Below are 175,866 nucleotides of genomic sequence, written 5' to 3'. Positions count from 1 at the left end.
TCAAGGCTTCCTAATGAAGTTGTCAAGCCGCTGCGGCAACCGGAGGTACAGCTTGGTAACACCGTCCGTCACGGATGAGTGCCCACATAACGTTGACCCGTCGGCGGGCCAGGGCAAGGACCGCCTGCTTGTGACGCTTGCCTTCAGCGCGCTTGCGGTCGTAGAAGCGCCTGGACTCTGTATGACAGCCGATGCTGATCAACGCCGAGGTGTAGAAGACCCGTTGCAGCCCGCGGTGGTACTGCTGAGGGCGGTGAAGGTTGCCACTGACGCGCCCGGAGTCCCGAGGTGCCGGGGCCAGGCCCGCGAACGACGCGAGACGGTCAGGACTCGCGAACGAAGTGATGTCGCTGCCGATCGCGGCAAGGAACTCAGCGCCGAGCACAGGCCCGATGCCAGGCATGCTGGCGATCACATCGGCGAGTTCGTGCTTGCGAAACCGGTCCTCGATGAGCTTGTCGATCTCCGCGACCTTCCCGTTGAGGACCATCACCTCCTCGGCCAGGGCCTGGACCATCTGGGCGATTGCCTTCTCCCCCGGCACAGAGGTGTGCTGACGCTCCGCGGCCTCGTGCGCGGCGGCTGCCAGCGCGGCAGCGCTTCGAACCTTGCGGTTGCCCAGCCACTTCTCCAAGCGGCTCACACCCGCTCGGCGGATGGCCGCCGGGGTCTGGTAGCCGGCCAGCAGCACCAGCGGCCCGGCGTTGGTCAGCTCCAACACGCGCTCAAGCGCCGGGAACACACTAGTCAGCGTCCCGCGCAACCGGTTGACCGCCCGGGTACGATCACAAACCAGATCGGTCCGCCTAGCCGTGAACAACTTGAGCTCGATGGTGGCCTCGTCGCTAGGGCGCATGGGCCGCAGGTCTCGGCGAACACGAGCCTGGTCCGCGATGACCAGCGCGTCCCTGGCATCGGTCTTGCCCTCGCCCCGGTATCCGTCCGTGGCCCGGTTGACTGCCCGGCCGGGGATGTAGAGCAGCGGCTGGCCGTGGTTGACCAGCAGGGTGATCAGCAACGCGGCACCGCCGTCGGCCATGTCCACCGCCCAGGTGGCCTCCTCGCCCAGGTCGAGGACGTCGTCCAGCAGTTGCAGCAGCTCCAGCTCGTCGTTGACCACGCGTCGGGACAGCAGCTTCCTGCCTTCCGCGTCGATGACGACGCAGTGGTGGTGGGCCTTGCCGCAGTCGATCCCCGCCCATATCCGGCTCATCGTTCTCCTGCCGTGCTCGTCGATGCAGTGCTTACCACGGACGACCTCGCCGGCATTGCCCTACTCAGCGATCTTGTCGCACTTCCTAATCAGCGGCCGAGTCGTCGTGGGGTGCCGGGCGGCCAAGCCATGAGAGCCACGAGCGGCAGCCGCCTGAAAGCCACACCCAGCACCCCTGGGTGATCAAGACCATACGACTGGCTTCATCGACCCATCAACAACGTAGGGCCGCCTGACCGATCGTCACAACAGCACTCGCAACAACCGCAGAAGGAGAAGCCGTGAAAGAGTTCCTGGTCGAGCTCACCACCACCGTGCCCGAGGGCACCGACCCGGCCGAGGTCGAGCGCGTGCGCGCGGCCGAGGCCGTCCGGGCCGCGGAACTGGCCCGCGCCGGCCACCTGGTCAGACTGTGGCGCCCCGTGGGCGAACTGCGCAGCATCGGCCTTTGGCGGGCCGCCGACGAGGCCGAACTGTACGAGGCGCTGCTCGGCACACTGCCCCTGTGGCCGTGGATGACCTCGACGGTCACCTCCCTCCGGCCCCACCCCAACGACCCGGCCGGCGCCGCGGCCTGATCCCCACACGGCTCCCGCTCCCTGCGGGGCCACCGCACGTCGCCGACCTCACCGGTCGGCGACGTGCCGCTGAGGAAATCCGTTGCGCTCGAACCTGCCAGCCTCGGTGTACGCCCCTGCGGCCGTGGGAGCCGGCGCCGGCGTGTCTGCCTCCCACCAGTGCCCTGAGAAGTTCGCGAAGCGGATCCCGCAGTGGATGTCGAGGTAATAGAGGTATGGACTGGCCGTCACGGCGGCGGTGGGGAGCGGCGGTTCGGCCTTGACCCCGTAGGCCTGGACTTCGGACCTGCAGCCGGCAAGGAGCAGGGCCGCTGTGACGGTTGCGACGGCGAGAGAGGGAACCGAGGCGTAACGCCTCCTGCTAGAGCGGGAGTTGCCGGTCATGTCGATGGGACGAAGGCGCAGCCCGTCACGTTCCTCGGTGTGCCGTCTCCGATACACAAGCGATACCGCGCCGTGCCCGGGAAGGCCCTGAGCGAAATCCCTTTGCGTGGCTGTGCTGCGCGGTTCGACACTGAGACCATGCTCGGATTCGTCAGGACCGACAACGAAGCCCTCGTCTCGTGCTTGGGCGACCCGCAGCGCGCCGTGGCGGCCTACCGAGAGCTGTTGCGACGCAAGGATGACGCGCTCGGCGCCATCCGCGCCGGCCTCTCCCACGAGGACGCGGCCGTCCGAGAGGGCTGCTGCCGGCTGCTGGACCACCTCGTCGACACCGAGTCCATGGGCCGACTCATCACCATGGCCGACGATCCCGACGCCCAGGTCAGGATCGCCGCGTTCCACGCCCTGGCCTGCGACCGCTGCAAGGGCGACACCTGCGCACCGGGCGCGGACCGGGTCCTCGAGCCCGCCCTGCGACACCTGGCCTCCGACCCCGACCCGGGTGTCCGGGCCAGGGCCGCCGAGCTCGTCGGCAGGTTCGCCCACAGCGACACCCAAGCCGTCGCCGCCTTGCAGGCCGCCCACGCCCACGACCCGAGCCCGGCCGTCCGGAAGAAGGCCGGCTGGTTCATCCCGGGAGGGACCATCTACAAGCGGACCGCCTCACGCCCGCCCGCGTAACGGGGTCGAGGGTGGCCTATGCCAAGTGGAACAGTGCGGTGGCTTCCTGGATCTCCACGATGGCCCTGGCGAAGCCCTCGGGGCCACCTCCCCCTCCGGAGTCGTGACCAGCAACGCTACGGAGGGTCCGCGCCCAGCTACAAGGGCAACGGGCGTCTATTCGCGTTGCCGCATAATCCCGCGCCCCGAGACTGCGATCAGGTCGTTCATGACGATCAGTGCTGGCAGCGTGCGACCATACGGGTGATCCTCAGTCATTCATCCAGTTTTCAGTGATTATGATCCACCCTCGTGACAGGAAGTCAGAACGCTCGCACAGCCCGGAACTTGGCCGATGTGGTCATCCTCGGCGCAGGGCCAGGGTCGGACACACCTGTCCCCTTCCCTGAAGCACCAGCACCGCCCGGACTGAGGATCTCTCCGCAATGACCACGACGATGACATCTGGCGACACCGCCCGCCTGCGCGCGACGGTCGACTTCGTCACGAGCCAGGACACCAGCACCCTGCTCCCGCTCCTGCTGCCCGGCCTCGACGGCCCGGAGTTGCGGGCGTTAACGGATCGCTGCCGCTTCGCGCACGCGGCGCTGCTTGTCTTCCCCACCGATCCGGCGATGCTGCGCGCGGAGCTGACCGCCTGCGGGCTGACGGCCGATGTGCCGGAGCACCCGAGTGTCGTGGTCCGGCAGCGGCTGGCGCTGCGGTATGAACGTGACGCTGCGGAGCTTGATGTAAGGATTCTGCGGCCCACGGTGCACGGGCTGGAGGGGGAACGCCGGGTCGTCGAGGTGTTCACGCTGACCGTTCCACCCGGCTCGGAGCTGGCCGCGATCGCCGCGCACGAACGCGGGCAGGAGAACGAGGCGCACCTGGCCTTCGAGGTCGAGCGGCCGGATCCGCTGGTGCTGCGCGGCCTGGCCTCGCTCTTCGAGCGACACGGCGCGGTCGCCGATGGTGGTGGGTACAACCCGCACGAGGACGGCACGGTGTTCTACTTCACCGTCCCCGCCGACTCGAAGGCCGGCTACCGGCGGGTGGAGCTCTACGCGAGCGGCGACCACCGGGACGTGCTCGCCTCCCACCTGGGCAACCCCGGCCGTGCCGACGAACCTGCCGAAACGCTCCTGCGCCTGATGACCGGTGCGTGGACGACCCAGGCCCTCGCGACCTGCGCGCAGTTGCGGCTGCCCGAGGCCCTGGACACCCCGACCGCCAGGGACGTCGATGCGCTGGCAGAGGCCGTCGGCGCCCATCCGGACAGCCTCGCGACGCTGCTGCGCTATCTCGCGATGCTCGGTGTGGTGTCGCAGGGCCCGGACGGGTTCCGGCTCACCGAGCTCGGGATGCTGCTGCGCGCGAACGCCGCCGGATCGCTGCGGCCGCTGGCCCTCATGTACGGCGGCCCGTTCTACCACTCCTTCGCCCTGCTCTCCCATGCCGTGCGCAACGGGCAGACCGGCTTCGAACAGCTCTTCGGCGAGAACCACTTCGACTACTTCGCCCGCCACCCCGAACTCGCCGAGCGGTTCGACCAGTCCATGGCCGCGAGCTCGCGGATGTTCGAGCCGCTGCCCGCGCATCCGGTCCTCACTGCGGCGGGCCGGGCGGCCGAGCCCAGGACGGTCGTCGATATCGCGGGCGGCAACGGGGAGTTGCTCGGCCGCGTGCTGGCCGCGCACCCGGGCCTGCGCGGCGTCCTGCTCGAACGTCCGCACGTCATCGAAGCCGCACGGCGATCGCTCGCGCCCACCGTCGGCGACCGTTGCACCTACCAGGTGGGCGACTTCGCCGACGTGCCGCCGGGTGCGGACGTCTACCTCCTCTCCCGTGTGCTGCACGACTGGGACGACGAGCGCTGCCGGGAGATCCTGCGCCACTGCGCCCGCGCGATGCCCGCCGACGCCGACCTGCTCATCGTCGAGCGGCTGCTGCCGGCCGACGGCTCGGCCTCGCTCGCGACCGCGTGGGACCTTCACATGATGTGCAACGTCGGCGGCCGCGAACGGCGCGCCGACCACTACGCCCGGCTGCTGGAGAGCGCGGGGCTGCGCCTCGTGGGCCGCTCGCCACTGCCGTTGGACGCCCACGTGCTGCACGCCCGCATGGTCGACGCTCCCGCGTACGTGCCGGCGAGCCGCCTCGAGTGACGTGAAGCGGCGTCGGTGCGTGTGCGGATCGCGCAAGCGTCAGGCCGCCGGCTCCTGGTCGGGACGGTCGGCGGCCGGTGCGAGGCCGTTGGTGGTCAGCAGTTGCCTGAGCTTGGCCGCCTCCGGCAGGCCGAGCGACTCGTAGATCCCGATCGCGCGGCGCAGGTGCTCAGCGGCCGCCAACCGGTTGCCCAGGGCGAGTTGGGCCCGGCCGATGGCCTCCTGGGCGCGGCAGCGGCGCAGCGTTCGCTCGCCCGGCGGCCCGGCCAACCGGTCGGCCTGCCGGGCCAGCTCAAGCGCGCCGACCACGTGCTCGTGGTCGACCAGGGCACCATCGTGGAGGCCGGCGCCCCCGCCGAACTCGCCGCCCGCGAGGGCAGCTACGCCCGCTTGCTGGCCGCGTCGCCCGTACGCTGATCGCTCGGAACCGTCCGATCCGAACCGTCTGAAGGGAAATCCGCGGCATCATGCGCATCGACCGGCTCGACCACCTCGTCCTCACGGTGCAGGACCTCGACGTCACCGTCGCCTTCTACACGAAGGTCCTCGGCATGCAGGAGGTGACCTTCCGCGGCGGCCGCCGCGCGCTGACCTTCGGTCACAGCAAGATCAATCTGCACCAGGCGGGGCGGGAGTTCGAGCCCAAGGCCGCGCTGGCCACCCCGGGCAGCGCCGACCTGTGCTTCATCGTCGCGCAGCCGCTCGACGAGGTGGTCGCCGAACTCGCCACCTGCGGTGTGCTGGTCGAGGAAGGGCCGGTGGAACGCACCGGCGCCACCGGCCCGATCACGAGTGTCTATGTGCGCGACCCCGACGGCAACCTCGTCGAGCTCGCCAACTACCTCGGCTGATCGTCACATCCTCCGGGGGCTCTGCCGTGAGGACGTCGGGTCGAGCTACGAGCCGTTGGCCAGCAGATCGCCGACGGCTGCGATGCCCTCCGTGATGGCCCGTGTCCCGACGTTGCCGAAGCCGAGGACGAGTTGCGCCGGCGTGGCGGCGCGCGAGGCGCGGCAGGTGCTCATGCCGTAGAGGCCGACGGACCGGTCCCGGGCGGCGGTGACGACGTGGTGTTCGTCGGCGCCGGTGGGCAGCCGGGCGACGGCGTGGAAACCGGCGGCGAGACCGGTGACCGACAGCTCGGGAGCGTGTTCGGTGAGCGCGGCGAGCAGCGCGGTGCGGCGGGTCGCGTAGGTGGTGCGCATGCGGCGCAGGTGGCGGTCGAAGCGTCCGGACTCGATCAGTCCGGCCAGGGCGAGCTGGTCGAGCGTCGGGGTTCCGCGGTCGCTCCGGTGCTTCTGGTCGGTGAGCGGCCCGGCGAGCGCGGGTGGGCAGAGCATCCAGCCGATCCGCAGGGCGGGGGCGAGGGACTTGCTGACGGTGCCGAGGGAGACGACCCGGTCGGGTGCCAGGCCGTGGAGCGCGCCGACGGGTTCGCGGTCGTAGCGGAACTCCGCGTCGTAGTCGTCCTCGATGATGATCGCGTCGCGCTCCGCGGCCCACTCGATCAGCGCCAGCCGGCGCTCCGGCGCGAGGGCGACGCCGGTCGGCCACTGGTGGGCGGGGGTGACCACGACGGCGCGGGCGTCGGTCGCGGCCAGCGCGCGTACGTCGATGCCGTGCTCGTCGACGGGTACCGGAACCGCCCGCAGGCCCGCCGCGGCGGCGGCCGCACGGACGGTGGCGGGTGAGCCGGGGTCCTCGAAGGCCACGGTCCGCACGCCGCCGTCCGCGAGGACGCGGAAGGCAAGGCCGAGGCCCTGGGCGTAGCCGTTGCAGACGACGATGTGCTCGGGGTCGGCCGCAGCGGCGCGGACCCGGCGCAGGTAGCCGGCCAGGACCTCGCGCAGGTGCGCGGCGCCGCGCGGGTCACCGTAGTCGAACGCCGCCGTCGGCATGGCACGGGCTGCCTCGCGGGTGGCCCAGAGCCAGTCCTGAACGGGGAAGGAGCCGAGGTCCGGTACGCCCCACCGGAAGTCGGCGACCAGGTGTGGGGCCTCGGTGCGCGGTAGCGCGGCACCTGGCGGTGGCACGGCGCCGGCCGCCACCCGGGTGGCGGAGCCGGGGCGGGTCACCAGGTAGCCCTCGGCCTGGAGTTGGGCGTAGCACTCCTGCACGAGGCCGCGCGAGAGACCGAGCGTGCGGGCCAACTCCCGGGAGGACGGCAGCCGTTCGCCGACCCGCAGGCGGCCGGTGCGGATCGCGTCCCGCACCCCGTGCTCCAGCTGCGCGCGCAGGGGTCGGCTGCTGGTGCGGTCGACGGCCAGCAGCAACTCGGGCGGGCAACTGGACCACTCCACGGGCATGAAAGTGGATCTTACCGGCGATCCGGTCGGGCCCTTAGCGTCCTGCTGTGACCGAAACCCTCGACTCGACCTTCCCGGTGCCCGCGCCGCGTTCGCCGCTGTTGACCCGCCCGTTACTGCTGCGCTTCGTGTCCATCCTGGGCAGCTCGACCAGCTTCTACCTGCTGCTGTCGGTCGTCCCCGGCTATGCCACGGCCGGGGCCGGGGGCGGCGCGGGCGGCGGGAGAGCCGGGCTGGCCACCGGTGCGCTGATGCTGGCGACCGTGGCGGGCGAGCTCGCGACCCCCGCGCTGGTCAACCGCTACGGCTACCGCGCCGTGCTGGCCGTCGGCCTGATCCTGCTGGGCGCGCCGGCGCTGGCGCTGACGTGCTCCCGGCAGCTGTGGTTGATCGTCGCCCTCTGCCTGCTGCGCGGACTGGGCTTCGCGTTCAACGTGGTCGCGGGCGGCGCGCTGACGGTGTCGCTCATACCGGCCGAGCGGCGCGGCGAAGGGCTGGCGCTGGTCGGCATCGTCAGCGGGGTGCCCTCGCTGGTGGCGCTGCCGCTGGGCGTGTGGCTGGCCGCGCACGCGGGCTACCCGGTGGTCTTCACCGCCGGGGCCGTGGCCGCGCTCGCCGCGGTCGTCGCGGTGCCCGGTCTGCCCGACAGGATCCGTGAGTCGGGACGGGCGGTCGGTGTCGGCGAAGGGCTGCGCTCGGCCGAACTGCGGCGCCCGGCCGTGGTCTTCGCGGTCACCGCGGTCGCCGCCGGGATCGTCGTCACCTTCCTGCCGCTCGCCGTCCGCGCCTCGGCCACCGGGCTGGTCTCGGTGGCGCTGTTCGTCCAGCCCGCGGCGGCCACGGTGGCCCGCTGGCTGGCCGGGCGGCACGGAGACCGGCACGGCCCCGGCACCCTGGTGCTGCCGGGCCTGCTGCTGTCGGCCGCCGGCACCCTGTTGATGGCGCTGACCGCCGACCCGGTCGTGGTCGTCTTCGCGGTCGGCGTCTTCGGGATCGGCTTCGGCATCGCGCAGAACGCCACCCTGACGCTGATGTACTCACGCGTCCCCACTGCCGGCTACGGCACGGTCAGCGCGCTCTGGAACTTCGCCTACGACGCCGGCATGGGCGTCGGCGCCGTCGGCTTCGGCTGGCTCGCAGCGGGGACCGGATACCCCTGGGCGTTCGCCCTGACCGGCGCGGCGATGCTGACCGCCCTCACCCCGGCCCGGCGCGAGGGGCGCGCCCGGGGCACCATGACGAAGCACTGACGAACCACTGAATGACGAACCATTGAACTGAGGAGAGCACATGCAGCACTTCGTCCGTCCCCAGGGCAGCCCGCCCGTCAACGGGTACAGCCACGCGGTGACGTTCAGCGGACCGATGGTCGCGGTCTCCGGCCAGGTCCCGCTGGACGCCGAGGGCCGAGTCGTCGGCGCATCGGATCCCGCCGCCCAGATCCGACAGGTCTTCACCAACCTGGCCACAGCGCTTCAGGCGACCGGCGCCCGGCTGCAGGACGTGGTCAAGCTGACCGTCTATCTGACCGATCTGGCCGACCTGGACGACTTCCGCCGGATCCGGGACGAGCACCTGGACCCCGCCCGCCCACCGGCGTGCTCCCTGGTGCAGGTCGCCGGGCTCGTCCACCCGTCCTTCCGCATCGAGATCGACGCCCTCGCGACGATCGACCCGGCCTCGGCCTGAGTGGGTGACCAGGCCTGGCTTGCTCAGGCGGCGGTGACGAGTTGCGGTGGCCGGACGGCCTCGGCGGGCAGGCGGCGCTCCAGCCGGAGCAGCATGGCCGCGCCGAGCAGGACGCCCACGGCCAGCAGCAGCCACGGCAGCCGGGCGTTGACGGCGAGCAGGCCGGTGAAGAGTGACGGCGCGATCGCCTTGGAGAGTGACCAGGAGAGCTGATAGGTCGCCAGGTACCGGCCGCGCAGGGCGGCGGGAGCGGTGGTGGTGGCCAGTGCCGAGGCCGCCGGGTTGTGGATGACCTCGCCGAGCGTGGAGACGACCACGGCTCCCAGCAGGCCCACCGCGACCCACCGGCCGGCGGCCGGCACCAGCAGGGCCTGGGCCAGGAAGCCGACGGCGAAGAGCGCCGCTCCGGCCGCGGCGGCCCGGTTGCGGGTCGCGAAACGGCGGACCAGACGGCCGGCCGGGATGCCGAAGGCCGCGCAGATCACCGTGTTGACCGCGAAGGCCAGGCCGGTGATCGAGCCGGAGGCGTGCAGGGCACCGGTCGCGTACACCGGGAGCAGCACGGCGAGCGCCGCGTAGCCCAGGGCGATCAGCAGGTTGGCCGTGGTCAGGCCGAGGAACGGGCGGTCGTGGAGCACCTGCCGGTAGCCGGCGTGTCCGGCCGGACGGCGGCCGGCAGCCGGTGCCGGTGCCGCAGCGCCGGCACCGGGACCGGCGGGCACCCGGCGGGCGAGCAGGGCGGCGATCAGGAAGCTGGCGCCGTTGAGCCAGGCCGCGATGGTGTAGCCGCCGTCGCCCGCGTGGCTGACCAGCAGGGAGGCGAGCAGGCTGCCCGCGCCGAGCCCGGCGTTGGCGAGGCTGCGCGCGACGGCGTTGATCCGCTCCAGGTCGGTGCCGAAGACCAGTTCGCCGATCCGGGCCTGCTGGACGGCCGGGAAGCCCTGGGTGGCGACCGAGGTGACCAGGGCCACGGCGCAGAACGCCGGCAGCGAGTGGGCGAAGGGGTAGGCGGCGAAGCCGACCGCCCGGACCAGGTAGAGCGCGAGCTGCATCCGCCGCGCGCCGAGCCGGTCGGTGATCGCCCCGATCCATGGGAGCAGCGCCATCGAGGCCAGGCCGGTGCCGGTGAGGACGAGGCCGATCATCGCGAGCGGAAGGCCGGTGACGTGACGGAAGAAGATCAGGCTGAACGGGATGTACATCCCGTTGCCGAGGGCATCGATGGCCATCCCGGCCAGCAGGCTGCGCTCACCCTCGAAGCGGCGCGGTGACGATGTCGATTGCATGTAAGTAACTTAGCAGTCATCTACTTTTTGGCAAGATAGTTTCCAGCAAGCGAATCTGTGCGAGACTGCTGCCATGCAGAACGAGACGGAGACGGAGCCGGAGTCGCGGCCCGAGGGTGTGGGCGACGGCGCGAGTGTGGTGGCGCCCGACGCCGTGGACACGATCATCGAGCAGTGGGCCCAGGTCCGGCCCGACCTGCAGACCGATGCGATGGCAGCCTTCGGGCGGATCTACCGGCTGGCCCGGGTGATGGGCGACCGGATGGAGAAGTGCTACGGCGACTACGGGATCGGGCGCGGCGAGTTCGACGTCCTGGCGACCCTGCGGCGCGCCGACGAGCCGCACACCCTGTCACCGCGCGAGCTCACCAGCACGCTGATGCTCACCACGGGCGGCATGACGGGGCGGCTGGACAAGCTGGAGCGGGCCGGCCTGGTCACCCGCTCCCCCGACCCGAACGACCGGCGGGGCCTGCGCATCACGCTGACCCCGGCCGGTCTGGACGTCGTCGACCGCGCGACCGGCGCCGGGCTCGCCCTCCAGCAGGAGACGCTGGCCGGCTTCGCCCCCGAGGAGGTCGCCGTCCTCAACTCCCTGCTGCGCCGCCTGCTGGGCGCCGCCACCGACTGACCCCGGCCACGACCTGCGCCCCACTGCCGTCGGCTCAGGCATCGACGGCAGCGGGGCGCAGAGGGTGGTGGGCGTACCGGGTGATGGCGCGATCAGGCGGTCGCGGCGCGCACGGCTTCGCCGATCAGCTCGGCGACCCTCTTCGGGTGGGCCAGCATCACCAGGTGCGAGGATTCGACCTCGACCGTGGTCGCGCCGGCTCGCTGGTAGCCGTAGCGCTGCACGTCGGGGTTGAGGGTGTGGTCGGCCGTCGCCACCAGGCCCCAGGCGGGCTTGGTCTTCCAGGCTGCCGCCGGCGCGGCCTCCGCGAAGGCTTGTCCGGACAACGGGCGCTGGGACACGGCCAGGACGCGCGTCAGGTCAGGGTCGACGTCGGCCGCGAAGAGGGCGGGGAACCTGGCGGGGTCCACCGACAGGTCGGTGCCGGTCTCGGTCGAGCCCTCGATCGGGAAGGACGTGAAGACGAGCGCGGCGCCGAGGTCGGAATCGGGGAACCGGCCCTGCAGTTCGCCGAGGCTCTCGCCCTGCTCCGGTGCGTAACCGGCCAGGTAGACCAGGGCCTTGACGTTCTCCTCGACGCCCGCGACGGTGATGACCGCCCCGCCGTAGGAGTGGCCGACCAGGACGACAGGGCCGGGGATCTGCCGGACGACGGAGGCGATGTAGGCGCTGTCGCCGATCAGGCTCCGGTTGGGCACGGCCGGGGCCACCACGTTCAGGCCCGCTGCGAGCAGTTCGGGTATGACGTGCGCGTAGCTGGAGGCGTCGGCGAACGCGCCGTGCACCAGCACGACAGTGGGCGCGGTGGGCTGGGTCATGCGATGTCTCCTGGGGGTGTGATGGGAGAGCGCGAGGCGGACCCCGCCGACGCTTCGTGCACTGATGGGAGAGTCTAGATCAGTTCCGGCAAAGCCAGTTGACGTATCGTCAGTTACTTACTGGTATGGACCACTTGAATCACCGGCTTGACCGAGTGACGGTTGTGGGCGCTGTCCTGGCAGGCGGCTCGGCCGTCCGGCGCCGGCCGAGCGCTGCCGCTGCCGCTGCCGCGGAAGCCGGATACGCTGAGCGAGGGGCTTCGGGGCGGCCGCGGGCGGGCGCAGGGGTCGGCCGGGCCGTTGCGGAGGTGCGCATGCCTGGACAGACGGAGACGGGACCGCAGTCACAGTCGCAGTCACAGTGGCAGCGCCGCGCCCGTTCCGCAGCCGGTGTGGCGGTCACGGCGGTCCGGCGCCTTCCCTTCACGAGCGCCACCTGTGCGGTGATCCTGCTGGTGGGGCTGGCGGTCGGCGGGCTGTGGAGCGCGGTCTCCGACCGGTCCTGGTACCCGAACGTCGCGTACGGCCTGCCCTCGTTCGAGGCGGGGCGCTGGTGGACGCCGGTCACCGGCGCGGTGCTCTGCGCGACACCGGTCGACTACCTGCTGGTGCTGCTGGGCGTCGCCCTGCTGGTCGGGCTGGCGGAGGCGCGCCTCGGCAGCCGCTGGGCCGCGGCGGTGACCGTGCTGGGCCAGCTCGGTGCCATCCTGCTGGCCGCCCTGCTGCTGTACGCGCTGCGCCATACCGGCTGGTCCTGGGCCCAGGAGCAGGCCCGGTCGATCGACGTCGGCCTCTCGGCGGGTGCGCTCTGCGCCGGGGCGGTGGTTTCCGCGGCCCTGGCCTCGCCCTGGCGGCAGCGACTGCGGCTGGGCCTGATCGCGTACGTCAGCGTGTGGCTGCTCTACGTCGGCGGCCTCGTCGAGCTGGAGCACGCGCTCGCGGTCACCGGCGGCCTGCTGGCCACGCACTGGCTGCGCGTGCCCGGTGCTCACCCGACCTCCGGCCAGCTCAGCCGCCGGGAGTGGCGGCTGCTGGCGGTGGCCGGGCTGGTCCTGATCGCGGCGATCCTGCTGGTGGTCTGGCTGGCGCCGAGCCGCGGCCCGCTGGGGAACACCGCAGGGCAGGGCGGCTCGGGCTGGCAGCTGCTGATCTCCGTGGTGCTGATCGCGCTGCTGGTCAACGGGCTGCGCCGGGGACGCCGCGGCTCCTGGCGCTGGACCCTGCTGCTCTGCCTGGTCAACGCGTTGCTGGGCCTGGTCGTCGCGGTGGTCTACGTGATCGGCAAGGTGCTGGGTGAGCAGGTGACGGTCACGGGCGCGGCGGTCTTCGTTCCCACGGCGGTGCTGTGGACCGTCGAACTCCTCGTCCTGCTCACCGGCCGGGAGGCGTTCCAGGCCCGCCGGCCGCGTCGCGCGGTGCGCCGAGCACCGGGGCAGCTCTCGGGGCCGGGGCAGGTGACCGGCCCGGCGCAGTCGGCAGGCACGGCGCAGCCGGCCCGCACGGCAGCGGACCCGCAGGAGCGCGCGACCGAGGTGCTGGTCCACCAAGGCGGCGCCAACCTGTCCTGGATGACCACCTGGGCGGACAACTCGTACTTCTTCCCCGAGGACGGCGACGAGAGCTACCTCGCCTACCGGGTGCACGCCGGCGTGGCGGTCGCACTCGGCGATCCGGTGGGCGCCGTGGACACCCGGGCCCGGACGATCACCCGCTTCGCCGAGATGTGCGACCGCTCCGGGCTGGTCCCGTGCCTGTTCTCGGCCACGGCGGACGCCGCGGAGACCATCGGCCGGCTGGGCTGGCGCTCGGCCCAGGTGGCCGAGGACACCGTGATCGACCTGCCGGACCTGGAGTTCCGCGGCAAGGCCTGGCAGGACGTGCGCACCGCGCTCAACCGGGCCAGGAAGGACGGCGTCGAGTACCGCCTGGTCGCGCTCGCCGAGCAGCCCCGCCCGATCGTCTCGCAGGTCCGGGCGATCTCCGAGGAGTGGGTGGGCGACAAGGGGCTGCCGGAGATGGGCTTCACGCTCGGCGGGGTGGAGGAGGCGCTGGACCCCCGGATGCGGGTCGGCCTCGCGATGGACGGCGACCACCACCTCTACGGCGTCACGTCCTGGATGCCGGTCTACGGGGAGGGCCAGGCACCGGACGGCTGGACGCTGGACATGATGCGCCGCCGCGACGGCTTCCGGCCCGTGGTCGAGTTCATGATCGCCTCCAGCTGCCTCGCGCTGCGCGAGGACGGAGCCCGCTTCGTCTCGCTCTCCGGAGCACCCCTGGCCCGCACCGGCACCGCGGACTCCCCCACCGTGCTGGACCGGATCCTCGACCAGCTGGGCGGCACCATGGAGCCGTACTACGGATTCCGCTCGCTGCACGCCTTCAAGGCGAAGTTCCAGCCGCGCTACGAACCGATGTACCTGCTCTACCGCGACGAGGCCGACCTGCCCAGGATCGGCCTGTCCCTGCTGCGCTGTTACATGCCCTCCGCCACCGTGCGCGACCTGCTCACCGCGCCGCTGCAGCGGGCCTGACGGGGCGAGCGAGGCGGGGCGACCGTGCGCACCGAGGCCGTCGACGTCAAGGTGGTCATCACCGCGCCGGACCACGGCGTCGGGCTGTGGATGCTCGGCGCGTTCGTGGTCACCTTCGTGGCCACCCGGCTCGTCACCCGGCTGATCCGGGCCGGCCGCGGGCCCTTCCGCAACGTGGACGTCGGCGGTACGCATGTTCACCACCAGGTGTACGGCATCCTGGCGATGACGGTGACCGGCGCGATCGAGTTCGCCTACCGCCCCGGCAGCCCCGGGGTGCAGATCCTGGCCGTGCTGTTCGGCGCGGGTGCCGCCCTCACGCTGGACGAGTTCGCCCTGTGGCTGCACCTGAAGGACGTCTACTGGGCGGAGGAGGGCCGCAAGTCGGTCGACGCGGCCTTCCTGGCGGCCGGGGTCGGCCTGCTGCTGGTGGCCGGCTTCAACCCGTTCGCCGACACCGGCGCGGGCACCGCCGGCCACCTCGGCTTCGCCATCGGGATGCTGCTCAATCTGGCGCTGTGCGTCGGGGCGATCCTCAAGGGCAAGACCGCCCTCGGCGTGATCGGGCTGCTGGTCCCCTTCGTGGCCCTGGTCGCCTTCCTGCGGCTGGCCAAACCGGCATCCCCCTGGGCCCGTTGGCGCTACCAACCCGGCTCGCGCAAGGCCGAACGCGCCCAGCGCCGCTACCCGCCCGACCGCCGGACCCGACTCGACGCCCTCAAGGAGCTGATCGGCGGGACGCCGCACGCCTGACGCGCGGGTACCGCCGTGCGCGTCAGGCGCGTCAGGCGCGTCAGCACGTCAGGCGCGTCATCCGCGTTTGAAGAACTCCACCTCGGCCAAGGCGATGTCACGTCCGGGACCGGTGCCGGTCGCGGCGCGCACGACGAGGGTCACCTGCGCCACGTCGCTGAGTCCGGTCACCACCGTCTGCGGGCCCGCCTGGTCGTTCAGGGCCACCGCCTGCTTGTGCACCTTGCCCTTGGAGGTCGTGGTCAGCAGGTCCAGGCTCGTGGGCCTGGCCTCTTGCAGGAACTGCTGCGGATCGGCGGAGCAGCCGGTGTGGATGATCAGATCCACCAGGCGGATCGGGGGGTGGAAGGTGTAGGTGATCGAGTCCCCGAGCGCCGGCACCCCCCAGTAGGTGTTCGTGAGGCCGTCGACCGAGGCGGCGGCGGGATGGCCGGCCTCCGCGGCGCTTGCCGAGACCGTGGCCGGGGTGATCGCGGCGGCGGTGCCGAGCTTGTCCAGCACGTCCTCGTAGGCCTGACGGCCGGCCGGGTAGAACACGATTCCCGCGACCACCAATGCCGCGATCACCAGCAGCGTGATGATCCGGCGCAGCGCGTTGCCGGAGCCGCCGACGCGCACGCGGCGCCGGAACGGCCAGCGCGTGCGCCACCACGGCAGGCGCGGTGCCGGCTCGGCGATGGTCAGCGGCGCTGCGCAGCGGCGGCAGAAGCGGCGGTCGGGCCGGTTGGGTGTGCCGCACCGGGGGCACGGCGGGCCGTCCTGGGCGTCGTCGACCACGGACGGGCGGACGACCGGGCGGGGTGGGACGGGCTTGGCGGGCTGCACCGCGATCGGGTCGGGGTCGGGGGCCTGGTTGGTGGGGGCGGGAGTGGGAGTAGGTGTGGTGGGGGTGGGTGCGGTGGCGGGTGACGGCTGGGGCTCGGGGGGCGTGGGGGTTGGCGTGGGGGTGGGGGGCGCCTGCCAGCCGAGGTAGGCGCCACAGTTGCCGCAGAAGTCGTCCCCGTCGCCGTTGGCGACTCCGCACTCGGGGCACGTACGCATCCGTCAGCTCTCCGCTCTCGCGGGTGGACCGGGTGGACCGGGCAGGATCTGTACCCGGTAGGTGAGGTGGACCGGGCAGGACGTCCTGACGACGGCCAGCACCTGTGCCTCGTCCACCTCCGCGGTGCGCTCGGGCCAGACGCGGACCAGCAGGTCCGCCGGCGGCGCGGCCGCCGGCGCGGGGCCCGGCGTCGTGGACCAGACCGCGCCGCCGCCGTCCACGATCTGCGCGCCGACGCCGAGGATCAGCCGCAGCCGCTCCTGAAGGCCGCGCCGGGTGCCGCGCCAGCGGTGCAGCTCCACCGCGCGCCCGACCACCGTGCGGCGGACCTCCGGCGGCCAGGCCGGGTCGAGTTCCACGGCGACCCAGGACGCCAGCCAGTCGAGGAAGTCGCTTGGGGCCAGGCGTGGTTCGAAGTAGGCGGTCAGGTTGTCCAGGGTGGCGAACACCGGCGCGAGGACGGTGTCCAGGCCGGCGGTGAACCGCTGGGCGAAGTCGTCGTCGGCGTAGATCCCCGGCAGCAGCGCGCCGATCGGGTGCGGGCTGGGCAGCTCCGGGACGGCCGACCGGCTCATGACGCGCCGCCCGAGCCGCCCGCGCCGCCCGAGCCGGCCGGACCGGTCGGCGCGTCCAGGGCCACCGAGGTGACCACGACCTGGTGCTGGTGGGAGAAGACCAGGGCGTCCGGTGCGACGTCGACCCGCTCGGCCGGCGCGCCGCGGCGCCCGGTGATCGGGTCCGCCGGGAACAGCCGCAGCTCCTCGACCGCCGCGCCGCCGGCCACCTGCTGGAGCACGGCGAACACCTCCCCGTACTGCACCGCCCGGCCGAACGGCCAGCCCGTTCCGTCGGCCCCGCCACGCAGCGGGTTGAGGTACCTGAACAGCGCCGCGAGCGCCGCCTCCCGCACCCGGTCGGCGTCCGGGGACTTGGTCGCGAGCCGGGCGACCACCGTCACGCCCTGGTAGTCGGGGGGTTGCACGAGCAGCCGGGTGCCGATCAGCCGCCGCTCGTCGAGCGCCGCCGCGATGGCGGAGAGCATCTGCTCACCGGGGATCAGCTGCTCAAGCCGCAGCCGGTCGCCCTCGTCCGCCACCGCGTCGGGGACCACGAGCACGCGCACCGCGCCCGAGCCCGTGCCGGTGCCCGCCTCCCCGGCGAGGGCCGGCACGACCGGCACGACCGGCACTGCCGGCACGCACCTGACCCGGGCGGCGGAGGGCGCGGCCTGCCGGGCGATCAGCTCGAAGTCCCCTGCGGTGACGGCGCGTTCCTGCAGTCGCAGCAGGTGCGGCGCGCGCAGTTTGGCGTTCTCCACCGTCTCGCCCTCCACCCCGCCCCTGGCCGCCTCGCGGTTGTCGACCCTGGCCACGTACGGGACCGAACTGCGCAGCACCGAGATCGTCCCCCGGGCGACGTTCCCCGCGCTCCCACCGCCCGTGCGGTAGTGCGGCACCCGCAGCCGCGCCCCCTTGGGCGGCACCGCGCCGAAGGCGCGCAGGCTGCCGTCGGGCTCCCGGACGGCGGGCGGGAACATGAACTCGCCCGTGGTCGCGTCGATCACCACGTGCCGGTCGGTCGGTGACGAGTCGCCGAAGTGCTCGACGGCCGTCCACATCTCCCAGCCCTCGCCGGCCGAGACCTCGACCACCGGGGGCTCGCCGTCGAGCAGCACGGGCGGCCGCGCGAGGCGGAACCGCTGGCCCGCGACCCCCTCCGAGGTGCCGAGCGGTGCGTCGGTCACGGTCTGCGCGTGGCCGACGGTCGCGGTGCCGCCGACCGTGAACACCTCCGCCCGGCGGATCGTGGGGGACTCGGAGTAGAACGGCTGGCCCGGCACCGGCTCGGTCACCCGGCAGCGCAGCCAGCCCGCCCGCCGGCCGGCGACCACCGAGGCGACCTGCCCGGCAGGCACGAACACCACCACTTCGCCGGGCCGGTTGAGGCCGCCGGTGCTGTCGGAGCCGGTCTCGCAGGCGATCCACCGCGCGCCGTCCCACACCTCCCAGGCCAGCGGCGGCTGCCGCGGGTCGACGCCGACACCCTCCACCCGGCTGTCCAGCCTGACGACCAGGATGCAGCGCGGCACGACGGCCGGCAGCGCGAAGAGCACGGCGTCCCCCGCCACCGGGCGCAGCTGGAAGCACGGCACGTCCACGCCGTCGGCCAGCGGCGCCGTGCGGTCGCGCTGCTCGCCCGCGGCGGAGACCGTGACCAGCCGGTCGAGCGAGCTCGGGACGACGGGGAGGTCCTCGACCGTGGAGAAGACCACCGCCTCCTCGGTCTCGGTCCGCAGCGTGGAGACCTCGGTGCCCGCCCTCAGCAGGACGGTCTCGGGCTGCGGCGCCGACAGCCAGAAGTCGACCTCCGCGCTCGCCGCGGCCGGCGGGAAGAGCCGGATGCCGAGCAGGTCGAGGAAGGCGGAGTAGTTCTTCTCCGGCACCCGGTTCAGCCGGTAGAGCAGCTGGTCCACCAGGTACGCGAAGGTCTCGATGAGGGTGACGCCCGGATCGGAGACGTTGTGGTCGGTCCACTCCGGCGCGCGCTGCTGGACGTATCGCTTCGCCTCGTCCACGAGTTGTTGGAACCGGCGGTCGTCCAGGTTCGGGGAGGGCAGCGCCATCAGCTCGCTCCCCCGTCCGAGGCCGCCTGAGACTCCGGGGAGACCGGGATCGTGTAGAAGGGGAAGACGAGGTTGCGGCGGTCGTTGGTGGACCGCACGGTGTAGTGGACGTCGATGTAGAGCGTGCCCTCCTCGATGGTGTCGAAGGCGATCACGACATCGTCTACTTCGATGCGGGGCTCCCAGCGCTCCAGCGCGGTGCGCACCTCGCGCGCGATCCGGCCCGCGGTGCTGCCGTCGCCCGGCGCGAAGACGTACTCGTGGATGCCGCAGCCGAACTCCGGGCGCATCGGCCGCTCGCCGGGCGCGGTGGCGAGGACGAGGCGGATCGCCTCCGCGATCTCCCGGTCCCGCTCGACCATGCCGATGCCGCCGGTGGCGTTCACCCGGAGCGGGAACGCCCAGCCACGGCCGATGAAACCGCCGCTCATGCAGCGCCCCCGATCAGCACGTTGAACGCGCCGCTCACGATGGTCGCTCCACAGACCGTCTCGTCCCCCATCCGGGCCGCGGGCAGCCCGCCGATCAGGACCACGCCCTGGGTCACTCCCGCCAGGCTCGGCTGGACGAGGTTGGCCGGCCCGAGCTCCACGTGCGGGACGCATGCGTGCACGCTGCCGACGACGGCGGCCGGCCGGCCGCCGATCAGCACGGTCTCCACCGCGACGGCGCCTGGTGGCGCGATGGTGATGACACCGCCGTGGTCGGTGGTGTCGCCCGTCCGGGCTGCGGGGGGCATCTGCGGTCTCCGATCCGGTGGCCTGAGAGGACTGTTGAACGTTGGCTGTGGGGTGGTCAGTTGATGCGAATGAGGTCGGCCTTGAGCACCGCCAGCGCACCGCCGTTCACGGTGACCGCCGTCTCGCCGTCGACGGTCACCGATCCGCCGCGCAGCTTCACCTCACCCTGCCCGGCGTCGATGGTGATGCCGGAGGAGGTCAGCCGCACCGAACTCGCCGCTGCCGCACCGGCCGCGCCGAAGACGGTCAGCACGATCTCGCCGCGCTGCTCGTCCAGCCTGACCTCCAACTTCTTGTCACCGCTGGCCAGTCGAACGCCGGACGGGCCGCCCGGCACGTCCAGCAGCTCCAGGCGGTTGCCCGAACGGGACACCAGCGAGCGGCGGTTGATCCGGCCGGCGGCCGGATCGACCAGCGGCACGTCGTGCGGCGAGGGCTTGTCGACGCCGTTGTAGAGGCCGCCCAGCACGTACGGGCAGTCGAGGCTGCCGTGCTCGAAGCCGACCAGCACCTCGTCGTTGACCTCGGGCGCGAGCACACCGCCGCCGCCCTGGCCGCCCCACTGGACCGTGCGCACCCAGTCGGAGACGTACTCCTCGTCCAGCCAGGGGAACTTCAGCCGCACCCAGCCGCGTTGCGCGTCCCCCGGCTCCCGGACGTCGGTGACCACGGCGATGGCCAGGCCCTGGATCCGAGGCCCGCGCGGCGGCGCGCTGCCCCCCATGACGAGCCCGGCGAGCGAGCGGTCGGGCGCCGCGCTGACCACCACGGTGGTCCGGTAGCCGCGGTGCGGCTCGATGAGATGGCGAACGGCGGTGGCGGTGTAGCGGCCGGAGAAGGCGGCGCCGACGTTGCCCAGGGCGACGGGTGTGCCCGCCCGCAGCCTCGGGTCGCCCACGACGACCGCCTCCAGCTCGCCGAATCCGGCGGCGACCGAGGCGGCGACCGACTGGGCCGCCGCCGTCGTCTCCGCCTGCGTGCGGTACGGCGTGTCGGCGACGGTCAGCCGGGCCGGGCCGGTGAAGGCGGCGGTCACCACCGACGGCTGCATCCCCGGTTGCACCGTCGGGTCGGTCACCGACGGTTCCGTGGCGACCAGCGCCTTCTTGGTGGTGACGTTCCAGCCGCGCACCTCGACCGTGTCGGCGCCGCCGGAGCCGGTCAGCACGCTGCGCAGCTCCAGCAGGTTGCTGCCGTACTCCAGGACCATCGGGCTCTGCGGAGCCGGGGTGGCGGGCGGCGGGGCCGAGGAGGCGGACTCGGGTGTGACGAACTCCAGCAGCCCGTCGTCATCGACGCGCACCTGCGCGCCGCTCTCCAGCGCGAGGTAGCGGAGGAACTCCCAGTCCGAGACGTTGGCCTGGGAGAGCTGCTGGTGCACGACGGAGAACGCGTCGATCCGGCCGCAGCCCAGCCCCGCGCCGGTGGCGACCTCGCGGACGATGTCCGAGGTCGTCATGTTGCGGAACGCCTTCACCCGGCGGCCGCGCATCAGGCGGTGGCTGACGGCGGACGCCCGGACGACCGTGTACGTACCCGTCGTGTCCACCTCCAGCTCCAGCGCGGTCACCTCGCCGGTGAACAGCAGCACTTGCGCGTGGCCCTGGAGGGTGACCACCGAGACCCGCAGCCGGGTGCCGATGGTGATGCCCGTCGCGGCGAGGAACTTGTGGTCCGCGTCGCGGAACGCCAGGGCGGCGGTGTCGGGCAGGCCGACGCTCTGGTCGATGTCGCAGGAGACCAGCTGCGCCGCCCAGATCGGCGGCAGCTCGCCCGGCGCCTCGACCACGGGCTCGGCGGCGAAGGACCGGCCGCCGCGTGCCTCGGGGGTGGTCATGGGCGGCCGCCTTGGCTGCCGGCTCGACGGCTGCCTTGTGCGAGGTCGTCGAGCCCCGGCACGATCAGTTCCGTGCCGGGGACGAGCACCATCGGGTCGTCGATGTCGTTGGCCTCGGCGATGGTGCGCCAGGCCGTCGCGTCGCCGTACTCGCGCCAGGCGAGCAGCGGCAGGCTGTCTCCCGCGATCACCCGGTGCGTGCTGCGCGCCTCCAGCGAGCCGGAGCTGGGGTTCTGGCCCGGCGGATCGACGCTGGCCTCCTTGATGGTGAGCGAGCAGACGGCCCGCAGCGGCTTGCCGTCCACGTCGAAGAGCGTGTAGCTGACCGACAGCGCGGTCAGCACCCCGTTGAACGAGGTCGTCTTCGAGGCACCCCAGTCCAGCCGGATCCACGGGCTCGCCGGGGTCTTGTGCGCCAGGCTGCTCGGGGTGGGGACGCAGGCCGTCATCAGCTCCTGCACGGCCTTCTCCACCGAGTCGTCGTGGGTGGCCGTCGCGTCGAGGAACACGTCGAGCGAGAGCGAGCGCGGCCCGGCACCGACGAACTCGGGCAGCGCGGACTGGCCCGCCATCCGGGACGGCGTCCGCCGCCACTCCGTGGACTTGCTCAGCACGAGGGTCGACGGGTTGAACTGGAGGGGGAGCGTCGCGATCGTCCCACCGGGCTGGGCGCCGACTGCCGACGGGGGCTCCATGATGGTCAGTTGGGCCCGGGTGACACTCGCGGGGACCGCTGACGACATGCCGTACCTCCTTCCGTGGGGTGCAACTGACTGTGTGTCATGACGGGCGCAGACCTGCGTGGGCGATTTCCAGCGTCTCCACGGCGGCTTCGGAGCTCGCCGGGTCGAACGACGGCCCCTGCCACCGCACCGGGACGATGCCGAGCACCTGCCAGCTGACGATGAGGCTCAAGTCGGGCCGCAACGCGACGATTTCGCCGTCCTTGGGCTCCACCCGCCGGACGATCTCGTCCAGCCAGCGGGCGATCTTGGTGGTGTCGGCGGTGACGGCGCGGGTCAGCGTGATGTTCGACCAGGTGATGCGGCCCGGCAGTTGCCAGGAGAACCCGTTGTTGCCGCCCTCCGCGTACTGCTCGATCTCGACCTGGGCACCGAGGCCCGAACAGGTCGCGAAGTCGCCGAGGTCGTTGCCGCCGATCGTGAGCCTGAAGAACACGCTCGTCGCGAAGATGTTGTCGGTCATCCCTGCCTCCCTCGTCCGTCGCCCGCCGATGCTTTACGCGCTCAGCGCTGACCGTCGTACGGCCGCCCGGCACGTTCCCTCCCCCTGCGCAGTTCGGCGCGCAGCAGCCGTCCGACGGGTTCGATCAGGCGCCGGGCGAGCTCGTCGATGTCGGCGGCCGCGATGGTGTCGGTCGGCGATCCGGTAGTCGCCTCCGTGTGCGGGGAGGTGGTCAGACCGGTCGCGGGCGAGTCGGTGGCCGGCGTGCGGCGCTGTACGGCGGTCAACGGCACTCCGGACAGCCCCGCTTGCTCGGCCACCCGTTGCAGCACTTGTGCCGTGCTGGAGTGCGGGGACTGTACTGACAGTACGGACTGCGTGGGAGAGGTGGCCGCTTCGCTCTGGGCGTGCGGCGTCCACGATGCGGAGGAGGCCGTGCGCACCGGTGTGGCGGGCAGCCGCAGCAACGGTGGTTGTGGCCGTGGCCGGTCCGTGGCCGGTGGAGATGGCGAGGCTGTGCCGTCCTCCGCAGGGCGCAGTGGTCGGCTGCTGCCGCTTGGCGGCAGAGCCGGGGACGCCTGCCCGGGCCGGGGGCCGAGTGGCAGCCGCTGGACGGCCACCGGGGCCGCCGGGATCGCCGACTGGGCTGCCGTTCCGCTCGGCGGCGCGAGACGTACCACGGGCACGCTGGTGCCGGGCCCGCTGCGTGAGACGGCGGCTGTGGACGCCGTGGGCCGGCGGCGCACGGCGGCCGGGGTGCGGACGGCTGGGGTGGGGACGGCTCGGGTGGGGACGGCTGGGGTGGGGACGGCCGCTGGTGATGTGCGCTCCCTGCGCCGCTCGTGCTGTTCGGGGGGCGCGGGAGTCACAGGGGTCGCGCGAGTCACGGGGATCGCAGGAGTCGCGGGGGACGCAGGGGACATGGGGGGTGCAGGGGACGCGGGAGTCACAGGGATCGCAGGAGTCGTGGAGGACGCGAGAGTCGTGGGGAATGCGGGAGTCGCGGAAGTTCCATGGGTCGCAGGAGTCACGAAAGTCGTTGAGGACGCGGGAGTCACGGAGGTCCCATGGGCCGCAGGTGTCACGGGGGATGCAGCACCCCCTGAAGCGCCTGCGGGCCGCGCCGATCGCGCGTCGAGCACCGTCGCGCCGGAGCTGCCGGGCACGGCACGCTGCACGCTCGGGTGCCCCACTCGACCAGCACCGCGCTTCGGTCGCCGCAGGCGCTGAGCCGCCAAGCCGCGCCGGCCGACGTCCGTCGGCGGAGGCGAGCCGGGAGCCGTGGGCTGGGCGATACCGGGCCTCGACGACTGCGCATCCGGACCGCCCTCCCCCGGGCCCACCGGGCGGGCCGCATCGCGTTGCGGAAGCCGTAGGACGGCGGCGGCGCGACGGCCCCAGCTCGCGGCGGCGGCCTCCGGCGCTGCCGCCGGTTCCGCAGCCGGGCGGGCATCGGTGCGGGCGGGAGGGGCCTGCCGCCACTCGGGCCTGACGACCGGTGTGGCGGGCGTCGCCGCACGGCCGGTGGCCGCTGCGGGCGCCAACCCGGGTGCGGCGAGGGCGAACGCCGGACTGCGCCCGCCGAGCAGTCCTCGTACGCGCTGGACGGGCGCGGTCGCCCGGATCACGCTGTCGCTGCTCGGTTCCGACGAGCGCACCGGGACCGTCGGCTCGCGGTCGCCCTGCGCATGTCGGCCGCCTTCGGCTGCCTGGGGGCGGCGGACCGGGACCGGGAACTGCGGTGCGGTGGCGGGCCGGTGTGGCGCGAGGCCGGTCCGGGGCGAACGGGAGTCGCCCGAGCTGCTCGGCGCGACGTCGGTCTGCTGCGGTTCGGCGCCGGCCGGGCGCCCGGCACCGACCGCACGCTGCACGGCCGTTGCGTCCGGCGCGGCGTCGAGCAGGCGTGGTTCGGCTCCAGGTTCACGCGGAGCGCCTTCGCTGCGCAGCACCATCCCGGGCCGCGCGGGAGCTTGCGGTGGCGCGGGGCTGGTGAACACGCGGTGCTCGCGCGCGGAGCCGCTGACGCCACCGCCACCGCCACCGCCACCGCCACCGCTGCCGCTCTGCGTACCACCGCTCGCCAACGGGTCCGTGGCCCGCTGGACCGGGTTGCGCCTGCCGAGCAACGCGGCGGTGCTGCCGCCCGGCACGCCTGCGGTCGGCGGCAGCGCGTTGAGCGGTGCGCCCAGTCCTCCACGTGTGCGCGCAGGGGCGGGGTCGGCGCGCGGAGGTGTGCTGGGCTGCACACCGGGCGCTGTGACGGGCGTTCCGGCGGCGGAGCCGCCGTCCTCGTGGAGCGCCCGTTGCACACGGGCGGCATCGACGCGTCCGGATGCGGGCGAGGAGTACGCGGGCCCGCCCACCGGCGAGGCCGCGGCCGGAGCTCCCGGGCCGACCGGTCGGGCAGACGAGGGGCGTGACTCAGCTTCGAGGCGTTGCGGGACAGCTGCCGGGACTACCGGTCGGGCAGACGAGGGGCGTGACTCGGCTTCAAGGCGTTGCGGGACAGCTGCCGGGACTACCAATTGGGCGGGCGAGGCGACGATCGGCAGCGGCGCGAGCGCGGGGCCTGACGGGGCATCGGCTCGGCCGAGGCCGTCCGCCACGGGCAGTGGCGAGGAGGCGCTGGCGGGCAGTGCGGCCAGCGGCGCGCCGAGTACCGGTCGTCCCGATGCGGCACCTCCGCCAGCAGCGCGCTGCACCACACCACCATCGGCGGGCCGGGCCACAGCAGGGTCCGAGCTCGGGTCAACAGCCGTTTGCGGCCCGGCGGTCTCGGGTGAACGAGCGACGGCGACGGCGACGGTCCGCTCTGCCACCACGGGCTGTGCCGCGTCAGCGGGGCGTTCCGCACTTCGGGGCGCGGGCGGGATGACGCCGACCGTGCGCGTGGGCGGCGACCAGGGACGCGGTGCCACGATCAGCGACTCGCCGACAGGGCGCGGTAGGACCGGCCGGGTCTGCCGCGCTCGGGGCTGCTGCCCCGCAGACGGCTTGGCGCCCGCAGAGGTGGCGGCCCCGGGAGCCACTGAGGCCGTCGGGGTGGCCGCTCTGACGGGGAGCCGTCGGCGCACGGCCGCGGACCTCTGCACCTGCCTCACCGAGTCGTCCGGCGCATCCTCAGGCTCGTCCGACCCCGATGCCGGTAGCGGCACGGCGTACAGCAGCGCGGGGTCGTCACCATCAACGGCGGTCGCCGGACCGAGCGGCCGTGCCATCGCCCGCAGGATCCCCGCCGGGGCCGACGGGAGTACCGCATGGCCGAGTTCGCCGCACAGGGAGGGGTTCTGCCAGGAGGCGAGCCGGGAGCGGAACCGCAGGCCGTCGCTGACCCCGGTCGCCGACCTCGCGATGATCGGAGCCGGCGGCGCGACCGCGCGCCAGCCCCCACCACCGCCCCCACCCCCACGCTGGGCAGCGTCGGGGCGGTGCACGGCATGCACCTCGGAGCCACCGCCCCCGGGGCCCCGGACACCGCTCGCCGCGCCGCCGGTCGCCCGGCCGGCGAACCTGTCCCAGAACCCCATGCCGCTCACCTGCCTTCGTTGACCCGGGTGTTGATCCGCGCGATCTCCCGCACCCACTGCCGCCGCTCACCGTGCGGCAGGTCGAGGATGTCCTCCCGCTGCCAGTGGAAGTGGTAGGCGACGTACGCGATCTCCTCGTACAGCCGAGCAGGCGCGTACGTCACGATTCCCCCAGGCGCCCACCGGCGAGGTCCACTTCGAAGACCCCTTCGCAGTGCGGGCAGGTCACCGCCGCGCGCGTGTGGCCTTCGCTGTTGATCCACTGGTAGAAGTCCTGGAGGAACGCGACGTCGGTGGCGTACATCCGCTCGACGACACCGGCGTGCACGTCGGTGACCGTGCCGAGCCTGGTGATCACGTGGCTCAGCAGCACCACGCTCAGATACGCCGGGTTCTCCTTGACCCGCTGGTCGATCTGGGGCATCAGCTCGTCCCGCGCGGTCGCCAGCCGCATGGCGCCGTGCCGGTGCACCGTGCCCTCGTCGTCCACGTACCCGCGCGGCAGCTCGAACTCGAACTCCGTGCGCAGCTCGTGCTCCCGGAGTCCCCGGGGCTCGTGCCCGCGCTGCGGCCCGCCACTCTGCTGCGCCGCCACCGTCGTTGTCTGGGCCGTCGTCTGGGCCGGCGCCTGCTCCAGGAGTTCCCCAAGCCCGATCCGTCGCCTCACTCGACCGTGATCTCCTCGAACACGATGGTCACCGTCTCGGTCGCGGCCTGCGACTCGCCCGCGGTGAGCGTGGGGCCCTCCCACCTGCTTGCCCAGGCGTTCATCAGCTGGATGCGCCGGAGGGTGGCGCCGGTGGTGTCCTTGACCTCGATGGTGAGGTTCTGCCGCGCGGTGTTGATCGCGCCGTTGTTGAGGGTCTCCTTGATCCAGTTCGTGAACGCCCCGCTCTTGTCCAGACCACGGGTGATCGTCACCTCGCCCGGCAGCCGGGCGCCGGGCTGCTTGCGGACGATCAGCTTGCCCTGCTGGGTCACCTGCTTGTACTCGACGACGTCCTGGTCGACCGTGAGATTGCTGATCTCCTTGACGGATTCGACGTTGTAGCCGCCGAGTTGGAGGCCGAATATGTGTGTGGAGAGCGGATCGCCTTCAGCCATGACTACTTGTCACCTTCCGGTACGTCGCGGACCCTGCTGGTCACTCGTTGACGAGGCTCGTGCTGTCGGAGAACTGGGAGAGCCGGAACACCACGAACTCGGCGGGCTTCACCGGGCAGACCCCGATCTCGCACACCACCTGCCCGAGGTCGATGGACTCCGGGGGGTTGTTGTCACGGTCGCACTTGACGTAGAAGGCCTCCGCCGCGGTCTGGCCGAACAGCGCTCCGCGCCGCCACTCCTCGGTCAGGAACGCGGTGATGTTGCGGCGGATGCTGGACCACAGCCGGTCGTCATTGGGCTCGAACACCACCCACTGGGTCCCCAGCAGGATCGACTCCTCCAGGTAGTTGAAGAGCCGCCGCACGTTGAGGTAGCGCCAGGCCGGGTCCGAGGCGAGGGTGCGCGCACCCCAGATCCGGATGCCGCGCCCGGGGAACGCACGCACGCAGTTGACGCCGATCGGGTTCAGCAGGTCCTGCTCGCCCTTGCTGAGGCGGATCTCCAGGTCCACCGCGCCGCGGATGATCTCGTTGGCCGGCGCCTTGTGCACACCGCGTTCGGCGTCGCTGCGGGCCCACACCCCGGCGACGTGGCCGCTCGGGGGGACCAGCACGTTGCGGCCGCTCGCCGGGTCGAAGACCTTGATCCACGGGTAGTACAGGGCGGCGTAGCGGGAGTCGAAGCCGGCCTCGTCCTTGCGCCAGGTGCGCACCTGCTGCGCGTTCTGGTTCGGCGGGGTGTCCAGGACGGCGATCCGGTCGCCCATCTGCTCGCAGTGCGACATCACCGCCAGCTGGACGGTCCTGACCCCCTCCGCGTCGATGGCGCCGCGCTGGAAGGCGCTCATCAGGTCCGGCACGGCGACCATGGTGATCTCGTCGATCGCTTCCAGACCCGCGAACCCGGTACGGGCCGAGGCGTCACCCACGTACTCGGCGGGGTCGATCCGACCCGCGGAGGCCGCGGGGGCCGCGGGGGCCGTCGGCGCGGCCGGCGTAACCGGGGCAGCGGCCAGCGCGAGGCTCTGCTGCGCCGGGCGGCTCGGCGCGGTGCCGGGCTGCTCGGTGACCGCGATCAGCTTCGACTCCCGCAGCTGGGTGACGACGTATCCCTTGCCGCCCTTGCGGGTCGAGACCTCGTACGTTTCGGCCACCTCGCCGCCCTTGCGGACGAGGAGCTTGAACCGGTCGTCCGGGACGTTCTCCCCGTCGGCGTCGGCGATCTCGACGGACACGTCGCCGCCCGCGCCGGGCAGGGCCGAGAACAGGAAGCCCCCGAGCGCGACGGGCGCCGGCGCGACGGGCGCGGGCGCGGACGCAGCAGCGGGCGCGGGCACCGACGCGGGCGCGGGCGCGGACGAGCCGGGCCCGCCGATCCGTACCACGTAGGCGGAGCCGCCGCCGTTGGCGAAGAAGCCGTACACGGCGTGCGGCAGGTACGTGCCTTCGGTGAAGCCGCCGAAGCGCTGCACGTACTGGTCCCAGTTCGTCACCAGCGTGGGCTCGTGGAAGGGACCGGTCTCGGCGAAGCCGACCAGTGCGGCGACGGCCGTGCCGACTCCCTCGATCGGCCGCGCACCGGACTGGACCTCCTCCACGTAGACGCCCGGGGTGAGGTACGACGGCATGCTCGCTCCTTCGGGTGGGCGATCAGTCGCCCCCGAGTCTGCCGCCGGGGCCGCCTCCGCCGACATGTCCCGGAGTCCCGGACCAGGGGCAGGAACGCTGCCCTCGGGGGCACCTGGCAGGTACCCGACGGACACCGGTTCACTGGGGCGACGCACGGGATCAGGCGCCGCGCGGCTCGTCCCCGTCCCCGTCGGCGCCCAGCCACGGCCCGAACTCGCTCTCCAGCACCAGGCGGCCGAGTTTGCGGTACTCCAGCAGCACGGCGGACACCAGCTGTGCCATGCTCAGCGGCCCGCCCGTCTCGGCGGCCAGGTAGGCCGCGGTCACCACGCAGGCCCGGATGGAGCCGCCGGCCAGCTCGAAGCGCCGCGCGCAGAATCCCAGGTCGAGGTCGTCGCCGCGGGGGATCCGGGTGCCCAGGCAGCGGTCCCAGAGCGCAAGCCGCTGCTGCTCGTCCGGCACCGGGAACTCCGCGATGACGTCGAGCCGCCGGGTGAACGCCTCGTCGAGGTTGGAGCGCAGATTCGTCGTCAGCACCGCGATCCCGTCGAAGGACTCCATGCGCTGCAGCAGGTAGGCCGACTCCACGTTCGCATGGCGGTCGTGGGCGTCCTTGACCTGCGAGCGCTTCCCGAAGATCGCGTCGGCCTCGTCGAAGAGCAGCACGCCGTTCACCTGCGAGGCCTCGGTGAAGATGCGCTCGAGGTTCTTCTCCGTCTCACCGATGTACTTGTCCACGACGGTGGAGAGGTCCACCACGTACAGCTCCATGCCGAGTTCCGCGGCGACCACTTCGGCCGACATCGTCTTGCCGGTGCCCGACTCCCCCGCGAACAGCGCGATCACGCCGCGCCCCCGCCCGCCGCCCGGCCGCATCCGCCACCGGCCGAGCACCTGGTCGCGGTGTTTCGCCCGCAGGGCCAGCTCACGCAGGCTGCGCGAGGTGGGGGCGGGCAGCACCAGATCGTCCCAGCCGACCGCGGGTTCGATCCGGCGGGCGAGGCGGGCGAGTCCCACTCCGTTCTGCGCGCGTACCGCGGCGCGCAGGTCGTCGGCGCTCAGCGGGCGGCGTTCGGCCGCCGCCGTCCGGGCCGCCACACCGGCGGCCCTGGTCACCTGGTCCTCGTCCAGCCGGTACGGGGCGAGCGCCTCGGCCAACTCGCCGCTCAGCTCGCCGCCCCCGCCCCCGCCCCCGCCCGCGCCCGCGCCCTCGCTCAGCGCCCGCGCCCACTGCTCGGCGCGCTGCCCAGGGTCCAGCGGCGGGACCACGATCACGACCGGGCTCTCGCGCGCCCAGGCCGGATCCCAGCCACGGGTGCCGTGCGCGATCAGCGGCAGGCCTGCCAGCTCCGCACACAGCTCGCGCAACAGCCGCGCGTGCTCCGGACGTTCGGGCTCGACCGCGTCCAGCGGGCCGAGCACCACACCGGCGCCGCTCAGCCGCGCCTCCCGAGCCAGCGCGCGCACGGCGGCGCCCGGGGGGCGGGCCGCGAGCGCGGCGAGATCGACGACCAGGGGGCGCCGGGCCAGACCCTCCAGCGCGTCGACGGCCAGTCGGCCGGCGTTACCGCCCTGGTCCAGCAGGTACAGCAGGGTGCTGCCGCTCGTCGCGGCGGCGCGGATGCGGCGCTCCGGCTCCGCCAGGCGACGGGCACCGGCACCGGCACCGGCACCGGGCCGGCCGAGCCGGACCAGCCCGTGCAGCGCGCTGTCGGGTTCGTCGTCGCCGAGCAGATGGGCCGTCACCCGGTCGGGTACCCGCAGGCTCCGGGAGAGCAGCGGTCGCTCCGGCTCGGTGATCTCCAGGAGTCCACCGGCGATCAGCGGGGCCTGCGCGGAGAAGCGGAAACGGCCGGCTCCCGCCCCCGGCAGGCCGCACAGTTCGAGCGCGAGTCCGATGGTCGGCCGGCGCAGGGTCAGGTCGTCGTTGAGGTAGCCGTAGAGCCGCTCGAAGCGGGTGTCGAGGTCGGGGGCGAGCGCCACGAGCAGGAGGTCGAGGTCCACCGGGAGCAGGCCGAAGGCGCCGGTGAGCCGGTCGAGCCTCGACGCGGACCCGGACTCAGCCCTGCCGCCGGGGGCCGATGCCGACGCCGCCAGGATCCGCTCCACCGCCTCCGGGGTGAGGTACTGGCCGCGGTACGGGTCGTCCGGGTCCGGGTCGTCGGCCCGGCGCTCGCGGACCACGGTCCTGACCCGCTGCTCGACGCCACGCAGCCGGTCCCACAGGTGCTCCGGGCCGACCGGCGACTCGCTGCCGGCCGGCCCGAGGTCGAGGGAGGTCATCGCGCCGGACCGCCGCGCCGTCGGCGGCCGGGCGGCAGCGGACGCTCCCGGGGCACGGCGAAGCCGTCGTCCGGGGCGGGATCCGCAGCGTCCCGGTAGCGCAGCCTGCGGCCGGGGCCGGCGCCGCCCTCGTGCCCGTCGCCCAGACCGTCGCCCGCCGTCGTGTCGGTGGCGCGCACCACCAGCCCCTCGGTCACCGGAGGCCCCGCGGGGCTGCGCTCGCCGGACAGCGGGGCGAGCACCCGGAGGTCGATCGAGGGCTTCAACTCGCCGCCGAGCGCCGACCACACGTCCGACACCGACGGCACGCCCTCGCTCCGCCCGCCGAGGTCGAGCCCGACCGTGAGCCCGAGCCGGGCGAGGCTGCCGGTGAGCAGGCGCGCGGGCAGCACAGCCGACGCCGTCAGGCACTCCAGCGCCTGCGCGAGCAACCGGTGCTCGTCCTGCGGCCGGTTGGTCCACGCGGTCACCAGGTAGGCGAGCTCGAACCAGCGGGGCGCGCCGCGCCAGGCCACGACCAGGCCGTCCTCGTCGTGCTCCTCGGCGGCGCCGCTGCGCCGGCGGCCCGCGTCCTCGCGGATCGCGTAGAGGAAGACGCTGACCGTCGGAGCGTTGCGCCGGGCGGCCCAGTCCCGGGTGGGCGAGTCGAAGACCAGCTCGACCCCGCGCTCCTGCAGGCCGCTCTCCAGGAGCAGCAGCCGCAGCGCCTCGTCGACCTCGTGGATCACCGCCGTTCCACCTCCTGCGGCGGGCCGATGGAGCCGGCCACCACCAGGAACGGGCAGGTCACCGGCGAGAAGCCGGGACCGGCGGCGGTGATGGTCCGCGGACCCGTCTGGTCCTTGGCGAGGATGAGCAGCTGGCCCGCGAAGGTCCCATCGGCGGCCGGGTAGGTGGGCGCCGCGGCGGCGGTGATGCCGGGCTGCCAGGTGAACGCCACGGGCACGCCCGGTGGGAAGTCCTGGCCGCGCACGGAGGTCACGAAACCGGGCTTGCCGATCGGCGGCACCGCGACGATGCGGGGCTGGAGGATGCTCAGCGGGGTCCTCGCCACGTGGGCGCCCGGGTCGGCGTCCGTGCCGGTGGTGGTCAGCACGGTGGTGAGGGTGGTCTGCAGCGCGGCGGTCGGCGACAGCACCACCTGCACGGACTCGGCGCCGCCCGGCGGCAGGTCGACCAGCTCACAGGCGCCGCCCGAACAGCCGGGCGGCAGCGGCTCGGTGGGGACGCCGGCGGGCAGCCCGAGCGCCAGGTGCAGCCCGGTCGCGAGGGCCTGTCCGGCGTTGCGCACGGTGTAGGTCACGGTCACGTGGCCGCCCACGTAGCCGGGATCCGGCTGGGCGCTGATGGACACCCCGGGGCCGGCCTTCGGCGCCGGCAGCGTCAGGTTCGGCACGACCGTCCCGGCCGGCGGCGAGGCCGATGGTGGCGAGGCGGACGGCGGCGTCACGGCCAGCGGCGAGAGCGGCGGTGGTGGCGGCGGCAGGGTCCGCTGCGGCGAGGACGGCGACGGTGAGGAGGGCGGTGCGGAAGTCGGCGACGCCGACGGTGAGGAAGGCGGTGATGTCGGGGGCGGTGACGTCGGCGGCGGCGAGGTCGGCGGCGGCGCGGCCACGACGGGTACGACCGTCTGCGCCGTGTTGTCACCGGGGTTCGCGTCCAGCACCGCCCCGGCGACGGACCAGCCGAACTGCTGCTCGCCCACCTGGGTGCCGATGACGGTGGCGGTCACCCGGACGACCGCGCCCGGTGCCAGCGTGCCGAGCTCGCACCGCAGCGCCCCGGCGTCGCACTGGCCGACCGGGGCGGTCAGCCCGCCGAGCCGCGCGCCCGTCGGCACCGAGGCCGTGAGCACGGTGTCCGGCGAGGGCGCCGGCCCGTGGTTGGTCACGGTGACGGCCACCGTAGTGCCGGCGCCGGGCACGATCGGGGGCGTGGCGGCCGGCGCGCCCAGCGACAGGTCCACCGACTGCTGGACGCTCGGCTCCTTCTGCCGCCCCGGCAGCCCGCTGTCGATGGGGGTGAGCGTGCCGCTCGCGAAGTCGTAGACCGACAGTCCCTCCGGCGAGTTCGGGGGCAGGGCCCGGCGGGAGGTGAGCACCAGTTGCGAGCCGTCCGCCGTCCAGGCGACGTCGCGCGGCTGGAACGGGCCGGTGGCGGAGGGAGCCGGCAGCGGGCGGTCGCAGGCGCCGTGGTCCTGGCTGAGCCCCGTGGGCAGGATCACCGTGCAGCCGCCGCCGGTCGTCGAGGTGACGAGGACGCCGTCCTGCTGGTTCTCCCCGCCGTCGCCGCCCTTGCGGTTGAACGCGACGCTGCGGCCGTCCGGCGAGAACGCGGGGCTGTCGTCGATGACGTCGCAGGCGCCCGGGCACGCCTTCGCGCTCAGGTCGGTCTGCTGGTCGAGCGCGTCCAGCGGCGCCGTCAGCACGTGCTTGTTGCCGCCGCTGCCGTTGATGACCTCAGTCCTGGTGAAGACGATCAGCTTGCCGTCCGGGGACCAGGAGGGCTGCGCCTCGTACGCCGTCGGCTGGTCGGCCGGCGGCTCGATGGTGGCGACGATCGCGCCCGTCGCCACCTGCGCGATCACCACCCGCCCCGGCCCCGACGCCGCTCCGACGCCGCCCGGAGAGGTCCTGGTGAAGGCGATCAGCGTGCCGTCCGGCGAGATCTCCGGGTCGGTGTCCCAGTCGTTCGGCCCGCGCCCGGCGAGGTTCATCGGCTGTGGGTTCGAACCGTCGGCGCCGGTCAGCCAGATCCGTTCGATGCGGCCGGCGGGCGAGTCCTCGAAGCGGGTCACCACGATCTGCCGGCCGTCCGGGGTGTAGTCCTGCCGCTCGAACCACGGGTCGTAGCCGGGAGCGGGGTTGAACAGCGGGTCGTCCGCGGGGTTGGTGTCGGTGCTGGCGGCCGGGTCCTCCCGGAGCACGCTGACGCCCAGGTCGCGCGGGTCCGTGCCGTCGGGGAGGACGTCCTCCAGGTCGGCCACGTTCGAGGCCGAGGCGCTCGTCTCCCCCACCACCGGCCCGCCCTCGTTCAGCGTGCCCAGCCAGGTCGGCGTCTGGATCAGCCGGTTGTCGCCGTAGACCAGTTGGGGTGGGGTGCAGGAGCAGGTCGGGGCGCGGTAGACGTTCTGGTCCGGCGTCAGGGTGCCGTCGGCGGCGTTCGGGCTCAGGAAGAGCACCCCGCTGCCGTCCGGCAGCCAGGCGGGCGACCCGGTCTGCCAGGTGGCGCCGGTGCCGGGGAAGAACGCCCGGTCGCCGGTGCCGTCGGGCGTGGTGAGCCGCAGCTGCGGGCCGGTCTGGCCGCCCTGGTCCCAGGTGTAGACGATCTGGTCGCGGTGCGCGGGGTCGTCCACCGGGTTCCACGCCGGGTCGATGGCGCTGCCGGTGGTCACGTCGGTGATCCGGGTCGATCCGCCGCCGGCCAGGGGCTGGATGTAGATCTGGGTGTGCGCCGGGTCGGCGTCGCAGGCGTACACGATCCACTTGCCGTCCGGCGAGACCGTGGGTGACGTCTCGTCGGAGCTGGTGTCGGTGAGCCTGCGCAGCCCGGTGCCGTCGGCGTTGACCAGCCACAGGTCCCGCTGCGGCTGCCCGTTGCGGCCACCGGGCTCGGCCGCGTCGAACACGACGGCCTGGCCGTCCGGGGTCAGCGACGGGTCGGCGGTGTCCATGCCGGTGGTGAGCTTGTGCACCGCACCGGCGGCGTCGCGCAGGTACACCTGGGGCAGCGGGCCGTCCCGCAGGCTGGTGAAGACCAGCAGGCCGCCGCGGGCCGAGGGGTCCGTGTCGAAGTGGGCGGGGCCGGGCCCGAACAGCGGTGTGCTGGACGCCGTGCCGGTCACGCTCGCCAGGCTGCGGTGGTCCGTGCCGGCGAAGACGATCCGCCCGGCGTCCGGCGCGGCCGCGGCGGGCGGGCCGGCACTACCCGCCGGGCCGGCTCCCTGCCCGGCCGAGCTCGCGGTGCCCGGCGCCACCACGGCCGCCGCCAGCGACAGCAGGATGGCGGCGCCGGCTCGTGCCGACCGCCGGACGGGGCGGGGAGTACGGCGGGGGGTACCCGGGGCGCCGATCACGCTCAACCTCACAGACCGAACAGACCCAACAGACCGAGAAGGACGGTGCTCCCGGCAGTCTCCCCGGCCCGGGTCCGCGGGGACAGGCCCCCGATACCCGAGCCGGGGGAAGCGGCGGGTGTCCCCCAGGGCAAATAGGCACAGCGCAAGTCGGCGTGGGTCTCAGATGAGCCCCTGCCGCATCGCGTACCCCACCGCATGGGCGCGGTTGCGCAGGCCGAGCCGCGTCGTGACCTCGTGCAGCACGTTCTTGACCGTGCGTTCGGAGTACGAGGTCTGCGCCGCGATCTCACCCGTGTCCAGGCCGTCGGCAACCAGCCGCAGCATCTCCGCCTCCCTTGCCGACAGGGTGGACAGGGTCAGGCCGCGTGGGTCGAGCATCGTGCGCTGGAGGTTCCCGACCCGGTCGAGCAGCCGGGCGAGCAGGTCCCCGGGCATCACGCCCTCGTCGTTCGCGAGGGCGGTGACGAGGTGCACGAGCCGGTCCTGGTCGGCATCCGAGCGGCGCAGCACGGCGGTGACACCGCACTCGATCACGGTCTGCAGGCCGCCGACCTCGAAGTGGCCCACCACCAGCCCGGTCCGGCTCGACGTGCTGAGGCGCAGCCGGCGCAGCCGTTCGGCCACGGCTTCGTCCAGCCGGTCGACCACCATCAGGGAGACCCGCGCCCGCGCGGCCTCGGCGTCCGCGAGCAGCTCCACCTCCGGCCGCTGCCTCAACTGCTGGACGACGCCGGTGTACAGGACGATGTCCTCCGCGTACACGGCCACCGGCACGGGCGCAGGCACCGGGCTCGGCTTGACGCGCACCTCTGCTGGCCCGGCCGGCGCCGGCCGTCGGGTCTCGGTGAACTGCGGTGCCACGAAGGCCTCATGCGCTGTCTCGATCGACGTCATCATCCGCTCCTTCTCCTTCTGCGGCGTCCATGGACGTGCGTGGTGATGATGGACGTATGTGGTCGCCATGAACTGTGTGGTGGTGGCACCGGGCAGCGGCGGGCTGCTCTCGCGGGCAAGGCGTGTGCCCGCGGCTTGCCCGCACGGCTCTCTCCCCGGGCTGCCCGGCGGTCCTACCGTCGCGGTATGACCACATCCGCCGAACTCGGCCTGCCCGCCTTGACGGTGTCTCCCGGAGAGGTGGCGACGACGACCCTGACGGTGCGCAACGACACCGACATCGTCGAGGCGTACTCGCTGGAGGTGGTCGGCGACTGCGCCCCGTGGACGACGGTCGAGCCGGCCCGCGTCTCGCTCTACCCGGGGACGTCCGAGACGGTCACGGTCCGGCTCGCGCCGGCCCGCTCGCCCGAGGTCAGGGCGGGTGAATACCCGCTCGGCATCAGGGTGCTGCCGACCGAGCGGCCCGCTCTGGTGACGGTCCCGGAGACCACGGTCACCGTCACGGCGTTCCACGAGCTGCGCGCCGAACTCGCGCCGCGCCGCCGGCGCGGCTGGCTCCGCGGGCGCTACCGGCTGGCGGCGCAGAACCTGGGCAACGCCGTCACCACGGTGACGTTCGCCCCCGCCCAGGCCGGCGAGGAGCTGCGCTTCGGGTTCGCCCCGGACCGGCTGCGGCTGCAGCCCGGCGAGTCCGCCGAGGCCCGACTGCGGGTCCGCACCCGCAAGTTGATCTGGTTCGGCAAGCCGGTGAGCTGGCCGTTCGAGGTGGCGGTCAACCATGACGGCGGCGCCGACGGCGGTACGGCCGGCAGCGCTGCCGGTAGCGCCGCCGCACCGGTCGGCGCCACGTCGGCCGAGCGCCGGCCGGTGCCGAAGGGCGAGTTCGTCCAGCTCCCGATCTTTCCGAAGTGGCTGCTCGCACTGCTCGCGGCGCTGCTCGCGTTGCTGCTGGCCTGGTTCGCCCTGGTGCGGCCCGCGGTGCAGAGCTCCGCGCGGCAGGCCGCGAACCAGGCCGTCGACCAGAAGGCCGCCGCACTCAATCCGACGCCCACCGGCACGACTGCGGCGGGCTCGTCGGGCTCGGCCGGCTCGGCCGGCGGGCAGACGCCCGGCCCCGGCCGGACCGGGACCGGCACCGGGCAGCAGGGCGGCGGTACCGCCAGCGCCGGCAGCGGCTCTGGCACCGCCGGCGGTCTGGGCGTACCGGGCACCAGTGCGCAGAGCTCCGCGACGATCGACGTGCAGACCGCCGGCGGCGCCGCCGCGGTCGGCAGCTACCAGGTGCCGCAGCGCAAGGTCTTCGGCATCACCGACATCGTCGTCGCCAACTTCCAGGGCGACCAAGGGCTGGTGACCATCAAGTTCGGCGATCAGACGATCACCACCATCGCCTTGGAGACCTTCCGCAACCAGGACTACCACTGGGTGACTCCCATCGAGGTCTCCGAGAACCAGACGGTGACGGCGAGCGTGACCTGCCAGCAGCCGGGCACGCCGGCCTCCGGGAAGCAGGCGTCCGAGTGCCATGAACTGCTGAACGTCAGCGGAGAAATGAGCGATCTCAAGCAGTGAAACGGCGCGCGGCCCCCGCGGCGGCCGGCCCGCTTCGTAGCGAAGCCGACCGGTTCGTCCCTGCAAGCACCAATCCCCGTCAGCCGCCTCCCTTACACCAGGGCCCCGCCCACTCCATCGTGCTCACGATGACCGGTTCGAGAACTCGTGTGCACCCAGCGTAGGCCTGCGGCGCGCAGGCACCAGACCGCAGGCCGTCAAACTGTCAAACCGTCAACGGACTATCCGCGCGGGGCAGCCGGCCGGCCCTCCGGGACCAGTGAAGTGTGCCCTCGCGTCCGGCTGACGCATCGCCACTTCCGCAGTAGCGTTCATATGTTGAGCAGCCGGAGCCGGAGCTGACACGGACAGCCGGACAGCCGGACGGAAGGGACGAACCGCCGTGCACGCTCACGAACCAGCCCGCCGGGCCGACCGGACGGTGGCGCCCAGAGCCGCCCAGGCCACCCGGGCGCCGGCTCCGCCCGCACGCGCCATGGGCCGCGTGGGGGCACTCGCCCTGCAACGGACCGTGGGGAACGCCGCGGTGGCGCGCATGATCGAGGAGGAACGCCGCGGTCTCCGCGGCGACACCGACCCCGGCCACGACTGGGTGCAGCCGGACCCGCAGCCCGTCCAGCGCTCCTCGGTGCACCAGGTGCTGCGCACCGCCGGGCGGCCGTTGGACGGCACCACCCGCCGCGAGATGGAGTCCCGCCTCGGCGCCGACTTCTCCGACGTGCGCCTGCACACCGGCAGCGCGGCCGGCGCCTCCGCGGTCGAGGTCGGTGCCCGCGCCTACACCTCCGGCAACCACATCGTGATCGGGCCCGGCGGCGGCGACCGGCGCACCCTGGCGCACGAGCTCACCCATGTCGTCCAGCAGCGCCAGGGGCCGGTCGCCGGCACCGACAACGGCGACGGCGACGGCCTGAAGGTCTCCGACCCGTCCGACCGCCACGAACGCGAGGCGGAGGCGAACGCCGCCCGCGCGCTGTCCACCCCGCTGGCCACCCCGCTCACCCCCGACCTCGCGCGAACCCCGGGCGAGGGCGCACCGCCGGCGGGCGGAACCGCACTGCAACGGGCACCCAAGCGCAACAAGGACGAGGCAGGGATCAAGGGGAACAGCCCGCCGCCGCACCGCCGCACCCGCTCCAAGGTGCTGGCCGAGAACCTCGATCTCAACAAGCCCACCCTGGAGTTCGAGTCCGGCTACGACGGCCCGCGGACCCAGAAGCTGCACGGCGACCAGAGCATCGGGTTCCAGCAGGTGGCCACCTTGAAGAACCCCGCGGGCGCGCCGCTGAGCACCGCCACCAACTACCACTTCTGGCAGGAGGTCACCGACTCCAACGTGCAGCTCGTCGAGGCGGACGGCATGGACAACGACCAGGCCTCCTCGCGCGAGTGGGTGCAGGACGGCCCCTACCGGCCGCTCTACAACGACCCGGTGATCACCAGCGGTCCGAGCAGCATCGCCTTCCCGGACAACCCCGGTTTCTCGACGTCGGCCAGGATGACGTCCGGGTACTGGCTGAAGTCCTACACCGTCTCGTTCCGCTGGAAGGTCGCCAGGAACACCGGCGCCTGGAACAGGAACCTGCCGTGCTGGACCAGTCCCGTCGTCACCCACACCCTGAACTCGGCCTTCGACGCCGAGAACCCGGAGTCGCCCGCACCGATCACCGCACACGCGGCCGGAAACCACACCTGGGCCATCGACCTCTCCACGGTGGGCGAGGCCTGAGGCCAGTGATCCACTTCACCTCTCCCGCTCCCCGCCGCAGCGACTAACCTGCTGAGCGGACCCGGCCGGAAACCGAACCGGCGGGCCGAACCGGGAGAGGCAGAAGCCCATGCCAGAGCCACTCATCCTCGCCGTCGCAGGCCGCACACCCGAGATCGACCCCACCGCCTTCGTGGCCCGCACCGCCGTGGTCGCCGGGTCGGTGACCGTCGCCGCCGGAGCGAGCATCTGGTACGGCGCGGTCCTGCGCGGCGACGCCGAGTCCATCACGGTGGGCCCGGACACCAACATCCAGGACAACTGCACCGTCCACGCCGACCCGGGCTTTCCCGCCCTTCTCGGCGCGCGGATCTCGGTGGGCCACAACGCCGTCCTGCACGGCTGCACCGTCGAGGACGACGTCCTGATCGGCATGAGCGCCACCGTCCTCAACGGCGCCCGGATCGGCACCGGTTCACTGGTCGCAGCCGGCGCCGTGGTCCCCCAGGGCATGCAGGTGCCGCCGGGCTCCCTGGTAGCCGGCGTGCCCGCCAAGGTGAAGCGCGAACTCACCGAGGACGAGCGCTCCGGCATCAAGACCAACGCCGAGGGCTACCTCCTCCTCGCCCAGGCCCACGGCGACATCACCCCGAAGCCGCCCACCGAAACCCCCGCCTGACGGGAGCCGGGCCTTACCGGACGGCAGGCCTGGACGGGTCGGATCCGTCAGACGAAGGAGAAGCGCGCGGCGGCTTCGGCGGGCGTGCTTCCTTCGCGACGTCCGGGGACGTCGTGGACGGCGGTCGCGCCCTCAGCGCGCAGTTGGTCTGCGGTGGCGTGTCGGGCCATGATCTCGGCGTAGGCGCGGACACCACTGGCGGTGACGTCAGTACGGCCTCGCCTCGCGTGCTGCTGGAGAAGATCGGTGAGGTCCGGGTCGAATCGCAACATGGTCACCGGAGCATCGAAGCGCCTGGCGATGGCGATGAGTCGTGCGCGCGCCTGGGGGGTGACGTTCGTGGACTCGGCGACCGCGCTGCGCCCGGCAGCGAGCCTGGCGACGATCCTGCGGTCACGCTCCTCGAAGATCCGGGCGTCCGCCGCTTCGGAGTCCGCTTCTGCGGGTGCGGTGCCGAAGAGTTCCGCGCGGATCGAGTCGCTGGACACCACGGCTTCCTCCTCGATCTGCCGACGCGCGATCAGTGCCCGAACGAAGCTGGTCTTGCCCGAGGCCGGCGGTCCGACGAGGACGACCAGACCAGCCGGCACTCGGATCGGCCCGGCAGTGCCGGGTGCGGGCGTGGCCGCGTCGATGAGACCACCCTCCTCTCGAAGGCTGCGAAGAGCACCACGCCATCGGCAGGTGCCATGTCCTGACCCGAGCCGCGACCGGGCGCGTCTACGTCTCCGGCCGGATGACGCCGCCGAGTTCGGCCCGGCGAAGTCTGCGGGCCGACTCGGGGGTCGCCCAGCCCCGCAGGGTGGCGTTGATCGTCGCGCGGAACGCGGCCTGGGCCGTGGGGGCGTCGAGAGCCCCGGCCAGTTCCAGGGTCACGAGCCCGTGCAGGGCCACCCAGAGGGAGAGGGCGATGGCCGTCGCCCCGCCGTCGAGGACGGACTCGACGACGCCCCGGTCGATCGCCTCGACGAGCGGCCGGATGGGGTCGCCCGTACCGACCGTTCCTGACGGCTCGAAGGACTGCACCCCGCCGAACAACACCGTGTACAGCTGCGGGTGTCCGCACCCCCAGGTCCGGTAGGCGCCGGCCAGCGCGTAGATGTCGGCGAGGACGTCCTTGGTGGCCGACACCGCCGTCACGGCCGCGAACAGGCCGGCGACGGCTTCGTCGCGTACGGCCGCGATCAGCCCGTCCTTGTTACCGAACAGGGAGTACACCGCCGCCGTGGACGTTCCGGCGGCCGTGGCCACGGCCCGGATGGTCAGCGTCTCGCGCGGGCGGGTGGCGAGCCACTCGGTCGCGCACTCCACGAGCCGCTCTTTGACGGTCTCGTCGTTCGTTCTCGGCCTACCCATGACGAGGAGCCTACCGGTTCTGATAACGTCGTTTTGAAACAACGTTTGGAAACCCTGGAGGTCCCCTTTGTCCGCCATGTCAGCATTCGCCATCCGCCTTGCCCGCCTTGGGGGTTGGTTACTTCTCGCGCTGGCAGCCGTCGTGGCGTCGGCCGTGCTCTTCCTCGGCCTGATCACCCTCACGGACGGGGCAGGCTCGGGGCTCGCGGCCATCGCGGCGACCCTCGCGGTCGGGGTCGCCGTCGCCCTGTGGCGTAGCCGGCGCCGCACCCGGGCGGCGAGGCTCCTGCCGTTCCTGCCGGTGCTCGCCGCAGCAGCCCTGACCGCGTCCGTCTGCGTCCCGGCCTCGCCCACAGCACGGCAGTACCCGCCGGACCTTCCGTTCGTCACCACCGAGCACTGGAACCTGGCCACGGGCAGCCGCGTCGCCGTCTATCACTACCCGCCCGCCACGGCGGCCGGCGCCGCGCACCCCGTACCGCTCGTCTACATCGACGGCGGCCCGGTGCGCGGCATTTCACTGCTCGACCACGGGTTCCTGCAACGGCTGGCGCGGCAGGGCTACGACGTCTACACCTACGAGCAGGCCGGCGGCGGCCGCAGCGACCTGCTGCCCATGGACCAGTACTCGGTCACCAGGTCCGCCCGCGACCTCGGCGCCTTCCTCGACCGCCTGGGCCGGGGCAAGGCCGACGTCCTCGGCTTCTCGTCCGGCGGGGTCACGCTCACCCGGGCCCTCGCCGACCCCGAGGTCTCCGCGCGCGTGCACCGCGCGATCATCGCCGAACCCGGCCCGATGGACGGCCCGACCGCACGGATCGCCGGGCAGAAGGGACGGCCGTCCGCGCGCGACCTCGCACCGGCGATGAGTGGGCCGCGATCGACCAGCACCCCGCGCTACGCGGTGGCGTTCGGCCTGATGCGGCTCGGGCTCCTCAGCCCCGAAACCGGGCTGGTCGGACAGGGCGAGGGCGAGAACGCCTTCACCGCAGCCGACTTGGGCACCGACACCGCCTCCGCCTATTGCGCGAGCGACGCGCACCGCATTCCCGTCGAGAACAGTGCCGAGAACTTCGCCTTCAACCCGGCCGCCAGCCTGCGCGTCGAGCAGACCGTGAAGGACTCGCCCTCGCTCGTGCCGCAGCTGAAGCTCTCCCAGGTCCCTGCGATGCTGATGATCGCCGAGTGCTCCTCGCAGGTCCGCCAGTGGGAGACCGCCGTGCTCGACGCCGACCCGGCGATCCAGCGCGTCCAGTACCTGCCGGGGGTCGGGCACCACCTGTGGAACGGGCTCGACGGCAACGACGAGCGGGCGGCGGCCGTCATCACCGCGTTCCTCCAGGACGCGCCGGCGCCACTGCCGAACTACCCGACGCGGGAGGAGATCCCTGCGTTCCTGCGCGACCACGAGTGAGGTCCTACGCGCCGTGCGGTGTCTTCTCCCAGGTGAACGGTGCGCGGACCAGCTGGACCAGCGCGCGGCAGGCGGCCACGGAGAGCAGGAGCGAATAGGCCGGGGCCAGCAGCGCCTTCCACGCCGAGGGGACGCCCTGGCGGGCGGCTGCGGCGCCGGTCAGCGCGGCGTTCGCCACGATTGACGCGGCGGCGCAGGCGACGGCCGGTGCCACCAGGCCGGCTCCGAGCGGTGACCAGAGCAGCCGGGCGGCGTCCAGGCCGGCCAGCAGCGCGACGCCGAGTTGAGCGAGGGCGGCCGGTGGGGTCGCGGCCACCAGGCCGAGCAGGGTCAGCATGCCCGCCAGGCCGAAGCGGTGGACGGCCGCCAGCGGCCTGCGGGTGTGGACCAGACCGGTCATCAGGAACCCCTTGTACCAGCGGGTGCGCTGCCGCACGAACGGCCCGAGGCCGGTGACGGCCTCGCCCCAGGTCACCGAGGCGATCATCTCGGTGCGGTGGCCGAGCGCGGCCAGCCGCATCCCCAGGTCCGCGTCCTCGGTGACGTTCCAGGCGTCCCAGCCGCCGACCTCCCGCAGGACCCGGGTGCGCAGGTGGTTGCTCGTCCCACCCAGCGGAACCGGCATCCCCAGCCGCTCCAGGCCGGCCAGGGACATGCCGTACCGCAGCGCGTACTCCATCGCGAACTGCCCGGTGAGGAAGTTCCAGTCGGCATTGTGCGGCCGCAACTGTGCCTGCACGCAGGCCAGTCTCTCGTCGGCCTCGGCGAACCTGGCTGCGGCGAGGCGCAGTTGGTCCCGTTCTGGGCGGTCCTCCGCGTCGAAGACCACCAGCAGCTCCCCAGTGGCCTGCATGAGCCCGAAGTTGCAGGAACGCGGCTTGGTCTGCGGCGGCCCGGCCGGCAGCTCGACGACCCGCACGAAGGCCGGCGGATCCGCCGCCAGCACGGCTCGCCTGGTCCCGGGGTCGTGCCGCTCCACCAGGACGAGCACCTCCAGCCGGTCCGCCGGATAGTCCAGCGTGGCCAAGTGGCGCACCAGATCCCCGATCACCGCCTCCTCCCGGTAGGCGGGCACCAGAACCGTGTAGCCGGGCAGCGCCGCGTCGGCAACGACCGGACTCCGGTCCGGCCGGCGCCCCGGCAGCAGGGAAGCGAGCGACACGGCGACAATCACCAGGCCGTTCAAGCACACCAGCGCCGAGAGTCCCACCAGCAACAGCGCCGGCACCGCCACCGCGGCGGCCGTCACCCCCGCCAGGGCCAGGCAGGCAGCGATCCGCTGCCACCGGGCCCAGCCCGTCCTCGCCGCGAAATCAGGGAAGTCGAGCGAGAACTGATTGGCGATCAGGTCTGCCAGGCGGCTCTCGCTGTCGTGCTGCTCGGATGGGGGCACGTCGATAGGCACGCCTATAGGCACGTCGGTAGACACAAGATCAGATAGTAGTGGACATGCCCATTCTCACCGTGCGTCTCAGTGCCCTGCACAGGTGTCCTGGTAGGGCTGGCTCAGCTTGTAGGTGACCTGCCAGTCTTCGGCCGAGAGGCCGCCCCCGGCGAGCCGGCAGGCCAGCCCCACCGGGTCGGCGGCGATCGAGGGCAACGCACCGAGGTCCCACAGCTGGGCGGACCCGTCCACACGGACGACGACGACGGTCTTGCGGTCGGGGCTGAACTGCACGTCCGCCACATCGCTCGCAGAGTCGGGCAGGACGGTGGCCAGACCCGGCGTGGTCGGATCTCCGACCTCGTAGAGGGCCACGGCACCGTTCCGCCTGCCGATGGCCATGAGCTTGCCGTCGGGGTGGAAGCTGATCTGGACCGCGTCCGGCAGATTCAGGATGCTGCTCAGCGGCCTCGGCCCGATGGCCACCCCCAGCGGCCACAGGTCGACACTGTCGGGCCCCGCGGCGGCAAGGACCTTTCCGCCCAGCCCGAACGCGGCGACCGACGCGCCACTCCAAGGGTTCGCCACCACGGCGTCCGGGTCCCTGGGCTTGAGGATCGGCGCCGGCACCGGGGCCGACGGTTTCGTGACGTCCCAGAGCGAGCCCGGCAGCGCGAGCCACCGCCCGTCCGGGCTGAACGCGGTGGGTGTGTGAAGGACGGTCGCCATTCCGAGCTTGTCCAGCGTGGCCAGTCGGACCGGGGCGGCGGGATTCGCGACGTCCCACAGGCCGGCCCAGGAATCCTTGTAGAACGCGCCGCCCGCGACCGCGAGCACACCGGACTTCGGGCTGAACGCCACCGAGCCCACCCCCGCCGGCACGGTCAGGGTGGCCAGTGTCCGGGGCCGCTGCGGGTCGGAGACGTCCCACAGCGTGAGCCGGCCCTGATCCTGCATCAGGCCGTCCCCGGTGCCGACGGCCACGACGGTGCCGCCCCGGTCGAAGGCCACCGCCCCGACCGGCCAGCCGCTCTGGCCGGCGAGCGGCGCCAGCTCACGGGGGTGGGACGGGTCCGTGGTGTCCCAGAGGTGCGCGTCGCCCGAGGATCCGCCGGTCACCAGCAGGCGCCCGTCGGGGCTGAAGGCGGCGTTTCTCACATCGTTGCCCGCGAGTGAGGAGAGTTCCGTCGCCGCCGCGGAGCGGCCGTTGGCGAGCCACTCGGAGAGCGCTCCGTCCGTATCGGCAAGGAGAACCCGCTGGCCGTCCGGGCTGAATGCCGCGGCGCCGATGCCCGTGAAGTCCCCTGGCGTGGTCTGCTGGGAATCGCTCCCCTGGGAGGCCGGGGTGGCACCGTGCGAACCGGTCAGGACGGTCCGGGCCTGGGGGTGGGCCGGGTCGGAGATGTCCCAGAGGCGGGAACTCCCGTCCATGGCCGAGACGACGAGCTGCCCATGGGGGCCGAACGCCATGGCCCCGACCCAGTCGGAGTTGTTGAGGACCGTCAGCTTCCGCGGAGCACCGGGGTTGCTGAGGTCCCAGAGCATGGCCGACCGCTCGTAGGAGGTGGCCAGGATCGGGTCCGTGGTGCTGTAGACGGCCGGCCCGTTGCTCAGCGCCTGTTCGGCCACCGCGTGCGGGTTGGTCGGATCCGAGACGTCCCAGACCTGCCAACCGGTGCGATGGGTGATGGAGCCCGGCGTGAGCGATTCGTCCTTGCCTTCGATCTCGTCGGAACTGGTGACCAGTGTCCGGCCGTCGGGGCTGAAGGTCGCGGCCCCGGCCTGGGTGGCGGCGACCGGTGCGCTGAGCCGCCGCGGCGCCGCGGCATCGCTGCCGTCGCTGATGTCCCAGAGCGTCAGCGTGCCGGTTGCGCCGTCACCGGCGAGGACGGCCAGGCGACGGCCGTCCGGGCTGACGGCCGCGCCCTGCGCAGGGGCACTGACATCCGCCTGGAACGGCAGCTTTCGCGGCTGCTGCCGATCCGAGAGGTCCCACAGGATCACGTCGTTGGCGGCGGGTGCTGCACCGGACGCGCCCGGGCTTGGGCTCGCAACGGTGACCAGCATCCGCTGGTCAGGGCTGAACAGGAGTTCCCGGACAGGGTGGACGTGGTCCCGCAGGGTAGCGAGCAGACGCGGATGCCGGACGTCGGTCGTGTCCCAGAGCCGCACCGTCGAGGGCTCGCCGGTCTCGATCTCCGCCAGCATGCTGCCGTCACCGCTGAAGACGGCCATGTCCGGCTTGGCCCCCACGGCCCCCTGCGGTGAACTGCCGTCGAGGGGTGTCTGCTGGAGGGTGGTGAGCAGTCCGGCTCGCCCGTCCTGGGTGGGATCGAGACGTAGCGCGGTCAGGCTCAGCCTGAGGGACTGCTGCGGGTCGCTCGCCCGCAACAGTTCGGCCTGGGCCCGTACCAGCGCCTCCGAAGCGATGTTGGCGTTCGTGGTCGCCTCCTGGCGGCGCTGTTCCGCCAGCCTCTGCTGGGTGAGCGCGGCTTGCTGGGACACCACGGCGATCACCGAGAGCACGAGCAACAGCACGATCGCGGTGCGCCGGACGATCCGGCTGCGCCGGCTGCGGCGGAGCGACGCGTCCAGAAAGGTGGTGGCAGTCGGCCCGAGCCCCTGCCGCCCGGTGCGCGCGGCCCAGCTGCGAGCCGCGTCCAACTGGCCGCCGCGGTACAGCAGCTCGGGGTCGCGGCGGGGCGAGCGTGCCCAGTCGGCGGCCGCCTCTTCGAGCTTCTGGCGCACCAGATTGTCGGCGCGGTCCGCGTCGATCCACCGCCGCAGCCGGGGCCACGCGTCCAGCAGAGCCTCGTGGGTGATCTGGACGGTGTCGCTGAGCCTGGTCAGCAGTCGTCCGCGGGTGAAGCCGGCGAGCACGGCATCGGCGGCCGCGGGATCCAGGCCTTCGGTCAGCGCGCGCTCGGTCCGTGCGCGGCGGGTGTCATCCGATCCTTCGCCGATTCTGACCAGCCGTCGGAAGATCACCGTGGCGGCCTGCTGCCCGTCCGCCGGCAACCGGCGGTAGACGTCCTCCGCAGTCGCGGCGACGGCACCCTGGATCCGGCCGGAGGCCCGGTAGCCGTCGACGGTCAGGATCGAACCGTGCCGCTGCTGCCAGGTGACCCGGAGCGCGTGGGCGAGCAGCGGCAGGCGCCCGGCCTCGTAGCCGCGCTCGGGCGCCGAGCCGTCGCCGCCGCCGTTCTCGTCACCGCCGTCGCCGTGCTGCCCGTCGGAGCCTGGCGACGAGTGCGCGGCAACGCCCAAGTCGCTCAGCAGCAGCTCGACCAGGCCCTCCTCGAACTCCAGACGCTCCCGCTGCGCGGGGATCAGGATCGCCTCGCGCAGCTCGTCCCGGCCCATCGGCCCGAGGAAGACCTGCCGGTGCTCCAGCGCCGCACGCAGCGAGTCGTACTGCGCGAAGCGGGCGTAGAAGTCCGCGCGAACGCCGTAGACGACCAGCGCGACCGGCCCGTCGGACCCGTTCGCCGGCTGCTCCGCCAGGCGTTCCAGCGCGGTGACGAAGCGGTTGCGCTGCTCCTCGCCGGCCACCTGGGTGAAGAGCTCCTCGGCCTGGTCGACGATCACGAGCAGCCGGCCGGCCCGCTGCCGCTCCAGCGCGGTCCGGAGCCGGTCGCCGAGGGCCCGCGGGTCGTCGGCCAGCTCGCGTTCGACGTCGGCCGGGTCACCGTCGGTCAGCGCGGCCAGGTGCCTGGCGAGCGCGACCACCGGGTGGGCGCCCGGGGTGAACACCAGGCAGGGCCAGCGACGTGACCCCGGCAGCACCCCGCGGGCGAGTGCGGGCACCAGGCCCGCCTGCAGCAGCGAGGACTTGCCCGCGCCGGAGGCGGCCACCACCGCGACCGCACCGCCGTCCCGGAGGCACTCGTCGAGCCGGCCGGTCAGCCTGGCGAGGGTCCGGTCACGGCCGAAGAACCACTGGGCCTGCTCGGCGCCGAACGCGGTCATCCCGGGGTACGGGCACTCGTCACTGCTGTTGCTGCCGTCGCTGCTTCCGCTTCCGGACTCGACCCGGCGGACGCGGTGAATGCCGTCCCCGTAGTGCACATGCAGATCGCGGGCGGCGATGTGCTGGTCACCGGCGGCCATGTAGATGGTGCCGGAGCCGGATGCATAGGCCTCCAGCCGGATCGGAGGTTCGCTCACTGCCCGGTGATGTGCATGTCGCGGCCGGACATGAAGACCTTCGCGTGGTCCGAGGCGGTGGCCCGCATGGTCACCCGGCTCCCGCCCGTGCCGGACTCGTCCTCGGACTCGGCTTCGTCCCGGTTCAGTTCGGCCACCAGCTCACGCAGCTCCGCGGCGAGCGAGGGGTCGGCCCGCAGCGCGTCACGCAGCCGGGCCCGCCACTCAACGGCCAGCTCCTGCGCCACCTGCTCGTCCCCGGCCTCACGGGCCGCCAGCAGCTCCTCGCGGGTCTCGCTCAGCTGGGCCTCGACGGCCTCCGCCGCCTCGGGCTGCTGCCCGTGCCGGCGGCGCCACAGCGCCGTCACCGCGTTCTTGGCGTTCTCCCAGCCGTCGGTTGCCAGCCGACCCACCAGCGCGGTCGCCGCCGCCGATGCCAGTGCCACCAGTTCGGGATCCATCCCCGGTCCCCCGCCTTTGCAGACATGTCCGTTCGTCAACCCGGTGCCGCCATTCTGCTGGCCGACCCGATGCCCGAACAACTCCCCTGGTCATGACGGCAACCGGACAAGCCACGGGCCTGGCGGGCGCCGCCGGCGCTACGTGGGGCGGGCCCGGGTCCGGGCGGGTGAGGCGAGGACGCAGTCCCCGCACAGGCCGCCCGCGTGGTCCGGGGCGGCTCGGTAGATCAGGCAGCAGCTTCGGCGGCGGAAGGCGGTACCGTCGGCCGCCGTGCTGCCGGCGCCGCGCAGTGGCGGCTGCTCCAGCAGCAGGCCCGCGAACTCGCGTGCCCGTGGGCCAAGTTCGGGGGCCGTGCGGGCGATGGCGGCGGCCGCTCCGTTGACGGCCGAGGCGACGTTGCCCCAGAGGATGTGCGGCGAGACCGCGTAGGCGCCGGTGGCCTCCACCAGGTCGCGGATCGGCCCCTCCAGCAGTTCCGTGCCCAGCCGCGCGGCACGTTCGGCCGGGTCGGCCACCGGCGCAGCCGTCCGGTCGGGCAGGGACAGCGGGAACATCGAGCCGAGCGTCGGCTGCCATCTCGCCTCCCGCAGGCCGTACGGGAGCACGGCGCCCGTGAGCACGGCGACCGCGAAGGGCGGGGAGAGCAGCCGGGAGGCGAGGCCCAGTTGGGTCACCGAGGCGGCCACCCGCAGCTCGACGGCCTCGCCGGGCTGCCCACTGCCCGCGGCCAGGTAGCCGCGCACGGCGGTCACCCGGTCGCGCAACACCGAGGGGTCGTCGAGCAGTTCGCCCATGCTCCGCCAGGGCTCCTCGGCCGGGGTCGGGCCGTGCACCTCGAAGGCGAAGAAAGGCCCGAGGGCCGCGATCCTCTCCGGGATCGCGGCCCTGGGCTCCGGGTGCGTCGTGGCGGACGCCGTGGTGGACGCCGTGGTGGACGCCGTGGCAGGCCGACGCTCCGGCTCGGTCATGCCGCCGCGACCGGCTTCGGCTGGACCGGGGCGGGCGCCGGCGCGGGCGCCACAGCGGTCTCGGTGCGCGGGTTGAGCAGACGCTCCGCCATCGGCCCGAAGACGAGGCCGAGGCAGGCCCAGAGCAGCAACTGCGCGGCCACCGAGTAGAAGCGGAAGCTGAACAGCGTGTCGGCGGGGAACCCGGGATAGACGATGGTGCCCCTGGCGTCGGCCAGCGGCAGCGGCGTCTCCGTCGCGTGGTGCCCGAACTCGCTCACGTTGTCCGAGAGTTCACCGAGCGAGGGAAGCAGCGCCATGATCGTGCCGAGCACCAGCACGTAGCCGGCCCCGGCCAGCAGGGCGGCGTTCCAGTTGCCGAAGCGGGCCTGCAGGCGCTTGCCCAGCCAGACGGCGGCGACCAGGAAGACCACCGAGCAGAGCACCATGCCCAGGTACAGATTGCCCCGGTCGCGGATCGTGTCGGGGTGGCCGATCGACGGCGGGTTCGCCGGGTACTTGATGAACGGCACGAAGTACAGGCCGAGGAAGCCGCCGAGCGCCACCAGCATCGCCAGGGTGCGCGGCCGCAGCTTGCCGACCCGGCCCAGGCAGACGGTGTACGCGACCGCGAACAGCGCGCCCATCGCCATGCCGAAGAACACCATGCCGACGCCGATGCCGATGTTGGCCTGGACGGTGCGGCTGAAGATGTCGGGGCCGGCGTCGGCGACCGGCGCCCCGGCGGCCTTGTCCAGCGCCTCCTGCGCGGCGTCGCGGCCGCTCTCGTAGGCGATGGCCGCGTTGATCTGCGGTTCGGCGAAGATTCGTGCGAAAACGAACGCGAGCAGGCCGGCCACTGCGCCGGCGATCACGCCGCGCAGGATGAGTCTCTTTTCCATGTTCTTGGTTCTGTCCGTACTCCGGTTCGTCAGTGGCAGGGGAAGCCGAGGAAGTGCCGGGAGTCGTGCACGAACTCGTGGATGTGCATGTCCTTGCCGAAGACGGAGTAGGCGCCCTGGTCAACGCCGATGAAGTAGTACACCGCGAGGGCGATCAGCGCGGTGCCGACCAGCCAGAGAACCGCCCGCGACACCGGCATGACGACCGGGGTGGGAATGGCGGCAGGATTGGACAGACTGCTCACAGTTGGAGCCTCCTTCAGGGGATCGTGCGTCCCACAGGTGATTTGGAGCGCGGTGATGGCGTCGTATCTGACTGACGAACCGCCCGGGGGCCGTTCGCTCACAGTGGCGCGACCGTGCTGGAGTCTCACCAGCTTCCCTACGCCATCACTACCTGGGGAAGGTTAGGGCCCTGCCGATGAGCCGTCAATCGCCTCCGTTCGCAACCTTGGTCCGGGCAGGCACCGCCGTGGCGCGGGGCTCAATGTCGGTGGGCGCATTTAGGCTCGGTTTTGGCCATGGAGTCCGACGTGAGGGACGTGAGTGTCATGTCGCGTGTTCGAGTGCACAATTTCAGCGTGTCGCTGGACGGCTTCGCCGCCGGGGCGGGACAGGGGCTGGAGACCCCGTTCGGGCATGCCGGGACTCGGCTGGTCGAGTGGTTCTTCGAGACCCGCGCCTTCAACGAGATGAACGGCAAGGCCGGCGGCCGCAGCGGTGTCGACAGCGCCCTCGCCTCGACCTGGGGGCCCGGGATCGGGGCGGAGATCATGGGCCGCAACAAGTTCGGTCCGCAGCGCGGCCCGTGGACCGACGAGGAGTGGAAGGGCTGGTGGGGAGCGAACCCGCCGTTCCACACCCCGGTGTTCGTGCTGACGCACCACCCGCGCCCGCCCGTGGAGATGGAGGGCGGCACGGTCTTCCACTTCATCGACGCCACGCCGCAGGAGGCGCTGCGGCAGGCCCGCGAGGCCGCGGGCGGCCTCGATGTGCGGATCGGCGGGGGCGCGGCCACGGTCAGGCAGTTCCTCGCGGAGGACCTGGTCGACCACCTCCACGTCTCCCTGGTCCCGATCGTCCTCGGCCGCGGTGAGCGGCTGTGGGACGGACTGGAAGGGCTGGAGCAGCGGTTCCAGGTCGAGTCGGTGACGACACCCAGCGGCATCACCCATCTGACCTTCACCCGCCCGTAGCTCCGCCTCGGCGACGGATCGCGGTCACCCACACTGCCCTGCACTGCCCTTGTATGCAAATTTATTTGCATCTACTCTGGGCGGCGCAGGAGCTGTTGCATGGCTCCGGCTGATCTCTGTGGGGAGTGTGGGCTACGTGACGATGCATTCGGCGACCTTGGCCATCAACGAGACGCTCCAGGCCCGCCGGGCCGCGGGGCAGAAGGTGCTGCACCTGGGGTTCGGCGAGGCAGGCCTGCCGGTGCCGGATTCGGTTGCCGAGGTGCTCGCCGGTGCGGCCGGACGCAACGGCTACGGGCCGGTGGTCGGATCCTTGGCTGCTCGGGAGGCCGCGGCCGGCTGGTTCTCCCGGCGAGGCCTGCCGACCCGTCCCGACCAGGTGATCTTCGCGCCGGGCAGCAAGCCGTTGCTGTTCGCTCTGCTCCTGGCGCTGCCCGGGGACGTCGTGCTGCCGTGCCCGTCATGGGTGAGCTACGCGGCCCAGGCGTCGCTGGCGGCGAAGCGGACCATCGGGGTTCCGATCCCGGCCGAGGCCGGCGGCGTGCCGGATCCGCAGCTGCTGGAACAGGCTCTGGAGGAGGCGCGGGCGACCGGTGCCCGGCCGGGAATTCTCGTGCTGACCGTGCCCGACAACCCGACCGGCACGGTGGCGCGCGTGGAGCACGTGCGCGAGGTGTGCGCGATCGCCGAGAGGTGGGGGCTGGCGGTGATCGCGGACGAGATCTACGCCGACCTCGTCCATGACGGCCGGATGCCGCACGCCACGGATTTCCTGCCGCAGCGCACGGTGGTGACCACCGGGCTGAGCAAGTCGATGGCCCTGGGCGGCTGGCGGATCGGCATGGCCCGAGTGCCTCAGGGTGCCTGGGGGCAGAGCCTGATGGGCGACCTGGTCGGGGTGGCCAGTGAGATCTGGTCGAGCCTGGCCGCGCCCATGCAGGCGGTGGCCGCTCATGTGCTGCAGGACCCGGCGGAGCTGGTGACCCACGTCGCGCGGTCACGGGTGGCGACCAGCCTGCTGTACGGGGAGTCGGTCGCCGAGCGCCGGCAGGCGCTGGACAGCGACGACCCGGCGTCCCTGCCGTGGATAGCGTCCTCGCTGGAGCACCTGCGCGGCGCGCTGAGCAGCCTGCCCCAGCCCGCCTTTCACTCCTCCCGGGCTTCGTAGACGGAGAACGTTTCGAGCAACTCCTCTTCCCGAAGCAGGGTGGAGCGGGCCTCGTGCCCGCGGGCTTGGGCCACTCCGGTGGCCAGCGCCTGGACGAGGGAGGTGAAGGCGGTCAGCGACCTCAGCACGAACGGCCCGGCGGCGTCGATGTAGAACGCCTGATCGGCCGTGGTGGCCAGGGGCGAGGACGGGTTGTCGGTCAGCGCCAGGCACCAGGCGCCGCGGGAGCGCGCCCATGCTGCGGCCTTGACCGTCTCGGCGCTGTAGCGGTGGATGGAGATCGCCACGAAGCAGTCGCCCTCCTGAACGCGGCGGAGCTCGTCGGTCAGGCTGCCGGCGGCGCCCGTGACGGTGTGCACGTCCTCACGGAGCATGCGCAGGAGGTAGCCCAGCAGGTAGCCGGGCGCATGGCACTTGCGCAGTCCCATCACGTGGACCCGCGGGCTGTCGGCGAGGGCCTTGACGGCAGCCTGCCATGCCTCGGGGTCCAGCCGCGCGAAAGTACGGGCGATGTTGGCCTGGTCGAGGGCGACGGCCTGCTCCAGCAGGTCGCCGCCCTCGGCGGTGAGCTGCTGGAGCTGGTTGTAACGGCGCAGCAGCTGGGCCTGCTCCCGCAGCCGTTCGCGGCACAGCCGGGTCAGACCGGGGTAGCCGTCCAGGCCCAGGCTCGTGGCGAACCGGACGACGGTGGCCTCGTTCACCCCGACCGCGGACGCCAGATCCGAGACCGTCATGAAGGCCACGCCCTCGGGGTCGGCCATCACCCGGTCGGCCAGCAGGCGCTGGGAACGGGTCAGCGTGGTGGCGCGCTGGTGCAGGACGGCCACGAGTTCGTCGTAGGTCTGCGGCGGGGACTGCGGTTGAGAGGCCATGTCAGTGATTCTCTCGCGAGCTGCCCGGTGCGCCCCGGAGCCCTGTTCAGCTGCGCAGACTCCACTGCTGGTTGCCCGCGCCCGAGCAGGCCCAGAGCTGGATCTTCGTCGCGTTCGCCGTGCCCGTGCCGGTGGCGTCCAGGCACAGGCCCGACTGCACTCCGGTGATCGTGCCGTTGGCGTTGACGTTCCACTGCTGGTTGGCCTGCCCGTTGCAGTCCCAGATCACCACCGCCGTGCCGTTGCCGGTGCCCTGGCCCGAGGCGTCCAGGCACTTGTTGCCGTAGACCATGAGCTGCTTGCTCGCCGTGGCGGTCCACCGCTGGTTGGCCCCGCCGTTGCAGTCCCACAGCTGGGCCTGCGTGCCGTCGGCCGTGGCGGAGTCGTTGATGTCCACGCAGCGGCCCGACGCCTGGCCCACGATCTCCTGGCCGCCGGCGGGCGGGGGATTCGGGGAGCCGAACTGGCTGAAGAACTTCCACACCTCGCCGGACGTCCAGGTGTGCCAGCCGTCGCAGGTGCACCCGTCGATCGGGCCGGGGTCGTGACCCGCTCCGTCGAAGGCGGCCCATTCGACCGGATACCCGGGCTTGCACCCGGAGTAGCTGGTGACGATGTGGGTCAGGCTGCCGTAGGCCGGCTCGGGCGGGTTCTGCGGGGTGCAGCCGTTGTTCCTGACGAACTGATCACGCAGCGCCCGTCCCCCGGCGATCGGCAGGACGTTGTCCCGCAGGCCGTGGAGCCCCATGTAGGCGATCGGTTGGGTACCGCCGTCGCATCCGCTGAGGTCCGCTCCCGAGTAGACCGCGACCGCGCGGAAGACCGTCGGCCGGGCGCAGGCGAGCGCGTAGGTCATCGAGCCGCCGTAGCTGAAACCGGCGGAGAAGAGCTGGGTCGGGTCGACGCACAGACCGGCTTCGAGCTGCCCGACCATGTCGTCGACGAAGGTGACGTCCTGGCCGTTGGAGTTGGCCCAGCCGTTGTTGAGCCCCTGGGGTGCGACGAAGATGGTGCCGTTGCTGTCGTTGTCCGCCAGTCGCCGCAGGCCGTAGTAGGACCAGTTGTACCCGTCGGTGCCGCCGGAGTCGACGTCGTCGGCGGTGCCGCCCACCCAGTGGAATCCGAAGACCAACCGGTAGGGGTGGTTCTGGTCGTAGCCGGCGGGGACCCTCAGGATGTAGCTGCGGTTCTGGCCGCTGCTGGTGATCGTGTGGGTGCCGCTCGCCAGCGCCGGTGCGCTGCCGCAGCCGGCGGTGCCCGCGGCGGCCCTGGCCGGGGCGGCGGTCGCGCTGAAGCCTGTGCCCGGCGCCACGCTGATCACCGCCAGGATGAGGACCATCGAGGTCAGCAGGGATGCGAACAAGCCGCTGCGCTTGGTCATGCCGGCGTCCATTCGTAGGTGGCGATGCCGTGGCCGGGCAGCGAGTCGCTGAAGTGCTGTCCGCCCCAGCTGGTGCTGAACGGCTGGGTCGAGCCGGAGGTGTTGTCGACGATCAGCACGAGGGAGCCGTTGGGGTTCTGGAACGCGACGTCGTCGAGGTTCGCGCTGGTGCTCGACGCGATGCGCTTGGCACCGGGCAGCACGAACTTGCTGAAGTGGCCGACGGAGTAGTACCCGGCGTCGTACGTCACGTTCCCGGTGCCCTGGTCGATGGTGACGAGCGGGGTGCAGGCGTTGCAGCCGCCGGGGATCACCGGGCCGTTGTTCTGGTCCTCGGCGATGTTCCACATCGTCGCGGTCCGCGCCCAGTTGCGGGTGCTCTGGATGAAGGTCTCGATCGCGTTCTGCGGGTCGATGCCGTCCGAGCACTCGGTCTCGTAGTTGTCCTTGGTCGGGAAGGCCGCCTGCATCGTCCCGATCGCGTCCAGGCCGCCCGCGTAGCAGTGCCAGGCCGTGCCGGCGAGGTACTTGGCGGCGCCGGCGTCCTGCATCAGCGGCTCGGCGTAGCTGCCGAGCACGTTGGAGTTGAAGTCGGTGCCGAGCACGGCGGGGTTGAGATTCGCCTGGGCCAGCGCGGGACCGAGGTCGTTCGCGACGAAGGCGGCTTCGGCCTGCTCGCTGAACTCCATGCCCGGGTAGGCGGAGCCGTAGCCCGGTTCGTTCTGCGGGGTGATCGCGTAGATCGGGACGCCCTGCGCCGCGTAGCCCTGCAGGAACTTCACGAAGTACTGCGCCAGCGGTCCGTAGCTGGAGGCGAGCAGTGTGCCGGCGTTGCCGGTGTTGTTCATCTGGCCGTTCGCCTTCATCCAGCCCGGCGGGCTCCACGGGTTCGCCAGGAGCTTCAGGCCCGGGTTGAGCGCCATCGCCTCCTTCAGATCCGGAACGATGTAGCCGAGGTCGTGGCCGATCGAGAAGTTCGCGAGCGCCGGGTCGGGGCGGGTCCACTTCTGGTTGGTCTGGCCGCTGCAGCCCCACAGTTGGGCCGGCGAGCCGTTGCCCGTGGCCGCGCCGGTGACATCGAGGCACAGGCCGGACTGCACGCCGGTGATCGTGCCGTCGATGTTGAGCTTCCACTGCTGGTTCGGCTGGCCGTTGCACGTCCAGAGGATCACCTTGGTGCCGTTGGCCGTGCCCTGGCCGCTGGCGTCCAGGCACTTGCCGGCGATCTGCAGTTGTGCGGCGCCGGTGTAGCCGAACTGCTGGTTCGCGTTGCCGCTCGTGCAGTCCCAGATGTAGACCTGGGTGCCGTTCGCCGGGTTGCCGGTGTCGTCCAGGCAGCGTCCGGACCCCACGCCGACGGTCGTGCCGGTGGAGACCGAGAGGCCGTCGTCGTACGAGTACGGCTGCGCCGTGGCGGAGAAGTCGGACGAGCCCATCGGCACCCGGACCCAGCTCATGCCGATGCCCTGACTCGGGCTGAACAACGCGTTCATCAGGTTCGTGTGCGCGGCGCCGCTCAACTTGTCGGACAACAGCCAGGCCGACGTGTCCGTCATCGCGGCACCGAAGCCGACGATGCTCTGGAAGGTCTGCGTGTTGTCGACGCTGATGGTCGCCGAACCGGACGTGGCGGAGAAGCCGAGGTCGGCCTGCTGCGTCAGGTGCTGGCTCAGATCCGAGGTGGTCAGCCACTTCTGGACCACCTCACCGGCGGCCGAGGCGGGCGGCGCCGGCATCACCGCCAGCGTGAGTCCGAACGTACCGGCCAGCGCGCCGGCCAGGCTGACGCGGCGTATTCCTCTCAACATCGTTGTCAAGCCTCTCGGTTGGCGAGAAGGGGGGAGGCACAGCGGGGAAGCACAGCGGGGAAGGCACAGCGGGACGGCACAGTGGGACCGCACAGTTCGGTCCGCCGCCGTAGCCGCCGCAGACCGGGATGGCCGGGCACTGCTGCTTGCCGCCGCCGTTGCACGACCTGACGGGAGATGTGAGCGCTCACATCTGCGACTGCAGTTCAGGGGCGCTTCAGAATGTTGACAGTGCATCACTGTCTGTGGGCTGTCAAGGAGTCGTGCACTCTTTCGTCACTCCTGGCACTGCGGCCCGATCGGCCCGATCGCACCCACGAGGGTGCCACGGAGAGGGCCGTGCGAGGTGGCCGATCGACAGCGCGCACTCACCTGGGAGTCCATGGGAGCGCGCCCACTTCGAACAACCAGCTCTGTCATGACCCTTGACGGACCATCATCACCCTGGCTTTATGTGTTTGGGCATTGGCGAGAGCGCCAGCCAACTGATGGAAGCGCTCCCACGCTTCCCAGGACTCCACCAGGAATCCGATCAGGACTCCGCCGAGCAAGGCGCCACCCGGGCCCACCCACCCCCACCCGAAGGGACCCGATCGTGCCCCACCTCACGTTCCGCAGACTCCGAACGGCCGCCGCCGCGGCCGCACTCGGCGCCGCGGCCCTCGTCCCCATGGTCGGTGCGCAGACGGCACACGCCGCCGCCACCCACCTGGTCAACCCGTTCGTCGGCGCGACCGGCTACATCAACCCCGACTACACCTCCGAGGTCAGCGCCCAGGCCACCGCCGACGGCGGCACGCTGGGCGCCACGGAGGCCCAGGTCGCGAGCAACTCCACCGCCGTCTGGATGGACCACATCGGCGCCATCGCGGGCGACGGCGGCCGCCTGGGCCTGCGCGCCCACCTCGACCGGGCGCTGGCCCAGTCGGCGAGCAGCAACACCCCGGTGGTCTTCCAGGTGGTCGTCTACGACCTGCCCGGGCGCGACTGCGCCGCGATCGCCTCGAACGGCGAGCTGCCGGCCACCGCGGCCGGGCTGGCGACGTACGAGAGCCAGTACATCGACCCGATCTCGGCGATCCTGGCCGACCCCAAATACGCCTCGCTGCGGATCGCCGCGATCATCGAGCCGGACTCGCTGCCGAACGCGGTGACCAACCAGAACAAGCCGGCCTGCGCCACCGCGACGCCGTTCTACGAGACCGGCGTCGAGTACGCGCTGAACAAGCTGCACCCGATCGGCAACGTCTACGACTACCTGGACATCGGCCACTCCGGCTGGCTCGGCTGGTCGAGCAACATGGTCCCGGCCGGCCAGGAGTACGCCAAGATCGCCAAGGCCACCACGGCCGGCTTCGCCAGCGTGGACGGCTTCATCAGCGACACCGCGAACACCACCCCGCTGAACGAGCCGTTCCTCACCGACCCCGACCTGCAGGTCGGCGGCAAGCCGCTGAAGTCCGCCAACTTCTACCAGTGGAACCCGGACTTCGACGAGTACACCTACGACACCCAGATGTACTCCACCATGGTGTCGAACGGTTTCCCGAGCACCATCGGCTTCCTGGTGGACACCTCGCGCAACGGCTGGGGCGGCAGCGCCCGGCCCACCGGGCTGAACACCAGCCCGACCACCCCCGACGCCTACGTGGCGGCCAACAGGGTGGACCAGCGCCCGTTCCGCGGTGACTGGTGCAACATCAACGGCGCGGGCATCGGCGCCCGGCCGCAGGCCCAGCCGTACGGTGCCGCCAACCCGATCATCGCCTTCCTCTGGGTGAAGCCCCCGGGCGAGTCGGACGGCGACTACCCGAGCGCGACCCACCCGCACGGCGACCCGCACTGCGACCCGAACGGCACCCAGACGGACGGCAACGGCGGCACCTACCCGACCGACTCCCTCGGCACCGCCAACGTCCCGGCCGGCCAGTGGTACGGCGCCGAGTTCCAGCAGCTGGTCCAGAACGCCTACCCGTCCTTCGGCTCCACCGGCGGCGGTGACACCACCCCGCCGAGCACCCCCGCCGGGCTGACCGTCACCGGCACCACCACGAGCAGCGCCTCGCTCTCCTGGACCGCCTCGACCGACAACGTCGGCGTCACCGGCTACAACGTGTACCGCAACGGCACCAAGGTCGCGACCACCAGCACGACCGGCTACACCGACACCGGCCTCGCGCCCGCCACCGCCTACCAGTACACCGTCGCCGCCTACGACGCCGCCGGGAACCTCTCTCCCGCCTCCGCCGCGGTCACCGCGACCACGGCCGGCAGCGGGGGCGGAACCGGAAGTGGCGGCTGCACCGCGACGTACTCTGTGTCCAACGACTGGGGCAGCGGCTTCAACGCCAACGTCACCGTGGCCAACACCGGCAGTGCGGCCACCAAGTCCTGGAAGGTGACCTGGACCTGGGCCGGCAACCAGCAGGTGACCAACGCCTGGAACGCCACCGCCACGCAGACCGGCAGCGCGGTCAGTGCCGCCAACGCGGGCTACAACGGCGCGGTGGCCGTCGGCGGCAGCACCAGCTTCGGCTTCTCGGGCAGCTACTCGGGCAGCAACACCGCCCCGACCCTGACCTGCGCCGCAGGCTGATCCTGCGCCATTCCCCCCACGGGGCCGGCCGGTCCACCCACCGGCCGGCCCCACTCCTCTGTTCACAGGAGCGCTCCCATGAGTCCCCGCACCGTGCTCGTCACGGCCGCGGCGGCCGCCGGCACACTGGCCGCGGCACTGCTGCTGCCCGCCGGCGTGCTACCCGCCGCCGCTGCCAACGGCACTTCCTGCTCAGTCGGTTACAGCACCAACGACTGGGGCAGCGGGTTCACCGCGAACCTCACCATCACCGACACCGGCAGCACCCCCATCAACGGCTGGACCCTCGGCTACACCTACACCGGCAACCAGACCCTCACCAACGGCTGGAACGGCACCTGGACCCAGACCGGCAGCACCATCGCCGTCACCAACCCCGGCTACGCCAGCACCATCAACCCCGGCACCAGCTACACCACCAGCGCCAACTTCAACTACAGCGGCAGCAACACCGCCCCCACCGCCTTCACCGTCAACGGCACCGTCTGCGGCCCCACGTCCACGCCGACTCCCACGCCCACTCCCACGCCCACCCCGTCTGCGTCCGGCACCCCAGCGCCCGGGGGTGCCGCGTCGGCACTGCACGTGGTGGGCAACCACCTCCAGGACGCCACCGGACGGACCGTCACCCTGCACGGCGCCGACCGCTCCGGCGCCGAGTTCGCCTGCGTGCAGGGCAACGGCATCTTCGACGGCCCGGTGGACCAGGCCTCCATCGACGCGATGAAGAGCTGGCACCTCACGGCTGTCCGGATCCCGCTCAACGAGGACTGCTGGCTCGGCCTGCCGAACGTCCAGGCGGCCTACGCCGGCTCCACCTACATCAACGCGATCAAGTCCTACGTGCAGCTCCTGCACCAGAACGGCCTGAACACCATCCTGGACCTGCACTGGACGGACGGCGCCTACACCGGCAACGCCTCGGCCTGCACCTCCGCCACCGCGACCTGCCAGAAGCCGATGCCCGATGCCGCCAACGCGATCCCGTTCTGGCGCTCGGTGGCCGCCACCTTCAAGGGCGACGACGCGACCGTCTTCGACCTGTTCAACGAGCCCTACACCTCCCGCGCGACCGGCAGCGAGGCCAGCGGCTGGGCCTGCTGGCGCGACGGCGGCAGCTGCCCGGGCATCGGCTACCAGGTGGCCGGCATGCAGTCGATGGTGGACGCGGTGCGGGGCACCGGCGCGGACAACGTGCTGATGCTCGGCGGGATCGAGTGGGCCAACGACCTCACCCAGTGGCTGGCCTACGAACCGACCGACCCGCTGCACCAGTTGGCCGCCTCCTGGCACTCCTACAACTTCAACGCCTGCTCCTCGTCCAGCTGCTGGGACAGCCAGATCGGGCCCGTCGCGGCAGCCGTGCCGGTGATCACCGGCGAGCTCGGCGAGAACGACTGCGGGCAGGGCTACCTGGACTCACTGCTGCCCTGGCTGGACCAGCACGGGGTCTCCTACCTCGCGTGGGCCTGGAACACCTGGGACTGCTCCAGCGGCCCCGCGCTGATCTCGGCCTACGACGGCACGCCGACCGCCTTCGGGGCGGGCTACCGGGCCCACCTCGCCGCGCTCGGCTGACCCCGCCGCTGACCCCGCCGCCGGCCGCACTGCCGGGCGGGCTGCCGGGCGCCTCTCAGGGCGCCCGGCACTTCGCCATGCCCGGGACTCCGCCGCATCCGGCCGGCTCCGGCCCCCGACCGTCACGACGAGTCCCTCACCACCAGCTCCGTCGCCAGCACCAACTGCCGCCTGGCCCGGGTCGGTTGGGCAATCTCCTCGAGCAGCAGCCGAGCCATCGAGCGGCCCATCTCCTGGGTCGGCTGGCGCACGCTGGTCAGCGGCGGGTCGGTGTGCCGGGCCACGATCGAGTCGTCGAATCCCACCAGCGCGACATCGTCCGGCACCCGCCGCCCGGCCGCCCGGAGCACCTGGAGCGCACCTGCCGCCATCACGTCCGAGGCGCAGAAGAGCCCGTCCAACTCGGGTGCGCGCGAGAGCAGGTCGGTCATCGCGGCCCGGCCGCCGTGCTCGGTGAAGTCCGCCACGGCGACCAGTTCCGACGGCATCCGCTCGGCCGCCGAGTCCGTCCGGGCCTCCTCCGCGAGAGCGGCGCGATAGCCCGCCAGTCGCGCCTCCGCGCCCTCCAGGTCGAGCGGCCCGGTGATCGTGGCGATCCGCCGGCAGCCGCGCCGCAACAGGTGCCGCACGGCCATCCGGGCCCCGCCCGCGTTGTCCGCCGCCACGTAGCTCAGCGGCTCGTGCTCACCGCGCCGCCCCGCCAGCACCGCCGGGATGCCCAGCTGCTCCAGCACCCCCGGCAGCGGATCGTCGCGGTGCACCGCCACCAGCAGCACCCCGTCCACCCGGTGCGCCCGCAGATAGGCGGAGAGGCGGTCCCGCTCCCGCTGGTTGCGCACCAGCATCAGCAGCAACTGCATGTCGGTGTCGGCGAGTTCGGCCGACACCCCGCTGATGATGTCCGCGAAGTACGGCTCCGAGAAGAGCCGCGTCTCCGCCTCGGGCACCACCAGCGCGATCGCGTCCGTCCGCGAGGTGACCAGCGTGCGCGCCGCCAGGTTGGGGACGTAGCCCAGCTCGGCCACCGCCCGCTCCACCGCCGCCCGCGCCCGGTCACTCACCCGCGGCGACCCGTTGATCACCCGGGACACCGTGCCCCGGCCGACACCGGCGAGCGCGGCCACCTCCTCAAGGGTCGGCCGGGGGCGGGGATCCCCCCGATCCGCCTTGGCGGGGCGCGGTGGGGTGGCGGTCATCGGCGGCCTCGTCGGCTGCGGGCCGTCCGTCGGCCTTGTCTGCTGCGGATCATCTGCCGGCCTCTCCGGTGCTGCTCATCGGTGTCCTGACTCGCGAGAGTACCGCCGGTCGGGGCGAGGGTACCGCCGGTCGGGGCCAACTCCACCAGGACACGCATCGGTTACATCCAAGCCTCCCCCTTGACACAGATCGCCGCCAGGCCGCACCCTTCCGGCAGGCACTGGGAGCGCTCCCACAGACCGACAGTACTGCACCGAAGAGCCCACCGAACGGCCGCACCGAGTACAACTCCGGTACGGCGGCCCCGAAGGAGCCCCTGTGCACCAGACTCGAACCACCCGCCCCCGCAGATCCGCCCTCCTCGGGCCGGCTGCGCTGGCCGCCGCCGCGCTACTGCTGGCCGGCTGTTCCTCCAGCGGTGGCGGCTCCCCCGCCGCTGCCGACTCCAGCCAGAAGATCACCCTGACCGTGGGCGACTTCGGCACCTTCGGCTACAAGGAGGCCGGCCTCTTCGACGCCTACATGGCGGCCCACCCGAACATCACCATCAAGGAGGACACCACCACCGCCGAGGCCGACTACTGGACCGCGCTCCAGACCCACCTGGCGGCGGGCAGCGGCATGGACGACGTGCAGGCCCTGGAGGTCGGCCGGATCGCCCTGGCCACCTCGGACGCGCTGAGCAGCGCCTTCGTCGACCTCTCCAAGGCGCCCGGTGTCAGCAAGGGCGACTACCTCCCCTGGAAGTGGCAGCAGGCGACCACCGCCGACAACCGCACCATCGGGCTCGGCACCGACGTCGGCCCGATGGCCATCTGCTACCGGCAGGACCTCTTCCAGGCCGCCGGCCTGCCCAGCGACCCGGCCGCCGTCAGCGCGCTCTGGGCCGGCGACTGGTCCAAGTACGTCGAGCAGGGCAAGGCGTTCCAGGCCAAGGCGCCCAAGGGAACCTACTTCATGGACACCGCCACCGGCCTGTTCAACGGCGTGGTCTCCTCCTCCGCCCAGCAGTACTACAAGGGCGGCAAGCTCGACTACAAGGACTCACCGAGCGTCAAGTCCGCCTGGAGTCTGGCGATGCAGGCCGACTCGGCCGGACTATCCGAGGGCCTCAAGGAGTTCGACCCGCCGTGGCAGACCGCCTTCGCGCAGTCCACCTTCGCCACCACGATCTGCCCGTCCTGGCAGCAGGCCAACATCCAGAAGTTCTCGGGCACGGCCAACGCCGGCAAGTGGAACATCGCCCAGGCTCCCGCGGCCGGCGACTGGGGCGGGTCGTTCCTGAGCGTGCCGAGCTCCGGCAAACACCAGGCGGCGGCGGAAGCGCTGGTGGCCTGGCTGACCGCCCCCGAGCAGCAGGCGAAGGTCTTCCAGGCAGTCGGCAACATCCCGTCCAACCAGGGCGCGTACTCGCTGAGCCAGCTGACCGACTACAAGAGCACGTACATCGGCCCGAACGCCCCCACCGGCCAGATCTTCTCTGCCGCGGCCAAGGCGATCCAGCCGGCCGAGACCGGGCCGCACGCCGGTGACCTGCAGAACGACTTCAGCAACGGGATCCTGCTGGTCGAGCAGAACCACAAGAGCGCGACCGACGCTTGGAACACCACGGTCCAGCAGATCGACAGCAGCATCCAGTGATCCGACCTCCCGGGGCCGGACTGCCGCCCGCCCGGCCCCGGGACCGACTCCACGGAAGGAAGACACCCGTGGTCACCCCGACCGAGGACCGGCGCCGCCAGGCGTGGCGCAGCCGGCTCTATCGCTGGGACAGCAAGGGCTCGCCCTACGCGTTCGTCGCACCGTTCTTCGTCGTCTTCGCCGCCTTCGGGCTCTTCCCGCTGCTGTACACCGGCTGGCTCTCGCTGCACCAGGTGAGCCTCTACAACGTCAACCAGGCGCGCTGGGTGGGCCTGCAGAACTACACCGACCTGTTCACCGGCGCGCCCAGCCGGTTCTTCTGGAACGCGCTGCGCAACACCGTCACGCTCGGCGCGCTCTCCACCGTTCCGCAGCTGGCGATGGCCATCGGGCTGGCCCATCTGCTCAACTACCGCTTGCGCGGCCGCGGTTTCCTGCGCACGGCGCTGCTCGCGCCGTACGCGACCTCGGTGGCCGCCGCCACGCTGGTGTTCGCGCTGATCTTCAGTCCCGAGGGCGGGATGGCCAACTGGTTCATCCACCTGCTCGGCTTCGCCCCCGTCAACTGGGAGGCCGGCAAGTGGACTTCACAGTTCGCCATCGCCACCATCGTGACCTGGCGGTGGACCGGCTACAACGCGCTGATCTACCTGACCGCGATGCAGGCGGTGCCGGGCGAGCTGTACGAGGCGGCTGCCATCGACGGCGCGAGCCGGCTGCGCCAGTTCTGGCACGTGACGGTGCCGGCGCTCCGGCCGACGATCCTGTTCACCGTGGTGATCTCCACCATCGGTGCCACCCAACTCTTCGGTGAGCCCTTCCTGTTCGGCGGCCAGAGCGGCCACCAGGGCGGTGCCGACAACCAGTACGAGACCCTCGGTGTGCTGATGTACGACCAGGGATTCCACAACAGCATGCTGGGCCGGGCCTCGGCGGTGGCCTGGACGATGTTCGCGCTGCTCCTGCTGCTCGGCCTGGTCAACGCCCTGATCGCCCGTCGGCTGCGGCGGTCGCAGTGACACATCCCCCACAAGGAGTGTCCCCACGAGGAAAGGTGTGGCGAACCATGGCCCGAGCCGGGCGCACCCACCACGCCGGCCCGGTCACCTACGCGGTGCTGGCGCTGGCCGCGCTGGCATCGCTCTTCCCGCTCTACTGGACGCTGGTGGCCGCCTCCACCGACGCCCACCGGGTGGTCTCCAGCCCGCCGCCGCTGGTCCCCGGCGCGAACCTGTTCCGGAACCTCTCCTACGTCTGGCACCACGCGGGCGGCCGGGGCATGGGCCCGGCGCTGCTCAACTCCACGCTGGTCGCGAGCTCGGTGACCCTCGGCACCGTGCTCTTCTCGGTGCTGGCGGGATTCGCCTTCGCCAAACTGCGGTTCGCCGGGCGGGGTGTCCTGATGGGCCTGCTGGTGGCCACCCTGGCGGTCCCCGCGCAACTGAGCGTGGTGCCGCTGTTCATCCTGATGCGGCAACTGGGCTGGGGCAACCACCTGCAGGCGCTGATCATGCCCACGCTGGTCACCGCGTTCGGCGTCTTCTTCATGCGTCAGTACCTGGTCCAGGCGTTGCCGACCGAGCTGCTGGAGGCGGCCCGCACCGATGGCGCCAACTCGCTGCGGGTGGTCTGGCACGTGGTGCTCCCGATCGCCCGTCCGGCGATGGCGGTCCTGGGCATGCTGACCTTCGTCCAGTCCTGGAACGACTTCCTGTGGCCGATCATCGCGATGAACGGCGCGACCAACCCGACCGTGCAGGTGGCACTGGCCGGCCTCGGCACCGGCTGGTCCACCGACTGGTCGGTCATCATGGCCGGAGCACTGATCGGCACCCTGCCGCTGTTGCTGGTGTTCGTCCTGTTCGGCCGTCAGATCGTGGGCGGCATCACCCAGGGCGCCGTGAAGGGCTGACCCGCCGTTGCTCCCCCCTCCTTCTGTTGCGCCCTACCTCTACTGCCCCCTACTTCGTTGGGAGCTCTCCACATGACCTTGGCATCCCGCAGCACCGATCGTGCCGACTCCCCGCGGCGGCAGCCGCCACCGCAGGTCTTCCCGCCCGGCTTCCGCTGGGGTGCCGCCACCGCGGCCTACCAGGTGGAAGGCGCCGTCCGGGAGGACGGACGGACGCCGTCGATCTGGGACACCTTCAGCCACACCCCCGGCCGGGTGGCCGACGGCCACACCGGCGACCTGGCCACCGACCACTACCACCGGTTCCGCGAGGACGTCGCCCTGATGGCCGAACTCGGCCTCAAGGCCTACCGGTTCTCGATCTCCTGGCCGCGGGTCCAGCCGACCGGCCGCGGTCCGGCACTGGAAGCCGGCCTGGACTTCTACCGGCGGCTGACCGACGAGCTGCTCGCACACGGGATCCAGCCGGTGGCCACGCTCTACCACTGGGACCTGCCACAGGAGTTGGAGGACGCGGGCGGCTGGCCGGTGCGGGCCACCGCCGAGCGGTTCGGTGACTACGCCCGACTCGCGGCCGAGGCCCTGGGCGACCGGGTGCCGGTGTGGACCACGCTCAACGAGCCGTGGTGCTCGGCCTTCCTCGGCTACGGCTCCGGCGTGCACGCGCCGGGCCGCACCAGTGCGGCCGACGCGCTGCGTGCCGCGCACCACCTCAACCTGGGCCACGGCCGGGCGGTGGCCGCGCTGCGCGCCGCGCTGCCGAGCTCCGCCGAGCTCTCCATCAGCCTGAACCTGCACCAGGTGCGGGCCCTGACGGACGCTCCCGACGACCTCGACGCGGCCCGGCGGATCGACGCCGTGGGCAACCGGATCTTCACCGGCCCGCTGCTGCACGGGGGCTACCCCGCGGACCTCAAGGCCGACACCGCGCACCTGGTGGACTGGGAGCAGCTGGTGCAGCCGGCCGACGAGGAGGCGATCGGCGCGCCGATCGACCTGCTGGGACTGAACTACTACACCCCGACCCTGGTCTCGGCGGCACGGGAGGGAGCCGGCAGCAGCGCCCACGACGCGCACGGCAACAGCGAGCACTCGCCCTGGCCGGGCGCGGAGCAGGTGCTGTTCCACCTGCCGCCGGGCGAGACCACCGCGATGGGCTGGTCGATCGACCCGACCGGCCTGTACGACCTGATCACCGCCACCGCCCGCGCCAAACCGGGCCTGCCGCTGCTGGTCACCGAGAACGGCGCCGCCTTCGAGGACACCGTCGCCGCCGACGGCACGGTGCACGACCCGCAGCGGATCGCCTACCTGCACGCCCACCTGGCCGCCGTGCACCGGGCGATCGCGGACGGCGCGGACGTGCGCGGCTACTTCCTCTGGTCGCTGCTCGACAACTTCGAGTGGTCCTACGGCTACCACAAGCGGTTCGGCGCGGTCTATGTGGACTACCCGACCCAGCGCCGGATCCCCAAGTCCAGTGCCGCCTGGTACGCCCGCACCCTGCGGGCCAACGCGCTGGAGGCACTGACGGAGTAGGGCCATGGCAGCGCAGGACAGGACAGGACAGCGCAGGGCAGGGCAGCGCAGGGCATCGCAGGCCTAGCGGCCGGGGTCGGTGGCCGTCGCGGTGGCGTGGTGGGCACAGGAAAGCGCGACGGTGAGGGGCCAGAGGGACTGGGTGGCGGTGACCAGGCGTTCGGCGATGCCGGCCGGGCCGTGGGCGCGCAGGGCGAGGAGGAACCAGGCGGCGCCGGCCAGCATGGCGACCGTCACCAGGAGTGAGGGGGTCAGACGCAGTGCCCAGGGGGCGGCGCGGGTGGTGGCGGCGGCCAGGCAGGGCCAGACGCAGAGGAGGGCGAAGCCGGCGCCGGTGACCACGCCGTGGCGCAGCGAGCCGCCGTGGGCCGGGGTCGGGGAGAGGGCGACCAGGATCGACGCCACGCCGCCGCCGGCCAGGGCGACCCGGCCTGCCGTGGCGGCTGGGCGCAGGCCGAGGGCGGTGATCAGGTGGCAGGCGCCGAGGGTGGCCAGCGCGGCCACCATCAGCCACTGACCAGGGGCGCCGTCGGCCTCCAGGGAGCTGATCGTCTGGGTGGCCGGGTCGTAGCCGGGGCCCTGGACCAGGCCGGCCGCGATCCAGCCGGCGATCAGCACGGCGGGCGCGCAGGCGGCCGACAGCAGGGCCCACCACGGGACGGTGCGCATCGGACCCCCGTAGCTCTCCGCTGTTCCGCGCGGGTCGTGGCGGACCGGCGCCATTGCCGGCCCCGGCCCCGGCCCCGGGGGCTCAGGCCGCCTCGGCACTGACCCGGCCGGACTTGACCGCGTCCACCAGGGCCTGGTGGTCGCGTTCGTTCTGGTCGGCGTAGGCCTCGGCGAAGGTGACCAGTGCGCGGTCGAAGACGTCGCCGTTCCCGAGGTAGGCGGCGATCGCGATCCGGTCGCCGGACCTGGCGTGGGCGCGGGCCAGCGTGGCACCGCAGAGTTCGCCGAACAGGCCCATGCCCTGCGGGATCATCTGCGAGGGATCCACGATGCCCTTCCAGTCGCGCAGTTGGCGCACGTAGAAGTCGCGGTCGCGGCCGTCGGCCCCGATCACGTGCTCCCAGCCGAGGAAGATGTCGCTCGCGGCCTGCATCAACCGCTGCCCGGCGACCACCCGTTCGCCCTGGGTCGGGTACTCGCTGGCGCCCGCGAAGGGGGCCAGTACCGAGGTGTCGGCCTCCTTCGCCTGCAGGAAGAGCGGGTCCGTGCCGTCGCGGCCGAGCAGCAGGATGATCCAGCAGCGGGTGCCGACGCTGCCGACGCCGACCACCTTGCGGGCCATGTCGACGACGCCGAACTGCCCGAGCAGGTGCCGTCGGTCCGACTGGAGGGTGCGCCGGTAGCGTTCGATCAGCTCGTTGAGCTGCCCCGCGACCACCGCGCGCTGCGTGTCGGTGAAGAGCTCGGCGATCGGCACGACCAGCGGCGGCGTGGAGACGATCCGGCGTTCGCCGTTGACCACTTCGGTGAGCTTCTCGAAGGCCTGGAGACTGTCCCGCCCGCGCGCCTTCGTCAGCGCCTCGGAGAGCTTCTTGCGGCCGCGCTTCTGCAACTCGCCTGCCGCCACTGCCTCCAGTGTCTGAGCGTCGGCGCGGGCGTACCAGACGGCGAGGTTCGACAGCTCGGCGAAGCCGTGCATCTTCTCGCGGTACGAGCGCACGGTGGCGAGCACGATCTCGGCGCGCTCCCGGGTCGAGAAGCCGTTCTCCCGGGCGGCGATGACCATGCTGGTGGCGAGCCGCTTGACGTCCCACTCCCAGGGCCCGGGCAGCGTCTCGTCGAAGTCGTTGATGTCGAAGAGCAGGTTCCGCTCCGGCGAGGCCAGCAGACGGAAGTTCAACATGTGTGCGTCACCGCAGAGTTGGGCGTACAGGCCGGAGCTCCGGGTGCGTGCCAGGTCGCCCGCCATGATCGCGGCAGCGCCCCGGTAGAAGCGGAACGGCGACTCCGTCATCCGGCCGTAGCGGATCGGCACCAGCTCCGCCACCCGCGCGGCGGACTGCTCCTCGATGACGGAGACCGGGTCCGTCCGGTCCGGTGGCAACGGCAGCTCGGCGTGGCTGGACCTGGGGGCGTCCGCCCGGGCCGCCCGCCCGCGCGCCGCGCGCTCATCGGGGGACGGCCGCCGGACGCCGTGCGGGGAAAGATCCGCGATACGAGTCATCGGAGAACCTCCTGACCGTGGAACCGGCGCTCGTCATTCCATGCTGCGCGCCACCGGCACGATGCGCGCACCGGGGTGGTCGGTGATATCACGGTTTCTAGGGCAGTCGGCTTTTCGCACGACTTCGCACGGGGGTGCCGGAGTCTGGACTGCCGTGCCAACCGTACGGAGTGCAGAACGGAGTGCAGAAATGTACGACCTGCTGGCGAAGACGGACTATCCGCTGCTGGACATCTTCTGGACCATGCTGTGGTTCTTCCTGTGGATCATCTGGCTGATCCTGCTGTTCCGGGTCATCACCGACATCTTCCGGGACCCCGAGATGCACGGCTGGGGCAAGGCGGGCTGGCTGGCCCTGGTGATCCTGCTGCCGTATCTCGGCGTCCTGGTGTACCTGATCGCCCGCGGCCGCTCGATGGCCGAGCGCGAGGTCAAGTCGGCGCAGGAGCGCGAGTCGGAGTTCAAGGCGTACGTCCGCGATGCCGCCTCGGAAGGGGGCCAGGGCGGGGGCGGCCAGGGCAACCAGGCCGACCAGCTCGCGAAGATCGCCGAGCTGAAGGAGAAGGGCCATCTGACCGAGGAGGAGTACCAGCAGGCGAAGGCCAAGATCCTCGCCTGACGGAGAAACCCGCTGACTCCTCGGTGGGCTGCCGTCACTTGACCGGCGGGCCGGTGCGGGGCCGGGGCGCCGGGTCGAGGGAGACGACGATGTCCCCCGGCCCGGGCACCGGGCGGCCACCGCCGGTCACCGGGTCGAGCCGGCCGTCGGGGCGCACCACGAAGAGCAGGTCGTGCCCGAGCAGCTCGGGCAGCTCGCGCAGCTGCCCGGGTGGCTCGGGCGACTCGGCCGACCCCGGCCGGGGCTGCGGCGCCGAGCCGCTGCGCGACGACGCCGGCGCCGGCCTGGTAGCGGCGGGCCAGCTCCGGCCCGGTCAGCCCCGCGCCGAAGAGCACGTCGGCGCCCAGGAACGGCGCCACCACGCCGTGGCTGTCGGCCGGCGGCCCGAGCCGGTAGACCGCCGGCTCCGCGCCGGACTGGAGGAACTCCGAGGCCAGCGCGTTGAAGTCGTCCTCCGCGGTGAGCAGCAGCACGGCGGTGATGCCGGACAGTTCCGCGCCCTCGCCGGTGGCCGCCGCGAGCAGCTCGCCGGGCGCCAGCTCCAGGCCCGCCTGCTCGATCCGCTCCCGCTGCGCCTCGCGGCCCGCCCACATCAGCACGTCCAGACCGGCCGCCCGCAGCGCCCGGCCGAGGTCGACCACCCACGGCTCGCCACCGACCAGCAGCGGCCGGGACCGGGCCGGACGGACGACGCCGAGGCGGCGCGCCACCGGGCCTGCGGTCAGCCCGTACAGCGTCACCGTCGCGACGATGACCACGAACACGGCCGGCAGGATCTTCTGGGCGCCGCCGATCCCCCGCTCCACCAGCGCGGCCGAGAAGGTCGAGGCGGTCGCGGCCGCGACGATGCCGCGCGGGGCCATCCAGCCGACGAAGGCACGCTCCTGCCTCGGCAGGTCGGTGCCGAGCGCGGACAGCGCCGCCACCAGCGGCCTGGCCACGATCACCAGGACGGCCGACAGGCCGAGCGCGGGCAGCAGCAGGTGCGCCAGCGACTTCGGGGTGACGGTCGCCGAGATCGAAACGAAGAGCACCCCGAGGATCAGCGTCACCAGGGTCTCCAGGAACGGCCGGCGCACCGGCACGTCGAAGCTCGGCAGATTGGCGACGGCGAGTCCCATGATGACCGAGGAGATCAGGCCCGAATCGTCCCTGATCACGTCACAGGCCGCCGCCACCGCGACCACCACGGCGAGCTGCGCCGCCGTGCCGAGCACCTCGCCCAGGGCGAGCCGGCTCAGCAGCAGCCACAGCACCGCGCTGCCGATCGCCCCGCCGGCCAGGCCGATCCCCACGCTGCCCAGGAACTGGGTGACGCCACCGCCGAGGTGGCGCCCGTGGCTCGCGTCGATCGCGTGGAACACCAGCGCGCCCAGGATCCCGCCGACCGGATCGATCAGCGAGCCCTCCCAGATCAGGATGTGCTGCAGCCGGTCCTTCGGCCGCACGAAGCCGAGCAGCGGGCCCACCACGGTCGGCCCGGAGACCACCAGGATCACGCCGAGCATCAGCGCCGCCCGGCCGCTCAGGCCGAGCAGCGGCTTCGCGACGACGGTGGCGATCGCCCAGCTGAGCAGCACACCGATCCCGATCAGCCGGATCACCACCCGGCGGGTGTGTCCGGTCAGCTTCTCCAGGTCGAGCCCGAGCCCCGCGTCGTAGAGGATCACCGCCACGGCGAGCGAGACGAGCGGCGAGAACGCGGTGCCGAGCAGCCGCTGCGGATCGACGTCCTGGGTCAGCGCGCCGGCGGCGAAGCCGACCGGCAGCAGGATGATCAGCGCGGGGATCCGCAGCACGCTCGCCAGGATCTGCGACCCCACGGAGAGCAGCAGGATCAGGCCCACGCCGATCAGGACCTGGTTCGCCGTCATCTGGTCACCCTTGTCATCCTTGTCATCCGGTCGGCTGTGTCATCGGGTCTGCTCCCGGCGGCAGGCCGTTCTCACGCGATCAGCTCGTAGCTGCTCCGGCCGACCAGCCAGAGGCCGATCAGCAGCGACAGCGCGATGACCAGCTGGTTCTGGTGCTCGGTGAGGGCCCGGCGCAGCCTGGCGAGCCGGGTCTGGGTGGCGACCGGCGAGAGGGCCGCGGAGAGCTGCATCGCGAGCAGGCTCGCCGAGGCGAGCAGACAGAAGAGGACCAGTGCCAGCGCGGAGCCGGCGCCGGAGACCTTGGCCTCCACCACGGTCGCGGCCCCTGCGGCGACGAGTCCCCAGGGCTGGAGCAGCACCGCGAGCACGGCCGCGCTCCAGACGGAGGCCCGAGCCGGATGCCGCCTCGGCAGCCAGGCCGGGCGCCAGTGCGGGCGGGACGGCTCGCGGTTCGGCTGGGCCGGCTGGGACGGCTGGGACGGCTGGGACGGCTGACGGAGCCGGCGCCACCGGTAGCCGGCGAAGGCGACCAGCCCGACGCCGACGGCCAGCTTGACGGCCAGCGCCCCCGTGCCCGGCGCGCCGTGCGGGGCGGGCGGCTTGCCCCCGGTGAACAGCACGACAGCGGTGACCACGACGGCCAGGCAGCCGAGCCAGGCGGACACGAACACCAGGCCCTTGCGCAGGCCCCGCTCCGCCGACAGCAACAGGATGAACGCGGTGATCGGCACCGGCTCCAGGGTGATCGCCAGACCGATCAGCGCCAGGTCGAGGTTCATCGGCCCACGGCCCGGCACCGCTGCGGGCTCTGCTGCATGCACGGCCTCCTCGATCCGGCGGAGCCGGCCACCCGGGACACCGGGCAGCCTGCGGACGAACGCGGGTCGAATCAAGCGAGACACGATCAGGGCGCCGGAAGTGGGTGCCGGGTTCGCCCGTTCGGACACCGCGGGCGGCCGCCTGCTCGACATGCACCGCCCTGCGCGCGGTGATGCAATGACTTCGGGGGCGCCGGCCGCGGAAAAGCGCGCGGCCGGGAAGTGCGTGCCCGTGCCCGAGTAGTGCGTGGCCGAATCACGCGAGGAGTCGACGTGAGTGACGAGATCAGCGGCATCAGCGACGACGTTGACATGGACGACGAAGTCGACGAGATGGGCCCGATCGATTACCTGGTCGTCGAATTTCCGGGCAGCCGGATGACCGGTGAGGGGCTGCCCCTGCTCGTCGATCTGGTGGATCGGGGAATCATCCGCATTCTCGACCTGGTCTTCGTGAAGAAACTGCCGGACGGATCGGTCGTCGGCCTGGAGATCAGCGATCTCACCGGGGACGGCTCCATCGACCTGAGCATCTTCGAGGGCGCCGCCTCCGGCCTGCTCGGTGAGGACGATCTCGCCGAGACGGGCGCAGCCCTGGAGCCCGGCAGCTCGGCCGGCATCGTGGTCTACGAGAACCTCTGGGCGGCCCCGCTCGCCGCGGCCCTGCGGCGCGGCGGCGCCCAGCTGGTGGCCGGCGGGCGACTGCCGGTCGAGGAGGTGCTCGCCTCGCTGGAGGCCGCCGAGGCCGGGGCCTGACCGGGACCGGTCCGTTCCAGTACCGACGTGGAAGGTGAACGACATGCCAGGACTCCTTCGAGGTGTCGCCCGCACCGCAGTGGTCGCCGGGACGGCGACCGCGGTCTCCAACCGGGTGTCGCGCCGGCAGGCGGGGCGCTGGGCGGAGCAGGAGCAGCAGCAGGCCGCCGCGGCGCCGGTCTACGCGGCACCGGCCGCTCCGCCGCCTGCCGCGCCCGTGGCGGCGACCAGTATGGACAGCAAGATCGCGCAGTTGAAGGACCTCGGTGACCTGAAGACCCAGGGCCTCCTCAGCGAGGCGGAGTTCGAGGCGCAGAAGAAGCAGATCCTCGCCTCCTGAACAACCGGCGAGCGCGCTCCCGGGCGCGGACCTGAGCTCGGACCTGAGCGCGGGCCCGGGTCCGGGCGCGAACGCGTGCGCGGACCCCGGCGCGGAGCAGGGCGAAATGCGGAGGAAAAGGGCAGCCGACTGGCACCATCGACCGAGACCCGGGCACCCGGCCGGGGCTAGGAGGCAAGCCTGATGTCAGCGGACGAGTCGGCGCCGGACCAGTCGGCAGGCGATCCGTCCCCACCGGCCCGCGAAGCGGCGGCCTCCGGGCCCCCGGGCTCAGGACCCCAGAGCGCAGGGCCGGCGGCCGCCGATCCGTTCGCGCCGCTGCGGGCCAAGGGCTACCCGGTGCTCCTGGTGATCGCCGCCGTGCTCGGCGTCGTCCTCTCCGCCGCCGCCTACGGATTCCTCCAGCTCACGACGCACCTGCAGCGGGCGCTCTACAGCGACCTCCCCCAGGGCCTCGGCTTCCACGGCGTGCCCGCCTGGTGGCCGGTGCCACTGCTCGGGGTGGCGGGCCTGCTGGTCGCGGTGACCGTCCGCTACCTGCCCGGCAACGGCGGTCACCAGCCGGCCGAGGGCTTCAAGGCCGGGGGCGGCACCGCCCCGGCCGCCGAGCTCCCGGGCATCCTGATCGCCGCAGTCGTCTCGATCGGCTTCGGCGCGGTGATCGGGCCCGAGGCGCCGCTGATCGCGCTCGGCGGCGGCCTGGCCGTCTACGCCGTCCGGCTGATCAAACCGGACCTGGATGCGAAGACGCTGGCGGTGATCGGCGCGGCCGGGAGCTTCGCCGCGATCAGCGCACTGCTCGGATCACCGCTGATCGGCGCGTTCCTGCTGATGGAGGCGTCCGGGCTCGGCGGCGCGATGCTCGACGTCGTGCTCGTGCCCGGACTGCTGGCCGCCGGGGTCGGCTCGCTCGTCTTCACCGGGCTCGGCGACTGGGCCGGGTTCGGCGTCGGCACGCTGACGATCCCCAGCCTGCCCGCGGTGAGCCGCCCGGACCTCGGTCAGTTCGGCTGGGCGCTCGCCATCGGGGTCGCGGCGGCGTTCGCCGGCAGCGCCGTGCAGCGCCTCGCGCTCTTCCTCCAGCCGAGGGTGAACCGCCGCCGCCTGCTGCTGACGCCGCTGGCCGGCCTGGCGGTGGCGGGGCTCGCGGTCGGGTACGCCGAGGGCGTCGGGAAGCCCGCCTCCGACGTCCTCTTCTCCGGTCAGGCCGCGCTGCCGAACCTGCTGGTCCAGCACGCGAGCTACTCGGTGGGGGCGCTGGCGCTGCTGCTGGTGTGCAAGTGGCTCGGCTACGCGGCGTCGCTGGCGTCGTTCCGGGGTGGGCCGATCTTCCCCGCGCTGTTCCTGGGGGCCGCGGGCGGGATCCTCCTCTCGCACCTGCCCGGGCTGCCGTTCGTGGCCGGCGCCGCGATCGGCATGGGGGCGCTGTCGGTCGCGGTGCTCAAGCTGCCGATGACCTGTGTGCTGCTCGCCACGCTGCTGCTGGGCTCGGACGGGGTGACGGTGATGCCGCTGGTGATCGTGGCGGTCGTGGTCTGCCACGTCACCGTGTCCCGGCTCACCCCTCCCCCGGCGGCGGCGCGCCGGGCAACGGCTCCGGCTCCGGCACCGGCACCGGCCGGCTGACCCGGCGTCAGTCGGCTGCGCGGCGTCACCGACGGGCGGCGGCGGCCCGGAGCACGAAGTCGGAGACCAGCTCGGCCATCCGCTGCTGGTGGTCGACGATGAAGAAGTGCCCGCCGGAGAGCACTTCGAGCTCGAACTCGCCCTCGGTGTGCCCGCTCCACGCCTTGACCTCGTCGACGCCCGTCCACGGGTCGGCGTCGCCGGTGACGGCCAGCACGGGGCTGCTCAGCACGGGGCCGCTCAGCCCGGGGGCGGCCGGCTCGCAGCGGTAGCGCTCGACGGCGGTGTAGTCGCTGCGCACGGCGGGCAGCACCATCCGCAGGATCTCCTCGTCGGCCAGCAGACTCGCGTGCGTGGCGCTGAGTTCGCGCAGCTCGTCGATCAGGCCGGCGTCGTCGCGCAGGTGCACGGTGCCCTCGACGTGGATCGACGGCGCGCGCCGGCCGGAGACGACAACCGCCAGCGGCGGACGGCCGGCGGCCTCCAGCCGGCGGGCGACCTCGAACGCGAGGACGGCGCCCATGCTGTGGCCGTAGAGCGCGAGCGGGGCATCGCCCGGCAGGGCCTGGTGGATCCGGTCGGCGTACTCGGCCAGGTCCTCGATCCGCGGTTCGTCGCGCCGGTCCTGCCGGCCCGGGTACTGGAGCGTCAGGACGTCCAGCCGCGGGGCGAGGGCCGCCGAGAACGGGCGGAAGAAGCTCGCCGAGCCGCCGGCGTGCGGCAGCACGACCAGGCGCGGGGCGCCCGGGTCCGCCGGGTGGAAGCGACGGATCCAGCGGGGGTCGCCGAGGGCGGCCTCGGTCATCTTCTGATGTCCTTTCAGGGGTGTTTCCGGAGCGCGGCGCGCGGCCGCCACAGGGCAGCCGCGCGCCGGACAGGATCAGGGCGTGCGGAGCTGGTCAGCCGGCCGCCACGGCGGTCGACTGGAGCAGGCTGGCCAGCACCTTCGGCAGTTCGGAGGCCTGCTCGGCGGTCTGCGCCCGCCAGGCCACGTGCGCGTCGGGCCGGACCAGCACGCAGCCGTCCGCCTCGACCTCGCGCAGCCGCGCCCAGCTGCCGTACGGGTCGCGCAGGCCCTCGGCGGTGCCGATGGTGCGGACCGTCACCTCGACGCCGGTGAGCCGGGCCGCCTCGCGGGCCGCCTCGTGCCAGGCTTCGCCGCCGCGGCCGGTCAGCAGCACGAAGCGGCCGCGGCCGACGACGTCGAGCGTCGAGCAGCGGCGCAGCCCGTCCTCCAGCCAGGCGTGCGGCAGCCGCGCGCCGGGCCAGGTGGTGGCCTGGTAGTAGAGCTCCGGGTCCTTGTCCTGGGTCGGCTCGGGGGTGCCGTCGTCGAACCGGGCGCCGGCTCGGTAGCGGTAGCCGATCTCGACGCCGTGCGCGTTCACCTGGTAGTTGATCGCGTCGGTCGCCGCGGCCAGCGCCGTGCGCCGGGCCTCGGCCGCCTCGGTGTCGGCGGTGAGGCCGCGCAGCAGCTCCCACTGCTCCTCGGCGCTCTGGTCGGCGGTGAAGCCGAGCGCGCCGGGGATGCCGAGGAAGTCGAGCATGCTGCGCACCGCCCGGTCCACGATCTGCGCGCCGACCGGCACCCGCTCGCTCTGGTACGTCTCCAGCAGCGCCGGCCCGGCCGCGCCGTCCAGCACCAGCTTGAGCTTCCAGGCGAGGTTGAAGGAGTCGGCGATCGCCGAGTTGAGGCCCAGGCCGTTGGTCGGCGGCATCTGGTGCACCGCGTCGCCGACGCAGAACACCCGGCCGTCGAAGTTGCGCGGGGCGACGACCGCGTTGACCTCCCACGGCGAGACGTTCTTGATCTTGATCTCGACGGACGGGTCACCGATGCTCTCGCGGATGTGCGCGAGGATCTCCTCGTGGTCCTCCCGGTCGAACTCCGCGCCGTGGTCCAGGAACCGGAGGTAGACCCACTCGTTCCAGGGGCGGATGCTGACGAAGACCCGGCCGTCCTCCGGCGGGTTGCCGGGGACCGCGCCCATGTAGAGGATCGCCGGACGGTCCTCGCAGTAGCGCGACAGGTCGGCCTCGAACCAGACCGAGGCGACCTTGGCCAGCCCGGTCGGCCCCTCCACGGTGAGCCCGGCCTGCTCCATCACCCGGCTGCGCGCGCCGTCGGCGCCGATCAGGTAGTCGCAGCGGACCACGTACTCCTGGCCGGACTGCCGGTCGGCGACCACCGCGGTCACCCCGTGCTCGTCCTGCTCCATCCGCAGGAATTCCTGCCCGAAGCGCAGTTCGCCGATCCGGGCCTGCTCGATCTGCTCGACCAGCAGCGGCTCCAGCAGGTGCTGCGGCAGGTTGCACATGGTGGACGGGCTGGCCGCGAGGTAGTCGCCGATCCGCTCCGGGCCGTTGCCGTACGCGTCCAGCCGGCTCACCTCGGGGCCGGCGAAGGTGGACATGAAGATGTGGTTCGCGAGCAGCTTGCTGGGCGTGGCCTGCGCCAGCACCTGATCCTCGACGCCGAGATCGCGCAGGATCTCCCCGGTGCGCTGGTTGAGCAGGTGGGCCCGCGGGGTGTGCGCGGTGCCCTGGTACTTGCCGACCAGCAGGTGCCGGACGCCGTACCGGGAGAGCGCCAGCGAGGCGGCCAGGCCGGCCGGGCCCGCGCCCACGATCAGGACCGGGACGTGCACGTCAGCGGCACTGGCATTGGGGGCAGCGGCAGTTGAGGTGGAGGTCATGCTCAGTTCTCGACTTTCTGGGCGTATCCGGCGTAGATGACGGAGGTGTCCTTGTTCGGGCCGAGCTCGAAGCGCCGGCCGAGCTCGCCGTAGGTGATCTCGCCGCGGGCCCGCGCGCGCATCGCCTTCAGCAGCTCCAACTGCGGCCGGCTGGAGGCGAATCCGATCAGGTCCCGGTTGTCCAGGCCGTGCTTGCGGAAGAGCGCGTGCAGTTCGGCGGGCTTGATGAAGTGCTTCCAGTCGTGCAGGTCCTTGGGCGCGAAGCAGACCGACTTCCAGTCCTGGGCCATCTTGATCATGGCCAGCTTGGACCGGAAGGTGCGGTTGATCGTGTCGTAGAGGTAGTAGCCGCCGGGCTTCAGCACCCGCACCGCCTCGCTGACCGCCTGGTCGGTGGAGGTGACGTGCTCCAGCGTGTCGCAGCAGTACACCAGGTCGAACGTGCCGTCCGGGAACGGCAGGTGCTCGGCGACACCCTGCTGGTACTCGATCTTCAGCCCCGACTGCAGGGCGTGCGCGGCCGCGGCCTCCAGGGAGGGCCCGGACGGGTCCATCCCGGTGACCTGGCAGCCGGCCCGGCTGAACAGCTCGGCGAGCAGGCCACCGCCGCAGCCGATGTCGAGCACCCGCAGGCCGTCCAGCTCCATCCGGAGCCGGTCGGTCAGCACGCCGCGGAAGTAGCTGAACCGCGCGGGGGTGAACGCCTCCAGGGTGGCGAAGGGCTGGTCGTCCTGCCACCAGGAGTGCGTGTTGTAGACGTCGTTGTCGACGGCCATGGTCGTGGACTCCTTAGGAGAGCTTGATGGTCGGTCGGCGGAGGTCGAGCCAGACACCCAGGTCCAGCACGCGTTCGAACGCCTCGCGCTCGTCACGCTCGACCGCCTCGGGCACCGCGCGGGCGGCCTTGACGAGCGCGTCCCGGTCGAAGAAGTCGACCGCCTGGTGCCCGCCGGTCAGCAGTTCGCCGACCTGTCGCTGCAACTCCGCCACGTAGCGCAGCTCCTGGGTGTGCGGGTAGAGCGCCTTCGGCCGGTCGACGACCGAGCGCGGCAGCGTGTCCTGCACGGCGGCGCGCAGCAGGCTCTTCTCCCGGCCGTCGAAAGTCTTCATCGCCCAAGGGGTGTTGAAGACGTACTCGACCAGCCGGTGGTCACAGAACGGGACCCGGACCTCCAGGCCGACCGCCATGCTCATCCGGTCCTTGCGGTCCAGCAGCATCCCGAGCAGGCTGGTGAGGTGCACGTAGCAGAACTCGCGCATCCGGCGCTCGTGCGCGTCCTCGCCGTCCAGGACCGGCAGTTCGGCCACCGTCTCGGCGTAACGCTGGGCCCAGTAGCCGGGGATGTCCAGCGTGCCGAGCAGCAGGTCCGGGCTGATCAGCTTGGTGGGGTGGGACTTCGGGCCGAGCCCGGAGGCCGTCACCCACGGGAACATCGGCACCTGCTGGACCACCGGCAGGTGGAACCACGGGTAGCCGCCGAAGATCTCGTCGGCCGACTCGCCGGAGAGCGCGACCGTGGAGTGCTCACGGATCGCCTTGAAGAGCAGGTAGAGCGAGTTGTCCGCCTCGCCGAAGCCGAAGGGCAGGTCGCGGGCGGCGACGGTGGCGCGCCGCACCTCGGGGTTGGCCAGCTCCTGGTGGTCCAGCTTGATGTTGCGGTGCAGCGTGCCGACGTGCTCGACCACCTCGCGGGCGAACGGCGCGTCCTGCGAGCCGCGCAGCTCGTCGGGGCGGAACGCGTCCGGCTGCTCGAAGTCGACGGTGAAGGTGCGGGTCTGCTCGCCCTTGGCGGCCAGCTGCCGACCGGCCAGTGCGGTCAGCGCACTGGAGTCGAGCCCGCCGGAGAGCAGCACGCACTGCGGGACGTCGGCGACGAGCTGGCGCGCGACGCTGTCCTCCAGCAGCTCACGGATGTGCCGCACGGTGGTCTCGGTGTCGTCGCGGTGCTCGGCGACCTGCAGCGTCCAGTAGACGTGCTCGCGCAGCCCGTTGCGGTCGACGGTCACCATGGTGCCGGGCTTGACCTCGTGCATGCCGGACCAGACCGCGCGGCCGGGCGCCTTGACGAAGCCGAAGAGCTCGCGGAAGCCGTCGGTGTCGACCACCGCCTCGACCAGCGGGTGCGCCAGCAGGGCCTTGGCCTCCGAGCCGAAGAGCACGCCGTCTTCGGTCGGGTAGTAGTAGAGCGGCTTGATGCCGAGGCGGTCGCGCAGCAGGACGAGCTTCTCCACCCGGCCGTCCCAGATGCCCAGCGCGTACATGCCGTTGAGCCGGTCCGCGATCCCCTGGCCCCACTCCAGGTAGCCGCGCAGGACCACCTCGGTGTCGCTGGCGGTGCGGAACTCGTGGCCGCGGCGGCGGAGTTCGTCACGCAGCTCGGTGAAGTTGTACGCCTCACCGCTGTAGGTCATCGCGACGGTGCCGTCCGGCGTCTCGACCACCATCGGCTGCACGCCGCCGGTCAGGTCGATGATGGACAGCCGACGGTGGGCCAGCACGGCACACCGGCTCGACCAGATACCCTCGGCGTCCGGTCCGCGGCAGGCCATGGTGTCGTTCATGGCCTGTATGGCGGCCGGTTCGGTCTCCAGATCGCGCTGGAAGGATATCCATCCGGCGATTCCGCACATGCCGGTCTCCTCTCGTTCGATGGCTGAATGGCTGATGGCTTGCGGCTGACAGGTCCTGGAGCCTGGGCCTAGCGTCGGCCGGCCATGTAGCCGGGCAGACCGTCGATGTGCGAGCGCCCGACCGGGGCGAAGAAGAAGCGCTCCAGCGGCAGTTGGATGAACGACCAGGGACGGTTCAGTTCGGCCGCCCAGCGCCAGCTGAAGCGGGAGCCGGTCGCGGTGGGTTCCACCACGTAGTCCTCCACCAGCCGGCGGAAGATCGGGCGGGAGGCCTCGGTCCCGGTGAACGTCTTGCGGTGCCCCTCCTCCCAGCGGAAGAACCGCTCGCGCAGGATGAAGTCACCGCCCATCTCGATCTCCCGGGTGGTGCCGACGCCGAACGGCCGCGGCGAGGTCCAGCGGAGCTCCTTCATGCCCTTGGTCCAGCTGGAGACGCCGTCGCCGGTGAGCGCCGCCCAGGTCTCCTCGACCGAGTAGGGCACCTCGACGGAACGGGCGTTGCGCAGCGGGGCCGACTGGAGGAAGGAGTCGTCGGCCGCCTCGATCGGGTACCAGCGTCTTGCCATGGGGAGCGGTCCTTTCCGGGCGCGGGGGTGCGCTTCGGGGCTGTGTCGGGGATTCGGGGCCGTGTCGGGAGGTGTGAACGTCGGAGCTGGTCGGGTCACTTGGCCTTGCGGGCCCGGAAGAGGCCGACGCAGCCCCGGGTGACCAGGTCGAAGTCCTCGAAGGTCTTGCCGAGTTGCGCGCGCAGGTCGGCGAGGTCGTCCTCCAGGTTGTGGAAGACGCCCTTGTCGTTGAGGTTCTTCATCAGCCAGCGGCCGGCCCCAGTGACCGGGACGCCCTTGGCGAGGATCGTGCTGCCGAACACCACGCCGCCGGGGCGCACCACCTTCGCCGCGTGCTCGATCGCCACTCCCTTCTCGCGCAGGCTGCCCGGGATGCAGTGCAGCAGGAAGCTCAGCGCGGCCGAGTCGTACTCACCCTCGGGCAGCGGCAGCGGGTCCAGCGCGTTGGCCTGCACCTTGGTGGTCCTATAGTGCGCCAGCCTGCTCGCGGTGAAGTCGAGAGTGCTCGGGTTGAGGTCGACCAGGGTGATGTCCGGGGCCGAGGTCGGGAACTTGGCGTGCGCCAGCAGGTAGCCGGTGCCGACCCCGATCTCCACGTGCCTGGCACCCGCGCTGGTGTCGTACATCTGGCGGAAGTTGCTCGGCTGGCACTTCCAGAAGAGCGGTGCGCTGCCGTGGAAGACCAGCAGGTCGTAGAAGGTGAGGGCGCGCTTGTGGTACGCAGCCTGCCCGTCCAGGACCGCCTGGTCCACGGACCCGGGCACGTTGCCGTTGTCGGTGCTCATGGTCTCTACCAACCCTCGATCGGAAATATTCGTGCGGGACGTTCTCGGTGCGGGCCGCGCGGAGTTGCGCCGTGCGGCCGCGCCGGGTTTCGCTGTACGGGCTGCGCCGGGGCAGCTGCCGGGTCAGCCATGGAGCTCGGCGATCCGGTCCCGGACGGCCTGCAAGGTGCTGCGGCTCTGTTCGCCGGTCATGGTGAAGTGGTCGCCCGGCACGTCGGTCTCGACATCGGAAACCGGCCACGAGGCCCGCCAGCCCTCGACGGGGAACCCGGGCAGCGGTTCGGACGCCCGGATCTGCAGGATCGGCGCGGCGATCGGCTGCGGTTGCCAGCCGTCGAAGATCCGCGCGTAGCCGCCCATCGCGGTGAGGACGACGTCGTCGAACGCCTCCCCCGCCGACTCGGCCAAACCGCCCTGACCTGCTGTCATCTGACGACTGATCATTTGCTGGATGCGGGGAAGTATCTCACTACCGGGCCGGTAGCTGTCCAGCAGTACGAGGCAGATCGGCTGAATCCCCCGCCTCTCCAGCTCGGCCGTCACTGCGTTCGCGATCCAGCCGCCGGCCGAGTGGCCGAGGACCGCGAACGGCGTGCCTGCCGCGCACCGTTCGACGTCCTCGGCGTGCAGCCGGACCAGCGCGTCGAGATCGGCCGGCAGCGGCTCGGCGGCGGCGAATCCGGGGGCGGGCAGCGCCCAGACGTCCTGCTCGCCCAGCGCGGCCGCACCGAGCCGGGCGTACTGCTGGGCGCCCGACCGGCCGGCGAACGAGGGGAAGCAGAACAGGCTCGGCCGCTCGGGCCCGTGCGCGAGCCGGACCGGGGCCGGACGCCTGGTCAGCTCGGCCGGTGTGGCGAAGGTCTCCCGGAACCGCGCGGCGGTGCGCAGCAGTTCGGTGAACTCCTCGAACCGGTCCTCCCGGCCGGCTCGCAGCGCGAGCGCGCTGAGCAGCCCGTCCGGCGCGGGGGCGGTGGCGGGGTTGATGGCGGGGTTGGTTGTTGAGCCCGCAGGCTGCCGGTCCAGCTCGGTGCGCAGGTGGGTGGCGAGTGCTTCGAGCGTCGGGTGTTCGTAGACCGTGCCGGCGGAGAGCGTCAGCCCGGTCAGCGCCGTCAGCGCGCCGCGCAGCTCGGTGGCCGTCAGCGAGTCGATGCCGAGCTCGGGCAGGCCCAGGGCGGCCTCCACCGCCTCGGTGGAGGCGTGGCCGAGCACGGCGGCCACCTGCTCGGCCACCAGCTCGCGCAGGACGGCCTCGCGTTCGTCCTCGGGCCGGCCGGCCAGCCGCTCCCGCAGCCGGGCCGGGGCGTCCTCGGGTGCCGGTGAGGGCGACGGTGCCGGTGCCGGCCCGGCCTCGCTACCGCCCGGTACCGCCCCGAACAGCGCCGGGCCGGTCGGCCAGAAGCGCTGCCGCTGGAACGCGTAGGTGGGCAACTCGATCCGGTGGCCGTCCAGTCCGGCGAAGACGGCCGGCCACTCGACCGGGATCCCCCGGACGTGGGCCTGGGCCAGCGCGGCCAGCGCGCTCGGTGCCTCCGGCCGGTCGCGGCGCAGCAGCGGGACCGCCGCCACCTTGCCGCCCTGGTCCGCGAGCGAATCCCGGACCAGGGCCGAGAGCACACCGCCGGGGCCGAGTTCGAGGAAGGTGGTGACCCCCTCGGCCGCCAACTGCCGCGCGCCGTCGTGGAACCGCACCGGCTCGCGGACGTGGCGCACCCAGTACTGCGCCGAGCACACCTCGTCCTCGCCGGCCATCGCACCGGTCAGGTTGGAGACCAGCGCGATCCGCGGCGGCCGGTACGACAGCTCGGCGGCGACCCGGCCGAACTCCTCCAACAGGCCGTCCATCAGCGGCGAGTGGAACGCCCGGGTGACCCGCAGCAGCTTGGTCCGGTGCCCGCGCGCCGCGAACTCGGCGGCGAGCTCGGTGACCACCTCGGCCGCGCCGGAGAGCACCGTGGCGCGGGGGCCGTTCAGCGCCGCGATGGCGACCCGGTCGGCCCGGCTGGCCAGCAGCGGCAGCACCTCCTGCTCGCTCGCCTCGACGGCCGCCATGGCACCGGGCGGCGACGCCTGCATCAGCCGGCCGCGGGCCGCCACCAGCCGGGCGGCGTCGGCCGGTGACAGCACGCCGGCCGCGCAGGCCGCCGTCAGCTCGCCGATCGAGTGGCCGCCGAGGCAGTCCGGGACGATCCCCCAGGACTCCAGCAGCCGGAACGACGCCAGGCCGACGGCGAACAGGGCGGCCTGGGTGAAGACCGTCTCGTCCAGCAGCGCGGCCTCGGCGCTGCCCTCGGCCGCGAACAGCACCTCGCGCAGCCGGCGCCCACCGAGTCCATCAAGGTGCGGTTCGAGTAGCTCGCACAGCTCGTCGAGGGCCCGCGCGAAGACCGGGTACGCCTCGTACAGCCCGCGTCCCATGCCGGGGACCTGACTGCCCTGGCCGGGGAAGAGGAAGCCGACCCGGCCGCCGGCCGCCGTGCCACGCACCAGACCGGGTGCCGGTGAGCCTGCGGCCAGTGCGTCGAGACCGGCCAGCAGCTCCTCCTCGGTGCGCCCGATCAGCACCGCCCGGTGGCTGAGCGCGGCGCGGGAGAGCGCGAGCGAGTAGCCCACGTCCACCGGCCGCGCGGCCGCGCCGGTGGGGTCGGCCAGGGCAGGGGGGTCGAGCAGCGCGGTGGGCTGTGCGAGGTGCTCGCGCAGCCGGGCGGCCTGGGCGCGCAGCGCCGACTCGGTCCGCGCCGAGACGAGCCAGGGCACCAGCGGCTCGGCCTCCACCGGCGCTGCTGCGGTCTGCGGAGCCACCGGCGGTTCGGCTGCCCCGGCCTCGACCGACGGTGCGCCGGGGTCGGCGGGTGCCTGTTCCAGGATCACGTGCGCGTTGGTGCCGCTGATTCCGAACGCCGAGACGCCCGCGCGCCGCGCCCGCCCGCTCTCCGGCCAGGGCTCGGAGCGGGTGAGCAGGGAGACCCGCCCGTCCGCCCAGTCCACGTGCGGGGTCGGCTCGGTGACGTGCAGGGTCGGCGGCAGCACGCCGTGCTGCAGCGCCATCACCGTCTTGATCACCCCGGCCATCCCGGCGGCGGCCGCGGTGTGCCCGATGTTGGACTTCACCGAGCCGAGCCAGAGCGGGCGTTCGGCCGGCCGGTCCTGCCCGTAGGTGGCCAGCAGCGCGTGCGCCTCGATCGGGTCGCCGAGCGGGGTGCCCGTGCCGTGCGCCTCGACGGCGTCCACCTCGGCCGGGGTGAGCCGGGCGTTGGCCAGCGCCTGCCGGATCACCCGCTGCTGGGACGGGCCGTTCGGCGCCGACAGGCCGTTGCTCGCACCGTCCTGGTTGGTGGCGCTCCCCCGCACCACCGCGAGCACCGGGTGCCCGTTGCGCCGCGCGTCGGAGAGCCGCTCCAGCAGCACCACGCCGGTGCCCTCGCCCCAGGCCGTGCCGTCGGCCGAGGCGGAGAACGGCTTGCAGCGCCCGTCCGGCGCCAGCCCGCGCTGGCGGCTGAACCCGATGAACGCCTGCGGGGTGGCCAGCACGGTGACGCCACCGGCCAGCGCGAGCGTGCTCTCCCCCGAGCGCAGCGACTGGACGGCGAGGTGCAGCGCCACGAGCGAGGAGGAGCAGGCGGTGTCCACGGTGACCGCCGGCCCCTCCAGGCCGAAGGTGTAGGAGAGCCGGCCCGAGAGCACGCTGGCCGCGTTGCCGGTCAGCAGGTAGCCCTCGGCGCCCTCCGAGGAGCCCATCACCAGGAACGGGTAGTCCTGGCCGCTGGAGCCCGCGAAGACGCCGATCCGGCTGCCGCGCACCGAGGTCGGGTCGATCCCGGCCCGCTCGAACGCCTCCCAGGCGGTCTCCAGCAGCAGCCGCTGCTGCGGGTCCATCGCGAGCGCCTCGCGCGGCGAGATGCCGAAGAAGCCGGCGTCGAACCGGTCCGCGCCTTCGACGAAGCCGCCCTCGCGGGTGTAGGTGTGGCCCGGCCGGTCCGGATCGGGGTCGTAGATGGCATCCAGGTCCCAGCCGCGGTCGTCCGGGAACGGCGAGATCGCGTCGCCGCCCTGCGCGACCAGCCGCCAGAGCTGCTCCGGCGAGGCCACCCCGCCCGGGTAGCGGCAGGCCATCCCGACGATCGCGATCGGCTCCTGGTCGGGCGTCGCCGCCTGCGGTGACGGCGACGCCGACGACGGCGTGCGCAGCGCGACCGCGGACTGCTCCGGGCCCGGCGCGGCGGCCAGTTGCTCCAGCAGGTGCCGGCCGAGCGCGTCCGGCTGCGGGTAGTCGAAGACCACGCCGGCCGGCAGCCGCAGGCCGGTCGCGGCGATCAGCCGGTTGCGCAGCTCGACGGCGGTGAGCGAGACGAAGCCGAGGTCCTTGAACGAGCGGCCGCGCTCGATCGGGTCGGCGAGGCCGAGCACGGCGGTGGCGTGCGTCTCCACCAGGTCGAGCAGCACATGGCGGCGGGCCGCCTCGGGCAGATCGGCCAGCTGGCGGCGCAGCGCCGCCGCCGGCGAGTCCTGCGGCTCCTCGTCCGGCACGGCGGACCGCACGCTCGGGGCGCCGACCGCCTCGACGGTCTCCACCCAGTAGCGCCGGCGCTGGAACGGGTAGGTGGGCAGGTCGAGTTGCGGGTCGAGGCGGGGGTGCCCGGCAGCTGAGCCCAGGGTGCTCCAGTCCACCGTGATGCCGCGGGTGTGGACCTGCGCCGCCGAGAGCAGCAGGCGCGGCCAGCCGCCCTCGTCGCGGCGCAGCGTGCCGGTGACGACGGTGGGGGTGTCGGTCGCGTCCAGCGTCTGCTCGATGCCGAGGGTCAGCACGGGGTGCGGGCTGCACTCGATGAACGCGGTGTGGCCCTGGGCCGCCAGCTCGCGCACCGCGCTCTCCAGGCCGACCGGGCGGCGCAGGTTGGTGTACCAGTAGCCGGCGTTCAGCGCGGTGGTGTCGAGCCAGCCGCCGGTGACGGTGGAGTAGAACGGCACCGAGCCGGCCCGCGGTGCGATCGGGGCGAGCGCCTCGGCGAGTTCGGCCTCGATCGCCTCGACGTGCGGCGAGTGGGAGGCGTAGTCCACGTCGATCCGGCGGGCCCGGACCTCACTCGCGACCAGCTCCGCCACCAGCGCCTCGATCGCCTCCCGGTCACCGGCCACCACCGTGGAGCGCGGACCGTTCTGCGCGGCGACCGAGATCCGGCCGGGGCGGCCGGCCAGCAGCTCCGTCACCTCGTCCACCGGCAGCGGCAGCGAGGCCATGCCGCCCTGGCCGGCGATCCGCAGCAGCGCCCTGCTGCGCAGCGCTGCCACCCGCGCGCCGTCCTCCAGACTGAGCCCGCCCGCGACGACCGCCGCCGCGATCTCGCCCTGCGAGTGGCCGATCACGGCGGCCGGCTGCACGCCGAGCGAGCGCCACATCTCGGCGAGCGAGACCATCATCGCGAAGAGCGCGGGCTGCACCACGTCCACCCGGTCGAGCGCCTCGCCGCTGCGCAGCACCTCGGTCAGCGACCAGTCCACGAACGGCGCGAGCGCCTTCTCGCAGGCGGCGATCGACTCGGCGAAGACCGGCGAGGCGTCCAGCAGCTCCACCGCCATGCCGACCCACTGCGAACCCTGCCCCGGGAAGACGAACACCGGCCGGGCGCAGGAGCCGTGGCCGGTCACCACGTTGGCGGCCGCCTCGCCGGCGGCGAGCGCCGCCAGCCCCGCCAGGAACTCCGAGCGCTCACCGGCCACCACGGCCGCGCGGCGCTCCAGACCGGCGCGCGTGCTCGCCAGCGCGGCGGCGACGGCCCGGACGTCGGCGCCGGGGTGAGCCTGGACGAACTCCGCGAGCCGCTCGGCCTGGGCGCGCAACGCCCGATCGTCGCGCGCGGAGAGCAGCCAGGGCGGCACCGGACCGGCCTGCACCGCAGTCTCGGCAGGCTCGGTGGGCTCGGCAGCGGGCGCCTCCTCGAGAATCACGTGCGCGTTCGTGCCGCTGGCGCCGAACCCGGAGACGCCGGCCCGGCGCGTCCGCTCCCCCGGCAGCCAGTCGCGCGACTCGGTGAGCAGCGACACCGCACCGGCCGACCAGTCCACGTGCGGCGTGGGCTCGTCCACGTGCAGCGTGCGCGGCAGCACACCCTCACGCATCGCCATCACCATCTTGATCACCCCGCCGACGCCCGCCGCCGCCTGCGTGTGGCCGACGTTCGACTTCAACGAGCCTAGCCAGAGCGGCCGTTCGGCCGGCCGGTCCTGCCCGTAGGTCGCGAGCAGCGCCTGCGCCTCGATCGGGTCACCCAGCGTGGTGCCGGTGCCGTGCGCCTCGACGGCGTCGATGTCGGCGGCGGTCAGCCGGGCGTTGGTCAGGGCCTGCCAGATCACGCGTTGCTGGGACGGGCCGTTCGGCGCGGTGAGGCCGTTCGAGGCGCCGTCCTGGTTGACCGCGCTGCCGCGCACCACCGCGAGCACCCGGTGCCCGTTGCGCCGCGCGTCCGAGAGCCGCTCCAGCACCAGGACCCCGACGCCCTCGCCCCAGCCCGTGCCGTCCGCCGACGCCGCGAACGCCTTGCACCGGCCGTCCGGCGCCAGACCCCGCTGACGGCTGAACTCGACGAACATCCCGGGCACCGCCATCACCGCCGCGCCACCGGCCAGCGCCATCGAGCACTCACCCCGGCGCAGCGACTGACCCGCCAGGTGCAGCGCGACCAGCGAGGAGGAGCAGGCGGTGTCCACCGTGACGGCCGGTCCCTCCAGGCCGAACACGTAGGACAGCCGGCCCGAGATCACGCTGGCGGCGCCGCCGGAGAGCAGGTAGCCCTCGAAGTTCTCGGTGGCCCGCTGCACGAGCGCCGCGTAGTCCTGCTGTCCGGTGCCCATGAAGACGCCGGTCCGGCTGCCGCGCAGCGAGGTCGGGTCGATCCCGGCCCGCTCGAACGCCTCCCAGGTGGTCTCCAGCAGCAGTCGCTGCTGCGGGTCCATCGCGAGCGCCTCACGCGGGCCGATGCCGAAGAACGCGGCGTCGAACCGGTCCACCTCGTCGATGAAGCCGCCCTCGCGCCCGTAGGTCTTGCCGGGCTGGTCGGGGTCGGGGTCGTAGAGCGCGTCGAGGTCCCAGCCGCGGTCGGTCGGGAACGGGCCGATCGCGTCGCCGCCGTCGGCGACCAGTCGCCACAGGCCCTCCGGCGAGTCGGCGCCACCGGGGAACCGGCAGGACATCCCGACGATCGCGATCGGCTCGCCCTCGACGGACTCCAGTTCCTGGAGCCGCTTGCGGGTCTCCTGCAGATCGGCGGTCACCCGCTTGAGAAAGTAACGCAGCTTGTCCTCGGTGTCGCTCGCCACGGTGGCGCTACCCCTTCGGAGATGTCGGCGGATCGGGTCGGGAGTCGGGGTTCGGGAGTCTGGGTTCGGGAGTCTGGGGCGCAGTCCCCCCGGGGTCAGGAGATGCCGAGTTCGTTGGTGATGAAGTCGAACACCTCGTCGTCACCCGCCGAGTCGAACTCCAGCTCGCCGGAGGGGGATTCAGCGTCGTCGGCGGCGCGCTGGTCGGTCCAGCGCGCGACGACGGCACGCAGCCGGGTCGCGATCCGGGCGTGGTCGGGGTGGTCGGCGGCGATGCCGAGCAGCGCGCTCTCCAGCCGGTCGATCTCGCGCAGCACCGGCTCGGCCGTCGGGGCGCCGCCCTGCGGCAGCTCGCCGTCCAGGTAACCGGCCAGCGCCGCGGAGGTCGGATAGTCGAAGATCAGCGTGGCCGGCAGGCGCAGGCCGGTGGCGGCGGTCAGCCGGTTGCGCAGCTCGACCGCGGTGAGCGAGTCGAAGCCGAGGTCGCCGAAGGCCCGGTCCGCGGCGATCCCGGCCAGGCCGGTGTGGCCGAGCACGGTGGCGACCTGAGCGCGCACCAGGTCCAGCAGCGTCCGGTCCCGGTCCGCCGGGGACAGGCCGGCCAGCCGCTCGCGGAGCTCGACGGCGGCCCGCGGGTCGGCCTGCCCGGCGGCGCCGTCCGGCGTGCCGGCCAGGGCGCGCAGCAGCGGCGGGACGTCGCCGGGCGCGCTGCGCAGTGCGGCCAGGTTCAGCCGGATCGGCAGCAGCGTGCGGCTCGGCGGCGCGGCCGGGTCGGCCAATGCGGTCGGGTCGGCCAGTGAAGTCGGGGCCAGCGCGGTCGGGTCGGCCAGCGCGGAGCGCAGCGCGGCGTCGAAGAGTGCGAGACCGTCGGCGGCGGTCAGCGGCAGCACGCCGGAACGGCGCATCCGGCTCAGCGCGAGCTCGTCGAGACCGGCGGCCATCCCGCCGCGCTGCTCCCACAGGCCCCAGGCCAGCGAGAGGGCCGGCAGCCCCTGCGCACCGCGGTGCTCGGCCAGCGCGTCCAGGAACGCGTTCGCCGCCGTGTAGTTGCTCTGTCCGGCGCCGCCAAGGCTGGCCGTCGCGGAGGAGAAGAGCACGAAGGCGGCCGGCGCGGCCTGCCTGGTGAGCTCGTGCAGGTGCCAGGCGGCCGCCACCTTGGGGCGCAGCACCGCGTCGAACCGCTGCTCGCTGAGCGCGGTGAGCGCGCCGTCGTCCACCACGCCGGCGGCGTGCACGACGGCGGTCAGCGGGTGCTCGGCCGGGATCGCGGCCAGCAGCTGCGCCAGCGCCGTCCGGTCGGCCACGTCGCAGGCCGCCACCGTCACCTGGGCGCCCAGCGCGGTCAGTTCGGCGGCCAGCTGCTCGGCGCCGGCGGCCTGCGGACCGCGCCGGCCGACCAGCAGCAGCCGGCGCGCGCCGTGTCCGGTGACCAGGTGCCGGGCCAGCAGCGCACCGAGGGCACCGGTGCCGCCGGTGATCAGGACCGTGCCATCGGGGTTCAGGCCGGGCGCGGATGCTGCTGCGGCGGCCGGTGGGGTGAGCCGCACCCGGGCCAGACGAGGCGTCAGCAGCCCGGCGGGCCGCAGCGCGAACTGCGGCTCGGCGGCCTCGGCGGCTCGGCTCAGCGCGTCCAGTACCTGTCCGGGGGCCTGGGCACCGGCGGTGCGCGGCGCTAGGTCCAGCAGCACGAAGCGGTCCGGGTGCTCCGCCTGGGCGGCCCGGGTGAGGCCCCAGAGCGGCGCCTGGCCGAGATCGGCCACGCCCTCACCGGGGACGGCTGCGACCGCGCCGTGCGTCAGCACGACCAGCCGGGCGGCGGCGAACCGCTCGTCGGTCACCCAGGAGCGCAGCTCGGACCAGGTGCGGTGCACCGCCTCGCGCACCGCCGCCGGGACGGCCTCGCCTTCGCCGGTCGGAGAGGTGGTGGTGATCAGGAAGACCGCGTCCGGCGTCGGCAGGCCGGCGGCCAGCGCCTCGCCGAGCGCGGCGAGGTCCGGGTACCGGTCGAGCAGCACGCCCGCCCCGGCGGCGGCGTCCGCCAGCGGCACCGGCTCGCCGGCGCCGACCAGCGCCCAGCTGCGACCGGCGGTCTCGGGCGCGGGGGCGTCGGCGGGCGCACTCCACGGCGTCCACTCGACCCGGAAGAGCGTGTCGCCCTGGCCGCCGCGGGCCGCCGCGCGCAGCTGCTCGACCGAGACCGGCCGGGCCCGCAGCGAGTCCACCGAGGCGACCGGCGCGCCGGTCTCGTCGGCCACCAGCAGCGACATCGCGTCCTGGCCGGCCGGCGAGAGCTTCAGCCGCAGCACGGCAGCGCCGGCGCGGTGCAGCGAGACGCCGTTCCAGGCGAACGGCAGCAGCACCTGCTCGCCGGTGTTGCCGACCAGGCCGGCGTGGAGCGCGGCGTCGAGCAGCGCGGGGTGCACGCCGTAGCCGGCCGCCTGCGCGCGGGTCGGCTCGGGCAGCGCGACCTCGCCGAAGACGTCCTCGCCCCGGCGCCAGACGGCCCGCAGGCCCTGGAACGACGGTCCGTAGCTGAAGCCGTGGCGGGCCACGGTCGGGTAGAAGTCGTCGAGGTCCACCAGCTCGGCGCCGCTCGGCGGCCAGCTGCCGCCGAGCTCCCAGGACGGCTCGCGGGCCGTGGTCGCGAGCAGGCCGGTGGCGTGCCGGGTCCAGGGCCGGTCGGGCCCGGCGTCGTCGTCCGATCCGTCCAGGGCGTTTGCGGCGTCCGGGACGTCCGGCCGGGAGTAGACGCCGATCGGCCGCCGCCCGGTGTCGTCGGCGGCGCCCACGGTCAGCTGGAGCTGGACCGCGCCGCCTTCGGTGAGGATCAGCGGGGCCTCCTGGTCGAGTTCCTCGACCGTCGCGCAGCCGACCCGGTGCGCGGCGTGCAGCGCCAACTCCAGGTAGGCGGTCCCGGGCACCACCACGCTGTCCAGCACGACGTGGTCGGCGAGCCAGCCGGGCGAGCGGGCGGCGAGCAGACCGGTGAGGATCAGCGCGTCCCCGTCGGCCGGGCGGACGGCCGCGCCGAGCAGCGGGTGGCCGGGCTCGTCCAGACCCAGCCCACCGGCCTCGACGGCGGCCTCCGGGACCTCCAGCCAGTACCGCTCGCGCTGGAACGCGTAGGTGGGCAGCATGAGTTGAGTTGTCGACGGCTCCGCGAGCGCGGCCAGGAAGGCCCGCCAGTCCACCGGAACGCCGCGGACGTGCGCCTGCGCGACGGCCGTCAGCGCGGTCGCCGGCTCCGGCCGGCCACGGCGCAGCAGCGGCGCCGCGACGATGCTCGCCGCCCGCTCGCCCGCACCGCTGCGGACCATCGCGGACAGCACGCCGTCCGGGCCCAACTCCAGGAAGGAGCTCACCCCTTGGCCGATCAGATGGCGGACGCCGTCGTGGAACCGGACGGCCTCGCGGACGTGGCGCACCCAGTACTCGGCCGAGCGGATCTGCTCGCCGTCGACCGGCCGCCCGGTGAGGTTGGAGACGATCGGGATGCTCGGCTCGCGCAGCTCCAGCCCGGCGAGCACCTCCCGGAACGCGGCCAGCATGCCGTCCATCCGGGGCGAGTGGAACGCGTGGCTGACGGTCAGCCGCTTCGTCCGGCGGCCCCGGGCCCGCAGCTGCTCGGCGAGTGCCAGCACGGTTTCCTCGTCGCCGGAGAGCACGACCGAGTCGGGGCCGTTGACGGCGGCGATGCTCGCGAGCCGGCTGCGCCCGGCGGGCAACGCCGCGAGCAGCTCCACGACCTCGCGCTCGGTCGCCTGCACGGCCACCATCGCGCCGCCGGCGGGGAGCTCCTGCATCAGGCGGCCGCGCGCGGCGACCGCCGTGACCGCGTCCTCCAGCGTGAAGACGCCGGCCACGTGGGCCGCGGCCAGCTCGCCGATCGAGTGGCCGAGCAGGAAGTCCGGGCGCAGGCCCCAGGATTCGACCAGCCGGAAGAGCGCCACCTCCAGCGCGAAGAGCGCGGCCTGGGTGCAGGCCGTCCGGTCCAGCTCGGCGGCCTGCGGCGTGCCCTCCTCGGCCAGCAGCGCCGCGCGGACCGCGAGGCCCGTGCGCTCGGTGAGGAGCGCGCAGATCCGGTCCAGCTCCGCGGCGAACACCGGGAAGTTCCGGTGGAGTTCGCGGCCCGCTCCGGCGCGCTGCGCGCCCTGGCCGGTGAACAGCAGGGCGAGCTTGCCGGCCCGGGCGGCCGAGCCCTGCACCGCGTTCGGCGCGGTGCGGCCCTGGCGCAGCTCGTCGAGTCCGGCCAGCAGGTCGGCGCGGTCGGTGCCGAGCAGCACGGCGCGGTGGTCGAGGCCGGCGCGGGTGGTCGCGAGGGACCAGGCGAGGTCGCCGGGCGTCCAGTCGGCGTTGGCGGTGACGGCCGCGTGCAGCCGCTCGGCCTGGGCCTGCAACGCCTCGGGGCTCTGGGCCGAGAGCAGCCAGGGCAGCACAGCGGGGCTCACGGGAGGGACGGTGGCAGGGGTGACGGCGGCCTCGACCGGCTCGGCCTGCTCCAGGATCACGTGCGCGTTGGTGCCGCTGATCCCGAACGAGGAGACGGCCGCGCGCCGCAGCCGGTCGACCTGCGGCCACGGGCGCCGCTCGGTGAGCAGCGAGACGGCCCCGCGGGACCAGTCCACGTGCGGGGTCGGCTCGTCCACGTGCAGGGTGCGCGGCAGCTCACCGTGCTGCATCGCCAGCACCATCTTGATCACCCCGGCGGCGCCGGCGGCCAGCTGGGTGTGGCCGATGTTGGACTTCACCGAGCCGAGCCAGAGCGGCCGTTCGGCCGGCCGCTCCTGCCCGTAGGTCGCGAGCAGCGCCTGCGCCTCGATCGGGTCGCCGAGCCTGGTGCCGGTGCCGTGCGCCTCCACCGCGTCCACCTCGGCGGCGGTCAGCCGGGCGTCGGCCAGTGCCTCCCGGATCACCCGCTGCTGCGCGGGGCCGCTCGGCGCCGTCAGCCCGTTGGACGCGCCGTCCTGGTTGACCGCCGAGCCGCGCAGCACCGCGAGCACCGGGTGCCCGTTGCGCCTGGCGTCCGAGAGCCGCTCGACCAGCAGCACACCGACGCCCTCGCCCCAGGCGGTGCCGTCGGCCGCGCCGGCGAACGCCTTGCAGCGGCCGTCCGGCGCCAGCCCGCGCTGACGGCTGAACTCGACGAACATGTGCGGCGCCGCCATCACGGCCGCCCCGCCGGCCAGCGCCATCGTGCACTCGCCGCGACGCAGCGCCTGCGCGGCGAGGTGCAGGGCGACCAGCGAGGAGGAGCAGGCGGTGTCCACGGTCAGCGCCGGCCCCTCCAGGCCGAAGGTGTAGGCGAGCCGGCCGGAGGCGACGCTGACCGTGGTGCCGGTCAGCAGGTAGCCCTCGGCGCCCTCCGACGCGTACCGGCCGCCGGCCGCGTAGCCGAGCGGCGCGGTGCCGACGAAGACCCCGGTCCGGCTGCCGCGCACCGAGGCCGGGTCGATGCCGGCCCGCTCGAAGAGCTCCCAGGAGGTCTCCAGCAGCAGCCGCTGCTGCGGGTCCATCGCCAGCGCCTCGCGCGGGCTGATGCCGAAGAACGCGGCGTCGAACCGGTCCGCGTCGCGGACGAACGCACCGTGGCGGACGTAGCTGCGGCCCGGCCGGTCCGGGTCCGGGTCGTACAACTTCTCGACGTCCCAGCCGCGTTCGGCCGGGAACTCGGAGACCGCGTCACGGCCCTCGGTGAGCAGCCGCCAGAAGTCCTCCGGCGAGCCGACACCGCCAGGGAACCGGCAGGCCATGGCGACGATCGCGATCGGCTCGTGCCGGGCCTCGGTCAGCCGGCGGTTCTGCTGCTGCAGCCGCTTGGTCTCCTTGAGGGAGAGCCGCAGCGCCTCCAGCACCTTCTCGGGTGAAGCCGCCGGCGTACCGGACTGGGCGGCGCTGCGGGAAGCAGCCTGTGATGCAGCCATTGTCATTACTCCGCACTCCGAACGCGATCAGAAGTCTGTGCTGCCGAGCACCAGGCCGACCAGGTCGTCGGCGCCCATGCTGTCGATCGAATCCAGCTCGTCGGCCTCGTCCTGTTCGGACTGCTCGTCCTGGGATCGGCTGTCAGGGCCGGTGCCGCCGCTCGTACCGCCGCTCGTGCCGGCGAGCGTCAGCAGCGCGTCCAGCAGGCCCGCCTCGCGCAACCGGGCCGCCGAGAGACCGGCCAGCAGCCGCTGGACGTCGGCGTCCGCGACCGTGCCGCCGGTGCCGGCGCTGCCGCCCCCCGCGCTGCCACCGCTCGCGGCGCCGAGGCCGGGTGCCAACTCCGCCCGCAGGTGCTCGGCCAGCACGGCCGGCGTCGGATAGTCGAAGACGAGCGTCGCCGACAGCCGCAGCCCGGTCGCCGCGTTCAGCCGGTTGCGCAGCTCGACGGCGGTCAGCGAATCGAAGCCGAGCTGCTTGAACGCCTGTGTCTGCTGGATCGCCTCGCTGGTCGGGTGCCCCAGCACGACGGCCGCCTGATCGCGCACCAGCTCCAGCAGGACCCGGCCGCGTTCGGTCTCCGGCAGCCCGGCCAGCCGACGGGCCAGCCCCGACTCGCCGCCCTCGGCCGCGGCCGCCGCCACGGCCCGCCGGGCCGGTGCGCCGACCAGCCGGCGCAGCAGCGCGGGCGCCGGGCCGGTGCCGAGCGCGCCGCGCAGCGCCTGCACGTCCAGCCCCATCGCGACCAGCAGCGGCGGGTCGGCCGGCAGCGCGGTGCTGAACAGCGCCAGGCCCTCGGCGTCGGAGAGCGCGCTCATGCCGGAGCGGCGCAGCCGGGTCAGGTCGCCCTGGTCGAGGTGGGCGGTCATGCCGCTCGCCCGCGCCCACAGGCCCCAGGCGATCGAGAGCGCGGGCAGGCCCGCGGCCCGCCGGTGCTGCGCGAGCGCGTCCAGGAAGGCGTTCGCCGCCGCGTAGTTGGCCTGCCCCGGGCCGCCGAGGGTGGCGGCGGAGGAGGAGAACAGCACGAAGGCGCCCAGATCGAGATCCTGGGTCAGTTCGTGCAGGTGCCAGGCCGCGTCCACCTTGGGGCGCAGCACCGCGTCCAGCTGCGCGGGGGTCAGCGAGGCGATCACGGCGTCGTCCAGCACGCCGGCCGCGTGCACCACGCCGGTCAGCGGGTGCTCGGCGGGCACCGCGGCCAGCACGGCGGCGAGCGCCTCGCGGTCCGCGGTGTCGCAGGCCGTCACGGTCACCCGGGCGCCGAGCGCGGTGAGTTCGGCCGCCAGCTCGGTCGCGCCCGCGGCCGCCGGGCCGCGCCGCCCGAGCAGCAGCAGGTGCCGCACGCCGTGTTCGGTGACCAGCTGACGGGCCACCAGGGCGCCCAGCACGCCGGTGCCGCCGGTGATCAGCACCGTGCCGGCCGGGTCCAGGGCCGCCGGCATGGTCAGCACGACCTTGCCGACGTGCCTGGCCTGGCTCATGAAGCGGAACGCGTCCAGCGCCCGCCGCACGTCCCAGGTCGCCGCGGGCAGCGGCTGGAGCACGCCGCTCTCGAACAGCGGCATCAGTTCGGCCATCATCCGGCCGATCCGTTCGTGCCCCGCCTCGATCAGGTCGAACCAGAGATAGCTGGTGCCGGGGTGGTCGGCGCCCACCTCGGTGGCGTCCCGGATGTCGGTCTTGCCCATCTCGACGAACCGGCCGCCGGACGGCAGCAGCCGCAGCGAGGCATCGACGAACTCGTTCGCGAGCGAGTTCAGCACCACGTCCACGCCCCGGCCGCCGGTGGCGGCGCGGATCCGCTGCTCGAAGTCGAGCGAGCGGGAGGAGGCGATCCGGTCCTGCCCGATGCCGAGCGAGCGCAGCCTGTCCCACTTGGCCTCGCTGGCGGTGGTGTACACCTCGGCGCCCAGATGGCGGGCGAGCTGGATCGCGGCCATGCCCACGCCGCCGGTCGCCGAGTGGATCAGCACCGACTCGCCGGGGGCCAGCGCGGCCAGGTCGACCAGCCCGTAGTACGCGGTCAGGAAGGCGATCGGGACGGTCGCGCCCTGGGTGAAGGTCCAGTGCGCGGGCAGCGGGACGATCAGCCGGCGGTCCACCACCGCGACCGGGCCGAACGAGCCCGGCACCATGCCCATCACCCGGTCGCCGGGCGCCAGGCCGGTGACGTCGGGGGCGACCTCCAGCACGACGCCGGCGGCCTCGCCGCCCATCACGTCCTGGTTCACCATGCCGAGCCCGAGCAGCACGTCGCGGAAGTTCATCCCCGCCGCGCGGACCGCGAGGCGTACCTGGCCGGGTTGCAGCGGCGCCGCGGCCTCGGGGTACGGCAGCAGCGCGAGGTTCTCCAGGGTGCCCTTGCCGGTGGTGTCCAGCCGCCAGTCGGCGGCGCCGGCCGGGGGCTCCAGCAGGCGGCCGGCGGCCGAGCGGACCAGCCGGGGCACCAGCAACCCGCCTGCGCGGACGGCGATCTGCGGCTCACCGGCGGCGATGGCGGCGGTCACAGCGGTCATCGTGGCGGCCGCCGTGGTCGGGGTGCGGTCGTCCAGGTCCAGCAGGACGAAGCGGTCCGGGTGCTCGGTCTGCGCGGAGCGCAGCAGGCCCCAGAGCGGGGCGTGCACCAGGTCCCGGACGGACTCGCCACCGGTCGCGGCGACGGCGCCTCGGGTGAGCAGCACCAGGGTCGCGGCGGCGAACCGCTCGTCGGCCAGCCAGGCCTGGACGACCGCGAGGGTGCGGTGCGCGGCGGCCCGGACGGCCTCGGCCAGATCGGCCGGCTCGGCCGGGTCGGCAGTGTCGGGGGTGGCGGCGCAGCTCAGCAGGACCACGTCGGGTGCGGGTTCGCCTGCGGCGATCGCCGCGCCCAACGCAGCGAGATCGGCATGTGCGGCCAGGTCGGCGTGCGCGGCGAGATCGGCCTGCTCGCCCGGGTCGGCGGCGCCGAGCAGAGCCCAGCGGGCCGCCGGGGCGGACGGCGCGACGGCGGGCGGCGACAGCTCCGTCCACTCCACCCGGAGCAGCGGGTCGCTGCCCTCGGTCCGGGCGGCGCGCAGCTGTTCCTCCGTCACCGGACGGCTGACCAGCGAGTCGACCGAGGCCAGCGGCGCGCCGGTCTGGTCCGCGATCGCGAGCGCCAGGCCGTCCGCACCGGTCGGGGTCAGCCGCACACGCAGCGCGGTCGCTCCGGTGGCGTGCAGCGTCACGCCGCTCCAGGCGAACGGCAGCCGGACCTGGCCGCCCGGCTCGGTCGCGGCGCCGGCGTGCAGGGCCGCGTCCAGCAGGGCCGGGTGCAGGCCGAAGCGGGCGGCGGCCTCGTGCTGGTCGCGCGGCAGCCGGACCTCGGCGAAGAGCTCCTCGCCACGCCGCCAGAGCGCGTGCAGCCCCTGGAACACCGGGCCGTAGCCCAGCCCGTCCCCGGCCAGCCGGGGGTAGAGCCCCTCGATGTCCACCGGGGTGGCACCGGCCGGCGGCCACAGTGTCAGATCCGGTGCCAACTCCGGCGTCAGGTTCGGTGCCAGGTCCGGCGCGGGTCGGCCGGCCGCGCCGGGGTCCGGGGCGAGGAAGCCGGTGGCGTGGCCGGTCCACGGCCCGTCCGGGGCGGCCTGTTCGGGCCGCGAGTGGATCGTCACCGAACGCCGACCGGCGTCGTCCGGGGAGCCCACCGTGAGTTGCAGGTGAACGGCGCCCTCCGGCGGCAGGACGAGCGGCGCCTGAAGCGTCAGCTCCTCCAGCAGCGCGCAGCCGACCTGGTCGCCGGCCTGGATCGCCAGCTCCACCAGCGCGGTGCCCGGCAGCAGCACCGTGCCCCACACCGCGTGGTCCGCGAGCCAGGGCTGCGAGCGCACCGACAGGCGGCCGGTGAGCACCAGCCCGTCGCCACCGGCCAGCGGCAGCAGCGCGCCGAGCAGCGGGTGGTCGGCGGCGCAGAGCCCGGCCGAGCGCACGTCGCCGCCGCTGCCGGTCTCGTCCAGCCAGAACCGCTGACGCTGGAACGGGTAGGTGGGCAGTTCGAGTTGGCGGCTCGCGAGGTCGGCGGGCCCGGCGAACAGCTGCGCCCAGTCCACCGCGACGCCGTGCACGTGCGCTTCGGCGAGCGAGGTGAGGAGCCGGCGGTGGCCGCCGTCCTCGCGGCGCAGCGAGCCGACCACGACGGCCCGCCGGTCGGCGGCCTCGGCGCTCTCCTGGACCGCGCCGGTCAGCACCGGGTGCGGGCTGGCCTCGATGAAGGCGCCGTGTCCGGCGGCCAGCGCGGCGCGCGTCGCGTCGGTGAACCGCACGGTCCGGCGCAGGTTGCGGTACCAGTAGCCGCCATCGAGCCCGGCGGTGTCCAGCAGCTCGCCGGTGAGCGTGGAGTAGAACGGCACCTCGCTGCTGCGCGGCGCGACGGGTGCGAGCGCCTCGGCGAGTTCGGCTTCGATCGCCTCGACCTGCGGGGAGTGGGAGGCGTAGTCCACGTCGATCCGGCGGGCCCGGATCTCGCGCTGCTCACAGCTCGCGAGCAGCTCGTCCAGCGCCGCCACCTCACCGGCCACCACCGTGGCGCGCGGACCGTTGAGCGCCGCGACCGAGATCCGCCCCGGCCAGGGGGCCACCAGCTCCTCGACCTCAGCGGCGGCCAGCGGCAGCGACACCATGCCGCCCAGGCCCGCGATCCGCAGCAGCGCCCTGCTGCGCAGGGCCACCACCCGCGCGCCGTCCTCCAGACTGAGCCCGCCCGCGACGACCGCCGCCGCGATCTCGCCCTGCGAGTGGCCGATCACCGCCGCCGGCCGCACGCCGAACGAGCGCCACAGCGCCGCGAGCGAGACCATCATCGCGAAGAGCGCGGGCTGAACGACGTCCACCCGGTCGAGCGGCTCGCCACCGCGCAGCACCTCGGTCAGCGACCAGTCCACGAACGGCGCCAGCGCCTTCTCGCAGGCCGCGATCGACTCGGCGAAGACCGGCGAGCCGTCCAGCAGCTCGACCGCCATGCCGACCCACTGCGAACCCTGCCCCGGGAAGACGAAGACCGGCCGGCCGAACGTGCCGGTGCCCGTCACCAGCTGTGGCGCCGCGCTGCCGACGGCAAGGGATTCCAGCCCCGCCAGCAGCTCTTCCCGCTCCCCGCCGATCAGCACCGCACGCCGCTCGAACGTCGACCGGCCGGAGGCCAGCACCCGGCCGACCCCGCCGGCCGACCAGTCCGGGTGCGCCAGCACCGCGTCCCGCAGCCGCTCGGCCTGGGCCCGCAGCGCCTCCTCGCTCCGCGCCGACAGCACCCAGGCCGCGACCGGAGCCGGCGTGCCGACAGCCACATCGGCGGGCTCGGCAGGCTCGGCGGCAGGTGCCTCTTCGAGGATCACGTGCGCGTTGGTGCCGCTGACCCCGAAGGAGGAGACGGCGGAGCGCCGCGGCCGGCCGGTCCGCGGCCACTCCTGCTGCTCGGTGAGCAGCTCGACCGCACCGGCCGTCCAGTCCACGTGCGGGCTCGGCGCGTCCACGTGCAGGGTGCGCGGCAGCTCGCCGTGCTGCATCGCCAGCACCATCTTGATCACGCCGGCCACCCCGGCCGCCGCCTGGGTGTGGCCGATGTTGGACTTCACCGAGCCGAGCCAGAGCGGCCGTTCGGCCGGCCGGTCCTGTCCGTAGGTGGCGAGCAGCGCCTGCGCCTCGATCGGGTCGCCGAGCTTGGTGCCGGTGCCGTGCGCCTCCACCGCGTCGACCAGGTCGGGCGAGAGTCCGGAGTCGGCGAGCGCCTGGCGGATCACCCGCTGCTGCGAGGGTCCGTTGGGCGCCGAGAGGCTGCTGCTCGCGCCGTCCTGGTTGACCGAGGAGCCGCGCAGCACGGCGAGCACCGGGTGGCCCTTGCGCCGGGCGTCCGAGAGCCGCTCGACCAGCAGCATGCCCGCGCCCTCGCCCCAGGCGGTGCCGTCGGCGGCGGCGGCGAAGGACTTGCAGCGGCCGTCCCGGGCGAGCCCGCCCTGGCGGCTGAACTCGACGAAGGTGCTCGGGGTGGCCATCACCGTGACGCCACCGGCCAGCGCCATCGCGCAGTCGCCGCGCCGCACCGCCTGCGCCGCCAGGTGCAGCGCGACCAGCGAGGACGAGCAGGCTGTGTCCACCGTCACCGCCGGCCCCTCCAGGCCGAGCACGTAGGCGATCCGCCCCGACGCGACGCTGCCGGCGTTGCCGCTGCCGAGGAAGCCGGCCACCGACTCGTCCACCGAGCTCAGCCGGGCGGCGTAGTCGTGGTACATCAGACCGGCGAAGACGCCGACCCGCGAGCCGCGCAGCGTGGCCGGCGCGATCGAGGCCCGCTCGAACGCCTCCCACGCGGTCTCCAGCAGCAGCCGCTGCTGCGGGTCCATGGCCAGTGCCTCGCGCGGGCTGATGTCGAAGAAGGCCGGGTCGAACCGGTCCGCGCCGTCCAGGAAGCCGCCCTCGCGGACGTACGAGGTGCCCGGCCGCAGGCCGTCCGGGTCGTAGAACTCCTCGATCTGCCAGCCGCGTTCGGCGGGCGGCTCGCCGACCGCGTCCCGGCCGTCGGTGAGCAGCCGCCACAGCTCCTCGGGCGTGTTCACACCGCCCGGGAACCGGCAGCTCATGCCGATGATCGCGATCGGCTCGTGGTCGGCCGTCTCCAACTCGGCGACCCTGCGCCGTGCCTCGCCCAGTTCGGCGGCTGCCCAGCGCAGGTGCTCGCGAAGCTTGTCTTCTTGTGCTGCCACTTGAGCCTGCTCCTAAAGCCGGTGCGGGTGCGACGGTGCGCCGCTGTCCGCGGTGCGCAACTGGTTGAGTACGTCGAAGAGTTCGTCGTCGGTCGCCGAGCTGAGGTCGGCGCGTTCGGCGTGGTCGGTGCCGTCCGGGGCGTCACTCCAGCGCGAGAGCAGGTCCCGCAGCCGGTGCGTGATCGCGCTCCGGGCGCCGTCGTCGGCCGCGAAGTCGGCCAGGAAGGCCTCGATCCGGTCGAGTTCGGCGAGGGCCGGGCCGACCTCGGTGGTCTGCACGCCGGCGAACTCGGCGCAGAGGTGCTCGGCGAGGGCGGTGGCGGTCGGGTAGTCGAAGATCAGCGTGGTCGGCAGCTCCAGGCCGGTGGCCTCGTGCAGCCGTTCGTGGAGTTCGAGGTCGGCCAGCGAGTCGAAGCCGAGATCGACGAAGCCGCGGTCCGGCTCGATGTCCTCCGGCGTGGACTCGCCAAGCACGACGGCCGCGTGCGTGCGGACCAGGTCGAGCAGCGCCCGGCGCCGGTCGGCCTCGGGCATCGCGCGCAGTCGCCGGGTGAAGTCCGCCTTCGGGTCGGGGGCCGCTGCGGGTGGCTCGGCGGTGGTGGTGCCGGGTGCCTGGGTAGTGGCCGTGGGTGCTTCGGCGGTGGGTGACTCGGCGCCGACCAACTGCCTTAGCAGGGCGGGGATCCGGCCCTGCTCGGCGCGAGCCCGCAGCTGCCGCAGGTCCAGCTGCAGCGGGACCAGCACCGGCTCCTCGGCCAGCATCAGTGCCTGGTCGAAGAGTTCGAGCGCGTCCGGGCCGGCCAGCGCACCGATGCCGTCCCGGCCGATCCGGGCCAGGTCGGCCGCGCCGAGTCCGCCGGTCAGCGCGCTGCGCTCGGCCCACAGGCCCCAGGCCAGCGAGAGTCCGGGCAGGCCATCGGCACGGCGGCGCTCGGCCAGCGCGTCGAGGAACGCGTTCGCCGCCGCGTAGTTGCCCTGCCCCGCCGAGCCGAAGACGCCTGCGGCGGAGGAGAACAGCACGAACTCGTGGAGCTCCAGGCCCCGGGTCAGCTCGTGCAGGTGCCAGGCCGCGTCCGCCTTCGGCCGCAGCACCGCCGCCAGCCGCTCCGGCGTGAGCGACTCCAGCAGGCTGTCGTCCACCACACCGGCCGCGTGGACCACGACCGTCAGCGGGTGCTCGGCGGGCACCGACGCCAGCAGGGCGGCCAGTGCGTCGCGGTCGGCTGCGTCGCACGCGGCGACGGTGACCGTGACGGCTCCGCTCCCGGTCAGCTCGGCGACCAGTTCCGGTACCCCGGGGGCGAGTTCACCGCGCCGACTGGTCAGCAGCAGGTGCCGGGCGCCGCGCTCCACCAGATGCCGGGCGACCAGGCCGCCGAGCGTTCCGGTGCCGCCGGTGACCAGGACCGTGCCGTCGGGGTCGAGTTCGCGGCCCCCGCGGTCCGCGCGGTCCTCGCCGGTGTCCGAGGCTTGCGTCAACTGGGGGATCAGAACGGTGTTTTGACGGATCACCGGCTGGTCGGCGAGGCGCTCCAGAGCCGCCGACAGCGCCTCCTCGGCCGGTGCCGGGTGGTCCAGATCGAGCAGGCCGAACCGCTTCGGGTGCTCCGACTGCGCCGTGCGCAGCAGTCCCCGGACCGCTGCGCCGGCCAGGTCGGGTGCGGCATCCGCCGGTCCGGCGGCCACCGCACCACGGGTCACCACGACCAACCGCGCACCGGCGAACCGTGGTTCGGCGAGCCAGGAGCGCACCAGGCGCAGCGCCTCCGCCGTGGCGGCCAGGACCGCCGACGGCACGTCACCGGTCTGCGGCGACAGCAGCGGGACCAGTACGACGTCGGGCCGAGGGGCGCCGGCCGCCACGGCGGCGGCGAGCGCGTCGAGGTCGCGGTGCCGGGCGGCGCCGGGCACGCTCAGGCCGCCCTCGGCGGCCTCGGCGCCGAGCACTGCCACGGTCGGACGGTCCTGGTCCGTGCGGACGGATCCGGCGGCCGCGAGCGGCGACCAGTGGACGCGGAGCAACGGGCCGGGCTGCCCGGCTTGCCCTGCTTGAGCGGCGCCGTCGGCTCGCAGCGGGCGGGAGAGCAGACCGGCGATCGAGGCGACCGGCGCGCCGGCCGGATCGGCGAGCTCGACGGACACGGCGTGCGGCCCGGTCGGCGCGAGCCGCACCCGCAGCGCCGTCGCGCCGCTGCTGCGCACCGAGACGCCCTGCCAGGCGTACGGCACCAGGGCCGGTCCGGTCGTGCCACCGTCCGGTGCCGTCTGCGGTGCTGCGACCAGGTAGGCCTGGAGCGCCGCGTCCAGCAGCGCCGGGTGGACGCCGTACCCGCCGGCCTCGTGCTGCGCGGCGGGCGGCAGCGCGACCTCGGCGAAGACCTCGTCGCCGCGCCGCCAGACCGACCGCAGCCCCTGGAACAGCGGACCGTAGCCGATGCCGTGCGCCGCGCGGTCCTGGTAGAAGCCGTCGATCCCGACCGGCTCCGCACCCTGCGGCGGCCAGCTCAGCAGATCGTACGAGCCGGTCGGCTGCAGCGGCGCGACCGTCCCGGTGGCGTGCCGGGTCCACGGCCGGTCGCCGTCGTCCGCCGAGTGGGCGTCCTGCGGCGAGTGGGCGTCCTGCGCCGGGCGGGCGGAGAGCTCCACGCTGCGGTGGCCGGCCAGGTCCGCCGCGCCGACGACCAGGCGGATCGCCACGCCCTCACCCGCTCCGGCGGCCGGGCCGGGAATCTCCAGCGGCGTGTGCAGGGTCAGCTCGGCCAGCTGCGCGCAGCCGAGCCGGGCGCCCGCCCAGCGGGCCAGCTCGACTGCGGCGGTGCCGGGCAGCAGCACCCGGCCGCCGACCGCATGGTCGGCGAGCCACGGGTGCGAGCGCACCGACAGCAGGCCAGCGAACAGCATCCCACCGTTGTCCGGGAGTTCGACGGCGGCATGGAGCAGCGGGTGGCCGGCGGCGGAGAGGCCGGCGGCGGCCACCGGGAGTTCCTGCGGTCCGTCGTCCAGCCAGTAGCGCCGCCGCTGGAACGCGTAGGTCGGCAGCTCGGCCGGTCGCAGGCCCGCGCTCGGGAAGGCCGCGGACCAGTTCACCGGCACGCCGTGGACGTGCAGTTCGGCCAGCGCGGCGAGGAAGCCGGCCGCGCCGTGGGCGCCGCCCCGGACAGGCCCTAGCGGCGAGCCGATCGTCAGCACCTCGCGACCTGCGGCCGCGGCGATCCGGGCGAGTTCCGACCCGGTGGCGGAGGTGGCACCGACAGGCTCGGCCGGCTCGGTGGTGATCTCCAGGAAGACCGGGTGGCCGCCACGTTCGAGCTGCTCGCGCACCGGGGCTTCGAGACCGGCCGCAGTCGTGCGGTACGGCAGTTCGGCCGCGCTCAGGTCGATCGGCCCCGGCTCGGCGGCCGTCACCGCGCGGGCGCCGTCCTTGAGCGAGAGCGCGCCGACCACGCAGGCTCCGGCGAACTCGCCGACGCCGTCGCCCAGTACGGCGGCGGGCCGCACGCCGTACTCCTGCCACAGCCCAGCGAGTGAGACCAGCAGCGCCCAGCGCAGCGGGCGGGCCACCTCGGCCCGGTCCGGCGTGGGAGCACCGGGCACCCCGCGCAGCACGTCCAGCACCGACCAGTCGAGCACGGCGGCGAGCGCCTCGTCACAGTCGGCCAGCCGGCGGGCGAAGACCGGCGAGGAGTCCAGCAGCGCTGCCGCCCAGTCGAGTTGACGGCTGTGCTGGTCCGGCTGGTCCGCGAGGTCCGGGACGTCCGGGAGGACGAACACCACCCGGGCGTCGGCGCGGGCGGCGCCCTGCACCGTGCCCGGCCGGGAGCCGCCCGCCGCGACCTCGGCGAGGCCCGCGAGCAGCTCGGCGCGGTCCGCACCGAGCAGCACAGCGCGCTGCTCGAAGGTCGAGCGGGTGCGCGCCAGGGCTGCGCCGACCTCGTCCGCCGTGAGCTCCGGCTGCCTGTCGAGGTGGGCCAGCAGCCGCTCGGCCTGCTCACGCAGCGCGGCCCCGGTGCGAGCGGAGAGCACCCACGGCACCGCGGGCCAGCGGTCGGCGGCCACCTCGGCCGCCTGCTCCGGCGCCTGCTCGGGTGCCTGCTCCAGGATGAGGTGCGCGTTCGTGCCGCTGACGCCGAAGGAGGAGACCCCGGCCCGGCGCGGCTGCCCGGTCACCGGCCACGGCCGCGCCTCGGTCAGCAGCGAGACGGCGCCCGCCTCCCAGTCCACGTGCGGGTTGGGCGCGTCGATGTGCAGCGTGCGCGGCAGCTCGCCCTGCCGCATCGCCATCACCATCTTGATCACCCCGGCGACGCCCGCGGCGGCCTGCGCGTGGCCGATGTTGGACTTCACCGAGCCCAGCCAGAGCGGCCGTTCGGCCTGGTGCTGCTGCCCGTAGGTGGCGAGCAGCGCCTGCGCCTCGATCGGGTCGCCGAGCGTGGTCCCGGTGCCGTGCGCCTCGACGGCGTCCACCTCGCCACCGTTCAGTCCCGCGTTCTCCAGCGCCTGCCGGACGACCCGCTGCTGAGAGGGGCCGTTCGGCACCGTCAGCCCGCTGCTGGCACCGTCCTGGTTGACCGCGCTGCCCCGGATCACCGCGAGGATCCGCCGTCCGTTCCGCTGGGCGTCCGAGAGCCGCTCCAGCAGCAGCAGGCCGACGCCCTCGCCGAGGCCGGTGCCGGCGGCCCGGGCCGCGAACGCCCGGCAGCGTGCGTCCTGGGCCAGTCCGCGCTGGCGGCTGAACTCGATCAGGGCCATCGGGGAGGCCATCACGGTCACGCCACCGGCCAGCGCGAGCGAGCTCTCGCCCGAGCGCAGCGACTGGCAGGCCTGGTGCACGGCGACCAGCGAGGACGAGCACGCGGTGTCCAGGCTGACGGCCGGCCCCTCCAGGCCGAGTGTGTAGGCGACCCGCCCCGAAGCGACGCTGCCGGTGCTGCCGTTGCCGATGTAGCCCTCGAACTCGCCTGGCACGCGGTGCAGTCGGGAGGCGTAGTCCTGGTAGATGACGCCCGCGAAGACGCCGGTCCGGCTGCCGCGCAGGGTGGCCGGATCGATCCCGGCCCGCTCGAACGCCTCCCAGGCGGTCTCCAGCAGCAGCCGCTGCTGCGGGTCGGTGGCCAGCGCCTCCCGGGCGCTCATGCCGAAGAACGCCGGGTCGAAGTCGGCCGCGTCGTGCAGGAATCCGCCTTCGCGGACGTAGACCGAACCGGGCCGGGAGGGATCGGCGTCGTAGAGATCGGCCGGCCAGCCGCGATCGGTCGGGAACTCCGAGATGGCGTCCCGGCCGTCCGCGACCAGCTGCCAGAGATCCTCGGGCGACGTGACGCCGCCGGGGTAGCGGCAGGCCATGCCGGTGATCGCGATCGGCTCGCGGCCGCCCTCCTCGACCTCCTGCAGCCGCTGCCTGGTCCGGCGCAGATCGACGGTCAGCCGCTTGAGGGCGTCGATGACCTTCGCGTCACTCGTCATCTTGCTGTCAGCCTCTTTCCGCAACGACGTGTCCGAGTCGGTCATGTCAGGACTTCCGCAGTTCGCTGTCGACGATGTCGAGCAGCTCGTCGAGCGTCGCGTCCTCGAACTCCTCGCCCTGGTCAGGGGTTTCCGGTGTCTCCCCGGCCGCGCGGGACGACTGGGACGAGCCCGCCGGGCCGTCCAGCTCGGCGAGCAGGCCGCGCAGCCGGGCTGCCAGCTGCTCGCGCGCCGGTCCGTCGGCCGCGAGGGAGCGCACAGTCGCTTCCAGACCGGCCAGTTCAGGGAGTTGGGCCAGTTGGGCGAGTTCAGCGATTTCGGAGCGCGCCGGCGGCTCGGCGGGCCGGGCGGCCTGCTCACGCAGTCGCTCCCCCAGGTGGGCGGCGACGGCGGCCGGCGTGGGGTGGTCGAAGGCCAGCGTGGCCGGCAGGCGCAGGCCGGTGGCCGCGGTCAGCCGGTTGCGCAGCTCGACCGCCCGCAGCGAGTCGAAGCCCGATTCGAGGAAGCCGCGTCCGGTGGCGACCGCCTCCGACCCGGCGTAGCCGAGCACGGTCGCGGTCTCGGCGCGGACCAGGTCGAGCACTGCCTGGGTCCGCTCGGCCGGCGAGAGGCCGTCGAGCGACAGCGTGCGGCTGGGCTCGGCCGGGCCGCCGAGCCGGGCCGCCCGGCGCGGGGCGGCGCCAAGCAGGCTGCGCAGCAGCGGCGGCCGCTCCGCCAGGCCACCGCTGGCGCTACCGCTGCTGGTGCCACTGCTGCTGCGCAGGGCCGGGAGGTCGAGCCGGACCGGGAGCACCAGCGGCCGGTCCTGGTCGAGCGCGGCGTCGAAGAGTGCGAGGCCGTCCGCGGTGCTGAGCGGGAGCACCCCCGAACGCCGCATCCGCGAGCGGTCGGCGCCGTCCAGCCCGCCGGTCATGCCGCTGACGGCGGCCCAGAGCCCCCACGCCATGGAGACCGCGGGGAGTCCGAGCGTGCGGCGGTAGCCCGCCAGGCCGTCCAAGTAGGCGTTCGCCGCAGCGTAGTTGGTCTGGCCGGCGGCACCGAGCAGGCCGCCCGCCGCGGAGAAGAGCACGAAGAGCGCGGGATCCGCCTCCCGGGTGAGCTCGTGCAGGTTCCAGGCCGCGTCCACCTTGGGCCGCAGCACCGCACGGAGCCGCTCGGGCGTCAGCGCGCCGAGCAGGCCGTCGTCCAGCACGCCGGCCGCGTGGACGACGCCGGTCAGCGGGTGTCCGGCCGGGATGCCCGCGAGCAGCGCCGCCAGCGCCTCGCGGTCTGCGGCGTCGGCCGCCGCCACGGTGGCCGTGGCGCCCGATTCGGCGAGCTCGGCCACGAGTTCGGCGGCGCCCTCGCTCTGCGCGCCGCGCCGGCTGACCAGCAGCAGGTGCCGGACTCCGTGCGCCGCCACCAGATGCCGGGCGACCAGCGCGCCGAGCGTGCCGGTGCCGCCGGTGATCAGCACCGTGCCCTCGGGGTCCAGCCCCCGGGCAGCGGCGGCACCGAGGTCCGTCGCCTGCGGCCGCTCCAGCCGCTCCAGCCGGGGCACCAGCAACCGGCCGTCGCGCACCGCGTACTGCGGCTCGGCGCCGGCCAGCACGGTCGGCAGCGCGCGGGTCGCGTCGCCGTGGCCGTCGCCTTGGCCGTCGAGGTCGAGCAGGACGAGACGGTCCGGGTGCTCGGCCTGCGCGGAGCGCACCGCACCCCAGGCGGCGGCGCCGCCGAGGTCCGTCGTCTGCAGCCGCGCCGGCTGCGGTGCGACGGGCGCGGCGCCACGGGTCACCAGGACCAGTCGCGCGGCGGCGAACCGCTCGTCCGCCACCCACTGCTGCAGCAGCGGCAGCAGTCGCTGCACTGAATCATCTGCTGCGGCAGCCGAGTTGGCCTCGGCGGTCGGGTCCGGGAGCCAGGCCGTCAGGACGGCCGCCGGAACCGGCGTGCCGCTGTCGGCGGCCTCGGCCAGCGCGGCGAGATCCGGGTACGCGACCGCCGCGATCCCGGCCTGCTCCAGCGCCGCACCGAGCCCGAGGCCATCGGCCCCGAGCACGGCGCAGCTGGCGACCGACGCCGGGGCCGCCGGGGCGGCGGCTGAGTCGGGGGCCGGGTCGGTGGCCGGGTCGAGCCAGGACAGCTGGAAGAGCGAATCCGTCAGCCCGGCGCGGGCGGCGGCGCCGAGCTGCTCCCGGCTCACCGGCCGCACCACCAGCGAGGCGACGGTGGCGACGGGTGCGCCGGTCTGGTCGGCGACCGCCAGTTCCATCTCGTCCGGGCCGGTCGGTGCCAGGCGGACCCGCAGCGCGGTGGCGGCGGTGGCGTGCAGAGCGACGCCCGTCCAGGAGAACGGCAGCCGGACCTGCGCCGCGCCGTCGAGCAGTGTGGTGTGCAGGGCGGCGTCGAGCAGCGCGGGGTGCAGGCCGAAGCGGTCGGCGTCCGGGTACTGCTCCTGCGGCAGCCGGACCTCGGCGAAGACCTCGTCCCCACGCCGCCAGGCGGCGTGCAGTCCCTGGAACGCCGGCCCGTACACCAGGCCGTCCGCGACGAGTCGCTCGTAGAGGCCGCCGGTCTCGACCGGCACCGCACCGGCCGGGGGCCAGGTCGGCTCCGGGAGCCGGCCGGCTGGCGGCTCGGCCGCCGAGACGGTTCCGGTCGCGTGGCTGGTCCACGGCTGGCCGGTGGCCGTCGTGGTGGTGTCGGGCTGGGAGTGGACGCTGATCGCGCGCCGCCCGTTCTCGTCAGGCGCACCGACCCGGACCTGCACCCGGACCCCGCCCTGCTCGGGCAGCACCAGCGGTGCCTGGAGCGTCAACTCCTCGACCACGCTCGCACCCAGCTGACGCCCGGCGTGCAGCGCGAGCTCGACGAAACCGGTACCCGGCACCAGCACCGTGCCCCAGACAGCGTGATCCGCCAACCAGGCGTGCGTGGCCAACGACAACCGGCCGGTGAAGACCATCCCGTCACCGTCCGCCAGCATCACACCCGCACCCAGCAGCGGATGATCCGCCACCTCCAGACCCACCGACCGCACATCCGCACCCTGCACCGACGGCTCCAACCAGAACCGCTCACCCTGGAACGCATAGGTGGGCAGATCCAGGAGACCACCGGTAGAGCCGGTGAACAGCACCTGCCAGTCCACCGCGATGCCGTGGGTGTGGAGTTGAGCGGCGGAGGTCAGCAGACGGGCCCAGCCACCCTCGTCACGGCGCAGCGTGCCGGTGACGAGTGCGGGGGTGTCCGTGGTGTCGAGGGTCTCCTCGATGCCGAGAGTGAGCACGGGGTGCGGGCTGCACTCGACGAACGCGCCGTGCCCCTGGGCCGCCAGTTCGCGCACCGCGCTCTCCAGGCCCACCGGGCGGCGCAGGTTCGCGTACCAGTAACCCGCGTTCAGCTCGGCGGTATCCAACCAGCCACCCGTGACAGTGGAGTAGAACGGCACGTCGCAGCTGCGAGGCGCGACCGAGGCGAGAGCCTCGGCCAACTCCGCTTCGATCGCCTCGACATGGGCCGAGTGCGAGGCGTAGTCCACATCGATCCGGCGCGCCCGGATCTCCTGCTGCTCACAGCTCGCGAGCAACTCGTCCAGCGCCGCCGCCTCACCGGCCACCACTGTGGAACGCGGACCGTTCAACGCCGCCACCGAGATCCGACCCGACCAGGGAGCCAGCAACTCCTCGACCTCACCGGCAGCCAGCGGCAGTGACACCATGCCGCCGCCGCCCGCGATCCGCAGCAACGCCTTGCTGCGCAGCGCCACCACCCGCGCGCCGTCCTCCAAGGACAGCCCACCGGCCACCACCGCAGCCGCGATCTCCCCCTGCGAATGGCCGATCACGGCGGCCGGCTCGACGCCCAGCGAACGCCACACCTCGGCCAGCGAAACCATCACCGCGAAGAGCGCGGGCTGCACCACATCCACCCGGACCAGCGCCTCACCACTGCGCAGCACCTCGCCCAACGACCAGTCCACGAACGGCGACAGCGCCTCTTCACACCGCGCGATCGAGTCGGCGAACACCGGCGAGCCGTCCAGCAGCTCCAGCGCCATCCCGACCCACTGCGATCCCTGCCCCGGGAACACGAACACCGGCCGGCCGAACGTGTCGCCGCCGGTCACCACCTGCGAGGCCGCAACCCCATCGGCCAGCGCCGCCAGCCCCGCCAGCAGCTCCTCCCGCTCCCCGCCGACCACCACCGCACGCTGATCGAAGACCGACCGACCGGTGACCAGCACCCGGCCGATCTCGCCGGTCGCCCACTCCGGGTGCGCCAGCACCGCCTCGCGCAGCCGCCCGGCCTGCGCCCGCAGCGCCGCCTCCGTCCGCGCCGACAGCACCCACGCCGCCACAGCGCCGTCAGCTGTCACACCAGCCTCGGCAGTCTCGGCAAGCTCCGCAGCCGGCGCCTCCTCCAGGATCACGTGTGCGTTCGTTCCGCTGATCCCGAAGGCGGACACTCCCGCCCGGCGCGGCCGCTCCCGCGCCGGCCAGTCCCGGCGCTCGGTGAGCAGCTCAAGGCCGCCCGAGGACCAGTCCACATGCGTCGTCGGTTCGGTGACGTGCAGGGTGGCCGGCAGCACACCCTCGCGCATCGCCATCACCATCTTGATCACGCCCGCCACCCCGGCCGCCGCCTGGGTGTGCCCGATGTTCGACTTCAACGCGCCGAGCCAGAGCGGCCGTTCGGCCGGCCGGTCCTGCCCGTACGTCGCGAGCAGCGCCTGCGCCTCGATCGGGTCGCCGAGCCTGGTGCCCGTCCCGTGCGCCTCGACCACGTCCACATCGGCGGCCGTCAGCCGGGCGTCGGCCAGGGCCTGGCGGATCACCCGCTGCTGCGACGGGCCGTTCGGCGCGGCCAGCCCGTTGGACGCGCCGTCCTGGTTGACCGCCGAACCCCGCACCACCGCGAGCACCGGGTGCCCGTTGCGCCGCGCGTCCGAGAGCCGCTCCAGCAGCAGCACGCCGGCGCCCTCGGCGAGGCCGAAGCCGTCCGCGTCGTCGGAGAACGCCTTGCAGCGCCCGCTCTCGGAGAGCGCGCCCATCCGGCTGAAGCCGATGAACGCGTCCGGCGTCGGCATCACGACCGCTCCGCCGGCCAGCGCCATCGTGCACTCGCCGTGTCGCAGCGCCTGCCCTGCCAGGTGCAGCGCGACCAGCGAGGACGAGCAGGCGGTGTCCACCGTGATCGCCGGGCCCTCCAGCCCGAACGCGTAGGCGAGCCGCCCCGAGATGACGCTCGTGACGCTCCCGGTGATCACGTAGTCCTCGATGGCCGGCGGCGCCTCGTGCGAACGCAGGCCGTAGCCGTGCGACATCGCTCCGATGAACGCGCCGGTCCGGCTGCCGCGCAGGGTGGCCGGGTCGATGCCGGCCCGCTCGAACGCCTCCCAGGAGGTCTCCAGCAGCAGCCGCTGCTGCGGATCCATCGCCAGCGCCTCACGCGGCGAGATCCCGAAGAAACCGGCGTCGAACCGGTCCACGTCCTGGAGGAACCCGCCCTCGCGCACCGAAGTACGGCCCCGGCTCTCGGGGTCGGTGCCGAACAGCTCGTCCAGCTGCCAGCCGCGATCGGCCGGGAAGCCCCCGACCGCGTCACCGCCCGCCGCGATCAGCTGCCAGAGTTCCTCCGGGCTGGTGACGCCGCCGGGGAACCGGCAGGCCATGCCGACGATCGCGATCGCCTCGTCGTCCGCCTCCGGGCCGCCCGCCGCTGCCGGGCGGCCGGCCGCGCTGCTCCGGCCGCCGTCCACCTCGCGCTGCTCCAGCTCCAGGATCTGGCGGCGCAGTTGGGCGGCGAGCACGAGCGGCGTCGGGTAGTCGAAGACCAGCGTTGCCGACAGCCTGAGCCCGGTCGCGGCGGCCAGCCGGTTGCGCAGCTCGACCGCCGTCAGCGACTCGAACCCGAGGTCCTTGAAGGCGCGTTCGGGGCGGATCGCCTCCGGTGTGGCATGCCCCAGCACCGCGACCGCGTGTGTGGCGATCAGCTCGGTGAGCACCCGGTGCTGGTCGGCCTCGGCGAGCCCGTCCAGGCGCTGCCGCAGCTCGGACCGGGTGAGCGTGCCGGCCTCGCTGCGCCCGTCGGCGGCCTCCTGCAGGATCCGCCGGGCCTGCGGCAGTTCGGCGAGGAGCGGGCTCGGGCGCATCGAGGTGAAGAGCGGGACGAACCGCTCCCAGTCGATCTCGGCCACGGCCACGAAGGTGTCGTCCTGGTCGAGCGCCTGTTGCAGTGCCGCGATGGCGAGTTCGGGGTGCATCAGCGGCAGGCCCTGCCCCCGGACCCGGCGGCGGGTCTCGGCGACGTCCATGGTGCCCAGGTTCTGCCAGGTCTTCATGGCGTCTTCCCAGACGCCCCAGGCGACCGAGGTCATCGGCAGTCCGCGCGCCCGGCCGGACTCGGCCATCGCGTCCAGCGCGGCGTTCGCCGCCGCGTAGGCGGCGTGGTCGCCACTGCCCCAGAACCCGGCGATCGAGGAGAACAGGACGAAGGCGTCCAGCTCGTCCGCGTCGAGCAGGTCGGCCAGGTGCCCGGCGCCGTCCACCTTGGCGGCGAGCACGCTGTCGAGGCTCTCCAGCGTGGTGGCGGTCACCGAGGTCAGTTCGATGAACGCGGCGGTGTGCAGCACGGCGCGGACGGTGTCGCCGGCCTCCCGCAGCTTCGCGAGCAGCGCGGCGACGGAGTCACGGTCGGCCACGTCGCAGGCGGCGATGGTCACCCGGGCGCCCAGCGCGGTGAGTTCGGCCGTCAGTTCGTCCGCGCCCGGGGCATCCGGGCCCGATCGGCTGACCAGCACCAGGTGCTCGGCGCCGTTGCCGGCCAGCCAGCGGGCGAGCCGGGGGCCGAGGCTGCCGGTGCCGCCGGTGACCAGCACCGTGCCGCTCGGCTGCCACTTGCGGACCGGACGGCTGCCGCCGGTCCCGGCGGGCACCATCCGCCGGGCGAACAATCCGCCTGGACGGCAAGCCAGTTGATCCTCGTCACTGCCGAGGTCGCCTGCTCCCGCCAGCACCCGGACCGTCTGCGCGAGCGCACGGTCGTCGGGCTGCTCCGGCAGGTCGAGCAACCCGCCCCAGAGCTGCGGCTGTTCGAGCGCGACGACCCGGCCCAGTCCCCAGAGCTGCGCCTGCACCGGATCGGCCGGCGCGTCGGACGGGCCGGTCGAGACCGCGCCGTGCGTCGCGCACCAGAGCCGGGTCCGCAGCTCCAGCTCGCTCAGCGCCTGGACCAGGGTCAGCGTCAGGGCCAGACCGGTTGCCAGCGCCTGATGCCCCGGGAGCCGCCGGGCGTCGGCCGCCAGGAACGACAACACGCCTGCCGGTGCCACCGGTTGACCGTCTTCGGTGGCGGCCGCGAGCACCTCGCGCAGCCGGGAGGCCAGCACCTCGCGGTCCGCGTCCGCCTCGGCCAGCTCCACCAGGGTGACCTGGGCGCCGCGTTCGCCGAGCGCGCGGGCGGCCGCCGCGACCCACGGACGGTCGCCGCCGCCGGCCGGGGCCACCACGAGCCAGTGACCGGACAGCACGGCGGCAGCGGGCTCGGCCACCGGCCGCCACGCGATCCGGTAGCGCCAGCCGTCCACGGCGGACCGGTCACGGCTCTGCTTGCGCCAGGAGGAGAGCACGGGCAGCAGCGAGGCGAGCGACAGCCGCTGCGCCTCGTCCTCGACCTGCAGCGTGGCGGCCAGGGCGGCGGCGTCCTGCTCCTCGACGGCGGCCCAGAAGCCCGCGTCGGGCGCGCTCGACGGGTCGGCGTACGGCTCGGCCCCGTCGGCCGCCGCATCCTGGATCCAGAGGTGCTGGTGCTGGAAGGCGTAGGTGGGCAGGTCCAAGAGGCAACCGGTGGCCCCCGTGAACAGCACCTGCCAGTCCACCGGGACGCCGTGGGTGTGGAGTTGGGCGGCGGAGGTCAGCAGACGGGCCCAGCCGCCCTCGTCACGGCGCAAGGTGCCGGTCACCAGCACTGGTGCCTCGGCGGCCTCCAGGGTCTCTTCGATGCTCAACGTCAGCACCGGGTGCGGGCTGCACTCGACGAACGCGCCGTGCCCCTGCGCCGCCAGCTCACGGACCGCGCTCTCCAGGCCGACCGGGCGGCGCAGGTTCGCGTACCAGTAACCGGCGTCAAGCGCGGTGGTGTCGAGCCAACCGCCGGTGACGGTGGAGTAGAACGGCACCGAACCGGTGCAGGGTGTGATCGGGGCGAGCGCCTCGGCCAACTCGGCCTCGATCGCCTCGACATGGGACGAGTGCGAGGCGTAGTCCACATCGATCCGGCGGGCCCGGATCTCCCGCTGCTCACAGCTCGCGAGCAGCTCGTCCAGCGCCGCCGCCTCACCGGCCACCACCGTGGAACGCGGACCGTTCAACGCCGCCACCGAGATCCGACCCTGCCACGGGCCCAGCAACTCCTCGACCTCACCGGCAGCCAACGGCAACGACACCATGCCGCCCGCGCCCGCGATCCGCAGCAACGCCATACTGCGCAGCGCCACCACCCGCGCGCCATCCTCCAAGGACAGCCCACCGGCCACCACCGCAGCCGCGATCTCCCCCTGCGAGTGACCGACCACCGCCGCCGGCTCCACGCCCAGCGAACGCCACACCTCAGCCAGCGAAACCATCACCGCGAAAAGCGCGGGCTGTACCACGTCCACCCGGACCAGCGCCTCACCACTGCGCAGCACCTCGCCCAACGACCAGTCCACAAACGGCGCCAGCGCTACCTCGCACCGAGCGATCGACTCCGCGAACACCGGCGAGCCGTCCAGCAGCTCCACCGCCATCCCGACCCACTGCGAACCCTGCCCCGGGAACACGAACACCGGCCGACCCGCACTACCGCTGCCCGCAACCGCCTGAGGCGCCACGGTCCCACCGGCCAGCGCCGCCAGCCCCGCCAGCAGCTCCTCCCGCTCCCCGGCGACCACCACCGCGCGCTCGTCCAGCGCGGCGCGGCCCGACAGGAGCGACCGGCCGACCGACCGCATGTCCAGCTCGGAACGCGCCAGCACGTACTCCGCCAGCCGCGCAGCCTGCGCGCGCAGCGCCGGCTCCGTCCGCGCCGACAACACCCACGCCGTCGCAGCGCCGTCAGCGGTCACACCAGGCTCAGCAGCCTCGGCCGGCTCAACGGCCGGCGCCTCCTCCAGGATCACGTGCGCGTTCGTCCCGCTGATCCCGAACGAGGAGACCGCGGCCCGGCGCGGCCGCTCGCCGGCCGACCACTCGCGCCGCTCGGTCAGCAGTGACACCGTGCCGGCGGACCAGTCCACGTGCTCGGTCGGCCGGTCCACGTGCAGTGTGCGCGGCAGCACGCCCTCGCGCATCGCCATCACCATCTTGATCACGCCACCGACGCCCGCCGCCGCCTGCGAGTGGCCGATGTTCGACTTCAACGAGCCCAGCCAGAGCGGCCGTTCGGCCGAGCGCTCATGCCCGTAGGTGGCGAGCAGCGCCTGCGCCTCGATCGGGTCACCCAGTCTGGTTCCCGTCCCGTGCGCCTCCACCGCGTCGACATCGGCGCCGGTCAGCCGGGCGTTCGTCAACGCCTGCCGGATCACCCGCTGTTGGGCCGGACCGTTCGGCGCCGAGAAGCCGCTGCTGCTGCCGTCCTGGTTGATCGCGGAGCCGCGCACCACGGCGAGCACCGAGTGCCCGTTGCGCTGCGCGTCCGAGAGCCGCTCCAGCAGCAGCACGCCGACGCCCTCGGCCCAGCCCGTGCCGTCGGACGCGGCGGCGAACGGCCGGCACCGGCCGTCCGGCGACAGGGCGCGCTGGCGGCTGAACTCGACGAAGCCACCGGGCCCGGTCATCACCGTGACGCCGCCGGCCAGCGCCAGCGTGCACTCACCCTGGCGCAGCGCCTGCCCTGCCAGGTGCAGCGCGACCAGCGAGGAGGAACACGCCGTGTCCACCGTCACCGCCGGCCCCTCCAGGCCGAGCGTGTAGGCGACCCGGCCGGAGACCACGCTGCCCAGGCTGCCCGTCATCAGGTAGCCCTCCAGGTCCTCGGGCGGCCGGCGCAGCCGGGCCGCGTAGTCCTGGTGCATCACGCCCGCGAACACACCGGTCCGGCTGCCGCGCACCGAGGCCGGATCGATCCCGGCCCGCTCGAAGACCTCCCAGGAGGCCTCCAGCAGCAGCCGCTGCTGCGGGTGCATCGCCATGGCCTCGCGCGGCGAGATGCCGAAGAAGTCCGGGTCGAACAGCGCCGCCTCGTGCAGGAACCCGCCGGACCGGGTGTAGCTCTTGCCCGCCGCTTCGGGGTCCGGGTCATAGAGGTCCGGGTCCCAGCCGCGATCGGTCGGGAAGTCGGAGATCGCATCACGCTCGTCGGCCACCAACTGCCAGAGATCCTCGGGTGACTTGACGTTCCCCGGGTACCGGCAGGCCATGCCGACGATCGCGATCGGCTCGGACACCGCTGCGGTCAGCTTGCGGTTCTGCTGCCGCAGGAGCTCGGCCTCCTTGAGGGAGGCCCGCAGCGCCCTGACGACGTCTTCGCTGGATGCGGTCATCGAAAACTCCGAACCTCTGCTGAGTAGTGATCAGTTGTCGCCGAGGGCAACGCGAATCAGGCTGTCCAGATCCATCGTGTCCAGCGAGCTGCCGTGCTCGGTTTCGTCCGGAGCCGTGGAATCGCCGACGGACTCGGCGAGTTGGAGCAGCGTCCGGACCAGCCCCGCCTCCTGGAACCGGGCCAGCGGGATCGCGGCGAGCGCGCCACGGAACTCCGCCTCGTCGGTGTCGGGCTCCGGCCCCGGACCGGTGGCGGCCGTGGGGAAGGCCTCGGCCTCCAGGTGCCGGGCCACGGCGGCCGGGCTGGGATAGTCGAAGATGAGCGTCGCGGGCAGCCGCCGACCGGTCTCGGCGCCGAGCCGGTTGCGCAGTTCGAGCGCGGTGAGCGAGTCGATGCCGAGGTCGAGGAAGCCCCGGTCGGGGTCCACCCGGTCCGCCGTGGCGTAGCCGAGCACGTCGGCCACCTGGGTGCGGACCAGGTCGAGCAGCGCCCGGCTGCGCTCGGCGGGCGGCAGGTCCGCGAAGCGCTGTTCCAAGCTTCGCGGCACGGCCTCGACTGCCGCTCGGCGCGTGGTCGTTCGGATCAGCCCCCGGAGCAGCGGCGGCAACTCGGCCTGCGCCCGCAGCGCGACCGTGTCCAGCCGCGCGGGCACCAGCACGGCGCGACCGGCCGCCTGCGCGGCGTCGAACAGCGCGAGCCCCTGGTCGGTGGGCATCGGGGCGAGGCCGGTGCGGCTCAGTCGGCGCAGGTCCGCCTCGGCAAGGTGCCGGGTCATGCCGCTCGCCTGCGCCCACAGGCCCCAGGCGAGCGAGAGGCCCGCCCGGCCCTCGGCGCGGCGGCGCTGCGCCAGCGCGTCCAGGAAGGCGTTCGCCGCCGCGTAGCTCGCCTGACCGGCCTGGCCGAGCACGCCGGCGGCCGAGGAGAACAGCACGAAGGCGCGCAACTCGCTTGCCCGGGTCAGCTCGTGGAGGTTCCAGGCCGCGTCCGCCTTCGGGCGCAGCACGGTCGCCAGGCGCTCGGGGGTCAGCGCGGCGACCACGCCGTCGTCCAGCACGCCGGCCGTGTGGACGACGCCGGCCAGCGGCTGGTCGGCGGGTATCCCGGCGAGCACGCCCGCGAGCGCGTCGCGGTCGGCGGCGTCGCAGGCCGCCACGGTCACCCGCGCGCCGAGCGCGGTCAGTTCGTCGCGCAGCTCGGGCGCACCGTCGGCGGCGAGTCCGCGTCGGCTGAGCAACAGCAGGTGCCGCACACCGTGGGTGCCGACCAGGTGGCGGGCCAGCAGGCCGCCGAGCGCGCCGGTGCCGCCGGTGATCAGCACCGTCCCCTGCTCGCCGAACATCGGTGCGCCGAGCTCGGTGCCGGGCGCGCTGTCGGGTGTGGCGACGGCCGTGGCGACCGCCGTGGCGACGGCCAGCCGGGCGGCGGAGACCCGCCCGGCCCGTACGGCCAGCTGGGTCTCGGCCGGCGCTGTGACGAGCGCCTGGAGCAACGCGCGGTAGGAGGCGACCTGATCGTCGAGATCGGCGAGCACCAGCCGCCCCGGGTTCTCCGACTGGGCGGACCGGACCAGGCCCCAGAGCGGCGCGTGCACCAGGTCCGCGACGTCCTCGTCCGGATCGGCGGCCACGGCGCCACGGGTCAGCAGCACCAGCCTGGCCGAACCGAAGCGTTCATCGGCCAGCCACGACTGGACCAGGGCCAGCGCCCGCCCGGTCGCGGCGTGGACGGCCTCGGCCGGCCCGGCGGCAGACTGCGACGCGGCGTCCGGCAGACAGGGTGCCAGGACGAGCTGCGGCGCCGGAGCACCGGCGGCGACGGCGGCGGCCAGCTCCGCGAGATCCGCGAAGCCGGGCACAGCGGTCGCGTCCGGGTACGGCAGCCGCTCGGCCGGGCCGACCAGCGCGATCGAGGCCGCCGAGAGCTCCGGCCGGCCGCCGGACGTGCCCGGCAGCGGCGTCCAGTCCACCTGGTACAGCGGGGCGGGGAAGCGCCGGACCGAGGCGCTGAACTGCTCGGCCGTGACCGGACGCAGCGTCAGCGCGTCGATCGAGACGACCGGGCGGCCGGCTTCGTCGGTCGCCGTGATGGCCATGGTGTCGGGCCCGGTCGGCGCCAGGTGGACGCGCAGCGCGGTGACGGCGGCATCGGCCAGGGGGGTGGCGCGGGCAGCGCTGTGCAGTGTCACGCCGGTCCAGGAGAACGGCAGCCGGACCTGCTCCGCGCCTTCGAGCAGCGCCGCGTGCAGCGCGGCGTCCAGCAGCGCGGGGTGCAGACCGAAGCGTGCGGCGTCCGGGTACTGCTCGGGCGACAGCCGGACCTCCGCGAAGAGCTCGTCCCCGCGCCGCCAGGCGGCGTGCAGCCCCTGGAACGCCGGACCGTAGCCGAACCCGGCCTCGGCCAGGCGCTCGTAGTGAGCCTGGACCGGGACGGGCGTGGCCTCCCGGGGCTGCCACGCGGCGTCCCCCGCGCTGTGCCCGGCGGGCGCCACGTCGTCGCCGTCCGGTGTCAGGAAGCCGGTCGCGTGCCGAATCCAGCTCTGCTCGCCGGTCGTTGAGGGGTAGGCGGTCGTTGGGGTGGTGTCGGGCTGGGAGTGGATGCTGAGCGGACGCCGTCCGTCCTCGTCGGGCGCGCCGACCCGGACCTGCACCCGGACCCCACCCTGCTCGGGCAGCACCAACGGCGCCTGGAGCGTCAACTCCTCGACCACGCCCGCACCCAGCTGACGCCCGGCGTGCAAGGCGAGCTCGACGAAGCCGGTGCCCGGCACCAGCACCGTGCCCCAGACCGCGTGATCCGCCAGCCAGGCGTGCGTGGCCAACGACAACCGGCCGGTGAAGACCATCCCGTCACCGTCCGCCAGCACCACACCCGCGCCCAGCAGCGGATGATCCGCCACCTCCAGACCCACCGACCGCACATCCGCACCCTGCACCGACGGCTCCAGCCAGAACCGCTCACCCTGGAACGCATAGGTGGGCAGATCCAGGAGACCACCGGTGGCGCCGGCATCGGCGGCGAAGAGCACCCGCCAGTCCACCGGGACGCCGTGGGCGTGGAGTTGAGCAGCGGAGGTCAGCAGACGGGCCCAGCCACCCTCGTCACGGCGCAGCGTGCCGGTCACCAGCACTGGTGCCTCGGCTGCCTCCAGGGTCTCCTCGATGCTCAACGTCAGCACGGGGTGCGGGCTGCACTCGACGAACGCGCCGTATCCCTGAGCCGCCAGCTCGCGGACCGCGCTCTCCAGGCCCACCGGGCGGCGCAGGTTCGCGTACCAGTAGCCCGCGTCCAGCTCGGCAGTGTCCAACCAGCCACCCGTGACCGTGGAGTAGAACGGCACCGACTCGATCCGGGGTGCGATCGGGGCGAGAGCCTCGATCAACTCAGCCTCGATCGCCTCGACATGAGCCGAGTGCGAGGCGTAGTCCACATCGATCCGACGCGCCCGGATCTCCCGCTGCTCACAGCTCGCGAGCAGCTCGTCCAGCGCCACGGCCTCACCGGCCACCACCGTGGAACGCGGACCGTTCAACGCCGCCACCGAGATACGACCCTGCCACGGGCCCAGCAACTCCTCGACCTCACCGGCAGCCAGCGGCAACGACACCATGCCGCCGCCGCCCGCGATCCGCAGCAACGCCTTACTGCGCAGCGCCACCACCCGCGCGCCATCCTCCAAGGACAGCCCACCGGCCACCACGGCAGCCGCGATCTCCCCCTGCGAATGGCCGATCACGGCGGCCGGCTCGACGCCCAGCGAACGCCACACCTCAGCCAGCGAAACCATCATGGCGAAGAGTGCGGGCTGCACCACGTCCACCCGAATTAGCGCCTCGCCACTGCGCAGCACCTCGGTCAACGACCAGTCCACGAAAGGCGCGAGCGCCTTCTCGCAGGCGGCGATCGACTCGGCGAAGACGGGCGAGCCGTCCAGCAACTCCACTGCCATCCCGACCCACTGCGAGCCCTGCCCGGGGAAGACGAACACCGGCCGACCGAACGTGCCGCCGCCCGTCACCACCTGCGAGGCCGCAACCCCACCAGCCAGGGATTCCAGCCCGGTCAGCAGCTCCTCCCGCTCGCCGCCGACCACCACCGCACGCCGCTCCAGCACACCCCGTGCCGACGCGAGCGTCCAGCTGACCTCGCCGGTCGCCCACTCCGGGTGCGCCAGCACCGCCTCGCGCAGCCGCCCGGCCTGCGCCCGCAGCGCCGCCTCCGTCCGCGCCGACAACACCCACGCCGTCGCAGCGCCGTCAGTCGCAGACACGTCAGCGGTCTCGGCAGGCTCAGTGGGCTCGGCAGCGGGCTCAACGGCCGGCGCCTCTTCCAGGATCACGTGCGCGTTCGTGCCACTGACCCCGAACGAGGAGACGCCCGCCCGGCGCGTCCGCTCCCCCGGCAGCCACTCCCGCGACTCGGTCAGCAACTCGACCGCACCCGCCGACCAGTCCACGTGCGGCGTGGGCTCGTCCACGTGCAGCGTGCGCGGCAGCACGCCCTCGCGCATCGCCATCACCATCTTGATCACGCCGCCGACGCCCGCCGCCGCCTGCATGTGGCCGACGTTCGACTTCAACGAGCCCAGCCAGAGCGGCCGTTCGGCCGGCCGATCCTGCCCGTACGTCGCGAGCAGCGCCTGCGCCTCGATCGGGTCACCCAGCCTGGTGCCCGTCCCGTGCGCCTCCACCACGTCCACATCCGCCGTGGCGAGCCCGGCGTCGGCCAGGGCCTGCCAGATCACGCGCTCCTGCGACGGGCCGTTCGGCGCCGTGAGACCGTTGCTCGCGCCGTCCTGGTTGACCGCCGAACCCCGCACCACCGCGAGCACCCGATGCCCGTTGCGCCGCGCGTCCGAGAGCCGCTCCAGCACCAGCACGCCGACGCCCTCGCCCCAGCCCGTGCCGTCCGCCGACGCCGCGAACGCCTTGCACCGGCCGTCCGGCGCCAACCCGCGCTGACGGCTGAACTCCACGAACATCCCCGGCGCCGCCATCACCGCCGCGCCACCCACCAGCGCCATCGAGCACTCACCCCGGCGCAGCGACTGACCCGCCAGATGCAGCGCCACCAGCGACGACGAACACGCCGTGTCCACCGTCACCGCCGGCCCCTCCAGGCCGAACACGTACGACAGCCGGCCCGACATCACGCTCACCGTGCTGCCGGTCAGCACATGGCCCTCGACGTCTCCGCTCGCCTCGTGCATGCGCGGCCCGTAGTCCTGGGTCATCGCGCCGACGAAGACGCCGGTCCGGCTGCCCCGCTGCTCGGCCGGATCGATCCCGGCCCGCTCGAACGCCTCCCAGGCCGTCTCCAGCAGCAACCGCTGCTGCGGATCCATCGCCAGCGCCTCGCGCGGCGAGATCCCGAAGAAGCCGGCGTCGAACCGGTCCACGCCCTCGACGAAGCCGCCCGACCGCGTGTACGCGTGCCCGCTGCGGCCCGGGTCGGGGTCGTAGAGCCCCTCGACGTCCCAGCCACGGTCGGCCGGGAACGGCCCGATCGCGTCACGCTCGTCCGCGACCAGCCGCCACAGGCCCTCCGGCGAGTCGGCGCCACCGGGGAACCGGCAGGACATCCCGACGATCGCGATCGGCTCGTCCTCCGCCGCCCGGGCGGTCACGTCCGGCGCCGCCGATGCGAGGCCGAGCAGGGCCGCCCGCAGCCGGCCGACCAGCGCGCTGCCGGTGGGGTGGTCGAAGAGCAGCGTGACGGGCAGCCGCAGACCGGTCGCGGTGACCAGGCGGTTGCGCAGTTCCACAGCGGTCGCCGAGTCGAAGTCGAGGTCGCGGAACGGCCGGTCGGCCAGAAAGCCGGGCACGGCCTCGGACCCGCGCAGCGCGAGCACCTGCGCCTGCACCAACTCGGTGAGGAACCGGAGCTGTTCGGCCTCGTCCCAGTCGGCCAGCCGGTCTCCCAGCGGTGTCCGGACGGGTGCCGGCCGGTCGCCCGCCACCGCGTCCACGGCCGTCGCGCCCAGCTCTGCCGCGTCCAGCGCCGCAGCCGCACCCGTCGCGTCCACCGGATCGCCCGGCGCCGCGACCAGCCCCGCGGCGGCTGCCCAGTCCACCGCCACGCCGCGGACCTGCAGTTCGGCCAGCGAGGCGACGAACCGGTCCAGGCCGCCCTGGTGCCGCCGCAGCGAGCCGACCACGGCCGTCCGATCCCCCAGACCCGCGTCCTCCACGGTCTCCTGCACGCCGGCGAGCAGCACGGGGTGCGGGCTCACCTCCAGGAAGACCCGGTGCCCGTCGGCCAGCAGTGCGCGGGTGGCCTGCTCGAACCGGATCTCCTGGGTGATGTTCCGCTGCCAGTACCCGCCGTCCAGCTCGGCGGTGTCGAACTGCCCGCCGGTCAGCGAGGAGTAGAAGGGGACGCCGGACGAGGCCGGCACGATCCCGCTGAGCGCCTGCACCAGTTCGTCCCGGTCCACCGCCAGGTTCGGGGAGTGCGCGGCGGATCCGTTGCTGAGCTTGGTGGCCCGCACCCCCTCGGCGGCGAGTTCGCCGAGCAGCTCGTGCAGCGCGTGCCGGTCACCGGAGACCAGGACCGAGCGTGGCGCGTTGGCCCCGGCGATGCTCAACCGGCCGTCCCAGCGGGCCAGTCGCGGCGCCAGCTGCGCGCGGGTCAGCACGACCGAGGCGATGTCACCGGGCGCGGCCGCGCCGGCCCGGGCCTGAGCCTGGCTCCACCGCGCCACGACCTCGGCGGCGTCCGGCAGGCTGAGCGCGCCGGCCACCTGGGCCGCCGCGATCTCGCCGAGGCTCGCCCCCACCACGGCCGCGGGCTGCACTCCGCAGCTGCGCCAGAGCGCGGCGAGCGAGACCATCACCGAGAAGAGGACCGGCTGAACGACGTCGACCGCGTCCAGGGCAGGCGCCCCCGCCGCACCGCGCAGCACGGCCGGCAGCGACCACGGGACGTGCGGCCGCAGGGCTTCGGCGCATGCGTCCAGCTGCTCCCGGAACACGTCCGAGGAGTCCAGCAGGCCGAGTGCCATCCCGTGCCACTGCGATCCCTGGCCCGGGAAGACGAAGACCGCCCGGGCGCCCGGGCCCAGCTCTTGTCCGCGTTCCATCGAACCCTCCCCCGTCCAGTCAGTGCGTTCGGCTGTGCCGCCTTGCCGGGGAGCGGCGGTCCCGCCGCCATTTCTCCCGGTCACCCGGTCAACCTTCAGCACCCTGCCAGGGCGGTCTTGGCGCTCTCTTGCAGCCCTCTGCGCACTTTCTTGGCGGTGACTTAAAGACTTCTGAGCAATGCGCGGTACCCGATCCACTCTCTTGATCGGTGGCCCGACCGGCGGCGCGGCCGGGAACGCGACCGGCGGCTCGATCGGTGACACGGTTACCGGCCATTCAGTGGCTCGATCACGAACCACTGATGTCAGGCACATGACAACCATGCGCTCGTGCTGATCGTTCGAGCGCGGCGCACGACGCCGACACCGACGCCGACGCCCCGCCCGGCGCTGCACGACCGGCGGCAGCACCGGCGCGATCGCGTCGGCGGAAATCAGGAGAAGGGGGCGGGTCGTGAGCGAATGAAATGGCGCGGATGCAGGAGTGCGGATGCAGGAGTACAACCGGCCACGCCGACGCAAACAAAAGAGCACTACTGCAAACAAAAGAGCACTACAAGGAGGCGGAGGGGCAGACGGACAGCTCGGGACTCAGCACCAGCCGACGATCGGCTCCCCGCGCAGGATCGAGCCGAACAGCTGCTGCAGCTCGGGCCCGGGGTCCACGCCGTACTCCTCGGCAAGGGTCTTGCGGGTGCGGTTGTAAGCGTCGATGGCCTCGGCCCGCCGGCCCGACCGGTACAGCGCCTTCATCAGCAGCCAGCTGAACCGCTCGCGGGTCGGGAACTTCATGCTCAGGGTCGGCAGCTCCGCCGCGATCAGCGAGAAGTCGTGCTCCTGCGCCAGCTCGGCCTCCCAGAGGCTCTCCATCGCCAGCAGCCGCAACTCCTCGAACCGGCCGGCCAGCTGCGCACCGAGCACGTAGTCGCCGACCTCCGGGTGGGCCGTTCCCCGCCACAGCGCCAGCGCGCTCTCCAGCGTGCGGCTCGCCTTCTGATGCAGACCGGCCTGCAGCAGCTGCCGGCCGTCCCGTAGCAGCCGCTCGAATCGGACAGCGTCAATGTGTTCCGGCTCGACCGCAAGGAGATATCCGGCCGTTTCTCGCCGCAGGAACGTGTCCCGGGACCGCGGTGGCCGATTCGGCTCCAGTATTCGGCGAAGATTCGACACATAAACGTGCAAGTTTGCCATCGCCTCGGTCGGCGGATTCCGCGGCCAAACGGCCTCGGCGAGCTGCTCCGTCGTGACGATTTGATTGGGCGTCAGCAGCAGCGTGGACAATACCGCCCGCTGTCGCGCCGAGCCGAGGTTCACTGGTCGCCCCTGCGACCAGACCCCCAGCGGACCTAGGACGTTGAAGTGAACTGCCGTGGCGATCGTCAACGATGCCCCCCAGGCTGGAATGGATCACAGGTCGTGACACGCCTCAATGGCGTGCTCAAGGCTGAATCCCCCGTGGAGTGGACGCATGGTCACTCCCGCAGCCGGTTACAGCGTACTGGTATATGCCAGAAAACAAAGTGTCAGATTGCATAAAATCTGATGTTTAGTCAGAGCGTCTCAGGAAAATCCTTGCACTGCAGGCCCACCACGACCACCCGTTACCGCGTGCTTACCAGCGGCGTTCAAGTGCCGCCCTAGTGCCACGCGTTCTGGAAGTTCCGCCGCGCGCGGTGCAGTCGCGAACGCACCGTGCCGACCGGCAGCGAAAGGGTGGCCGCCAGCTCCCGCTCGCTCATGCCGTAGACGGCGCGCAGCGTGAGGATCTGGCGGTGCTGGTCGGGCAGTCGCTCCATCACATCCGAAATGTGCACCGCGACCAGTGGATTGGCGTCCTGCTCCAGATCCGGCAGGTCGTCGGCCCGACTCTCGATCGCCTTCGACGTGCGGATCGCCTCCCGCACGGTGACCGACCGCACCCAGCTGTAGAAGGCGCCCGGCTCGCGCAGCCCCGGGATCCCGCGGTAGATCGCCAGCATCGCCTCCTGCGCGGCGTCGGAGCTGTGCCCACGCGCGATCGGCACACAGAGCCGGGCGACGAACGGGGCGATGTGCAGCAGCAGATCGTCCATCGCCCGGCGATCTCCGGCCTGGGCGCGCGTCAGCAGCGCCGGCATCGAGAAGCTGCTCGACTCGTTCGGCGTTCGGGCGTTCGGCAGGCACAGCGTGCGTTGCATCCCACAGACCTCTCATCGTATTCACGCTCGACCGGGAGCGGCCTCCGATGAACGAACGGATGAGCTGAGCCCGGGAGTTGACGGCACAGGCGGACAGGCAAGTCACTTGTCGGGGCACGCGTGCGATCACACGTCGGATAACCCCTCAGCGGTGCGGTGCACATCGCTGCCTCAGTGAAGCCGGATCCGCGCCGCGTTTTCAAGGCCTCTCAAGCGGTCCTCGTGCGACCTCGAGGGAGCCTCGTGAACTCCTCGGTCCCACCGCAATCTTGATCCGGACACGAAGCATCCTTGCCGGCCCCCCGAAAACACCTCATCAGACGGCCCTGAGCTGGGAAGACGCACTGCCCGTGGCACATTTCGAGTACTTGATACCGGGGGTTCCCGCAGGTTAGATGAGGACACGGAGCCGCCGCGACCGGATTTATCGGCGCGGCTCCATTCCCCTGTGCTGTGCTGCCGGTCGCGGCGCCGCCGCCATCGAAGCCGCCTTCTGCCCAGACCCCACCAGCCGACGGCCCGGATCCCGGTGCCGACCGCCCCGGACCACCCAATCGTCCGGCTGCGGACGGCAGTTCACTCCTGCGTGCGTTGCCGCGCAAGTTGCCGCGCAAGTCGTCGACCCCCTTCGACCTAGGACGATGCACCGTGCTCCAAGACCGAGACGTATCCCCCGCCGCCAAGGCCGCCGAGCCCACCGAGGCGGCCGACGTCGCGCAGGCCGCCCAGCCCGCGCAGAGCGCCGAGAGCGCGGCCCACAGCACCCACCGGCACCCGCCGCTGGGGCTGACCGGAGCGCAGCGCGGGGTCTGGTACGGGCAGCAACTCGACCCGGCCAGCCCGGTCTACAACACGGCCGAATTCGTCGAGATCCAGGGGCCGGTGGACCGGGAGCGGTTCGAGCAGGCGCTGCGCCAGGCCGTCACGGAGACCGAGGCACTCCGGGCAGGCTTCACCGACGAGGACGGGCAGCCACGGCAGAGCCTCGGCGCGGCGCCGCACTGGCCGCTGCACACGCCCGACCTGTCCGGAGCGGACGACCCATGGGCGGCGGCCCAGCGCTGGATGCGCGAGGACCTGGCGCGGCCCTGCGACCTGGCCCGCCCGCCGCTGTTCGCCGAGGCGCTGATCACCCTGGCCCCCGACCGGCACCTCTGGTACCAGCGGGTGCACCACATCGCGCTGGACGGGCACTCCTTCTCCCTCCTCGCCCGCCGGGTCGCCGAGTTGTACGGCGCGCTCGTCGCGGGCGAGCGGCCCACGGCGAACCCGTTCGGCTCGCTGGCCGACGTGCTGCACGCCGAGGACGCCTACCAGGCCGGCGAGCAGCGGCTGCGCGACCAGGCCCACTGGCGCGACCGGCTCGCCGAACGCGCCGAGCCGGTCTGTCTCTCCTCGGCTCCGGCCCCGGCCACCGGCACCTTCCACCGCGAACGGGCCGTGCTGCCTGAGGACTTGGCCCAGCGGCTGGCCGAGGTCGGCAAGCGTGCGGCGGCCAGCGCCGGTGAGCTGCTGATCGCCGCCGTGGCGCTCTACACCCATCGCCGCACCGGCGCCGCCGACGTCGTGCTCGGGGTGCCGGTGAGCAACCGCGGCCCCGGCAACGCCCGGGTGCCCGCGATGCTGGTGAACATCGTCCCCCTGCCGCTGCGGCTGCACCCGGGGCTCTCGCTCACCGAGGCGGTCACCGCGGTGGTCGGCGAGCTGCGGGCCGGCAAGCCGCACCGGCGCTACCGGTACGAGGAGATCCGGCGTGACCTGGGCCTGGCGGGCGGCGCCGACCGCCTCTACGGTCCGCTGGTCAACGTCAAACCGTTCGTCGGCCGGCTGGACTTCGCCGGCGCGCCCGGCGTGATGCACCACCTCTGCGCGGGCCCGGTGGACGATCTGACGATCAATGTGGTGCTCGGTGCGACGCCGACCGAACTGGCGGTGGAGTTCGACACCAACCCCGCCGCGTACACCGCGGCCGAGACCGCGGACCACCTGGAGCGCTTCCTGCGGCTGCTGGACGCGCTGACCAGCCGGCCCGACGCGCCGATCGGCCGGGCGGGCCTGCTCGGGCCCGAGGAGCTGCGCGCGTGGGCCGCGGCGAACGAGACCGCGCACCCGCTGCCCGCCGTGACGCTGCCGGAGCTGGTCGAGGCGCAGGTCGCCCGGACTCCGCAGGCCACCGCCGTGCTCTTCGACGGCGCGCGGCTGGACTTCGAGCAGCTCAACAGCGACGCGAACCGGCTGGCCCGGCTGCTGGTGGCCCGGGGCGCCGGTCCGGGGCGGATCGTGGCGGTCGCCCTGCCGCGCTCGGTCGAGCTCGTGGTCGCGCTGCTCGCGGTGCTCAAGTCCGGCGCCGCGTATGCCCCGCTGGACCTCGACCAGCCGGCCGGACGGCTCGCGGCGATCCTCGACGACGCCGCGCCGGTGGCCCTGGTCGCCGACCACGCCGGCGCCGCCGCACTGACCGGGCCGGCAAGCCCGGCCACCGGGCCTGCCGCCGGGTCTGCCACCGGTCCTGCCACCGTGCTGCTCGACGACCCCGCCACCGCCGAGGAGTTGGCGGCGCTGCCGGCCGGCGACCTGTCGACGGCCCGGCCGACCCCGCAGGACACCGCGTACGTCATCCACACCTCGGGCTCCACCGGCCGTCCGAAGGGCGTCGCCGTCCCGCACGGCGCGATCTGCAACCGGCTGCTGTGGACCCAGGCCGAGTACCGGCTCGGCCCCGACGACCGGGTGCTGCAGAAGACCAGCTGCGGATTCGACGTCTCGGTCTGGGAGTTCTTCTGGCCGCTGATCACGGGCTGCGCCCTGGTGCTGGCCCGGCCTGGCGGGCACAAGGACCCGGCGTACCTGGCCGAGCTGATCCGCCGGGAGGCCGTCACCACGGTCCACTTCGTGCCCTCGATGCTGCGCGCCTACCTGCTGGAGCCGGCGGCCGCCGAGCCCACCGCGCTGCGCCGGATCCTGTGCAGCGGCGAGGCACTGCCCACCGAACTGGCCGACCGGGCAACCATTTTGCTGCGGACGCCGGTGCACAACCTGTACGGACCCACCGAAGCCGCGGTGGACGTCACCTCCTGGGCCCACCGGCTCTTCGAGACCTCCGAGACCTCCGAGGCCACGGCGCCGCGCGGCGCCACCGTGCCGATCGGACGGCCGGTCTGGAACACCCGCACCTACCTGCTCGACGCCGCGCTGCAGCCCGTCCCGCCCGGCGCGGCCGGTGAGTTGTACCTGGCCGGGGACCAGCTCGCCACCGGGTACCTGGGCCGATCGGCGCTGACCGCGGAGCGTTTCGTCGCCGACCCGTTCGGCCCGGCCGGCAGCCGGATGTACCGCACCGGCGACCTCGCCCGGCAACTCCCGGACGGCGCGATCGAGTTCCTCGGCCGCACCGACCACCAGGTGAAGCTGCGCGGCCTGCGGATCGAGCTCGGCGAGATCGAGGCCGTGCTCACCGCGCACGACGGCATCGCCGACGCGGTCGTGCTGGTCCGCGAGGACCGCGCCGACGACCCGCGCCTGGTCGGTTACGTGGTCCCCGCCCCCGGCCACCCGGCCGACCCGGACGGCTGGCGCGCCCACCTGGCCGTCACGCTGCCCGAGTACATGGTCCCGAGCGCCTTCTGCGTGCTGGAGCGGCTGCCGGTGACCGCCAACGGCAAGCTCGACCGCGCCGCGCTGCCCGCCCCCGAGACGCCGGCGGCCACCAACGAGCAGCCGGCGACCGAGCAGGAGCGGATCCTCTGCGAGCTCTTCGCGCAGGCGCTCGGGCTGCCCCGGGTCGGCCCCCGCGACAGCCTCTTCGCCCTCGGCGGCCACTCGCTGACCGCCGCCCGGGTGGCCGTCCAGGCCCGGTCCGCGCTCGGCGTGGAGGTCTCGATCGGCGACCTGTTCCAGCAGCCGACCCCCGCCGGGCTGGCCGACCGACTGCGCTCGGCCCGCCCCGCCCGCACGCCGGTGCGCCCGGTCGAGCGGCCCGAGCAGCTGCCGCTCTCCTACTCCCAGCGCAGCATGTGGTTCCTCAACCAGCTGGACACCACTGCGCCGACGTACAACATCCCGCTGGTGGTGCGGCTGACCCGGCAGGTCGACGAGGACGCGCTGCGGGCCGCGCTCGGCGACGTCGCCGACCGGCACGAGAGCCTGCGCACGCTGCTGCCGCAGACCGACGGAACGCCCCGCCAGCAGGTCTGCGCGCCGGGCACCGCGCACCCCGAACTGCGGATCGTGGACTGCCCGGCACAGGAGGTCGAGGCGCACGTCACGGCGGCCCGGCGGCACTCCTTCGACCTCACCCGCGACACCCCCTGGTGGGCGGGCCTGTACGGCAACCGGACCGAGGCCCGGGCCCTGGTCCTGGTGCTGCACCACGTCGCGGCCGACGGCTGGTCGCTGCGCCCGCTCGCCGACGACCTGTCCGCCGCCTACGCGGCCCGCCTCGAAGGCCGGGCGCCGCAGTGGCCGGAACTGCCGGTGCAGTACGCCGACTACGCGCTCTGGCAGCGCGACCTGCTCGCCGAGCCGCGCCCGGCCGACGGCCTGATCGATCGTCAACTCACTTTCTGGAGCTCGGCACTGAGCGGCCTGCCGGAGGATCTCGCGCTCCCGGCCGACCGGCCCCGGCCGCAGCGGCCGAGCCGGCGCGGCGCCGCACTGGCCCTCGACCTCGACGCCGACCTGCACCGCGCGCTGCTGCGCCTGGCCGAACAGCACGGCGCCAGCCTCTTCATGGTGCTGCAGAGCGCGCTCGCCGCGCTGCTCACCCGCTCCGGCGCCGGCACCGACCTGGCGATCGGCACCCCGGTGGCCGGGCGGGTGGACCCGGCGCTCGACGACCTGGTCGGCCTGGTCGCCAACACGCTGGTGCTGCGCACCGACACCTCGGGCAATCCGGAGTTCAGCGAACTTCTGGGCCGGGTCCGGGACTTCGACCTGGCCGCCTACGACCACCAGGACCTGCCGTTCGACCTGCTGGTCGAGCAGCTCAACCCGGCCCGGCACCCGGCCCGGCACCCGCTGTTCCAGGTGATGCTGGCGCTGCAGAACAACACCGAGGCGGTGCTGCAGCTCGGCGACAACCGGGCGGTGCTGAAGCCCAGCGGAACCGGGACGGCGAAGTTCGACCTCTTCCTCGACGTGCGGGAGCAGCGCGCCGCCGACGGTTCGGCGGCCGGTCTGAGCTGCCATCTCGAATACAGCGTGGACCTGTTCGAGCAGCGGACCGTGGCCGCGCTGGCCGAGGCGCTGCACGCGCTACTGACCGCGGTCGCCGCCGACCCCGCACTACGCCTCGACGCGCTGCGCCTCGACGCGCTGCCCGCCACCGTGACCGGTACCGAGGCCCCGGCCGCGCAGTCGGACGAGCTCCCCTTCGAACCGGCGCTCCTCGAAGCCGAGTTGCTCGCCCAGGGTGGCATCGGTGACGCCCTGGCGCTGCCGCCGGCCCCCGGCGGCGACGGCCGGCCGACCGTGCTCGCCGTGCCGACCCGGGCGGCCGCCGTCGAGCAGGCGGCCAAGGCACTGGGCCGGCCGGCCCGGGTGATCGCCGTCTCGGACCTGCCGCGGCACCCGGACGGCACCCTCGACACCGTCGCGCTCGGTCAACTCCCGCTGATCGACGCCGAGTCGGCCGAGCAGTGGCAGCGTGCGCTCGCCGCGCTGCCCGGCGTCCGGTCGGCGACCGCCGCGCTGGAGGAGATCCCGGAGCAGCTCGGCCGGCGCTACGTCGGCCCGGCCAGCGCCCGATCGGCCGCCGCGCCCGACGCGCCCGCCGTCGCGGCCGAGGCGACCGTCCCCGCGCTCAGCGAGGGTCCGCCGCTGCCCGAACTGCCGGTGCAGAACTGGGCCGACGCGCTGCGCCGGGCCGCGCGCGGTGGCGAGCACGCCGAGGTGGTGCACGCCCGCGCCGACGGCAGCGAGACGCGCCGCAGCTACGCCTCGCTGATCGAGGAGGCCTGCCGCACGCTCGGCGGCCTGCGCGCGCTCGGCCTGCGCGCCGGAGACCAGGTGATCCTCCAGTGCGAGGACACCGAGGACTTCCTGGCCGCGCTCTGGGGCTGCGTGCTCGGCGGCATCGTCGCGGTCCCGCTGACCGTCCCGGCCTCGTACGCGACCGACTCCGCCCCGGTGGCCAAGCTGGAGGGCGTCTGGCAGATGCTGGACCGGCCCCGGATCGTCACCTCCACCGCCACCGAGCCGGGCCTGCGCGCCCTGGCCGAGCGGCGCGGCTGGCCCGAGCTGCGGCTGAGCACGGTGGACGAGCTGCGCGAGGGCCCGGCCGACGCCGACTGGCACCCGGCACAGCCGGACGACGTGATCCTGATGCTGCTGACCTCCGGCAGCACCGGCCTGCCGAAGGCGGTCCGGCTCAGCCACCGCAACGTGCTGACCCGCGCCGCCGCCACGGCCGCGATGAACTCGCTGACCGAGCAGGACGTCTCGCTCAACTGGATCCCGCTCGACCACGTCACCGGCGTGGTGATGTTCCACCTGCGCGACGTCTTCCTCGGCTGCCGCCAGGTGCACGCGCCGACCTCCTGGATCCTGCAGGACCCGCTGCGCTGGCTGGACCTCGCGGACCGGCACCGGGTCAGCGTCACCTGGGCACCGAACTTCGCCTTCGGCCTGGTCGGCGAGCACGCCCACCGGATGACCGACCGCAGCTGGGACCTCTCCCCGATGCGCCTGGTGACGAACGCCGGTGAGGTGGTGGTGGCCCGCGCGGCCCGCCGCTTCCTGGAGGTGCTCAAGCCCTTCGGCCTGCCGCAGACCGTCATGCACCCGGGCTGGGGCATGTCGGAGACCTCCTCGGTGGTCACCGACGCCGAGCTCTCCGCCGAGCCCGCGGCCGGGGAGGACACCTTCGTCAGCTGCGGCCTGCCCTACCCCGGCTTCGCGATGCGGATCGTGGACGAGCAGGAGCGGGTGGTGGCCGAAGGTGCGGTCGGCCGGCTCCAGGTGCGCGGCACCTCGGTGACGGCGGGCTACCACGACAACCCGAAGGCGAACGCCGAGTCGTTCACCGCCGAGGGCTGGTTCGAGACCGGCGACCTGGCCTTCCTGCGGGCCGGTGAGCTGTACATCACCGGCCGCGCCAAGGACGTCATCATCGTCAACGGCGTCAACCACTACAGCCACGAGATCGAGTCCTGCGTCGAGGAACTCCCCTTCGTGGTCCGCAGTTTCACCGCCGCCTGCGCCGTGCGCAACGACCCGGCGGCGGGCACCGACGAACTCGCGCTCTTCGTCCACCTGGCGGACGGCCAGGACGTCGCCGAGGCACTGCGGGCGATCCGCGGCAAGGTCACCCGGGAGATCGGCGTGAGCCCCGCCTACCTGGTGCCGGTCGAGGCGGCGACGATCCCCAAGACCGAGATCGGCAAGATCCAGCGCACCCAGCTGCGCAAGCGCTTCGAGGCGGGCGAGTTCGACGAGGCCGTCCAGCGCGCCGAACTGCTGCTGGGCACCGCGGCCACCGTGCCGGACTGGTTCCTGCGCCCGGTCTGGCAGCGCGCCGACCGGGCCGAGCGCCCGGCCGCAGCGGGCACGCACACGCTGCTGCTGGCCGGCCGCAGCGCCGCGGCCGCCGAGCTGGCCGACACGCTCGCCGCCCGGCTGCGCGAGCGCGGCGGCCTGGCCACCGTGGTCACGGCGGGGCCCACGTTCGACCGCACCGACGCCGCCCGCTACCGGCTCCGGCCGACCGCGACGGCGGACTACGAGCAGCTGCTGGCAGGCCTCGCGGCGGACGAACGGCCGCTGGACACCGTGCTCCACCTCGGCGCGCTCGACGTACTCGGCGCGCTCGACGGCCCGTCACCCGAACCGACGAGCGTCGAAGAGCTGCTGGAGGCACAGTCCGACAGCACGGACAGCCTGCTCTGCCTCGCCCAGGCGCTCCAGACCCGGCGCCTGCCGGAGCAGCGGACGGCGCTCTACCTGGTCACCGTCGGGGAGCAGGCCGTGCTGCCCGAGGACCGGCCCGGCTACGCGCACGCCGCCGCCGGCGGCCTGCTGAAGAGCCTGCGCGAGGAACTGCCCTGGCTGCGCACCGGCCACCTGGACCTGGCCCCCGGCGACCTGCGCAGCGACATCGGCCTGCGCAGCGGCGTCGAACTCTTGCTTGCCGAGACCTCGGCCGCGCCGACCGCCGCCGAGATCGCCTACCGCGAGGGCGCGCGCTGGGTGCGCCGGCTGGCCCCGCTGCCCGACCCGCTGCCGCGCACCGCGCCCGCCGCACCGGACGGCTTCCAGCTGCTCAGCGGTGGCCTCGGCGGCGTCGCCGGGCGGCTCGCCGAGCACCTGCTCAAGACCCCCGGCACCCGGCTGCTGCTGCTCGGCCGCACCGACCTGCCCGAGGAGCACCACTGGGACGAGCTGCTCGCGGCCGGCGGCGAGCCGGCCCGCCGGATCGAGACCTACCGCCGACTGCGGGCGCTGGGCGAGGTCCGCTACGAGGCCGCCGACGTCACCGACCCGGAGCAGGTCCTGGCTGCCGTGGCGAAGGCGTCCGACGCCTGGTCCGCGCCGCTGGCCGGCGTTCTGCACCTGGCCGGCGGCTTCGACCAGCGGCCGGTGGCGGGCTACGACCTGCCGCAGTGGCGCGCCGCGCTGGCCGCCAAGATCACCGGTGGCTGGGTGCTGCACCGGCTGGCCCGGGAGCACGCGGCGGCCTCGTTCGTCTCGTTCTCCTCGGTCAACGGCTTCTTCGGCGGCTCGATGAGCGGCGCGTACGCCGCCGCGAACGCCTTCCTGGACGCCCTGGCCGTCCACCAGCGCGGCACCGGCCTGGACGCCCAGGCGCTCGCCTGGAGCATGTGGGACGAGCTCGGCATGAGCGCGGGCTACGGCCTGAAGGCGCTCACCGAGGCGCGCGGCTACCGGGTGCTGGAGCCGGCCGCGGCGCTGCGCTCGTTCGACCTGGTCCGCGGCCTGGCCGAGGCGCACGTGCTGATCGGCACCGACCGCACCGCGCCCTGGGTCCGCAGCCAGGTGCCGGCCCCGGCGCGGCCGCTGCACCGGCTCGCCGGCCGGGTGGCGCTGGAGGAGGGCACCGACCTCGGCGCGCTCTGCCGCGCGGCGGCCGACGCCGCCGGCTCGGCCGACGGCTGGGTGCTGCGCGCCGCCGGCTCCTCGGCCACGGACGAACCCGCGGCGCAGGCCGACGGCGCGGCCGAGCTGCGCCGGCTGGAGCAGGCGTTGTCCGCGATCTGGTGCCGGGTGCTGGAGCGCGACGAAGTGGGCGTCGAGGAGAACTTCTTCGACCTCGGCGGCCACTCGCTGCTGCTGGTGACCGCTCAGACCACGGTCAACCAGGAGCTGGGCTGCGAGCTGAGCGTGGTGGACCTGTTCAGCCACCCCAGCGTCCGGGCGCTGGCCCGCCACCTGGCGAGCACGGGCACCGCGACGTCCCCAACGACGTCCGCCGCGTCGCCGACACCGCAGGCCCCGGCCGAGCCCGCGCCCGTCGCACCGGCCACCACCGCGCCGGCCAACGGCCTGGACCGCGCCCGGCAGCAGGCGGAGCGCCAGCGCGCCGCCCGGGCCGCCCGCCGCCCCGCCACGAACAAGAGGACCCAGAACGATGGCTGACACCGCAGGGAACGACACCGACTACGAGGCCGAGCCGGCGATCGCCGTCATCGGCATGGCGGCCCGGTTCCCCGGCGCCGACACGCCGGAGGAGTTCTGGGCGAACCTCGCCGCCGGCCGCGAGTCGATCCGGCCGATCACCGACGAGGAGTTCCTGGCCGCCGGCGGCGACCCGGCCGGCCTGGACGACCCCGACCTGGTCCGGATGGCCTCCGTGGTCGAGGGCATCGACCGCTTCGACTCCGCGTTCTTCGGCTACAGCCCCGCCGAGGCGGAGATCGTGGATCCGCAGCAGCGCCTGCTGCTGGAGAGCGCCTACCACGCGCTGGAGGACGCCGGCTACGCCGGTGACCTCGGCGAGCAGCAGGTCGGCGTGTACGCGGGCGCCGGCGACAGCCGCTACTACCCGGCGCACGTGCACCCCCGCTTCGCCGGCCAGACCGCCTCCGTCGCACTGGTGCACGCCGCGACCGCCAACTCGCTCGGCACGCTGGCCACCCGGGTCTCCTACGAACTCGGCCTGACCGGCCCCAGCCTGTCACTCCAGACGGCCTGCTCGACCGCGCTGGTCGCGATCCACACCGCCTGCCAGGACCTGCTCGACTACAAGTGCGACCTCGCCCTGGCCGGCGCGGCCTCGCTGAACCCCTCGGCGATGCTGGGCTACCGGCACGTGCCGGACGGCCCGTTCTCCCCCGACGGCCGGTGCCGCGCGTTCGCCGCGGACGCCGCCGGGACGTCCTCGGGCGACGGCGTCGGCGTCGTGGTGCTCAAGCGGCTGGAGGACGCGCTGGCCGACGGCGACCGGATCCGGGCCGTCGTCAGGGGCTCGGCGATCAACAACGACGGCCGCCGCAAGGTCGGCTTCACCGCCCCGAGTCCCGAGGGCCAGACCGAGGTCCTGCTCGCGGCCCAGGCCGCGGCCGGTGTCGACGCCGACTCGCTCTCGTACGTGGAGGCGCACGGCACCGCCACCCGGATCGGCGACCCGATCGAGGTCGCCGCGCTGACCCGGGCGTTCCGGGAGAGCAGCGACCGGCGGCAGTACTGCGCGCTCGGCTCGGTCAAGACCAACATCGGTCACCTCGGCGCCGCCGCCGGGATGGCCGGCTTCATCAAGACCGTGCTGGCCCTGGAGCACCGCCAGATCCCGCCGACGCTGCACCACACCGCGCCGAACCCGCTGATCGACTTCGCCGCGAGCCCGTTCCGGGTGCCCACCGCGCTGGAGGAGTGGCCGAGCGGTCCGCAGCCGCGCCGCGCCGGGGTGAGCGCCTTCGGCGTCGGCGGGACCAACGCGCACGTGATCCTCGAAGAGGCCCCGGCGCCCGAGCCGCAGGCCCCCTCCCAAGCCGAGCCGCTGCCGCAGTGGCAGGCGCTGCCGCTCTCCGCCCGGACCCCGGCCGCGCTGCGCGGGCAGGCCGAGCGGCTCGGCCGCCACCTCGCCGAGCACCCGGAGCTGGCGCTGCCGGACGTCGCCCACGCGCTGCGCACCTTCCGCCCCGCCATGCCGTACCGGGCGACGGTCGTCGCCGACAGCACCGCGAGCGCCACCCGGCAGTTGCAGCACCCGCTGCCCGCCCACCCGGCGATCCGCAACAGTGCCGCGGACGGTGGCGGCGAACCGGCGGTCGCGTTCCTGCTCCCCGGCGGCGGCACCCAGTACGTCGGCATGGGCGCGCAGCTCCACCGCGACCACCCGGTCTACCGGGACGCCATCGACCGGTGCGCCGAGATCCTGCGCCCCGTCCTCGGCCGCGACCTGCGCACGGCGCTCTACGAGCACACCGAACCGGGCAGCGTGGACGCGTTCCTCGCGCTGGTCGTCACCGAGTACGCGATGGCCGAGACCCTGATCGCGCACGGGGTGCGGCCCACTGCGCTGATCGGCCACTCGCTCGGCGAGTACACCGCGGCCGCGCTCTCCGGCGTGCTGACGCTGGAGGAGATGCTGCCGCTCTGCGCCGAGCGGATCCGGCTGATCTCCTCGGCCGGCGGCGCCACCGTCGGCGTGGCGCTCGGCGAGGACGAGCTGCGCGGGTACCTCACCGACGACGTCGCGCTGGCCGCCGTCAACAGCCCCACCGCCTGCACGGTCGCCGGCCGGCAGGAGGCCGTCGCGGCGCTGGAGGACCGGCTGCAGGCCGACGGCGTGACGTTCCGCCGGCTGCGGATGCCCGCCGCCGCCCACTCGCACGTGCTCGACCCGGTGCTGCCCGCCTTCGCCGAGGCGCTCGGCACGGTCACGCTGCGCCCGCCGCGGATCCCGTTCGTCACCAACGTCACCGGCGACTGGATCACCGACGAGCAGGCGACCAGCCCCCGGCACTGGCTCGACCACACCCGCCGCACGGTGCGGTTCGCCGACGGCATCAACGCGCTGTACCGGCACGGCAATCCGCTGCTGGTCGAGGTCGGCCCCGGCGACGTGCTCGCGAAGCTGGCCCGGGCCCGGCTCACCGAGACGCCCGACGGTACCCAGGCGGCCGACGAGCCGGTGACGATCGCGACCATGCGGCACGCCAAGGCCGACAGCCCGGACGGTCAAGTCTTCGCCGAGGCGCTCGGCCGGCTCTGGACCGCCGGCGTGACCGTGGACCTGGCGCCGCCCGGCGACCCGGCCGCGCCGCGCCGGGTGCCGCTGCCGGGCTACGCCTTCGACCGCCGCCGGCACTGGATCGACGCCCCGGCCGCCCGGCCGCGCAGCGCCGACCAGGACGGCGGCGAGGGTGGCGGCGAGGGCGCCGCCGAGCCGCCGCAGGCGGCCGGCCGCGGCAACCGGGCCCGCCGCCCGGACCTCGCCAACGAGTACACCGCGCCGCGCACCCCGCTGGAACACGCGGTGACCGAGCACTGGGAGGCGGCGCTCGCGATCGACGGCATCGGCGTGCACGACAACTTCTTCGACCTGCGCGGCGACTCGATGCAGGCCGTGCTGCTGACCAACCGGATGCGCACCGCCGGCACCCTGGACGTCCCCGCCGCCGACCTGCTCGCGACCCGGACGATCGCCGGCCTGCTGGCCCACGCGAACCCCGACCGCGACGCCGACGACGCGACCGGCGACGGCACTGGCGACATCACTGGCCGCGGCGCCGGGCAGCTCGCCTTCGCTCCCGTGCTGCCGCTGCGCAGCGAGGGCGCCCGGACCCCGCTGTTCTGCATCGCCCCGGTCAGCGGCGTCACCTGGCGGTACGCCGGCCTGCTGGCCCATCTCGACCCGCAGCAGCCGGTGTACGGCCTCCAGGCGCCCGGACTGGACGGCACCGTCGCGCCGTCCGCCGACGCGCGGCAGATGGTGCAGAGCTACCTCACGCAGCTGCGAAGCGTCCAACCGCAGGGCCCGTACCGGCTGTTGGGCTGGTCGTACGGCGGCGTGGTGGCGCAGGCGATGGCCGCCGCACTGCAACAGGGCGGCGAGCAGGTCGAGTTGCTCGCGATGCTGGACGCGCCGGTGCTCGCCGGGCAGACCCCCGACCCGGCCGAGGACGAGCGCAAGGTGGCCGCGCTGCTGCCGCGCCTGGCTCAGGTCGAGCTGCCGGGCGAGCCGACCGAGGTCGCCGAGGTGCTGCGGCTGCTGGCGGAGCACGGCGACGCCGCGACGGTGACCGCCACCGAAGCGGCCGCGATCGCCGAGGTGATGCGCAACAGCCTGCGGATCGCGCCCGGGTTCCACCCCGAGGTCTACCGCGGCGACGTCCTCTTCTTCACCGCCACCGGCGCCCAGGACTCGCTCGGCCTGCCCGCCGCCGCGGTGGCGGCCGACCCGGCGCTCGCGCTGGGCAAGGCCGACACCTGGCGGCCGTACGTGGACGGCGCGATCGACAACCACTCGGTGCCGTGCAGCCACTACGAGATGACCGAGCCGGAGCCGATGGCCCTGATCGGCGCCGTCCTGGCGACCGCGCTGCGTCCGACCACCCACTGAGCACCTACCGACACATCAGGAAAGGAAGCAGAACCCATGACCAAGGACCTCTACGAACTCGGCGACGCACCCCCGCTGGGTGAGATCCCCAAGCGCATGTACGCCTCGCTGATCCGCCCCGAGCGCTACGGCCAGCCGATCGACGCCTTCCGCACCGAAGTCGTGGACGTGCCGCCGGTCGGCCCCGGCCAGGTGCTGCTCAAGGTGATGGCCGCCGGCGTCAACTACAACAACGTCTGGGCCTCGCTCGGCGACCCGGTGGACGTGATCGCGACCCGCCAGAAGCGCGGCGAGCCCGAGGACTTCCACATCGGCGGCTCCGACGCCTCCGGCGTGGTCTGGGCGGTCGGCGAGGGCGTGCGCCATGTCAAGCTCGGCGACGAGGTGGTGATCCTGGCCAACCAGTGGGACGAGCAGGCCCAGGACATCCGGCTCGGCGGCGACCCGTGCACCTCCGCCTCGCAGAGCGTCTACGGGTACGAGGAGAACTACGGCTCCTTCGCGCAGTTCACCGTGGTGGACGAGTACCAGTGCCACCCCAAGCCGAAGCGGCTCTCCTGGGCCGAGGCGGCCTGCTACATGGCCACCGCGGCGACCGCCTACCGCCAGCTCTTCGGCTGGGAGCCGCACACCGTGCGTCCCGGCGACCCGGTGCTGATCTGGGGCGGCGCGGGCGGCCTGGGCTGCATGGCCATCCAGCTGGTGCGCCAGGCCGGCGGCATCCCGATCGCGGTCGTCTCCAGCGACGAGCGCGGCGACTACTGCGTCAAGCTCGGCGCCAAGGGCTACATCAACCGCCGCGACTTCGACCACTGGGGCCGGCTGCCCGACACCGAGGACGACGCGGCGATGGCCCAGTGGCTCCAGGGCGTCCGCAAGTTCGGCCGCGCCTTCTGGGAGGTGCTCGGCGAGCGGCGGGCACCGCGGATCGTCCTGGAGCACTCCGGCGAGGACACCATCCCCACCTCGATCTACATGTGCGACAACGCCGGCATGGTGGTCATCTGCGGCGGCACCACCGGCTACAACGGCGACGTGGACCTGCGGTTCCTCTGGATGCGCCAGAAGCGCTTCCAGGGCTCGCACGTCTCCAACGCCCGCGAGGCCCGCGAGGTCACCGAACTGATCGGCCAGGGCCTGATCGACCCCTGCCTGTCGCTGACCCTCGGCTTCGACGAGATCGGCAAGGCCCACCAGCTGCTGCACGACAACCAGCACCCTGCGGGCAACATGGCCGTCCTGGTCAACGCCAAGTCGTGAGACCCGCAGACCCCCGCTGAACCGCTACGGGCTCCCACCTGGTCAACAGGTGGGAGCCCGTAGCGGGTTCGGCCCAGGGGTTCGGCCCAGCGCCGCAGCCGGTGCCGGCGCTGGTCAGGCGCGCAGCAGCTTCTTGAGGATCTTGCCGGCCGGGTTGCGCGGCACCTCGTCGATGAACTCGATCCGCCGCGGGCGCTTGTAGGGCGCCAGCCGCGCGGTGAGGTGGCGCAGCAGCTCGGCCTGCCCGGCCTCGCCGTCGAGCGCCACGTACGCCAGTGGGACCTCGCCGTAGTCCGGGTCGGGCACGCCGATCACCGCGGCGTCGCGCACCGCCGGGTGGGTCAGCAGGGCCCGCTCGATCTCGGTCGGGTAGACGTTCTGGCCGGCCCGGATGATCAGGTCCTTGGACCGGTCCACCAGGTGGATGAAGCCGTCCCGGTCGAGGAACCCCAGGTCACCGGTGCGGGTCCAGCCGTCCACGGTGATCTCCGCGGTGGCCTCCGGGTTGCCCCAGTAGCCGTGCATCACACCGGGTCCGCGCACGCAGACCTCGCCGACGGCGCCCTGTTCGAGCTCCGTACCGGCGTCGTCCAGCACCCGCACGGACATCCCGGGGATCACCCGGCCGGCCGGGAGCATCTCGGGCAGCCGGTCCGCCGGCGGGTGCTCGGCCGGACCGAGCGTGACGAACGGGCCGCCCACCTCGGTCATCCCGTACACCTGCCGGAACCCGCAGCCGAGCCGCTCGACGGCCTCGGCGTAGATGTCCATCGGCATCGGCGCCGCGCCGTAGAGGATCTCGCGCAGCGAGGAGAGGTCGGTGCCCGCCATCGACTTGGCCTGGAGCATGAACCGGAGCATCTGCGGGACCAGCCAGACGTGGGTGGCCCGGTTGGCCTCGATCGCGGCCAGCGCCGTCTGCGGCTTGAAGCCCGGGATCAGCACCAGCGTCGCGCCGGCGGCCAGGTAGGTCAGCGAGACCACCATGCTGCCGTGGTAGAGCGGGCAGCAGCTGACCAGCACCATCTCGTCGGCGGGCGCGGCCACGGCCAGCCAGCCGAGCGCGATCGCCCGGAACGACGCCGAGTCGACGGTGACGCCCTTGGCCTGGCCGGTGGTCGCCGAGGTGTGCAGGATGGCGATCGGCAGGTCGTCGGGAACCTCCAGCAGCGGCTTGTCCTGCCCGCCGCCCTCGCCCAGCGCCGCGAACTCCGGCTCGTCCAGCGCGATCCGCAGTCGGACCGGCAGGTCCGGGTGCCGCTGGAGCAGCGCGGCCTCGCCGACCACCGCGACCGCGCCGGTCCGCTCGACGATCCCGGCCACCTCGGCCGGGATGAGGCTGTGGTTGAGCGGGACGAAGACCGCACCGAGCCGGGCGAGCGCGAAGTACGTCTCCAGCACCTCGATCCGGTCCAGCGAGAGCACCGCGACGCGGTCCCCGCGCCGGACGCCCAGGCCGGCGAACCCGTGTGCGAGCCGGATGGTCCGGTCGTCCAACTGGGCCCAGGTGACCGCGCGTTGCTCGTCAACCAGGGCCGCCCGGTCCGGGAAGCACTGGCGGTTGCGTTCGAGCAGCTGGGTCAGCCACATCACGCGCCGCCAGGCTGCGCACCGGCGTCGGCACCGGCGGCCGCACCGGCGGCCGAGCGGGCGGCGACGAAGCGCTCGTAGTCGGCGATGGTGTTGAGCTCGTCCATGTCCAGCGCGCTGACCTCGACGCCGGTGCGCTGCTCGATCAGCAGGATCAGGCGCACCAGGTCGCCTGAGTCGATGCCGCTGGCGCTGAGGTCGGCGTCGTCTGCGATCTCCTCGGCGAACTCCGGCGTGCCGGTCAGTTCGACGAGCATCTCCCGAACAGTACTCATGGCTGTCCCTTCCACTGCTTCTCTGAGGGTTTCTCCCGCCCTGTACAGAGGAGCCCGGGCGGCCGAACCATCCCTGACCACCTGCGTGTTCTTCGTCACGGCGGCACCGGCGAACCGGCGGGATCGAACGACCCCCACCGGCCCTCCTTACTTCTGAAGGCCTTCCCGCTTTCGAGACGAACCTCCCAGACGAAGGAGTGGACCAGGTGCTCCAAGAGAGCGAGGTGCGCCACGAGGAGCACTTCGAGGCACTGCTGGCCGCCGACGAACGGATCGAGCCCCGGGACTGGATGCCCGACGGCTACCGCCGGATGCTGATCCGTCAGATCGCCCAGCACGCACACTCCGAGATCATCGGCATGCAACCCGAGGGCGCCTGGCTCACCCGGGCCCCGTCGCTGCACCGCAAGGCCGCGCTGCTCGCCAAGGTGCAGGACGAGGCCGGGCACGGGCTCTACCTCTACTCGGCCGCCGAGACGCTCGGCGTGGCCCGCGCCGAACTGCTGGACGCCCTGCACCGCGGCCAGCAGCGCTACGCGGCCACCTTCAACTACCCCGCGCTCACCTGGGCCGACACCGGCGCGATCGCCTGGCTGACGGACGGCGCCGCCGTGGTCAACCAGGTCCCGCTCTGCCACACCTCGTACGGCCCGTACGCCCGGGCCATGCGGCGGGTCTGCCAGGAGGAGGCGTTCCACGTCCGCCAGGGCTACGACATGCTCAAGTCGCTCTGCGAGGGCACCGCGGAGCAGAAGGAGATGGCGCAGGACGCCGTCAACCGCTGGTGGCTGCCGGCCGTGGCGCTGATGTTCGGCCCGCCGGACACCGTGGCGGGCGGCGCGGACGCCCGCACCGCCGCGATGGGCGCGGCGGTCACCCGGCGCTCGATGGCCTGGGGCATCAAGCGGCACACCAACGACGAGCTGCGCCAGCGCTTCGTCGACAACGTCGTGCCGCAGGCGGCGCAGCTCGGCCTGACGCTGCCCGATCCGGGGATCCGCTGGAACGAGGAGCGCGGGCACCACGACTTCGGCCCGATCGACTGGCAGCAGTTCCGCGACGCACTCGCCGACGACTCGCAGTGCGCCCGGCAGCGGCTGGGCCACCGGGTCGCGGCCCACCGGAACGGCGCCTGGGTACGGGACGCCGTCGATGCGTACGCAGCGCGCGAGCAGCACCACGAGCACGAGCAGCAGCGCGAGCAGGAACAGAAGGAGCAGAAGTCATGACCCAGCCGGCCGCACGGGCGCAGGTCCCGTGGGAGGTGTTCATCAGGCCGCGCCGCGGTCTGTCGCACCAGCACGTGGGGTCGGTGCACGGCATCGACGCCGACATGGCACTCGCCAACGCCCGTGACCTGTACACCCGCAGGGGCGACGCGGTGTCCATCTGGGTGATGCGCTCCGACGGCGTGCACGCCTCCTCGCCGAGCGAGAAGGACGCGTACTTCAGCAGCGCGTCGGACAAGCCGTACCGCTACCCGGAGTACTACACCGCGCTCAACGAGGCCGGCAGCCATGACGAGTGACGCGGCCGTGACGAACGACACCGACCGTGCCGAGTACGCCCTGCGGCTCGGCGACGACGCGCTGATCCTCAGTCAGCGGCTCTGCGCCTGGGTGACCAACGCGCCCACCATCGAAGAGGACCTGGCGCTCGCCAACATCGCGCTGGACCTGCTCGGCCACGCCCGCACCCTGCTCACGCACAGCGGCCGGCTGGACGGCACCGCGCGCAGCGACGACGACCTCGCCTACCAGCGCACCGAACGCCGGTTCCGCAACGCGCTGTTGGTCGAACTCCCGAACGGCGACTTCGCGCTGACGATCGCCCGCCAGCTGGTGTACGCGCACTACGGCCGGCTGCTCTGCGCCGCGCTGTCGGCCTCCACCGACGCCGGGCTCGCCGCGTTCGCCGAGCGGGCGGTCAAGGAGCTGGAGTACCACCAGATGCACGCGGCGCAGTGGACGGTCCGGCTCGGCCGCGGCACGGCCGAGAGCCGGCGCCGGATGCAGGCCGGCCTCGCGGAGGTCTGGCCGTACACGGCCGAGCTGTTCGAGTCGGACGAGCTGGTCCGACGGCTCGTCGAGGACGGCACCGCGCCCGACCTGGCCGCTCTGCAGGCGAGTTGGAGCAAGGAGGTGGCGGCGGTGCTCGCCGAGGCCGAGCTGGCCGTCCCGGTCGTCTCCTGGCAGGCCACCGGCGGGCGCTCTGGGCTGCACACCGAGGCCTTCGGCCCGCTGCTGGCCGAGCTCCAGTCCGTCCACCGCCAGTACCCGGGAGGCACCTGGTGACCGGCACGGGACTGGTGGGCGCCGCAAGCGTCGAGCAGGTCCACGAGCGGGTGGCGACCGTGCCCGATCCGGAGCTTCCGATGGTCACGCTCGCCGATCTGGGCGTGATCCGCGCCGTGCAGGTCGCGGCGGACGGCGTCGTCGAGGTCGTCATCACCCCGACCTACCTGGGCTGCCCGGCCATGCCGGCGATCGAAGCCGCGCTCGGGGCGGCGCTGGCGGACTGCGGCCACCCCGAGGGGCGGGTGCGGCAGGTGCTCAGCCCGGCCTGGAGCACGGACTGGATCAGCGCCGAGGGCCACCGCAAGCTCGCCGAGCAGGGCATCGCGCCGCCGGTCCCGGCCGGGGAGCCGCTGGTGGTGCGGCTCGGCTTCGGCCGGCCGTGCCCCAACTGCGGCTCGGTGGCGACCCGTCCGCAGAGTCCGTTCGGCGCGACCCGCTGCCAGGCCGTCCTGGTGTGCACGGCCTGCCAGGAGAACTTCGCCCAGCTGAAAGCGATGTGACGGTCAGTCATGATCACCACTACTGAAGGAGCAGTGCCCAAGGTCCGCGCCGGCGGCTGGCACCGGCTGCCGGTCGCCGAGGTGGCCCGGCTCACCGAGGAGGCCGTTGCGATCACCCTGGACGTGCCGCAGCCGCTGGCCGCGACCTTCGGCTACCGGGCCGGCCAGCACCTCACCGTCCGACACACCTCGGACGGGCGGGAGTTGCGCCGCAGCTACTCGATCTGCCCGCCGCCCGGGGCGGCCGGCGGCCTGCGCCTGGTGGTCAAGCGGCTCGGCCCCGGCGGCTTCGCGGAGTACGCGACGACCCGGCTGGCCGCCGGTGACAAGCTCGAACTCGCCCCGCCGACCGGTGACTTCCGGCTGACCGAGCAGCCCGGCGCGCACCACGTGCTGATCGCCGGCGGCAGCGGCATCACCCCGCTGCTGAGCATGGCCTCGGCCGCGCTGCGGGCCGACCCGCACTGCCGGGTCTCGCTGGTCTACGCGAACCGGACCGCGAACTCGGTGCTGCTGGCCGAGGAGTTGGCCGATCTCAAGGACGCCAACGTCCAGCGGTTCAACGTCCTGCACGTGCTGACCCAGGAGACCCGCGAGGCCGAGCTGCTCTCCGGCCGGATCGACGGCGAGCGGCTGCCGAAGCTGCTCGCGCTGCTGGGCGCCGAGCCCGACGAGCAGACGCACTTCTACCTCTGCGGGCCGTTCGGCCTGGTCGAGACGGTCCGCACCGCGCTCACCCGGTGGGGCGCCGAGCCGGACCAGGTCCGCTTCGAGCTCTTCGCGACCGACAACGAGCCCGCGGCGCAGGCGGACCGACGCCCGGACGGACGGGCCGGATCGAGCCGGATCACCGCACGGCTGGCCGGCCGGACCACGGTGACCACGATGGAGCCGGCCGACCGGACCGTGCTGGACGCCGTGCTGCGCGCCCGCCCGGAGACCCCGTACTCCTGTCGCGACGGCCTGTGCGGCACCTGCCGCGCCCGGGTGGTCCACGGCGCGGTCACGATGGACCGCCAGTACGCCCTGGGCAGCACCGAGTTGGCGGCCGGCTACACGCTGCCCTGCCGGGCGCGCCCGGAGTCGGACGAGATCGGACTGGACTTCGATGCCTGACCACACCAGCGCCGCCACCCCTTTTCGAGGAGACCCCATGACCGACATCGCACTCCCGCCGACCGCCACCGACCTCGCGACCTCCCAGCTCGACGACTCCTTGCTGGAGTTCGAGGGCACCACGCCGTACGAGGACTACGTCCACGCCTCGGTGCTGACCTCGCTGCAGAAGCCGCTGACCGACTCGCCCTCGGAGATGGCGTTCCTGGTCACCACCCAGGTGATGGAGCTCTGGTTCACCCTGATCGCCCATGAATGGCGAGCCGCCCGGGACGCCCTGGTCCATGACGACGTCGATCAGGCGCTCGCCGCGCTGCGCCGCAGCCTCGGCTCACTGCAGGCGCTGAACGACTCCTGGCGGCCGATCGCCGCACTGACGCCGGCTCAGTTCAACTCGTTCCGGGCGGCGTTCGGCGAGGCGTCGGGGTTCCAGTCGGCGATGTACCGCGAGTTGGAGTTCCTGCTCGGCGAGAAGTCCCGCTCGATGGTGCAGCCGCACCGCGGGCACCCCGCGGTGTACGCGAAGCTCACCGAGGCGCTGAGCCAGCCGTCGCTCTACGACGAGGTGTTGAAGTACCTGTACCGGCGCGGCCTGCCCGTTCCGCAGCACGTCATGGAGCGCGAGGCCACCGAGGCCTACCGGAGCGACCCGGGCGTCGAGGAGGTCTGGCGGCAGATCTACGCCGGGCCGCAGCACGGCCCGCTGGTCGCGCTCGCCGAGGGGCTCACCGACGTCGCCGAGCTGGTGCTGCGCTGGCGCAGCGACCACGTGATGGCGGTCCGCCGCGCGATGGGCGCGAAGGTGGGCAGCGGCGGCTCCAGCGGGCTGGGCTGGCTGGAGAAGCGCACCGCCCGTTCGATCTTCCCCGAGCTCTGGACGGCGCGCAGCCATGTCTGAGACCACCGCAACCGAAACCGACGCCGCCACCGCCGCCCCCGCCGTCAGGACGCCGTCCGCCGAGGCGCTCGAAGAGGAGCGCCGGGTGCTGAGCCTGCGGCCGGTGCTCGCGCCCGTCCACCGCAAGTACGGCGAGCACCCGCACCAGGTCTACGACCTCTGGCCGGCCGAGGATCCGGACGCGCCGCTGGTGCTGCTGCTGCACGGCGGCTACTGGCGCTACGACCGGATGCACCTGACCCCGTTCGCCGCGTACCTGGCCAAGCAGGGCTTCACCGTCCTGCTGCCCGGCTTCCGCCGCTCCGGCGGCGCCGGCGGCTACCCCGCCACCTTCGACGACGTCGCCCGCATCGTGGACACCCTGCCGCAGGGGCGGCCCTACGTGCTGGCCGGTCACTGCTCCGGCGGCCACCTCGCGCTCTGGGCCGCCGCCCGCGCGCTGCTGCCCGCCGACTCGCCGTGGTACACCACCGAGTTGCCGACCGCCGTGCTGGCCCTGGCGCCGATCACCGACCTCGCGGCCACCATCCGCGACCACCTGAGCGACGGCGCCGGCCTCCAACTGCTCGGCGGCCCGGAGCAGGTGGCGCAGCAGCTGCCGCTCGTCGACCCGCTCACGCTGCTCCGCGCGCACGGCAGCACCGGTGTGCCGACCGTGCTGCTGCACGGCTCCGTCGACGAGGAGCTGCCGCACGGGCAGTTCAGCGACTACCTGGCCGCGCACCGGGACGCCGAGCTGGTCGAGCTGGCCGACACCGGCCACTACACGCTGATCGAGCCCGGCTCGCCGGCCGCCGGGTCCATAGTCGAGGTGCTGGCCCGGCTGTCGCGGCCGCAGACCGAGGAGACGAGGCACCCCTGATGACGTACAGCCCACCGAGCGACGCCGCGCACGCCCGCGACGCTCAGGACACCGGCGCCGGCGCCGACGCCGACGCTCTCGCCGAGCTCACCGCGCGCGCCGGCGAGCTCGACGCCGCCGACCCGCTGGCGCCGGTGCGCGAGCGCTTCCTGCTGCCCGAAGGCGTCGTCTACCTGGACGGCAACTCGCTCGGAGCGCTGCCGGCCGCCGTCCCGCCCGCCGTCGCGGACGCGGTGCACCGGCAGTGGGGCACCGGCCTGATCCGCTCCTGGAACGAGGAGTCCTGGTGGCAGGCCCCGCTGCGGGTCGGCAACGCGATCGGGCGGCTGATCGGCGCCGGCCCGGACCAGACCGTGGTCGGCGACTCCACCAGCGTCCAGTTGTTCAACGCGCTGGCCGCCGCCGCCCGGCTGCGCCCCGGGCGTCCGCTGCTGCTGACCGACCCGGCGCACTTCCCCACCGACCAGTACATCGCCGACTCGGTGGCCCGGCTGCTCGACCTGGAGGTCCGCCGGGTGCCGCCCGGCGAGCTGCCCCGGTTCCTCGCCGCCGAGGGCCACCGGGTCGCGGTGGCCGGCTACTCCCCCGTGGACTACCGCACCGGCGAGCTGCACGACATCGCCGCCACCACCCGCGCCGTCCAGCAGGCCGGCGCGCTGATGCTCTGGGACCTGTGCCACGTGGCGGGCGCGCTGCCGCTGCGGCTGGACGAGACGGGCGTCGACCTCGCCGTCGGCTGCGGCTACAAGTTCCTCTCCGGCGGGCCCGGCGCCCCGGCCTTCCTCTACGTCGCCGAGCGCCACCAGGCGGCCTTCGACCACCCGCTGACCGGCTGGAACGGGCACGCCGAGCCGTTCGGCCTGAGCGGGACCTACGCCCCGGCGGCCGGTATCGGGCGGGCCCGGATCGGCACCCCGCCGATGCTCTCGCTGCTCGCGCTGGAGGCCGCGCTGACGGCGTTCGACGGCGTCGGGATGGACCAGGTGCGGGCCAAGAGCCTGTCACTGACCGGGTTCCTGCTGGACTGCGCCGACCGGCTGCTCGCCGCGCACGGCCTCACCCCGGTCACCCCGCGCGAACCGGACCGGCGCGGCAGCCAGGTCTCGCTGCGCCACCCCGACGCGTACGCGCTGGTGCAGGCGCTCTCCGCCCGTGGCGTGATCGCCGACATGCGGGACCCCGACCTGCTGCGCTTCGGCGTGAACGCGCTGTACGTCTCGCACCACGACGTACTGGCCGCGATGCGGCAGCTGCACGCGGCCGTCCTGGCGGGCGAGCACCGCCAGGACCGCTTCCGCGAGCGGGCCACCGTCACCTGACGGCGCACAGCCGGTCCGGGCGGCGCATCCGCCACCCGGACCGGGACATCAGGTGCTGATTACTTGTCGTACAGGGTCCAGATCTGGTTCGGCGCGCCGAGGACGGCCGGCGCCAGCGTCACGGGCTGGTCGAGGCCATTGCCCTGGAGGACTTCGTCCTTGTTCTTCGAACTGGCGATGGTGGTCTCCTCCTGGCCGAAGTCGACCACCCAGCGCTGCGAGAGCTTGGTGCTGTCACAGGGCTGCTGGGTCACGGGGGCTCCGCTGCCCGCGTCCTGGATGCAGAGGCTCGGGTAGGTGATGCTGGTGATCGTGACGATAGGGGTACCCTCCTGGGTGCTGCCGACCCGGTTGAAGGCCCACTGCTGGTAGCTCAGGCTGGAGTCCCGGGTCAGTACCTGACCTCCGTAGTAGGCGTCGAGGTTGGTGTCGTCCGCGTAGTTCTGGACCGACTTGATGATCACGCTAGCGGCGTGCGCCGGTGCGGCGGACAGCGTCATGCCGGCAAACGCGACGGCCGCGGCGGCGAGGGTGACTGTCCTGCGTCCGATGCTCATGGCTGCGCTCCTGTTCAACTCTCGGAGAGAGTAGGCGGATTGGCGACTAGGACTGAGTGTCGCGGAGCAGAGACTACGGAAAGTCAGGTCGCAAACGATCTTTTTCAGTCGGCGTGGCCCCACGAAGATCAAGAATCACCCATTCGCTGGAGTTACCGCAGCAGGAACGCTCCACCGCCCGCCGCGAGCTCCCCACCCACAGCCGAGCCGCCCACCCGGCACCGGCACGACGCCAGCCCCCGCACCGAAGGCCGCGGGGGCTGCTGCACCTGTCGCTGCATCCGCACGGCCACCAAACGGCCGACGGGCCGCCCGGAGAGGACGGCCCGTCGGTCGGTGTGCGGCGAGTCGGTCACGGAGCCAGCGCCTCCGGGTGCCGCCAGCTCACCAGGCGGGCTCCGTCCGGCGGGAGGGACACGATGTTCTGCCCGAAGACCCGGTTGATCGAGCTGCCCCCGTTCAGCGAGATGTCGGCGCCGTAGACGTGCAGCGAGACCGCGCGACCGGTGCCGCCGTTCGACACCCGGTGGATGTCCTCGTCGGGCGGCACCAGGAGCTGCACCCGGCCGGTCGAGCAGGTGGTCCGGCCGGCCGGCACCAGCACCCTGCGACCGGAGCGCGGGAGCCGCCACAGCCGGAACGCCTCGTCCACCTCGATGCCCTCCAGCACACCCGACACGCACCAGGCGACATGGTCGTGGATCGGGGTGGACTGCCCGGGCAGCCAGGTCAGGGCGACCACGGAGTGCGTCCGTCCGGCGTGCAGCAGACGCTGCGAGTAGCCGTCGGCGTCACCGGCGCACAGGTCGTCGGGAACGATCAGCCCGGCCTTCAGGTACTTGCGCAGGGTGTCCGCGGTGAGCTGGGCGGTCAGCACCTCCGCGGCGGCGTAGCGCGCGAGGTCGGAGAGGAACTCGTCGAGGTTGGAGCCAGGTTCCACGGTCTACTGCCCCACCCCGGTGAGCGCGCGGACCTCGAACTCCTCGAAGCCCTGCAGGTCCGACTCCTCGTCACGACGCCGGCGGCTGCCGACCAGGGAGCCGAGGACCGCGGCCGCGAACCCGATCGGGATCGAGACGACGCCCGGGTTCTGCAGCGGGATCGGTGCGCTGGTGGTGCAGGAGATCAGCGCCGTGGCGTTGCCGACCTGCTTGCTGGACGCCGCCACCCCGCAGTCCTTCGCCTGCGTGGCCGTCAGCTTCACGGCGGGCACCGTGCTGGTCGCGCCGCCCCAGCAGATCGGGGAGAGCAGCACCAGGCCGATCGCGCTGACCAGGCCCGCGTAGATGCCGCACTTGGCGCCGAAGGTGGTGAAGCGCCGCCAGAACAGGGTCAGCAGGATCGCCGGCAGGTTGGCCGAAGCCGCGATGGCGAAGGCCAGGGCCACCAGGAAGGCCACGTTGAGGTCCCTGGCGAAGATCGACAGGGCGACCGCGACCGCGCCGATCACCACGGCGGCGAGCTTCGCCGTGATCAGCTCCTGCCGCTCGGTGGCCTTGCCCTTGCGGATGACGCTGGCGTACAGGTCATGGGCGAACGACGAGGAGGACGTCAGGGTGAGCCCGGCGACGACCGCCAGAATGGTGGCGAACGCGACCGCCGCGATGAAGGCGAGCATCAGGGAGCCGCCGGTGGTGCCCGCGCCGCCGCCGAGGTGCTCGGCCAGCAGGGTGGCGGCGGTGTTGCCGGACGGATCCTTCTCCTTGATCGTCGCCGTGCCGACCAGCGCGGCCGCGCCGAAGCCGAGCACCAGGGTCATCAGGTAGAAGACCCCGATGATGCCGATCGCCCAGTTCACCGACTTGCGTGCGTCGCGGCCGGTCGGGACGGTGTAGAAGCGGACCAGCACGTGCGGCAGCGCCGCGGTGCCCAGCACCAGGGCGACGCCGAGGCTGACCAGGTCGAGCTTCGACCAGCCGTCGGTCGCCCCGTACTTCAGGCCGGGCCGCAGGAACGCGTCGCCCTTCTTGGACGCGGTCGCGGCGTCCCCGAGCAGGTGGCTGACGTCGAAGCCGTACTTCGCCAGCACCCACAGGGTCATCGTGGCCGCGCCGGCGATCAGCATCACCGTCTTGACGATCTGCACCCAGGTGGTGCCCTTCATCCCGCCGACCACGACGTAGACGATCATCAGGGCACCGACCCCGACGATGGTCCAGATCTGCGCGGAGGCACCCTTGACGTCGAGCAACTGCCCCACGATCGTCGCCGCGCCGACCATCTGCGCGATCAGGTAGAAGATCGAGACCACGATGGTCGACACGCCCGCGGCGGTCCGCATCGGCCCACTGCGCAGGCGCGCGGCCAGCACGTCGGCCATGGTGAACCGCCCGGTGTTGCGCAGCAGTTCGGCGACCAGCAGGAGCGCGAGCAGCCAGGCGACCAGGAAGCCGATCGAGTAGAGGAAGCCGTCGTACCCGGAGAGCGCGATGATCCCGGCGATGCCGAGGAAGGAGGCCGCCGACAGGTAGTCGCCCGAGATCGCGATCCCGTTCTGCAACGCGGAGAACTGGCCGCCGCCGGTGTAGAACCCGCCGGTGCCCCGGGTGCTCCGCCGCGCCCAGAGGGTGATGCCGAGGGTCACCGCCACCAGGGCGACGAACAGGCCGATGGTCAGGCCCTTGTTGGATGCCGACTTCGCCGCTGCCGCGGCGAGCGGGAGGTGCTGTGTCATGCCTGGTTCTCCGTCAGTTCCTGGTCGCCGCCGCCGTGGCCGGCCGGGGTCGGGGCCGGGGCGATCCGGTGGGACAGCGCCGCGCTCCGCAGGGCCTCGGCCAGCGGGTCGAGCCGCCGCGCGGCGAACCGGCCGTAGGCAAGGGCGATGCCGAAGGTCGACACGAACTGCAGCAGTCCGAAGACCAGGGCGATGTTGACGTTCCCGAGGACCTTGGTCGCCATGGGGCCGCGGGCATAGGCCGAGCAGAGCACGTAGGCCAGGAACCAGAGCAGGAACGCCGCCGTCACCGGGATCACGAACCTGCGGTAGGCGGCACGCAACTCGGTGAAGCGCGGATCGTCGCCGATCCAGGGTGTGTCGCGGCGCGACGACACGGCCGGGTCGATCATGTGAGTCCTTCTGAGCAGTGCGGATCTTGCCGATGGACCGACCGTAGAAGTCCATGATCAACGAGCGATCAACGAGCGTTCAGCGGGTGATCGGGACGTGTTCAGCGGGTGCTCAGCGGGGCCTCAGCGGGTGCTCAGCGACGGCCTCGGGCCTCGGCACCCGTGACCGGGTCGGGTCGGACGGCTCATGCGGCCGGGACGGCGTCCCGGCGACGGTGGGACGACGCAGTCAACCGCCGCCCCGGGAGGGTTCCCGATGGTCCGGTCCACCACCTCCGCCGAGCTCGATCTTCTCGAGCCGCTCGACCCGCTCGCCCCGCTCAGCCCACTCGACTGGGGCGACCGGTTCGACCGGGCCGTCCAGCTCGGCCCGTACCAGTACCGCGTGCTGGTACGAGCCACCCGGGCCGGGCTGGCCGAGGCCGCCCGGGGGCTGGGCGCGGCGCGGTTCCTGCTGCTGTCGGCGGGTGCGCCGGCCGGGCGGGCGGCCGAGGTGGCGGCAGCCCTGAACCAGGTCGCAGCGGTGCTGACCCGGCCCCGGCTCAGCGGTGAGCCCGCTGCCGACACCGTGGTGGTCGTGGTCGGCGACCGGCGCAGCGCCGACGCGGCGCTCGCCTCGGCCGGGCCCGCCCGGGTGCTGTTCGTGCCGACCACGCTCGCGGCGATGTGCGAGGCCGCCGCGCCCCTGCCCACGCCGGCGGCCGCGGCACCCGCGCTGGTCTGGTGCCGCCCCGATCTGCTCACCGGCCCGCAGCACGCCGGGCTGTACCCACTGCTGCGCGACGTGCTCGCGATCTGCCCGTACCACTACGCCTCGGTGGCCGACCGGCTGCGCACCGACGGACGCTACGACCCCGCCGTGCTCGCCTCCTTCATCGCACTGTGCGTGGAGGCCCAGGCCGGCGTGCTGGCCTTCGACCCGCTCGGACGCGGGCCCGGCGCCGTGCTCCGCTACGGGGAGCTCGGGCCCGACGGGCGCGCGACCGCGACCGGGCCCGGCAGCGCCGCAGGGCTGCTGCTCGCCGCCCGGCTGGCCGAGCGGCTCGGACTGCTGGACGCCGCCGACGCGGCCGCCCACCTGCACCTGCTCGCCCGCGCCGGGCTGCCGACCCGCCCGACGGCCCCAGCAGCCACGACGGAACTGGTCCTGCTGGCGGCGCTCGGCCACCCGCACGCGCCCGGCGGCTCACTCCTCACCCCGGTCCCGGCCATCGCATCCGCTCCGCACACCACCCGGCCCGGCCGCCCGGCCCACCGTGACCAGGCCCGGACGAACGCCCCGGCTCTGGTCGGCGGATAAGTCGGGACCGGACTCCCGCGCAACCGGGACGGCGGGACGGGGACCGTGGGGTGCACGAGACCACGACGAAAGAACGACCAAACGAAAGAACGACCGAACGACCGAACGAACGGAGACCCGACGTGTCATCCCAGCAGACGATCAACCGGACCGGCCCCGGCCCTGGCTCCACCACCGACCGGCACGGCCTCTTCACCACCGGCACCCCGGTCACCTCCTGGACGGTCAGCACCGCACTGCCCGTCAACTACCACGTGCGCTTCGTCCCCGAGGTGCTCAACCCCGACAACCCGGCGATGGCCGCCGCGGGCGTGCCCGCCCGGCCCGGTCGGCGCCGCCGGCTGCTGGTGGTGGAGTCGAAGGTGCACGAGCTCTACGGCGAGCGGATCCACGCCTACTGCCAGGCGCAGCGGCTGGACTACCAGCTCTGCGTGCTGCTCGCCCACGAACAGGTGAAGACCATGGACTCGGTCTTCCAGGTCACCGAACAGCTGGACCGCTTCGGGCTGGCCCGGCGCGGCGAGCCGGTGATCGCGATCGGCGGCGGCGTGCTGACCGACGTGGTCGGCCTGGCGTGCAGCCTCTACCGGCGCAGCACGCCGTTCGTCCGGGTGCCGACCACGCTGATCGGGCTGGTGGACGCCGGTGTCGGCGCGAAGACCGGCGTGAACTTCGGCCGGCACAAGAACCGCCTGGGCACCTACCACCCGGCGGTCGAGACGCTGCTCGACCCGACGTTCCTCGCCACCGTGGACGAGCGGCACATCGGCAACGGGCTGGCGGAGATCCTGAAGATCGCTCTGATCAAGGACCGCGGGCTCTTCGAACTGCTCGACCGGCACGGCGAACAGCTGCGTGCCGACCGGTTCCAGCACCCTGCCTCTGCCGAGGTGCTCACCCGGGCCGTGCACGGCATGCTCAGCGAGCTGCAACCCAACCTGTGGGAGAAGACGCTGGAACGCCCGATGGACTACGGGCACTCGTTCAGCCCGACCCTGGAGATGCGGGCCCTGCCCGAACTGCTGCACGGCGAGTCGGTCTGCATAGACATGGCGCTGACCACGGTGCTCGCCACCCGGCGCGGACTGCTCAACCCGGTGGACTGCGCGCGGGTGCTCGCCCTGATGTCCCGTCTGCAACTCCCGCTCTGGCACCGGCTGCTGGACCCCGAGCTGCTGAATGACGCGCTCACCGACACGATCCGCCACCGGGACGGCCGGCAGCGCCTGCCGCTGCCCGTCGGCATCGGCGCCGGGATCTTCGTCGACGACCTGACACCGCGCGAGCTGAACCGGGCGTCCGCCGAACTGCGCGCCGCGGCGCGCGCACTGACGCCTCGTCAGATCGCCGCCTAGAGACCGGAAAGGAACAGTCATCATGCGCAGCGGTCTGATCGTCGCCAGCACCCGGGAACGGGCCGACGTGTACGGCGTGCACGGCACCGAGGGGCTGACGCACTGGACCTGCCTGGCTCGGCGCAGCGGACTGTACGGCGGCTGGGAGGCGGTCGAGTGGGCCTGCCTGCCGCCGGGCGCGGTCAGCGGCGAACACCTGCACACCCGGACCGAGGAGGTCTACCTGCTCCTCTCCGGCCGTGGCGAGGTCACCCTGAACGGTCGCCCGTACCGCGTCACGGCCGGTGACGCGGTGCTGACCGGCCTCGGCACCCGGCACGGCCTGCGCAACACCGGTACCGAACCACTGGAATGGCTGGTGATCGAGATGACCGCGCTGTCCTCCAACCCGTCGGACACCCACCCGTCGGACACCCACCCGTCGGACACCCACCCCCCGGCCCGCAGCACCGTGGTCACCAACCTGCGCCGGGTCGGCCCGCTCGACCCGCGCGGGGTGCTCAGCGGCCCGCTGCGCCGGATCGAGCTGGTCCGCCAACCCGCCGCCGAGCGCGTGCGGCTGACCGCCGACGGCGTCGAGCACACCGTCTTCGTCACCGCGGGCGGTGGCCGCGCCGGCACCGACGCGGTGCGGGTGCCGCTCGCCCCGGGCACCGCGCTCACCCTCCCGCTGGGCACCGAGTGCACGCTGACCGCCGGCCTCGACGGACTGGAGTACGTGCACGCCGTGCTGGCCGTCCCCGCGCACCCCGCACAGGAGGAGGAGCCGTGATCGTCACCGGCACCGCCGGGGCGGCCGTCCTGGTCGGCCCGCACACCGAGCGGATCCGGATCCGCTGCCTGGCCCGGCGCGGCATGCTGCACAGCGAGACCGAGGCGATCGACCACGTCCGGCTCAGCCCGGGCGCCCGCTTCGACCTGGCGGGCCGCGAGGCGACCGAGGCGGCCTGGTACGTGCTGCGCGGGCCCGTCGTGCTGGTCGGTGGCGAACTCCCCCCGCACGAAAAGGCGCTGACCGAGGGCGACCTGCTGCTCGCGCCGCGCGGCGAGCTGGTGCGGCTGCACGCCGGACCGCTCGGCGCCGAGCTGCTCTGCCTCACCGTCACACCGCACGCCGTCAGCGCACAACTCCCGCCACGCCGACCGGATCTGCCCGTTCCCCACCGACCCGAGAGGTCATCATGAAGCCGTACACCGTCCACCACGTCGCCTACACCGTGCCCGATCTGGAGCAGGCGATCGCCTTCTTCACCGACGCGCTCGGCGCCGAACTCGCCTACAGCACCGGCCCGCTGAGCGCCCCCGGCGACTGGATGTCCCGGCAGCTCGGCGTCCACCCCCGGGCCGTGGTGCACCTCGCGATGCTGCGCCTGGGCCCGACCCTCAACCTGGAGCTCTTCGAGTACCAGACCCCCGACCAGCGCCGGGCGCTGCCGATGAACAGCGACTGGGGCGGCCACCACCTCGCGCTCTGGGCCGACGACATCGACGCCGAGCTCGACCGGCTGACGGGCTACCCGGGCGTGCGGGTGCTCGGCGAGGTGGACACTGTGGGCTCCGGGCCGATCAAGGGCACCCGCTGGGTCTACCTGACCACGCCCTGGGGCATGCAGCTCGAACTCGTCAACTGCCCGGCCAGGCAACCGTTCCACGACGACACCCCGGCACGCCTCTTCACCCCCGCAGACTCCACGGCCCCCGCGGACACGGCCGGAGCAGGCCGATGACCGGGATCTGGGACCCCGGCGCGAGCCCCGTCGTCCTCGCGCGGCAGGACGACTACGAGGCGGACATCGTGATCATCGGCTCCGGCGCCGGCGGCGCCACCACCGCCTGGGCGCTGGCCGGCAGCGGCGCCCGGGTGCTGGTGCTGGAGCGCGGCGGCTTCCTGCCCCGCGAGCCACAGAACTGGTCGCCGCAGGCGGTCTTCACCGAGCAGCGCTACCACAACGCCGAGCCCTGGCGCACGCCGGCCGGACGGCGCTTCACCTCAGCCGCCCACTACTACGTCGGCGGCACCACCAAGGTCTACGGCGCGAGCCTGCCCCGGCTGCGCGAGGCGGACTTCGGCACGGTCGAGCACCGCGACGGCACCTCCCCCGGCTGGCCGTTCGACTACCGGGAGCTGGAGCCGTACTACGCCGAGGCGGAGCGCCTGTACCGGGTGCACGGGCAGCCCGGCGACCCGACCGCGCCGCCCCGGGCCACCGCGTTCCCACACCCGCCGGTGCCGCACGAGCCCTATGTCGCGGACCTGGAGCGGCGGTTGCGCGCTCAGGGCCTGCACCCCGCCGCGCTGGAGCTCGGCATCGACCTCGGTCCTGACCGGCCCTGCCGGCGCTGCGGCACCTGCGACGCGTTCCCGTGCCGGGTCGGCGCGAAGAACGACGCGGAGACCCGGGCGCTGCGCCCGGCCCTGCGCCGCGGCAACGTCCGGCTGCTCACCCACACCTACGTGACCCGGCTGGAGAGCGATCCGGCCGGCCGGTGCGTCACCGCCGTGCACGCGCTGCGCGACGGGCAGCCGGTCACGGTCCGGGCCGGGCGCGTGGTGGTGAGCGCCGGGGCGATCAACTCGGCCGCACTGCTGCTGCGTTCGGCCGACTCCCGGTACCCGGACGGGCTCGCGAACGGCTCCGGGCTGGTCGGCCGCAACCTGATGCTGCACAACAACAGCGTGCTGCTGGCCGTCGATCCGCGCCGCCGCAACCCGGTCATGTTCCAGAAGACGCTCTGCGTGAACGACTTCTACCAGGCCGGACCGCACACCCCCTGGCCGCTCGGCAACCTGCAGCTGATGGGCAAGGTCCGCGCCGAGATGCTGCCGGCCCACTACCCGTACCGGCTGCGGGCCGAGCTCTCGGCGCACAGTCTGGACTGGTGGGTGATGTCCGAGGACCTGCCCGACCCGCGCAACCGGGTCACCCTCGCGCCGGACGGGCAGATCACGCTGCACCGGGTCGCCACCAACTCCCGCGCCCACCGCGGGCTGCTGCGCGCGGCCCGGCGGATGCTGCACCGGGCCGGCTACCCGCTGGTGCTGGCGCACCGGATGGGCATCGACGCGACCGGCCACCAGTGCGGCACCACGGTGGCCGGGACCGACGAGGCGCGCTCGGTGCTCGACCCGTTCTGCCGCAGCCACCAGCTGCGCAACCTCTACGTGGTGGACGCCGGGTTCTTCCCGTCCTCCGCCGCCGTGAACCCGACGCTGACCATCGCCGCCCAGGCACTGCGCACCGTCCACCGCGGCGGCCTGCTCGACTGACGCACCGAGGAGCACCCCATGCCCGCCGCCACCTCCGCACCATTCACCACCGCCACGTCCGCCACCGCCGTCGCCGCCGTCGCCCGCGCCGCCGGCCGGCCGTTCACCATCGAGCCGGTCCGGATCGCCGCACCCCGCCCGCACGAAGTCCTGGTCGAGGTCACCGCCGTCGGCATCTGCCACACCGACCTGAGCGTGCGGGCCGGCCACACCCCGTTCCCGCTGCCCGGCGTGCTCGGCCACGAGGCCGTCGGCACCGTGGCCGCCGTCGGCAGCGCGGTCACCACGACCGCCCCGGGCGAGCGGGTGCTGCTCAGCTTCGACTCCTGCGGCAACTGCCCGGCCTGCCACGACGCCCGCCCGGTGCAGTGCGCGCACTGGCCCGCGCTCAACCTTTTCGGCGGCAGCCGGCTGGACGGCTCCGCGGTGCTCTGGGACGCCGCCGGGCAGCCGCTGCACGGCAAGTTCTTCGGCCAGTCCTCGTTCGCCACCCTCGCCCTCGCCTCCGAGCGCAGCGTGGTGCCGGTCCGCGCCGACCTGCCCGCCGAGTTGCTCGCACCGCTCGGCTGCGGCGTGCAGACGGGTGCGGGCGCGGTGCTGAACGTGCTGCGCCCCGAGCCGGGCCAGAGCCTCGCGGTCTTCGGCGCGGGCGCGGTCGGCCTCTGCGCGGTGCTGGCCGCCCGGCTCACCGCGGCGACCCGGATCATCGCGATCGACCTGCACCCGGCCCGGCTGGAGCTGGCCCGCCGGCTCGGCGCCACCGACGTGATCGACGCCCGCGAGCCGGACGCCGCCGCCGCGCTCGCCGAGCTGACCGGGGGCCAGGGCGTGGACCGGGTGCTGGAGACCAGCGGCGACGTGCGCGCGCTGCGCCAGGCGGTCGCCGCGCTCGCCGTCGGCGGCATGCTCGGCGTGGTCGGCGCGCCACCCAAGGGCACCGAAATCGGCCTGGACGTGCCGCAGTTGCTCGACCGTGGCCCGCGCATCGTCGGGATCAACCAGGGCGCCGCCCGGCCGCAGCAGTTCCTGCCGGCGCTGGTCGAGCTGATCCGGACCGGCCGGCTGCCGATCGGCGAACTGGTCCGCTGCTACCCCTTCGAGCAGATCGAACAGGCGGCCGGGGACGCCCGCTCCGGGCTGGTCGTCAAGCCGGTCCTGCTGATGACCTGATCGCGGGACACCGGCACCGGCCGGTCCGGACAAACGTTTAGTCACTCTTTCGCTACTGATAGTGTCCGCAACGTGGATGAGCAGCAGCCGGTGGATGTGCAGCAGCCGGATGAGCAGCGGCCGAAGGTGGCGGACAGCGTCGTGCGGGTCCTGCTCGTGGACGATCACCCGCTCTTCCGCGCGGGCCTGCGGGCCGCGCTGGAGAGCGATCGCGGCGTGGCCGTGGTCGCCGAGGCGGAGACCGCCGGCCAGGTGCCCGCGGCCGTCGAGCAGCACGGCCCGGATCTGGTGATCATGGACCTCTCGCTGCCGGACGGCTCCGGGCTGGACGCCACCCGCCGCCTCGCCGAGAAGTGGCCCGACCTGCCGGTGCTGATGCTGACCATGGCCGATGACGACGGCAGCCTGCTCGCCGCGCTCCAGGCCGGCGCCCGCGGCTACCTGGTCAAGGGCGCGGGGCGCGAGGAGGTGCTGCACGCGGTGCGCACGGTCGCCGCCGGCGGCGCGGTCTTCGGCGCCGATGTCGCCACCCGGATCACCGCGCTGCTCGCGGGCAGCCGGCTGCGCGAGGCCGGCCAGCTCTTCCCGACCCTGACCAGCCGTGAGGCCGAGGTGCTCGACCTGGTCGCCCGCGGCCTGGACAACCACCGGATCGCCCGCCAACTGGTGGTCGCCGAGAAGACCGTTCGCAACCACGTGACGCACATCTTCGAGAAGCTCAACGTCGCCACCCGGGCCGAGGCGGTCGCCCGCGCCCGGGACATGGGCCTGGGCGACTCCAGCAGCTGACGACTCCGGCAGCCAGCGCAGCCGGGCCGGGTTCGGGACCCCGGCCTCATGCGACCGGGACCGGCGGCGACCGAGGATTGGGCGCACTCCCAAGCTGCACTCCCAAGCTGGGGGACCCGAGGAGGCAGGATGCGCATCGCGACCAGCACGGTGACCGAGGGCCCCGGCGCGAGCACCGATCCCGCCGGCTGTCCGCCCCGCACGACCGCGCCCGCCGGTGCCTACGGCGTCTGCGGACTCACGCTGCTCTGCGGGCTCGGCTGGGTGGTGCTGGCGCTCACCCATCTGGACGACCCGCTGCACAACCGCGACATCCCGTTCGACTGGGCGGACGTCCTGATGGACTTCGGCCTGGCCCTGTCCGGGCTGTTCATCCTGGCCCGCCGCTCCGGCCAGACGCTGGGCCGGCTGCTGCTGGCCACCGGCTTCCTGGACTGCCTGGCCAGGTTCCTGCTCTTCGTGCTCGCGATCGCCGACACCGGCCCGGTCGGTGCCGCGCTCGGCGCGACCGTGCTGCTGGCCGCCAGTACGCTCTTCCTCTTCACGATGTACACGATCCCGCTCTGGTTCCCCGACGGCCGGCTGCCCGGTTTCTGGGGGCGCGCGTACTCCGCGGTCCTGCTCGCCTGGAGCGCGACCCAGGCGTACCACGACACCGCCGAGCAGCTCAGCTGGGACGGCATGCCGAACCCGCTCCAGCACGGCTGGTGGACGCACGTCTACGCGCGGATCGACGCCGCGCTCTACCCGCGGATCGGCTGGATCGCGCCGGCGATCGTGCTGGTCAACCTGCTGATCGCGGCCGTCCGCTGGCGCCGCTCGGCCGACCCCCGCGTGGCGCAGTGGGCGGTGCTGCTGCCGTACCTGGTCTGGATGAGCCTCAGCCTGATCGGCTACCACCTGAACTGGTACGCCACGACCGGGTTCTTCGTCTTCAACGCGCTGATCGCGGCGATGTGGCCGTTCGCGATCGTCGCCGCCTTCACCCGGGACCGCTCCTGGCAGCTCGACCGGGCCAGCCGGCGGGTGCTGACCAGCTTCACCCTGACCGGGCTGCTGATCTTCGGCTACTTCGCGCTCGCCTTCACGCTGCCCAAACTGCTGCTGCGCGCCAACACGGTGGACGCGCAGCTGATGGCCGGCTGCGCGCTCTTCGTCGGCGCGCTGCTGCGCCCGACCTCGCTCGGCGTCAGCCGGGCGGTGGAGCGCTTCTACTACGGCGACCGGGCCCGCCCGTACCAGGTGGCGCGCGACCTCGCCGAGCGCCTCAGCCAGGCCGTCGGCCCGGCCGAGGCGCCGCCGCTGCTCTGCCGCACGGTCGTCCGGGGCCTGGGACTGCCCGGCGCCCGGGTGGTGGCGACCATGCAGCGCGGGCCGCGCGAGCTCGCCGTGCTCGGCGAGCCCGGCCCGCTCGCCGAGGTCTTCCCGATCAGCTTCGAGGGCAAGGCCGTCGGCGAGCTGCACGCCCCGCCGCGCTCCGGCGAGGTCGTGCTGGACCGCCAGGACCGCGACGTGCTGCGGTTCCTGGCCGACCAGTCGGCGCCCGCGATCGCCTCGCTGCGGCTCTACGAGGAGCTCCAGGCGAGCCGGAAGCAGATCGTGCTGGCCCGCGAGGAGGAGCGCAAGCGGCTGCGGCACGACCTGCACGACGGCCTGGGCCCGGCGCTCTCCGGTCTGCGGCTGCAGATCGACGCCGCGCGCAGCGGGCTGCCGGCCGACTCCTCCGCCGCCGCCTCGCTGTGCAGCGCCTCGGCCGGCATCGGCAGCGCGATCGACGAGCTGCGCCGGATCACCGACGGCCTGGCGCCCGCCGAGCTCGGCCGGGTCGGCCTGACCGGCGCGCTGCGCGAACTGGCCGGGCGGCTGGACGGGCACCGGTTGCAGGTCACCGTCGAGCTCGACCCCGACCCGCTGCCGCCGCTGCCGGCCGCCGTGGAGGTCGCGCTGTACCGGATCAGCGGCGAGGCGCTGAACAACGTACTGCGGCACTCCGGTGCGGCCCGGGCGCGGCTGGCGCTGCGGGTGGCGGCCGACCAGGTCTGGGTGGAGGCCAGCGACGACGGCGGCGGGTTCCCCGCGCACGTCGGCTCGGCGGGGGTGGGACTGCGCTCAATGGCCGAACGCGCCGAGGAGCTCGGCGGGAGTTTCACGGTCGGCAACGACGCGCACGGCGCGGTGGTGCGCGCCGTGCTGCCCAGGAGCACCACCGCCTGAGCAGCACCTGAGCACCACCTGACCCACTGCGTGACGACCGCCCGACCACGGTGGTCCCGGGCGAATCCGGGACCACCAGCTCATGCGACCGGGACCGGTGAGCCGCGATAGTCGAACCATCGGCCCACGGTCCGCTCACCTGGACCGCGGTCCAGAACGAAGGAGGACACCGATGACAGCCCAGACCAGCAGCTCGTCCACCGAGCCCCAGGCCGCGGCGGCGCAGGCAGCGCAGTCTCCGAGCTCGACCTCGCCGCCCTGCAGCTGGCCGAAGGGCCAGTGCCGGATGCACAGCCCCGCTGAGGCCCTCGGCGTCGAGCCCGTCTCCGAGAACCTGGCCCAGACCCCGGACGTCGGCGTCCGCCCGGCTCCCGGCGCGGGCGACGTGCAGTGCGCATGGCCGATGCGCAGTTGCAGCATCGAATCCCCGCAGAAGGCCTGAGCCCGCCCGACCGGATCCCACCCGACGAGATCCCACCCTGACCGGATCCCACCGAGCGCCTCACATCCCGGCGTGCGTGTCCGGCATCGGCATCGACATCGGCATCCCGCCCGGCAGGTCGAGCACCGCGCCCGGCGAGACGGTGAACGGGCGCATCATGCCGTCGTCCTCGTGCTCCAGCAGGTGGCAGTGGTACATGAACCGGCCGGTCGCACCGGTGAACTGTCCGGCGATCCTGACCAGTTGACCGGGCGGCAGCTGGATGACGTCCTTCCAGCCCTGGTCGCTCCGCGCGACCGGCAGGTCCGAGCGGTACGTCACCGGCGTGCCGGGACCGGTGCCGCCGACCGGCTGCTGGAACCCGCCGACGTCCCACGCCTCCCGGCTCAGCGCCTGGAACCGGATCAGGTGCAGGTGCACCGGGTGCAGCGCGACGGTCAGGTTGAGGATCGTCCACTGCTCCCAGCCGTCCTGGCGGACGTGCCAGTTGAGCGTCTCGTCGAACTCCTGGGCGAGCCGCCGGTAAGTCCGCAGCCGCCCGTCCGCACCGCGCAGCTGCACGATGCCGTCGGCCGCCGCGGTCACCGGCGGGGCGTCCGGGACCTCCGCCATCTCCCAGAGCCGGAAGCTGTTCTGCCTGTTCGGCGCCAGCACCAGCATCCGGTGCGTGTGCGCGGGCAGGCTGTCGTGCGCCAGCCGGACGTACGATGGCGCGAGCCGGGACGGCAGCGTGAAGCCGTCGTCGGCCGGCTCGTCCAGCACCCGGAACTGCAGCACGTCCGGTTCGGGCAGCCGGTGCTCCGGATCGGCCGCCGCGACCGGCGCGCCGGCGGCGAGCGGCACGGCCGCGTACGGCTCCGGCGCCGAGTCCACCAGGCGCAGCGTGCGGCCGGCCAGTGCCCCGAAGTCGATCAGCAGGTCGGCCCGTTCGGCGGGTAGCAGCGCGAGGCCGCCGTCCGGCAGCGGGAGCGGCGCGCCGAGCAGTCCGGCGTCGGTGCCGATCTGCCAGACCGCGTCCGGCACCCGCTCGCCGAGCTCGTCCACCAGGTGCAGCCGGTAGGTGCGCCCGTTGGAGGCGTTCAGCACCCGGTAGCGGTACCAGCGCGGCCGCACCTCCTGGTACGGCCAGATCACGCCGTTGACCAGCGTGTACGGGCCGAAGAACGGCAGCGCCCCGGCGGTCTTGTGCAGCAGCTCGCCGGTGAACTCGCCGTCCGGGCCGAGCGCCAGGTTGCGGTCGCAGATCAGCAGCGGGACCTCGTAGGGGCCGGCCGGCAGGCCGAGCCGGTCCTCCTCCTCGTCCCGCACCAGGTACATCCCGGCGAGACCGGCCTGCACGTTGAGACGGGTGATGCCCATCGCGTGGTCGTGGTACCAGAGCGCGGTGGCCGCCTGGTCGTTCGGGTACTCGGAGAGCTGGGACGCGCCGGGCAGCACGGCGTTCTCGGTCCAGCCGTCGTTGCCGCCGCCGGTCCGCGCGCCGTGCAGATGGGTGACGGTCCAGGCGGGCAGGTCGGCGACCGCCTTGTTGACGAGCGCCGGGTCGATCCCGGGCTCGTTCTCGGCGGGCGGCGAGCCGACCGGCACGTTGCCGTCCAGCACCGGGAACGGGGTGTCGATCCGGTTGACCCAGGTGATCCGCAGCCGCCGGCCGCGCCGCACCTCGATGGTCGGGCCGGGGAACTCGCCCTGGTACGTCCAGAGCGGGGTGGGCGGTAGTTGGGCGTGCAGCCGCCGGGCGGCGGAGCTCAGCTCGACCGTCAGCTGCCCTTCCCGGTCCCCCGGGTGAGGGCTCACCACCCGGGGGATCCGCAGCCGGTCGAGGAACTTGGTGAGCCGGGCCGGGGTGGGGGTAGTCATCGCATGGCCTCCTGTGAGCGGGGTGAGGTCAACGGTGCTGCGGCCGTTGTCCCGTTCGCATGGGGCCCTGGTCCCGGCCGGTTGTGCGCCCCCGCCGAGCGCCGGTCCACCACCGTCGCACGCCCCCCCGGATCCCTCGACCGCAGCGGCCCTACCGGCCGACCTCGCGGGCCTGGAAGTCCTCGACCGTCTCACGCCGGATCAGCAGCCGGGCCCGGCCGTCCGCGACCGCGACGACCGCCGGGCGGCCGACCAGGTTGTAGCCGGAGGCCATCGAGAGCTGGTACGCACCCGCCGCCGGGACGGCCAGCAGGTCACCCGCCCGCAGGTCGCCCGGCAGCTCGACGCCGCGGGCCAGCACGTCACCCGCCTCGCAGTGCCTGCCGACCACGTCCACCGCGACCGGCGCCGCGGCGCTGGTCCGGCCGACGAGCCGCACCTGGTACGCCGAGCCGTACAGCGCCGGGCGCGGGTTGTCGCTCATCCCGCCGTCCACGGCGGCGAAGATCCGGCCGCCCGCCGTGCGCTTTACCGACAGCACCCGGTACAGCGCGACCTGGGCCGGCGCGCTGACCGCCCGGCCCGGCTCGACCAGCAGGCGCGGCACCGCGAGCCCGTGCGCCGCGCAGCGTTCGGCCAAGCGGGTGGTCACCCGGCGCGAGAAGTCGGCCAGGTCGAACTCCGGGTCACCGGGCAGGTAGCGCACGCCGTGCCCGCCGCCCAGGTCCAGCTCCGGCGGCTCGACCCCGTGCCGGTCGCGGATCGCGGCGAGCAGCTCGACCAGCCGGTCCACCGCCAGCAGGAACGGCTCGACCTCGGTGATCTGCGAGCCGAGGTGGCAGTGCAGGCCGGCCAGCCGCAGCTCGGGCTGCGCGAGCACCCGGGCGATCGCCTCGGCCGCCTCGCCGGTGTCGATGCCGAGGCCGAACTTCTGCCCGCTGACCGCCGTGCGGACCGCCGCGTGGTGCCCGGCCGCGATGCCGGGCACCACCCGGACCAGCACCTGCTGCGGGGTGTCCGCGGTCGCCAGCGCCGCCAGCCGCGGGATCTCGGCGAAACCGTCGATCACGATCCGGCCGACCCGCAGCCGCCGGGCCAGCCGCAGCTCCTCCGGGCTCTTGGCGTTACCGTGCAGCAGGATCCGCTGCGCGGGGAACCCGGCCGCGGTGGCGAGCCGCAGCTCGCCCGCCGAGCAGACGTCCAGGCCCAGACCCTCCTGGGCGATCCAGTCGGCCACCGCGCTGCACAGGAACGCCTTGGCCGCGTACAGCACCTCGGCCTGCGGCAGCGCGCTGCGGTACGCCCGGGCGCGGGCCCGGACCTCGGCCTCGTCGAGCACGTAGAGCGGGGTGCCGAAGCGGTCGGCGGCCTCCGCCAGGCCGACCCCGCCGACCGTCACCTCGCCGTCCGGCCCGGCGAGCGCGGACCCGGGCCACGGGGCGCCGAGCGGCTGCACGGGCTGCGTGGGCTGCGTGGATTGAACGGGCTGCGCAAGCTGCACGGACTGCGTGCCCCGGGTGACGAGCATGGTCATGGTGCGGTACTCCCGGTCGATCGTGGACGGGACGGGATGCCGTGCAGCGCGACCGCTGCCCGGCGCTCCGGCAGCGAAGCGGGCACCGCCGTGGTCGCGGGCGGGGCCGGGGCGACCAGCTTCGGGTCGAGCACCAGCTCGTGCACCCCGAGCGGTTCGACGAGCTCGCGCAGGGCCGGCTCGGTCAGCTCGATCGCCTGCTGGTCGGCGCCGAGCAGCTCGTGCAGCGCCTCGGGCGAGCTGAACGCGACGGCGCAGCGGCTGCCGTCACGCTGCCGGAAGAGCCGGAGCACCCGGGTCGCCCCGACGATCCGGACCGGGACGTGGTGGAGCACTGGAGTAGTCATCTCAGTCGACGTACTGCAGCGCGATCCGGCAGTGCATGGGGGCCGGTGCGGCGGGCTCGTCGCCGGCCTCGCCGTCCGCGTCCGCACCGGCGGCGCGGGCCTGCTCGGCGGACGCGGTACGGCGCAGCACGCCGGTGCGCAGCGCGTCGGCCAGCGGGCGGCGCGGCGGCAGCGCCGCGGGGGTGAACGGCTCGACCACGGTGGTCGGGCTCGCAGGGGCGGTGAGCGCGGTGAGCTGGGTGTCCGTCATGGCGGATCGCGTCCTTCCGGTCGTGGGGCGGACGAGCGGCAGGTCCCGCTCGCCGCTCGCAGCTCCAGTGGAAGCCCGCCGCGCGATGATCACACCCGGCCTTGACGCGGGGATGACGCGCAGGCCACCGCGCTTGACAGCATCTTGACGCGACCGCAGCCGCGAACCGGCAGCCACCCGACCTAAACCTCGAACGGGCTCCCGATTGCCGCCCACGCGCCCGGCTGCTGCCCGCGCGCCCCGCGCGTCAGACGAGCGCCCCGCACCTCAGACAAGCACTGCGCTCGCGACCCGCTGCGCCGTCTTCCCCCGGTGCAGCGCGCGCTCCAGGTCCCCGACCGCCTGCGCCAGCAGCCGCGCGGCGGCCCGCAGCGCCTCGGCCCGGTCCGCGACCGCGCCGCCCGCCCGCGCCGACTCGCGCAGCTGCTCGTCCCACGCCTGCTGCGCCGCCCGCAGCCGGCCGAAGTCGACCGGCCGACCGGCCCGCACCGCGGCCGCCGCGACCGCCGTCGCGTCCACCAGCACCGCAGCGAAGGCGTCCGCCCCGGGCACCGGCGCGGCGTCCGGGCCGGGCAGCTGGGCCTCCATCAGCAGGCCCACCCGGCCGAGCAGGCCGACCGCCGCCCGCGCCTTGTCCAACTGCTTGGCGGCCAGGCACGGCGCGGCCTCGCGCACCGGCTCGACCTCGGCCCGCTGGATCGCCTGCAAGAGCTCCGAGCGCGCCTCCCGGGCGTCCAGCAGCGCGCTGCGCATCTGACTGTGCATCTCACTGCGCACCTCGGTGCCCGGGTGCGCGGCCGGGGCGCCGAAGACCGTCAGCACCGAGGCGCAGTAGACCCCGCTGCGCGCGATCCAGTCGGCCAGCAGGTCGTCCAGCCGGTTCGAGGCCCAGCTCGGGAAGAGCGCGAAGGTCAGCAGCGCGACGGCGCCGCCGAGCAACGTCAGCCCCACCCGCTCGACGGCCGTGCTGAACGGGTGACCGCCCTGCAGGCCGAGCAGCAGCACCACGTAGCCGGAGACGCACGCCGTCATCAGCGCGTAGCCCGTCCGGTTGGTCAGGTAGGCGCCGGCGATGCAGACCACCCCGAGCCCGGCCGACCACCACGGTCCCGGGTGCAGCAGCTCGACCAGACCGGTCGCGACGAGGACTCCGACCACGGTGCCGGCCAGCCGGGCGACGCCGCGGCTGAAGGTCTGCGCGAAGTCCGGCCGGATCACCATCGCGGCGGTCAGCGGCGCCCAGTAGCCGCGGTGCAGACCGGCCAGCTCGGCGAGCAGGTGAGCCACCGTCACCACCAGCGCCAGCCGCACCGCGTGCCGCAGCACGGCGGAGCGCAGGTTCAGCTGGCGCCGCACGGCGCGCAGCAGCAGCGGCAGCATGCTGAAGAGCGAGGGCCGCAGCAGCGCGCCGCCGGCGCCCACCAGCGGGGCGGCGACGGTGTCCTGCGCCGAGCGGTCCAGCGTGTCCACGGCCCGGCCGAGCAGCGTGGTCAGCCGCCGGGCCGCGGCCCCGGCAGGGCCGTGCAGCATCGGCTCGTCGGTGCGCGGCACCAGCGTGAGGGCCGGCGCCGAGCGGGGCAGGTGCAGCGGCTCGCCGGCGCGGATCGCCTGCGCCAGCGCGTCCAGCGTCTCGGCCGCGGCGCCCAGCAGCTCACAGGCGCGGTCCCGCTCGGGGCCGGTCTCGGGGGCGCCGCCGCGCGGGTCCGCGAGCGCGGTCAGCGCCGGGCGCATCTGCTCGGCGAGGCCGCGCAGTCCGCGCAGCTCCGGCGGGCGGTGGCGGTCCTGCCACGGGGTCAGTTCGGAGGCGTGCCGGGCCAGCATCAGTGGTTCGGGATCGACCGGCATGGTCGGGTCCTCGCGCAGCCCGCGCGCGTAGTCGGCCAGTGCGGCGTAGGCGTCGGCGAGCGCGTCACGCTGCGCGCGCCAGCTGTCGATCGGCCAGAGCGCGATCAGCGCGGCCTGGACGGCGCCGCCGGCCGCGCAGAGCAGCGCGTGGGCGAGCGCGGTCGGCACGCTGACCGGCAACTGGACGACCACCAGCATCACCGAGACGGTGGTGGCCGCGACCACCCCGCCGGTCGGCCCGGCCGCCCAGGCGAGCCCGGCCAGCAGCGCCCAGACCGCGAGCACCACCGGGAAGAGGCCGGGCACCGAGACCGCGAGGTAGCCGGTGAAGGTGCTGACACCCAGTCCGATGCCTGCTGCCACGGCGAGCGAGGGCCGCGGCCGGAAGCTGCGCTGGAACGTCGCGGTGCCGGCGATGAACGCGCCCATCGCCGCCGAGGTGGCCTCGCGCGGACCACCCAGCGCGAGGGTGGGGAACAGCACCAGGGCGACCGCGAGCGCGCCGCGCAGCGCGCGCTTCGGGTTGGTCAGCGTCCGGTCCAGGTGCAGTCCCTTGCGGGCGGTGTCGCGGAGGGCGTCGATCCAGGGCATGGCGAGCAGTGTATGCGCGCGATCACCCGCCTCACCTGCGGCTAAAGAGTTCGCCAAGCCTTTCAAGAGTTGGCCAAGGCTTTCAACAACGTGTTGACGCACCCCCTGGCGCGCTCTACGTTTCTCCCAGTCGGAAACTGAATTCCACATAGCGGAATAGCTGTCCCGAAAAGGAGTGCCCCATGAATCTCGCTCCGCGGGAGATCGACAAGCTCTACGTCTACGTGGTGGCCGACCTGGCGCGCCGGCGCCGCGATCGCGGCGTGAAGCTGAACTACAGCGAGGCCGTCGCGCTGATCAGCGAGGCGATCCTGGAGTCGGCCCGGGACGGCAGGACCGTCGCCGAGTGCATGGAGATCGGCAAGAAGGCCGTCAGTTCCGAGGAGGTCATGCCCGGCGTGCGGGAGATGCTCTCGCTGCTGCAGATCGAGGCCGCCTTCGTGGACGGCACCAAGCTCGTCTCCTGCCATGACCCGGTCGGTGCCTGAGCCATGCCTGCGCCCGGTACGGCCGCAACCGTGGTCCTGGTCGGCGGACACGAGAGCGGCGCCGCGAGCCGGCTGCGCTCGCTGAGCGAAGGCGGTCCGGCCTTCCGGGCGGTCGGCGTCGGCCGCGAGCTCGCCACCGCCGTGACCGAGGCGCTCGCCTTCGCGAACCGCCCGGTCTGCGTGGTGCCGATGACGCTCGGGCGCGATCCCCGGCTGATCGCCGACGCGGCGCGGACGCTCAACTGGCTCTCCACCCCGGCCAGCGCCGGGCGGATCGCGCTCGCCGAGCCGTTCGGCAGCGCCGGGCACCTGATCGGCTGGCTGCGGGCCGCCGCCGGACGCGCCGCCGGGGACGACCCCGAGCAGGCCGCCGTCCTGGTGACCGCACCCGCCGCCGGCCCGTTCGAGGACGCGGAGCTGTTCCGGATCGCCCGGCTGGTCCGCCAGTACCGCACGCACCGCTGGGTGGAGGTCGCCTTCGAGGGCGGCGACCCGGACGTCGCCGAGGGCGTCGAACGCTGCCGCCGGCTCGGTGCCCGCGAGATCGTGCTGGTGCCCGCCGCCTTCGGCCAGCCCGCGGCGGTGGCGGGCGCCGAGGACGGCGGCCCGCTGCTGACCCGGCGCGCGATCACCGGCGTGCTCCAGGCCCGGGTGACCGTCGCGCTGGAGCGGCTGAACCACGGCGAGAACGGCATCGAGGCCGGACTCGACGCCGAACACGGCCACGGCTTCCCGCACTCGCACGGGGCTCAGCCGGCCCACCCCCGTCCGCACACCCATCCCCACCCCCACACCGCCGGCCACACCCACCCGCAGCACGTGCACCCGCACCACTGACCCGGCCGCCGCACCCCCCGCGGCGGCTCGAAGAGAGATGACGCCATGTCAGGCAGACCCGCCTACCTGTACGGAGACGATCCGGTGGAGATCAACGCCGGCCGGGCCAAGGTCAGACTGTCGGTGAGCAACACCGGCGACCGCGCCGTCCAGGTCGGGTCGCACTACCACTTCTTCGAGGTCAACCGCGCGCTGACGTTCGACCGCAACCGGTCCTACGGCATGCACCTGGACCTGCCGGCCGGCACCGCGGTCCGGTTCGAGCCCGGCGACACCCGCGAGGTCGAGCTGGCCGCCTACGCCGGCAACCGGCGGCTGGTCGGCTTCAGCGCGCTGGTCGACGGCGGCCTCGGCTCCACCGACACCCGCGCCAAGGCGCTGCGGCGCGCGGTCGAGCGCGGCTTTCTCGGCGCCCGGCTCGACGACGACACCTGTGCGGGGGGCGAGCTCTGATGGCGATGATCCCTCGCAGGCAGTACACCGACCTGTTCGGTCCGACCGTCGGTGACCGCTTCCACCTCGCCGACACCAACCTGGTGGTGGAGGTCGAACACGACTTCAACCAGGGCCACTACGGCGACGAGGCCGTCTACGGCGGCGGCAAGGTCATCCGGGACGGCATGGCCCAGGACCCGGCCGCGACCAGTGGGCAGGGTGCGCTGGATCTGGTGATCACCAATGTGGTGGTGCTGGATGCGGTGCTGGGTGTCGTCAAGGGTGACATCGGTGTGAGGGACGGTTTCATCACGGCGGTCGGCAAGGCCGGGAACCCGCGGTTGCAGAGTGGTGTGCATCCGAAGCTGGTGATCGGCCCTGGCACGGAGGTGATCTCGGGTGAGCATCTGATCGCGACGGCCGGTGGTATCGACACGCACATCCATTTCATCGCCCCGCAGCAGGTCCAGGAGGGCCTGACCAACGGCATCACGACGCTGATCGGTGGTGGCACCGGGCCCACCGATGGCACCAACGGCACGACCTGCACGCCAGGGCCGTGGAACATCGGGCGGATGTACCAGGCGGTGGAGGACCTGCCGGTCAACGTGGGCCTGCTCGGCAAGGGCAACGCCTCACTGCCCGAGGCGCTGCGTGAGCAGGTCGAGGCGGGTGTGTGCGGTCTGAAGGTGCACGAGGACTGGGGCACCACGCCGGCGGCGATCGACACCGCGTTGCGGGTCGCCGACGAGTACGACGTGCAGGTCGCCATCCACACCGACACCCTGAACGAGTCGGGTTTCTACGAGGACACGGTGTCGGCGATCGATGGCCGGACCATCCACACCTTCCACACCGAGGGCGCCGGCGGTGGTCACGCCCCCGACATCATGCGGATCGCCGGCGAGCCCAACGTCCTGCCCTCCTCGACCAATCCGACGCTGCCGTACACGGTGAACTCGATCGACGAGCTCCTCGACATGGTGATGGTCTGCCACCACCTGAGCCACCACATCCCCGAGGACGTCTCCTTCGCCGATTCGCGGGTGCGCGCGGAGACGGTGGCCGCCGAGACCGTGCTGCACGACGAGGGCGTGATCAGCATCTTCTCCTCCGACTCCCAGGCCATGGGCCGCATCGGCGAGTCCTTCGCGAGGGCGTTCCAGACCGCCCACCACTGCAAGGACCAGCGCGGCAAGCTGGGCGGCGACAGCGAACGCCACGACAACTTCCGGGTGTTGCGCTACCTGGCCAAGCTGACCATCAACCCGGCGATCGCCGCCGGTACCGCCGACTACATCGGCTCACTCGAGCCCGGCAAACTCGCCGACATCGTGCTGTGGCCGATCAACTCCTTCGCCGCCAAACCCAAGTTGGTCATCAAGGGCGGCATGGTCAACTGGGCGCTGATGGGCGACCCCAACGCCTCGCTGCCCACCACCCAGCCGATCTACTACCGCCCGATGTACGGCGCCTACGGCCGCGCCCGACAGGCCACCCGCGTCTCCTTCATGTCCCAGGCCGCCATCGACCGCGGGGTGCCGACCGAACTCGGCCTGGAGAGCCGGGTGCTGCCGGTTCGGCACTGCCGGACGGTGGGCAAGCAGCACATGGTGCGCAACGACGCGCTGCCCCGGATCGAGGTCGACCCGGAGACGTACCAGGTGACGCTGGACGGCGAACCGGCCACCATCGCGCCGGCCGAAACCCTGCCGCTCAACCACCTCTTCTACCTCGCATGACCGCCACCCTCGACGCACTGCTGGTCAGCCTCCAACTCACCGACTCCGCGTTCCCCAGCGGCCTCTACACCCTCTCCCACAGCCTGGAGGGCTTCCGACAGGCCGGGCAGGTCGACCAGCACAGCATGCCCGCACTACTCACCGACCTCCTGCGCCACTCGGTCGGCCCGGCCGACGCCACCGCACTCGCCATCGCCAACCGGGCCGCCACCAAAGGGGACTGGGACACCGTCGTCGAGATCGACCAACGGCTGCACGCCAGCAAGCTCAACCGCGAGCTGCGGCTGGCCGCCACCCGGACCGGACGGCAGATGCTGGACACGGCGCAACTCGCGCTGGGCGGCGCCGCCCTGGACCGCTTCGCGGAGCTGGTGGCAGCGAAGCGGACGCCCTGTTGTCAGGCCGTCGCGGCCGGCGTAGCGTACGCGGCCGGCGGCGTGGGCGCCGAACAGGCGGTGGCCGGCGACCTGTTCGCGTTCGCCGTCAGTTTCACCGGAGCCGCACTGCGGTTGCGGCTGACCGACCACCGCCGTGCCCAGATCACGCTGCGGGCGATCGCCCCGGTGATCAAGGAGGTCACCGAGGCCGCACTGCACCGGGAGGCGGCCGACCTCGGCGGCTGCGTACCGCTCGCCGACGTCATGTCGGGCCGCCACGAGCGCGCCGA

General features: G+C 73.4%; 114 protein-coding genes, 1 pseudogene and 1 riboswitch. Of the genes and pseudogenes, 51 read left to right on the top strand and 64 right to left on the bottom strand.

Features of this window, described 5'->3' with window-relative positions; translation table 11 throughout:
- Positions 1-22: 22 nt before the first annotated feature.
- Positions 23-1,213, bottom strand: coding sequence for an IS110 family RNA-guided transposase (locus tag AC060L_RS21275; RefSeq protein ID WP_483798717.1), 1,191 nt, complete (start codon positions 1,211-1,213; stop codon positions 23-25).
- A gap of 281 nt (positions 1,214-1,494) precedes the next feature.
- On the opposite strand from AC060L_RS21275, the gene AC060L_RS21270 reads away from it, so the two are divergent.
- A complete protein-coding gene (locus tag AC060L_RS21270; RefSeq protein WP_483800413.1) occupies positions 1,495-1,791 on the top strand; it encodes a muconolactone Delta-isomerase family protein in 297 nt (98 codons plus the stop codon).
- A 48-nt stretch (positions 1,792-1,839) separates the two neighbouring features.
- Here AC060L_RS21270 and AC060L_RS21265 read toward each other — a convergent pair whose 3' ends face one another.
- A complete protein-coding gene (locus tag AC060L_RS21265) occupies positions 1,840-2,175 on the bottom strand; it encodes a hypothetical protein (protein ID WP_483800412.1) in 336 nt (111 codons plus the stop codon).
- Between the two features lie 138 nt (positions 2,176-2,313).
- Between AC060L_RS21265 and AC060L_RS21260 the strand changes: the two genes are divergently transcribed.
- Both AC060L_RS21260 and AC060L_RS21255 read left to right on the top strand, forming a co-directional pair.
- Positions 2,314-2,856 carry a HEAT repeat domain-containing protein gene (locus tag AC060L_RS21260; RefSeq protein WP_483800411.1) on the top strand — a complete coding sequence of 181 codons (543 nt, stop codon included), beginning with the start codon at positions 2,314-2,316 and terminating at the stop codon, positions 2,854-2,856.
- A gap of 425 nt (positions 2,857-3,281) precedes the next feature.
- Complete coding sequence (locus AC060L_RS21255) at positions 3,282-5,003, top strand: methyltransferase (protein ID WP_483800410.1); 1,722 nt, start codon at positions 3,282-3,284, stop codon at positions 5,001-5,003.
- Between the two features lie 39 nt (positions 5,004-5,042).
- On the opposite strand, the gene AC060L_RS21250 is transcribed toward AC060L_RS21255, so the two are convergent.
- Positions 5,043-5,312 carry a hypothetical protein gene (locus AC060L_RS21250; protein ID WP_483800409.1) on the bottom strand — a complete coding sequence of 90 codons (270 nt, stop codon included), beginning with the start codon at positions 5,310-5,312 and terminating at the stop codon, positions 5,043-5,045.
- A 158-nt stretch (positions 5,313-5,470) separates the two neighbouring features.
- On the opposite strand from AC060L_RS21250, the gene AC060L_RS21245 reads away from it, so the two are divergent.
- The gene (locus tag AC060L_RS21245; protein WP_483800408.1) at positions 5,471-5,854 is read left to right on the top strand and encodes a VOC family protein; all 384 of its coding nucleotides are present in this window, start codon (positions 5,471-5,473) and stop codon (positions 5,852-5,854) included.
- 45 nt (positions 5,855-5,899) lie between these two features.
- On the opposite strand, the gene pdxR is transcribed toward AC060L_RS21245, so the two are convergent.
- Positions 5,900-7,309 carry a MocR-like pyridoxine biosynthesis transcription factor PdxR gene (gene pdxR / locus AC060L_RS21240; protein ID WP_483800407.1) on the bottom strand — a complete coding sequence of 470 codons (1,410 nt, stop codon included), beginning with the start codon at positions 7,307-7,309 and terminating at the stop codon, positions 5,900-5,902.
- A 47-nt stretch (positions 7,310-7,356) separates the two neighbouring features.
- On the opposite strand from pdxR, the gene AC060L_RS21235 reads away from it, so the two are divergent.
- Together AC060L_RS21235 and AC060L_RS21230 are read left to right on the top strand one after the other, a co-directional pair.
- The gene (locus AC060L_RS21235; RefSeq protein ID WP_483800406.1) at positions 7,357-8,559 is read left to right on the top strand and encodes an MFS transporter; all 1,203 of its coding nucleotides are present in this window, start codon (positions 7,357-7,359) and stop codon (positions 8,557-8,559) included.
- Positions 8,560-8,599: 40 nt separating this feature from the next.
- A complete protein-coding gene (locus AC060L_RS21230) occupies positions 8,600-8,998 on the top strand; it encodes a RidA family protein (protein ID WP_483800405.1) in 399 nt (132 codons plus the stop codon).
- A 23-nt stretch (positions 8,999-9,021) separates the two neighbouring features.
- On the opposite strand, the gene AC060L_RS21225 is transcribed toward AC060L_RS21230, so the two are convergent.
- Entirely contained in the window at positions 9,022-10,284 is a 1,263-nt protein-coding gene (locus AC060L_RS21225) for an MFS transporter (protein ID WP_483800404.1), read from the bottom strand.
- A gap of 73 nt (positions 10,285-10,357) precedes the next feature.
- Between AC060L_RS21225 and AC060L_RS21220 the strand changes: the two genes are divergently transcribed.
- Entirely contained in the window at positions 10,358-10,915 is a 558-nt protein-coding gene (locus tag AC060L_RS21220; protein WP_483800403.1) for a MarR family winged helix-turn-helix transcriptional regulator, read from the top strand.
- A 92-nt stretch (positions 10,916-11,007) separates the two neighbouring features.
- Here the strand turns inward: AC060L_RS21220 and AC060L_RS21215 are convergent, their stop codons facing one another.
- Positions 11,008-11,733: an alpha/beta fold hydrolase gene (locus AC060L_RS21215; RefSeq protein ID WP_483800402.1), complete on the bottom strand. Its 726-nt coding sequence runs from the start codon at positions 11,731-11,733 to the stop codon at positions 11,008-11,010.
- 314 nt (positions 11,734-12,047) lie between these two features.
- On the opposite strand from AC060L_RS21215, the gene AC060L_RS21210 reads away from it, so the two are divergent.
- Together AC060L_RS21210 and AC060L_RS21205 are read left to right on the top strand one after the other, a co-directional pair.
- Positions 12,048-14,267 (top strand): bifunctional lysylphosphatidylglycerol flippase/synthetase MprF, encoded by a 2,220-nt coding sequence (locus AC060L_RS21210; RefSeq protein WP_483800401.1) that lies wholly within the window; start codon positions 12,048-12,050, stop codon positions 14,265-14,267.
- 24 nt (positions 14,268-14,291) lie between these two features.
- A complete protein-coding gene (locus tag AC060L_RS21205; protein ID WP_483800400.1) occupies positions 14,292-15,020 on the top strand; it encodes a hypothetical protein in 729 nt (242 codons plus the stop codon).
- A gap of 57 nt (positions 15,021-15,077) precedes the next feature.
- On the opposite strand, the gene AC060L_RS21200 is transcribed toward AC060L_RS21205, so the two are convergent.
- The 17 genes from AC060L_RS21200 to AC060L_RS21120 all read right to left on the bottom strand — a co-directional run bounded on the left by AC060L_RS21200 (position 15,078) and on the right by AC060L_RS21120 (position 35,964).
- Positions 15,078-16,061: a zinc ribbon domain-containing protein gene (locus tag AC060L_RS21200; protein WP_483800399.1), complete on the bottom strand. Its 984-nt coding sequence runs from the start codon at positions 16,059-16,061 to the stop codon at positions 15,078-15,080.
- Between the two features lie 3 nt (positions 16,062-16,064).
- Positions 16,065-16,637: a phage tail protein gene (locus AC060L_RS21195; protein ID WP_483800398.1), complete on the bottom strand. Its 573-nt coding sequence runs from the start codon at positions 16,635-16,637 to the stop codon at positions 16,065-16,067.
- The gene (locus AC060L_RS21190; protein ID WP_483800397.1) at positions 16,634-18,685 is read right to left on the bottom strand and encodes a putative baseplate assembly protein; all 2,052 of its coding nucleotides are present in this window, start codon (positions 18,683-18,685) and stop codon (positions 16,634-16,636) included. Before AC060L_RS21190 ends, AC060L_RS21195 begins: the two co-directional genes overlap by 4 nt.
- Entirely contained in the window at positions 18,685-19,116 is a 432-nt protein-coding gene (locus tag AC060L_RS21185) for a GPW/gp25 family protein (RefSeq protein ID WP_483800396.1), read from the bottom strand. The genes AC060L_RS21190 and AC060L_RS21185 overlap by 1 nt, the downstream gene beginning before the upstream one ends.
- Positions 19,113-19,424: a PAAR domain-containing protein gene (locus AC060L_RS21180; RefSeq protein ID WP_483800395.1), complete on the bottom strand. Its 312-nt coding sequence runs from the start codon at positions 19,422-19,424 to the stop codon at positions 19,113-19,115. The genes AC060L_RS21185 and AC060L_RS21180 overlap by 4 nt, the downstream gene beginning before the upstream one ends.
- Before the next feature lie 56 nt (positions 19,425-19,480).
- A complete protein-coding gene (locus tag AC060L_RS21175) occupies positions 19,481-21,262 on the bottom strand; it encodes a VgrG-related protein (protein ID WP_483800394.1) in 1,782 nt (593 codons plus the stop codon).
- The gene (locus tag AC060L_RS21170; RefSeq protein ID WP_483800393.1) at positions 21,259-22,005 is read right to left on the bottom strand and encodes a CIS tube protein; all 747 of its coding nucleotides are present in this window, start codon (positions 22,003-22,005) and stop codon (positions 21,259-21,261) included. The genes AC060L_RS21175 and AC060L_RS21170 overlap by 4 nt, the downstream gene beginning before the upstream one ends.
- A gap of 37 nt (positions 22,006-22,042) precedes the next feature.
- Positions 22,043-22,468 (bottom strand): phage tail protein, encoded by a 426-nt coding sequence (locus AC060L_RS21165; protein ID WP_483800392.1) that lies wholly within the window; start codon positions 22,466-22,468, stop codon positions 22,043-22,045.
- A gap of 41 nt (positions 22,469-22,509) precedes the next feature.
- Entirely contained in the window at positions 22,510-22,734 is a 225-nt protein-coding gene (locus AC060L_RS21160) for a hypothetical protein (protein ID WP_483800391.1), read from the bottom strand.
- A gap of 3,245 nt (positions 22,735-25,979) precedes the next feature.
- Positions 25,980-26,138, bottom strand: a complete 159-nt coding sequence (locus tag AC060L_RS21155; protein ID WP_483800390.1) for a DUF6760 family protein — start codon at positions 26,136-26,138, stop codon at positions 25,980-25,982.
- On the bottom strand, positions 26,135-26,641 hold the full coding sequence (locus AC060L_RS21150; RefSeq protein WP_483800389.1) for a hypothetical protein: 507 nt from the start codon (positions 26,639-26,641) through the stop codon (positions 26,135-26,137). Before AC060L_RS21150 ends, AC060L_RS21155 begins: the two co-directional genes overlap by 4 nt.
- A complete protein-coding gene (locus tag AC060L_RS21145; protein ID WP_483800388.1) occupies positions 26,638-27,078 on the bottom strand; it encodes a phage tail protein in 441 nt (146 codons plus the stop codon). The genes AC060L_RS21150 and AC060L_RS21145 overlap by 4 nt, the downstream gene beginning before the upstream one ends.
- 40 nt (positions 27,079-27,118) lie before the next feature.
- Positions 27,119-28,708 carry a phage tail sheath family protein gene (locus tag AC060L_RS21140; protein ID WP_483800387.1) on the bottom strand — a complete coding sequence of 530 codons (1,590 nt, stop codon included), beginning with the start codon at positions 28,706-28,708 and terminating at the stop codon, positions 27,119-27,121.
- A gap of 160 nt (positions 28,709-28,868) precedes the next feature.
- Positions 28,869-30,992, bottom strand: coding sequence for an ATP-binding protein (locus AC060L_RS21135; protein ID WP_483800386.1), 2,124 nt, complete (start codon positions 30,990-30,992; stop codon positions 28,869-28,871).
- Entirely contained in the window at positions 30,989-31,720 is a 732-nt protein-coding gene (locus tag AC060L_RS21130; RefSeq protein ID WP_483800385.1) for a Pvc16 family protein, read from the bottom strand. The genes AC060L_RS21135 and AC060L_RS21130 overlap by 4 nt, the downstream gene beginning before the upstream one ends.
- Positions 31,717-35,064 (bottom strand): hypothetical protein, encoded by a 3,348-nt coding sequence (locus AC060L_RS21125; RefSeq protein ID WP_483800423.1) that lies wholly within the window; start codon positions 35,062-35,064, stop codon positions 31,717-31,719. Before AC060L_RS21125 ends, AC060L_RS21130 begins: the two co-directional genes overlap by 4 nt.
- 165 nt (positions 35,065-35,229) lie before the next feature.
- Positions 35,230-35,964 carry a helix-turn-helix transcriptional regulator gene (locus tag AC060L_RS21120; RefSeq protein ID WP_483800384.1) on the bottom strand — a complete coding sequence of 245 codons (735 nt, stop codon included), beginning with the start codon at positions 35,962-35,964 and terminating at the stop codon, positions 35,230-35,232.
- Between the two features lie 186 nt (positions 35,965-36,150).
- Here AC060L_RS21120 and AC060L_RS21115 point away from each other — a divergent pair, with 186 nt between their 5' ends.
- The 3 genes from AC060L_RS21115 (at position 36,151) to AC060L_RS21105 (ending at position 39,926) form a co-directional block, all read left to right on the top strand.
- Positions 36,151-37,539 (top strand): COG1470 family protein, encoded by a 1,389-nt coding sequence (locus AC060L_RS21115; protein WP_483800383.1) that lies wholly within the window; start codon positions 36,151-36,153, stop codon positions 37,537-37,539.
- Between the two features lie 535 nt (positions 37,540-38,074).
- Positions 38,075-39,268, top strand: a complete 1,194-nt coding sequence (locus AC060L_RS21110; RefSeq protein WP_483800382.1) for an eCIS core domain-containing protein — start codon at positions 38,075-38,077, stop codon at positions 39,266-39,268.
- Between the two features lie 109 nt (positions 39,269-39,377).
- A complete protein-coding gene (locus tag AC060L_RS21105; protein WP_483800381.1) occupies positions 39,378-39,926 on the top strand; it encodes a gamma carbonic anhydrase family protein in 549 nt (182 codons plus the stop codon).
- 47 nt (positions 39,927-39,973) lie between these two features.
- Here the strand turns inward: AC060L_RS21105 and AC060L_RS21100 are convergent, their stop codons facing one another.
- Together AC060L_RS21100 and AC060L_RS21095 are read right to left on the bottom strand one after the other, a co-directional pair.
- Complete coding sequence (locus AC060L_RS21100) at positions 39,974-40,516, bottom strand: AAA family ATPase (protein WP_483800380.1); 543 nt, start codon at positions 40,514-40,516, stop codon at positions 39,974-39,976.
- A 130-nt stretch (positions 40,517-40,646) separates the two neighbouring features.
- Entirely contained in the window at positions 40,647-41,282 is a 636-nt protein-coding gene (locus AC060L_RS21095) for a TetR/AcrR family transcriptional regulator (protein WP_483800379.1), read from the bottom strand.
- A gap of 76 nt (positions 41,283-41,358) precedes the next feature.
- On the opposite strand from AC060L_RS21095, the gene AC060L_RS21090 reads away from it, so the two are divergent.
- Positions 41,359-42,696 (top strand): alpha/beta fold hydrolase, encoded by a 1,338-nt coding sequence (locus tag AC060L_RS21090; RefSeq protein ID WP_483800378.1) that lies wholly within the window; start codon positions 41,359-41,361, stop codon positions 42,694-42,696.
- A 4-nt stretch (positions 42,697-42,700) separates the two neighbouring features.
- On the opposite strand, the gene AC060L_RS21085 is transcribed toward AC060L_RS21090, so the two are convergent.
- The 6 genes from AC060L_RS21085 to AC060L_RS21060 all read right to left on the bottom strand — a co-directional run bounded on the left by AC060L_RS21085 (position 42,701) and on the right by AC060L_RS21060 (position 50,782).
- The gene (locus AC060L_RS21085; protein WP_483800377.1) at positions 42,701-44,101 is read right to left on the bottom strand and encodes a glycosyltransferase; all 1,401 of its coding nucleotides are present in this window, start codon (positions 44,099-44,101) and stop codon (positions 42,701-42,703) included.
- A 66-nt stretch (positions 44,102-44,167) separates the two neighbouring features.
- Positions 44,168-48,247 carry an nSTAND1 domain-containing NTPase gene (locus AC060L_RS21080; RefSeq protein WP_483800376.1) on the bottom strand — a complete coding sequence of 1,360 codons (4,080 nt, stop codon included), beginning with the start codon at positions 48,245-48,247 and terminating at the stop codon, positions 44,168-44,170.
- Positions 48,244-48,687 (bottom strand): hypothetical protein, encoded by a 444-nt coding sequence (locus AC060L_RS21075; RefSeq protein WP_483800375.1) that lies wholly within the window; start codon positions 48,685-48,687, stop codon positions 48,244-48,246. The genes AC060L_RS21080 and AC060L_RS21075 overlap by 4 nt, the downstream gene beginning before the upstream one ends.
- A 138-nt stretch (positions 48,688-48,825) precedes the next feature.
- Positions 48,826-49,656, bottom strand: coding sequence for a (2Fe-2S)-binding protein (locus AC060L_RS21070; RefSeq protein ID WP_483800374.1), 831 nt, complete (start codon positions 49,654-49,656; stop codon positions 48,826-48,828).
- Positions 49,653-50,537, bottom strand: coding sequence for a CbtA family protein (locus tag AC060L_RS21065; protein WP_483800373.1), 885 nt, complete (start codon positions 50,535-50,537; stop codon positions 49,653-49,655). The genes AC060L_RS21070 and AC060L_RS21065 overlap by 4 nt, the downstream gene beginning before the upstream one ends.
- Before the next feature lie 29 nt (positions 50,538-50,566).
- Entirely contained in the window at positions 50,567-50,782 is a 216-nt protein-coding gene (locus tag AC060L_RS21060; protein WP_483800372.1) for a CbtB domain-containing protein, read from the bottom strand.
- Positions 50,783-50,822: 40 nt separating this feature from the next.
- Positions 50,823-50,944, bottom strand: a riboswitch (cobalamin riboswitch).
- A gap of 144 nt (positions 50,945-51,088) precedes the next feature.
- On the opposite strand from AC060L_RS21060, the gene AC060L_RS21055 reads away from it, so the two are divergent.
- Entirely contained in the window at positions 51,089-51,733 is a 645-nt protein-coding gene (locus tag AC060L_RS21055; RefSeq protein WP_483800371.1) for a dihydrofolate reductase family protein, read from the top strand.
- 142 nt (positions 51,734-51,875) lie between these two features.
- On the top strand, positions 51,876-52,901 hold the full coding sequence (locus AC060L_RS21050; protein WP_483800422.1) for a pyridoxal phosphate-dependent aminotransferase: 1,026 nt from the start codon (positions 51,876-51,878) through the stop codon (positions 52,899-52,901).
- Here AC060L_RS21050 and AC060L_RS21045 read toward each other — a convergent pair.
- From AC060L_RS21045 to AC060L_RS21035, 3 genes are read right to left on the bottom strand one after another with little or no spacing between them, the layout of a single operon-like run.
- Positions 52,880-53,773, bottom strand: coding sequence for a MurR/RpiR family transcriptional regulator (locus tag AC060L_RS21045; RefSeq protein WP_483800370.1), 894 nt, complete (start codon positions 53,771-53,773; stop codon positions 52,880-52,882). The genes AC060L_RS21050 and AC060L_RS21045 overlap by 22 nt on opposite strands.
- A gap of 46 nt (positions 53,774-53,819) precedes the next feature.
- Entirely contained in the window at positions 53,820-55,112 is a 1,293-nt protein-coding gene (locus AC060L_RS21040; protein WP_483800421.1) for an RICIN domain-containing protein, read from the bottom strand.
- Positions 55,113-55,150: 38 nt separating this feature from the next.
- A complete protein-coding gene (locus tag AC060L_RS21035; protein ID WP_483800369.1) occupies positions 55,151-56,962 on the bottom strand; it encodes a ricin-type beta-trefoil lectin domain protein in 1,812 nt (603 codons plus the stop codon).
- Between the two features lie 595 nt (positions 56,963-57,557).
- Between AC060L_RS21035 and AC060L_RS21030 the strand changes: the two genes are divergently transcribed.
- Positions 57,558-59,558 carry a glycoside hydrolase family 6 protein gene (locus AC060L_RS21030; protein ID WP_483800368.1) on the top strand — a complete coding sequence of 667 codons (2,001 nt, stop codon included), beginning with the start codon at positions 57,558-57,560 and terminating at the stop codon, positions 59,556-59,558.
- A gap of 78 nt (positions 59,559-59,636) precedes the next feature.
- A complete protein-coding gene (locus AC060L_RS21025) occupies positions 59,637-61,136 on the top strand; it encodes a cellulase family glycosylhydrolase (protein ID WP_483800367.1) in 1,500 nt (499 codons plus the stop codon).
- A 122-nt stretch (positions 61,137-61,258) separates the two neighbouring features.
- On the opposite strand, the gene AC060L_RS21020 is transcribed toward AC060L_RS21025, so the two are convergent.
- Positions 61,259-62,332, bottom strand: coding sequence for a LacI family DNA-binding transcriptional regulator (locus tag AC060L_RS21020; RefSeq protein ID WP_483800366.1), 1,074 nt, complete (start codon positions 62,330-62,332; stop codon positions 61,259-61,261).
- 319 nt (positions 62,333-62,651) lie between these two features.
- Between AC060L_RS21020 and AC060L_RS21015 the strand changes: the two genes are divergently transcribed.
- The 4 genes from AC060L_RS21015 (at position 62,652) to AC060L_RS21000 (ending at position 67,425) form a co-directional block, all read left to right on the top strand.
- Positions 62,652-63,974 carry an ABC transporter substrate-binding protein gene (locus AC060L_RS21015; protein WP_483800365.1) on the top strand — a complete coding sequence of 441 codons (1,323 nt, stop codon included), beginning with the start codon at positions 62,652-62,654 and terminating at the stop codon, positions 63,972-63,974.
- 68 nt (positions 63,975-64,042) lie between these two features.
- Positions 64,043-64,993 carry a carbohydrate ABC transporter permease gene (locus AC060L_RS21010; RefSeq protein ID WP_483800364.1) on the top strand — a complete coding sequence of 317 codons (951 nt, stop codon included), beginning with the start codon at positions 64,043-64,045 and terminating at the stop codon, positions 64,991-64,993.
- 47 nt (positions 64,994-65,040) lie between these two features.
- Positions 65,041-65,886 (top strand): carbohydrate ABC transporter permease, encoded by an 846-nt coding sequence (locus AC060L_RS21005; protein ID WP_483800363.1) that lies wholly within the window; start codon positions 65,041-65,043, stop codon positions 65,884-65,886.
- 72 nt (positions 65,887-65,958) lie between these two features.
- Positions 65,959-67,425: a GH1 family beta-glucosidase gene (locus AC060L_RS21000; RefSeq protein WP_483800362.1), complete on the top strand. Its 1,467-nt coding sequence runs from the start codon at positions 65,959-65,961 to the stop codon at positions 67,423-67,425.
- Between the two features lie 63 nt (positions 67,426-67,488).
- Here AC060L_RS21000 and AC060L_RS20995 read toward each other — a convergent pair whose 3' ends face one another.
- The gene (locus AC060L_RS20995; RefSeq protein ID WP_483800361.1) at positions 67,489-68,094 is read right to left on the bottom strand and encodes a DUF998 domain-containing protein; all 606 of its coding nucleotides are present in this window, start codon (positions 68,092-68,094) and stop codon (positions 67,489-67,491) included.
- A gap of 82 nt (positions 68,095-68,176) precedes the next feature.
- Positions 68,177-69,598: a DUF2252 domain-containing protein gene (locus AC060L_RS20990; RefSeq protein WP_483800360.1), complete on the bottom strand. Its 1,422-nt coding sequence runs from the start codon at positions 69,596-69,598 to the stop codon at positions 68,177-68,179.
- 190 nt (positions 69,599-69,788) lie between these two features.
- On the opposite strand from AC060L_RS20990, the gene AC060L_RS20985 reads away from it, so the two are divergent.
- Positions 69,789-70,217 carry an SHOCT domain-containing protein gene (locus AC060L_RS20985; protein WP_483800420.1) on the top strand — a complete coding sequence of 143 codons (429 nt, stop codon included), beginning with the start codon at positions 69,789-69,791 and terminating at the stop codon, positions 70,215-70,217.
- 1,945 nt (positions 70,218-72,162) lie between these two features.
- Here AC060L_RS20985 and AC060L_RS20980 read toward each other — a convergent pair.
- Complete coding sequence (locus AC060L_RS20980; protein ID WP_483800359.1) at positions 72,163-72,870, bottom strand: GAP family protein; 708 nt, start codon at positions 72,868-72,870, stop codon at positions 72,163-72,165.
- A gap of 351 nt (positions 72,871-73,221) precedes the next feature.
- Between AC060L_RS20980 and AC060L_RS20975 the strand changes: the two genes are divergently transcribed.
- The 3 genes from AC060L_RS20975 (at position 73,222) to AC060L_RS20965 (ending at position 75,631) form a co-directional block, all read left to right on the top strand.
- Positions 73,222-73,665, top strand: a complete 444-nt coding sequence (locus tag AC060L_RS20975) for a DUF6325 family protein (protein WP_483800419.1) — start codon at positions 73,222-73,224, stop codon at positions 73,663-73,665.
- 43 nt (positions 73,666-73,708) lie between these two features.
- Positions 73,709-74,005, top strand: coding sequence for an SHOCT domain-containing protein (locus tag AC060L_RS20970; RefSeq protein WP_483800358.1), 297 nt, complete (start codon positions 73,709-73,711; stop codon positions 74,003-74,005).
- A 183-nt stretch (positions 74,006-74,188) separates the two neighbouring features.
- A complete protein-coding gene (locus tag AC060L_RS20965; RefSeq protein ID WP_483800357.1) occupies positions 74,189-75,631 on the top strand; it encodes a chloride channel protein in 1,443 nt (480 codons plus the stop codon).
- 25 nt (positions 75,632-75,656) lie between these two features.
- Here the strand turns inward: AC060L_RS20965 and AC060L_RS20960 are convergent, their stop codons facing one another.
- The 15 genes and pseudogenes from AC060L_RS20960 to AC060L_RS20890 form a co-directional block, all read right to left on the bottom strand.
- The gene (locus AC060L_RS20960) at positions 75,657-76,436 is read right to left on the bottom strand and encodes a thioesterase II family protein (protein ID WP_483800356.1); all 780 of its coding nucleotides are present in this window, start codon (positions 76,434-76,436) and stop codon (positions 75,657-75,659) included.
- 94 nt (positions 76,437-76,530) lie between these two features.
- On the bottom strand, positions 76,531-78,324 hold the full coding sequence (locus AC060L_RS20955; RefSeq protein ID WP_483800355.1) for an FAD-dependent monooxygenase: 1,794 nt from the start codon (positions 78,322-78,324) through the stop codon (positions 76,531-76,533).
- 2 nt (positions 78,325-78,326) lie between these two features.
- Positions 78,327-79,100, bottom strand: a complete 774-nt coding sequence (gene ubiG, locus AC060L_RS20950; protein WP_483800354.1) for a bifunctional 2-polyprenyl-6-hydroxyphenol methylase/3-demethylubiquinol 3-O-methyltransferase UbiG — start codon at positions 79,098-79,100, stop codon at positions 78,327-78,329.
- 13 nt (positions 79,101-79,113) lie between these two features.
- The gene (gene asnB / locus AC060L_RS20945) at positions 79,114-80,955 is read right to left on the bottom strand and encodes an asparagine synthase (glutamine-hydrolyzing) (protein ID WP_483800353.1); all 1,842 of its coding nucleotides are present in this window, start codon (positions 80,953-80,955) and stop codon (positions 79,114-79,116) included.
- A gap of 68 nt (positions 80,956-81,023) precedes the next feature.
- Positions 81,024-81,521, bottom strand: a complete 498-nt coding sequence (locus tag AC060L_RS20940; RefSeq protein ID WP_483800352.1) for an SRPBCC family protein — start codon at positions 81,519-81,521, stop codon at positions 81,024-81,026.
- A gap of 95 nt (positions 81,522-81,616) precedes the next feature.
- The gene (locus tag AC060L_RS20935; RefSeq protein WP_483800351.1) at positions 81,617-82,306 is read right to left on the bottom strand and encodes a class I SAM-dependent methyltransferase; all 690 of its coding nucleotides are present in this window, start codon (positions 82,304-82,306) and stop codon (positions 81,617-81,619) included.
- Positions 82,307-82,429: 123 nt separating this feature from the next.
- The gene (locus tag AC060L_RS20930; protein ID WP_483800350.1) at positions 82,430-89,617 is read right to left on the bottom strand and encodes a type I polyketide synthase; all 7,188 of its coding nucleotides are present in this window, start codon (positions 89,615-89,617) and stop codon (positions 82,430-82,432) included.
- Between the two features lie 95 nt (positions 89,618-89,712).
- The gene (locus AC060L_RS20925) at positions 89,713-95,538 is read right to left on the bottom strand and encodes a type I polyketide synthase (protein WP_483800349.1); all 5,826 of its coding nucleotides are present in this window, start codon (positions 95,536-95,538) and stop codon (positions 89,713-89,715) included.
- A 27-nt stretch (positions 95,539-95,565) separates the two neighbouring features.
- Positions 95,566-102,252 carry an SDR family NAD(P)-dependent oxidoreductase gene (locus tag AC060L_RS20920; RefSeq protein ID WP_483800348.1) on the bottom strand — a complete coding sequence of 2,229 codons (6,687 nt, stop codon included), beginning with the start codon at positions 102,250-102,252 and terminating at the stop codon, positions 95,566-95,568.
- Positions 102,253-102,264: 12 nt separating this feature from the next.
- Positions 102,265-107,715: a type I polyketide synthase gene (locus tag AC060L_RS20915; RefSeq protein WP_483800347.1), complete on the bottom strand. Its 5,451-nt coding sequence runs from the start codon at positions 107,713-107,715 to the stop codon at positions 102,265-102,267.
- 46 nt (positions 107,716-107,761) lie between these two features.
- Positions 107,762-118,216, bottom strand: a complete 10,455-nt coding sequence (locus AC060L_RS20910) for a type I polyketide synthase (protein WP_483800346.1) — start codon at positions 118,214-118,216, stop codon at positions 107,762-107,764.
- 30 nt (positions 118,217-118,246) lie between these two features.
- Positions 118,247-123,979, bottom strand: coding sequence for a type I polyketide synthase (locus AC060L_RS20905; RefSeq protein WP_483800418.1), 5,733 nt, complete (start codon positions 123,977-123,979; stop codon positions 118,247-118,249).
- A 321-nt stretch (positions 123,980-124,300) separates the two neighbouring features.
- Positions 124,301-125,296 (bottom strand): annotated as a pseudogene (locus AC060L_RS20900) (acyltransferase domain-containing protein); the annotation flags it as partial.
- A 591-nt stretch (positions 125,297-125,887) separates the two neighbouring features.
- Positions 125,888-126,610, bottom strand: a complete 723-nt coding sequence (locus AC060L_RS20895) for an AfsR/SARP family transcriptional regulator (protein ID WP_483800345.1) — start codon at positions 126,608-126,610, stop codon at positions 125,888-125,890.
- Between the two features lie 323 nt (positions 126,611-126,933).
- On the bottom strand, positions 126,934-127,473 hold the full coding sequence (locus AC060L_RS20890) for an RNA polymerase sigma factor (RefSeq protein WP_483800344.1): 540 nt from the start codon (positions 127,471-127,473) through the stop codon (positions 126,934-126,936).
- A gap of 648 nt (positions 127,474-128,121) precedes the next feature.
- Here AC060L_RS20890 and AC060L_RS20885 point away from each other — a divergent pair.
- From AC060L_RS20885 to ccrA, 3 genes are read left to right on the top strand one after another with little or no spacing between them, the layout of a single operon-like run.
- Positions 128,122-137,064 (top strand): amino acid adenylation domain-containing protein, encoded by an 8,943-nt coding sequence (locus AC060L_RS20885; RefSeq protein WP_483800343.1) that lies wholly within the window; start codon positions 128,122-128,124, stop codon positions 137,062-137,064.
- Positions 137,057-140,992: a type I polyketide synthase gene (locus AC060L_RS20880; protein ID WP_483800342.1), complete on the top strand. Its 3,936-nt coding sequence runs from the start codon at positions 137,057-137,059 to the stop codon at positions 140,990-140,992. The genes AC060L_RS20885 and AC060L_RS20880 overlap by 8 nt, the downstream gene beginning before the upstream one ends.
- Positions 140,993-141,028: 36 nt before the next feature.
- Complete coding sequence (ccrA, locus tag AC060L_RS20875) at positions 141,029-142,252, top strand: crotonyl-CoA carboxylase/reductase (RefSeq protein ID WP_483800341.1); 1,224 nt, start codon at positions 141,029-141,031, stop codon at positions 142,250-142,252.
- A 114-nt stretch (positions 142,253-142,366) separates the two neighbouring features.
- Here ccrA and AC060L_RS20870 read toward each other — a convergent pair whose 3' ends face one another.
- Both AC060L_RS20870 and AC060L_RS20865 read right to left on the bottom strand, forming a co-directional pair.
- Positions 142,367-143,842, bottom strand: a complete 1,476-nt coding sequence (locus AC060L_RS20870) for a class I adenylate-forming enzyme family protein (RefSeq protein WP_483800417.1) — start codon at positions 143,840-143,842, stop codon at positions 142,367-142,369.
- Entirely contained in the window at positions 143,842-144,117 is a 276-nt protein-coding gene (locus AC060L_RS20865) for an acyl carrier protein (protein WP_483800340.1), read from the bottom strand. Before AC060L_RS20865 ends, AC060L_RS20870 begins: the two co-directional genes overlap by 1 nt.
- A 206-nt stretch (positions 144,118-144,323) precedes the next feature.
- On the opposite strand from AC060L_RS20865, the gene paaA reads away from it, so the two are divergent.
- From paaA to AC060L_RS20825, 8 genes are read left to right on the top strand one after another with little or no spacing between them, the layout of a single operon-like run.
- Positions 144,324-145,346, top strand: coding sequence for a 1,2-phenylacetyl-CoA epoxidase subunit PaaA (gene paaA / locus AC060L_RS20860; protein ID WP_483800339.1), 1,023 nt, complete (start codon positions 144,324-144,326; stop codon positions 145,344-145,346).
- On the top strand, positions 145,343-145,645 hold the full coding sequence (gene paaB / locus AC060L_RS20855) for a 1,2-phenylacetyl-CoA epoxidase subunit PaaB (RefSeq protein WP_483800338.1): 303 nt from the start codon (positions 145,343-145,345) through the stop codon (positions 145,643-145,645). The genes paaA and paaB overlap by 4 nt, the downstream gene beginning before the upstream one ends.
- Positions 145,635-146,411, top strand: coding sequence for a 1,2-phenylacetyl-CoA epoxidase subunit PaaC (paaC, locus tag AC060L_RS20850; RefSeq protein WP_483800337.1), 777 nt, complete (start codon positions 145,635-145,637; stop codon positions 146,409-146,411). The genes paaB and paaC overlap by 11 nt, the downstream gene beginning before the upstream one ends.
- Positions 146,405-146,914: a 1,2-phenylacetyl-CoA epoxidase subunit PaaD gene (paaD, locus tag AC060L_RS20845; protein ID WP_483800416.1), complete on the top strand. Its 510-nt coding sequence runs from the start codon at positions 146,405-146,407 to the stop codon at positions 146,912-146,914. The genes paaC and paaD overlap by 7 nt, the downstream gene beginning before the upstream one ends.
- Before the next feature lie 33 nt (positions 146,915-146,947).
- Positions 146,948-148,030 (top strand): 2Fe-2S iron-sulfur cluster-binding protein, encoded by a 1,083-nt coding sequence (locus AC060L_RS20840; protein ID WP_483800336.1) that lies wholly within the window; start codon positions 146,948-146,950, stop codon positions 148,028-148,030.
- A gap of 37 nt (positions 148,031-148,067) precedes the next feature.
- Positions 148,068-148,928 carry a tryptophan 2,3-dioxygenase gene (locus AC060L_RS20835; RefSeq protein ID WP_483800335.1) on the top strand — a complete coding sequence of 287 codons (861 nt, stop codon included), beginning with the start codon at positions 148,068-148,070 and terminating at the stop codon, positions 148,926-148,928.
- Positions 148,921-149,790, top strand: a complete 870-nt coding sequence (locus AC060L_RS20830; protein WP_483800334.1) for an alpha/beta hydrolase family protein — start codon at positions 148,921-148,923, stop codon at positions 149,788-149,790. Before AC060L_RS20835 ends, AC060L_RS20830 begins: the two co-directional genes overlap by 8 nt.
- Positions 149,790-151,109: a kynureninase gene (locus AC060L_RS20825; RefSeq protein ID WP_483800333.1), complete on the top strand. Its 1,320-nt coding sequence runs from the start codon at positions 149,790-149,792 to the stop codon at positions 151,107-151,109. Before AC060L_RS20830 ends, AC060L_RS20825 begins: the two co-directional genes overlap by 1 nt.
- Positions 151,110-151,168: 59 nt before the next feature.
- Here the strand turns inward: AC060L_RS20825 and AC060L_RS20820 are convergent, their stop codons facing one another.
- The 4 genes from AC060L_RS20820 to AC060L_RS20805 form a co-directional block, all read right to left on the bottom strand.
- Entirely contained in the window at positions 151,169-151,666 is a 498-nt protein-coding gene (locus tag AC060L_RS20820; protein WP_483800332.1) for a ricin-type beta-trefoil lectin domain protein, read from the bottom strand.
- 352 nt (positions 151,667-152,018) lie between these two features.
- On the bottom strand, positions 152,019-152,606 hold the full coding sequence (locus AC060L_RS20815) for a cysteine dioxygenase family protein (protein ID WP_483800331.1): 588 nt from the start codon (positions 152,604-152,606) through the stop codon (positions 152,019-152,021).
- A gap of 3 nt (positions 152,607-152,609) precedes the next feature.
- Positions 152,610-154,340: a solute symporter family protein gene (locus AC060L_RS20810; protein WP_483800330.1), complete on the bottom strand. Its 1,731-nt coding sequence runs from the start codon at positions 154,338-154,340 to the stop codon at positions 152,610-152,612.
- The gene (locus tag AC060L_RS20805) at positions 154,337-154,732 is read right to left on the bottom strand and encodes a DUF485 domain-containing protein (protein ID WP_483800329.1); all 396 of its coding nucleotides are present in this window, start codon (positions 154,730-154,732) and stop codon (positions 154,337-154,339) included. The genes AC060L_RS20810 and AC060L_RS20805 overlap by 4 nt, the downstream gene beginning before the upstream one ends.
- Before the next feature lie 256 nt (positions 154,733-154,988).
- On the opposite strand from AC060L_RS20805, the gene AC060L_RS20800 reads away from it, so the two are divergent.
- From AC060L_RS20800 to AC060L_RS20755, 10 genes are all read left to right on the top strand, one after another.
- The gene (locus tag AC060L_RS20800; RefSeq protein ID WP_483800328.1) at positions 154,989-156,032 is read left to right on the top strand and encodes a hypothetical protein; all 1,044 of its coding nucleotides are present in this window, start codon (positions 154,989-154,991) and stop codon (positions 156,030-156,032) included.
- A gap of 122 nt (positions 156,033-156,154) precedes the next feature.
- Positions 156,155-157,387, top strand: a complete 1,233-nt coding sequence (locus AC060L_RS20795) for a sedoheptulose 7-phosphate cyclase (protein WP_483800327.1) — start codon at positions 156,155-156,157, stop codon at positions 157,385-157,387.
- Positions 157,388-157,409: 22 nt separating this feature from the next.
- Positions 157,410-158,159 (top strand): cupin domain-containing protein, encoded by a 750-nt coding sequence (locus tag AC060L_RS20790; RefSeq protein ID WP_483800326.1) that lies wholly within the window; start codon positions 157,410-157,412, stop codon positions 158,157-158,159.
- Positions 158,156-158,572, top strand: coding sequence for a hypothetical protein (locus AC060L_RS20785; RefSeq protein WP_483800325.1), 417 nt, complete (start codon positions 158,156-158,158; stop codon positions 158,570-158,572). The genes AC060L_RS20790 and AC060L_RS20785 overlap by 4 nt, the downstream gene beginning before the upstream one ends.
- Entirely contained in the window at positions 158,569-159,114 is a 546-nt protein-coding gene (locus AC060L_RS20780; protein WP_483800324.1) for a VOC family protein, read from the top strand. Before AC060L_RS20785 ends, AC060L_RS20780 begins: the two co-directional genes overlap by 4 nt.
- Complete coding sequence (locus AC060L_RS20775; RefSeq protein WP_483800323.1) at positions 159,111-160,655, top strand: GMC family oxidoreductase; 1,545 nt, start codon at positions 159,111-159,113, stop codon at positions 160,653-160,655. Before AC060L_RS20780 ends, AC060L_RS20775 begins: the two co-directional genes overlap by 4 nt.
- A gap of 18 nt (positions 160,656-160,673) precedes the next feature.
- Positions 160,674-161,825, top strand: coding sequence for an NAD(P)-dependent alcohol dehydrogenase (locus tag AC060L_RS20770; protein ID WP_483800322.1), 1,152 nt, complete (start codon positions 160,674-160,676; stop codon positions 161,823-161,825).
- A gap of 141 nt (positions 161,826-161,966) precedes the next feature.
- Entirely contained in the window at positions 161,967-162,614 is a 648-nt protein-coding gene (locus tag AC060L_RS20765) for a response regulator (RefSeq protein WP_483800415.1), read from the top strand.
- A gap of 129 nt (positions 162,615-162,743) precedes the next feature.
- Positions 162,744-164,828 carry a sensor histidine kinase gene (locus AC060L_RS20760; protein WP_483800321.1) on the top strand — a complete coding sequence of 695 codons (2,085 nt, stop codon included), beginning with the start codon at positions 162,744-162,746 and terminating at the stop codon, positions 164,826-164,828.
- Between the two features lie 172 nt (positions 164,829-165,000).
- Positions 165,001-165,270 carry a hypothetical protein gene (locus AC060L_RS20755; RefSeq protein ID WP_483800320.1) on the top strand — a complete coding sequence of 90 codons (270 nt, stop codon included), beginning with the start codon at positions 165,001-165,003 and terminating at the stop codon, positions 165,268-165,270.
- A gap of 60 nt (positions 165,271-165,330) precedes the next feature.
- On the opposite strand, the gene AC060L_RS20750 is transcribed toward AC060L_RS20755, so the two are convergent.
- From AC060L_RS20750 to AC060L_RS20730, 5 genes are all read right to left on the bottom strand, one after another.
- A complete protein-coding gene (locus AC060L_RS20750) occupies positions 165,331-167,130 on the bottom strand; it encodes a multicopper oxidase family protein (protein WP_483800319.1) in 1,800 nt (599 codons plus the stop codon).
- Between the two features lie 151 nt (positions 167,131-167,281).
- Entirely contained in the window at positions 167,282-168,658 is a 1,377-nt protein-coding gene (gene lysA, locus AC060L_RS20745) for a diaminopimelate decarboxylase (RefSeq protein WP_483800414.1), read from the bottom strand.
- A gap of 2 nt (positions 168,659-168,660) precedes the next feature.
- The gene (locus AC060L_RS20740) at positions 168,661-169,011 is read right to left on the bottom strand and encodes an SAV_915 family protein (RefSeq protein ID WP_483800318.1); all 351 of its coding nucleotides are present in this window, start codon (positions 169,009-169,011) and stop codon (positions 168,661-168,663) included.
- Position 169,012: 1 nt separating this feature from the next.
- Positions 169,013-169,261 carry a hypothetical protein gene (locus tag AC060L_RS20735; protein ID WP_483800317.1) on the bottom strand — a complete coding sequence of 83 codons (249 nt, stop codon included), beginning with the start codon at positions 169,259-169,261 and terminating at the stop codon, positions 169,013-169,015.
- 267 nt (positions 169,262-169,528) lie between these two features.
- Positions 169,529-171,697 carry an FUSC family protein gene (locus AC060L_RS20730; RefSeq protein ID WP_483800316.1) on the bottom strand — a complete coding sequence of 723 codons (2,169 nt, stop codon included), beginning with the start codon at positions 171,695-171,697 and terminating at the stop codon, positions 169,529-169,531.
- 182 nt (positions 171,698-171,879) lie between these two features.
- On the opposite strand from AC060L_RS20730, the gene AC060L_RS20725 reads away from it, so the two are divergent.
- The 5 genes from AC060L_RS20725 to AC060L_RS20705 all read left to right on the top strand — a co-directional run.
- Positions 171,880-172,185 carry an urease subunit gamma gene (locus AC060L_RS20725; RefSeq protein WP_483800315.1) on the top strand — a complete coding sequence of 102 codons (306 nt, stop codon included), beginning with the start codon at positions 171,880-171,882 and terminating at the stop codon, positions 172,183-172,185.
- A 3-nt stretch (positions 172,186-172,188) separates the two neighbouring features.
- The gene (locus AC060L_RS20720) at positions 172,189-173,022 is read left to right on the top strand and encodes a sirohydrochlorin chelatase (RefSeq protein WP_483800314.1); all 834 of its coding nucleotides are present in this window, start codon (positions 172,189-172,191) and stop codon (positions 173,020-173,022) included.
- 45 nt (positions 173,023-173,067) lie between these two features.
- A complete protein-coding gene (locus tag AC060L_RS20715) occupies positions 173,068-173,475 on the top strand; it encodes an urease subunit beta (RefSeq protein ID WP_483800313.1) in 408 nt (135 codons plus the stop codon).
- The gene (gene ureC, locus AC060L_RS20710; protein WP_483800312.1) at positions 173,475-175,199 is read left to right on the top strand and encodes an urease subunit alpha; all 1,725 of its coding nucleotides are present in this window, start codon (positions 173,475-173,477) and stop codon (positions 175,197-175,199) included. The genes AC060L_RS20715 and ureC overlap by 1 nt, the downstream gene beginning before the upstream one ends.
- Positions 175,196-175,866 (top strand): urease accessory protein UreF (locus AC060L_RS20705; RefSeq protein WP_483800311.1); only part of this gene is annotated, 671 nt, incomplete at its 3' end. The genes ureC and AC060L_RS20705, both read left to right, overlap by 4 nt.

The organism is Kitasatospora sp. NEAU-69 (assembly GCF_057158765.1).
Note: the sequence above shows the minus strand (reverse complement) of the source record. Positions and strands in the feature narration are given on the sequence as shown.

Coding starts and splice junctions, on each gene's coding strand:
- AC060L_RS20835 (WP_483800335.1), top strand. CDS start 148,068: ATGACCGACATCGCACTCCCGCCGACCGCCACCGACCTCGCGACCTCC.
- AC060L_RS21225 (WP_483800404.1), bottom strand. CDS start 10,284: ATGCAATCGACATCGTCACCGCGCCGCTTCGAGGGTGAGCGCAGCCTG.
- AC060L_RS20865 (WP_483800340.1), bottom strand. CDS start 144,117: ATGAGTACTGTTCGGGAGATGCTCGTCGAACTGACCGGCACGCCGGAG.
- AC060L_RS21260 (WP_483800411.1), top strand. CDS start 2,314: ATGCTCGGATTCGTCAGGACCGACAACGAAGCCCTCGTCTCGTGCTTG.
- paaC (WP_483800337.1), top strand. CDS start 145,635: ATGACGAGTGACGCGGCCGTGACGAACGACACCGACCGTGCCGAGTAC.
- AC060L_RS21115 (WP_483800383.1), top strand. CDS start 36,151: ATGACCACATCCGCCGAACTCGGCCTGCCCGCCTTGACGGTGTCTCCC.
- AC060L_RS20825 (WP_483800333.1), top strand. CDS start 149,790: ATGACGTACAGCCCACCGAGCGACGCCGCGCACGCCCGCGACGCTCAG.
- AC060L_RS21275 (WP_483798717.1), bottom strand. CDS start 1,213: ATGAGCCGGATATGGGCGGGGATCGACTGCGGCAAGGCCCACCACCAC.
- AC060L_RS20800 (WP_483800328.1), top strand. CDS start 154,989: ATGGTCCGGTCCACCACCTCCGCCGAGCTCGATCTTCTCGAGCCGCTC.
- AC060L_RS20915 (WP_483800347.1), bottom strand. CDS start 107,715: ATGACGAGTGACGCGAAGGTCATCGACGCCCTCAAGCGGCTGACCGTC.
- AC060L_RS20715 (WP_483800313.1), top strand. CDS start 173,068: ATGTCAGGCAGACCCGCCTACCTGTACGGAGACGATCCGGTGGAGATC.
- AC060L_RS20775 (WP_483800323.1), top strand. CDS start 159,111: ATGACCGGGATCTGGGACCCCGGCGCGAGCCCCGTCGTCCTCGCGCGG.
- AC060L_RS21210 (WP_483800401.1), top strand. CDS start 12,048: ATGCCTGGACAGACGGAGACGGGACCGCAGTCACAGTCGCAGTCACAG.
- AC060L_RS21025 (WP_483800367.1), top strand. CDS start 59,637: ATGAGTCCCCGCACCGTGCTCGTCACGGCCGCGGCGGCCGCCGGCACA.
- AC060L_RS20735 (WP_483800317.1), bottom strand. CDS start 169,261: ATGACGGACACCCAGCTCACCGCGCTCACCGCCCCTGCGAGCCCGACC.
- AC060L_RS21135 (WP_483800386.1), bottom strand. CDS start 30,992: ATGACCTCCCTCGACCTCGGGCCGGCCGGCAGCGAGTCGCCGGTCGGC.
- asnB (WP_483800353.1), bottom strand. CDS start 80,955: ATGTGCGGAATCGCCGGATGGATATCCTTCCAGCGCGATCTGGAGACC.
- AC060L_RS20980 (WP_483800359.1), bottom strand. CDS start 72,870: ATGAACCTCGACCTGGCGCTGATCGGTCTGGCGATCACCCTGGAGCCG.
- paaB (WP_483800338.1), top strand. CDS start 145,343: ATGACCCAGCCGGCCGCACGGGCGCAGGTCCCGTGGGAGGTGTTCATC.
- AC060L_RS21035 (WP_483800369.1), bottom strand. CDS start 56,962: ATGTTGAGAGGAATACGCCGCGTCAGCCTGGCCGGCGCGCTGGCCGGT.
- AC060L_RS20770 (WP_483800322.1), top strand. CDS start 160,674: ATGCCCGCCGCCACCTCCGCACCATTCACCACCGCCACGTCCGCCACC.
- AC060L_RS21180 (WP_483800395.1), bottom strand. CDS start 19,424: ATGCCCCCCGCAGCCCGGACGGGCGACACCACCGACCACGGCGGTGTC.
- AC060L_RS20955 (WP_483800355.1), bottom strand. CDS start 78,324: ATGACCTCCACCTCAACTGCCGCTGCCCCCAATGCCAGTGCCGCTGAC.
- AC060L_RS21265 (WP_483800412.1), bottom strand. CDS start 2,175: ATGACCGGCAACTCCCGCTCTAGCAGGAGGCGTTACGCCTCGGTTCCC.
- AC060L_RS20975 (WP_483800419.1), top strand. CDS start 73,222: ATGGACGACGAAGTCGACGAGATGGGCCCGATCGATTACCTGGTCGTC.
- AC060L_RS20970 (WP_483800358.1), top strand. CDS start 73,709: ATGCCAGGACTCCTTCGAGGTGTCGCCCGCACCGCAGTGGTCGCCGGG.
- AC060L_RS21220 (WP_483800403.1), top strand. CDS start 10,358: ATGCAGAACGAGACGGAGACGGAGCCGGAGTCGCGGCCCGAGGGTGTG.
- AC060L_RS21065 (WP_483800373.1), bottom strand. CDS start 50,537: ATGGAAAAGAGACTCATCCTGCGCGGCGTGATCGCCGGCGCAGTGGCC.
- AC060L_RS21255 (WP_483800410.1), top strand. CDS start 3,282: ATGACCACGACGATGACATCTGGCGACACCGCCCGCCTGCGCGCGACG.
- AC060L_RS20725 (WP_483800315.1), top strand. CDS start 171,880: ATGAATCTCGCTCCGCGGGAGATCGACAAGCTCTACGTCTACGTGGTG.
- AC060L_RS21165 (WP_483800392.1), bottom strand. CDS start 22,468: ATGACCGACAACATCTTCGCGACGAGCGTGTTCTTCAGGCTCACGATC.
- AC060L_RS20730 (WP_483800316.1), bottom strand. CDS start 171,697: ATGCCCTGGATCGACGCCCTCCGCGACACCGCCCGCAAGGGACTGCAC.
- AC060L_RS20990 (WP_483800360.1), bottom strand. CDS start 69,598: ATGACTCGTATCGCGGATCTTTCCCCGCACGGCGTCCGGCGGCCGTCC.
- lysA (WP_483800414.1), bottom strand. CDS start 168,658: ATGCTCGTCACCCGGGGCACGCAGTCCGTGCAGCTTGCGCAGCCCGTT.
- AC060L_RS20870 (WP_483800417.1), bottom strand. CDS start 143,842: ATGTGGCTGACCCAGCTGCTCGAACGCAACCGCCAGTGCTTCCCGGAC.
- AC060L_RS21050 (WP_483800422.1), top strand. CDS start 51,876: ATGCATTCGGCGACCTTGGCCATCAACGAGACGCTCCAGGCCCGCCGG.
- AC060L_RS21120 (WP_483800384.1), bottom strand. CDS start 35,964: ATGACGTCGATCGAGACAGCGCATGAGGCCTTCGTGGCACCGCAGTTC.
- AC060L_RS20760 (WP_483800321.1), top strand. CDS start 162,744: ATGCGCATCGCGACCAGCACGGTGACCGAGGGCCCCGGCGCGAGCACC.
- AC060L_RS20935 (WP_483800351.1), bottom strand. CDS start 82,306: ATGAGCACCGACAACGGCAACGTGCCCGGGTCCGTGGACCAGGCGGTC.
- AC060L_RS21245 (WP_483800408.1), top strand. CDS start 5,471: ATGCGCATCGACCGGCTCGACCACCTCGTCCTCACGGTGCAGGACCTC.
- AC060L_RS20805 (WP_483800329.1), bottom strand. CDS start 154,732: ATGATCGACCCGGCCGTGTCGTCGCGCCGCGACACACCCTGGATCGGC.
- ccrA (WP_483800341.1), top strand. CDS start 141,029: ATGACCAAGGACCTCTACGAACTCGGCGACGCACCCCCGCTGGGTGAG.
- AC060L_RS20965 (WP_483800357.1), top strand. CDS start 74,189: ATGTCAGCGGACGAGTCGGCGCCGGACCAGTCGGCAGGCGATCCGTCC.
- AC060L_RS20910 (WP_483800346.1), bottom strand. CDS start 118,216: ATGACCGCATCCAGCGAAGACGTCGTCAGGGCGCTGCGGGCCTCCCTC.
- ureC (WP_483800312.1), top strand. CDS start 173,475: ATGGCGATGATCCCTCGCAGGCAGTACACCGACCTGTTCGGTCCGACC.
- AC060L_RS20960 (WP_483800356.1), bottom strand. CDS start 76,436: ATGACCGAGGCCGCCCTCGGCGACCCCCGCTGGATCCGTCGCTTCCAC.
- AC060L_RS21105 (WP_483800381.1), top strand. CDS start 39,378: ATGCCAGAGCCACTCATCCTCGCCGTCGCAGGCCGCACACCCGAGATC.
- AC060L_RS20985 (WP_483800420.1), top strand. CDS start 69,789: ATGTACGACCTGCTGGCGAAGACGGACTATCCGCTGCTGGACATCTTC.
- AC060L_RS20890 (WP_483800344.1), bottom strand. CDS start 127,473: ATGCAACGCACGCTGTGCCTGCCGAACGCCCGAACGCCGAACGAGTCG.
- AC060L_RS21140 (WP_483800387.1), bottom strand. CDS start 28,708: ATGCCGTCGTACCTCACCCCGGGCGTCTACGTGGAGGAGGTCCAGTCC.
- AC060L_RS21005 (WP_483800363.1), top strand. CDS start 65,041: ATGGCCCGAGCCGGGCGCACCCACCACGCCGGCCCGGTCACCTACGCG.
- AC060L_RS20780 (WP_483800324.1), top strand. CDS start 158,569: ATGAAGCCGTACACCGTCCACCACGTCGCCTACACCGTGCCCGATCTG.
- AC060L_RS20750 (WP_483800319.1), bottom strand. CDS start 167,130: ATGACTACCCCCACCCCGGCCCGGCTCACCAAGTTCCTCGACCGGCTG.
- AC060L_RS21040 (WP_483800421.1), bottom strand. CDS start 55,112: ATGGTCCTCATCCTGGCGGTGATCAGCGTGGCGCCGGGCACAGGCTTC.
- AC060L_RS21190 (WP_483800397.1), bottom strand. CDS start 18,685: ATGGCGCTGCCCTCCCCGAACCTGGACGACCGCCGGTTCCAACAACTC.
- AC060L_RS21145 (WP_483800388.1), bottom strand. CDS start 27,078: ATGGCTGAAGGCGATCCGCTCTCCACACACATATTCGGCCTCCAACTC.
- AC060L_RS21070 (WP_483800374.1), bottom strand. CDS start 49,656: ATGACCGAGCCGGAGCGTCGGCCTGCCACGGCGTCCACCACGGCGTCC.
- AC060L_RS20940 (WP_483800352.1), bottom strand. CDS start 81,521: ATGGCAAGACGCTGGTACCCGATCGAGGCGGCCGACGACTCCTTCCTC.
- AC060L_RS21075 (WP_483800375.1), bottom strand. CDS start 48,687: ATGGATCCCGAACTGGTGGCACTGGCATCGGCGGCGGCGACCGCGCTG.
- AC060L_RS21200 (WP_483800399.1), bottom strand. CDS start 16,061: ATGCGTACGTGCCCCGAGTGCGGAGTCGCCAACGGCGACGGGGACGAC.
- AC060L_RS21170 (WP_483800393.1), bottom strand. CDS start 22,005: ATGTCGTCAGCGGTCCCCGCGAGTGTCACCCGGGCCCAACTGACCATC.
- AC060L_RS20880 (WP_483800342.1), top strand. CDS start 137,057: ATGGCTGACACCGCAGGGAACGACACCGACTACGAGGCCGAGCCGGCG.
- AC060L_RS21215 (WP_483800402.1), bottom strand. CDS start 11,733: ATGACCCAGCCCACCGCGCCCACTGTCGTGCTGGTGCACGGCGCGTTC.
- ubiG (WP_483800354.1), bottom strand. CDS start 79,100: ATGGCCGTCGACAACGACGTCTACAACACGCACTCCTGGTGGCAGGAC.
- AC060L_RS20925 (WP_483800349.1), bottom strand. CDS start 95,538: ATGGCTGCATCACAGGCTGCTTCCCGCAGCGCCGCCCAGTCCGGTACG.
- AC060L_RS20995 (WP_483800361.1), bottom strand. CDS start 68,094: ATGCGCACCGTCCCGTGGTGGGCCCTGCTGTCGGCCGCCTGCGCGCCC.
- AC060L_RS21020 (WP_483800366.1), bottom strand. CDS start 62,332: ATGACCGCCACCCCACCGCGCCCCGCCAAGGCGGATCGGGGGGATCCC.
- AC060L_RS20720 (WP_483800314.1), top strand. CDS start 172,189: ATGCCTGCGCCCGGTACGGCCGCAACCGTGGTCCTGGTCGGCGGACAC.
- AC060L_RS21055 (WP_483800371.1), top strand. CDS start 51,089: ATGTCGCGTGTTCGAGTGCACAATTTCAGCGTGTCGCTGGACGGCTTC.
- AC060L_RS21090 (WP_483800378.1), top strand. CDS start 41,359: ATGTCAGCATTCGCCATCCGCCTTGCCCGCCTTGGGGGTTGGTTACTT.
- AC060L_RS21000 (WP_483800362.1), top strand. CDS start 65,959: ATGACCTTGGCATCCCGCAGCACCGATCGTGCCGACTCCCCGCGGCGG.
- pdxR (WP_483800407.1), bottom strand. CDS start 7,309: ATGCCCGTGGAGTGGTCCAGTTGCCCGCCCGAGTTGCTGCTGGCCGTC.
- AC060L_RS20755 (WP_483800320.1), top strand. CDS start 165,001: ATGACAGCCCAGACCAGCAGCTCGTCCACCGAGCCCCAGGCCGCGGCG.
- AC060L_RS21230 (WP_483800405.1), top strand. CDS start 8,600: ATGCAGCACTTCGTCCGTCCCCAGGGCAGCCCGCCCGTCAACGGGTAC.
- AC060L_RS21045 (WP_483800370.1), bottom strand. CDS start 53,773: ATGGCCTCTCAACCGCAGTCCCCGCCGCAGACCTACGACGAACTCGTG.
- AC060L_RS20820 (WP_483800332.1), bottom strand. CDS start 151,666: ATGAGCATCGGACGCAGGACAGTCACCCTCGCCGCCGCGGCCGTCGCG.
- AC060L_RS21175 (WP_483800394.1), bottom strand. CDS start 21,262: ATGACCACCCCCGAGGCACGCGGCGGCCGGTCCTTCGCCGCCGAGCCC.
- AC060L_RS20740 (WP_483800318.1), bottom strand. CDS start 169,011: ATGACTACTCCAGTGCTCCACCACGTCCCGGTCCGGATCGTCGGGGCG.
- AC060L_RS20790 (WP_483800326.1), top strand. CDS start 157,410: ATGCGCAGCGGTCTGATCGTCGCCAGCACCCGGGAACGGGCCGACGTG.
- AC060L_RS20830 (WP_483800334.1), top strand. CDS start 148,921: ATGTCTGAGACCACCGCAACCGAAACCGACGCCGCCACCGCCGCCCCC.
- AC060L_RS20810 (WP_483800330.1), bottom strand. CDS start 154,340: ATGACACAGCACCTCCCGCTCGCCGCGGCAGCGGCGAAGTCGGCATCC.
- AC060L_RS21095 (WP_483800379.1), bottom strand. CDS start 41,282: ATGGGTAGGCCGAGAACGAACGACGAGACCGTCAAAGAGCGGCTCGTG.
- AC060L_RS21110 (WP_483800382.1), top strand. CDS start 38,075: ATGATCGAGGAGGAACGCCGCGGTCTCCGCGGCGACACCGACCCCGGC.
- AC060L_RS21185 (WP_483800396.1), bottom strand. CDS start 19,116: ATGAGCGGCGGTTTCATCGGCCGTGGCTGGGCGTTCCCGCTCCGGGTG.
- AC060L_RS21195 (WP_483800398.1), bottom strand. CDS start 16,637: ATGAGCCGGTCGGCCGTCCCGGAGCTGCCCAGCCCGCACCCGATCGGC.